Source organism: Sphingomonas naasensis, assembly GCF_004792695.1.
GTDB classification, from domain to species: domain Bacteria; phylum Pseudomonadota; class Alphaproteobacteria; order Sphingomonadales; family Sphingomonadaceae; genus Sphingomonas; species Sphingomonas naasensis.
The window spans coordinates 446,453-673,100 of record NZ_SRXU01000001.1 but is presented as its reverse complement, the minus strand read 5'-3'; the positions used below and the strand labels follow the sequence as shown (position 1 = coordinate 673,100).

General features: G+C 67.7%; 205 protein-coding genes, 6 tRNA genes and 2 pseudogenes (2 of these 213 cut by a window edge). 114 read left to right on the top strand and 99 right to left on the bottom strand.

The window, feature by feature from the left end:
* From E5A74_RS03250 to E5A74_RS03240, 3 genes are all read left to right on the top strand, one after another.
* Positions 1–439, top strand: partial view of a hypothetical protein gene (locus E5A74_RS03250; RefSeq protein ID WP_135982772.1) — the end only. 443 nt of this gene lie to the left of the window's left edge; the window shows 439 of its 882 coding nt (coding positions 444–882); the start codon falls outside the window, past its left edge; it ends in the stop codon at positions 437–439.
* A gap of 92 nt (positions 440–531) precedes the next feature.
* Positions 532–1,674: a vWA domain-containing protein gene (locus E5A74_RS03245; RefSeq protein WP_135982770.1), complete on the top strand. Its 1,143-nt coding sequence runs from the start codon at positions 532–534 to the stop codon at positions 1,672–1,674.
* A gap of 367 nt (positions 1,675–2,041) precedes the next feature.
* On the top strand, positions 2,042–2,512 hold the full coding sequence (locus tag E5A74_RS03240; RefSeq protein WP_135982768.1) for a VOC family protein: 471 nt from the start codon (positions 2,042–2,044) through the stop codon (positions 2,510–2,512).
* Positions 2,513–2,553: 41 nt separating this feature from the next.
* Here the strand turns inward: E5A74_RS03240 and E5A74_RS03235 are convergent, their stop codons facing one another.
* Together E5A74_RS03235 and E5A74_RS03230 are read right to left on the bottom strand one after the other, a co-directional pair.
* Positions 2,554–2,985, bottom strand: a complete 432-nt coding sequence (locus E5A74_RS03235) for a cytidine deaminase (RefSeq protein WP_135982766.1) — start codon at positions 2,983–2,985, stop codon at positions 2,554–2,556.
* A 4-nt stretch (positions 2,986–2,989) separates the two neighbouring features.
* Positions 2,990–3,472 (bottom strand): UPF0262 family protein, encoded by a 483-nt coding sequence (locus tag E5A74_RS03230; protein ID WP_135982764.1) that lies wholly within the window; start codon positions 3,470–3,472, stop codon positions 2,990–2,992.
* A gap of 81 nt (positions 3,473–3,553) precedes the next feature.
* On the opposite strand from E5A74_RS03230, the gene E5A74_RS03225 reads away from it, so the two are divergent.
* A complete protein-coding gene (locus tag E5A74_RS03225) occupies positions 3,554–5,053 on the top strand; it encodes a replicative DNA helicase (RefSeq protein ID WP_135982762.1) in 1,500 nt (499 codons plus the stop codon).
* Between the two features lie 27 nt (positions 5,054–5,080).
* On the opposite strand, the gene E5A74_RS03220 is transcribed toward E5A74_RS03225, so the two are convergent.
* Complete coding sequence (locus E5A74_RS03220; protein ID WP_166745581.1) at positions 5,081–5,626, bottom strand: DUF1579 family protein; 546 nt, start codon at positions 5,624–5,626, stop codon at positions 5,081–5,083.
* Positions 5,627–5,755: 129 nt separating this feature from the next.
* Here E5A74_RS03220 and E5A74_RS03215 point away from each other — a divergent pair, with 129 nt between their 5' ends.
* Positions 5,756–6,577, top strand: coding sequence for a helix-turn-helix domain-containing protein (locus E5A74_RS03215; RefSeq protein WP_135982758.1), 822 nt, complete (start codon positions 5,756–5,758; stop codon positions 6,575–6,577).
* Positions 6,578–6,628: 51 nt separating this feature from the next.
* Positions 6,629–7,906 carry an Hsp70 family protein gene (locus E5A74_RS03210; protein ID WP_240699615.1) on the top strand — a complete coding sequence of 426 codons (1,278 nt, stop codon included), beginning with the start codon at positions 6,629–6,631 and terminating at the stop codon, positions 7,904–7,906.
* 9 nt (positions 7,907–7,915) lie between these two features.
* Here the strand turns inward: E5A74_RS03210 and E5A74_RS03205 are convergent, their stop codons facing one another.
* Positions 7,916–8,497 (bottom strand): hypothetical protein, encoded by a 582-nt coding sequence (locus E5A74_RS03205; RefSeq protein ID WP_135982756.1) that lies wholly within the window; start codon positions 8,495–8,497, stop codon positions 7,916–7,918.
* 326 nt (positions 8,498–8,823) lie between these two features.
* Here E5A74_RS03205 and E5A74_RS03200 point away from each other — a divergent pair, with 326 nt between their 5' ends.
* Entirely contained in the window at positions 8,824–9,681 is an 858-nt protein-coding gene (locus tag E5A74_RS03200) for a DUF1521 domain-containing protein (protein WP_135982754.1), read from the top strand.
* 234 nt (positions 9,682–9,915) lie between these two features.
* On the opposite strand, the gene E5A74_RS03195 is transcribed toward E5A74_RS03200, so the two are convergent.
* The 6 genes from E5A74_RS03195 to E5A74_RS03170 form a co-directional block, all read right to left on the bottom strand.
* Positions 9,916–10,695, bottom strand: coding sequence for a phosphoadenylyl-sulfate reductase (locus E5A74_RS03195; RefSeq protein WP_135982752.1), 780 nt, complete (start codon positions 10,693–10,695; stop codon positions 9,916–9,918).
* Complete coding sequence (locus tag E5A74_RS03190) at positions 10,688–11,113, bottom strand: DUF934 domain-containing protein (RefSeq protein WP_135982750.1); 426 nt, start codon at positions 11,111–11,113, stop codon at positions 10,688–10,690. Before E5A74_RS03190 ends, E5A74_RS03195 begins: the two co-directional genes overlap by 8 nt.
* Positions 11,106–12,740 carry a nitrite/sulfite reductase gene (locus E5A74_RS03185; RefSeq protein ID WP_135982748.1) on the bottom strand — a complete coding sequence of 545 codons (1,635 nt, stop codon included), beginning with the start codon at positions 12,738–12,740 and terminating at the stop codon, positions 11,106–11,108. The genes E5A74_RS03190 and E5A74_RS03185 overlap by 8 nt, the downstream gene beginning before the upstream one ends.
* A gap of 1 nt (position 12,741) precedes the next feature.
* Entirely contained in the window at positions 12,742–13,038 is a 297-nt protein-coding gene (locus E5A74_RS03180; protein ID WP_135982746.1) for a DUF2849 domain-containing protein, read from the bottom strand.
* Positions 13,035–13,820, bottom strand: coding sequence for a uroporphyrinogen-III C-methyltransferase (gene cobA / locus E5A74_RS03175; RefSeq protein WP_135982744.1), 786 nt, complete (start codon positions 13,818–13,820; stop codon positions 13,035–13,037). The genes E5A74_RS03180 and cobA overlap by 4 nt, the downstream gene beginning before the upstream one ends.
* A 217-nt stretch (positions 13,821–14,037) precedes the next feature.
* On the bottom strand, positions 14,038–15,381 hold the full coding sequence (locus tag E5A74_RS03170) for a glycoside hydrolase 5 family protein (protein WP_206365748.1): 1,344 nt from the start codon (positions 15,379–15,381) through the stop codon (positions 14,038–14,040).
* 152 nt (positions 15,382–15,533) lie between these two features.
* Between E5A74_RS03170 and E5A74_RS03165 the strand changes: the two genes are divergently transcribed.
* Positions 15,534–15,815, top strand: a complete 282-nt coding sequence (locus tag E5A74_RS03165; protein WP_135982741.1) for a hypothetical protein — start codon at positions 15,534–15,536, stop codon at positions 15,813–15,815.
* A 73-nt stretch (positions 15,816–15,888) separates the two neighbouring features.
* Here the strand turns inward: E5A74_RS03165 and E5A74_RS03160 are convergent, their stop codons facing one another.
* The 4 genes from E5A74_RS03160 to E5A74_RS03145 all read right to left on the bottom strand — a co-directional run bounded on the left by E5A74_RS03160 (position 15,889) and on the right by E5A74_RS03145 (position 17,607).
* A complete protein-coding gene (locus tag E5A74_RS03160) occupies positions 15,889–16,200 on the bottom strand; it encodes a TFIIB-type zinc ribbon-containing protein (RefSeq protein ID WP_276469511.1) in 312 nt (103 codons plus the stop codon).
* A gap of 4 nt (positions 16,201–16,204) precedes the next feature.
* Entirely contained in the window at positions 16,205–16,840 is a 636-nt protein-coding gene (locus E5A74_RS03155) for a Bax inhibitor-1 family protein (RefSeq protein ID WP_206365771.1), read from the bottom strand.
* A gap of 91 nt (positions 16,841–16,931) precedes the next feature.
* A complete protein-coding gene (locus tag E5A74_RS03150; RefSeq protein WP_240699613.1) occupies positions 16,932–17,147 on the bottom strand; it encodes an HP1242/YdcH family protein in 216 nt (71 codons plus the stop codon).
* Positions 17,148–17,406: 259 nt separating this feature from the next.
* Positions 17,407–17,607, bottom strand: a complete 201-nt coding sequence (locus tag E5A74_RS03145; protein WP_135982735.1) for a hypothetical protein — start codon at positions 17,605–17,607, stop codon at positions 17,407–17,409.
* Between the two features lie 102 nt (positions 17,608–17,709).
* Here E5A74_RS03145 and E5A74_RS03140 point away from each other — a divergent pair, with 102 nt between their 5' ends.
* The 4 genes from E5A74_RS03140 to E5A74_RS03125 are packed head-to-tail and all read left to right on the top strand — an operon-like array spanning position 17,710 to position 19,536.
* On the top strand, positions 17,710–18,048 hold the full coding sequence (locus E5A74_RS03140; RefSeq protein WP_206365747.1) for an ArsR/SmtB family transcription factor: 339 nt from the start codon (positions 17,710–17,712) through the stop codon (positions 18,046–18,048).
* Positions 18,045–18,515 carry an SRPBCC family protein gene (locus tag E5A74_RS03135; RefSeq protein WP_135982731.1) on the top strand — a complete coding sequence of 157 codons (471 nt, stop codon included), beginning with the start codon at positions 18,045–18,047 and terminating at the stop codon, positions 18,513–18,515. The genes E5A74_RS03140 and E5A74_RS03135 overlap by 4 nt, the downstream gene beginning before the upstream one ends.
* Positions 18,516–18,517: 2 nt before the next feature.
* On the top strand, positions 18,518–19,276 hold the full coding sequence (locus tag E5A74_RS03130) for a DUF899 domain-containing protein (RefSeq protein ID WP_135982729.1): 759 nt from the start codon (positions 18,518–18,520) through the stop codon (positions 19,274–19,276).
* On the top strand, positions 19,273–19,536 hold the full coding sequence (locus tag E5A74_RS03125) for a hypothetical protein (RefSeq protein WP_206365746.1): 264 nt from the start codon (positions 19,273–19,275) through the stop codon (positions 19,534–19,536). Before E5A74_RS03130 ends, E5A74_RS03125 begins: the two co-directional genes overlap by 4 nt.
* Here the strand turns inward: E5A74_RS03125 and astD are convergent.
* Together astD and E5A74_RS03115 are read right to left on the bottom strand one after the other, a co-directional pair.
* On the bottom strand, positions 19,467–20,882 hold the full coding sequence (gene astD, locus E5A74_RS03120; RefSeq protein WP_135982727.1) for a succinylglutamate-semialdehyde dehydrogenase: 1,416 nt from the start codon (positions 20,880–20,882) through the stop codon (positions 19,467–19,469). The genes E5A74_RS03125 and astD overlap by 70 nt on opposite strands.
* A 198-nt stretch (positions 20,883–21,080) precedes the next feature.
* The gene (locus tag E5A74_RS03115) at positions 21,081–22,433 is read right to left on the bottom strand and encodes a protein adenylyltransferase SelO family protein (RefSeq protein WP_135982724.1); all 1,353 of its coding nucleotides are present in this window, start codon (positions 22,431–22,433) and stop codon (positions 21,081–21,083) included.
* Between the two features lie 18 nt (positions 22,434–22,451).
* On the opposite strand from E5A74_RS03115, the gene E5A74_RS03110 reads away from it, so the two are divergent.
* On the top strand, positions 22,452–23,318 hold the full coding sequence (locus E5A74_RS03110) for an alpha/beta fold hydrolase (RefSeq protein ID WP_135982722.1): 867 nt from the start codon (positions 22,452–22,454) through the stop codon (positions 23,316–23,318).
* 9 nt (positions 23,319–23,327) lie between these two features.
* Here the strand turns inward: E5A74_RS03110 and E5A74_RS03105 are convergent, their stop codons facing one another.
* The gene (locus E5A74_RS03105) at positions 23,328–23,864 is read right to left on the bottom strand and encodes a hypothetical protein (protein WP_135982720.1); all 537 of its coding nucleotides are present in this window, start codon (positions 23,862–23,864) and stop codon (positions 23,328–23,330) included.
* 124 nt (positions 23,865–23,988) lie between these two features.
* On the opposite strand from E5A74_RS03105, the gene E5A74_RS03100 reads away from it, so the two are divergent.
* From E5A74_RS03100 to E5A74_RS03090, 3 genes are all read left to right on the top strand, one after another.
* Complete coding sequence (locus E5A74_RS03100; protein WP_135982718.1) at positions 23,989–25,122, top strand: glycosyltransferase family 4 protein; 1,134 nt, start codon at positions 23,989–23,991, stop codon at positions 25,120–25,122.
* Between the two features lie 66 nt (positions 25,123–25,188).
* Positions 25,189–26,592, top strand: a complete 1,404-nt coding sequence (locus E5A74_RS03095; protein WP_135982716.1) for an NAD(P)H-dependent flavin oxidoreductase — start codon at positions 25,189–25,191, stop codon at positions 26,590–26,592.
* Between the two features lie 199 nt (positions 26,593–26,791).
* On the top strand, positions 26,792–27,487 hold the full coding sequence (locus E5A74_RS03090; RefSeq protein ID WP_135982714.1) for a glutamine amidotransferase: 696 nt from the start codon (positions 26,792–26,794) through the stop codon (positions 27,485–27,487).
* Positions 27,488–27,503: 16 nt separating this feature from the next.
* On the opposite strand, the gene E5A74_RS03085 is transcribed toward E5A74_RS03090, so the two are convergent.
* A complete protein-coding gene (locus tag E5A74_RS03085; RefSeq protein ID WP_135982712.1) occupies positions 27,504–28,502 on the bottom strand; it encodes a 2-hydroxyacid dehydrogenase in 999 nt (332 codons plus the stop codon).
* 91 nt (positions 28,503–28,593) lie between these two features.
* Here E5A74_RS03085 and E5A74_RS03080 point away from each other — a divergent pair, with 91 nt between their 5' ends.
* Complete coding sequence (locus E5A74_RS03080) at positions 28,594–29,070, top strand: SH3 domain-containing protein (protein ID WP_135982709.1); 477 nt, start codon at positions 28,594–28,596, stop codon at positions 29,068–29,070.
* Here the strand turns inward: E5A74_RS03080 and E5A74_RS03075 are convergent.
* Both E5A74_RS03075 and E5A74_RS03070 read right to left on the bottom strand, forming a co-directional pair.
* Positions 29,067–29,345: a hypothetical protein gene (locus tag E5A74_RS03075; protein WP_135982707.1), complete on the bottom strand. Its 279-nt coding sequence runs from the start codon at positions 29,343–29,345 to the stop codon at positions 29,067–29,069. The genes E5A74_RS03080 and E5A74_RS03075 overlap by 4 nt on opposite strands.
* Positions 29,346–29,349: 4 nt before the next feature.
* Positions 29,350–30,537: an acetyl-CoA C-acyltransferase gene (locus E5A74_RS03070; RefSeq protein WP_135982705.1), complete on the bottom strand. Its 1,188-nt coding sequence runs from the start codon at positions 30,535–30,537 to the stop codon at positions 29,350–29,352.
* 86 nt (positions 30,538–30,623) lie between these two features.
* Between E5A74_RS03070 and E5A74_RS03065 the strand changes: the two genes are divergently transcribed.
* The 6 genes from E5A74_RS03065 (at position 30,624) to E5A74_RS03040 (ending at position 36,458) form a co-directional block, all read left to right on the top strand.
* Positions 30,624–30,884, top strand: a complete 261-nt coding sequence (locus tag E5A74_RS03065) for a hypothetical protein (RefSeq protein WP_135982702.1) — start codon at positions 30,624–30,626, stop codon at positions 30,882–30,884.
* Positions 30,874–31,686, top strand: coding sequence for a prepilin peptidase (locus E5A74_RS03060; protein ID WP_135982700.1), 813 nt, complete (start codon positions 30,874–30,876; stop codon positions 31,684–31,686). Before E5A74_RS03065 ends, E5A74_RS03060 begins: the two co-directional genes overlap by 11 nt.
* Entirely contained in the window at positions 31,686–33,092 is a 1,407-nt protein-coding gene (locus E5A74_RS03055; protein ID WP_135983182.1) for a coniferyl aldehyde dehydrogenase, read from the top strand. The genes E5A74_RS03060 and E5A74_RS03055 overlap by 1 nt, the downstream gene beginning before the upstream one ends.
* 323 nt (positions 33,093–33,415) lie before the next feature.
* Positions 33,416–33,871, top strand: a complete 456-nt coding sequence (locus E5A74_RS03050) for a MarR family winged helix-turn-helix transcriptional regulator (protein ID WP_135982698.1) — start codon at positions 33,416–33,418, stop codon at positions 33,869–33,871.
* 68 nt (positions 33,872–33,939) lie between these two features.
* Positions 33,940–36,000: a malate synthase G gene (locus tag E5A74_RS03045; RefSeq protein ID WP_135982696.1), complete on the top strand. Its 2,061-nt coding sequence runs from the start codon at positions 33,940–33,942 to the stop codon at positions 35,998–36,000.
* Between the two features lie 56 nt (positions 36,001–36,056).
* Positions 36,057–36,458 (top strand): hypothetical protein, encoded by a 402-nt coding sequence (locus E5A74_RS03040; protein ID WP_135982694.1) that lies wholly within the window; start codon positions 36,057–36,059, stop codon positions 36,456–36,458.
* A gap of 3 nt (positions 36,459–36,461) precedes the next feature.
* On the opposite strand, the gene E5A74_RS03035 is transcribed toward E5A74_RS03040, so the two are convergent.
* Positions 36,462–37,649: a BaiN/RdsA family NAD(P)/FAD-dependent oxidoreductase gene (locus tag E5A74_RS03035; protein WP_135982692.1), complete on the bottom strand. Its 1,188-nt coding sequence runs from the start codon at positions 37,647–37,649 to the stop codon at positions 36,462–36,464.
* A gap of 101 nt (positions 37,650–37,750) precedes the next feature.
* Complete coding sequence (locus E5A74_RS03030; RefSeq protein ID WP_135982690.1) at positions 37,751–37,930, bottom strand: hypothetical protein; 180 nt, start codon at positions 37,928–37,930, stop codon at positions 37,751–37,753.
* 71 nt (positions 37,931–38,001) lie between these two features.
* On the opposite strand from E5A74_RS03030, the gene E5A74_RS03025 reads away from it, so the two are divergent.
* On the top strand, positions 38,002–38,424 hold the full coding sequence (locus E5A74_RS03025) for a hypothetical protein (RefSeq protein WP_135982688.1): 423 nt from the start codon (positions 38,002–38,004) through the stop codon (positions 38,422–38,424).
* 83 nt (positions 38,425–38,507) lie between these two features.
* On the opposite strand, the gene E5A74_RS03020 is transcribed toward E5A74_RS03025, so the two are convergent.
* Both E5A74_RS03020 and E5A74_RS03015 read right to left on the bottom strand, forming a co-directional pair.
* Positions 38,508–38,777: an SWIB/MDM2 domain-containing protein gene (locus E5A74_RS03020; protein WP_135982685.1), complete on the bottom strand. Its 270-nt coding sequence runs from the start codon at positions 38,775–38,777 to the stop codon at positions 38,508–38,510.
* A gap of 32 nt (positions 38,778–38,809) precedes the next feature.
* On the bottom strand, positions 38,810–39,016 hold the full coding sequence (locus E5A74_RS03015) for a hypervirulence associated TUDOR domain-containing protein (protein ID WP_240699612.1): 207 nt from the start codon (positions 39,014–39,016) through the stop codon (positions 38,810–38,812).
* 173 nt (positions 39,017–39,189) lie between these two features.
* Between E5A74_RS03015 and E5A74_RS03010 the strand changes: the two genes are divergently transcribed.
* From E5A74_RS03010 to E5A74_RS03000, 3 genes are all read left to right on the top strand, one after another.
* The gene (locus E5A74_RS03010) at positions 39,190–39,423 is read left to right on the top strand and encodes a hypothetical protein (protein WP_135982681.1); all 234 of its coding nucleotides are present in this window, start codon (positions 39,190–39,192) and stop codon (positions 39,421–39,423) included.
* Between the two features lie 205 nt (positions 39,424–39,628).
* The gene (leuA, locus tag E5A74_RS03005; RefSeq protein WP_135982679.1) at positions 39,629–41,287 is read left to right on the top strand and encodes a 2-isopropylmalate synthase; all 1,659 of its coding nucleotides are present in this window, start codon (positions 39,629–39,631) and stop codon (positions 41,285–41,287) included.
* 7 nt (positions 41,288–41,294) lie between these two features.
* Positions 41,295–41,837, top strand: a complete 543-nt coding sequence (locus E5A74_RS03000; protein ID WP_135982677.1) for an AAA family ATPase — start codon at positions 41,295–41,297, stop codon at positions 41,835–41,837.
* Between the two features lie 173 nt (positions 41,838–42,010).
* Here the strand turns inward: E5A74_RS03000 and E5A74_RS02995 are convergent, their stop codons facing one another.
* The 6 genes from E5A74_RS02995 to folE form a co-directional block, all read right to left on the bottom strand.
* Positions 42,011–42,397 carry a PRC-barrel domain-containing protein gene (locus tag E5A74_RS02995; RefSeq protein WP_135982675.1) on the bottom strand — a complete coding sequence of 129 codons (387 nt, stop codon included), beginning with the start codon at positions 42,395–42,397 and terminating at the stop codon, positions 42,011–42,013.
* A gap of 75 nt (positions 42,398–42,472) precedes the next feature.
* A complete protein-coding gene (locus tag E5A74_RS20775) occupies positions 42,473–43,051 on the bottom strand; it encodes a hypothetical protein (protein WP_166745580.1) in 579 nt (192 codons plus the stop codon).
* Between the two features lie 8 nt (positions 43,052–43,059).
* Positions 43,060–44,187 carry a zinc-binding dehydrogenase gene (locus E5A74_RS02985; RefSeq protein WP_135982673.1) on the bottom strand — a complete coding sequence of 376 codons (1,128 nt, stop codon included), beginning with the start codon at positions 44,185–44,187 and terminating at the stop codon, positions 43,060–43,062.
* Between the two features lie 25 nt (positions 44,188–44,212).
* Positions 44,213–44,566 carry a dihydroneopterin aldolase gene (locus E5A74_RS02980; RefSeq protein WP_135982671.1) on the bottom strand — a complete coding sequence of 118 codons (354 nt, stop codon included), beginning with the start codon at positions 44,564–44,566 and terminating at the stop codon, positions 44,213–44,215.
* On the bottom strand, positions 44,559–45,323 hold the full coding sequence (locus E5A74_RS02975; RefSeq protein ID WP_240699611.1) for an SDR family oxidoreductase: 765 nt from the start codon (positions 45,321–45,323) through the stop codon (positions 44,559–44,561). Before E5A74_RS02975 ends, E5A74_RS02980 begins: the two co-directional genes overlap by 8 nt.
* 52 nt (positions 45,324–45,375) lie before the next feature.
* The gene (gene folE / locus E5A74_RS02970) at positions 45,376–45,996 is read right to left on the bottom strand and encodes a GTP cyclohydrolase I FolE (RefSeq protein WP_135982669.1); all 621 of its coding nucleotides are present in this window, start codon (positions 45,994–45,996) and stop codon (positions 45,376–45,378) included.
* Positions 45,997–46,229: 233 nt separating this feature from the next.
* Here folE and E5A74_RS02965 point away from each other — a divergent pair, with 233 nt between their 5' ends.
* The gene (locus E5A74_RS02965; RefSeq protein ID WP_208411680.1) at positions 46,230–48,962 is read left to right on the top strand and encodes a TonB-dependent receptor; all 2,733 of its coding nucleotides are present in this window, start codon (positions 46,230–46,232) and stop codon (positions 48,960–48,962) included.
* A 57-nt stretch (positions 48,963–49,019) separates the two neighbouring features.
* Here E5A74_RS02965 and E5A74_RS02960 read toward each other — a convergent pair whose 3' ends face one another.
* The 5 genes and pseudogenes from E5A74_RS02960 to miaA form a co-directional block, all read right to left on the bottom strand.
* Positions 49,020–49,622 (bottom strand): TMEM175 family protein, encoded by a 603-nt coding sequence (locus E5A74_RS02960; RefSeq protein ID WP_135982665.1) that lies wholly within the window; start codon positions 49,620–49,622, stop codon positions 49,020–49,022.
* Positions 49,623–49,925: 303 nt separating this feature from the next.
* Positions 49,926–50,945, bottom strand: coding sequence for a ketol-acid reductoisomerase (gene ilvC / locus E5A74_RS02955; protein WP_135982663.1), 1,020 nt, complete (start codon positions 50,943–50,945; stop codon positions 49,926–49,928).
* Positions 50,946–51,080: 135 nt separating this feature from the next.
* A complete protein-coding gene (gene ilvN, locus E5A74_RS02950) occupies positions 51,081–51,596 on the bottom strand; it encodes an acetolactate synthase small subunit (RefSeq protein WP_135982661.1) in 516 nt (171 codons plus the stop codon).
* A 4-nt stretch (positions 51,597–51,600) separates the two neighbouring features.
* Positions 51,601–53,355, bottom strand: a pseudogene (locus E5A74_RS02945) (acetolactate synthase 3 large subunit); the annotation flags it as partial.
* 69 nt (positions 53,356–53,424) lie between these two features.
* A complete protein-coding gene (gene miaA, locus E5A74_RS02940; protein ID WP_240699610.1) occupies positions 53,425–54,369 on the bottom strand; it encodes a tRNA (adenosine(37)-N6)-dimethylallyltransferase MiaA in 945 nt (314 codons plus the stop codon).
* On the opposite strand from miaA, the gene serB reads away from it, so the two are divergent.
* Positions 54,350–55,279 carry a phosphoserine phosphatase SerB gene (gene serB, locus E5A74_RS02935; protein WP_135982655.1) on the top strand — a complete coding sequence of 310 codons (930 nt, stop codon included), beginning with the start codon at positions 54,350–54,352 and terminating at the stop codon, positions 55,277–55,279. The genes miaA and serB overlap by 20 nt on opposite strands.
* Before the next feature lie 168 nt (positions 55,280–55,447).
* Here the strand turns inward: serB and E5A74_RS02930 are convergent, their stop codons facing one another.
* Positions 55,448–57,007: a spinster family MFS transporter gene (locus E5A74_RS02930; RefSeq protein WP_135982653.1), complete on the bottom strand. Its 1,560-nt coding sequence runs from the start codon at positions 57,005–57,007 to the stop codon at positions 55,448–55,450.
* A 74-nt stretch (positions 57,008–57,081) separates the two neighbouring features.
* On the opposite strand from E5A74_RS02930, the gene E5A74_RS02925 reads away from it, so the two are divergent.
* Positions 57,082–57,546, top strand: coding sequence for a low molecular weight protein-tyrosine-phosphatase (locus tag E5A74_RS02925; RefSeq protein WP_135982651.1), 465 nt, complete (start codon positions 57,082–57,084; stop codon positions 57,544–57,546).
* 20 nt (positions 57,547–57,566) lie between these two features.
* Here E5A74_RS02925 and E5A74_RS02920 read toward each other — a convergent pair whose 3' ends face one another.
* Positions 57,567–58,172 carry a hypothetical protein gene (locus tag E5A74_RS02920; RefSeq protein WP_135982649.1) on the bottom strand — a complete coding sequence of 202 codons (606 nt, stop codon included), beginning with the start codon at positions 58,170–58,172 and terminating at the stop codon, positions 57,567–57,569.
* Positions 58,173–58,418: 246 nt separating this feature from the next.
* Here E5A74_RS02920 and E5A74_RS02915 point away from each other — a divergent pair, with 246 nt between their 5' ends.
* The 4 genes from E5A74_RS02915 (at position 58,419) to E5A74_RS02900 (ending at position 66,716) form a co-directional block, all read left to right on the top strand.
* Positions 58,419–60,929 (top strand): TonB-dependent receptor domain-containing protein, encoded by a 2,511-nt coding sequence (locus E5A74_RS02915; protein WP_135982647.1) that lies wholly within the window; start codon positions 58,419–58,421, stop codon positions 60,927–60,929.
* Between the two features lie 146 nt (positions 60,930–61,075).
* Positions 61,076–63,565: a TonB-dependent receptor domain-containing protein gene (locus tag E5A74_RS02910; protein ID WP_135982645.1), complete on the top strand. Its 2,490-nt coding sequence runs from the start codon at positions 61,076–61,078 to the stop codon at positions 63,563–63,565.
* Between the two features lie 167 nt (positions 63,566–63,732).
* Positions 63,733–65,577, top strand: coding sequence for a HAMP domain-containing methyl-accepting chemotaxis protein (locus tag E5A74_RS02905; RefSeq protein ID WP_135983180.1), 1,845 nt, complete (start codon positions 63,733–63,735; stop codon positions 65,575–65,577).
* 104 nt (positions 65,578–65,681) lie between these two features.
* Positions 65,682–66,716: a DUF2332 domain-containing protein gene (locus E5A74_RS02900; protein WP_135982643.1), complete on the top strand. Its 1,035-nt coding sequence runs from the start codon at positions 65,682–65,684 to the stop codon at positions 66,714–66,716.
* A gap of 10 nt (positions 66,717–66,726) precedes the next feature.
* Here the strand turns inward: E5A74_RS02900 and E5A74_RS02895 are convergent, their stop codons facing one another.
* The 3 genes from E5A74_RS02895 to E5A74_RS02885 form a co-directional block, all read right to left on the bottom strand.
* Positions 66,727–67,164, bottom strand: coding sequence for a VOC family protein (locus tag E5A74_RS02895; protein ID WP_135982641.1), 438 nt, complete (start codon positions 67,162–67,164; stop codon positions 66,727–66,729).
* A 117-nt stretch (positions 67,165–67,281) separates the two neighbouring features.
* Entirely contained in the window at positions 67,282–68,118 is an 837-nt protein-coding gene (locus tag E5A74_RS02890; protein ID WP_135982639.1) for a MipA/OmpV family protein, read from the bottom strand.
* Positions 68,119–68,174: 56 nt separating this feature from the next.
* Entirely contained in the window at positions 68,175–69,140 is a 966-nt protein-coding gene (locus E5A74_RS02885) for an SPOR domain-containing protein (protein WP_135982637.1), read from the bottom strand.
* Positions 69,141–69,318: 178 nt separating this feature from the next.
* Between E5A74_RS02885 and E5A74_RS02880 the strand changes: the two genes are divergently transcribed.
* From E5A74_RS02880 to E5A74_RS02870, 3 genes are read left to right on the top strand one after another with little or no spacing between them, the layout of a single operon-like run.
* Positions 69,319–70,035 (top strand): ParA family protein, encoded by a 717-nt coding sequence (locus E5A74_RS02880; protein WP_135982635.1) that lies wholly within the window; start codon positions 69,319–69,321, stop codon positions 70,033–70,035.
* 10 nt (positions 70,036–70,045) lie between these two features.
* Entirely contained in the window at positions 70,046–70,678 is a 633-nt protein-coding gene (locus tag E5A74_RS02875; RefSeq protein WP_208411679.1) for a hypothetical protein, read from the top strand.
* An 11-nt stretch (positions 70,679–70,689) separates the two neighbouring features.
* Positions 70,690–72,060 carry an SPOR domain-containing protein gene (locus tag E5A74_RS02870; protein ID WP_135982633.1) on the top strand — a complete coding sequence of 457 codons (1,371 nt, stop codon included), beginning with the start codon at positions 70,690–70,692 and terminating at the stop codon, positions 72,058–72,060.
* A 70-nt stretch (positions 72,061–72,130) separates the two neighbouring features.
* Here E5A74_RS02870 and E5A74_RS02865 read toward each other — a convergent pair whose 3' ends face one another.
* From E5A74_RS02865 to E5A74_RS02840, 6 genes are all read right to left on the bottom strand, one after another.
* Positions 72,131–72,583 carry a hypothetical protein gene (locus E5A74_RS02865; RefSeq protein ID WP_135982631.1) on the bottom strand — a complete coding sequence of 151 codons (453 nt, stop codon included), beginning with the start codon at positions 72,581–72,583 and terminating at the stop codon, positions 72,131–72,133.
* A gap of 54 nt (positions 72,584–72,637) precedes the next feature.
* On the bottom strand, positions 72,638–73,858 hold the full coding sequence (locus E5A74_RS02860; RefSeq protein ID WP_135982629.1) for a dihydroorotase: 1,221 nt from the start codon (positions 73,856–73,858) through the stop codon (positions 72,638–72,640).
* Positions 73,859–73,994: 136 nt separating this feature from the next.
* Positions 73,995–74,984 (bottom strand): aspartate carbamoyltransferase catalytic subunit, encoded by a 990-nt coding sequence (locus tag E5A74_RS02855; protein WP_135982627.1) that lies wholly within the window; start codon positions 74,982–74,984, stop codon positions 73,995–73,997.
* 76 nt (positions 74,985–75,060) lie between these two features.
* The gene (locus E5A74_RS02850) at positions 75,061–75,978 is read right to left on the bottom strand and encodes a hypothetical protein (RefSeq protein ID WP_135982625.1); all 918 of its coding nucleotides are present in this window, start codon (positions 75,976–75,978) and stop codon (positions 75,061–75,063) included.
* Between the two features lie 83 nt (positions 75,979–76,061).
* Entirely contained in the window at positions 76,062–76,523 is a 462-nt protein-coding gene (gene ruvX, locus E5A74_RS02845) for a Holliday junction resolvase RuvX (protein WP_135982623.1), read from the bottom strand.
* Positions 76,520–77,623 carry a DUF3089 domain-containing protein gene (locus E5A74_RS02840; RefSeq protein ID WP_135982621.1) on the bottom strand — a complete coding sequence of 368 codons (1,104 nt, stop codon included), beginning with the start codon at positions 77,621–77,623 and terminating at the stop codon, positions 76,520–76,522. Before E5A74_RS02840 ends, ruvX begins: the two co-directional genes overlap by 4 nt.
* A 225-nt stretch (positions 77,624–77,848) precedes the next feature.
* On the opposite strand from E5A74_RS02840, the gene E5A74_RS02835 reads away from it, so the two are divergent.
* From E5A74_RS02835 to gatB, 5 genes are read left to right on the top strand one after another with little or no spacing between them, the layout of a single operon-like run.
* Positions 77,849–79,624, top strand: a complete 1,776-nt coding sequence (locus E5A74_RS02835; protein WP_240699609.1) for a DUF4153 domain-containing protein — start codon at positions 77,849–77,851, stop codon at positions 79,622–79,624.
* 48 nt (positions 79,625–79,672) lie between these two features.
* Positions 79,673–79,960, top strand: coding sequence for an Asp-tRNA(Asn)/Glu-tRNA(Gln) amidotransferase subunit GatC (gene gatC / locus E5A74_RS02830; RefSeq protein WP_135982617.1), 288 nt, complete (start codon positions 79,673–79,675; stop codon positions 79,958–79,960).
* On the top strand, positions 79,957–81,441 hold the full coding sequence (gene gatA / locus E5A74_RS02825; RefSeq protein WP_135982615.1) for an Asp-tRNA(Asn)/Glu-tRNA(Gln) amidotransferase subunit GatA: 1,485 nt from the start codon (positions 79,957–79,959) through the stop codon (positions 81,439–81,441). The genes gatC and gatA overlap by 4 nt, the downstream gene beginning before the upstream one ends.
* Positions 81,442–81,594 (top strand): hypothetical protein, encoded by a 153-nt coding sequence (locus E5A74_RS20770; RefSeq protein ID WP_166745579.1) that lies wholly within the window; start codon positions 81,442–81,444, stop codon positions 81,592–81,594.
* Positions 81,587–83,092, top strand: coding sequence for an Asp-tRNA(Asn)/Glu-tRNA(Gln) amidotransferase subunit GatB (gatB, locus tag E5A74_RS02820; RefSeq protein ID WP_135982613.1), 1,506 nt, complete (start codon positions 81,587–81,589; stop codon positions 83,090–83,092). Before E5A74_RS20770 ends, gatB begins: the two co-directional genes overlap by 8 nt.
* Positions 83,093–83,260: 168 nt before the next feature.
* On the opposite strand, the gene E5A74_RS02815 is transcribed toward gatB, so the two are convergent.
* A complete protein-coding gene (locus E5A74_RS02815; protein ID WP_135982611.1) occupies positions 83,261–83,989 on the bottom strand; it encodes a hypothetical protein in 729 nt (242 codons plus the stop codon).
* Between the two features lie 273 nt (positions 83,990–84,262).
* Between E5A74_RS02815 and E5A74_RS02810 the strand changes: the two genes are divergently transcribed.
* Positions 84,263–84,871: a peptidylprolyl isomerase gene (locus E5A74_RS02810; protein ID WP_135982609.1), complete on the top strand. Its 609-nt coding sequence runs from the start codon at positions 84,263–84,265 to the stop codon at positions 84,869–84,871.
* Here the strand turns inward: E5A74_RS02810 and E5A74_RS02805 are convergent.
* The 3 genes from E5A74_RS02805 to E5A74_RS02795 are packed head-to-tail and all read right to left on the bottom strand — an operon-like array spanning position 84,868 to position 86,055.
* Positions 84,868–85,587, bottom strand: coding sequence for a Crp/Fnr family transcriptional regulator (locus tag E5A74_RS02805; protein WP_135982607.1), 720 nt, complete (start codon positions 85,585–85,587; stop codon positions 84,868–84,870). The genes E5A74_RS02810 and E5A74_RS02805 overlap by 4 nt on opposite strands.
* 33 nt (positions 85,588–85,620) lie before the next feature.
* Entirely contained in the window at positions 85,621–85,839 is a 219-nt protein-coding gene (locus E5A74_RS02800; RefSeq protein WP_135982605.1) for a hypothetical protein, read from the bottom strand.
* Positions 85,840–85,869: 30 nt separating this feature from the next.
* Positions 85,870–86,055 carry a hypothetical protein gene (locus E5A74_RS02795; RefSeq protein WP_135982603.1) on the bottom strand — a complete coding sequence of 62 codons (186 nt, stop codon included), beginning with the start codon at positions 86,053–86,055 and terminating at the stop codon, positions 85,870–85,872.
* A 108-nt stretch (positions 86,056–86,163) separates the two neighbouring features.
* Here E5A74_RS02795 and E5A74_RS02790 point away from each other — a divergent pair.
* The 3 genes from E5A74_RS02790 (at position 86,164) to E5A74_RS02780 (ending at position 89,167) form a co-directional block, all read left to right on the top strand.
* Positions 86,164–86,248 (top strand) — tRNA-Leu (locus tag E5A74_RS02790).
* Between the two features lie 66 nt (positions 86,249–86,314).
* The gene (gene tig / locus E5A74_RS02785) at positions 86,315–87,997 is read left to right on the top strand and encodes a trigger factor (protein WP_135982601.1); all 1,683 of its coding nucleotides are present in this window, start codon (positions 86,315–86,317) and stop codon (positions 87,995–87,997) included.
* 240 nt (positions 87,998–88,237) lie between these two features.
* A complete protein-coding gene (locus E5A74_RS02780) occupies positions 88,238–89,167 on the top strand; it encodes a glycosyltransferase (protein WP_135982599.1) in 930 nt (309 codons plus the stop codon).
* On the opposite strand, the gene E5A74_RS02775 is transcribed toward E5A74_RS02780, so the two are convergent.
* Positions 89,157–90,476, bottom strand: a complete 1,320-nt coding sequence (locus tag E5A74_RS02775) for a hypothetical protein (RefSeq protein ID WP_135982597.1) — start codon at positions 90,474–90,476, stop codon at positions 89,157–89,159. The two genes, E5A74_RS02780 and E5A74_RS02775, sit on opposite strands and share 11 nt — an antisense overlap.
* 152 nt (positions 90,477–90,628) lie before the next feature.
* Between E5A74_RS02775 and E5A74_RS02770 the strand changes: the two genes are divergently transcribed.
* Positions 90,629–91,111: a hypothetical protein gene (locus E5A74_RS02770; protein ID WP_135982595.1), complete on the top strand. Its 483-nt coding sequence runs from the start codon at positions 90,629–90,631 to the stop codon at positions 91,109–91,111.
* 4 nt (positions 91,112–91,115) lie between these two features.
* On the opposite strand, the gene E5A74_RS02765 is transcribed toward E5A74_RS02770, so the two are convergent.
* On the bottom strand, positions 91,116–92,153 hold the full coding sequence (locus tag E5A74_RS02765) for an SDR family oxidoreductase (RefSeq protein WP_135982592.1): 1,038 nt from the start codon (positions 92,151–92,153) through the stop codon (positions 91,116–91,118).
* 146 nt (positions 92,154–92,299) lie between these two features.
* On the opposite strand from E5A74_RS02765, the gene E5A74_RS02760 reads away from it, so the two are divergent.
* The 3 genes from E5A74_RS02760 to E5A74_RS02750 all read left to right on the top strand — a co-directional run bounded on the left by E5A74_RS02760 (position 92,300) and on the right by E5A74_RS02750 (position 95,084).
* Positions 92,300–92,932 (top strand): ATP-dependent Clp protease proteolytic subunit, encoded by a 633-nt coding sequence (locus E5A74_RS02760; protein WP_240699608.1) that lies wholly within the window; start codon positions 92,300–92,302, stop codon positions 92,930–92,932.
* 146 nt (positions 92,933–93,078) lie between these two features.
* Complete coding sequence (gene clpX, locus E5A74_RS02755; protein WP_135982588.1) at positions 93,079–94,344, top strand: ATP-dependent Clp protease ATP-binding subunit ClpX; 1,266 nt, start codon at positions 93,079–93,081, stop codon at positions 94,342–94,344.
* A gap of 140 nt (positions 94,345–94,484) precedes the next feature.
* Positions 94,485–95,084 carry a hypothetical protein gene (locus tag E5A74_RS02750; RefSeq protein WP_135982585.1) on the top strand — a complete coding sequence of 200 codons (600 nt, stop codon included), beginning with the start codon at positions 94,485–94,487 and terminating at the stop codon, positions 95,082–95,084.
* On the opposite strand, the gene E5A74_RS02745 is transcribed toward E5A74_RS02750, so the two are convergent.
* The 3 genes from E5A74_RS02745 to E5A74_RS02735 are packed head-to-tail and all read right to left on the bottom strand — an operon-like array spanning position 95,081 to position 98,129.
* Positions 95,081–95,680: a methyltransferase family protein gene (locus E5A74_RS02745; protein WP_135982583.1), complete on the bottom strand. Its 600-nt coding sequence runs from the start codon at positions 95,678–95,680 to the stop codon at positions 95,081–95,083. The two genes, E5A74_RS02750 and E5A74_RS02745, sit on opposite strands and share 4 nt — an antisense overlap.
* Complete coding sequence (locus E5A74_RS02740) at positions 95,677–97,404, bottom strand: M1 family metallopeptidase (protein WP_135982581.1); 1,728 nt, start codon at positions 97,402–97,404, stop codon at positions 95,677–95,679. Before E5A74_RS02740 ends, E5A74_RS02745 begins: the two co-directional genes overlap by 4 nt.
* Positions 97,404–98,129: a hypothetical protein gene (locus E5A74_RS02735; protein ID WP_135982579.1), complete on the bottom strand. Its 726-nt coding sequence runs from the start codon at positions 98,127–98,129 to the stop codon at positions 97,404–97,406. The genes E5A74_RS02740 and E5A74_RS02735 overlap by 1 nt, the downstream gene beginning before the upstream one ends.
* Between E5A74_RS02735 and lon the strand changes: the two genes are divergently transcribed.
* The 6 genes from lon to E5A74_RS02705 all read left to right on the top strand — a co-directional run bounded on the left by lon (position 98,128) and on the right by E5A74_RS02705 (position 107,069).
* Positions 98,128–100,524, top strand: coding sequence for an endopeptidase La (lon, locus tag E5A74_RS02730; protein WP_135982577.1), 2,397 nt, complete (start codon positions 98,128–98,130; stop codon positions 100,522–100,524). The two genes, E5A74_RS02735 and lon, sit on opposite strands and share 2 nt — an antisense overlap.
* Positions 100,525–100,664: 140 nt before the next feature.
* The gene (locus tag E5A74_RS02725; RefSeq protein ID WP_029935284.1) at positions 100,665–100,937 is read left to right on the top strand and encodes an HU family DNA-binding protein; all 273 of its coding nucleotides are present in this window, start codon (positions 100,665–100,667) and stop codon (positions 100,935–100,937) included.
* A gap of 88 nt (positions 100,938–101,025) precedes the next feature.
* Positions 101,026–101,100, top strand: a tRNA-Val gene (locus E5A74_RS02720).
* A gap of 58 nt (positions 101,101–101,158) precedes the next feature.
* Positions 101,159–102,409 carry a metal-dependent hydrolase family protein gene (locus E5A74_RS02715; protein WP_135982575.1) on the top strand — a complete coding sequence of 417 codons (1,251 nt, stop codon included), beginning with the start codon at positions 101,159–101,161 and terminating at the stop codon, positions 102,407–102,409.
* A gap of 195 nt (positions 102,410–102,604) precedes the next feature.
* The gene (locus E5A74_RS02710; protein ID WP_135982573.1) at positions 102,605–104,203 is read left to right on the top strand and encodes a hypothetical protein; all 1,599 of its coding nucleotides are present in this window, start codon (positions 102,605–102,607) and stop codon (positions 104,201–104,203) included.
* 85 nt (positions 104,204–104,288) lie between these two features.
* The gene (locus E5A74_RS02705; RefSeq protein ID WP_135982571.1) at positions 104,289–107,069 is read left to right on the top strand and encodes a TonB-dependent receptor domain-containing protein; all 2,781 of its coding nucleotides are present in this window, start codon (positions 104,289–104,291) and stop codon (positions 107,067–107,069) included.
* 59 nt (positions 107,070–107,128) lie between these two features.
* On the opposite strand, the gene E5A74_RS02700 is transcribed toward E5A74_RS02705, so the two are convergent.
* Entirely contained in the window at positions 107,129–107,812 is a 684-nt protein-coding gene (locus E5A74_RS02700) for a prolyl hydroxylase family protein (RefSeq protein WP_135982569.1), read from the bottom strand.
* Between the two features lie 111 nt (positions 107,813–107,923).
* Here E5A74_RS02700 and E5A74_RS02695 point away from each other — a divergent pair, with 111 nt between their 5' ends.
* The 5 genes from E5A74_RS02695 to E5A74_RS02675 all read left to right on the top strand — a co-directional run bounded on the left by E5A74_RS02695 (position 107,924) and on the right by E5A74_RS02675 (position 111,486).
* A complete protein-coding gene (locus tag E5A74_RS02695) occupies positions 107,924–108,655 on the top strand; it encodes an ATPase, T2SS/T4P/T4SS family (protein WP_135982567.1) in 732 nt (243 codons plus the stop codon).
* Between the two features lie 16 nt (positions 108,656–108,671).
* Positions 108,672–108,748: transfer RNA gene (locus E5A74_RS02690), tRNA-His, on the top strand.
* A 57-nt stretch (positions 108,749–108,805) separates the two neighbouring features.
* Positions 108,806–109,858 carry a Leu/Phe/Val dehydrogenase gene (locus tag E5A74_RS02685; protein ID WP_135982565.1) on the top strand — a complete coding sequence of 351 codons (1,053 nt, stop codon included), beginning with the start codon at positions 108,806–108,808 and terminating at the stop codon, positions 109,856–109,858.
* 309 nt (positions 109,859–110,167) lie between these two features.
* The gene (locus tag E5A74_RS21195) at positions 110,168–110,632 is read left to right on the top strand and encodes a carboxymuconolactone decarboxylase family protein (RefSeq protein ID WP_135982563.1); all 465 of its coding nucleotides are present in this window, start codon (positions 110,168–110,170) and stop codon (positions 110,630–110,632) included.
* Entirely contained in the window at positions 110,629–111,486 is an 858-nt protein-coding gene (locus E5A74_RS02675) for a sigma-70 family RNA polymerase sigma factor (RefSeq protein ID WP_240699607.1), read from the top strand. Before E5A74_RS21195 ends, E5A74_RS02675 begins: the two co-directional genes overlap by 4 nt.
* Positions 111,487–111,489: 3 nt before the next feature.
* On the opposite strand, the gene E5A74_RS02670 is transcribed toward E5A74_RS02675, so the two are convergent.
* The 3 genes from E5A74_RS02670 to E5A74_RS02665 form a co-directional block, all read right to left on the bottom strand.
* Positions 111,490–112,155, bottom strand: a complete 666-nt coding sequence (locus E5A74_RS02670; protein ID WP_166745577.1) for a DMP19 family protein — start codon at positions 112,153–112,155, stop codon at positions 111,490–111,492.
* 85 nt (positions 112,156–112,240) lie between these two features.
* On the bottom strand, positions 112,241–112,417 hold the full coding sequence (locus tag E5A74_RS20765) for a hypothetical protein (RefSeq protein ID WP_166745576.1): 177 nt from the start codon (positions 112,415–112,417) through the stop codon (positions 112,241–112,243).
* 77 nt (positions 112,418–112,494) lie between these two features.
* Positions 112,495–113,016 carry a hypothetical protein gene (locus E5A74_RS02665; RefSeq protein WP_135982557.1) on the bottom strand — a complete coding sequence of 174 codons (522 nt, stop codon included), beginning with the start codon at positions 113,014–113,016 and terminating at the stop codon, positions 112,495–112,497.
* A gap of 241 nt (positions 113,017–113,257) precedes the next feature.
* Here E5A74_RS02665 and E5A74_RS02660 point away from each other — a divergent pair, with 241 nt between their 5' ends.
* A complete protein-coding gene (locus tag E5A74_RS02660) occupies positions 113,258–114,907 on the top strand; it encodes an alpha/beta hydrolase (protein WP_135982555.1) in 1,650 nt (549 codons plus the stop codon).
* A gap of 198 nt (positions 114,908–115,105) precedes the next feature.
* Here the strand turns inward: E5A74_RS02660 and E5A74_RS02655 are convergent, their stop codons facing one another.
* The 3 genes from E5A74_RS02655 to argJ form a co-directional block, all read right to left on the bottom strand.
* Positions 115,106–115,516, bottom strand: a complete 411-nt coding sequence (locus E5A74_RS02655) for a GFA family protein (protein WP_135982553.1) — start codon at positions 115,514–115,516, stop codon at positions 115,106–115,108.
* A 53-nt stretch (positions 115,517–115,569) separates the two neighbouring features.
* Complete coding sequence (locus E5A74_RS21415; RefSeq protein ID WP_135982551.1) at positions 115,570–115,803, bottom strand: SEC-C metal-binding domain-containing protein; 234 nt, start codon at positions 115,801–115,803, stop codon at positions 115,570–115,572.
* Positions 115,804–115,899: 96 nt separating this feature from the next.
* Complete coding sequence (gene argJ, locus E5A74_RS02645; protein WP_135982549.1) at positions 115,900–117,126, bottom strand: bifunctional glutamate N-acetyltransferase/amino-acid acetyltransferase ArgJ; 1,227 nt, start codon at positions 117,124–117,126, stop codon at positions 115,900–115,902.
* Positions 117,127–117,180: 54 nt separating this feature from the next.
* Between argJ and E5A74_RS02640 the strand changes: the two genes are divergently transcribed.
* The 3 genes from E5A74_RS02640 (at position 117,181) to secA (ending at position 121,197) form a co-directional block, all read left to right on the top strand.
* Positions 117,181–117,999 carry an energy transducer TonB gene (locus E5A74_RS02640; RefSeq protein ID WP_135982547.1) on the top strand — a complete coding sequence of 273 codons (819 nt, stop codon included), beginning with the start codon at positions 117,181–117,183 and terminating at the stop codon, positions 117,997–117,999.
* A gap of 84 nt (positions 118,000–118,083) precedes the next feature.
* Complete coding sequence (locus tag E5A74_RS02635) at positions 118,084–118,344, top strand: hypothetical protein (protein WP_135982545.1); 261 nt, start codon at positions 118,084–118,086, stop codon at positions 118,342–118,344.
* Between the two features lie 108 nt (positions 118,345–118,452).
* Complete coding sequence (gene secA, locus E5A74_RS02630; protein ID WP_135982543.1) at positions 118,453–121,197, top strand: preprotein translocase subunit SecA; 2,745 nt, start codon at positions 118,453–118,455, stop codon at positions 121,195–121,197.
* Between the two features lie 304 nt (positions 121,198–121,501).
* Here secA and E5A74_RS02625 read toward each other — a convergent pair whose 3' ends face one another.
* The 3 genes from E5A74_RS02625 to E5A74_RS02615 all read right to left on the bottom strand — a co-directional run bounded on the left by E5A74_RS02625 (position 121,502) and on the right by E5A74_RS02615 (position 123,760).
* A complete protein-coding gene (locus E5A74_RS02625; RefSeq protein WP_338111775.1) occupies positions 121,502–122,065 on the bottom strand; it encodes a CC0125/CC1285 family lipoprotein in 564 nt (187 codons plus the stop codon).
* Between the two features lie 160 nt (positions 122,066–122,225).
* Positions 122,226–122,747: a phosphoribosyltransferase gene (locus E5A74_RS02620; protein WP_240699606.1), complete on the bottom strand. Its 522-nt coding sequence runs from the start codon at positions 122,745–122,747 to the stop codon at positions 122,226–122,228.
* On the bottom strand, positions 122,744–123,760 hold the full coding sequence (locus E5A74_RS02615) for an adenosine deaminase (protein WP_135982539.1): 1,017 nt from the start codon (positions 123,758–123,760) through the stop codon (positions 122,744–122,746). The genes E5A74_RS02620 and E5A74_RS02615 overlap by 4 nt, the downstream gene beginning before the upstream one ends.
* A 57-nt stretch (positions 123,761–123,817) precedes the next feature.
* Here E5A74_RS02615 and E5A74_RS02610 point away from each other — a divergent pair, with 57 nt between their 5' ends.
* On the top strand, positions 123,818–124,027 hold the full coding sequence (locus E5A74_RS02610) for a KTSC domain-containing protein (protein ID WP_240699605.1): 210 nt from the start codon (positions 123,818–123,820) through the stop codon (positions 124,025–124,027).
* 448 nt (positions 124,028–124,475) lie between these two features.
* Here E5A74_RS02610 and E5A74_RS02605 read toward each other — a convergent pair whose 3' ends face one another.
* The 5 genes from E5A74_RS02605 to moaA all read right to left on the bottom strand — a co-directional run bounded on the left by E5A74_RS02605 (position 124,476) and on the right by moaA (position 126,936).
* The gene (locus E5A74_RS02605) at positions 124,476–124,892 is read right to left on the bottom strand and encodes a secondary thiamine-phosphate synthase enzyme YjbQ (protein ID WP_135982535.1); all 417 of its coding nucleotides are present in this window, start codon (positions 124,890–124,892) and stop codon (positions 124,476–124,478) included.
* Between the two features lie 9 nt (positions 124,893–124,901).
* Positions 124,902–124,976, bottom strand: a tRNA-Asn gene (locus E5A74_RS02600).
* Positions 124,977–125,026: 50 nt separating this feature from the next.
* Positions 125,027–125,101, bottom strand: a tRNA-Asn gene (locus E5A74_RS02595).
* Between the two features lie 57 nt (positions 125,102–125,158).
* Entirely contained in the window at positions 125,159–125,926 is a 768-nt protein-coding gene (locus E5A74_RS02590) for an NAD kinase (RefSeq protein WP_135982533.1), read from the bottom strand.
* Positions 125,923–126,936: a GTP 3',8-cyclase MoaA gene (gene moaA / locus E5A74_RS02585; RefSeq protein ID WP_135982531.1), complete on the bottom strand. Its 1,014-nt coding sequence runs from the start codon at positions 126,934–126,936 to the stop codon at positions 125,923–125,925. The genes E5A74_RS02590 and moaA overlap by 4 nt, the downstream gene beginning before the upstream one ends.
* 81 nt (positions 126,937–127,017) lie before the next feature.
* Here moaA and E5A74_RS02580 point away from each other — a divergent pair, with 81 nt between their 5' ends.
* Positions 127,018–129,000 (top strand): putative bifunctional diguanylate cyclase/phosphodiesterase, encoded by a 1,983-nt coding sequence (locus E5A74_RS02580; protein ID WP_135982529.1) that lies wholly within the window; start codon positions 127,018–127,020, stop codon positions 128,998–129,000.
* A gap of 12 nt (positions 129,001–129,012) precedes the next feature.
* On the opposite strand, the gene E5A74_RS02575 is transcribed toward E5A74_RS02580, so the two are convergent.
* Positions 129,013–131,577 carry an ATP-binding protein gene (locus E5A74_RS02575; protein ID WP_166745575.1) on the bottom strand — a complete coding sequence of 855 codons (2,565 nt, stop codon included), beginning with the start codon at positions 131,575–131,577 and terminating at the stop codon, positions 129,013–129,015.
* Positions 131,578–131,740: 163 nt separating this feature from the next.
* Between E5A74_RS02575 and E5A74_RS02570 the strand changes: the two genes are divergently transcribed.
* The 3 genes from E5A74_RS02570 (at position 131,741) to E5A74_RS02560 (ending at position 137,775) form a co-directional block, all read left to right on the top strand.
* Positions 131,741–132,109 (top strand): response regulator transcription factor, encoded by a 369-nt coding sequence (locus E5A74_RS02570; protein ID WP_135982525.1) that lies wholly within the window; start codon positions 131,741–131,743, stop codon positions 132,107–132,109.
* A gap of 181 nt (positions 132,110–132,290) precedes the next feature.
* Positions 132,291–135,056, top strand: a complete 2,766-nt coding sequence (locus E5A74_RS02565) for a TonB-dependent receptor (RefSeq protein WP_240699604.1) — start codon at positions 132,291–132,293, stop codon at positions 135,054–135,056.
* Positions 135,057–135,111: 55 nt separating this feature from the next.
* Positions 135,112–137,775 carry a glycosyl hydrolase gene (locus E5A74_RS02560; protein ID WP_135982523.1) on the top strand — a complete coding sequence of 888 codons (2,664 nt, stop codon included), beginning with the start codon at positions 135,112–135,114 and terminating at the stop codon, positions 137,773–137,775.
* Positions 137,776–137,779: 4 nt separating this feature from the next.
* Here the strand turns inward: E5A74_RS02560 and E5A74_RS02555 are convergent, their stop codons facing one another.
* From E5A74_RS02555 to otsB, 3 genes are read right to left on the bottom strand one after another with little or no spacing between them, the layout of a single operon-like run.
* Complete coding sequence (locus E5A74_RS02555) at positions 137,780–139,177, bottom strand: alpha,alpha-trehalose-phosphate synthase (UDP-forming) (RefSeq protein ID WP_240699603.1); 1,398 nt, start codon at positions 139,175–139,177, stop codon at positions 137,780–137,782.
* Positions 139,174–140,955: a glycoside hydrolase family 15 protein gene (locus E5A74_RS02550; protein ID WP_135982518.1), complete on the bottom strand. Its 1,782-nt coding sequence runs from the start codon at positions 140,953–140,955 to the stop codon at positions 139,174–139,176. Before E5A74_RS02550 ends, E5A74_RS02555 begins: the two co-directional genes overlap by 4 nt.
* Positions 140,952–141,716, bottom strand: coding sequence for a trehalose-phosphatase (otsB, locus tag E5A74_RS02545; RefSeq protein WP_166745574.1), 765 nt, complete (start codon positions 141,714–141,716; stop codon positions 140,952–140,954). Before otsB ends, E5A74_RS02550 begins: the two co-directional genes overlap by 4 nt.
* Positions 141,717–141,901: 185 nt before the next feature.
* Here otsB and E5A74_RS02540 point away from each other — a divergent pair, with 185 nt between their 5' ends.
* Complete coding sequence (locus E5A74_RS02540; RefSeq protein ID WP_135982516.1) at positions 141,902–142,240, top strand: hypothetical protein; 339 nt, start codon at positions 141,902–141,904, stop codon at positions 142,238–142,240.
* Positions 142,241–142,271: 31 nt separating this feature from the next.
* Here E5A74_RS02540 and E5A74_RS02535 read toward each other — a convergent pair whose 3' ends face one another.
* Positions 142,272–142,865, bottom strand: coding sequence for a TetR family transcriptional regulator C-terminal domain-containing protein (locus E5A74_RS02535; protein WP_135982514.1), 594 nt, complete (start codon positions 142,863–142,865; stop codon positions 142,272–142,274).
* Positions 142,866–142,912: 47 nt separating this feature from the next.
* Between E5A74_RS02535 and E5A74_RS02530 the strand changes: the two genes are divergently transcribed.
* Both E5A74_RS02530 and E5A74_RS02525 read left to right on the top strand, forming a co-directional pair.
* The gene (locus E5A74_RS02530) at positions 142,913–144,088 is read left to right on the top strand and encodes an aromatic ring-hydroxylating oxygenase subunit alpha (protein WP_135982512.1); all 1,176 of its coding nucleotides are present in this window, start codon (positions 142,913–142,915) and stop codon (positions 144,086–144,088) included.
* Between the two features lie 15 nt (positions 144,089–144,103).
* Positions 144,104–145,711 carry a phytoene desaturase family protein gene (locus E5A74_RS02525; protein ID WP_135982510.1) on the top strand — a complete coding sequence of 536 codons (1,608 nt, stop codon included), beginning with the start codon at positions 144,104–144,106 and terminating at the stop codon, positions 145,709–145,711.
* 120 nt (positions 145,712–145,831) lie between these two features.
* On the opposite strand, the gene E5A74_RS02520 is transcribed toward E5A74_RS02525, so the two are convergent.
* Positions 145,832–147,121, bottom strand: coding sequence for an amino acid permease (locus tag E5A74_RS02520; protein ID WP_240699602.1), 1,290 nt, complete (start codon positions 147,119–147,121; stop codon positions 145,832–145,834).
* A 362-nt stretch (positions 147,122–147,483) separates the two neighbouring features.
* On the opposite strand from E5A74_RS02520, the gene E5A74_RS02515 reads away from it, so the two are divergent.
* The 3 genes from E5A74_RS02515 to E5A74_RS02505 all read left to right on the top strand — a co-directional run bounded on the left by E5A74_RS02515 (position 147,484) and on the right by E5A74_RS02505 (position 152,890).
* Positions 147,484–149,034, top strand: coding sequence for a tetratricopeptide repeat-containing sulfotransferase family protein (locus E5A74_RS02515; RefSeq protein ID WP_135982508.1), 1,551 nt, complete (start codon positions 147,484–147,486; stop codon positions 149,032–149,034).
* 115 nt (positions 149,035–149,149) lie between these two features.
* Positions 149,150–151,657: a TonB-dependent receptor gene (locus E5A74_RS02510; protein ID WP_135982506.1), complete on the top strand. Its 2,508-nt coding sequence runs from the start codon at positions 149,150–149,152 to the stop codon at positions 151,655–151,657.
* A gap of 63 nt (positions 151,658–151,720) precedes the next feature.
* Positions 151,721–152,890, top strand: a complete 1,170-nt coding sequence (locus tag E5A74_RS02505; RefSeq protein ID WP_135982504.1) for a winged helix-turn-helix domain-containing protein — start codon at positions 151,721–151,723, stop codon at positions 152,888–152,890.
* A gap of 4 nt (positions 152,891–152,894) precedes the next feature.
* On the opposite strand, the gene E5A74_RS02500 is transcribed toward E5A74_RS02505, so the two are convergent.
* From E5A74_RS02500 to E5A74_RS02460, 9 genes are all read right to left on the bottom strand, one after another.
* Complete coding sequence (locus E5A74_RS02500) at positions 152,895–154,517, bottom strand: DUF5597 domain-containing protein (RefSeq protein ID WP_240699601.1); 1,623 nt, start codon at positions 154,515–154,517, stop codon at positions 152,895–152,897.
* 26 nt (positions 154,518–154,543) lie between these two features.
* Positions 154,544–156,868 carry a glycoside hydrolase family 31 protein gene (locus tag E5A74_RS02495; RefSeq protein ID WP_135982503.1) on the bottom strand — a complete coding sequence of 775 codons (2,325 nt, stop codon included), beginning with the start codon at positions 156,866–156,868 and terminating at the stop codon, positions 154,544–154,546.
* On the bottom strand, positions 156,865–158,514 hold the full coding sequence (locus E5A74_RS02490; protein WP_135982501.1) for a family 43 glycosylhydrolase: 1,650 nt from the start codon (positions 158,512–158,514) through the stop codon (positions 156,865–156,867). The genes E5A74_RS02495 and E5A74_RS02490 overlap by 4 nt, the downstream gene beginning before the upstream one ends.
* Positions 158,515–158,531: 17 nt before the next feature.
* Positions 158,532–160,136 carry a GH39 family glycosyl hydrolase gene (locus tag E5A74_RS02485; RefSeq protein WP_135982498.1) on the bottom strand — a complete coding sequence of 535 codons (1,605 nt, stop codon included), beginning with the start codon at positions 160,134–160,136 and terminating at the stop codon, positions 158,532–158,534.
* Between the two features lie 8 nt (positions 160,137–160,144).
* Positions 160,145–161,233 (bottom strand): LacI family DNA-binding transcriptional regulator, encoded by a 1,089-nt coding sequence (locus E5A74_RS02480; protein WP_135982496.1) that lies wholly within the window; start codon positions 161,231–161,233, stop codon positions 160,145–160,147.
* A complete protein-coding gene (locus tag E5A74_RS02475) occupies positions 161,230–162,771 on the bottom strand; it encodes a tryptophan halogenase family protein (protein WP_135982494.1) in 1,542 nt (513 codons plus the stop codon). Before E5A74_RS02475 ends, E5A74_RS02480 begins: the two co-directional genes overlap by 4 nt.
* The gene (locus E5A74_RS02470) at positions 162,768–164,327 is read right to left on the bottom strand and encodes a tryptophan halogenase family protein (protein ID WP_135982492.1); all 1,560 of its coding nucleotides are present in this window, start codon (positions 164,325–164,327) and stop codon (positions 162,768–162,770) included. Before E5A74_RS02470 ends, E5A74_RS02475 begins: the two co-directional genes overlap by 4 nt.
* Before the next feature lie 50 nt (positions 164,328–164,377).
* Positions 164,378–167,383 (bottom strand): TonB-dependent receptor, encoded by a 3,006-nt coding sequence (locus E5A74_RS02465; protein ID WP_166745573.1) that lies wholly within the window; start codon positions 167,381–167,383, stop codon positions 164,378–164,380.
* 266 nt (positions 167,384–167,649) lie between these two features.
* A complete protein-coding gene (locus E5A74_RS02460) occupies positions 167,650–167,889 on the bottom strand; it encodes a hypothetical protein (protein ID WP_135982488.1) in 240 nt (79 codons plus the stop codon).
* On the opposite strand from E5A74_RS02460, the gene E5A74_RS02455 reads away from it, so the two are divergent.
* From E5A74_RS02455 to E5A74_RS02440, 4 genes are all read left to right on the top strand, one after another.
* Entirely contained in the window at positions 167,882–169,054 is a 1,173-nt protein-coding gene (locus E5A74_RS02455) for a sensor histidine kinase (protein WP_166745572.1), read from the top strand. The two genes, E5A74_RS02460 and E5A74_RS02455, sit on opposite strands and share 8 nt — an antisense overlap.
* Positions 169,038–169,838: a LytR/AlgR family response regulator transcription factor gene (locus tag E5A74_RS02450; protein WP_206365745.1), complete on the top strand. Its 801-nt coding sequence runs from the start codon at positions 169,038–169,040 to the stop codon at positions 169,836–169,838. The genes E5A74_RS02455 and E5A74_RS02450 overlap by 17 nt, the downstream gene beginning before the upstream one ends.
* A 398-nt stretch (positions 169,839–170,236) precedes the next feature.
* A complete protein-coding gene (locus E5A74_RS02445; RefSeq protein ID WP_135982482.1) occupies positions 170,237–170,701 on the top strand; it encodes a hypothetical protein in 465 nt (154 codons plus the stop codon).
* Positions 170,702–170,785: 84 nt separating this feature from the next.
* On the top strand, positions 170,786–172,699 hold the full coding sequence (locus E5A74_RS02440; RefSeq protein WP_135982480.1) for an alkaline phosphatase family protein: 1,914 nt from the start codon (positions 170,786–170,788) through the stop codon (positions 172,697–172,699).
* 102 nt (positions 172,700–172,801) lie between these two features.
* Here E5A74_RS02440 and E5A74_RS02435 read toward each other — a convergent pair whose 3' ends face one another.
* Both E5A74_RS02435 and E5A74_RS02430 read right to left on the bottom strand, forming a co-directional pair.
* A complete protein-coding gene (locus tag E5A74_RS02435; protein ID WP_135982477.1) occupies positions 172,802–174,943 on the bottom strand; it encodes a CehA/McbA family metallohydrolase domain-containing protein in 2,142 nt (713 codons plus the stop codon).
* Positions 174,944–175,014: 71 nt separating this feature from the next.
* The gene (locus tag E5A74_RS02430; protein ID WP_135982475.1) at positions 175,015–177,804 is read right to left on the bottom strand and encodes a TonB-dependent receptor; all 2,790 of its coding nucleotides are present in this window, start codon (positions 177,802–177,804) and stop codon (positions 175,015–175,017) included.
* Positions 177,805–178,396: 592 nt separating this feature from the next.
* Here E5A74_RS02430 and E5A74_RS02425 point away from each other — a divergent pair.
* Genes E5A74_RS02425 through E5A74_RS02415 form a run of 3 tightly spaced genes read left to right on the top strand, consistent with a single transcriptional unit; the run spans position 178,397 to position 181,535 of the window.
* On the top strand, positions 178,397–179,137 hold the full coding sequence (locus tag E5A74_RS02425) for a 3-keto-disaccharide hydrolase (protein ID WP_135982473.1): 741 nt from the start codon (positions 178,397–178,399) through the stop codon (positions 179,135–179,137).
* On the top strand, positions 179,134–180,840 hold the full coding sequence (locus tag E5A74_RS02420; RefSeq protein WP_135982471.1) for a GMC family oxidoreductase: 1,707 nt from the start codon (positions 179,134–179,136) through the stop codon (positions 180,838–180,840). Before E5A74_RS02425 ends, E5A74_RS02420 begins: the two co-directional genes overlap by 4 nt.
* Entirely contained in the window at positions 180,837–181,535 is a 699-nt protein-coding gene (locus tag E5A74_RS02415; protein ID WP_135982469.1) for a gluconate 2-dehydrogenase subunit 3 family protein, read from the top strand. The genes E5A74_RS02420 and E5A74_RS02415 overlap by 4 nt, the downstream gene beginning before the upstream one ends.
* A 110-nt stretch (positions 181,536–181,645) precedes the next feature.
* Here the strand turns inward: E5A74_RS02415 and E5A74_RS02410 are convergent.
* The 5 genes from E5A74_RS02410 to E5A74_RS02390 all read right to left on the bottom strand — a co-directional run bounded on the left by E5A74_RS02410 (position 181,646) and on the right by E5A74_RS02390 (position 186,107).
* A tRNA-Glu gene (locus E5A74_RS02410) sits at positions 181,646–181,720 on the bottom strand.
* A 71-nt stretch (positions 181,721–181,791) separates the two neighbouring features.
* Positions 181,792–183,558 (bottom strand): single-stranded-DNA-specific exonuclease RecJ, encoded by a 1,767-nt coding sequence (gene recJ / locus E5A74_RS02405; protein ID WP_135982467.1) that lies wholly within the window; start codon positions 183,556–183,558, stop codon positions 181,792–181,794.
* Positions 183,559–183,685: 127 nt separating this feature from the next.
* Positions 183,686–184,420: a 2OG-Fe(II) oxygenase gene (locus E5A74_RS02400; RefSeq protein WP_240699600.1), complete on the bottom strand. Its 735-nt coding sequence runs from the start codon at positions 184,418–184,420 to the stop codon at positions 183,686–183,688.
* A gap of 103 nt (positions 184,421–184,523) precedes the next feature.
* Positions 184,524–185,468, bottom strand: coding sequence for an RcnB family protein (locus tag E5A74_RS02395; RefSeq protein ID WP_206365744.1), 945 nt, complete (start codon positions 185,466–185,468; stop codon positions 184,524–184,526).
* 120 nt (positions 185,469–185,588) lie between these two features.
* A complete protein-coding gene (locus tag E5A74_RS02390; protein ID WP_135982463.1) occupies positions 185,589–186,107 on the bottom strand; it encodes a (2Fe-2S)-binding protein in 519 nt (172 codons plus the stop codon).
* 78 nt (positions 186,108–186,185) lie between these two features.
* Between E5A74_RS02390 and E5A74_RS02385 the strand changes: the two genes are divergently transcribed.
* Positions 186,186–186,986: a DODA-type extradiol aromatic ring-opening family dioxygenase gene (locus tag E5A74_RS02385; RefSeq protein WP_135982461.1), complete on the top strand. Its 801-nt coding sequence runs from the start codon at positions 186,186–186,188 to the stop codon at positions 186,984–186,986.
* Positions 186,987–187,209: 223 nt separating this feature from the next.
* On the opposite strand, the pseudogene E5A74_RS21400 reads toward E5A74_RS02385, so the two are convergent.
* Positions 187,210–187,398: pseudogene (locus E5A74_RS21400) on the bottom strand (endonuclease domain-containing protein); the annotation flags it as partial.
* Between the two features lie 57 nt (positions 187,399–187,455).
* Positions 187,456–188,229: a class II aldolase/adducin family protein gene (locus tag E5A74_RS02375; protein ID WP_135982459.1), complete on the bottom strand. Its 774-nt coding sequence runs from the start codon at positions 188,227–188,229 to the stop codon at positions 187,456–187,458.
* Positions 188,230–188,329: 100 nt separating this feature from the next.
* Between E5A74_RS02375 and E5A74_RS02370 the strand changes: the two genes are divergently transcribed.
* Positions 188,330–188,554: a hypothetical protein gene (locus tag E5A74_RS02370; RefSeq protein WP_135982457.1), complete on the top strand. Its 225-nt coding sequence runs from the start codon at positions 188,330–188,332 to the stop codon at positions 188,552–188,554.
* Positions 188,555–188,562: 8 nt separating this feature from the next.
* Here E5A74_RS02370 and E5A74_RS02365 read toward each other — a convergent pair whose 3' ends face one another.
* The gene (locus E5A74_RS02365; RefSeq protein WP_135982455.1) at positions 188,563–189,969 is read right to left on the bottom strand and encodes a helix-turn-helix domain-containing protein; all 1,407 of its coding nucleotides are present in this window, start codon (positions 189,967–189,969) and stop codon (positions 188,563–188,565) included.
* A gap of 101 nt (positions 189,970–190,070) precedes the next feature.
* Between E5A74_RS02365 and E5A74_RS02360 the strand changes: the two genes are divergently transcribed.
* The 10 genes from E5A74_RS02360 to E5A74_RS02315 all read left to right on the top strand — a co-directional run bounded on the left by E5A74_RS02360 (position 190,071) and on the right by E5A74_RS02315 (position 199,636).
* Complete coding sequence (locus tag E5A74_RS02360; RefSeq protein WP_135982453.1) at positions 190,071–191,597, top strand: acyl-CoA carboxylase subunit beta; 1,527 nt, start codon at positions 190,071–190,073, stop codon at positions 191,595–191,597.
* 9 nt (positions 191,598–191,606) lie between these two features.
* Positions 191,607–192,035 carry a hypothetical protein gene (locus E5A74_RS02355; protein ID WP_135982451.1) on the top strand — a complete coding sequence of 143 codons (429 nt, stop codon included), beginning with the start codon at positions 191,607–191,609 and terminating at the stop codon, positions 192,033–192,035.
* A complete protein-coding gene (gene mce / locus E5A74_RS02350) occupies positions 192,032–192,451 on the top strand; it encodes a methylmalonyl-CoA epimerase (RefSeq protein ID WP_135982449.1) in 420 nt (139 codons plus the stop codon). The genes E5A74_RS02355 and mce overlap by 4 nt, the downstream gene beginning before the upstream one ends.
* Entirely contained in the window at positions 192,441–192,866 is a 426-nt protein-coding gene (locus E5A74_RS02345; RefSeq protein WP_135982447.1) for an NUDIX hydrolase, read from the top strand. Before mce ends, E5A74_RS02345 begins: the two co-directional genes overlap by 11 nt.
* Positions 192,863–193,645 (top strand): enoyl-CoA hydratase-related protein, encoded by a 783-nt coding sequence (locus E5A74_RS02340; RefSeq protein WP_135982445.1) that lies wholly within the window; start codon positions 192,863–192,865, stop codon positions 193,643–193,645. The genes E5A74_RS02345 and E5A74_RS02340 overlap by 4 nt, the downstream gene beginning before the upstream one ends.
* A 160-nt stretch (positions 193,646–193,805) precedes the next feature.
* A complete protein-coding gene (scpA, locus tag E5A74_RS02335) occupies positions 193,806–195,929 on the top strand; it encodes a methylmalonyl-CoA mutase (protein WP_135982442.1) in 2,124 nt (707 codons plus the stop codon).
* Complete coding sequence (locus tag E5A74_RS02330) at positions 195,926–196,285, top strand: hypothetical protein (protein WP_135982440.1); 360 nt, start codon at positions 195,926–195,928, stop codon at positions 196,283–196,285. Before scpA ends, E5A74_RS02330 begins: the two co-directional genes overlap by 4 nt.
* On the top strand, positions 196,282–197,274 hold the full coding sequence (gene bioB / locus E5A74_RS02325; protein ID WP_135982438.1) for a biotin synthase BioB: 993 nt from the start codon (positions 196,282–196,284) through the stop codon (positions 197,272–197,274). The genes E5A74_RS02330 and bioB overlap by 4 nt, the downstream gene beginning before the upstream one ends.
* Positions 197,271–197,519, top strand: a complete 249-nt coding sequence (locus E5A74_RS02320) for a hypothetical protein (RefSeq protein ID WP_135982436.1) — start codon at positions 197,271–197,273, stop codon at positions 197,517–197,519. Before bioB ends, E5A74_RS02320 begins: the two co-directional genes overlap by 4 nt.
* Complete coding sequence (locus E5A74_RS02315) at positions 197,519–199,636, top strand: acetyl-CoA carboxylase biotin carboxylase subunit (protein WP_135982434.1); 2,118 nt, start codon at positions 197,519–197,521, stop codon at positions 199,634–199,636. The genes E5A74_RS02320 and E5A74_RS02315 overlap by 1 nt, the downstream gene beginning before the upstream one ends.
* An 88-nt stretch (positions 199,637–199,724) precedes the next feature.
* Here E5A74_RS02315 and E5A74_RS02310 read toward each other — a convergent pair whose 3' ends face one another.
* Positions 199,725–201,338 carry an alpha-L-fucosidase gene (locus E5A74_RS02310; RefSeq protein WP_135982432.1) on the bottom strand — a complete coding sequence of 538 codons (1,614 nt, stop codon included), beginning with the start codon at positions 201,336–201,338 and terminating at the stop codon, positions 199,725–199,727.
* Between the two features lie 206 nt (positions 201,339–201,544).
* Between E5A74_RS02310 and E5A74_RS02305 the strand changes: the two genes are divergently transcribed.
* Entirely contained in the window at positions 201,545–202,504 is a 960-nt protein-coding gene (locus E5A74_RS02305; RefSeq protein WP_135982430.1) for a helix-turn-helix domain-containing protein, read from the top strand.
* Between the two features lie 796 nt (positions 202,505–203,300).
* Here the strand turns inward: E5A74_RS02305 and E5A74_RS02300 are convergent.
* From E5A74_RS02300 to E5A74_RS02290, 3 genes are all read right to left on the bottom strand, one after another.
* Positions 203,301–204,314 (bottom strand): inorganic phosphate transporter, encoded by a 1,014-nt coding sequence (locus E5A74_RS02300; protein ID WP_135982428.1) that lies wholly within the window; start codon positions 204,312–204,314, stop codon positions 203,301–203,303.
* 10 nt (positions 204,315–204,324) lie between these two features.
* Complete coding sequence (locus E5A74_RS02295; RefSeq protein WP_240699658.1) at positions 204,325–205,449, bottom strand: DUF47 family protein; 1,125 nt, start codon at positions 205,447–205,449, stop codon at positions 204,325–204,327.
* A 121-nt stretch (positions 205,450–205,570) separates the two neighbouring features.
* Positions 205,571–206,302 carry a LuxR C-terminal-related transcriptional regulator gene (locus E5A74_RS02290; protein ID WP_166745571.1) on the bottom strand — a complete coding sequence of 244 codons (732 nt, stop codon included), beginning with the start codon at positions 206,300–206,302 and terminating at the stop codon, positions 205,571–205,573.
* Between the two features lie 490 nt (positions 206,303–206,792).
* Between E5A74_RS02290 and E5A74_RS02285 the strand changes: the two genes are divergently transcribed.
* The 18 genes in view from E5A74_RS02285 to E5A74_RS21095 are tightly spaced (at most 33 nt apart) and all read left to right on the top strand, a layout consistent with a single transcriptional unit that may run on beyond the window.
* A complete protein-coding gene (locus tag E5A74_RS02285) occupies positions 206,793–207,101 on the top strand; it encodes a hypothetical protein (RefSeq protein WP_135982424.1) in 309 nt (102 codons plus the stop codon).
* Entirely contained in the window at positions 207,101–207,685 is a 585-nt protein-coding gene (locus E5A74_RS02280) for a Pvc16 family protein (RefSeq protein WP_135982421.1), read from the top strand. Before E5A74_RS02285 ends, E5A74_RS02280 begins: the two co-directional genes overlap by 1 nt.
* Positions 207,682–208,560 carry a hypothetical protein gene (locus tag E5A74_RS02275; RefSeq protein ID WP_135982419.1) on the top strand — a complete coding sequence of 293 codons (879 nt, stop codon included), beginning with the start codon at positions 207,682–207,684 and terminating at the stop codon, positions 208,558–208,560. The genes E5A74_RS02280 and E5A74_RS02275 overlap by 4 nt, the downstream gene beginning before the upstream one ends.
* A 19-nt stretch (positions 208,561–208,579) precedes the next feature.
* On the top strand, positions 208,580–210,490 hold the full coding sequence (locus E5A74_RS02270; protein WP_135982417.1) for a phage tail sheath family protein: 1,911 nt from the start codon (positions 208,580–208,582) through the stop codon (positions 210,488–210,490).
* Positions 210,491–210,501: 11 nt separating this feature from the next.
* On the top strand, positions 210,502–210,954 hold the full coding sequence (locus E5A74_RS02265) for a phage tail protein (protein ID WP_135982415.1): 453 nt from the start codon (positions 210,502–210,504) through the stop codon (positions 210,952–210,954).
* Between the two features lie 4 nt (positions 210,955–210,958).
* Entirely contained in the window at positions 210,959–213,145 is a 2,187-nt protein-coding gene (locus E5A74_RS02260; protein WP_135982413.1) for a phage tail sheath C-terminal domain-containing protein, read from the top strand.
* A 1-nt stretch (position 213,146) separates the two neighbouring features.
* Positions 213,147–213,620, top strand: coding sequence for a phage tail protein (locus E5A74_RS02255; RefSeq protein ID WP_135982410.1), 474 nt, complete (start codon positions 213,147–213,149; stop codon positions 213,618–213,620).
* Positions 213,617–214,390, top strand: a complete 774-nt coding sequence (locus tag E5A74_RS02250) for a CIS tube protein (RefSeq protein ID WP_135982408.1) — start codon at positions 213,617–213,619, stop codon at positions 214,388–214,390. The genes E5A74_RS02255 and E5A74_RS02250 overlap by 4 nt, the downstream gene beginning before the upstream one ends.
* 10 nt (positions 214,391–214,400) lie before the next feature.
* Positions 214,401–214,565 (top strand): hypothetical protein, encoded by a 165-nt coding sequence (locus E5A74_RS20760; protein ID WP_166745570.1) that lies wholly within the window; start codon positions 214,401–214,403, stop codon positions 214,563–214,565.
* Positions 214,565–215,638, top strand: coding sequence for a phage late control D family protein (locus E5A74_RS02245; RefSeq protein WP_135982406.1), 1,074 nt, complete (start codon positions 214,565–214,567; stop codon positions 215,636–215,638). The genes E5A74_RS20760 and E5A74_RS02245 overlap by 1 nt, the downstream gene beginning before the upstream one ends.
* On the top strand, positions 215,638–216,354 hold the full coding sequence (locus E5A74_RS02240) for a phage baseplate assembly protein V (RefSeq protein WP_135982404.1): 717 nt from the start codon (positions 215,638–215,640) through the stop codon (positions 216,352–216,354). Before E5A74_RS02245 ends, E5A74_RS02240 begins: the two co-directional genes overlap by 1 nt.
* On the top strand, positions 216,351–218,390 hold the full coding sequence (locus tag E5A74_RS02235; RefSeq protein ID WP_135982402.1) for a hypothetical protein: 2,040 nt from the start codon (positions 216,351–216,353) through the stop codon (positions 218,388–218,390). The genes E5A74_RS02240 and E5A74_RS02235 overlap by 4 nt, the downstream gene beginning before the upstream one ends.
* Complete coding sequence (locus tag E5A74_RS02230; protein WP_135982400.1) at positions 218,387–218,773, top strand: GPW/gp25 family protein; 387 nt, start codon at positions 218,387–218,389, stop codon at positions 218,771–218,773. The genes E5A74_RS02235 and E5A74_RS02230 overlap by 4 nt, the downstream gene beginning before the upstream one ends.
* Entirely contained in the window at positions 218,773–221,052 is a 2,280-nt protein-coding gene (locus E5A74_RS02225) for a baseplate J/gp47 family protein (protein ID WP_135982398.1), read from the top strand. The genes E5A74_RS02230 and E5A74_RS02225 overlap by 1 nt, the downstream gene beginning before the upstream one ends.
* Complete coding sequence (locus E5A74_RS02220) at positions 221,052–223,658, top strand: phage tail protein (RefSeq protein WP_135982396.1); 2,607 nt, start codon at positions 221,052–221,054, stop codon at positions 223,656–223,658. Before E5A74_RS02225 ends, E5A74_RS02220 begins: the two co-directional genes overlap by 1 nt.
* A 33-nt stretch (positions 223,659–223,691) precedes the next feature.
* Entirely contained in the window at positions 223,692–225,371 is a 1,680-nt protein-coding gene (locus E5A74_RS21190; RefSeq protein WP_166745569.1) for a hypothetical protein, read from the top strand.
* A gap of 3 nt (positions 225,372–225,374) precedes the next feature.
* Positions 225,375–226,613 carry a hypothetical protein gene (locus E5A74_RS02210; protein WP_135982394.1) on the top strand — a complete coding sequence of 413 codons (1,239 nt, stop codon included), beginning with the start codon at positions 225,375–225,377 and terminating at the stop codon, positions 226,611–226,613.
* 13 nt (positions 226,614–226,626) lie between these two features.
* Positions 226,627–226,648, top strand: the 5' portion of a protein-coding gene (locus tag E5A74_RS21095) for a hypothetical protein (protein WP_206365743.1). The gene runs 740 nt beyond the window's last position; 22 of the gene's 762 nt are visible here — the first part of the coding sequence; it begins with the start codon at positions 226,627–226,629; its stop codon lies off the right edge, out of view.

Genomic DNA, 226,648 nt, shown 5'->3' with positions numbered 1-226,648 from the left:
GGTGCCGGTCGCTGCTTCGAAGAACAGGGACGAAAGCAACGACGCGGGCGGCAACGGGCCCGATCCGAAGCTGAAAAAGGAGCTCGCCGACCGGCTCTGGCAAAAGCGGGAGGTGCTCGACGCGATCCTGCGGCACAAGGACCAGCTTCCCGATGGCCCGCACAAAAAGGTGCTCGAGGCGGATATGGACAAGGAAGCGGATCTGGTTCGGACCGAAATCCGCAAGGCCGAAAAGCGCTACACCGACTATCTCTACGTCCACGAACCAAACGAATATCAGCAATATGTCGATCAGCGGCGCCGGATCCATGACAGCCCGCTCGAGGCGCGGCCCATCGAGATGCGCGACCAGCTGCGGGGCGGCAGGGTGCGCCCCGATCCGCTGCCGCCGCGACCGGAGCGTCCGCAGACCCCGCCGCTCAAGGACTATGATGACTGAACGATCCCGACATCGGGCGGCCGCTGTGACGCAAGCTGTGGTGCCGGCCGCGGCACTTGGCGGTTCGGCGGCCATGATGCTAGGCTCCCCCTATGGATTTCGCCCGTAGCTGCGTTTCCGGCCTGCTGGCCCTCGCCGTCTGCGGATGCGGCGGTTCGGGAAAGGAAACGACGGACGACGCGTCGGCGGCGGCGCGCACCGCAAGCGCCGGCGAGCGCGCGCAGGCGCGCGCCTATGTCGGCCGGTTCGCCACCGGAAATCCGGATGTCTGCTTCAGGGAAGTCGGGCTGACCCAGCCGGCGCTCGAGGCGCGGTCGGGCGAGGGGGGCGGCCCGCGCGTCCCGCCGGTTCGCGTCGTCGTTGCGATCGACGGCTCCGGCTCGATGGCGGGGCGGATCGGCGGACAGACCAAGCTCGATCTGGCGCGCGAGGCCGCCACGCGCTTCGTCGACGGGCTGCCGGCGTCGGTGGAAGCGTCGCTGCTCGTCTTCGGGCAGCAGGGCGACAACAGCGCGGCGGGCAAGGCGCGGTCCTGCGCGGGGATCGACGTTCTGGCCCCGATGTCGAACGATCGCGCGCAGCTCGGTGCCGCGGTCTCGCGGGTCCGGGCGGTGGGCTGGACGCCGCTTGCCGCCGGCCTCGCCAAGGCGGAGGCGCTGCTCGCCCGCTCCGCCACCGAAGGCGCGCAGATCATCTATGTCGTCTCCGACGGCGAGGAGACGTGCGGCGGCGATCCGGTGGCGGCGGCGCGGCGGATCAACAGCGGCGCGACCCGGGCGATCGTCAACATCATCGGCTTCAGCCTGCCCTCGGGCGAAGCGGCGGCGCTGAAGGCGGTCTCCGACGCGGGCGGCGGCAGCTTCGTCAATCTCAACAGCCGCGCCGATTACGACCAGACGCTCGCGCGACTGCGCGAAGCCAATCGCCAGTCCGGCAATGTCCTGCGCCAGAGCAACGCCGTCTCGGGCAACGTCCTGCGCACGTCGAACGCGACCAGCAGCGCCACGCTCTGCATCAGCAACATGATCAGCAGCGAAACCCTGCGGATGAGCAACGACCTGTCCGCCCGGGTCCTGCGGAAGGAGGGGCTGCCCTTCCGCAGCACTGCCGAGGGGCTGCTGAAGGAGCGGCACGATGCAATGCGGGGCCGGCTGGAGCGCTACCGGGCGCGGCTGCAGGGGGATGAGGCCCGGACGCGCGACACGATCGACGCGGCTGCGGATGCGGTGCGCTAGGTCGACGGGGAACAGGAGGGCCTGCGACAGGCAACGGGGAAAGCCGCCCGGCTCGCGGCCGCGAACGGCGAGCCGGGAGGAGGATCGCGAGCCGAACCGGATGTTCGAGCGCGGGTGAAGCCTATATATCGCAACTCGCGCCATGCCGCTTCGAGACGTCCCGCATTGCAAGAGGCGCATGTCGCGCTGCCGCTGAACGTACGTGTGCTTTCAGGGACCGCTGCGGTGACGCTGAACGACTGAAACGAGTGCGCAAAGCCGCCACTGACTTCTCGCTTGGTCGGAACCAAGTCAGATTTCCCGTCGAAAACCTGGTACTGCTTTCCCGAGCGCGCTTTGATGCTAGACTCGGTGAGAGGAGAATCTGATGAACGCGCGCGCCCTGCTCCCCGCTATCCTGCTGCTTGCCCCGGCGCTGCCGGCGGGGGCGCAAGACACGCCTGCGTCCGTCGCGCGGCTCGACCATGTCGCGATTTTCGTAGCGGACCAGCAGAAGAGCATCGAGTTCTATCGCGACCTGTTTGGCCTGAGCGAAATCCCTGCACCATTCCCCGCGGGCGGGCCGCGCTGGATGCGCTTCGCCAATGGAATAGAACTTCACATCCAGCCCGGCCGCACTGAACCGGTCGCGCAACATCGCCGCGTTCACATGGCGGTCGCCGTGGCAAGTCTTGACCTGGTCATGGCCAAGCTCAAGGCGCGCGGCCAAGGCTGGAGCGACGTCGCAGGTACGCCCGGCGCGATCCAGACCCTCCGCACCGATGGCATCCGCCAGATCTTCTTTCAGGATCCCGACGGCTATTGGATCGAAGTAAACGACACGCTCAAGAAGCGGTGACGTTGCCATTCTGCTCGATCCCTTCCGGGATCGAAGGTTGCTCATCGAAGATCGGCCGGCCCAAAGGCGTGCGGTAGCAGCTCCGACAGACGGTATTCCGCGATCTCGTCGCCCGCCGCGCCGCCGCAATAGACGGGCAAGTCCCGCCCCCCGACCTGCGCGGCTTCGTTGATGATCTGGCGGCAGCGGCCGCAAGGGCTCACCGGCGCGGTGTCGGCATGGCCGATGCGGCCGCCGATCACGCCGATCGCGACGACCTCGCGGAAGCGGCCCTGCGCACTGACCGTCGCCAGCGCCACCGTCTCGGCGCAGAGCGACAGGCCGTAGCTGGCATTCTCGAAATTGGCGCCGGTGACGACGCTGCCGTCGGCGAGCAGCACCGCCGCGCCGACCGCGAAGTTGGAGTAGGGCGCATAGGCGTGTTTCGCCGCCTCGCGCGCGGCCGCGATCAGGGCGCGGGATGGGTCGGTCATTTGTCTATCCCTTGATGTGGAGCACGCAGATCAGCGTGAACAGGCGGCGGGCGGTGTCGAAGTCGAGATCGATCTTGCCCTCCAGCCGCTCCATCAGCAGCTCGGCGGACTGGTTGTGGATGCCGCGCCGGGCCATGTCGACGGTCTCGATCTGCGCCGGCGTGGCGTTGCGGATCGCCTGGTAATAGCTGTCGCAGATCGCGAAATAGTCGCGGATCGGGCGGCGGAAGCGGGCGAGGCCGAGGACGAGCGTCTCGAGCGGCGCGCCGTCCTCGCGGTGGATCTCGAGCGCGAGCCGGCCTTCCTCGACGCGGAGATGGAGCCGGTAGGGGCCGGCATAGCCGTCCGGGTGCTGGCGCTGCGGGGCGAAGCGATTCTCCTCGAGCAGGTCGAAGATCGCGATGCGGCGCTCTTGCTCGATATCGGCCGAGCGCCACAAAATCGTGCGTTCGTCGAGCGTCACGTCGATGATGCGCGGATCGGCCATTGACGGCTCCTATCCGGTCATACCCGTTATTCACAAGCGCCGACGGTTGAAGCGGGGGGCCGGGTGCGCGACTAGGGGACGATGGCACAACCGATTCCCTTTCCCGCACCCGATGTCCCCGAAGGCGGCCTCAGCCTGCCCGCCAATGTCGAGGCCGAGGCGGCGCTGCTCGGCGCGATGATGATCGACAACCGCGTCGCCGAGGACGTTCTCCAGAAGCTGCGCCCCGAGCATTTCTTCGAGCCGCTGCACGGGCGGATCTATGACGCGATCTCGGCGATGGTCGGCGACAACCGGCTCGCCACGCCGGTGACGCTGCGCCCGCTGTTCGCCGCCGATCCGGCGATGAAGGAGCTGGGCGGCCCGGCCTATCTGGCGCAGCTGACCGGCAACCCGGCGAGCCTGATCGGCGCGCGCTCGTTCGCCGACCAGATCTACGACCTCGCGATGCTCCGCGCGCTGGTCAGCGTCGGCCGCGACCTTGTCGAAGGCGCGCTCGACACCAGCGAGGACATCAATCCGGCCAAGCAGATCGAGCAGGCCGAGATGAAGCTCTACGAAGTCGCCGAGAAGGGCGAATCGGACGCGGGGCTCAAATCATTCACCCGCGCCGCGACGCTGGCGGTGCGCCAGGCCGAGAAGGCGATGAACTCGGGCGGCGGCATCTCGGGGATCACCACCGGGCTGACCGATCTCAATGCGTCGACCGGCGGGTTCAACCGGTCGGACCTGCTGATCCTCGCCGGCCGCCCGGGCATGGGCAAGACCTCGCTCGCCACCAACATCGCGTTCAACGCCGCCAAGCGCTGGGCCGACGATCTCGAGGCGGGGATTCCCGAGGAGAAGTCGATCGGCGCGCCGGTGGCGTTCTTCAGCCTCGAAATGTCGGCCGACCAGCTGGCGATGCGTATCCTGTCCGAGCAGGCGGAAGTGGTCTCGGAGAAATTGCGCACCGGGCAGATCAGCCATAGCGAGTTCCAGAAATTCGCGCGCGCGGCGGGCGATCTCGAGCGGCTGCCACTCTATATCGACGACACGCCGGGCCTGACCATCGCCGCGCTGCGCACGCGCGCGCGACGGATGAAGCGCCAGCACAAGATCGGGATGGTCGTGGTCGACTATCTCCAGCTGCTGAGCGGCAGCGCCAAGGCATCGGGCGACGGGCGCGTGCAGGAAATCTCGGAGATCAGCCGCGGATTGAAGACGCTGGCCAAGGAGCTCAATTTGCCGGTGCTCGCGCTGTCGCAGCTGAGCCGCGGCGTCGAGAGCCGCGAGGACAAAAGGCCGCAGCTCTCCGACCTTCGCGAATCGGGATCGATCGAGCAGGACGCCGACATCGTGCTGTTCGTCTATCGCGACGAATATTATCACGACTTCAAGGCGCCGACCAAGACGCCCGACGGCACCGAGACGCCCGAGGAACGGATCGCCTATGAGAATTGGCAGGCCAAGCAGCTCGAGGTTTCGGGCAAGGCGACGGTGATCATCGCCAAGCAGCGCCATGGCGCGACGGGTTCGGTGCACATGCGCTTCGACCGGCAATTCACCAAGTTCAGCGACCTCGCGCACGAGGATTATTGAGGCGGGAGTCGGTAGCGTGGAAGGCAGTCAGCGCCGCCGCGTATAGTCGAGCCTGACGGCGAGCGTCTCGGCGCCGCCGCGCGTCTCGTAGAACTCGTAGCGGAAATGCTCCGCGTCGGTGAGCGTGAGCACTTCCCTGACCGGAACCGGATCCTGCCCTTGCGCGGCGGCGATGGCGCCACGCAGCGTGATCGTCTTCGCCGCGTCGTCGAGGCCGCCCCAGGCAATGACGAGGCCGGGAAAGTTGACGTCCATCCACGTGCTGAAGAAACGCTGCGCGGCACTGTCGTAGCCGAGATAGCTCAGCCCCTCGAAATCGGTCCCGTCGGCGATGTGCAGGTTCTGGCGCAGATGCCGGCCGTTGAGCACCATCGCCAGCTCGGCGGTGCCCTCATCGCGCCTCGGCGGCTTGCCCGGTGCGAGCCAGAAGGATTGTTTCACGGCCCATTTTCCCGCGAGCGCGGCGAGCAGCCGATGCTCCCGGTCGGGGGCGACCGCGGCCTTCTCCTGTGCGGACAGCGGTGCTGCGAGCAGCAGCGCGGCGGACAGGGCGAGACAGGCTGAGCTTCGCATGCGGGATCCTCCATCCTGGGTGGGTAGCCAGCCGGGTGGCATCGGCACGCGCGCGGCTCAACTACCTCGAAGGTCGTTGTCCTCACCCCGGTGACGCGCGAAGGTGCCGCGATTTCGGTGGGGGAGCTGATGACGGGCGCGACGATTTCTTCGACCAGAAGCTATCCGCCGATCGGGATGCTGCTGCGCGAATGGCGCGGCGCGCGGCGGATGAGCCAGCTCGAACTTGCCCTCGAGTGCGGGCTGTCGGCGCGGCACCTCGGCTTTGTCGAGCTGGGCAAGGCGCGGCTTTCGCGCGAGGCGGCGGGCCGGGTGGCGGACGCGCTGGCGCTGGCGCTGCGCGAGCGCAACGCGCTGCTGCTCGCCGCCGGCTATTCGCCGCAATATGCCGAGACCGACCTTGCGAGCCCGGCGCTCGAGCAGATGCGGGGGGCGGTGGACCTGATCCTGCGCCATCAGGAGCCCTATCCGGCATTCGTGCTCAACCGGCATTTCGACGTGCTGATGGCCAATGACGCGGCGACGCGCGTCAACCGGCTGGTGATGCAGGGGCGCGAGAGCCGGCACGGCAATCTGCTGCGTCAGATTTTCGATCCCGACGATTTCCGCGCGGTGATCGACAATTGGCAGGACGTCGCGGCGGGGCTCCTGCGCCGGCTGCAGGCCGAGCTGGCGGCCAATCCGGGCGACGCGCGCGGGCGTGCGCTGCTCGACGAGCTGCTCGGCTATCCGGGCGTCCCGCCCGAATGGCGCTTCCGCGCGGTATCCGGCCGGGAGGATCCGGTGCTCGGCCTCGTCTTCCGCAGCCCCACGGGGCCGCTGCGCTTCTTCGAGACGATCACCACCTTCGCCACGCCGCTGGACGTCACGCTCGACGAGTTGCGGATCGACTGCGCTTTTCCCGCCGATCAGCACACCGCAGAAGTGTGCCGGCGGCTTGCAAGCCCATAGCGTCTCCGGCCATAGGCGCGCTCCGTTCCTTCGCCGCGATTGGATGCTTCCGTGACCGCCACTGCCCTCGGGCTCGACTTCGGCACCACCAACAGCGTGGTCGCGCTGGCCAGCGGCGGTGCCGCGCCGGAGATGGTCGCGTTCGCGGGGCCCGAGGCGGTGAGCCCGGTATTCCGCTCGGCGCTGTGCTTCTGGGAGGATGGCGGGGTGCAGGTCGAGGCGGGGCCTTGGGCGATCGCCGAATATCTCGAATATCCGGAGGGGAGCCGCTTCCTCCAGTCGTTCAAGTCGGTCGCGGCGAGCCCGGCGTTCGAGCACGCCTCGGTGTTCGACAAAAGGCTAAAGTTCGACGAGCTGGGCAAGACCTTTCTGCGCAAGCTGGTCGAGCATGCCGGCGGCAGCCTCGACGCGCGGCCCGGCCGGATCGTGGTGGGACGGCCGATCGAATATGCCGGGACGCGACCCGATCCCGCGCTGGCGCGCGAACGCTATGACGCGATGTTCGCCGGGTTCGGCGCCGAGATCCATTATGTCTACGAGCCGATCGGCGCGGCGTTCAGCTATGCGCGGCGGCTGAGCGAACCGGCGACCTTGCTCGTCGCCGATTTCGGCGGCGGCACCAGCGACTTTTCGGTGGTGCGGGTCGATGCGCCGGGCGCGGCGCGGCGCTGCACCGCGCTCGGCCATGCCGGCATCGGCATCGCCGGTGACCGCTTCGACTATCGGATCATCGACCAGCTGGTGCTGCCGCTGCTCGGCAAGGGCGGCCAGTATCGCTCGTTCGACAAGCTGCTCGAGATCCCTGGCGGCTATTTCAGCGATTTCGGCGACTGGTCGCGGCTCGCGCTGATGCGCAACCGGCGGACGCTCGAAGCGCTCCACAAGCTCGAACGCGCGGCGGAGGATCCCGCGGCGATCGGTCGGATGATCGCGATCATCGAGAACGAGCTCGGCTATCGGCTGTACGACGCAGTGGGCAAGCTCAAGCGCGCGCTGTCGGGCGTCGCGCAGGCCGAGTTCCGCTTCGAGGGCGGCGGAGTGAAGATCGCCACCGAAGTGCGGCGCGAGCAGTTCGAGGCGTGGATCGCGCCCGATCTCGCGCGGATCGAGGCGACGGTGGATCAGGCGCTCGCGGCGGCCGGCACGGGCGAGGACGCGATCGACCGGGTGTTCCTGACCGGCGGATCGTCGCTGATCCCCGCGGTGCGCGCGATCTTCGAGCGGCGCTTCGGGAACGAGCGGATCGGCGCGGGCGACGAGCTCACCTCGATCGCGCACGGGCTGGCGATGGTGGCGCAGGAAGACGACATCGCCGCCTGGGCGAGTTGAGCGTCCAGCTCAGCGCGCGCTGGGCAATTTCTTCCGAACGACATCGTCGATCACGCGGCGCAGTCCGTCCTTCAGCACGGCGGAGGCCGCTTCGTCATCGGCTTGCGGATCGAACGCCTTGATCTTCTCGCTGTTGTACCAATGCATGTTCCTGGGCTTCGCGCCCCGCGTGCGATCGGTGATGTTGTAGAACAGCGTCAGCTCCTTGCCGTAGAGTGTCGAATTCTCGAACTGGATCATCTGGAAGGTGAACCCGTAGCGGCAGCCTTCACCCGCGGTGACCGGAGACTTCGTGAATGCGCGTTGCGTCTGCGGATCCGGTTCGAGGATGAAGCGGTCCGCCGCAATGTTGAGGCGCTCGCCAATGCTGCTTTCCCTGAGCGCCTGAAGCTGCAGTTCAGGCGTGAGCAGCGTTTGGGTGACCGTGGAGTCACCTCGCTTGAGCTTCTTCTTCTCCAGCTCGTCGCCGCCAAAAAGGACCATCGATACGTCGTTCTTGATGACGTCCGTCGGCCAGACATGCATTTCGCAGCCCGCCACAGGCACCGCGTCCTGGGCACCGGCATCCCCTGCGAGGGATGCGAGCACCATCGCACCAACGAGAAATGTAACGCGCATCGAGCAAGGCCCCGCTTTTGCCGACAGGTTAGCGCGCCGATGTCGCAATAGCGAGATTGTTCGATTGAATACTGGCCGCGCGCATTCGCGTATCGACCAACACTTGCTCCGATGCTTGCGCCGTTTGGCCCCCGAGGCTGGAAACGGCTGGCCGGGGTTTGCAGCCGCGCAGCTGCGCGACGGGATGAGGCTCGTGAGCGGCTAATCGAAGCGACTAGCGGCTCTAGTCGGAATGCGGAGCGCGCGCCGTTCGTCGCCGGCGTAACATCCACCCCGGTTCACCAGACAGGGGACACGCAATGACGACGATCGGAGCGAACACTGCATTCTCGGGCGCGCTGCAGGGGCTGCTCGCCGGCTCGGCATCGGCCAATTTCGTGCTCGCGGCGGGGATCGCGGGCAAGTTCCTCAACCCGCTCGGCGCGGGGCCGTTCGCGTCGAGCTGCTTCCCCAAGGGCTGGAACGTCGATGCGCGCTGCGGCGGCGAGACGCGGGCGAGCTGGACGGTCAAGACCGGCGGCGAGGGCAAGGCCGCGATCGATCTCGGCGACGGCTACAGCCTGAATCTCAACGAGCACAACAGCGAGATGACGATCACCAACGCCAAGACCGGCGAGACCACGCGGATCTGGGGCGATCCGCATGTCGATGTGAATGGCCAGCACGCCTATGACTTCTGGGGCACGACGACCTTCACGCTCGACAACGGCACCAAGATCACGATCAACACCGAGCAGGGCCAGGGCAATCCCAACGTCTATTTCGCCAGCTCGGTGGCGATCACCAAGGGCAATCAGGCGATCGAGGTCACCGGGCTGAGCCAGCAGACGCTCGGCGATCTCGAAGTGACGATGGGCAATAACGGCCGCGCGCTCGACAGCGCCAATGACGATGGCTTCGTGCTCCACGAGAATGCCAGCGGCGCGGGCTGGCGCTCGGCCTATACCGGCGACCTCGCGACGCAGGCGGACCTCAATTTGACCAGGCCGGGGCAGATTTTCGGACCCGGGTCCGAAGAGGGGCGGACGCTGGCGGGGCTCAGCTTCCTGCTCGGCGCGTTCCTCGGTGGCGCGATGCTGTTCGGCGGGCTCGGGACCGAGGCGCGGAGCAGCGAGAGCGGACGCGGGCAGTGGTTACCGCGGGTGTTCGATTTCTGATCGGGATAGGATCGGTTCGTCAGCAGGAGAGGGCAGCCGGGGTCACCGCAGGGTGGCCCCGGCAACATCCTGTCCGTCACCCCGGCCTTGTGCCGGGGTCCACCATGCGAACTGAGGAAGAGCATACGGGCCCGCGGTAACCGAACCGCGAGCACCTCGAGCTTCTCGTTCGTTGCGGCGTGGATCCCGGCACTTCGGCCGGGATGACGGCAGTAATGGGCCCGAGCTGCGCGCCTAGAAGCTCGGCTGGTTGGGGTCGCCGTCGGCGATCGGGGTGTGGATGCCGCATTCGGTCTTGTCCCAGCCGCGCCAGCGGCCGGCGCGGGGATCCTCGCCGGGCTTGACCATGCTGGTGCACGGCGCGCAGCCGATCGAGGGATAGCCCTGCGCGACCAGCGGATGCATCGGCAGATCGTGCCGCGCGAAATAGGCGTCGAGATCGGCGCGGGTCCAGTCGGCCAGCGGATTGACCTTGAGCCGGCCCTGCGCATCGGCGGTGTCGATCTCGAAGCGCGGCAGCGCGTTGCGGGTCTTCGCCTGGAACGCCTTGCGGCCGGTGATGCTCGCATCGAATCCTTCGAGCCCCCTGGCGAGCGGCGCCACCTTGCGGATGTCGCAGCAGCCATCGGGATCATAGGACCAGCGCAGCTCGCTCGCGTCGCGCGCGGCGAGGACATCGGCATCGGGCCGGAGGTTGCGGAAGTCGGTGAGGCCGAGCCGCGCGACCAGCGTGTCGCGATAGGCAAGCGTCTCGGGGAAATGCTTGCCGGTATCGAGGAACAGCACCGGCACCGACGGATCGACCGAGGCGACGAGATGGAGCAGCGCCGCGGACTCGGCGCCGAACGACGAGACCACCGCGACCTCGCCGACCATGTGCTCGCCGAGGACGGTGCGCAGCATCTCCTCGGTCGAGGTGCCGCGGAACAGATTGTTGAGCCGGATCGCGTCCTGCTGCGTGAAGCGCGGGGCGAGATCCAGCCGGTCGACCTTGCGGGCCGCGGCTTCAGCCATGGCGGAGTTTCCAGACGGGGACCGCGTCGTCGGCGGCGTTTTGATAGACATAGTCGAAGCGAGCGAGCGCGGCTTCGAGCGCCGCCTCGTCGATCGGCGCGGCGGGCGCGAAGCTGTCGAACCCGCAGCGACGCATGAACAGCATCTGGTCGACGAGGACGTCGCCCGAGGCGCGGATCTCGCCCTTGTAGCCGGCCTCGCGCAGGATGCGCGCCGAGCTGTAGCCGCGGCCGTCGCGGAAGCGCGGGAAGTCGATCTCCACCAGCGCGAGGCGATCGAGAAAGGGGATCAGCTGACGCGCGTCCTCGCCGGCCTCGATGCGCACCGAAGTGGCGTTGGACTGGCCGAGGAACGCGTCGATCGAGACCGCGGGCTCGTCATGCGCCTCGTCGTCGCGGAAGCGCAGGAGATTATCCATAGATCGCCTCCTTGAACGGATCCATGCCGACCCGGCGATAGGTGTCGAGGAAGCGCTCGCCGGGCTGGCGTTCGCGTAAGTAGACATTGGTGGCCTTTTCGAGCGCGTCGACCACGCCGTCCTCGTCGAAGCCGGGGCCGGTGATCTTGGCCTGCGAGGTATCCTCCGCACCCGAGCCGCCGAGGAGGAGCTGGTAATTCTCCGTCCCCTTACGGTCGACGCCGAGGATGCCGATATGCCCGGCATGGTGGTGGCCGCAGGCATTGATGCAGCCGCTGATCTTGATCTTGAGCTCGCCCAGCTCGAGCTGGCGATCCATATCGGCGAAGCGCGCCGCGATCTTCTGCGCGAGCGGGATCGAGCGGGCATTGGCGAGGCTGCAATAATCGAGCCCCGGGCAGGCGATGATGTCGGTCACCAGATCGAGATTGACGCTGGCGAGGCCGGCCGCGTCGAGCACCTGCCACAAGGCGTGGAGATCGGCCTTGCGGACATGCGGCAGCACGAGGTTCTGCGCGTGCGTGGCGCGGATCTCGTCGAAGCTGTAGCGCTCGGCGAGATCGGCGACGATGTCCATCTGCTCGGCCGAGATGTCGCCGGGGATGCCGGTGATCGGCTTGAGGCTGATGTTGACGATCGCATAGCCCGGCGCCTTGTGCGCGACGGTCTGGCGATCGACCCAGAGCGCGAACTCGGGATCGCTGCGATCGATCTCCGCGCTCGGGCCGGTCTCGAACGGCGGCGGGGCGAAATAGGCCGCGATGCGGTCATACTCGGCTTGCGGGAAATCGGTCTGGAGCGTGAGGAAGTGCTGGAACCCTTCCTCGACCTGGCGGCGGAATTCCTCCTCGCCGAGCTCGTGGACGAGGATCTTCATCCGCTGCTTGTGGATGTTGTCGCGCCGCGCATGGGTGTTCCACACGCGCAGCACCGCCTGGAGATAGGAGAAGATCTGCGCGAAGGGCAGGAATTCGCGGATCTGATAGGCGATGATCGGGGTGCGGCCCATGCCGCCGCCGGCATAGACTTCGAAGCCCTGCTCGCCGACATCGTTCTTGACGATGCGCAGCGCGAAATCGTGCCAGCGCAGCGCGGCGCGATCCTCCTGCGCGGCGATCACCGCGATCTTGAACTTGCGCGGCAGATAGCTGAACTCGGGATGGAAGGTCGTCGCCTGACGGAGCAATTCGGCCCAGGGGCGCGGATCGCAGATCTCGTCGGCGGCGGCGCCGGCATATTGATCGGCCGAGAGATTGCGGATGCTCTCGCCCGAGGTCTGGATCGCGTGCATCTCGACCGTGGCGAGCTCGGCGAGGATGTCGGGCGCCTCTTCCAGCTTGATCCAGTTGTACTGGAGGTTCTGGCGGGTGGTGAAATGGCCGTAGCCGCGGTCGTACCTGCGCGCGATGTCGGCGAGCTTGCGCATCTGGCGGCCGTCGAGCGTGCCATAGGGGATGGCGACGCGCAGCATATAGGCGTGGAGCTGGAGATAGAGCCCGTTCTTGAGCCGCAGCGGCTTGAACTGGTCGTCGTTCATCGCCCCGGCGATGCGGCGCGCGGTCTGCTCGCGGAACTCCTCGACGCGGGCGTCGACGATGGCCTGGTCATATTGGTCGTAGCGGTACATGTCAGATCACCCAGCTGCCGGCATTGGGATCGGCGGGTTTGAGCGTGAGATCGGGGCGCACGGTGGGGCCGAGCGCGCGGATGCGGTCCTTGATGTGCGCGGGGCGGGGACCCTCGGGGGTCATCGAGCCGTCGATCACCACGCCGCCATTGACGCGGCGCGCGCCGGTCTCCTCGGTGAGGATCGCCTCGCCGCGGTCGCCGACATCGGTGGCGTCCTCGACATGGAGCGACCAGCCCTCGCCGGTCCACCAGATCACCGCGCCGGTGCGCAGATCGTTGCCGGTCAGGATCTTCATGCGAGCGACTCCGCTGCTTTGGCCCAGGCGGCGAGCTTGTCCTCGGCGTCGGACAGGCGGACCACCTCGCCGACGACGATGATCGCGGGGCTCTTGATGTCCTCGCGCTCGACCATGTCGCCGAGATCGGCGAGCAGGGTGCGGATCGCGCGATGGTCGGCAAGCGTGGCGCGCTCGAGTACCGCGACGGGCATGTCGGGGGCGACGCCATCGGCCATCAGCTTGTCGGCGATCGCCGGGCAATTGGCGACGCCCATATAGATGACGAGGGTGCGGCCCTTGCCGGCGAGGCCCGACCAATTCTGGTCGGACAGGCCCTTGCACTGGCCGGCGACGAAGCTGACCGCGCTCGACCAGTCGCGATGGGTGAGCGGCAGCATCGCCTCGGCGGCGGCGCCGAGCGCGGCGGAGACGCCGGGGACCACCTCGACCGGCAGGCCGGCGGCGCGCACGGCTTCGACTTCCTCGCCGCCGCGGCCGAAGATGAAGGGATCGCCGCCCTTGAGGCGGACGACGATCGCGCCGGTCTTCACATGCGCGACGATGAGCGCGTTGATCGCGTCCTGCGGCAGCGTATGGCGCGCGCGGCGCTTGGCGACCGAGATGCGGTGCGCCTGCGGGGCGAGATCGAGCACGCGCGGATCGACGAGGCCGTCATGGACGAGGACGTCGGCTTCGCGCAGCGCCTCGACGGCGCGCACGGTGAGCAGGCCCGGATCGCCGGGGCCGGCACCGACGAGAATCACGCGGCCACGCGCGGAAGGGTCGAGCAGAGATGCCATGCGGCGGGAGATGGGCTTTGGCCGGGATTGGGGCAACGGAGGATGGTTTGGGGGGCGAGTAGGGGAGCTATTAGGCGTGCGTTCCTCCCCGGCACGGGGAGGGGGACCAGCCGCAGGCTGGTGGAGGGGGCTCTCCTCATGGCGAATCCTTCGCGGCGATCCCCCTCCACCACGCCACTGCGTGGCGCGGTCCCCCTCCCCGTGCCGGGGAGGATCTTTATGCCGCTGTTGCTTCCCCCACACTCGCCAGCGCCTTCGCGTGCGCCGCGATCACCGCCCGCGTGGTCGCGTCGGTGTCGAACACGCCGTACCAGCCTTGCGGCTCGTGCGGGGGATCGCCGAGCCACGCCGTGTCGCCGGAGCGGAAGCGATGGTCGCCATGCGCGGCGCGGCCTTCGCCGTTCCACGCCCAGAAGTTCGATCCGACGATCGGGCCGCCGGTGCGGGCGCTGGTCAGGACGGCGTCGTAGATCTGCCGGTAATACAGGTCCTTGAAGTGGGTGCTTGCCTCCCGGTCGTAGCCGCCGCCGTCGCGCGGATAGCCGAATTCCTCGATCACCAGCGGCTTGCCGATCTGGCGGGCGAGCGCCTGATGCTGATCGAGATATTCGGCGACCTTGGCGGTCGCGGCGGCGTGGCTGCCGGCGATGTCCCCCGCGTCGACCCAGTTCCAGTTGAGCGGCCAGATATGCGCGGTGAGATAGTCGATCTCGGGCACGCTGTGCGCGGTGCGATAGATTTCGGCGCTCTCGACGCTGCCCTTGAGGCCCTCGCTGCCGGTCGAGACGAGATGGTTGCCGTCCAGCGACTTGATCAGCTTCGCGCTGTCGCGGAGCCAGGCATAATAGGCCGGAAGCAGCGGGGTCGCGGTGGCGCGATCGCCGCCGGGACGCGGCTCGTTGGCGAGCTGCCACGCCATGATCGTCGGATCGTCGCGATAGGCGGTGCCGGTGATCGCATTGGTGCGCCCGACGATCGCGCGCACCCAATCATGGTTGCACGCGACGGCCCTGGGGTTGGCGTAGAATTGCGCAGTGGCGTTGGGGAAGGCCGGCCAGGGATGCGCGGGGTCGTTGACGTCCATGTACTTGCCGGTGACGTAATAGAGATAGGTCATCATCCCGCCCGACCATTCCCAGAAATTGGTCAGGTACAGCACCGCCTTCATCCCGCGCCTGGCCATCTCGGCGAGGGCGAAATCGAGCCCGCCGAGCAACGCCGGATCGGCCGAGCCCGGATCGGCGCCGTGAAAGGCCGGCTTGACCGCATTCTTGAGCGGCGACTCCTCGGCCGAAGCGGCGATGCGGAGATTGGTGACGCCGGTGGCCGCCAGCGTATCGAGCTCGCGGCGCAGGCGGGCGCGATCGCCATAAGGCGCGTCGGCGCCGAGCCATGCGGCGTACCAGAGATTGGCGCCGGCGAAGCGATAGGGCCGGCCGCCGAGCATCAGCCGCGTGCCCTCGCGCCGGACCAAGCCGGGCGCGGCGCGGGCGGAAAGCGGCAAGGTCAATGTCGCCGCCAGTGCGGCCGAGCCGCCGATGAGCGACCTGCGTGTGACCATGATTTCCCTCCCTCGCTTCAGCCGCGACGATAGCGGGAGGCAGCGCGCAAAGAAAAGCCCGGCGCTGCGCGATACGCGACGGATGGGGGGCCGGGCCGTGGACCGGGGCGGCCGACGTGACCTATCCATGGCGCCACCACAGGAGGCAGATCATGCGGACCATGTCATGCGCCATCGCGCTGCTGGCGATCGCCGCGCCGGGATATGGCCAAGACCTCCCGACCACCCAGGTCGAGGATCATGGCCGCGTCGTCCTGCAGGATTCGACGACGCGCGCGCTGCTCCGGAACAGTCGCGCGCGCCAGGCGCAGCGCCGGCCGACCCCGGCGCAGATATCCGCATGCGCCTCCAAGGCGCAGTTCCGCGCGAAGTTCGGCGCGAACCACCCGAAGGTGCAGCGGCTCTACGAATTGTGCCGCGGCGTCGGGCTCTGACGGCGGCAAAGAAAGGCCCGCCGCCGAGCGATCGGCGACGGGCAGGTTCGGAAACTGTTCGGGGATTGGGGGACTAGTCGAACAGTTCCTCGAGGAACGACTTGCGGCGCTTGTGGCCGTAGTGCTGGCCGTGATGGCCGCCATGCTGCTGGTGGCGATCATCGTAGCGCGGCCGCTGATCGGGCCAGGGCGCGGGCTGCGCCGCCGGTTGCGGCTGGGGCGGCAACGGCGCCGCCACGGCGCCGTTGCGCTCGATGATCTTGTCGAGCTCGCCGCGATCGAGCCAGACGCCGCGGCAGCTCGGGCAATGATCGATCTCGATGCCCGAGCGCTCCATCGGCACCAATTTGGTGCCGTCGACGGGGCAGGTGAAGGTGCCGGTCACGCGGTTACTCCCGCTCGCCCATCAGCCCCAGCAGCAGCTGGAACATGTTGATCAGGTTGAGATAGAGCGACAGCGCGCCCATCACCGCGAGCTTCTCGGCCGCCTGGCTGTTGCCATAGACGACATATTCGCTCTTCAGGCGCTGCGTGTCCCACGCGGTGAGGCCCGCGAACACCACGACGCCGACGACCGAGAGCGCCATCTGGAGCAGGCTCGAGCCGAGGAACAGATTGACGAGGCTCGCGCCGATCACCGCGACCAGCCCGATGACGAGGAAGGTCCCCATGCCGGTGAGATCGCGCTTCGTGGTGTAGCCCCACAGGCTGAGGCCGGCGAACATCGCCGCGGCGGTGAAGAAGGCCATCGCGATGCTCTGGCCGGTGAAGACGAGGAAGATGCTCGCCATCGACACGCCCATCACGCCGGCAAAGGCGAAGAAGGCGGTGCGCGCGCCGGCGGTGGTCATCCGGTCGATGCGGAAGGTGAAGAAGAAGACGAACGCCAGCGGCGCGAGCATCGCGACCCACTTCAGCGGCGTGCCGAAGATCAGCGCGACCAGCGGCGGCGAGCTGGCGACGAGCAAAGCGACCAGCCCGGTGATGGCGAGGCCGATGCCCATGTTGCGATAGATGCCGAGCATGTGCCGGCGCAGGCCCTCATCGTAGCGGACCTGCGCGGCACTGGCGGCGCCGCGGTTGAAGGCGGAAAGATTGTCCACGTGCGTGGTCTCCTTAGGCGTGACGCGCGCGCGCGATCGCGCCGCGCGCGATGCGGCGCATCTCGGCCGCATCGGGGAAGTGGCGGAAGAGCCGGTCCTTGATCGCGAGCCGTTCCTTCTTGAGCCGGGTCAGCCGGGAGGAATCGGGGGCGCGACGCGCGAGCTCGCGGCGGATTTCGCGGTTGAGAAGACGGTGCGCGGCGATCAGCCGCTCGATCAGGATACTCACTTGCCACTCCATCGACAGTTACATCGATCGAGCCGGTTCTTCGGTGAGGGAGGAGGGGGCAGCCACCAAACCTGCACCGAGCTAGCTCGATGCGGTCCGACATCACGGGGCTTCAGGTGAAGCCGCCGCCAGAGGGGCCCGGTCCCGCAGTCTCGAATCTAGGGGCTGGGCCCGGCGGATTCAATGGCCGGCGCGGGCCAGCAATGTTTCGTTACAATTCTTCGCCGGCGCGCGTCATCCCCGCGAAAGCGGGGAGAGCCTAGCCCTTCGGCGTCACCCAGACCGAGACGGGGACGACGACCTTGCCCGGCGCGGGCTTGCCGATGTCGACGCGGTCGGCCTTGACCAGCTCGCCGGTCTCGAGAGTGAACGAGGCCCAGGGCTTGGGCATGCGGCCGAAGCTCATCTTCTGGATCGGCTGGCCGGTGGTCGAATTCATGATGGTGGCGATGACGGGCATGCAGCGCCGATAGCGGGCAGGGTCGGCGCCCGTCCAGCGCCGCAACGCGGCCATGCACAGCTAAATGCATTAGAATTGACTAATGCATTAGCGTAAACTAATATGAGTCGCATGATCCAGACCAGCCCGATCGATTCCGTCATGCGCGCGCTCGCTGACCCGACAAGGCGCGCAGTGTTCGAGCGCATCGCGCGCGCCGACGAGATCAACGTCGCCGAGCTGACCCGGGTCAGCGGGGTCACGCAGGGCGCGGTGTCGCAGCATCTCAAATCGCTCAAGCTGGCGGGGCTGGTCGCCGAGCGGCCGCAGGGCCGCAACGTCTTCTACCGCGCGCGGCCCGAGGGGCTCGCGCCGCTGTTCGACTGGCTGAGCCATTACGACCTGTTCTGGCGCGATCGCTTCGCCGACCTGCGCAGCCTTCTCAAGGAGATCGATCCATGAACGATGCCGAAGTGCAGACCCGCGCCCGCGCGATCGCGGTGGACGAGGTGTTTCCGCATGCGCCCGAGACGATCTGGAAGACGCTGACCACGGGCGCGTTGATGAGCCGCTGGCTCGGCATGGTGCCGAGCGACTTCGCCCCGGTGCCGGGCAGCCGCTTCACCTACCGGACCAGCCCGGCGGGCGAATGGGACGGCACGATCGAGTGCGAGGTGCTCGAGGCGGTGCCCAACCGGCGCTTCGCCTATTCGTGGAAGGGCGGGCATCCGGGCAATGCGGGCTATGGCTCGCTGCTCGACACCATCGTCACCTTCACGCTCGAGGCCGTCGAGGGCGGGACGCGGCTCCAGCTGGTCCATTCGGGCTTCGAGCTGCCGCGCAACGACACCGCCTACACCAATATGAGTGGCGGCTGGCGCAAGGTCGTGCCGCGGATCGGCGCGGTCACCGGCGAAGAGGAGCAGTGAGCATGTCGGAACTGCCGAAGAACCATCCCGCCGTGGTCGCAGCGGAAGAGTGGGAGAGGGCGCGCACGGCGCTGCTGGTCAAGGAGAAGGCGCAGACCCGTGCGCGCGACGCGCTGGCGGCCGAGCGCCGGCGGATGCCGTGGATGGCGGTGGAGAAGGATTATGGGTTCGAGGGGCCGGAAGGTCGGCTCAGCCTGCTCGACCTGTTCGCCGGGCGGCGCCAGATGATCGTCTATCGCGCCTTTTTCGAGCCCGGTGTGTTCGGCTGGCCCGACCACGCTTGCCGCGGCTGCTCGCTCGGCGCCGATCAGGTGAGCCATCTCGCGCATCTCAATGCGCGCGACACGACGCTGGTCTATGCCTCGCGCGCGCCGCAGCCGGACATCGCGCGATTGAAGGCGCGGATGGGCTGGGACATGCCGTGGGTGACGATCACCGACGATTTCGACAAGGATTTCGGCGTCGACGAGTGGCACGGCCACAATGTCTTCATCCACGACGGCGACCGGATCTACCGCACCTATTTCATCAACAATCGCGGCGACGAGGCGATGGGGACGGTGTGGAGCTATCTCGATCTCACCCCGCTCGGCCGGCAGGAAATCTGGGAGGATTCGCCTGACGGCTATCCGCAGACCCAGACCTATAAATGGTGGAACTGGCACGACAATTACGAGGCCGAGGCGGCACCGGATCCCAAATGGGTCGAAGTGTCGGATGCCGGCGAGGCGGCGTTCCGCAACGCCGACACCGCATCGTGAACGCCGCCCGCGCCGCCGATTGGCTGGCGCTGGCGGCCACACCGGGCTTCGCGCTGATGGCGCTGCTGAGCGCGCAGGGCGGCGGCTCGGTGGCGATGCTCTGCGGCGCGGCGTCTCCCTTTGGCGGGATGACCGCGATGTATCTGCTGATGAGCGTCGTCCATGCCGGGCCGTGGCTGCGGCGCGCGGCTCAGGCGTCGCGCAGCCCCAGCCCGATCGCGGCGCGGGCCTGTTCCGATTCCGAAGAGACCACCGGATAGGCGCAATAATCGGCGGCGTAATAGGCGCTCGGGCGGTGATTGCCCGACCAGCCGACGCCGCCGAACGGCGCTGCCGAGGAGGCGCCGTTGGTCGGGCGGTTCCAGTTGACGATGCCGGCGCGGATATTGGCCCAGAACTGGTCGTAGAGCCGCGGATTCTGGCTCACCAGCGAGGCCGACAGGCCGTAGCGCGTGTCGTTCGCCTCGATGATCGCGTCCTCGAAGGTCGCCTTGCGGTAGATCTGGAGGACGGGGCCGAACAGCTCGACATCGGGCTTGTCATTGGCCTGGGTCATGTCGATCAGGCCGGGCGTGAGGAACGGCCGGCTCTCGATCGGGCGCTCCATATGCTTGAGCGGGCGGCCGCCCATCGTCGACAAAGCGAGGAAGCTCTCGGTGAGCATGTCGGCGGCGTCGTTGTCGATCACCGGCCCCATGAACGGCGCGGGGTCGGCGTGCGGCTCGTCGACGATCAGCCGGCCGATCAGCTTGTTGAGCTCGACCATCAGCGGGTCGAACAATTTCTCGTCGACGATCAGCCGGCGCGCCGCGGTGCAGCGCTGGCCGGCGGTGGTGAAAGCCGACTGGATGACGAGCACCGCGGCCGAATAGAGATCGGGGGTGTCCCAGACGACGATCGGATTGTTGCCGCCCATCTCGAGCGCGAGGATCTTTTCGGGCCGGGTGGCGAACTGGCGGTTGAGCGCGATGCCGGTGTTGGCCGAGCCGGTGAACAGCAGCCCGTCGATATCGGGGTGGCCGGCGAGCGCCTTGCCCTGCTCGGGCCCGCCGATCAGCAGGCGGATGCAGCCTTCGGGGATGCCGGCCTGGTGGAAGCAATCGACGAGGAAGGCGCCCGAGGCCGGGGTCTTCTCCGACGGCTTGAACACCACCGCGTTGCCGGCGAGCAAAGCGGGGACGATATGGCCGTTGGGCAGATGCGCAGGGAAATTATACGGGCCGAGCACCGCGAGCACGCCATGCGGCTTGTGGCGCAGCGCGAGCCGGGTGTTCATCGGCGCCTCGATCCGGCGCTGGCCGGTGCGCTCCGAATAGGCAGTGACCGAGATGTCGACCTTGCCGATCACCGTCTCGACTTCGGTGCGCGCCTCCCAGAGCGGCTTGCCGGTCTCGCGCGCGAGCAGGTCGGTGAAGGCATCGGCCTTTTGGCGGACGACATTGGCGAAGCGGCGCAGCGCCTCGACGCGATAGGCGAGCGGGCGCGCGGCCCATTCGGCCCAGCTGCGGCGGGCGTGGGCGACTTCCGCATCGACGTCGCCGATCTTCTGACGCCAGAGCACGGCACCCGTCGCCGGCTCCGTGGAGATGATTTCCGTTCCCGGCATTTGGTTTCTGGCTTGTATCCCCGGAATGTTGCCTAGCTCTTGCCCGAAACAAAGATGGGTTCCAACCCCCTCCCTGCCATCGTCACCCCTGCGAAGGCGGGGGCCCATCTCGTGTAGATGCCGCAGGCCAACGCGCCGCGTATCGGTGGCACATCCGGGAGATAGGCCCCCGCTTTCGCGGGGGCGACGACCAAGGCATCAGGCCAGCGCCTCGCCCATGCGACGGATCGCGGCGACCTTGGCGTCGAGGCGCGACCAATCGTCGTCCGCCGCGATCGCGGCCCAGATCGATTCGACTTCGTCGATCAGCATCGAGCAGGGCGCGGGATCGGACCAATAGACATGGTCGCGCGGCTTGCGCGGAGCGAAATGGGCGAGCTGCGCGCGGAGATCGGCAAAGGGCGCGCCATAGCTTTCGGGCAGCGCGCCGCCGAAAGCGTCGAAGAAGAACCGGTCGATCGGTGCGCCGGTCTCGACGAGCGCGCGCTCGATCGCGCCGACCAGCGCGCGATCGTCACCGGTGCCGCGCGGCACGAGGCCGAGCCGCCACAGCATCGCCTCGACGACCTCGCGCTGGAAGGTTTCGGGGAAGACGTCCATCGCCGCGATCAGCGGTTCCTCGTCGGCGATCAGGCGGAGCGAGCTGGCGAGCTGCATCACGTCCCAATAGATCGCCTCGGGCTGGCGCCCGAAGGCATAGAGGCCTGACTGGTCGAAATAGGCGGCGGTGAAGCCGGGCGCCCAATCCGGGGCGAAGCGCCATGGCCCATAGTCGAAGCTCTCGCCGGTGACGTTGATATTGTCGCTGTTGAGCACGCCATGGACGAAGCCCGCCGCCATGATGCGGCCGGCCATGCGCGCGGTGCGCCGGGCGACATGCGCGAGCAGCCGCTGCGGCGCGTCGTCGCCGGCGGCTTCGCCGAAATAGTGGCGCAGGACATAGGCGGCGAGCCTGGCGAGATTCCCGGTGTCCTGCGCATGAGCGAGGCGCTGGAAGGTGCCGATGCGGATATGGCCGTGGCTGAGCCGGACGAGCACCGCCGAGCGGGTGGGCGAGGGTTCGTCGCCGCGGTGGAGCTCCTCGCCGGTCTCGATGAGCGAGAAGGTTCGCGAGGTCTCGACGCCCAATGCCTCGAGCATCTCGGTGGCGAGGATCTCGCGGACGCCGCCCTTGAGGGTGAGGCGGCCGTCGCCGAAGCGGCTGTACGGCGTCTGGCCCGAGCCCTTGGTGCCGAGGTCCATCAGCCGGCCGGCGGTATCGGTCATCTGGGCGAACAGGAAGCCGCGGCCGTCGCCGATATCGGGATTGTACACGCGGAACTGGTGGCCGTGATAGCGCAGCGCCAGCGGCTGCGGGAGCGTGCCAGGGAGGGGCTCGAATCGCCCGAAATGCGCGATCCACTGCGCGTCGCTCAGCGCGTCGAGGCCGACCTCGGCGGCGGCACGGTCGTTGCGGAAGCGCAGGATCGTCCGGGGGAAGCGCGCGGCGGTGACGGGATCGTAGAAGGCGTCGCCGAGTTCGAGGATCGCCTGTTGCGGAGTGAATGCCATGCGGCGATATGGGGAGCGATGGGCGAGCGGCGCAACTATACCGACGGGTTTTGGTGGTCGAAGGACGGCCTGAGGCTGCATTACCGCGACTATGCCGGGGCGGACGACCGGCCGCCGGTGCTCTGCTTTCCCGGGCTGACCCGCAACGCCCGCGACTATGACGGGCTGGCCAGCCGGCTGGCAGGCGCGCGGCGGGTGCTCTGCATCGAGTTCCGCGGGCGCGGCGAAAGCGCCTATGCCAAGGACCCGATGTCCTATGTGCCCTTGACCTATTTGCAGGACGTCGAGGCGCTGCTCGCCGACCTCGGTATCACCCGGTTCGTCGCGGTGGGGACGTCGCTCGGCGGGATCGTGACGATGCTGCTCGCGGCGACCGACGGCGCGAAGATCGCCGGCGCGGTGCTCAACGATGTCGGCCCCGAGCTCGATCCGGGCGGGCTGGCGCGGATCCGCTCCTATGTCGGCAAGGCAGTGTGGCACCCGACCTGGATGCACGCCGCGCGCGCGCTCGCCGAAAACAACGCCGATGTCTATCCCGGCTACGGGATCGAGGATTGGTTGCGCATGGCCAAGCGGCTCTATCGGGTGAACAGCTCGGGGCGGATCGTGCTCGATTACGACATGAAGATCGCCGAGCCGTTCCGCGTGCCGGGCAACGAGGCGGGGCCGGACATGTGGCCGACGATCGACGCGATGCAGGGCAAGCCGCTGCTGATCGTCCGCGGCGAGCGCTCGGACATCCTCGGCGCCGCGACGGCGGACAAGATGGTCGCGCGGGTAAAGGGCGCCGAACTGGTGACGGTGCCCGGCGTGGGCCATGCGCCGACGCTCGACGAGCCCGAGGTGGTGGAAGCGATCGAGCGGCTGCTGGCGAAGGTCGCCTGACGCCGCGCCTCAGATGCCCATCACGGCTTCCCACCAGGCAAGGCTGTAGTGGGTGCGTCGCTCGAAGCGGAATATGTGGGTGAAGGATCTCCGCGCCTCCGGCCCCTTGCCGATGACCGAAACCTCGATCGGGTCGCGAAGCGTTCGCGGCGACAAATCGACGACGAAATGGCAGACGTCATCGACGTTCGGCGTGACCGCATCGGGCGCGCTCTTCTCGCAGGTGACGATCTGTGGGGCAGCGCCGGTGCCGCCGGCACGGACGCGGAGCTCGAAAGCGGCCACATCCGTCCCGCGCCCGCCGGCGAAGCGGCCGTTGATCCGCGCCCGATCCGAATAGGCCACGTCGTGCAGCCATGAATCGGGAGGGACTTTCTCGATCAGGTCGGTCCAGTGCCTTAGATCCAGCGTCAGCCCGTGCGCCGAAGCGGGCGCCGATACGGGTTCGGTGGTGCGCACCACGCCCTGCGAGAGAAGGAGGCCCGAGACCGCCAGCACCGGCAGGCCGACCAGTCCGAAACAGCCATAAGTGACAAGGGGGTGCATGGGGCGAAGCTACGCGTCCGCCGCCGCAGCGCAAGATATGCTTGCCCGAGACGGGCGGGGCATCCCGGTAAGAGGGAGTTTGAGGTGACGGACGCGCGTCCGGGCGCTAATCACCCGCTCCGATATGCCCATTCACATCCTCCACCTCCATTCGACCTTCAATCATGGCGGCAAGGAAGCGCGCGCCGTGCGGCTGATGAACGCGTTCGGCGACAAGGCGCGGCACACGATCGTCTCGGCGATGCCCGACCAGCTCGGCGCGCGCGACGCGATCGCCAAGGGGATCAAATACGAGATCGCGCAGAACCCGCCGCCGCTCTCGGGCCGGCCCTCGGTCAAGCGCTACGAGGAGATCGCGCGGTTCATGCGGCGCTTCGATCTGGTGCTGACCTATAATTGGGGCGCGATCGACGGGGTGATGGCGGCGCGGGTGTTCGGCAAGGGGCTGCCGCCGATCGTCCATCACGAGGACGGCTTCAACCAGGACGAGGCCGAGCGGTTGAATCCGGTGCGCAACATGTATCGCCGGATCGCGCTTCCCGCCGCCAACGCGCTGGTGGTGCCGAGCCAGGTGCTCGAGCGCGTCGCGATCAAGCATTGGCGCCAGCCGGCGGCGCGCGTCCACCGCATCGCCAATGGCGTGCCCACCGCCTTGTTCGCGCAGAAGCCCGATCCCACGCTGATCCCACAGCTCCAGAACAAGCGCGAGGGCGAAGTGTTCGTCGGCTGCGTCGCGGGGCTGCGGCCGGTCAAGGACCTGCCGATGCTGATCCGGGCTATCGCGGGGGTGAACGTGCGCTTCAAGCTGGTGATCCTCGGCGAGGGGCCCGAGCGGCAGAACATCGTCGACGCCGCCGAGGCGATGGCGATCGAGGATCAGGTGATCCTGCCCGGATTCCTGCCCGAGCCGCACCGCTATATGGGGCTGTTCGACCTCTTCGCACTGTCGTCGAAGAGCGAGCAGGCGCCGATCTCGGTGATCGAGGCGATGGCGGCGGGGCTGCCGGTGGTCTCGACCCGGGTGGGCGACATCCCGTCGATGGTCTCGCCCGAGAACGCGCCTTTCCTCGCCCCGCGGCACCATGAGGTCGACCTGCGCGACCGCATCGACACGCTGGCGCGGCACCCGGATTCGATGCGTCATATCGGCGAACAGAACCGTGCGCGCGCCCGTGCGTTGTTCGACGAGGCGCAGATGATCGCGTCCTATGCGCGGCTCTATGGCGAGGCGATGGGACGCCCTGACGCACTGCAATAACGATTGCGGCTCGCTTGTTGGCGGGTTTTGCGTATAGCGTGCCGCGAAATTTCGGCGGAGGTACATTTGTTCAAGGGTTTGACCCCCATCAACTATAACGGCCGCGAAGTGTGGCCGCTGGTGGAGGGTGGCAAGGGCGTCGCTGCGACCAATCATGCGAGCGCGGGCGCCTGGGCGGCGGCCGGCGGCATCGGCACGGTGAGCGCGGTCAACGCCGACAGCTACGACGCCGAGGGCAAGATCATCCCGCAAATCTATCGCGCGCTGACCCGGCGCGAACGCCATGAAGAGCTGGTCGAATATGCGATCGAGGGCGCCGTCACCCAGGTGAAGAAGGCCTTCGAGATCGCCGGCGGCAAGGGCGCGGTGAACATCAACGTGCTGTGGGAAATGGGCGGCGCGCAGCGCGTGCTCCACGGCGTGCTCGAGCGCACCCGCGGCATGGTGGCGGGCGTCACCTGCGGCGCGGGCATGCCCTACAAGCTCAGCGAGATCGCGGCGTCGTACAACGTCTCCTATCTGCCGATCGTCAGCTCGGGCCGCGCCTTCCGCGCGCTGTGGAAGCGCGCTTATTCGAAGGCGGCGGAGTGGCTCGCGGCGGTAGTCTATGAGGATCCGTGGCTCGCCGGCGGGCACAACGGCCTGTCCAACGCCGAGGACCCGCTGGTGCCGCAGGACCCCTATCCGCGCGTCCGCGACCTGCGCGCGACGATGCGCGAGGGCGGCATCTCCGACGACGTGCCGATCGTGATGGCGGGCGGCGTCTGGTATCTGCGCGACTGGAGCGACTGGATCGACAATCCCGAGCTCGGCAAGATCGCCTTCCAGTTCGGCACCCGGCCGCTGCTCACCCAGGAGAGCCCCATCCCCGAGGAGTGGAAGGCGCGGCTGATGACGCTCGACGAGGGCGACGTGCTGCTCCACCGCTTCTCGCCGACGGGTTTCTATTCCTCGGCGGTGCGCAATCCGTTCCTGCGCAACCTCGAGGCGCGTTCGGACCGGCAGATCGCCTATTCGACCGAGCATGCCGGCGATCACACCTTCCAGCTCGACGTGGGCGTGAAGGGCAAGAATTTCTGGGTGACCCGCAACGACCTGCTGCGCGCGCGCCAATGGTTCGGCGAAGGCTTCACCTCGGCGCTCAAGACCCCGGACAACACGCTGGTCTTCGTCACCGAGGAAGAGAAGGGCGTGATCCGCAAGGACCAGGCCGATTGCATGGGCTGCCTCAGCCAGTGCCAGTTCTCGTCCTGGGCCGACACCGAGACGAATTCGACCGGCCGGCTGGCGGACCCGCGCAGCTTCTGCATCCAGAAGACGCTGCAGGACATCGCGCATGGCGGCCCGGTCGAGCAGAATCTCATGTTCGCGGGGCACAACGCCTATAACTTCAAGCGCGACCCCTTCTATTCGAACGGGTTCGTGCCGACGGTGAAGCAACTCGTCGACCGGATCCTGACCGGCGATTGATCCTTCCTTTTCCTCCCTCGCGCAGCGGGGGAGGGGGACCACGAAGTGGTGGAGGGGGCATCTCCGCGAGGGACGTCGCTCGTGGAGATGCCCCCTCCGTCGCCTTCGGCGCCACCTCCCCCGCTGCGCGAGGGAGGATTTGATCGCTCCCAAGAAAACCTGGTCTTTCGATCGGCGTTCGGACCGCTAGGCTGGCGGCATGAAGACCGGTCTGATCATCCGCCACACGCCCTATGAGGGCATTGCCGGGTTTCGCGAACCGATCGAGGCGGCGGGCTATGTGCTCGACCGCGTCGACGTCACCGATCCCGGCTTCTCCGGCCTCGACTTCAATGCGCCCGATCTGCTGCTGATGATGGGCGGGCCGATGGGCGTCTATGAGCGCGACGCGCATCCATGGATCGCGCACGAGCTCGACCGGCTCGCCCAGCGGATCGCGCGCGGGCTGCCGACTTTGGGGGTGTGCCTCGGCGCGCAGATGGTCGCGGCGGCGATGGGCGCGGAGGTGCGGCCGGGGCCCGTGAAGGAAGTGGGCTTCACCCCGGTGGCGCTCAACCGCGCGGGCGCGGATTCGCCGCTGCGCCATGTCGCCGACGTGCCGGTGCTGCATTGGCATGGCGACACGTTCGACTTGCCCGACGGGGTCGAGCTGCTCGCCTCGACATCGGCCTATCCGCATCAGGCATTCCGCCGCGGCCCCGAATTGCTCGCGCTGCAATTCCATGCCGAGATGGGCGAGGATCCGCGGTTCGAGGCGTGGATCGAGAACGGCCCAGCCTTCATCGCCGAGGCCGGCACCTCGGCCGAGGCGTTGCGCGCGGCGCATCGCGCGCTCGGGCCGGGCGCGGTGACCGCCGGGCAGGCGATGATCCGCGAGTGGCTCGGCGGGCTCTAGCCCGCGCCGAGCGGCGTCAAAGCCAGCCGTCGAGGATCTGATCGGGCGGGCGATGGCCGTCGACCCAGGAGCGGATGTTGGCGATCACCCTCAGCCCCATCGCGTCGCGGCCCTCGAAGGTCGCCGAGCCGAGATGCGGGAGCAGCACGACATTGTCGAACGCCATCAGCCGCGGATCGACCGCGGGCTCGCCGACATAGACGTCGAGGCCGGCGCCGGCGATCCGCTTGCCCCGGAGCGCGGCGACCAGCGCCTCGGGATCGACGATCTCGCCGCGCGCCGTGTTGATCAGCCAGCCATTGGGGCCGAGCAGGTCGAGCCGGCGCGCGTCGATCAGCCCGCCGGTGGCGCCGGTGTGCGGGGTATGGATGGTGAGGATGTCGACCGCTTCGAGCATCGCGTCGAGATCGGCATGGAAGGTCGCGCCGAGCTGCGCCTCGGCGACGTCGGGGATGCGATGGCGGTTGTGATAGTGGATCTGGAGGCCGAAGGCGCGGGCGCGCTGCGCCACGGCCTGGCCGATCCGGCCCATGCCGAGGATGCCGAGCTTCTTGCCGCCGATACGGTGGCCGCGCATGCCGGTGGGGTGCCAGCCGGTCCACTGGCCGGCGCGGACCAGCTTGTCGCCCTCGACCAGCCGGCGCGGCACCGCGAGGATCAGCGCCATCGCCATGTCGGCGGTATCCTCGGTGAGCACGCCGGGGGTGTTGGTGACCACGATGCCGCGCTCGCGCGCCGCCTTGAGGTCGATATGGCCGACGCCGGCGCCGTAATTGGCGATCAGCCGCAGGCGATCGGGCGCGGCGGCGATCAGCGCGGCGTCGATCCGATCGGTGACGGTGGGGACGAAGACATCGGCATCGGCCATCGCGGCGGCGAGCGCGGCGCGGTCGCGCGGCGCATCGTCGGGATTGAGCACGGCGTCGAACAATTCGGCCATGCGCGCCTCGACGGCGTCGGGCAAGGTCCGGGTGACGGCCACACGGGGGCGGGAAGGGCGCGCGCTCTGTGCCATTCAGAGCGGATTGGCGGGCGCGGGCGCCGCAGTCAACGGGTTGAAGCGTGATGGCACCGCGCGGTAAAGCTGAGCGATGATAGGGGAACATATGCGGCTTCGCGGCTGGGCCGTGCTGGCGATCGTTGCGCTCGGGCTCGCCGCGCCAGCGATCGCGCAACGCAAGCCGCCTTATTGGGTGTCGATCGACGTCGACAAGGCGCGGATGCGCACCGGGCCGGGGCGCAACTATCCGGCGAACTGGCTCTACCAGCGGCGCAATCTGCCGCTCAAGGTGCTCGACGTCTATGGCGAGTGGCGCAAGGTTGAGGATCCGGGCGGCACGCAGGGCTGGATGCTGCGCAACTTCCTCGACGAGCGGCGCACGGGAATCGTCGTCGGCACCGTCACCGAGCTGCGCGCGTCGCCGGCGGCGAACGCGCACATCAACTGGCGGGTCGAGCCCGGCGTGGTCGGCCGGCTGAGCAAATGCGCCGATAATTGGTGCCGCTTCGACGTCGACGGGCGCTCGGGCTATGTCGAGCAATCGCATATCTGGGGCGTCGAGCCCGGCGAGACCTTCGACTAGGCGAGCTTGTACGGAGTTGGGTCGCCGCGTTCGTCGATCAGCTGGCGGGCGAGCGCGCGGCATTCCGCATAGGCGCCGTGCAGCGCGGGGTGGCGCGCGAGAATCGCATCGTCGGGATCGGTGGCGATCTCGCCGACAAGCGGTTCGGGGTCCAGCGCGTGCCGTTCGGCGAGCAGACGGAAGGTGCGGGCGCGCAGGCGGAATTCGAAATCGTCGAGGCGCGCCGACTCGACCTCGGCCTTTTTGAGCAGCGCGCCTCTCAGATCGAAGACCATCGCGTCAGTCCAGCAGCTCCACTGCCACTGCGGTCGCCTCGCCGCCGCCGATGCAGAGCGAGGCGAGGCCGCGCTTCTGGCCGTGGGTCTCGAGCGCCGAGAGCAGAGTCGCCAGCACGCGCGCGCCCGAGGCGCCGATCGGGTGGCCGAGCGCGCAGGCGCCGCCATGGACGTTGAGCACGTCGTGGGAGATGCCGAGATCGTGCATCGCGATCATCGCGACGCAGGCGAACGCTTCGTTGACTTCGAACAGGTCGACATCGCCGATCTGCCAGCCGGCCTTGTCGAGCGCCTTCCGCATCGCGAACACCGGCGCGGTGGTGAAGCGGGCGGGGAGATGCGCGTGCGCAGCGTGCGCGACGATCCGCGCGCGCGGCGTGAGCCCGAGCCGGTCGGCGACGCTCGCCCGGGTCATCACCAGGGCCGCGGCGCCGTCCGAGATCGACGAGGCATTGGCGGCGGTGATCGTGCCGTCCTTCGAGAAAGCGGGCTTGAGCGTCGGGATCTTCGAGAGATCGCCCTTTGCCGGCTGCTCGTCAAACGTGACGGTAGTGGTGCCCTTGCGGCCCTTGACCTCGACGGGGGCGATCTCGCGATCGAACGCCCCTGAACGCTGCGCCTTTTGCGCGCGCTCGAGCGAGGCGATGGCGAAGGCGTCCTGCGCTTCGCGGGTGAACTGATATTCCTGCGCGGTCTCCTCGGCGAAGCTGCCCATCAGCCGGCCGGGCTCATAGGCATCCTCGAGCCCGTCGAGATACATGTGATCCTTGAGCACATCGTGCCCGATCCGCGCGCCGGCGCGGTGGCGCAGCGAGAGATAGGGCGCGTTGGTCATGCTCTCCATCCCGCCGGCGACGATGAGGTCGGCCGAGCCAGAAGCGAGCGCCTCGGCGGCCATGATCGCCGCCTGCATGCCCGATCCGCACATCTTGTTGATCGTCGTCGCCTCGATGTGGTGCGGCAGCCCGGCCTTGAGCGCGGCCTGGCGCGCGGGCGCCTGGCCGAGCCCGGCGGGAAGCACGCAGCCCATATAGATCCGCTCGATCGCGTCGCCTTTGAGGCCTGCGCGCTCGACCGCCGCGCCGACCGCGGTGGCACCGAGATCGGTGGCGCTCGCATCGGTCAGGCAGCCCTGGAAGCTGCCCATCGGCGTGCGGGCATAGGAAGCAATGACGATTGCGTCGGCGGACATGTTTTTCCTCTCGATTGTTGGGGGCGATCTAGTGCTCCGCGGCGCGGTTTGCAAAAGCCCGCGCGCTGCCTCAGGGATGGTGCCGCATGACGCTTGTCGACATTCTCAAATGGTCCGCATCGATCAGCGGCATCGTCGCGGCGTTCATGGTGTCGCTCGATCTCGGGCGGCGCGTGACCGGCTGGGGGTTCGCGCTGTTCGTGGCATCGAGCATCTGCTGGATCACCGGCGCGCTGCTCTCCGACGATGCGCCGCTCTGGACGCAGAACCTCGCCTTGTTCGGAATCAACGTGTTCGGGGTGTACCGCTATCTGATCCGCAAGCGAAAGCCGCGCGATGACGATTGAGCCGTGGCTGCTCGCATCGCTGCTCGGCGCGCTCGGGCTGGTCTTCGGGAGCTTCATCGCGACGCTGGCGATCCGCTGGCCGCAGGGGCGATCGGCGCTGCATGGACGGTCGCAATGCGACCGCTGCGGCAAGGGACTGGGCGCGCGCGAGCTCGTGCCGATATTGAGTTTCGTGCTCCAGCGCGGGCGCTGCCGCGGGTGCGGCACGGCGATCCCTCCGAGCCATTTGCTCACCGAGCTTGCCGGGCTGGCGATCGGGGTGGCGGCGGCGCTCGCCACGGCCTCGACGCTCGCGGCGGTCGCAGGAGCGATCTTCGGCTGGCTGCTGCTGATGCTGGCGGCGATGGACCTTGCCGCCTTCTGGCTGCCCAACGCGCTCACCGGCGCGCTGGCGGCGACGGGGCTGGCGGTCGGGCTGCTCGGGATGGCGCCCGGCATGGAGGCGCGGCTGATCGGCGGGATCGGCGGCTATGCGGCGCTGGCGGCTGTCGCAGCGGGGTATCGCGTGATCCGTGGGCGACAGGGTCTGGGCGGCGGCGACCCCAAGCTGTTCGGCGCAATCGGCTGCTGGCTCGGCTGGCAGGCGCTGCCGCTGGTGCAGCTGGCGGCGGCGCTGATCGGAATCGCGGCGGTATTGGGGTTCATGATGGGCGGGCGCAAGGTCACCGCGACCGATCGGCTGCCCTTCGGCGTGATGCTCGCGACGGCGGCCTTCGCGGTGTGGATCGGTCAGGCATTGACGCCGCAGCCGGCGCCGGAGGACATTGTGGTCATCACTCAATTCGCAACGGAGCCCCGATGATGCGCGAACTGCTCGATCGCCAGCGCGCTGCGTTCATGGCGGAGCTGCCGGTGTCGCTGGACGTCCGCAAGGACCGGCTCAAGCGCGCGATCGCGATGACCGCCGGCAATGCTACGCGCTTCTGCGACGCGCTGAGCGAGGATTTCGGGCATCGTAGCCGCGAGCAATCGATGATCACCGATATCGCAGCGTCGGTGGGGCCGCTCCGTCACGCGCTCAAGCATGTCGGGCGTTGGGCGAAGGCCGAGCGCAAGCCGACGATGTTCCCGCTGGGGCTGCTCGGCGGGCGAGCGTGGATCGAATATCAGCCCAAGGGCGTGGTGGGGATCATCGCGCCGTGGAACTTCCCGGTGAACCTCGTGATGAGCCCGCTCGCCGGCGTGCTCGCCGCGGGCAATCGCGCGATGGTTAAGACCAGCGAGTTCACCCCGGCGGTCGCCGCGCTGTTCGAGGAGCTGGCGCCGCGCTATTTCGCGCCCGAGGAGCTGGCGTTCGTCAGCGGCGGGCCCGATGTCGGCAAGGCGTTCGCCGAGCTGCCCTTCGACCATCTGCTGTTCACCGGCGCCACGGGAATCGCGAAGCACATCCTCCATGCCGCCGCGGACAATCTGGTGCCGGTGACGCTCGAGCTCGGCGGCAAGTCGCCGGTGGTGGTGGGGCGTTCGGCGGATGTCGCCAAGGCGACCGAGCGCGTGGCGATGGGCAAGATGCTCAACGCCGGACAGATCTGCCTCGCGCCCGACTATATGCTGGTGCCCGAGGAGAAGGAGGCGGAGGTGGTCGACGGGCTGACCCGCGCGGCGGCGGCGATGTATCCGCGCCTGCTCGACAATCCCGACTATACCGCGGTGATCAACGACCGGCACCATGCCCGGCTGAGCGGCTGGATCGAGGACGCCCGCGCCAAGGGCGCCGAGGTGATCGCGGTCAATCCGGCGGGCGAGGATTTCGCCGGCTCGAACAGCCGGAAGATGCCGCTCCACATCATCCGCGGCGCCACCGACGCGATGACGGTGATGCAGGAGGAGATTTTCGGGCCGGTGCTGCCGGTGCGCAGCTACAAGCATATCGACGACGCGATCGCCGAAGTGAACCGCCGCGACCGGCCGCTCGCGCTCTATTATTTCGGCAGCGACGCCGGCGAGCGGCGACAGGTGCTCGACCGGACGATCTCGGGCGGGGTGACGCTCGACGACGTGATTTTCCATGTCAGCCAGGAAGAGCTGCCGTTCGGCGGGATCGGCCCCTCGGGGACGGGCGCCTATCATGGCGAGGCGGGCTTCCGGACGTTCAGCCATGCGCGCAGCATCTACCGGCAGACGAGGCTCGACGTGGCGAAGCTGGCGGGGATGAAGCCGCCCTATGGCAAGGCGACGCAGGCGACGATCAGACGGCAGATGAAATGACAAATCCTCCCCCGCAAGGGGGAGGTGTCGCCGAAGGCGGCGGAGGGGGAGGTGGGCGATCCACCAGCCAGCGTGCTTCCGCCCCCTCCGTCATGCTTCGCATGCCACCTCCCCCTGGCGGGGGAGGATCGAGGGCAAAAAAAAGGCCGCCCAGGAGGACGGCCGTTTGAAAGTTTTAGGAGAGGATGCCTGAAAGGCCCGATCTTTCTGCACCGCAGCGGGTTATGTTGCAAGTGCGAAGTGATACCGGTATCATTGCAGAAAATGCAATCGTTCAACGTTGTCACTTGCGCGGATGACATGTTGGCAGCACGGTGAGGCCGATGCCCGACAAGCTCAAACTCGACGAATTTCTGCCCTATCGGCTCTCGATCGCTTCGAACACCGTGTCGGATACGGTCGCCTCGGCCTATCGCACCTTGTTCGGGCTGCGGATCCCCGAATGGCGGCTGGTCGCGGTGCTCGCCGAGGGCGGGGCGATGAGCCAGCAGGCGCTGTGCGGGCGCACCCGGATGGACAAGGTGACGGTGAGCCGCGCCGCGATCGCGCTCGCCGAACGCGGGCTGATCCAGCGCGGCGCCAATCCCGAGGATCAGCGCTCGCATCTGCTGACGCTCTCGCCGGAGGGCTGGGCGCTGTACGAGCAGGTTTCGCCCAAGGCGCTCGAATTCGAGCGGCGGATCTTCGCGACGCTTTCGGACGCCGAGCGCGAACAGCTGCGCGCGATGCTCGAACGGATCGAGGCGGCGGCGATCGCGCTCGATCGCGGGGTTGATTAGCGGCCGCGAGGCCGATACTCCGGCGCGGCCCTCCCCAGGCACCGAGTGTTTTGCGAGGAGGAGTTTTCATGTCCGCTTATTGCGATCGCGCCGGATTGCAGGTTGCCGAGGTGCTCGCGCGCTTCGTCGAGACGCGGGTGCTGCCCGAGCTGGCGATCGAGGCGGAGGCGTTCTGGGCGGGTGCCGCCGACATCTTCGCGCGATTCGCCCCCGGGAATCGTGCGCTGCTCGCCAAACGCGACGACCTCCAGGCCGAGATCGACCGCTGGTCGGCCGAAAACCCGGCGCGCGCCGCTGATCCCGCGGCGCAGGAGGCGTTCCTGCGCGAGATCGGCTATCTCGTTCCCGAGCCGGCGGCCTTCACGATCGGCACCACCCATGTCGACGCCGAGATCGCGACGATGGCGGGCCCGCAGCTCGTCGTTCCCGCGCTCAACGCCCGCTTCGTGCTCAACGCCGCCAATGCCCGCTGGGGGAGCCTGTACGACGCGCTCTACGGCACCGATGCGCTGCCCGGCGCGGCGAAGCCGGGCGGCTATGACTCCGGGCGCGGCGCGCAGGTGATCGCGCGGGCGCGGGCCTTTCTCGACGAGGCGGTGCCGCTCGCCGCGGGTCGCTGGGCGGACCTGACGGGCGAGCCGGTGCTGCGCGATCCCGCGCAGCAGGTCGCGCCGTGGCTGTACCGCCACCACGGGCTGCACATCGAAGTGGTGATCGACCGCGCTCATCCGATCGGGCGCGACGATCCGGCGGGGATTGCGGACGTGCTGCTCGAGGCGGCGCTGACGACGATCGTCGATCTCGAGGATTCGATCGCCGCGGTCGATGCCGCGGACAAGGTGGCCGCCTATGCCAATTGGCTCGGGCTGATGCGCGGCGATCTCGAGGAGGCGTTCGACAAGGGCGGGCGGACGATGACGCGGCGGCTCGCGGGCGACCGGCACGGCCTGCCCGGGCGGGCGCTGTTGTTCGTCCGCAATGTCGGGCATCTGATGACCACCCCCGCGGTGCTGCTCGCCGACGGGGGCGAGGCGCCCGAGGGGGTGCTCGACGCGATAATCACCAGCCTGATCGCGCTCTACGACCTGCGCGGGCTCGGACGTTTCCGCAACAGCCGCGCCGGATCGATCTACATCGTCAAGCCCAAGATGCACGGGCCCGAGGAATGCGGCTTCACCGATCGGCTGTTCGACGCGGTCGAGGATCTGCTCGGGCTCGCGCGCCACACGATCAAGGTGGGGGTGATGGACGAGGAGCGGCGGACCTCGGCCAATCTCGCGGCGTGCATCCATGCGGTGAAGGACCGCATCGCCTTCATCAACACCGGCTTCCTCGATCGCACCGGCGACGAGATCCATACCAGCATGCGCGCCGGGCCGATGCTCCCCAAGGGAGAGATCAAGGGCAGCGCGTGGATCAAGGCCTATGAGGACCGCAATGTCCGCATCGGGCTCGCCTGCGGGCTCTCGGGCAAGGCGCAGATCGGCAAGGGGATGTGGGCCGCGCCCGATCGGATGGCCGATATGCTCGCGCAGAAGGGCGCGCATCCGCAAGCCGGCGCGAACACCGCCTGGGTGCCGTCGCCGACCGCGGCGACCCTGCACGCGCTGCATTATCATGCGACCGACGTGTTCGCGCGGCAGCGGGCGATCGCGGCGGAGCCGGTGCCGGGGCTGGCGCCGCTGTTGACGATCCCGATCGCGCAGGGACGCAACTGGTCGGCGGAGGAAGTCGCGCGCGAGCTCGACAATAATGCCCAGGGCATTCTCGGCTATGTCGTGCGCTGGATCGATCAGGGGGTGGGCTGCTCCAAGGTGCCCGATATCGACGATGTCGGGCTGATGGAGGACCGTGCGACGCTGCGCATCTCGTCGCAGCACATCGCCAATTGGCTGCTCCACGGCGTCGCCAGCGAAGCCGATGTCGACGCGGCGCTGCGGCGGATGGCCGCGAAGGTCGATGGCCAGAACGCCGGCGATCCGCGCTACCGGCCGATGGCGGGACGCGAGGCGGGGAGCCTTGCCTTTCAGGCGGCGCGCGCGCTGATCTTCGAAGGCGCCGCCCAGCCCAATGGCTATACCGAGCCGCTGCTCCACCGTTTCCGCGCGCGGGCCAAGGCCGCGCATTAAGCGGCGGTTCACGGCGCGGGGGAAAGATTGGCGCCGGGCAATGCAGGGAGGCTGGGATGCGCATCTTCGCGGCTGGAATTCTGGGGCTCGGCCTCATCGCTGCGGCGCCCGTTTCCGCGCAGATCGCCGGATCGATGCGCGGGCTCTCGGGGAGCCCTTCGATCCGCGGCGACATTCTCCGCGAGGCGCCCGCCGATCCGCGCGTCGCGCAGCGCGTGTCGATCGGCCGCGAGGTGCGCGACATCCGCGACCAGATCCGCGACGGGCGCGACGCCGGCCAGCTCAGCCGGCGCGAGGCGCGCGCGCTGCGCCGCGAGGGGCTGCGGATCGAGGCAGCGAGCGACCGCTATGGCCGCGACGGCTATTCGGACGCCGAGCTCATGATGCTGCGCAGCCGCACCGAGGCGCTGCGCAGCGCGATGACGGCGAAGCGAACCCAGGGACTCGCGGGCAAATAGCGCTCAGAGCATTTGCCCGGCGGCCCAGCCGCTCGCCCACGCCCATTGGAAATTATAGCCGCCGAGCCAGCCGGTGACGTCGACCGCCTCGCCGATCGCATAGAGGCCGGGGACTTTCCGCGCCGCCATCGTCTGCGACGAGAGCTCGGCGGTGCTGATCCCGCCGATCGTGACCTCGGCCTTGGCGAAGCCTTCGGTGCCGTTGGGCAGGAAGGGCCAGCCGGAAAGCCGCTGCTCGGCTTCGTGCAGCTTGCGATCGGGCAGGTTGGCGAGCTCGCCGGGCAGGCCGAACTGCTCGGTGAGCCGCTCGGCGAGGCGATCGGGCAGGGCCTCGCCGAGCAGCTTGCGCAGCGTCGTGCGCGGGCGCGCGCGCTTGGCCCCAGTCAGCCAGTGGGCGTCGTGATCGGGCAGGAAGTCGATCGCGATCGGCTCGCCATGGCGCCAATAGCTCGAAATCTGGAGGATCGCGGGGCCCGAGAGCCCGCGATGGGTGAACAAAGCCGCCTCGCGGAAGCCGGTCTTGCCGGCGCGGGCGATCACGTCGGTCGAGACGCCCGAAAGCTCGCGGAACAGCGCCTGATCGGGGGGCAGGGTGAGCGGGACCAGCGCGGGGCGCGGCTCGACCACCTTGAGCCCGAAGCGGCGCGCGAGATCATAGGCGAAGCCGGTCGCGCCCATTTTCGGGATCGACGGGCCGCCGGTGGCGATGACCAGCGCCGGCGCGCTGCCGTCGTCGACGCGGTAGCGGCCATCGGCATGATCGATCGCGCCGATGCTCCGGCCGGTGCGGATCTCGACCTGGCCGGCGGCGCATTCGTCGAGCAGCATCGCCACGATCTGGCGCGCCGAGCCGTCGCAGAAGAGCTGGCCGAGCGTCTTCTCGTGCCACGCGATGCGATGACGCTCGACCAGCGCGAGGAAATCCTGCGCGGTGTAGCGGCCGAGCGCGGACTTGGCGAAATGCGGGTTGGCCGAGAGGTAGCGATCCGGCGCGGTGTGGATGTTGGTGAAGTTGCAGCGCCCGCCGCCCGAGATGAGGATCTTCTTGCCGACCTCGGACGCATGATCGAGCAGCAGCACCCGGCGGCCGCGCTGCCCGGCGACCGCCGCGCACATCAGGCCGGCGGCGCCGCCGCCGAGGATGATCGCGTCATACTGGTTCCTGGTCACGAACGACCCCTCATGCGTCATGGAAACCGGGCGGGAAGCGCGCGCTCTTGCCCTGCCGTTGCGGCACGGTGGACCCCGGCACAAGGCCGGCGTGACGAGAGGGGTGCAAGGTCGGCAAGATCCTAGTGCAGCTTGGCGATGCTCAGCCCGTCGAGCTTGGCGCGCTCCTTCACCGATTCCTCGCTGCGGGTCAGCGCTTTGGCGATCGCCTTCAAGGCCATGCCCTTCTTGGCGAGCGTGTGCAGCTTCTGGATCTCGTCGGGGCGCCAGGGCTGGCGGTGGCGCTCGAAACGTTCGGACATGCTCGTCTCCTGTTCAGCCTCGCGCAATGCCAGCCGCGCGAGCCTGTGGCCAGTCAAAGGGGGAGGCCACCATGTCGTTGCTGATCGCCGCCGCACTCGTCGCGCAGGCCGCCGACCCGCTCTGCCCGCAGATCGCGCGGCTGATCGCCGCCGCGCGCGAGAAGGCCCCGTTCGCCAGCCTGCGGGCCGAGGGGTTCGAACTGCGGCTGCTCGAGCGCCATCCCTGCTCGGCCGACGGACGCGGCTATCATTGCAAGCGGGTGCTGCTGCCGCCCGAGGTCACCGCAGGCTCGGTCGCCCAGCAGATCGCGGCGTGCCTGCCCGATGCGAAGATTTCTGTGGAAAAGACCGGCGATTGGGCGCGCGAGAAGACCGTGGTGCGCGGTTCCGGCCTTGCGTTCGCGCTCGACGAGTCGGGGGACGACCGCGCGCATGTCGGCCGGATTCTGTTCGTGCTGGTGCGTCCGGGCAGCGCCTCGGCCGACCAGCTCTAGCCCGCAACGGAACGGGGCGGGCCTCTTTCGAGACCCGCCCCGTCTGGTTCGTTCAAGCGCACCGGCCGATGCCGGCGGCAGCCTTACTTGACGTGCTTGGAGACGTGCTTGTTCATCTCGAACATGGTCGCCTTCTTGCCGCCGAAGACCTTCTCCAGCTTGTCGTCCGCCAGAATTTCCCGCTTGTTTTCAGGGTTCTGGAGGTTGTTCTTCTTGATGTGCTCCCAGAGCTTGCTGACGATCTCGCTGCGCGGCAGCGGGCCGTTGCCGACGATCGCGGCCAGCTCCGGCGACGGCGTCACCGGCTTTGCGATGCCACCACGTGCTCCGCCTGCTGCTTTAGTCTCGGCCATTCTCTCTTCTCCTGTTCGCACCCGTTTCCGGGCTATTCCCTCGTCAGCGCCGCCGGCTTGTGCGAAGCCTTCCCGCCGTTGTCGCTCTCGACGATGTACTGTGGTTCGTGCTCCGATGCACGCACCTGATGCCCTTTGATCGTGGTATCGCGCGTCTGTCTAGAGAGCACTTTGCCATGGGCGGTGCCGCCGTGCGATTTCCAGGTGACCCGATCGCCCTTCCTGAGATGCTCCGCCATCGTCATGCTCTCCATAGCTTACATGGATTGAGCGCGAGGGAACCGGGTTCGGTTGCGCTGCCGCAACGCTTCGTCGCATTGCGGGTTCGCCTCGGCGGAAAGCGTGCACATTGGGGCGGATGGCAGCGGGCGCGGGGGCGTGATACAGCCCCTCGACCGGAGGGAGGGACGCGATGCGGTTGGTGATCGTGGCAGGATTGTTGGCGCTGGGCGGATGCGGCGGGGGCGGGACCACCGGCACCAATTATTCCGATCCGCCGCCGATGGCCGAGATCGTCGCCACGCCCAGCCCGAAGCCCAGCGAAACGCCGACCCCCGAGGCCGAGGCCGAGACGACGGCGGACGAAAATGCGGCGGTGGCGGAGAATGCCGTCGATGCCGAAGCGCCGGCCAATACCGCCGAATAGCCGGCGGATCACGCCAGACGGTGGACAAAAGCGCGCGCCTCTTCCATAAGGAAGGGGTGACGACCGCACTGCGCCTTGGCCTGCGACTTATTCGCCCTTAGGGGCCGAACCGCCGCGCGCGCACGTCCCTAAGGGTCAAACCAAGCCTTCCTGCCAGCCCGAGGCCGCGCTATGCGCGCGCCCGTACCCTTAAGAGGCGAAGCCCATGCTCCGCGATCCAAGCGTAAAATACCGTCCCTTCCCGCAGGTCGATCTCCCCGACCGGCAATGGCCCAATCGTACCATCACCAGGCCGCCGCGCTGGCTCTCGACCGACATGCGCGACGGCAACCAGGCGCTGATCGACCCGATGGACGGCGAGAAGAAGCAGCGCTTCTTCGACCTGTTGGTGAAAGTGGGCGTGAAGGAGATCGAGGTCGGCTTCCCGAGCGCCGGCGCCACCGAATTCGACTTCATCTCGGGGCTGGTCCGGCAGGACAAGATCCCCGACGATGTGATCGTCCAGGTGCTCACCCAGTCGCGCCAGGACCTGATCGAGACGAGCTTCCAGAGCCTGAAGGGCGCGAAGAAGGCGATCGTCCACCTCTACAACGCGGTCTCGCCCGCGTGGCGGCGGATCGTATTCGGGATGAGCCGCGACGAGATCAAGGGCATCGCAATCGCCGGTGCAAAGGTGCTGCGCGACGAGGCGGCGAAGCAGCCCGATACAGAATGGCATTTCGAGTACAGCCCCGAGACCTTCTCGACCGCGGAGCTCGATTTTTCGGTCGAGGTCTGCGAGGCGGTGATGGAAATCCTCCGCCCGACGCCCGAGAAGCCGCTGATCCTCAACCTGCCGGCGACGGTCGAGGCGGCGACGCCCAACATCTATGCCGATCAGATCGAATGGTTCGGGCGCAACATTCGCAATCGTGACTCGGTGGTGATCAGTCTCCACACGCACAATGACCGCGGCACCGGCGTGGCGGCCTCGGAGCTGGGCCTGCTCGCGGGCGCGGACCGGATCGAAGGCTGCCTGTTCGGCAATGGCGAGCGCACCGGCAATGTCGATCTCGTGACGCTGGCGCTCAACATGTACACGCAAGGCGTTGATCCGGGGCTCAATTTCTCGGACATCGACGAGGTCATCCAGACGGTCGAGTATTGCAACCAGTTGCCGGTGCACCCGCGGCATCCCTATGCCGGCGAGCTGGTGTTCACGGCCTTTTCGGGCAGCCACCAGGACGCGATCAAAAAGGGCTTCGCGGCGCAGGAAGCGCGCAACGACCAGATCTGGGACGTGCCCTATCTGCCGATCGACCCCAAGGACCTCGGCCGCGATTACGAGGCGGTGATCCGGGTCAATTCGCAATCGGGCAAGGGCGGCGTCGCCTGGGTGCTCGAGCAGGATCGTGGACTCAAGCTGCCGAAGCGGATGCAGGCCGATTTCTCGCGCCACGTCCAGGCGCTGGCTGACGAAACCAGCCGCGAGCTCAATGCAGCGGACATCCGCCAGAAGTTCGAGGCCGTCTATCTGCCGGGCGTGGGCGATCGCATCGCGCTGGTCGATTACGAGGAGACCGGCGCCGCGGGGCAGCGCGTGTTCGTCGGCCGCATCGCCGTCGATGGCGTCGAGCAGTCGATCTCGGGGCGCGGCAATGGCCTGATCTCCGGCGTGATCGATGCGCTCGGCAGCTCGACCGGGCCGCGGCTCGACGTGGTCGACTATAGCGAACACGCGATCGGCCACGGCGCCGACGCGCAGGCCGCCGCCTATGTCGAATGCCGCACCGATGACGGGCGAACGGTGTTCGGGGTCGGGATCGACGCCGATATCGCGACTGCTTCGGTGCGCGCGGTGCTGAGCGCGGCCAACCGGGCCTGATCGCGCGGTGAACCGGTTCGTCGCCGTCTCGGGATGTTCGGGCGGCGGCAAATCGACGCTGATCGACGCGCTGGCCGCGCGCGGCTTCGCTACGGTGCCCGAGCCGGGGCGGCGGATCGTCGGCGAGCTGCGCCTCGAGCGCGGCGAGGCGCTGCCTTGGGTCGATCTCGCGGCATTTGCGCGGCGGGCGATCGCGATGGCGATCGAAGACCGCGCGGCCGCCGAGGCGATGCCGGGCTGGGTGTTCTTCGATCGCGGAGTGGTCGATGCGGCGGTGGCGCTCGCCCATGCGACGGGCGAGGACGTCGTCGCGCCGCTGGCGCGCGCGCATCGCTATCACCGCCGGGTGTTTCTGGCGCCGCCCTGGCCGGAGATCTGGACTGGCGACAGCGCGCGGCTGCACGATCTGGGCGATGCCGAGGCGGAATATGCGCGGCTGGCGGCGGCGTGGCCGGCGCTGGGGTATGAGGTACAGGTATTGCCGAGGACGAGTGTCGCGCATCGGGTGGAATGGATGCTGGCGGCGCTCGGTGCGGCGAGCTCGACCTGAGCCGGCGCTTCGGAATGCTGCACCCCGGCGAAGGCCGGGGCCCAGTTGCAGGCGGTTCGTGGGTCTGACGCACCGCGCCTTGGCAGCGTCGACGAAACTGGGCCCCGGCCTTCGCCGGGGTGCGTGAAGCAAGGCGAAACGGCGCGGCCCCGTCCGCGCCGCCCCGCGCGCGCTTACGGATAGCTCAGGCCGTAATAGCCATAGACGCGCTCGCCATAGGCCTGGTCATAAGCGGGCGGTTCCTCGGCAGAGTAGCGCGGCGCGGCTTCGAGGGTTTCCTTGTCGACATCGACGACATAGCCGCCCTGTTCGGTGTCGTAGGTCAGCTTGTCCCAAGGCAGCGGATAATAGTCGCTGCCGAGCCCGAACACGCCGCCAAACTGGAGCACGGCATACTCCACCTGGCCCGAGAGCTTGTCGACCATGAAATTGTAGATGCTGCCGAGCTTCTCGCCGTCCTCGTCATAGACTGCGGTGCCCTCGACCTTGTTGGAGGCGATCAGGCTTGCGGTCTCGTCGGTCGCGATTTCCGGGTCGTTCGCGATATCCGTATCGGTCATAGCTCGTCTCCTCGACTCAGCCCCCGCCGGCCCTTCGAGACTGCGCCGGGGCAGTGACTCGGCGATGACAGCGAGTCAGCTTCCGACGCGCTCGAATATCATTCCGCCGGGATTCGTCGGGCGTCGTTCGGGGCTGGTATTGGCCCAGACGATCGGGAAGCTGCCGAGGCGCAGCGTGGTCCCTTCTACCCAGACGCGCTCGAAGAGGCGCGTGCCGCGCACGGGGAAAGGGAAGGGCGCGCAGGTGCGGCCGTCGACGGCGCGCGGCTGGCCCTGCTGCCAGCCGCCGCCGAAGCCGCACCCCGATCCGGGCTGGTTGTAGACTGCGATCACGTCGGGCGCGTCGACGGTCATCTCGATCGCGTCGACGACATGATCGAGGTCGATCGCGGCACCGTTCGCCCCGGTTTTGGCGATCCTGGCGCGGAAGGTCGTGCGGATGGTCGGCGTGTCGCAATTGCTGTGGGCATAGACCTGCGAGACCGCTGACAACGTCATCGGCGTTGCGGTCAGCGTGGTGATCAAGCCGTGCCTGCCGTTCCTGCCGATCGGCATGCAGCCGGTCTTCCACGTGCCGACGATCGGCGAAGGCGCGGGATGGGCCGATTGCCCCGCGACGCCGGCGAGGAGCGGCAGCAGCCAGAGCGACAGCATCGGCACCCTTAGCGGCTGGGGTCGATCAGATATTTCTCGCCGGTCGCCTTTTTCGCATAGGCGGCGGCGATCACCGGATCGAGCGCCTCGGCGAGCGAGATCGTCGCGGTATAGTGGCTGGCGAAGGTCGTCTTCAATTCGGCGGCGACGCGGGCGCGCAGCCGCAGCACGCCCTCCATGCCGAGCTTCATCAGGAAGGGCGTGAGCAAGAAGCCGCTGACCCCCCAGGCGAAGCCATAGCCGCGATCGAGCTCGGTCGGGCCGAGATCGAGCGCGCCATAGATATAGACCTGCTTGAAGGTCGACGAGCCGTAGCGGCTATATTCGGTCGCGCTGCGATTGGCCGCGGCTTCCATCGCGTGGAGGATGCTGTTCACCAGCCTGCCGCCGCCGATCGCGTCGAAGGCGAGGGTGGCGCCGGTCTCGGCGATCGCGTCGGTGAGCTTCTCGCGGAAATCGGCGGCGCTGCTGTCGACGATGTGTTTGGCGCCGATCTCGCGGAGGATCGCGGCCTGAGCCTCGTTGCGCACCACGTTCACCAGCGGGACGCCGTCGGCGATGCAGATGCGGTTGAGCATCTGGCCGAGGTTCGACGCGGCGGCGGTATGGACCAGCGCCTTGTGGCCTTCCATCCTGAGCGTCTCGACCATCGCCAGCGCGGTTAGCGGATTGACGAACATCGAGGCGCCGTCGGCGGCGCTGGCGCCCTCGGGGAGCGGGATGCAGTCGCGCGCGGCGATCTTGCGATACTCGGCGTACATCGCGCCGCCGATCATCCCCACCTTCTTGCCGAGCAGCCCCGCGACATTAGCGCCCGCCGCGACCACCGTACCGGCGCCTTCGTTGCCGACCGGCATCGGTTGATCGAGCCGCGCCTTCATCGCCCCGAGCCGTGCCGGGGGGATCGCCGCGGTGAGGCCGGGGCTGTCGGCGCTCCCGCTGGCCGCGAGCGTCGACACGTCGGCAGGGCCGAGCAGCAAGCCGAGATCGGAAGGATTGATCGGCGTCGCCTCGACGCGGACGATCACCTCGTCGGGGCCGGGCGGATCGAGCGTCACCGGCGCGAGGGTCAACGTCAGCCGCGCATCGCTCGACACCGTCGAGCGCAGTTCGAGCCCGGTGAACCGATCGGCCATCACTTCCTCCCTTTGCTGCTTCCCGTCATCGGCGCTCGCGGACGATCTCACAACCGATGCGCGCGTCGGGGTAGATGTCGAGCTTCATCGAGCGGACCCGCACGCGGACCACGCGGGGGTCGGCGAGCGCGAGCGCCGCGACTGCGTCGCACAGCGTCTCCTGCAGCTCGATATGGCGCGCCGCGGCGAGCGCGTGGATCCGCTCGCGGAGGAAATCATAGTCGACCACCGCGTCGATCCGGTCGTCGGGCGCATCGGCATAGGCGCAGGTCATCGCGACATCGAGCATGACCCGCTGCGGCGCGGCGCGCTCGTGCGGGTGGACGCCGAGGCCGATGCGCAGTTCGAGCCCCTCGAGCAGGATCGTGTACTCAGCCATGCGGGCGTTCGCGTCCTTCGAACATCACGTCGCCGTCGCGCGGCAGGAAGCGCTGGCCGCAATCGACGAAGACATTCTGCCCGGTGATGCTGCGCGCGGTGAGCAGATGCTCCACCGTCGCGGCGATGTCGTCGAGCGCGACCGGCTGCTGGAGCAGGTTCGCGCGCGAATGTTCGGCGAATTCCTCCATGGTCTGGTCGAGGCTCGGCAAGGTCAGGCCAGGGGAGACCGCATTGACGCGTACCCTTGGCGCGAGTGCGCGGGCGAGCAATTCGGTCGCGGCGGCGAGCGCGGCCTTGCTCAGCGTGTAGGTGAGGAAATCGGGGTTGAGATTGGCGATCTTCTGATCGAGCAGATTGACCACCGCCCCGGCATCGAGATCGTCCTGCGCGGCGAGGGCCGAGGCGAGCGCGACGGGGGCACCGCAATTGACGCGCATATGGCGATCGAGCAGCGCGAAATCGGCGAGCGGCAGCGCGTCCCACGCGAATATCGAGGCGTTGTTGACGAGGCCGTCGATCGCGCCGCCGAGCCCTTCGCGCGCGGCGTGGATCAGGGCGGGGGCGGTTTCGGCCTCGGCGAGCTCGCCCGAGACGATGCAGGCGGTGCCGCCCGCCGCGGCGATCGCGTCGCGCAGCGCCTCGGCGTCGTCGGGCGCGTGATGGTGGTGGATCGCGACGGCATGGCCGCGCAGCGCCAGCCGGCGCGCGATCCCCGCACCGATTCGCTTCGCCCCGCCGGTGACGAGGATTCTCACCGGATCCTCCCCCGCGGGAGGAGGGGGGAGGAACGAGGACGCACCTGCATCCTCAATAGCCCATCAGCTTGAGCACTTCCTGCCGGCTCCGCTCGTCGTCGCGGAACACCCCCATCATGCGGCTGGTGACCATGCCGACCCCCGGCGTGCGCACGCCGCGCGCGGTCATGCAGGCATGGCTCGCCTCGATCACCACCGCGACGCCGACCGGCTTGAGGCCGTTCCAGATACAGTCGGCAACCTCGGCGGTGAGGCGCTCCTGAACCTGCAGCCGGCGGGCAAAGGCGTGGAGCACGCGCGCCAGCTTGGAGATGCCGACGACGTGATCCTTGGGGAGATAGGCGATCGAGGCCTTGCCGATGATCGGCGCCATGTGGTGCTCGCAATGCGACTGGAAGGGGATGTCCTTGAGCAGCACGATCTCGTCATAGCCGCCGACTTCCTCGAACACGCGGGCGAGATGGTGCGCGGGGTCTTCGCCATAGCCCTGGCAATATTCCTTCCACGCGCGCGCCACGCGCTGCGGGGTGTCGATCAGCCCCTCGCGCGCGGGATCGTCGCCCGACCAGCGGATCAGCGTGCGGATCGCTTCGGCGACGTCCTCGGGCACCGCGATCTTGGCGGGGCCGGCGATCAGATCGCCATCTTCCGCCGGATCGTGAATTTCTGCCATTCGCCCGTCCTTCCTCGACCTGCCTATGTTTACGCTACGGCATGCGCCGCTTTGCGTCGCCGGCACTGTTGCGCATCCGTACCACCCTCGGGAAAACGGCCGGAAACCGCGGAGTTCCGCGCCGCATCCCCGTTGACGGCTTCAAAAATGCAGCGTTAGTTTCGTACGTAATAAAAGCAACGCCGATGCCGGATAGGTAACAGGGCCGGCGACAGGAGAGGGGATCCATCGCAATGAAGAAGCTCGATTTGCTCGCGGCGACCGCGCTCGCATTGCTCGCAGCCACGCCGGCGTTCGCCCAGGAAACGCCTGCGCCCGCCGACGAGAGCGCGACGCAGGACTATGACAGCGCCAACGACATCGTCGTGACCGCGACGCGGCGTAACGAGACCGTGCAGGAAGTGCCGATCGCGATCACCGCGATCGGTGCCGAGCTGCTCCAGAACGCCGCGGTCGACAATGTCCGCGACCTTGAGCAGCTCGCGCCGTCGCTGCAGAGCTCGACCGGCCAGTCCTCGGCGACGGGCACCACCATCTATCTGCGCGGCATCACGACCGGCGGCGACAATCCCGGCTTCGAGCCCGCAGTGGGCGTGTTCATCGACGGCGTGTTCCGCGCCCGCGCCGGCGTCGCCATCTCCGAGCTTCCCGAGCTCGAGCGCGTCGAGGTGCTGCGCGGGCCGCAGGGCACGCTGTTCGGCCGCAACACCTCGGCCGGTGCGCTGAGCATCTTCACCGCGCAGCCGCAGTTCGAGACGCAGGGCTATGTCGAGGGGATGTACGGCAACTACAACGCCTATGGCGTCAAGGGCGCGATCACCGGTCCGGTGAGCAAGTCGCTCGCGCTGCGCCTCGACGCCGGTTATCGCAAGCGCGACGGCTATATCGAGGACGTCAACAGCGATCGCGCGATCAACGACATCGATCGCTGGAACGTCCGCGGCCAGGCGCTGCTCGACACGGGCGACATCACCTTCCGCCTGATCGGCGACTATTACCAGACCGACGAGCAATGCTGCGGCGCGGTGTCCGCGGTCCGCGGCGCGCTTGCCGGCGCGATCGAGGGGATCGCGGCGGCGCAGGGCCTTGACGGGCTATATTTCACGCCCGGCGTGACGCGTGCCTTCCCCGTCGGCAGCACCACGCAGCTCAACTTCAGCGACATGCCGCTCGAGCGGCGCATGGCGATCTCCCCCAACCGCGACTTTGCCGAGCGCATCCGCGACTGGGGCTTTTCGGGCGAGCTCAACTGGGATCTCGGCGACGTCAAGCTGACTTCGATCACCGCCTATCGCAACTGGCGGGTGGTGCGGAACCAGGACATTGATTTCTCGGGAATCGATCGCGCCTATCGCGACGGCTATCGCAACGAGCTCACCGATTTCACGCAGGAGCTGCGCCTGCAGGGCTCGGGCTTCGGCGGCAAGCTCGACTGGCTGATCGGCGGCTTCTACCTCAACGAGAGCAACAAGCTGCGCGACGTCGTGCAGATCGGCAATGACGGCAACCGCTATGTCGACACCGTGTTTGCCGGCCAGCTCCGCGCGGCCTTCGGCACGCCGCTGCAATTCTTCGGCTCGCTCGGCCCGACGGTGCCGACCTTCGGCGCGGCGCTGCTCAATCCCGCGGTTCCGAACAGCTTGCCCGCGCTCACCGCGGTCTATGGCCAGCTCGCGCCGCTGGTCGGCTGCTTCCGCGCGCAGGCGGGCACGGCGCCGCCCGGGCTCTGCGTGATCCCGGGCTTCCCGTCCACGCCGATCCCGGGTCTCGCCGCGCTGGCTGCGAGCCCGCTTCCCGGCGCGGTGCCCGGCCAGGGCAACAGCCCCGACGATTTCCGCGTCAAGACCAATGCCTTCGCGCTGTTCACGCACAACATCATCAACGTCACCGACAAGCTCTCGGTCACGCTGGGTGCGCGCTGGAACCACGAGAAGAAGGACATGACCGCCTCGATCAACAACAATCTGGGCAGCTGCACCTTCTTCAACCAGGTGCGCGCGGGCAACGCCGCGGCGGTGGCCTATGCCAATGTGCTCAAGCAGATCCCGGGGCTGTTCAACAACCTGTTCCTGCTCAGCTGCAACCCGGCGGTGAACACCGAGTTCAACGGCAACTATCAGGACGATTTCACCGACAACGAGATCACCGGCACCGCCAAGCTGGCGTACAAGATCTCGAACCGGCTGCTCGCCTATGCGAGCTTCGATCACGGCTACAAGTCGGGCGGCTACAATCTCGACCAGGCGACCTTCGATTCGGTGCTGCTCGGCGGCAACGGCGCGCAGGGATCGGATCTGCGTTTCGGCGCCGAGACGGTCGATGCCTATGAGATCGGCTTCAAGGCGAGCCCGAGCCGCGAGTTCACGCTCAACGTCGCGGCGTTCTACATGAACTTTTACAATCTCCAGTCGCTGGTGTTCTCGGGCAACAATTTCGTCGTCCAGAATGTGCCCAAGAGCATTAGCAAGGGCATCGAGATCGAATCGACGATCCGCCCGGCGCGCGATCTGACCTTCCAACTCGGCTACAGCTACATCAGCGCCAAATATTCCGACAGCAACGACTTCCTCAACACCCCGCTACAGGGGCAAGAAGGCCGGCAGTTCAACAATCAGCCCGAGCATACCGTGGTGATCGCGGGCACCTGGACCCCGCGGCTTACCAACGCGCTCAACGGCCTGCTGCACGTCGACATGCGGTACAACAGCGAGGTCAACATTCCCTCGAGCAACCCCGATCCGGCGAACGATCGCACCACTTTGTTCAATCCGGGCTATGCGCTGGTCAACGCCAGCCTCGGCGTTCAGTCGAGCAACGGCAAATGGCGTGGCGAGGTCTTCGTCGAGAACGCCACCAACCAATATTACCACATCACCGGCTTCGCGGTGCCCGAGCAGACCGGCAACTATGCCGCCTATCCGGGCACGCCGCGCTTCTACGGCGCACGGGTTCGCGTCGGCTTCTAGGGCCAGGGCGGGAAAGCAGGACGGCCGGGGCGAAAGCTCCGGCCGTTTTTCTTTGGCTCAGCGCTCGAAGAGGTGGTCGAGCGCGCTCGCCGGCAGGCACCAGAAGATCGCGACCAGCGCCGCGCAGGCGAGGCCGAGCGCGGGCGACACGAAGCTGAGCGCGATGCCGGTGACGTAGACCGCGGTCGCCGCGGCGCCCTTGCGCAGCGCGAGGCGGTGATAGGCGCGCGATTCCCCGGTCTGGCTGCCGGTGCGCCGGATCGTCCGCTGGAGCCACATATAGGCGAAGCTCGGCAGCAGCATGATGCCCATATACACCAGCGTCGCGTCGCGGCTGAAGATCTGCTCGCCGAGATAGGCGGTGCCGAACGGGATCAGCGAGAGCGTGAAGATCAGCGTGATGTTCGACCAGAGCAGCCCGTTGGTGACGCGGGTCGCGTGGTGGAACAGCCGGTGATGGTTGACCCAGTAGATCGAGACATAGGCGAAGCTGAGCGCATAGGACACGAAGATCGGCCAGAGATGGAGGAGATGGCCCCAGCCGGGCGCCTCGGGCGCGTGCATCTCGAGCACCATGATCGTCACGACGATCGCAATGACGGCGTCGGAATAGGCCTCGACGCGGGTCACGCCGGCGCGGCCTTCGGTTTCTTCGGTCATGTATTGCCCCTTGCTGTCGTCGGTTCCGTTGAAGGGGAATGCCGAGATCAAGTCAAAAAGCCCAGTGCTCCTGCGAAAGCAGGAGCCCAGAGTTACGGAGCGTTTTGCATGCCGCCCTGGGCTCCTGCTTCCGCAGGAGCACGGAAAGGGACGCACTAGAAAAATCCTCCCTCGCGCAGCGGGGGAGGTGGCGCCGAAGGCGACGGAGGGGGCCTCTCCGCGAGCGGGTCGCTTGCGGAGAGGCCCCCTCCGTCAGGCTGCGCCTGCCACCTCCCCCGGTTCCCCGGGGGAGGATTTTGAGGCTCAGTTCTTGTCCTTGTCGACCAGCTTGTTGGCGCTGATCCACGGCATCATCGCGCGGAGCTCGCTGCCGACTTCCTCGATCTGGTGGCGCTTCGCCGCGATGCGGCTGGCCTTCAGCTCGGGCTGGCCGGCGCGGTTGTCGAGGACGAAGTCCTTGACGAAGCGGCCCGACTGAATGTCGGCGAGGACGCGCTTCATTTCCTTCTTGGTCTCTTCGGTGATGATGCGCGGGCCGGTCTTGATGTCGCCATATTCGGCGGTGTTCGAGATCGAGTAGCGCATGTTGGCGATGCCGCCCTCGTACATCAGGTCGACGATGAGCTTGAGCTCGTGGAGGCACTCGAAATAGGCCATTTCCGGCGCATAGCCGGCCTCGACCAGCGTCTCGAATCCGGCCTGGACCAGCGCGGTGGCGCCGCCGCAGAGCACGGCCTGCTCGCCGAACAGATCGGTCTCGCACTCCTCGCGGAAATTGGTCTCGATGATCCCCGAGCGGCCGCCGCCGACGCCCGACGCGTAGGCGAGCGCGACGTCATGCGCGTTGCCGCTGGCGTCCTGGTGGATCGCGATCAGGCAGGGCACGCCGCCGCCGCGGACATATTCGCTGCGCACGGTGTGGCCCGGGCCCTTGGGCGCGATCATGATCACGTCGATGTCCTTGGGCGGCTCGATCAGGCCGAAATGCACGTTGAGGCCGTGCGCAAAGGCGAGCGCGGCGCCGGGCTTCATATTGCCCTTGAGATCGGCGTCCCAGATGCCGGCCTGATGCTCGTCGGGGGCGAGGATCATCAGGATGTCGGCCCAGCCGGCGGCTTCCTTGTTGCTCAGCACCTTGAAGCCGGCGTCCTCGGCCTTCTTCGCCGAGGCCGAGCCGGGGCGCAGCGCGATCGCGATGTCCTTGACGCCCGAATCGCGCAGGTTCTGCGCATGGGCATGGCCCTGCGAGCCATAGCCGAGGATGGCGATCTTCTTGCCGGTGATCAGGTTCAGATCGGCGTCGCGATCGTAATAGACTTTCATTTCTCTTCCTTTCCGATCGTCATCCCCGCGAAAGCGGGGACCCATCTCCCGTGCGTGCCAAGCCCGACAACAGGGGTGTTGCGCGCGGCCAGTGCAGGAGATGGGCCCCCGCTTTCGCGGGGGTGACGGTTAAAATTACGCGGCTTCCTTGCCCCGTGAAATTGCAACGACGCCGGTGCGGGCGACCTCGACGAGGCCGAGCTCGCGCATCAGCTCGACGAACTTGTCGATCTTTTCCGAGCCGCCGGTGACCTCGAACACGAAGCTCGACGTGGTCGCATCGACGACGCGGGCGCGATAGACCTCGGCGAGGCGGAGCGCCTCGATCCGGTGGTCGCCGGTCCCGGCCACCTTGACGAGCGCGAGCTCGCGCTCGACATGCGGGCCGAAAGCAGTGAGGTCGGTCACCTTGTGGACCGGTACGAGGCGCTCGAGCTGCGCGATGATCTGCTCCATCACCGCGGCCGAGGCCGACGTCACGATGGTGATGCGACTAATTCGATTGTCCTCGGTGATCTCCGAGACGGTGAGGCTTTCGATATTGTAGCCGCGCGCGGTGAACAGCCCGGCGATCCGGGCGAGGATGCCCGGCTCGTTGTCGACGATCACGGCAAGCGTATGCCGCTCTTTTTGCTCTTCCTTGATGTGCATGGGATCAGACCAGTGCCTTGGCTTCGTCGTCCATTTCGCCGGAAACTTCGGCGGCCTGGAGCAGCATTTCGGTATGGGCGGCGCCCGACGGGATCATCGGGAAGCAATTGGCGAGCTTGGCCACCCGGCAATCGACGAGCACCGGCCCGTCATAGGCGAGCATCTCGCCAATGCCGGGATCGAGCTCCTGCCGGCCCTCGATGCGAATGCCCTTCCAGCCATAGGCCTCGGCGAGCTTGACGAAATCGGGAAGCGCGTCCGAATAGCTCTCCGAGTAGCGCGACTGATAGGTCAGCTCCTGCCACTGGCGGACCATGCCCATATATTCGTTGTTCAGGATGAACAGCTTGACCGGCAGGCGATACTGGGTGGCGGTGGCCAGCTCCTGAATGTTCATCTGGATCGAGGCTTCGCCGGCGATGTCGATCACCAGCGCATCCGGATTGCCGAGCTGCGCGCCGATCGCGGCGGGCAGGCCATAGCCCATCGTGCCGAGGCCGCCGCTGGTCAGCCACTTGTTGGGCGCTTCGAAGCCGAAATGCTGCGCGGCCCACATCTGGTGCTGGCCAACCTCGGTGGTGATGATCGGGGCGCGATGCTTCGTCGCCTCGTACAGCGCACGGATCGCGCGCTGCGGCATGATCGCGTCGCCCTTCTCCTCGAAATCGAGGCAGCGGGTCTGGCGCCAGCCGTTGATCCGGTTCCACCATTCGGTGAGATCGGGCTTCGGATGCTGGCGCGCCTTCCAGCAGGCGATCATCTCGCGCAGCGCCACGCCGACATCGGCGATGATCGGCAAGTCGACGCGGACATTCTTGTTCACCGACGAGCGATCGATGTCGATGTGCACCTTGCGGCTGTTCGGCGCGAAGGCGTCGAGCCGGCCGGTGACGCGATCGTCGAAGCGCGAGCCGAAGGCGATGATCAGATCGGCCTTGTTCATCGCCCAATTGGCTTCGTAGGTGCCGTGCATGCCGAGCATGCCCAGCCACTGGTCCGACGAGGCGGGCAGCGCGCCGAGCCCCATCAAGGTCGAGGTGACCGGTGCGCCGGTGAGCGCGGCGAGCTCGCGCAGCGCCTCGGACGCGTCGGGACCCGAATTGATGATCCCGCCGCCGGTGTAGAAGATCGGACGCTCGGCGGCGGCGAGCATGTCGACCGACTCCTGGATCTTCGCCGCGTCGGGCTGGGTCTGCGGGCGATAGGTCTTGTGCTGGATCGGGCCCGGCGCCTCGTAGCGCGCGGTGGCGACCTGGACGTCCTTGGGGATGTCGACCACGACCGGGCCGGGGCGACCCGAAGTGGCGATGTGGAACGCCTCGTGGATGATGCTTCCCAGCGTCTCGGGCGCCTTCACCAGATAATTATGCTTGGTGCAGTGCCGCGTGATGCCGACCGTATCGGCCTCCTGGAACGCATCGGTGCCGATCAGCGCGGTGGGCACCTGGCCGGTGATCACCACCATCGGGATCGAATCCATCAGCGCGTCGGTGATCCCGGTGACCGCGTTGGTCGCGCCCGGGCCCGAGGTGACGAGGACGACGCCGGGCTTGCCGGTCGAGCGGGCATAGCCCTCCGCCGCGTGCGTCGCCGCCTGCTCGTGGCGGACGAGGATGTGGCGAATTCGGTCCTGCTTGAAAATCGCGTCGTAAATCGGAAGCACGGCGCCACCGGGATAACCGAAGATGACCTCCACACCGAGGTCGCTCAACGCCTCGATCAGGATGTCTGCTCCGCTCTTCTCGGTCACGTCTGCCTCCTTATGTTGCGATGCAAGGTAACACCGCCGGAGGGCGCTGCTACCGGTAAGAAAATGGCACGTCAAGCATTATATGTGAAATTTAGTTTCAATCAAATGCATTCTGACGTTCATTTCTGTCGCATCGGTTTTCTGCCAATCCTCGGGCGGTTGCCGTCGGAACCAGGTGTACTGCCGTTTGGCATATTGCCGCGTGGCGAGCGCACCCGCCGCGGCAGCTTGCACGACATCGCTCTCGCCCGCAAACAATGCGCGCAGCTCGGGCACGCCGATCGCGCGGAGCACCGGCGCATCGGTGGGGATATCGGTGCGCGCGAGCAGCGCCTTGGCTTCGTCGCGGCCCGCTTCGAGCATCTCGGCGAAACGCGTGTCGATGCGCGCGCCGAGCCAGTCGCGATCGGGGAGCAGGATCAGCGGCGCGAGGTGGATCTCCCCCGCGATGCCGCCGACGCGCTGCTGCTGCCAATGGGCGAGCGGCCTGCCGGTCGAGCGCACCACTTCGAGCGCGCGCGCGACGCGGGTGGTGTCGCCGGCGTTGAGCCGGGCGGCGGCCTCGGGATCGGCGCCGGCGAGCGCGGCATGGGCGTCGGCGACGGGAAGCGCGCGGACTTCGCTGCGCACCGCTGCGTCGATCTCGGGCACCGGCGCGATGCCTTCGATCAGCGTGCGCAGGTACAGGCCGGTGCCGCCGACGAGGATCGGCAACCGGCCTTCGTGCTGTGCCTCGGCGATCGCTGCGCGCGCCTCGATTGCCCAGCGCGCCGCCGAATAGCTGTCGGCGCCGTCGACATGGCCGAACAGGCGGTGGGGGGCGCGGGTCTCCTCGTCGCGGGTCGGCCGCGCGGTGAGGATGCGGAGATCGGCATAGACCTGCATCGAATCGGCGTTGATCACGGTGCCGCGGTGCTTTTCGGCGAGCGCGAGGGCGAGCGCGGACTTGCCGCTCGCGGTCGGCCCTGCGATGAGCGCCACCACTGGCAGGTCAGGGGATCCCATGTTCATCGCGACGCTCATAGCAGACGGCAAGCTCGACGCCTCGCTCCTATCCGACGTGGCGCATGAGTTCGATACCGAATGCACTGCCGGCGCGTTGGAGAGCGCCGCCTTCATCGATGAAGGTTATGCCGCCGACTTGATTTTCACCCCGACGGAGGGCTTCGGCCCAGCGGATTGCGCTTCGCTCGCCGACGCAATGAAGCAGCGCGCGGGCGCGATTGCCGGCTTCGACATCAAGCTCGACATCGTCGTCCAGCCCGCGGCGAGCCGCGAGAAGAAGCTGCTCGTCGCCGACATGGATTCGACGATGATCACGGTCGAGTGCATCGACGAGCTCGCCGATTATGCCGGGATCAAGGCGCAGATCGCCGAGGTGACCGAGCGGGCGATGCGCGGCGAGCTCGACTTCGCCGAGGCGCTCGACGCGCGGGTGGCCTTGCTCAAGGATCTCGAGGAGGCGGCGATCGATCGCTGCCTCGCCGAGCGTGTGCGGCTGATGCCGGGCGCGAAGGCGCTGGTGCGGACGATGAAGGCGCGCGGCGCGACGACGATCCTCGTGTCGGGCGGGTTCACCCGCTTCGCCGAGCCGGTGGGGGCCGAGATCGGCTTCGACCGGGTGATCGCCAATGTGCTCGAGATCGGCGCGGCGCGGCTGACCGGGCTGGTGACCAAGCCGATCGTCGACAGCAGCACCAAGGAGACGACGCTGCTCGGCGCGCTTGCCGAGCTGGGGCTGACGGCCGAGCAGTCGATGGCGGTCGGCGACGGTGCCAACGACCTCGCGATGATCCGCCAGGCCGGACTCGGCGTCGCCTATCATGCCAAGCCGATCGTCGCCGCCGCGGCGGGCGCGCGGATCGATCATGGCGACCTGACCGCCTTGCTCTACGCGCAGGGCATCGCCCGCGCGGAGTGGGTGGCGGACTAGGATGAATCTCCCCTCCCTGCTTGCAGGGAGGGGCAGGGGGTGGGTGCGCGCGTCCGCGCGCCAAAAGACTCACATACCACGCAGCTGAAATGAACCGGCCGGGGCGTCGAGCCCCGACCGCTTCAACCCACCCCTAACCCCTCCCTGACAGGGAGGGGGATTCAGTATTCAAAGCGGCTCCCCCGCCGCCCGCGCGCGATCCTCGCGGGTGGCTTCCGCCGCCGGCACCAGCCGGAGCGCGGCGATCGCGGCGGCGACCGCGAGCGGCAGCGTCAGCAGCAGCGAGAGGATGCCGGTCGACAGGCTGCCGGTGAGATCGGCGACGCGGCCGGCGAGATAGGGCCCCATCGCCAGCCCGATCAGCGTGGTGCCGATGAAGAAGGCGGCGGTGGCAGTGCCGCGCATGCGGGGCAGGACGAGGTCCTGCGTCGCGGCGGCGGCGGCGCCCAATGCGCAACTCGCCAGCACCTGGGTGATCGGCAGCATCGCGTAGAACAGCGCCTTGTCGGCGGTGGTGAAGGCGATCACCAGCGTGGGGATCGGCGCGAGGCTGCCGAACAGCACGACCATGATCCGCCCCGATGCCCAGCGGCGGCGCAGCCGATCGGCGGCGATCCCGCCCAGCGTCACGCCGATAAAGCCGCCGAGGATCGCGGGGCCGCCGATGAACAGCCCGGCCTCGCGGCTGGTGACGCCGAAGACCTGCTCGGCATAGCTCGGCGCGAGGCCCGCCACGGCATAGGCGAGAAAGGCATTGAGGCCGTAAGCGAGCACCACCGCGAGGAAGGCGGGGGTGCCGAGGATCAACTTGAAGGTGGGCGCGTCACGGTGGCGCAATGCCGCCGACCAGCTGTACACCGCATAGACGCCGATCCCGACCGCGAGCCATTGCGGCAACGGCTCGCCGAAACGGTGCAGCGCGTAGATCGCCGCAGCGACCAGCGCGAGCATGACGAGGTTGCGCAGCAGCGCGCCCGTGCCGTTGCGCGCGGCGCCGATCAACGTCAGCGGCGGGATGATCGCGACGAGGTCCTCGAGGAAGCTCTTGAACGGCGCGGGGTGGGGCGGCGCCCGCAGCCCTTCGGATTGGCCGCGCATCGGCTCGCGCAGCGTGAACACCCACAGGGCGAGCAGCAGCCCGGGCAGGCCGACCGCCATGAACGCCGCCTGCCAGCCGGCGAGGCCGAAGGGCGGGTTGACGGGATAGGCCGCGTTCCACCAGTCGACGATCGCGCCGCCGAGGAACAGCGAGAAGCCGCCGCCGAAATAGATGCCGGCCGAATAGATGGCGAGCGCGGTGGCGCGTTGGCGCTTGGGAAACCAGTCCGAGATCAGCGAATAGGCCGAAGGGCTCGCGGTCGCCTCGCCGACGCCCACGCCGATCCGCGCCGCGGCGAGCTGAAGCCCGGTGCGCGAAAGGCCCGAGAGCGCGGTCATCGTCGACCAGAGCGCGAGCCCGAGCGTCATCAGCCGGACCCGGTGCCAGCTATCGGCGAGCCGGCCGAGCGGGATTCCGAACAGCGCATAGAACACCCCGAACGCGGTGCCGTAGAGAAAGCCGATATCGGCATGGCTCAACCCGAGATCGCGGCGTATGTGCGGCGCGAGGATCGTCAGGATCTGGCGATCGATGAAGTTGAGCGCGTAGACGAGAAACAGGACGACGAGGACATACCAGGCATAGGGTCCGGCCTTGTGATCGGCCGGCGCGGCGTGCGAACTCGCCATCCATTCTCTCCCGCTTTATATCGTTAAGCCAAGGCTAGCAGAGCATACCGCGTTTACGAAAGAGGGGATTTCCGTTGCGTCCGCCATCGCTATTGTTCGTCTGCCTCGGCAATATCTGCCGCTCGCCGCTCGCCGAGGCGGCGTTCCGCGCCGCGGCCGAGCGCGCCGGGCTGGATGCGGTGGCCGAATCGGCGGGAACCGGCGCGTGGCATGTCGGCAATCCGCCCGATCCGCGCAGCGTCGCGGTCGCGCACCGGCACGGCATCGATATTTCGGCGAAGCGCGCGCGGAGCATCCGCGGCGCCGATTTCACCGGCTTCGATCATATCCTCGCGCTCGATCCGCAGAATCTGCGCGATCTCCATGCGATGGCGCCGCAGCGCTCCACCGCGCGGATCGCGCTGCTGATGGATCAGGTTGCCGGCTGCGCGGGGCAGGCGGTGCGCGATCCCTATTATGGCGGGGAGGCCGACTTCGACGCGGTCTGGGAGCAGGTGACGCGCGCCGCGGACGCGCTGGTGACGCAGCTCAGGGCGTAACGCCGCGCGGCCGGCTCGGCTCAGTCCGCCGGCAGGCTTTCGTTGCCGAGCATCACCAGCGGGAAGTTCGCAACCTTGGTCGCGCTCAGCAGGCATCGGAGGGTTTCGTCCGGTGCGGCACGCGACCGGATCTCGCGCTGCAGCCACGTCTGACGGAAGGTGTGGATGTCGCCGTCCGACAGAATCGCGCCGTTCGCGCGCGGGCCGCACAGGCGCTCGATCGCCGCGACGAAAGCGGCGCCGTCGGTCGTGCCTTCGGCATAGGCGGGAACGCGCGCCAGCAGGCCGCGTGCGGACAGCCACGCACGCGCCTCGACGGCGTTGCTTGCAGATTCGCGGGCTAGCCGGAGGGCGCCGAACCGGGGCTGCGCGGCCGGCGGGAGCGCCACTTCGAACGGTGCGGCGGCCGCGTCGAGACAGCGCAGCTGCGCATCGCTCGCCGCCGTGGCGCCGGGTGCGGCCAGAATCTCGTCCTGCAATTCTTCGGCATAGGTGGCGGTGACCGGCCCGACCCCGCATCGCGAGGCGCGCTCGGCAGCGGCCTGCGCGCCGAGCGGCACGACCGGAGCGGCGCCCGGGCTCGACTGCACGAGCGCGGCGAAAAGCAGAAGGCTGGCAGCGACCATGCCGAAGTCTCGCAAATGCGCGGCGCTGCCGCAATCGTGCCGGCGATGCGAGCCTGCGCGTGGCAAGTCGTGGTTAACATCAGCTTCCGCGCCTCCTCCGATAAACTGCGGACCGAAACGCGTTTTCCTGAGGGAAGGGGGGGGCGCTTCACCCTGATATTTCTGGAATTTTACTGAGGTCTGCACCGGATCGCTCGGGGCTCTTCCTATAACGGATCAGCACAATCCTTTCGGGAGCATAGTTAAATGAAACGGGGTACCCTCTTCCTGGCAGCTGCGCCGCTCGCGCTTGCGACGCCGGCCCTTGCCGGGACGACGGCAAATACTTCGGCGGCGCCGAAGGTCGAAGCCGAAGCAAAGGCTGCGGAAGCGGACAAGGCGCAGGACAGCGCCAGGGAGCCCGCCAAGGAAGTGTTCTCGACCGGCGTCGCCAAGGGCCGCGACCGTCTCGACAGCGCCACTTCGACCAGCGCGCTGCGCGCGGCCGAGGTCGACAAGCTCGGCGCGCGTTCGGTCGCCGAGATCCTGCGCAACATCCCGGGCATCCGCTCCGAGGCCGCCAGCGGCGAGGGCAATGCCAACATCACCATCCGCGGTCTCCCGATCGCCTCGACCGGCGCCAAGTTCCTGCAGCTGCAGGAAGACGGCCTGCCGATCCTCGAATTCGGCGACATCAGCCTGAGCACCGCCGACGCGTTCCTGCGCGCCGACCTCAACCTCGCGGCGGTCGAAGCGATCCGCGGCGGCTCGGCCTCGACCTTCGCGTCGAACTCGCCCGGCGGCATCGTCAACTTCATCTCGAAGACCGGCGACACCGAAGGCGGCGCCGTCCAGCTCTCGAGCGGCCTTGACTATGACATGCGCCGCATCGACTTCGATTATGGCGCGAAGATCAGCGACACGCTGCGCTTCCACGTCGGCGGCTTCTATCGCGACGGCCAGGGCCCGCGCGCGACCGGCTTCACCACCGCGCAGGGCGGCCAGATCAAGCTGAACGTCACCAAGGAGTTCGACGGCGGCTATATCCGTTTCTACGGCAAGTATCTCGACGACCGTTCGCCGATCTACGACGTGACTCCGATCGCGGCGAGCGGCACCAACAGCGATCCCGAGTACAACACGATCACCGGCTTCGATGCGCGCCACGACACGCTGTTCACCCGCAATTTCCAGCGCGTGACCGGCCTCGACGGCAACAACAACGTCTCCAACCACGACAACCGCAACCACGTGCTGGTCAAGTCGTTCGGGATCGAAGGCAAGTTCGAGCTCGCCGGCTGGGACGTGATCGAGAAGTTCCGCTACGCCGACATCTCGGGCCATTACATGGGCGTCAACTACGCCCAGTTCGTGCCCGCAGCGGCGCTGGCGCCGGCGTTCGGCGCGCCGGGCGGCACGATCCGCTTCGCCACCGGCGCCAATGCCGGCCAGACGATCACTAACCCCACCACGCTCAACGGCAACGGCCAGGCCGCGATGCTGCTGATCGCCGACGCGAAGCTCAACAGCCTCGACAACGTCACCAACGATGTGCGTGCCAGCAAGGTGTGGGACGTCGCCGGCGGCGATCTGACCACCACGGTCGGCCTGTACAGCTCGCACCAGACGCTCGACAGCGATTGGGCGTGGGGCACGGTGTTCAGCGACGTCAATGGCGGCGGCAACGGCAATCTGCTCGACATCGTCACCGCGACCGGCACCAAGCTGACCCAGGACGGCGTGTTCGCCTATGGCATCGCCGGCGCCGACACGCTGCGCCGCGGCTATCGGATGGGCTACACCACCAACGCGCCGTTCGGCTCGGTCAACTTCCACATCGGCAAGCTCGCGATCGGCGGCAGCGCCCGCTACGATTTCGGCCATGCCAAGGGCACGCTGATCGGTGCCGAGCTCGGTGACGGCCGCGTCGGTCGTGCCGCGAAGGACATGAACGGCGACGGCGTGATCTCGGTCCCCGAGATGAGCGTCGCGATCCTGCCGCTCACCCGTCCGGGCGTCGTCGACTACAAATATGACTATCTGTCGTGGTCGACCGGCGTGAACTTCCGCATCGCCGAGCCGATCGCGGTGTTCGCCCGCTACAGCGTCGGCGGCCGCGCCAATGCCGATCGTCTGCTGTTCAGCCCGATCGTAAACACCAATGGCGGCCTCGTCTATCCCGAGGCGGCGGTCGACAAGGTCAAGCAGGCCGAGGCCGGCGTGAAGTACCGCAAGGGCGGTCTCACGCTCAACCTCACCGGCTTCTGGGCCAAGGCCGAGGACACCAATATCGACTCGACCAACGGCGACATCATCGCGCGTGAATATCGCGCGATGGGCGGCGAGTTCGAGGGCGGCTTCCGTTCGGGCATCTTCAGCCTGACCGCGGGCGCGACCTACACCGATGCCGAGATCGTGACCGATTTCGTCAACCCGGCGATCGTCGGCAACACGCCGCACCATCAGGCGAAGGTGATCTTCCAGGCGACGCCGCAGATCACGACCGATGCGTTCGACATCGGCGCGACCTTCATCGGCACCACCGGAAGCTATGCGACCGACGACAATCTGCTGAAGGTGCCGGGCTTCGTCACCACCAACGCGTTCGTGCAGTTCCGCCCGGTCGACCGGGTGACGCTCGCAGTCAACGCCAGCAACCTGTTCGATGTGCTCGCGATCACCGCGATCGACGATCCGACGCTTCCGGCGGCGGGCGTGGCCAAGGGGCATGTCCTCACCGGCCGCACGATCTCGGCTTCGGTCCGCTTCGACTTCTGATCGACCCACCGCCCGGGCCGCCCTCGCGGCCCGGGCCCTTGCTTACGCTCGTGTTTCTGTCGCGGCCAACGCGGCCGGCAGAGAGAGCGTCTCATCCCACGCGCCAGTCAGAATGACGGCGTTTTTTCAGAAAGTTAGGTAACAAGATGAAGAAGTATCTGCTGTCGGCCGTCGCGCCGTTCGCGCTCGTCGCTCCGGCGCTCGCCAATGAAACCCCGCCGCCGGCGCCTGCCGCGCAGAGCGAGACCGAAGCGCCCGCCAAGAAGGCCAATGAGGAAGTCTTCTCGACCGGCGTGGCCAAGGGCCGCGACCGCCTCGACAGCGCGACCTCGACCAGCGCGCTGCGCGCGGCCGACGTCGACAAGATCGGCGCCCGCTCGATCTCCGAGATCCTGCGCGCGATCCCGGGCATCCGCGCCGAAGCCTCGACCGGCGAAGGCAGCGCCAACATCACCATCCGCGGCCTGCCGATCGCCTCGACCGGCGCCAAGTTCCTGCAGCTGCAGGAAGACGGCCTGCCGATCCTCGAATTCGGCGATATCGCCTTCGCGACCGCCGACACCTTCCTGCGCGCCGACCTGAACCTCGCCGCAGTCGAAGCGATCCGCGGCGGCTCGGCCTCGACCTTCGCGTCGAACTCGCCCGGCGGCATCGTCAACTTCATCTCGAAGACCGGCGACACCGACGGCGGCGCCGTCCAGCTGTCGACCGGCCTCGACTACGGCATGCGCCGCATCGACTTCGACTATGGCGCGCACATCAGCCCGACGCTGCGCTTCCATGTCGGCGGCTTCTACCGCGACGGCGAAGGCCCGCGCGCGACCGGCTTCAACTCGACCCGCGGTGGCCAGATCAAGCTGAACATCACCAAGGAATTCGAGGGCGGCTATATCCGCTTCTACGGCAAGTACATGGACGACATCACGCCGGCCTATGACATCACCGCGCTCGGCGTGAGCGGCACCAACGACAAGCCGGTCTACAAGAACATCGCCAATTACGACGTTCGCCACGACAGCCTGTTCTCGCGCAACTATCAGAGCCAGCTGACGCTCGACGGCAACAACAATCCGGTGCTCGACGACGTCACCGCCGGCCAGCATCCGATCGTCAAGTCGATCGGCGTCGAGAGCAAGTTCGAAGTCGGTGGTTTCGACATCACCGAGCGCTTCCGCTACGCCGACATGTCCAACCATTACATGGGCATCTATTACGCGCAGTTCGTCCCGGCGGCGGCGATGCCGACCGCGTTCGGCGTTCCCGGCGGCTCGCTGCGTTACGCCAGCGGCCCGAATGTCGGCACGGCGATCGCCAATCCGACGACGCTCAACGGCAACGGCCTCGGCGCGCTGATGATGCTCGCCGACACCGATCTGAACAGCCTGCGCAACGTCACCAACGACATCCGCGCCAGCCGCGTGTGGAACGTCGGCGGCAACGACCTGACCACCACGGTCGGCCTGTACAGCTCGCACCAGACGATCGACTCGGACTGGAACTGGGCGAGCGTGCTCAGCGGGATCGCCAGCAACGGCGACGCCCAGCTGCTCGACGTCGTCACCCCGACCGGCGTCAAGGTGACCCAGGACGGCACGCTGCGTTACGGCGCGCCGACCAACCCGGCGCAGTTCAACCGCGGCTACAAGCTCGGCTACACCACCAACGCGCCCTTCGCTTCGGTCAATCTGAAGATCGGCGGCGTGGCGATCGGCGGCTCGATCCGCTACGATTTCGGCAAGGCGAGCGGCACCGTTCTCGGTTACGACCTCGGTGGCGGCCGCGTCGGCGCCGCACCGGTGGACATCAACCGTGACGGCGTGATCGCAGTCCCCGAAATGGCGGTTGCGGTGCTTCCGCTCACCCGTCCGGCTCCGGTCGACTATGACTATGGCTATCTGAGCTACTCGGCCGGCCTGAACTGGCGCATCGCCGAGCCGCTCGCGGTGTTCGCGCGCTACAGCCGCGGCGGCCGTGCGAACGCCGACCGTATCCAGTTCGGTCCGTTCATCAGCACGACCGACGGCCATCTGATCGACAAGGACGCCGATGTCGACGTCGTCCATCAGGCCGAGGCGGGCATCAAGTATCGCAATGGCGGGCTGACGCTCAACGTCACGGGCTTCTGGGCCAAGGCCGAGGACACCAACCTCGACTCGACCACCGGCCTGCCGCTCGTGCGCGACTACAAGGCAGTCGGTGCCGAGTTCGAAGGCGGCTACAAGATGGGCATCTTCAGCCTGACCGCCGGCGCGACCTACACCGACGCGGAGATCACCCGCGACGCGATCGATCCGACGTTCGAGGGCAACACCCCGCAGCACCAGGCCAAGCTGATCTACCAGATCTCGCCGCAGGTCACGACCGACCGCTTCAGCGCGGGCGCGGTGATCGTCGGCACGACCGGCAGCTACGCCACTGCGGCGAACACGCTCAAGGTGCCGGGCTACACGACGACCAACGCGTTCGTGCAGTTCCGTCCGCTCGATCGCGTGACCCTCGCCGTCAACGCAGCGAACCTGTTCGACGTGCTCGCGATCACCGCGATCGACGACGCGGTGATCCCGGCGGTGGGCGTGGCGCGTGCGCACGTGCTCAACGGCCGCACGATCTCGGCATCGGTCCGCTTCGACTTCTGATCGGAAAAGAGCCCGGGCCGCTCCGCGCGGTCCGGGTTCGTCATTCATCAAACCCGTTTGCCATGCCGCGGTTGCCGCGCGCTCGAAGGGAAATGGGGCGCATTCGGGCCGATCTGTGCGGAGCGGTCTATAATGCATTGAGAAAACGAAAGAGCAAAGTGGTGAACATGCTGAAATCGATGAAAATCCCCCGGAAGCTGGGTCTGTCGTTTCTGACGATCTGCGCGACTGCGGCGATCGTGATGCTGGTGTTCTTCACCAACATCTCGTCGATCCGCAGCACGACTGATGCGAACAATCTGAGCCAGTCGATCCACGCCAAGACGCTCGCGCTCGAGACCTCGCTGCTCCGGCAGAACAGCCAGATGCGCGGCTTCCTCGTCACCGGCGACGAGAGCTATCTCAAGTCGTACAACGAGGGCCGCGAGGATTACGACAAGACCTCGGCCGAGCTCGAGGACCTTCTCGTCGATCCCAAGCAGGAATCGGCGTTGCTCAAGTCGCGCGAGGAAACCCTCGCATGGCGCAAGGATTGGGGCGATCGGCTGATCGCCAAGGTCAAGGCCGGCCAGCGCGACGCGGCGGAAGCCGAAGTCCGCGCCGCCGGCAAGGCCGTGCTGACCAGCAACGCGGTGCTGCCGCTGCGCGAGATCAAGGACACCCAGACCAAGCTGATCGAGGAAAATGGCGCGAGCCAGGAAACCGCGATCAAGACCGCGCTGTTCGTCCTCGTCGCCGGCGCGATCGCGCTGATCGGCATCGCCATCACGCTCGCGATGATGCTCACCGGCCTGATCGCCAAGCCCGTCAGCGGCCTCACCAAGACGATGGCCGATCTCGCCGCAGGCAAGAACGACATCGCCGTGCCCGACACCGATCGCGGTGACGAGCTGGGCGACATGGCGCGCGCGGTGCTGGTGTTCCGCGACGCCGCGGTCGCCAAGCAGGCCGCCGAGGCCGCCAATGCGCGCGCCGAAGCCGAGCAGAAGATGGTCGTCGAGACCGTATCGGCGCAGCTCTCCGAGCTCGCCAACGGCAATCTCACCGCCGAGATCAGCCGCGATTTCCCGGGCGACTATGCGACGGTGAAGACCAATTTCAACGCCGCGGTCGGCGAGCTGCGCGGGCTGATCGGCACCGTGATGCAGAGCGCCGCGACGATCCGCGACGGCTCGAACGAGATCGCCCAGGCCTCCGAGGATCTGGCGCGTCGCACCGAAGCCAATGCCGCGAGCCTCGAGGAGACTTCGGCTGCGGTGACCCAGATGGACGGCCGCCTCAAGGCGACCGCCGCCGCCGCCGGCCGCACGGTCGAGCGCGCCGACGGGACGATCGTCACGGTTTCGGCGGGCCGTTCGACCGCCGACGAGGCGATGCAGGCAATGACCCGCGTCGCGGACTCGGCCAAGGGCATCGACAGCGTCATCGAGGGCCTCGACAAGATCGCCTTCCAGACGCGGGTTCTCGCGATGAACGCCGCCGTGGAAGCGGGGCGCGCGGGTGAAGCAGGCCGCGGCTTCGCGGTCGTCGCCGACCTCGTCTCGGCGCTGGCGATGCGCGCCGAGGAAGAAGCCGGCCGCGCCCGCGATCAGCTGACCGCCACCCAGACCGACATCGTCGCGGCGGTGGAGATGGTGCAGAAGGTCGACACCGCGCTCGCCGACATCTCGGGCGACGTGGGCGAGGTCCACAAGCTGCTCGGCGACATGGCCTCGGACAACCAGGCCCAGTCGACCGCGATCAGCGAGATCTCGATCGCGATCGGGACGATGGATCAGTCGACCCAGCAAAATGCCGCGATGGTCGAACAGACCTCGGCAGCGGCGCGCAACCTGAGCGGCGAAGTCGCCGCGCTCAGCGAGCAGGCGTCGCGGTTCAATGTCGGCGCGGCGGGCAGCGTCCGCGCGAGCAAGACGCAGATCCGCTTCGATGGCCCGGTCAAGCCGCTTCCGGCGGCCGCCGTGCCCGCGCTCAAGCGCACCAACGGCCACGACGACTGGGCATCGTTCTAAGCCAGCACCGGGTTGCCGCCCCGGCGGGGGCGGCGGGGCGGCAGCCCGGCGGTTGATGACGGGGGCGCAAGCGCCGGCGCAGATGTGCCGGCGGCGGGAGGAATATGGACAAGTTTTCTGGGAGCCGCGGCGAATTCGTCCGTCAGGCGGATATCGCCCGCGCGCTCGGCTCGCCCTTCGTCGCATCGGTACTCGAGGCCGGCGAACGCCATCTCGCCCGGGCGCCGCGCACCGCCGCGTTGATCCAGTCCTGGCCGGGCGATCCCTCGGCGGCGGCATTGGCGATGCGCTTCAATGCCGCGATCCACGCGCTGGCGCGGCGCGGCCGCCCGCGGCGGCTCGAATCGCTCTATCGGCGCCAGCATGACGATTTCGACGGCGCGCTGTGCGCCGCGCTGGTCAGCGAGGACGATTTCATCGCGCGCTGGATGCGCCAGCCGACCCAGACCAACGAAGTCAATCGCGCCGCGGCGATCCTTGCCGCGCTGATGGTCGCGGGCGAGCGGTTCGGGCTGCCGTTCGAGCTGCTCGAGCTCGGTTCGAGCGCCGGGCTCAATCTCAACCTCGCGCACTACGCCTATGATCTCGGTGGAGTCGCCGCGGGCATGCCGGGTTCGTCGGTGCAGATCGCGCCGACCTGGCACGGCGCACCGCCGCCCGACGCCGCAGTCGAGGTTTGCGGCGCGCGCGGCGTCGACCTCCACCCGCTCGACGTTGCCGACGAGGCGACGCGCGAACGGCTGATGTCGTTCGTCTTCGCCGATCAGCCGGCGCGTGCCGAGCGCCTTGGCAATGCCATCGCGCTGGCCCGGCGGCATCCGCCGCTGATCACCTGCGGCGATGCGGTATCGTGGCTGGCCGATCAGCTCGACGTGCCACAGCCCGAGGGGCGCTGCCGCGCGATCTTCCATTCGATGGTGCTGCAATATCTCGGCCCCGAGGACCGCAAGGCGGCAACCGACCTGATCGCCGCTGCCGGCGCGCGCGCCACTGCCGATCGGCCGCTGGCGTGGATCAGCTTCGAATGGACGCAGGCACGCACCGAGGTGCAGCTCTGGCTCACGACCTGGCCGAGCGGCGAGGCGCGGCACCTCGCGACTTGCCACCCCTATGGCGCGTGGATCGACTGGCGCGGCTGAGCCGAGCGCCTCACATCCGGAACGCGATCTTCACCGCTTCGGTGCTGCGATCCGCATCGCCGTGATGCACCGCCTCGATATTGTTGCCGTCGGGATCGAGCAGGAACGCGGCGTAGTAGCCCGGGTGATAGTTGGCGCGGTCGCCCGGGGCGCCGTTATCCTTGCCGCCCGCGGCGAGCCCGGCCTGGTAAAAGGCATCGACCATCGCATGGTCCTTGGTCTGAAAGGCGAGGTGGTGGCGGCCGGTGAGCGCGCCCTGCGCCCCGGGGCCGTCCTTGGTCGAGATGAACAGCTCGTCGGCCCAGAAATGCGTCTCGGCCTCGCCGCCGATCGGAATGCCGAGCACGTCGAACAGCGCCTGATAGAAGCGGCGGCTGGCGGCGAGGTCGCGGACGACGAGCTGGACATGGTCGATCAGGCGGCCGCGATACAATTCCATGCTTTCCATGGCGGGGACTCCTGGCTGGCAGAGCTTCGAACAAGGATCGTCCCCGGGCGTTCCGCGCGCGATCGCAGTCGGCGACGGCGCGTGCCCCGCGCCCGATCGTCCGAACCTGCGCCGGCCTCAGCGGATCCCGGTGTTGAAGGTGAAGGTGAGCGCCGCGCCTCCCGAAAACTGGTCGCGCGAGCCGATCGAGCGGACGATCGGCGAATCGGCGGCATCAGCGATCAGCCGCTCATATTTGACATAGCCATAGACGCCCCAGCTGCGGTCGAGCTGGAACAGGGTGGTGGCGCTGGCGCCGACCGAGTGGATGCCGCCATCGGGGCGATAGACCGCAAGGCCGGTGCGCGCGCTGGCCGCCGGGTTCACGCCGAAATAGGCTTCCTGATATTTCCGGTCGGCGAGGACGAAGCGGGGCCCGACCGAGAACAGCCATTTATCGCCGTCGCGCGCGACATAATCGAGCATCACGTCGCTCACCAGGCCCTTGTGGCCGGTCACGCCCTTGCGCAGCTCGCCGCGTGCGCGGATCGACGATCCGATCCACAGCTCGCCATAGCCGCCGGCTTCGAAGCTGGTGCCGACTTCGTCGACGGGAAGATCGGCTTCGCTGCGCCGCCGGCTGCCTTCGACCCGGAACGAGGGGCCGAACGCGAAGCCATCCTTCTGGACGATCGCGATCGAGACTCCCTGATCGGCAGCCTCGAAGGTGAACGGCTTGTCGCCCCGGGTGACCGAGACGTCGTAGAGCGGGAGCAGCAGGTTGCGGTCCGAGCCGGGGAAGCGCGGACGGATCTGCGGGCCGAGCGCGACGCGCGCGCGCCGGGTTTCCTTTTCGACCGCCGGGGAGTCGACGAGGGAGGGGGACGTCGCGGTCGGATCGGCCTCTTGCGCGGCGGCACCGGTTGCAACGACGAGGGCGGGAAGGGCAGCTACGGCCAGCAGGGCTTTGATCATGGGCGCGAAACGCGCTGCGCATGACTTTGTTGCGGGCGCGAAGCGATTTCCTGTGCCTAGCGTGCGACGGGCACGCAGGGCTTGACCGCGCCGCACGCCGCGGACGCTGCGGCACGCGAGGCATAGGGCCCGACGAGGAGCTTGGTCAGCGCGCCCGTCTTGACGAAATAGGGCTGGCGGCCGGGGAAGCGTCCGCCGATCTGGCCCCACAGCTTGCGCGCATTGCCGGGATCGCCGAACGCGCCGAGCTGGACGCGCCAGCCGCCATCCTGCGCCGCGGGGGCGGGGCGGGGCGGGGCCGATGCCGCCGTCGCGGGTGCGGCACCCGGAGTCGGCCGCTTCACCGGGGGCGGCGCGGGGCGGCTGACCGAAGGCGCGGGCGGGCGGGTGGTGACCGAAGGCGCGGTGCCGTCCGCCACTTCGACCGGCGGCAGCGGACGCCCGCCCCGGTTGAATTCCTCTTCGTATTTGCGCGCGAGGGCGAGGCCCTTCTGACGGTCGTCGAGCGGCATATACTGGTCCATCTGGCCGCGCGCCTTGATCGCCGCGTCGAGCCCCGAGGACGAAGCGCGGACCATCAGCGCATAGGCGCGGACCCAATCCTTCTGCACCGCGTCGCCGTTGAACAGCATGATGCCCAGAATATATTGCGCGCGGGCATCGCCGCGGGCGACCGCGCGCTGGAGCCACTGCACCGCCTCGGCGCGCTTGCCGTTTTCGAACAGCGCCAGCCCGTAATAGCCTTCGGCCTGCTCATGGCCCTGCAGCGCGGCGCGGCGGTACCAGGCCTCGGCCTGCTTCATGTCGGTGGGGACGCCGCGGCCCAGCTTGTAGGCCTGCCCCATGTTGAACTGCGCATCGGCGCTGCCATGCTCGGCGGCGGGCCGCCATTTCTCGACCGCGGTGCGATAGTCGCCGCGCTCATAGGCGTCGACGCCTGCCCGGACCGGATCCTCCTGCGCGCATGCGGGCGCCACGAGCAGCAACGCGCCCGCGCTCGCCGCCATCCACAGAGACTTCATTCCGAGCACGCTCCACGCCCCTCAACAAACTTAATAAATGCCACTTAACCGACGACAGGCAAAGATATCCTTACTCGCGCGGAAACCAAAACACGTCCCGCGGCGAAACGCGTTAACCGGTTCTTATCGACCCGCATGGCATCAGGCAGTTCGCACTACCGAGTTTTCGAGGGGGTTCATGCGCGTTCTAGCGATGGCATCGCAGAAGGGTGGGTCTGGCAAGACCACGCTGTCCGGTCACCTTGCGGTGCAGGCACAGCTGGCTGGCCACGGGCCTGTCGTTCTCATCGATATCGACCCGCAGGGTTCGCTCTCCGATTGGTGGAACGAGCGCGACACGGAGTATCCGGCGTTCGCGCAGACCACCGTCGCGCGGCTCCAGGCGGATCTCGAGGTCCTGCGCCAGCAGGGCTTCCGTCTCGCGGTGATCGACACGCCACCCGCCATCACCATGGCGATCCAGAGCGTGATCCAGGTCGCCGAGCTGATCGTCATCCCGACGCGTCCGTCGCCGCACGATCTGCGCGCCGTCGGCGCCACGGTCGATCTGTGCGAGCGCGCCGGCAAGCCGCTGATCTTCGTGGTCAACGCCGCGACGCCCAAGGCGCGAATCACGTCGGAAGCCGCGGTCGCGCTGTCGCAGCACGGCACCGTCGCGCCGATCACGCTCCACCATCGCACCGATTTCGCCGCGTCGATGATCGACGGCCGCACCGTGATGGAGACCGATCCCAACGGCAAGTCGTCGGGCGAGGTCGCGGGTCTCTGGGCCTATATCTACGATCGGCTCGAGAAGAATTTCCGCCGCACCGTGTTCGCGGCGCCCACCCAGCCGGTGAGCCAGTTCGGCGCCGCGCGGCCCCAGGGTGGCTTCGGCCGCCGGGTCATGAGCTGAGGAGGTCGCGATGATCGGCACCTCCAAACCGCTCGCCTCCCTCTCCTCCAGCCTCCTCGCCCGCAAGGGTCAGGCGCGTCCGGCGATGCGTCCGCAGGGCTTCCTGCAGATGAACACCGGTGCGCAGGAAGATCTCGGCTGGAACGACATGGGCGAAGATTTCCGCCCGGCGCCGACGCCCTATGTCGCGCCGGTCGAGCAGGTCTATGACGCGCCCAAGCCCGAGGTGCTGCGCCAGATCGAGGCGCTCGACGAGCAGCTCGCGGCGCCCGCGCCCGCGGTCTTCGACACGCCCGAGTTCGCGCCTGAGCCCGAGACCGCGGCCGAGGCCGAGCCCGAGCAGGAAGAAATCCAGGTCGTCGTGGCCCGCCCGATGAAGCGCGAGCCGGTGCTGAAGCATGCGCCCGCGGTTTCGCAGGGCACGCTCGCCAAGGTCGCCCGCGAGGTCTCGTCGAAGAAGGCCAAGGCCGCCTTCACGCTGCGCCTCGACCATGACCGCCATCTGCGGCTGCGCCTCGCCTCGGCGGTGACCGGCCGCTCGGCGCAGCAGCTCGTTACCGAAGCGCTCGATCAGTATCTCGAATCGCTCGAGGGCATCGACGCGCTGGCCAGCCAGATCGATCCCGCGACGCTCCGGGCCTGAAGGATATGACGATGAACAGCCGCAAGATGATCAAGTTCGGTCTCTCCGCGCTCGCGCTCGGCGGCATCGCCGTTACCGGGATCGCGACGCAGGGCTTCACCAGCGCCGCGTTCGCCACGTCGGGCGCCAATGCCAAGAAGGCGGCCGCCGAGGCGAAGGAAGCGCGCAAGGCCGTCGCCAAGCGCAACGCCGTCGCCGCCGTGGAGCATGCCGAAGCGGCAGTGGCCAACGATCCGACCAGCGCCGATTATCGCGCGCTGCTCGGCCAGGCCTATCTGCTCGCCGGCCGTTTCACCTCGGCGTCGCAGGCGCTCGGCGACGCGCTGACGCTTGCGCCGCAGGACGGGCGCATCGCGCTGAACCTGACCCTCGCCAAGATCGCGCAGGGCGATTGGGCGGGTGCGCGCACGACGCTGCAGGCGCATGCCGACACCATTCCCGCGAGCGATCGCGGTCTCGCTTTCGCGCTCGCCGGCGATCCGGTGACGGCGATCGATATTCTGGGCCCCGCCGCGCGCGAGGCCACCGCGACTGCCAAGACGCGCCAGAATCTCGCGCTGAGCATGGCGCTCGCCGGCCGCTGGAAGGAAGCCACCCAGATCGCCGCGATGGACGTGTCGCCCGATCAGCTCCAGAACCGTCTCACCGAATGGGCTTCGTTCGCCCGTCCCACCAACGCCTATGATCAGGTCGCGTCGCTGCTCGGCGTGCACGCGGTCGAGGACGCCGGCCAGCCGGTCGCGCTCGCGCTCGCGCAGCAGCCCAATGTGGCGCTGGCTGCGGCCGCGCCGGTCGCCGATCCGGTCGACGCCTATATGCCCGGCGCGACGCAGGCCACCACGCAGGTAGCCGCGGAGCCGGCGGTCGAGGTGGCCGCTGCACCGCAGGTAGAAACCCCGGCCGAGCCCAAGGCCGAGCCGCAGCAGGTTGCCGGCACCGGTCCGCAGGTCGTGTTCGGCCCGCGCGCCGAGGTCGTTCAGCAGGTGCGCGTCGCGCAGCCCGCGCCGGTCCGCGCAGCGCCTGCCAGGGCTGCGGTCCGCACCGCTGCGGTCGCGGCTCCCGTCGCAGCCAAGGCCAAGCCCGGCAATTATTACGTCCAGCTCGGCGCCTATGAAAATGCCGCGGTCGCGCGTGATGCCTGGGCGCGTCACAGCCGCCGCGTCGCCGCGCTGCGCAACGAGACGCCGCAGGGTGTCCAGTTCTCAACCGGTGCCGGCAATTTTTATCGCCTGTCGGTGGGCGGCTTCGACCGCAGCGGCGCTGCGGCGCTCTGCCAGCAGGTCCGCGCCAGCGGCAGCCCATGCTTCGTGCGGGTGCAGGCCGGCGACAGCGTCGCCGCCTGGGTCAAGGGTGGTGGCCGCGCGCAGGTTGCTGCCCGCTAGCCGCATACAAGTTCGTCACGTGAAAGGCCGGGGCTCGCGCTCCGGCCTTTTTCGTTGGCGAGCGGAGACGTCAGCCGACATCCATCGGATCGCGGGGTCTTGCAAACAGCGGCCTGAGCAACGCGCCGAAATAGCCGCCCACGGCGATCAGGAACAACAGAACGCCCGCCATCAGCGGCGCGTCCATCGTCGCGTCGAAGTCGGGATCGTCGATCACCAATAGCATGAGCTCGCTGCCGGTCCGCGCGAGCGCGATCATGCTCGGAAGCAGCAGCAGATGGAGAGCCCACGACGAACGGATGCTCTTGGCCAACCGCCAGAACGCCACGGCAAGCGCAATCGGGCCGTAAGTGAAGATCGCCCAGCCCGCGAGACCGACCGGCAGCATGCCCTCCGGGACCTGCGCCCGATAGTGGTCATATGCCAGGTCTCCGGGGCCTCGGACACAGAGCAGCGAGACGACAATCACGGACGCCAGCGCCAGCTTTTCGAATCGGTTCATCGGCCAGATCGCTTCCGACAATTTCCCGCCGGAAGATAGCCCGCGCGCGCTTGCCGACAAGCCGTGCCTGCGGGGCTAATCGATCGCGGTCCCGCCCTTGTAGAGGGCGAGCACCTTGCCCTGCACCGGCAGCCGGTCGAACGGCGTGTTGCCGGCACGTGCGACCATCGTCTCGGCGGTGATCTGCCACGGCGCGTCGGGATCGAGCACGACCAGATCGGCGGGCTTGCCGGGGGCGAGCGTGCCGGTGTCGAGGCCGAGGATCTTCGCCGGATTGGCGGCGAGCAGCGCGAACAGGCGCTCGATCGGGATCAGCCCGTCGCGGACCAGCCCCAGCGCGAGCGCGAGCAGGGTCTCGGCGCCCGACATGCCGGGCTCGGCATCGGCGAAGGGCAGGCGCTTGGCCTCGGGGCCGCGCGGATCATGGCCCGATGCGATCACGTCGATCGTGCCGTCCTTGATCGCCGTCAGCGCCGCCTGGCGATCGCTTTCGTCGCGTAAGGGAGGCGAGAGGCGCGCATAGGTGCGGAAGTCGCTGATCGCGATGTCCGAGAGCAGCAGATGCGCCGGGGTGATGCCGCAGGTGACGCGCACGCCGCGGCGCTTGGCGGCACGGATCAGATCGAAGGCGGCGGCGGTGGTGACCTGGCGGAAATGGAGGCGCGCGCCGGTCTCCTCGGCGAGCGTCAGATCGCGCGCGACCGCCAGCGCCTCGGCGATCGCCGGCGCGGCGGCGAGGCCGTGGCGAGTCGCGGTCTCGCCCTCGGTGGCGACCGCGCCGCCGGCGAGTCCGCCGTCTTCGGCATGCGCGACGACGACGAGCCCGCAATCACGGGCATAGGCGAGCACCTTGCGCATCGTCGCCGAGGCGCCGATCCAGCCGCGCCCGGTGGCGACGGCACGCGCGCCGGCCGAGGCGTTGATCGCCATCTCGCCGAGATCCTGTCCTTCGAGGCCGCGGGTGGCGGCGGCGAGGGGGTGGACCCAGAGTGCGGGCTTGCCCGACAGCGCGGCGCGTCGGACGATGCCGGGATCGTCGAGCACCGGCGACTGATCGGGCATCAGCCCGACGCGGGCGATGCCGCCGGCGCGGCAGGCCGCCTTGTCGACTGCGAACACGCCGAGATCGATCAGCGCGGGCGCGAGCGTCTTGGCGGCGAGATCGATCGCCTGCGCGTCCGATGGCGCCTCGAAGCTTCCGGTGGCGGCGATGGTCTCGCCGTCGATCAGCAGGTCGCCGGTGGTGACCCCGCCCGTTGGGCAGACGAGCCGGGCGTTTGTGAAAAGCGTCTTCACTTGCCGTCACCCCCGCGAAAGCGGGGGCCCATCTCGGGGAGAAGCCCGGAGCGATCACCGCGGTGGAACGTGTTGCGCATACAGGAGATGGGTCCCCGCCTTCGCGGGGATGACGGGTTGAAAGATCGCGCGTGCATCATGCCCAGCCCTCCACGCCGCGCTCGGCGCGCGTGAGCACGTCGAGGCACGCCATGCGCACCGCGACGCCCATCTCGACCTGCTCGGTGATCGCGCTGCGCGTCGGATGGTCGGCCACGCTCGACTCGATCTCGACGCCGCGGTTCATCGGGCCGGGATGCATCACCAGCGCATCGGGTTTCGCCCGGGCCAGCCGTTCGGGGGTGAGGCCGTAGCGCATATGGAACTCGCGGGTGGAGGGGATGTAGCCGCCGGCCATGCGCTCGTTCTGGACGCGGAGCATCATCACCACGTCGGCGCCTTCGAGCGCGGCGTCGAAATCGGTATAGGGCTGGACGTACATCCGCTCGATCGCGGCGGGCATCAGCGTCGAGGGCGCGACGACGCGGACCTCGGCGGCGAGCGCGGTCAGCGCGAGCATGTTCGAGCGCGCGACCCGGCTGTGGAGGATATCGCCGCAGATCACCACGCGCTGGCCGGCGATGTTGCCGCGGCGGCGGCGGATGGTCAGCGCGTCGAGCAACGCCTGGGTGGGATGCTCGTGCCAGCCGTCGCCGGCGTTGAGCACCGGGCAATCGACCTTCTCGGCGATCAGCTCGACCGCGCCCGAGCTCATGTGGCGGATGACGATCACGTCGGCGCGCATCGCATTGAGCGTCACCGCGGTGTCGATCAGCGTCTCGCCCTTCTTCACCGAGCTCTGCGCGGCATGCATGTTGACCACATCGGCGCCGAGCCGCTTGCCGGCGATCTCGAACGAGAGGAGCGTGCGCGTCGAGTTCTCGAAGAACGCGTTGATCTGGGTAAGGCCCTCGAGCCGCTTGTCGCTCTTGGCGCGGGTGCGGTTCGCCTCGATCCATTGCTCGGACTCGTCGAGCAGGAAGACGATCTCGTGCGGCTGGAGGCCCGCAATGCCGGTGAGATGCCGGTGCGGAAAGGCGGCGCGGCCGGGAAGCTGGGCCGCGGGGCTGTGATCGGAAGCTTGCATTAAAGCTGCGGCCTAGACCGCGATGCGCGGAGTGGCAAGCGGCGGCGGCGCCCGCTCAATGGGGTTTTTCGCCGCCTTATTCCTTCTTCGCTTCGGGTTTCGCTTCCTCGACCTTCTCGCCCTTCGCCGAGCGGACGAGCTTCCACCACGCCGCGAACAGCGCGGCGAGCGCGATCAGCACGCCGGTGACGAGCTTGATCCAGTCGGGCGCCTCGGTCAGCCCGTCGCGAACCCGATCGTACCACGCGACCTTGACGTTGACCGCGCGCGTCTCGACCGTGCTGCGCAGCACGACGCGCGTGCCGTTGGCCATCACCCCCTCGACCGCGGTCTTCACCGCGAGGACATAGTTGCTGCCGCGCAGGGGGGTGACTTCCCACTCCCAGCTCGTCGTGCTGCCGGGCGACAGAACCTGCGAAGCCTCGCTGCGCGGCTCGATCTTGAAGCCTTGGCCGATCAGTTCGGCGCGCATGTCGCGCCCGACCAGCGGGCTGTACTGCTCGGTCTCGCCGGGGAGCCCCTTGACCACGTCGGCGGGCGCGGCCCCCTTGAAGCCCGGATGCGGGGGCCTCGGCGTCGGCATCGCGGCGGTCGTCGGTGTCTCGACCGGCGCGCTGGCGTTTTCGGCGGCGCTGGCGTTTTCAGGCGTGACCGCAGTATCCGCGAAGTTCCCGGCCGCGCCACCGGCCGCATCCTCCGCGACCGGTGGCGGTTCGAGCGAGATGGCGAGCACGATCATCGTCGATTTGCCGCGCGTCATCGGCGGGACGTTGAACGCCGCGGTGCCGCGTGCCGCCTGCGAGGCGGTGTCGGTGAGGTCGTCGCAGTCCTGGCGCGTGGTGCGGCGATTGATCTCGCGGCAGAAGATCATCTCGCCGGCGACCGCGGCATTGGTCACCGGCATGCTGTCGATGCTGGCATTCTCGGTCGGACCGCCTCCCGTGCAGCCCGCCAGCGACACCAGCAACCCGATCGTCAGAACCCCTCGATACATCGGCCAAAATCCCCGCAGATGCAGCCGGATATCCTACCGGATTTGGCGAGCGGACGAAATGGACCGAATGATCCGTGCCTGGCTCAGACGTTGACCAGCGCGTCGATCGCTGCCTGCAGGATGTGCGCGGCGGCCATATTGTCGATCATCTCGGCGCGGCGGGCGCGGCTGAAGTCCTGTTCTATCAACGTGCGCTCGACCGCAACCGTCGACCAGCGCTCGTCCCACAGCAATATCGGGAAGCCCATATCGTCGCAGTTGCGCGCGAAGGCGCGAGTCGATTGGGTGCGCGGACTGTCGGTGCCGTCGAGGTTGAGCGGCAGGCCGATCACGAGGCCCTTCACCTGCTGCTTCGCGATCAGCTCGGCCAGCGCGGCCTTGTCCCTGGTGAACTTGCTGCGCCGGATCAGCGAGGCGGGGCTGGCGAAGCTCCAGCCCGCGTCGCACAGCGCGGTGCCGATCGTCTTGGTGCCGACATCGAGCCCGATCAGCCGCCCGCCGGCGGGAAGCGCGGCGCGGAAATCGGCGGGGGCGGTGGTGATCACGGCCTGTACGCCGCGAGCCGGCGCTCGGCATCCTTGCGGACATTGGCCCAGAACAGGCTGTAGTCGAACACATGATAGTTGTTGCCGGGCAGGACGTACTGGCCGAACTCGGGGGGCTCGCGGCCGATCGTCAGGAAGCCGCGCCCTTCGCAGCGCGCCGGAACCCGCCCGGTCACCAGCTGCGCCGACTGGAAGCTCATATCGGGGATCAGCGTGCCGAGATTGGCGCTGGCCGGCGCCGAATCATCGGGTTTGCCGGTGATCGGATTGGTGCAGACCATCGGCGTGCCTGCGCGGGGCTTGCCGGTGAAGCCGGTGGTGGCGTCGAACGTGTCGACGATCAGCGCGGGATCGGCGGGCTCGGAGAAGCTCTGCCACGACAGGATGCAGCCGGTCGCGTCGGGGGCGGCGCAGGCGGGCAGGCCCATCGCCGGCAGATCCGCGCTCACCGAGACCGGCCAGCCGACGACATAGGCCGCTACGACGCGCTTCGCGAGCGGCGTTCCGGCGACACGATCGACGAGCAGGCGCGAGAGGTGGAGCGCGCCCTGGCTGTGCCCGGCGAGGATGATCGGGCGGTCGCCGGCCTCGGTCACGAACTGGTCGAAGGCGGCGAGGACGTCGCGATAGGCGAAGTCGAGCGCCTGTTGCGCGCTGGCCTTGCTGGTCAGGAAGGCGCCGAACGTCGCCTGGCGATAGCGCGGCGCCCAGATCGCGCCGGTCGAATTGAACGCGCTCGCCTGACCGCGCAGGAACAAGGCCGCGCGGTTGTTGGCGTCGGCATTGTCGAGCGGGGCGTTCCACGTCTTGGTGTCGAGGAACGAGGTCGGGTGGACGAAGAAGACCGCGGCTTGCGGATCGGCGGCAGGCTTGTAGCCGGCGGGGGTCCACAGCGCCGGATTGCCGGGCTTGTCCGGTCGCGCGATCCACATATCGGCGCGGGCATAGGCGCCGGTTGCGGGGGGCGGCAGCGCGGTGGCCTCGCCCGACGGCACCATGAACTGGCGCATCAGCTGGACGCCGTAGAAGCGGTAGGCAAAAGCGGCGGCGAAGGCGAGCACGATCAGGACGACGACGGCATAGAGGAATTTCCGGACCAAACGCACTCTCCATTGTGCGATGCAGCATAAACCGATGAGGCGGCAATCGCGTTCCCGTGGCGCACGCTTGCGAAGGATGCAACCGCGTTGACGCGGCCGCGGCTTCCATGGATGTTCCGCAAACGAAACGGGGAGTGGCGATGCTCAGGAAAAGCTCAGCATTCGATCATGCCGCGCCGCGCCGGCGCGCCTAGGCCCGCCCTTCTACAAATCGGAGATTCGGCAATGCAGGCGGACGAAGCCAGGGCGGAAGCGCAGCCGGGCGCGGATACGGAATGGACGGCGCGGCCGCTGATCCTCGGCGCGATCGGGCTCGCGGCCGGGCTGTTCGTGCATTTCATCCTCGGCAGCTTTCACACCCGGCTCTCGACGCTGGAAGCCGCATCGCTGACCGCGGTGGTGCTCGCGGCGGGCTTGACCGGTTTCACGCTCGAGCGGCGGCGGTGGCGGGCATCGATCCTGTTCTCGTTGGCGTTGGCGCTGGTCGGCGCGCTCGTCGTGGCGTGGAACGGCACGCCCGAGGACTGGAGCGTCGGCGAGGGCTGGCGGATGGTGAGCCTGTTGCTCGCGCTGGCGATCGCCGCGCCGCTGTTCCAGGCCGCGCGCGACGAGGGCGCGCGGCGCTTCCCCTATCCGGTGGTGCACGATCATGCCTGGACCAACGTCGTGCTGTTCGGCGCCTGCTGCGTCTTCGTCGTCATCGTCTTTGCGCTGGCGTGGCTGCTGGCGATGCTGTTCGACCTGATCAAGATCGCGTTCCTCAAGGATCTGCTGCAGGAAGACTGGTTCTGGCGCGGCCTGATCGGGCTCGCCTTCGGATCGGCGCTCGGGCTGCTGCGCGAGCATGACGCGGTGGTGCGGCTGCTCCAGCGCGTGGTCGCGCTGGTGCTGGCGGTATTGGCGCCGGTGCTCGCGATCGGGCTGGTGCTGTTCGTGCTCGCGCTGCCCTTCACCGGGCTCGACGCGCTGTGGGAGGCGACCAAGTCGACCACGCCGATCCTGCTGTTCTGCGTGGTCGGCGCGCTGGTGCTCGCCAATGCGGTGATCGGTAACGCGCCCGCGCAGGAGCGGGGCTCGCCGCCGCTGCGCGTTGGCGCGATCGGGCTGGCGGCGGTGATGCTGCCGCTGGCGGTACTCGCCGCGATCGCGACCGGGCTGCGCGTCGGCCAATATGGCTTCACGCCCGAGCGGCTCTGGGCGATCGTGTTCGTCGGCATCGCCTGCCTGTGGGGGGCGGGCTATCTGGTGGCGCTGGCGCGGGGCCGGCGCGACTGGATGGCGCGGGTGCGGCCGATGAACCTCATGCTCGCCTTCATCGTCTGCGGAGTCGCGTTGGTGCTGGCGACTCCGCTGGTCGGCTTCAATGCGATCTCGACCCGCGATCAGGTCGCCCGGCTCGAATCGGGCAAGGTGACGCCCGAGCAGTTCGACTGGCGTGCGCTGGCGTTCGATTTCGGTGCCCCCGGCCGCGCCGCGCTCGCCAGGCTGCAGCGATCGGCCAATGCGACGATCAAGGCGCGCGCCAACGACGTGGCGAAGGCAAATGGCCGCTGGGATATCGAGGATAGCAGCCGCGAGACCCGGCAACGCGACGAAGTGGGGAAGAACACCCGGGTGCTGCCGCAAGGCGGCGCGCTTCCGCAGGGGCTCTCCGAAGCGATCGCGCAAGGCTATGATTGCATCGGGGTCCAGAAATGCAGCGTGCTGCTGCTCGGCGAGACCGAGGCACTGCTGTTCAAGGACAATTGCTTCGAGGCGCCGAAGCCGCCGCCGGCACCTGCTGGCAAGCCCGCGCCGCCGCCGCCGATCAGCTATGGCTGCCGGCCGGGCCAGCGCTTTCGGCTGAACGACGGCAAATGGCTGGTGGCGTCGCGCGCGGTCACCGCGCCGGAGTTCGCGGCGATGGCGCGCGGCTATGCCGAGGGCAAGGTCGAGATCCGCACGGTGCCGCGGCGTCAGGCCTATGTCGGCGGGGTGCCGGTCGGCGATCCGTTCGAATAACGCAGCCACCGCTTGAAGGGCAGGGGCGCGGCTGATAGTCGCGCCTCCATGTCCGTAGACACTGCAACCGTGAAGAAGGTGGCCAGCCTCGCCCGGATCGCGATCAGCGATGCCGATGCCGAGCGCCTCGCGCCAGAGCTCAACAACATCCTCGGCTGGATCGAGCAATTGGGCGAGGTCGACACCGCGAATGTCGATCCGATGACCGCGGTCATCCCCAACACGCTGCGCCTGCGCGCCGACGTGATCACCGAAGGGCAGCAGCGCGACGCCGTGCTGCAGAACGCGCCGCAGGGCGAGCACGGCTTCTTCACCGTGCCGAAGGTGGTCGAATGACCGACGTCACCGATCTCGGCATCGCGCAGCTGCGCGACGGCATTCGCGCAGGGACCTTCTCGGCGCGCGAAGTCGCCGATGCGTTCATCGTCAAGGTGAGCAAGGCCAAGGCGCTCAATGCGTTCATCGTCGAGACGCCCGATCATGCCATCGCCGCGGCCAAGGACGCCGATGCCGCGCGCGCTGCGGGCGAGACGCTCAAGCCGCTCGCCGGCGTGCCGATCGGCATGAAGGATCTGTTCGCCACCAAGGGCGTGCAGACCACCGCTGCGAGCCATATGCTCGAAGGCTTCAAGCCGGTCTATGAATCGACTGTGTCGCAGCGCCTGTGGGACGCCGGCGCGGGGATGCTCGGCAAGCTCAATCTCGACCAGTTCGCGATGGGCTCGTCGAACGAGACCAGCTATTTCGGCAACGTGATCTCGCCGTGGCGGCGCGGCGGCGGCGACAATGCCCCGTTGGCGCCGGGCGGTTCGTCGGGCGGCAGCTCGGCGGCGATCGCGGCGCGGCTCGTGCCCGGTGCGACCGGCACCGACACCGGCGGCTCGATCCGCCAGCCCGCGGCGTTCGTCGGTATCAGCGGCATCAAGCCGACCTATGGCCGCTGCTCGCGCTGGGGCGTGGTCGCCTTCGCCTCGTCGCTCGATCAGGCCGGGCCGATGGCGCGCTCGGTGCAGGATTGCGCGATCCTGCTCGAGAACATGGCGGGCTTCGACCCCAAGGATTCGACCTCGCTCGAGCTGGCGGTGCCGAAATGGGAAGCCGGGCTCTCGTCGAGCCTGCGCGGCAAGAAGATCGGCATCCCGAAGGAATATCGCGTCGACGGCATGCCGGCCGAGATCGAGGCGCTCTGGCAGCAGGGCATCGACTGGGTGAAGGACGCCGGGGCCGAGGTCGTCGAGGTGTCGCTGCCGCACACCAAATATGCGCTGCCGGCCTATTACATCATCGCGCCGGCCGAAGCTTCGTCCAATCTCGCGCGCTATGACGGCGTGCGTTACGGGCTGCGTGAGCTGGCCGACGGGCAGAACCTGCAGGAGATGTACGCAAGCACTCGCGCCGCCGGCTTCGGCGACGAGGTCAAGCGTCGTATCCTGATCGGGACCTATGTGCTCTCGGCGGGCTTCTACGATGCCTATTACACCCAGGCGCAGAAGGTCCGCACGCTGATCGCACGCGACTTCGACAATGCGTGGATGGAGTGCGATCTGCTGCTCACCCCGACCGCGCCGAGCGCCGCGTTCGCGCTGGGCGAGAAATCGGCCGATCCGCTGGCGATGTACCTCAACGACGTCTTCACCGTGCCGAGCAGCCTCGCGGGTCTGCCGGCGATGTCGGTGCCGGGCGGGCTCGACAAGGCTGGGCTGCCGCTGGGTCTCCAGATCATCGGCAAGCCGCTCGACGAGCAGGGCGTGCTCAACGCCGGGCTGGCGATCGAGGAGCGCGCCGGGTTCACCGCGCGGCCGGAGAGCTGGTGGTAGGTGGAAGACCTGGCCGTCATCGCAGCGGGAGCATTGATCTTTCCGCTCGTGTTGGCGGTCGCTGATCTGGCCGGCGCCTGCATGGGGCTGGGCTGGGGATATTATTCCAAGCGGCGCAAGGCGAAGCGCGCCAAGGAAATAGGCAATGACTGAAGCAGCATATCGCATCCAGGGCGACACCGGCGAATGGGAGGTCGTGATCGGCCTCGAGGTCCACGCACAGGTGACCTCCAACGCCAAGCTCTTCTCGGGCGCGGCGACCGCGTTCGGCGCCGAGCCCAACAGTCAGGTGTCGCTGATCGACGCGGCGATGCCCGGCATGCTGCCGACGCCGAACCGGGAATGCATCCGTCAGGCGGTGCGCACCGGCATGGCGATCGGCGCGGTGATCAATAAATATTCGCGGTTCGACCGGAAGAATTACTTCTACGCCGATTTGCCGCAGGGCTATCAGATCAGCCAGCTCTTCCACCCGATCGTCGGCGAGGGCCAGATCGAGATCAGCCTCGACGAGAAGGACCCCGAGGCGTTCACCAAGACGATCGGAATCGAGCGCATCCATGTCGAGCAGGACGCCGGCAAGCTGATGCACGACCAGCATCCGACGCGCAGCTACGTCGATCTCAACCGCGCCGGCGTGGCTCTGATGGAGATCGTCTCGAAGCCCGATATGCGCTCGCCGCAGGAAGCCGGCGCCTATCTGAGCAAGCTCCGCGCGATCCTGCGCTATGTCGGCTCGTGCGACGGCAACATGGACCAGGGCTCGATGCGCGCCGACGTCAACGTCTCGGTGCGCAAGCCCGGCGCCGAGTTCGGCACCCGCACCGAGACCAAGAACGTCAATTCGGTCCGCTTCGTCATGCAGACCGTCGAGGTCGAGGCGCGCCGTCAGGTCGAGGTGCTGGAGGCCGGCGGCAAGATCGTCCAGGAAACCCGCCTGTTCGATCCCGATCGCGGCGAGACGCGCTCGATGCGCTCGAAGGAAGACGCGCACGATTATCGCTACTTCCCCGATCCCGACCTGCTGCCGCTCGAACTCGACGATTCGTTCCTCGAGGAATGCCGCGCCAGCCTGCCCGAACTGCCCGACGCCAAGCGCCGCCGCTACGAGCAGGCGCTGGGGCTGACCGCGTACAACGCCGCGGTGCTCACCGCCGATGCCGATACCGCGCGCTGGTTCGAGGCGCTGCTCGCCGAGAGCGCACGCGTGCAGGGCAAGGGCGAGCAGGAAGTCGCGCGGGCCGCGGCCAACTGGCTGCTCTCGGACCTCTATGGCGCGCTCAACAAGCTCGGCAAGGATCTCGGCGAGAGCCCGGTGAGCCCCGTGCAGGGCGCCGAATTGCTGGCGCTGGTCGCCGACGGGACGATCTCCGGCCCGCTCGCCAAGCAGGTGTTCGAGATCATGCTCGAGACCGGCGACAGCGCACCGAAGATCGTCGAGGATCGCGGGCTCAAGCAGACCAGCGACACCGGTGCGATCGAGGCGGTGATCGCCGAGGTGCTGGCGAAGAACCCCGGCCAGCTCGAACAGTATCGCGGCGGCAAGGAGGCTTTGTTCGGCTTCTTCGTCGGCCAGACGATGAAGGCGATGGCGGGCAAGGCCAATCCTGCGGTGGTCAACGAGCTGCTGAAGAAGGCGCTGGCGGGGTAGGATTTTTCGCGCCGATTCCGCGGCCGGATTGTAGGATTTTTCCGGCCTAGAGTCGCAAGAGTCGCGTAAAAGCTTTCCGACAATTGCGCGGGGTTGGAAGAAGATTTCCCACCGGCTGTAGGACATTTCACGCTGTCAAAGAGCCGTTGGAGGCTGGCACGGCGATTCCTACTTTGGAAGCGTGCGGTCGCCTTTGGCGGGCCCCGATGCCGTATAGGCGGTGCCCGCCGAATAGATGCCGTCGAACCCTTCGCGCGCCGTGGAATCGCGCCGAACGCCGCGTGGCGCCACCGGCTCGCGCACCGGCATCGCATAAGGTTTGCACCCCTCGCGTTTGCCCTCCGGCGACTGGCAACCCCAATAAGAGCCGCCTGGGCGAACAAAGGCGAAAGTCAGCACCTTCTCGCCGGGCAGCAATGCCCCCAACGCGTCGAAAGGCGGCCCGTACGAGGTCCAGCGTGTCTTCCCCGCGTGCCCCACGCCGGTCAGCGCGATCGCGAGGCTGTTCGGGCGCCTCTCGACGGCGACGCGCAACAACCGGGCCATGCCCGCCTCGCGTTCGGCCGAAGTGCCGGAAATCGATACCGGATCGAAGGCGAGGAGCGTGACGTCGCGGCCGGCGCGCGCCAGCCGGCGCGCCGAATCGAGCAGGCCGAGAATCGCTTCCGTCGTGCGGCCGCCGGCCTCGGACCAGGCCGGCGCGGCGAGCAAAGCAGCGCGCGCGTCGGTGCCGCCGTCGCTGGCCAGCCATGCGTCGAGCGAGGGCTGGTTCACCTGATCCATTTCGATGCCGAGGATGACGGGCCTGCGCGTGGCGAGGCCGCTGCACAGGGCGTCGGCGACCACTCCGGGCATTTCGACCGTGCCGTGATATTCGCCGAACAGGAGATAGGCCACATCCGCCGTGATCAACGGATCGAGGCCTGGGAGGGGCGTGCAGACGGGGTCGGCGGCCCGAGCCGCGGCGGGCGCGGCGAGCGCGATACAGGTCAGAGCGAGGACGTGACGAAGCAAGGAACCCTCCAGAGCAGGCGAAGACGCCCCCTGGCGGAGGACAATCGCCGACACCGCTGATTGTCGTCCAATCCGCCCCTCCTTGCTGCGAACCTGACGCGAACTGGCGCGTGGACAGGCAATAGGGTTAGGATCGACGCGACCGAGGAGATGCCGATGATCCGCACGATGCTGACGCTGTTGCTGGTACTGTTCGCGTTGCCCGCCATGGCGCAGACCGCGCCCGCGCCGGCGCCCAACCCCCGCGTCGCGATCGACACCAGCGCCGGGCGCTTCGTCGTCGAAGTCTATCTCGACAAGGCGCCGATCAGCGCGAAGAACTTCCTGCGCTATGTCGATGCGAAGCGGCTCGATGGCATCAGCTTCTATCGCACGGTGAAGGTCGCCGACCGGTTCGGCTTCGTCCAGTTCGGCGTGCAGAATGCGCCGGCGAAGATGTTCCCCGCGATCAGGCACGAGCCGACCAGCGTCACCGGCATCAAGCATCTCGACGGCACGCTGTCGCTGCCGCGACTCGCGCCGGGCAGCGCGCGCGGCGAGTTCACGATCATGGTCGGCGACCAGCCTTCGTTCGACGCCGATCCGTCGAAGCCCGGCGACAATCTCGGCTACGCCGCCTTCGCGCGCGTGGTCGAGGGGATGGACGTGGTGGTGAAGATCATGGATGCGCCGACCTCTCCGTCCAAAACGCTGCAGGGCAGCTTCAAGGGCGAAGTTCCCGAAGCCGCGGTGAAGGTGATCAGCGCGCGCCGGCTGCCCGGCTAACGCGGGCGTTTGTCGAGATAGAGATAGGCGGGATCGAACTCGGCGAGCCTGCGCAGGGTGGGAAGGTCGAGGATCGTCACGCGGCCGCTGCGGAACTCGACGAGCCCGCGCTCGCGCAATTCCTTGAGCACGCGGTTCACATGCACCGAGGTGAGGCCGAGGCATTCGGCGAGCACGGTCTGGGTGATCGGCAGCGCATAGCCGCGCTCGGTCGCGAGGCCGGCGATCCCGAGGCGCAGCTGCAGTTCGCAGAACAGATGCGCAGTGCGCTTGAGCGCGCTGCGCCGGCCGAGCGAGACCACCCATTCGCGGTGGATCGCCGCGTCGAGATTGGTCATGAACCACAGCACCCGGGCGAGGTGCGGGTGGTTCTCGGTGATCGCCTGCAGCTTCTCGTGCGGCACCTGCACGATGACGCTGGGCGTAACCGTCATGATGCTGTGATCGAGGAATTTGAGCGTGAAGCTGTGCAGATCGGCGAAATCGCCGGGTACGTGGAGTTCGGTGATCTGGCGCTCGCCGTTGCTCAGATCCTTGTAGCGAGCGATTAGCCCCTCGATCAGCAGCGTCGAGGAATGGAGCAGCTTTCCCGCCGGGATGAACGTGACATCGGCGGGGTGGCGGACGATCTCGCCGACCGCCGCGCGCAACGCCTCCTCTTCGTCCGCGCTGATCTCGTCGCGCGCGCGAAGCTTCATCAGAAGCCTGTCGATCATGATCGGGTGCTCCGTTCGGACCGGCATACCCGATTATTGCTGCGTGCGATCCTGATTCTTCACTTCGCCCGCGGTGCCGCCGACGCCGTCGGGGATACCCGTCGGCTCGAGCGGCGACTCCGTTCCGCCGCCGCCCGCGGCATCGGCCTCGTCCGCGCGCGACTGCACGGCCTGTTCGAGATCGGAACGCGGATCGTCCGCCTCGCCGGTGATCGGTCCGCGCAGTTCGGCGTCGTTGCTCGTCTCGCCCATGACTCTTCTCCTCGTCTGGTGAACGCCAGCTCAGGCGATCGGTTGCCCCGGCGCGACATTGGGGTCGCCGCCGGGCTGCGGCGCGGGGACGTCGACATCGGGGGCGGGCGGGTGATATTCGGGCGGCGGCGTGGCGGGCTGCGCGGGCTGGGGCGCGCCCGGGGTTTCGGCGGGCGCCGGCTCGGGGGTCGCGGGAATCGGCGGTTCGACGGGCATTCGGGGTCTCCTTGTCCCCCGTTGAACGCTGCGCGCACCGCGCGGTTGCTTCGCCGCTTGCTCCGGATGCCATGACTGCTATAGAGCCCGCCGACCGGCGGTGCCCCTGCGGGCGTGGCGGAACTGGTAGACGCGCCAGATTTAGGTTCTGGTATCGAAAGGTGTGGGGGTTCGAGTCCCTTCGCCCGCACCAGCACCGCCGCTCTCTGATCAGCGTCCCGGCGCCGCGATCCCAATTCTAGTGTGGAAGCCTGAAAGAATGCAGACTGTCGAGACGTTGAACGAGGGCCTGAAGCGCGCCTACACGCTGACCATCACCGCCAAGGACATCGACAAGAAGGTCGATGCCGAAGTGAAGCGGGTCGCCCCGCAGGTCCGCATGCCGGGCTTCCGCCCCGGTAAGGTTCCCGCCAATCTTGTGCGCAAGATGCACGGCGAGGCGATCGCGCAGGACGCGCTCAACAACTCGATCCAGGAAGGCATCCAGAAGCTCCTCGTCGATCACAAGCTGCGCCCTGCGATGCAGCCGTCGGTGAGCCTCGAGGGCGAATACGCCCCCGGCAAGGACGCCGAGATCAAGGTCGAGCTCGAAGTGCTCCCCGACGTGCCGACGCCGTCGATCGAGGGCCTCAAGCTCGAGCGCCTGACCGTTCCGGCCGATGACGCCGAGGTGCAGAAGCAGCTCGAGCAGCTCGCCAGCAACCAGAAGAGCTGGGAAGACGCCCCCGCCAAGCACAAGGCGGCGACCGGCGACCAGGTCACGATGGACTTTGTCGGCAAGACCGCTGACGGCGTCGCCTTCGACGGCGGCACCGGCGAGGGCATGGCCGTCGAAATCGGCTCGGGCCGCCTGATCCCGGGCTTCGAGGACCAGATCATCGGCGTGAAGGCCGGCGACGAGAAGCAGATCTCGGTTACCTTCCCCGACGATTACGGCGCCAAGAACCTCGCCGGTCAGCCCGCCACCTTCGATCTCAAGATCACCGCGGTGAAGACCGCCGGCGAGGCGAAGATCGACGACGAGTTCGCCAAGCAGCTCGGCCTGCAGGATCTCGAGCAGCTCCAGGGGCTGCTCAAGGGCCAGATCGAGCAGCAGCTGGGCGGCCTCACCCGCACCTATATGAAGCGCAAGCTGCTCGACCAGCTCGCCGCGGGCCATGATTTCCCGGTGCCGCCGTCGATGGTCGACGCCGAGTTCCAGCAGATCTGGCACCAGCTCGTCCACGAGACTGAGCATGAGGAAGATCCCGCCGCGGCGCTCGCCGAGCTCGAATCCGAGCGCGACGACTATTTCAAGATCGCCGAGCGCCGCGTGCGCCTCGGTCTGCTCCTCTCCGAGATCGGCACCGCCAACGGCGTCGAAGTCTCGCAGCAGGAGATGAGCCGGCTGATCGCGCAGGCCGCGCAGCAATACGGCCCCGAGGATCGCCAGCGCTTCATCCAGTATGTCCAGCAGGAGCCGATGGCGGCTGCCCAGCTGCGTGCGCCGCTGTTCGAGGACAAGGTCGTCGACTTCCTGTTCGACAAGGCCGAGATCAGCGACCGCGAAGTGACTCGCGAGGAGCTGGAAGCCGCGATCGAGAGCGACGAGGGCTTCGACACCGGCACCTACACGCACGATCACGACAACCATAAGCCCAAGGCGAAGAAGGCGGCCGCGAAGAAGCCGGCCGCCGACGAGGCCGAAGCCAAGCCCGCCAAGAAGGCCAAGGCCGAGCCCAAGGCGGAGGAAGCCGTCGAGGCGCCCGCCAAGAAGGCCGCCAAGCCCAGGAAGGTCGAAGCCGCCGACGTCGAGCCTGCGGCCCCCGGCGACGATCTCGTCGAGGCCGAGCCGGTGAAGAAGGCGGCGACCAAGAAGGCGCCGGCCGCCAAGGCCGAGAAGGCGGAAGAGGCTCCGGCCAAGCCGGCCAAGAAGGCGCCGGCGAAGAAGAAGGCCGACTGATCCGGTCAGCACCGTCACCCCGGCCTCGTGCCGGGGTCCACGGTGCATCAAGGGTCGGACAGAAGGCTCGGGCATTTCCGCCAGCCTCCCGGTGGACCCCGGCCCGAGGCCGGGGTGACGGAAGTAAAGTGAGGTCCGTTCTCCATCATGGGGAGCGGGCCTTTGCTTTGTCCGGTGACGGTTTGGCCGTCGGCTTACAAAATTATCGAAACGCTATCGTTTCGGCCCTAAAGCAGCGTAATGACCGAACCGCGCATTGCCGTCCTTCTCCCCTGCTACAACGAAGAAGCCGCGATCGCGCAGACGATCGCGGGTTTTCGCGCGGTGTTTCCCGACGCCGCCATCTATGTCTACGACAACAACAGCCGCGACCGCACGATCGACGTCGCGCGCGAGGCCGGCGCGATCGTCCGCAGCGAGCGGATGCAGGGCAAGGGCAATGTCGTCCGGCGGATGTTCGCCGATATCGATGCCGATATCTATGTGATGGCCGATGGCGACGCGACCTATGACGCCAGCGCCGCGCCCGCGATGGTCGAGCGGCTGACCCGCGACGGGCTCGACATGGTGGTCGGCACCCGCGTCCACGAGGCGGCCGAGGCCTATCGCCGCGGCCATGTTCTCGGCAATCGCGCGATGACCGGGCTGCTCGCGCATCTGTTCGGGCGCAGCTTCACCGATATCTTCTCGGGCTATCGCGCCTTCTCGCGCCGCTTCGTGAAGAGCTTTCCGGTGCTCTCCTCGGGGTTCGAGATCGAGACCGAGATCAGCGTCCACGCGCTCGAGCTCAAGATGCCGGTCGGCGAGGCCGAGACGCGCTATTTCGCGCGGCCCGAGGGCTCGGCGTCGAAGCTCAACACCTATCGTGACGGCTTCCGCATCGCGAAGACGATCGCGGTGCTCTACCGGATCGAGCGGCCGATGCTATTCTTCGGCTTCATCGCCACCGTCTTCGCGCTGATGGCGCTGATCCTCGCCTTCCCGCTGGCGATCACCTATCTCCACACGCACAGCGTGCCGCGCTTCCCGACCGCGATCCTCGCGACGGGGCTGATGATCCTCGCCTTTCTCAACCTGTTCACCGGGCTGATCCTCGACACCGTGGTGCGCGGTCGGCGCGAGATGCGACGGCTGGCCTATCTGGCGCAGCCGGGACCGTTCAGGGACTGACCGGGGCCGGCGCCGGCGCAGCGCCGGCGTGCAGCCGCCGTCGCGCGCGCACCACGGCGTCCGCCGCGAAAAAGGCGAGCAGCGGCCAGACGATGTAGCTGTAGCGCGGCACCGGCTGGACGATCGCATAGGGCAGCGCCGCCAGCGCGACATAGATCCCGACCAGCCAATAGCCGCGGCGTCCGCGCGCGATCCCGAGCCCCAGTCCGGCGAGGCCGAGGAGGCTGACCAGCCCGATGATCAGCGCGCGCAGATGGCGCGCCTCGCCCCAGCCGCTGAAATAGAATTGCCAGGGGCGGGGCACGAAGAATTGGGTGAGGTGCGCCACGCTCAGCCGCGCGAAGGCGATCGGATGCGCCGCGATCCAGGCCCTCGTCTCGGCGCCGAGCGCAGCGGAATAGGCGCTCTCGCCGCCCGCGGCGCGCAGCGCGGCGCGCGCGGCGGGGCTGTGATAGGGATGGATCTGGAGCAGGCGCCCGGCGAAGACGTCGTCGGGATCGGCGGCGTCGAGCGCGGCGGGATGGTTGCCGATCGCCAGCTCGAGCCCGAAATTGCTGCGTAGCGGGATCGGATCGCCCATCACCGCGGCGTTGCGCAGCATCCATGGCGCGATCAGCAGCGCCAGCGCCGCGGCACAGGCGCCGCCGAGCACCGTCGCGCGCTTCCAGCCGAGCCGCACCAGCGCGACCAGCCCCCAACAGGCATAGAGTGCGAGCCCCGCCGCGGGGCTGACGAAGAAGGTGAGGGCGGCGAGCGCCGCGGCGCCGAGCACCAGCGAGGGGGGCGCGGCGCGGGTGGCGTCGACACGCACGATCAGCAGCAGGTTGAGCGCCGCGAGCGCCATCGCGGCGGCGCCTTCCCAATAGCGGAAGTCGATCGTCTCCTGCGGCATGAACACCGGCAGGAGGCAGAGGAGGACGAGCCCGCTGCGGACCGCGGCCGCGTCCATGCCGAGCGCGATCGCCAGCCGGCGGAGCAGCAGATAGGCGGTGAAGGTCTGCAGCAGCGACCAGGCGAGCAGCGCGAAATTGGCGGCGATGCTCCCCGGGCCGAACAGCCACAGCATGGCTCCCGCCATCCCGGGATTGAGCGGCAGCAGGTGCGCGGTGGGGCCATAGCCCTGATAATAGGCGTCGGCGATGCCGCCGGTGCGCGCGAAGGCCAGCGCGACGCGGGTGGCCTCGCCGGCGCCGTAGAAGCCGGTCACGCCGTCGCCGCGCAGCGCGAGCAGCGCGAGGCGCAGCAACAGCCCGGCGCCGAGCACGAGCAGCAGGAAACGGCGTTCGGAGGTCACGCTTGGCATGGGCACGCCCCGGCCATAGCCGCGAGGGCGTGGAAAAGTCGCTAACGGCCGACCCGCGCGGCGCGCGCTTCGTCGACGGATGGGCGGGGTTCGCCTCGCGATGGTTTGCCCTCGCCGGATCGCGCGCATGCTGCGCCCTCTGATTTGAGGAATCGACGATGCGCGCACCAATCGGACCGGCGATGATCGCGATGCTGCTCGTCGGCGTCGTCGCGGCGCCTGCTTATCCCCGGCAGGCGACGGCGCCGGCCGCCGCGCAGGCGCAGGATCTGCCGATCCCCGATCCGCTGCCCGACGGACCGGCGCTGCCGGGCGACGACAAGCTCAGCTGCGCGCAGGTCCTCGCCGAATCGCGGGGAAGGCTCGCGCAGCTCGATGTGATCGAGGCCCAGCGCGACGCGATCGTCTACAAAAAGGGCGCCAAGACCCGGGCGCTGGAGGCCGCGGGAACGGTGGGCGGCATGCTGCCCGGACCGTTCGGATCGGTGGCCTCGATGGCCTCGGCGACCGCGCAGATCAAAACGACGCGCGACGACGCGAAGACCAATTACGGCGCGATCGATCGCAAGGCGGATTGGGTCATGGACCGCATGGATTTGATGAACGCAACCTACCAGCGCGATTGCATGGCCGGCCAGTGAGGCCTCAGGCGCTGGTGACCAGCCCGAGCGCCATCAGGCTCTCGGCGCTGGCGACGATCGCCTCCTCGTTCGATCGCGGCTGCCAGCCGAGCACGCTGCGCGCCTTCGCGTTGCTCGCGCGCGCCTGAATGCCGAGCCGCGGCACGGCCTCGCGGGCAAGCGGGTTGAACAGCGCGAGCAGGCGGATCAGCCAATCGGGCAGCTCGCGCTTCGGCGCCCTCGCGCCGGCCGGGCCGAGCCGCGCGCGCAGCACGCTGGCCATCTGATGAAACGACATCGCATCGCCGGCGACGGCGAGGAAGCGCTCGCCCGCGGCGGCCGGATCGGTCATCGCGCGCAACTGGAGGTCGGCGACGTCGCGCACATCGACCACGCCGAGCCAGAGCCGCGGCGTGCCGGGCATCTTGCCCTCGAGCATCGTCTGGACGAGGAAGATCGAGGTCGAGAGATCGCCGTTGAGCGCGGGCCCGAAGATGCCGACGGGATTGACCACCGCCAGCTCCATGCCCTTGCCCTCGTGTTCGACGAACTCCCACGCCGCGCGCTCGGCGAGCGTCTTGGACTTCATATAGGGCTGCACCGCGGGGCCGTCGGGATCGGTCCAGTCCGCCTCGGTATAGGGCGTGTCGCGCTGTCCCTGGCCATAGCCGATCGCGGCGAACGAGGAAGTGACGACGACTCGCTTCACTCCGGCGTCGCGCGCCGCGCGCAGCACGCGCAGCGTGCCCTCGCGTGCGGGGCGAATCAGCTCGTTCTCGTCGCTGGGCTGGGCGGGCGGGAAGGGCGACGCGACGTGCTGGACATAGTCGCAGCCTTCGACCGCGGCGGCCCAGCCCTCGTCCTTTTCGAGATCGGCGGCGAAGAAGCGCAGCCGCTCGCCGGCATCCGCGCCGGCACGGGCCAGCGTCGCGCGCATCTCGGCTTCGCGCGCGAGGCTGCGCACGGTGGTGCGCACCTGATGCCCCGCCGCCAGCAGCTGGAGGATCACATGGCTTCCGACGAAGCCCGAGCCGCCCGTAACGAGGACCGTATATGTCGCCATCGTAACGATATGGGTGCGGGATCGTGCAGGTTCAATGCGGGGCGTTCACTGCGTTCCCCCCTTGCGCCGCGCTGCCCGAGCGCCGATGTTGGGGCTCTGGGCAACCATCCAAGAGAAAATCCCGCATGCATCCGCTTTCCGGTCAGATGACCATTGATCCCGTCACTGGCGGCCTCGTTCCCATCGTCATCGAACAGTCGAGCCGCGGCGAGCGCAGCTTCGACATCTATTCGCGTCTGCTCCGTGAGCGGATCGTGTTCGTCACCGGCGGCGTCGAGGACCATATGGCCTCGCTGATCACCGCGCAGCTGCTCTTCCTCGAGTCCGAGAACCCGAAGAAGGACATCTGGATGTACATCAATTCGCCGGGCGGCGTGGTCACCGCCGGCATGGCGATCCACGACACCATGCAATATATCCGTCCGCGCGTCGGTACGGTGTGCATCGGTCAGGCGGCGTCGATGGGCAGCTTTCTGCTCGCCTCGGGCGAGCCCGGCCTGCGAGTCGCGCTCACCAATGCCCGCATCATGGTGCACCAGCCCTCGGGCGGCGCGCAGGGCATGGCCTCGGATATCGAGATCCAGGCTAAGGAGATTCTCCGTATTCGCCAGCGGATGAATGACCTGTATGCCAAATATACGGGACAGCCGCTCGAGAAGATCGAGCGGGCGATGGATCGCGATACCTTCCTCGAGGCTCAGGAAGCCAAGGCGTTCGGCATCGTCGACGAAGTTTACGAAAAGCGGCCGCAGCCGACCGACGACGCAGCAGCTGCTTAAGATTATTGGATTATAGCCGTCCGCGGGCGAGTCCCACGGACGGCGTCAAACTGCCCGCACCGGGCGGTTTATGGATTGCCGGACGGGAACCCGCGTGTAGGATGGCGGGTAGTGGCTACGCGTCCGGCGCGTAAAGGATGGATTGAATGACCAAGCTCAGCGGCGGCGACTCCAAGAGCACGCTCTACTGCTCGTTCTGCGGCAAATCGCAGCACGAGGTGCGCAAGCTCATCGCCGGACCGACCGTGTTCATCTGCGACGAGTGCGTCGAGCTCTGCAACGATATCATCCGCGAAGAGACCAAGTCGGCGCTCGTCAGCAAGAAGGACGGTGGCGTCCCGACGCCGCAGGAGATCTGCGACGTCCTCGACGATTATGTGATCGGGCAGAAGCAGGCCAAACGCGTGCTCTCGGTCGCGGTGCACAACCATTACAAGCGGCTCAACCACGGCGCCAAGGGTGCCGATGTCGAGCTCGCCAAGTCGAACATCCTGCTCGTCGGCCCCACCGGCTGCGGCAAGACGCTGCTGGCGCAGACGCTGGCGCGAATCCTCGATGTGCCGTTCACCATGGCCGATGCGACGACGCTCACCGAGGCCGGCTATGTCGGCGAGGACGTCGAGAACATCATTTTGAAGCTGCTCCAGGCCTCCGACTACAACGTCGAGCGGGCGCAGCGCGGGATCGTCTATATCGACGAGATCGACAAGATCAGCCGCAAGGCCGAGAACCCCTCGATCACCCGCGACGTGTCGGGCGAGGGCGTCCAGCAGGCGCTGCTCAAGCTGATGGAAGGCACCACCGCGTCGGTGCCGCCGCAGGGCGGTCGCAAGCATCCGCAGCAGGAATTCCTCCAGGTCGACACGACCAACATCCTGTTCATCTGCGGCGGCGCCTTCTCGGGCCTCGAGAAGATCATCGGCGATCGCCTGCAGGGCAAGTCGATCGGCTTCGGCGCCTATGTCGCGGCGCCCGAAGAGCGGCGCACCGGCGAGGTGCTGCGCCAGACCGAGCCGGAGGATCTGCTCAAGTTCGGCCTGATCCCCGAGTTCGTCGGCCGTCTGCCGGTGATCGCGACGCTGGAAGACCTCGACATCGAGGCGCTGGTCAAAATCCTCACCGAGCCGAAGAACGCGCTGGTCAAACAGTATCAGAAGCTGTTCGACATGGAGGGCGTCAAGCTCAGCTTCAACGACGATGCGCTCACCGCGGTCGCCAAGAAGGCGATCGACCGCAAGACCGGCGCGCGCGGGCTGCGCTCGATCCTCGAGGCGATCCTGCTCGACACGATGTTCGATCTGCCCAGCATGGACGGCGTCGACGAAGTGATGATCGACAAGGACGTGGTCGAGGGCCGCAAGGACCCGGTCCGCATCTATGCCAAGAAGGAAAAGGCGGGCAGCGCCGCCTGATCCTCTCAACTTCTGTTGCCAAAACACTGCACGAGCGGCCGGAAAGATCCCTTTCCGGCCGTTTTCGCATGGCGTGCGATTGACCCGACTCGGCCCTGAGGCGCACTATCGCCCAAGGAGACGAGATGGAGAGGTGACGTATGTCCGATATTGCCATCCTCGATGACGAAGATCCTCGCGAGTATCATTCGCCGTTCGATCTGGCCCTCAACCCTGCCGCGCTCGAGATGTTCAAATGGCTCGTACTTGGCCATGTCTTGTACGTCATCGGTCTGGCGGTGGTGATTTACTTCCACGTCGCCAATGGCGCGGTGTGGATCACGCCGCTGTTCGGCCTGCCGTTCGTCTGGCAGGAACGCGCGCATCGTCCCGCGGTGAAGGCATTGGTGTTCTTCGGCGGGTTCACGCTGATGCACTATGTCGCGTTGAAGACGGTGAGCGGGATCAGCGGCGACGAAGTCGGCTTCCTCCGCGGGTTCGTCGGCGGGATGATCGGCGCCGGCGGCAGCCTCTTGCTCTGCGCGATCTTCGGCCTGCTCCGCAAAGGCTCGAGCCTGACCTTCGAGGCGTTCGGCACGCTGCTGCTCGGCGCGGTCGGCAGCTTCGTCCTCTATCTCTACCTGACCACCGGGGCGACCGGCAATTCGTTCGTCAGCGACGTGGTGCAGCTGCTCAAGATCTACACGCCGTGGCAGATCGCCTTCGCCTATGTTCTCGCGCGGGTGCTGCGCCCGATCTAGAACAGCCCGGGCACGAAACGTGCGACGCGCGCGGCATAGGCCTCGTAGACCGGGCCGAACTGCGCGCGGAGCAGCTTCTCCTCCTCGGCCACCCGCAGCCAGGTGCCGAGCCAGTAGAGCGGCACGCCGGCGATCAGCCCGCGCCAATGGCCGAACGCCAGCGCCATTGCGAGCATGAACGCGAACAGCGCGGTGTAGATCGGGTGGCGGATCAGCGCGAACGGCCCCGCGGTGATCAGCGCATGGTCTTCCCGGATGCGCGCGACGATGCTCCAGTTGCGTCCCATCGCGCGCGCGGCCGATACGAAAAGCGCGATCGTCACGCCCATCAGCACGAGCACCAGCATCGCCTCGACCACCGCCGGCGTCGAGCGCGGGGCGAGCACCGGCAGGATCGGACCGAACCCCACGCACAGGAATCCGACCATCTGGACGAGTACGCCGAGCATCGAGCGCGGCGAGCGTCGCTCGGCGACCGGATCGGCCTTCCGCCCCCGGCTGCCGGTGAGCAGCAGCGAGAGCAGGAAGATAGCGAATCCCGCCGCCATCGCGCCCAGCGCCAGCGCGCTGGTCGGCTGGGGCGCGACGAGGCTCATTGCCCGCGCGCGCCCTGCTGCGCCTGGAGCGCCTCGACGGCTTCCGAGCGCCGGAGGATGCGCGACGCCGGATCGATCACGACATGCGCGCCCTCGGGCACGGCGATGCTGCCGGTGCCGCCGGTCATCGCCACGGTCTCGACCTTGCCGTCGATCTGCACCTCCACGGGGAGCGGGAAGGGCTTGTCGCCGGGGGTTTTCCAGCGCAGCGTCAGCCGCCCGCCCGCGCGTGACTGGAGCAGCTCGGGCAGCGCCGCCTCGCGCAGATAGACGTCGAAGAACCACGTCATGTCCTTGCCGGTCACTTCGTTGACGATCGCGACATATTCGGGGGTGGTGGCGAAGCGCGGCTCGAAATTGCCGGGCTTCGGATCGGGACGGCCATAGACCAGCCGGCGGGTGACTTCCCAAAACGCCCTGTCGCCGATCGTGTTGCGCAGCGTGTGGAGCACCCACGCGCCCTTGACGTAGATGTCGCCCGCGGGGCCGCCCTTCTCCTCCTCATAGACCTCTTCCTCGGTCATGATCCGGCCGGAGACGATCGGCGCCTTGTTCTCGATCTGGTTGCGGAACGCCTCCATCATCACTGCATAGCGCGCCTCGCCCTCGCGCCAGCGGCCATAGAGCGGTTGCATGTACTGGCCATAGCCTTCGTGGAGCCAGTAATCGTCCCAATTGGCCGCCGACATCTGGTTGCCGAACCATTCGTGCGCCAGCTCGTGCTGAAACAGCCAGTCGAAGCCGGTCGCGTCCTTGCGGTAATTGTTGCCGTACGCGTTGATCGTCTGGTGCTCCATGCCGAGATGCGGCGTCTCGACCACGCCGAGCTTCTCGTCCCCCCACGGATAGGGGCCGACATTGGCCTCGAAGAAATCGAGCGTCGGCGCGAATTCGGCGAACAGGCCCAGCGCCCCCGCCTCGCGGCCCGGCAAATGCCAGTAATGCAGCGGAACGGTGTTTCCGAAGCGGCTCTTGTAGCTGCCCTTGATCTCGGCATAGGGCGCGATGTTGAGCACCACCGAATAGGGATTGGGGCTGCGCGCGTGCCAATGCCAGGTCGTGCGGCCGTCGGCGAGCGTGTCGACCTTCTGGAGCACGCCGTTCGACGGTGCCGAGAGCCCCCTGGGCACGGTGATGTGGAGATCGACGCTGGCGGGCTCGCCGGCGGGGAAGTCGAGGCACGGCCAGAACAGGTCGCAGCCATAGCCCTCCGCGGTGGTGGCGATCCACGGCTTGCCCTCGGGAGTCTTCGCCCAGACGATGCCGTCGTCCCAAGGCGCGCGCACCGCGACGTGCGGCGTGCCGCCATAGCTGATCTTCACCACCGCGCGGGTGCCGGCATCGAGCGTCTTCGGCAGGCCGATCACCAGCCGGCCCTGCGGGTTGGACCAGCTCGAACGGGGCAGGGGAGCGCCGTCGACGCTGATCGCGCTCACCGGCAGATTCTTGTCGAGATCGATGAACAGCCGCCGCTGGGGCGATTTGCTGGTCAGCGTCAGCGTCGCCACCCCCGCAAGCTTCTGCGTGTCGGGGAACACCTCGATCGCCAGATCGACATGCTCGAGGCGAAGCGCGGCGCGCTCGGGGTCGATCGGCCCGCCCGAGGCCTGGGTGATCTCGGTGATCGGCGGCTCGCCGGGTTTGACCTGCGCGAGGGCCGGGGAGGCGGTGAGCGCGAGCGCGGAAGCGGCGAGCAGGAAACGGGTCGTGATAAGGGCCTCCATCAGGCGAGTTCGACGGTGAAATCGGTGAGGTCGAGTTCGAAATAGGGCTTATTGTCGTGCAGGATGGTGATGGTCTGCGGCCAGCGCACGCCTTTGTCCCGGAATTCGCCTTCCAGCAGGATCTGTTGGGCAATCGTCGCGTCGCTGTCGGGACTGGTCACGGCATAGTCGGCGGCGACCAGATAGTCGCCCTCCATCCGGAAGCGCACGGGCGGGAGCCCTGCCTTCCGCGCCACGAGGCGATCGCCCTCGACCCGGGTCGGCGCCTGCGCGAGAAGCATATAGCCGTACAAGCCATGTTGCTGGCGCTCATGCGCGACTTGCCGTGCCGGCAGCGGCGTTCGCGTGCCGCCGCGCTCGACGAATCCGCCCTCGGGCTCGATCAGCAGCGTGCGCGCCGTTTCGGGCCGACCGCTGATCCAGCTTCGCGAGCGGGCGCGGAGAAAAGGCTCGACGCGGGTTTCGACTTCGAGCTCGAGCGTCGTCGTCGGCGTGGGGACCCGCGCGTGACCGGCCCAGGAGAGTGCCTTGACGCGAGCCAGCCTGTCGCGCCCGCCGGCGGCCTTGAGCGCGCGCGCGAGCAGATCTTCCTCTGCCGGCCAGGCCGCCTTCGCCGCGACGGGCAGCAGCAGTCCACAGCCAATCAATCCGCGCCGATTGATGCGGCTGGCGCAGCCACCATATATAGTGGAAAGTAAGGGCCGCTCGGGCCCAGGAGTATCCATGAAGCAGTCCTATCCTGTCCTGCCGCTTCGCGACATCGTCGTCTTTCCGCACATGATCGTGCCGCTCTTCGTCGGGCGCGACAAGTCGGTAGCCGCGCTCGAGGCGGCGATGGCCGACGACAAGGAGATATTCCTCGTCGCGCAGCTCGATCCCGCCGAGGACGATCCCGGCCGCGAGGACCTGTACGATACCGGCGTCTCGGCCGAGGTGCTGCAGCTGCTCAAGCTGCCCGACGGCACCGTGCGCGTGCTGGTCGCCGGCAAGGAGCGCGGCACGCTCGCGACGGTCGACGAATCGGGCGCGTATCTGACCGCGACCGTCGCCCCCGTCGAGGAGGAGGAAGTCGAGGGCACCGAGGTCCAGGCGCTGATGCGCTCGGTGGTCGATCAGTTCGAGAATTATGCCAAGCTCAACCGCAAGCTACCCGCCGAGACCGCGGTGCAGCTCGCCGAGCTCGACGATGCCTCGCGCCTCGCCGACGCGGTCGCCGCCAACATCGCGGTCAAGGTCGCCGACAAGCAGTCGCTGCTCGTCGAGAAGGATCCTCAGAAGCGCCTCGAGATGGTGTTCGCCTTCATGGAGGGCGAGCTCGGCGTGCTGCAGGTCGAGAAGAAGATCCGCAGCCGCGTCAAGCGCCAGATGGAGAAGACGCAGCGCGAATATTATCTCAACGAGCAGCTGAAGGCGATCCAGCGCGAGCTCGGCAACGAGAATGAGGAAGGCGATGGCGACGAGATCGCCGAGCTGACCCAGAAGATCGCGACGCTCAAGCTCTCGAAGGAAGCGCGCACCAAGGCGACCTCCGAGCTCAAGAAGCTCAAGACGATGGCGCCGATGTCGGCCGAGGCCACTGTGGTGCGCAATTATCTCGACGTGCTGCTCGGGCTGCCCTGGGGCAAGAAGTCCAAGCTCAAGAAGGACATCGCCGAGGCGCAGGGCGTGCTCGATCAGGACCATTATGCGCTCGAGAAGGTCAAGGACCGGATCGTCGAATATCTCGCGGTCCAGGCGCGCACCAACAAATTGAAGGGGCCGATCCTGTGCCTCGTCGGGCCTCCCGGCGTTGGCAAGACCTCGCTCGGCAAGAGCATCGCCAAGGCGACCGGGCGCGAGTTCATCCGCCAGTCGCTGGGCGGCGTGCGCGACGAGGCCGAGATCCGCGGCCACCGGCGCACCTATATCGGCTCGCTGCCGGGCAAGATCGTCACCAATCTGCGCAAGGCGGGGACGAGCAATCCGCTGTTCCTGCTCGACGAGATCGACAAGCTCGGCCAGGACTTCCGCGGCGATCCCGCGAGCGCGCTGCTCGAGGTTCTGGATCCGGAGCAGAACAACAAGTTCAACGATCACTATCTGGAGATCGACATCGATCTCTCGGACGTGATGTTCGTGTGCACGGCGAACTCGCTCAACCTGCCCCAGCCGCTGCTCGACCGCATGGAGATCATCCGGCTCGAAGGCTATACCGAGGACGAGAAGGTCGAGATCGCCGAGCGCCACCTGATCGACAAGCAGATCGAGGCGCATGGGCTCAAGGAAGGCGAGTTCACCCTCACCGCCGAGGGGCTGCGCGCGCTGATCCAGAAATACACCCGCGAGGCCGGCGTCCGCACGCTCGAGCGCGAGATCGCCAAGCTCGCCCGCAAGGCGCTGCGCAAGATCCTCGAGGGCAAGGAAACCAGCGTCACGATCACGCCGGACAACCTCCACGAATATGCCGGGGTCCAGAAATACCGCCACGGTCTCGGCGAGGAGGAGAACCAGATTGGCGCGGTCACCGGGCTCGCCTGGACGGAGGTCGGCGGCGAGCTGCTCACGATCGAAAGCGTCACCGTGCCGGGCAAGGGCGCGATCAAGACCACCGGCAAGCTGGGCGACGTGATGAAGGAATCGGTCGAGGCCGCGTTCAGCTTCGTCAAGGCGCGCAGCCCCAGCTACGGCATCAAGCCGAGCCTGTTCGCGCGCAAGGACATCCACGTCCACTTGCCCGAGGGCGCGGTTCCCAAGGATGGCCCTTCGGCCGGCATCGGGCTGGTCACCTCGATCGTCTCGACGCTCACCGGAGTCGCGGTGCGCAAGGACATCGCGATGACCGGCGAGGTCACGCTGCGCGGCCGCGTGCTGCCGATCGGCGGGCTGAAGGAGAAGCTGCTCGCGGCGCTGCGCGGCGGCATCAAGACCGTGCTGATCCCGCAGGAGAATGAGAAGGATCTCGCCGAGATCCCGACCAATATCCGCGAGGGGCTCGAGATCATCCCCGTCAGCCATGTCGACGAAGTGCTGCGGCGCGCGCTCACCGAGCCGCTCACCGCGATCGACTGGACCGATGCCGACGAACTCGCCGCGCAGCCGCCGGCGCACGTCCCCGGCATAGGAGATGCCGTTCATCATTGAACGCGCGTCGCTTTTTGGCACGCGCCCGTCGCTGGGGGTTTGACAGCGGCGGCGGTCGCGTGCTGACTGGCTCACTCGGCCCGCCGCCGCGACTCACTTTATCGACGCACTGACGCACTCAAGAGGGGGAATCCACCAGCATGAACAAGCAAGAGCTGATCGGGACGGTCGCCGACACCTCCGGCCTCGGCAAGGGCGACGCCACCAAGGCCGTTGAGGCGGTATTCGACGCGATCTCGGCCGCGCTCAAAAAGGGCGACGAGGTTCGCCTCGTCGGCTTCGGCACCTTCTCGGTGAGCAAGCGCAAGGCCTCGACCGGCCGCAACCCGCGCACCGGCGAGGAAATGACGATCAAGGCGTCGAACCAGCCCAAGTTCAAGGCCGGCAAGGGCCTCAAGGATTCGGTCAACTGATCCACCGGGAAAGCCGGGCTGCAAGGGGCTGGACAGCGCACCCCGCACCGCCTAAAGGCCCGCTTCCCGTTTCGGCCTCCGGGCCAATGGGCGCGTAGCTCAGTGGTAGAGCACTGTGTTCACACCGCAGGGGTCGCAAGTTCAATCCTTGCCGCGCCCACCATGTAGAGAAGCCCGCCGGTCCCGCGATCGGCGGGCTTTTTCGTTTCCGGGAGGTCCCGATGCGTCTGCTGCTCTGGCTGGTCGTGCTGTTGACGACGCCGCTCGCGGCGGCGGCGCAGTCGCTGCTGCTCGTGCCCGATCGGGTGTTCACCGCCACCGACGCCGCGTCGCGCCCCGGCTGGAAGGTGCTCGTCGCGGGCGATCGGATCGTCGCGGTGGGCCCCGATATCGTCGCGCCGGCGGGGGCGCGCACGCTCGTCCTGCCGGGGATGACGCTGCTGCCCGGGCTGATCGACCTCCATGTCCATCTCTTCCTGCACCCCTATGACGAAGCCAGCTGGAACGATCAGCTGATCAAGGAGCCGCTCGCGCTGCGCACCGCGCGCGCGGTCGCGCATGCCCGTGCGACGCTGATGGCGGGGTTCACCACGGTGCGCGATCTCGGCACCGAAGGGGCAGGGGACGCCGATGCCGGGCTCGAGGCCGCGATCGCGCAGCATATCGTCCCCGGCCCGCGGCTGCTGATCGCCAATCGCGCGCTGGTCGCCACTGGCGCCTATGGCCCCAAGGGCTATGCCTTCGACGTTCCACAGGGCGCCGAGGAAGTCAGCGGCGTCGACGATGTCGTCGCCGCGGTGCGCCGTCAGATCGCGCACGGCGCCGACTGGGTGAAATTCTACGCCGATTATCGCTGGGGGCCGGGCGAGCCGAGCCGCGCGACGTTCAGCCTCGAGGAATTGAAGGCAGGGATCGCCGCGGCGCACGATGCCGGGCGCAAGGTCGCGGTCCATGCGAGCACGCCCGAAGGGATGCGCCGCGCCACGCTCGCCGGCGCCGACACGATCGAGCACGGCAATGACGGCACGCCCGAGATCTTCCGGTTGATGCGGGCGCATGGCGTCGCTTTCTGTCCGACGCTCGCCGCCAGCGATGCGATCGCGCGCTATGCCGGCTGGAACGGCGCCGCGCCCGAGCCCGAGGCGATTCGCGCGAAGCGGCGCAGCTATGCCGCGGCGCGCGAATCGGGCGTCGCGCTGTGCGTCGGCGGCGACACCGGCGTGTTCGCGCATGGCGACAATGCCCGCGAGATCGCGCTGATGGCGGTGTGGGGCATGGCGTCCGGCGAGGCGCTGCGCGCGGCGACCGCGGGCAACGCCGCGATCCTCGGCCTCGCCGATCGCATCGGCACGATCGCGCCGGGACGCCTCGCCGATCTCGTCGCAGTGGCGGGCGATCCCGTCGCGGATCCGATGGCGCTCGGCAAGGTCCGGCTCGTAGTGCAAAACGGCGCGATCGTCCGCGCACCCTGACGTCCTGCCGGTTGTTGCGCGGCTGCAACATGTCACCGGACTGTCATTTCAGTGTCTCGCAAGAGTCTCCGGATTCTCGCCGAGACGTCACGCAAGCCTCCTAGCGCAGCGTTCGAGATCGGCAGGGGGAACCGAGTCGATCCCGTCCATTCGCCCATCCCGCGCAACCCGGCATCCCGCCGGAACGGAGACTTTATGGCCAGCTTCAAACGCCTCAGCCTCATCCTTATGACGACGGCCGCCTCTGCGGCGCTCTCCGCCTGCAACGGTGCGGACAATGTCGCCTCGCCGGGAGCGGGCAGCGTCGTGATCGTGACCCCGACCCCCTCGCCGAGCCCGAGCCCCACGCCGACGCCGACCGCGCCGATCACGGCTGCGCAGTTCGCGGCGGTCACCACCCAGGCCGGCCTCAGCATCACCGCCGACGAGCAGCTCGCCGTCGTCAACGCCGGCACCAACAACAATGTCAGCGGCACCAACGTGCTCAACGGCATCTATCCGCTGACCGCCAGCTCGGCGACGACGGCCGCCGATCCCTCGGCGCTCAATGCGTTCTTCACCAGCACCAACTATGTCGGCGCGCTCAACGGCCCGACCGACACCTCGTTCCAGGAATGGACCTGCAACTCGAGCACGGCGCAGTTCGGCGGCGCCAGCCTCGCCTGCACCGCGGTTCCCGCGGTCGGCACCGGCGGTTCGGCCGCTGCCTGCCCCACCGGCACGATCGATGACGGCCTCGTCCAGACCTTCCGCGCCTGCCGCATCCCGGCCGCCGTCACCACCGATCTCACGCTGCCCAAGATCGCCGGCGTCTTCTATCGCCTGCGCGGCCAGACCGAGATCGGCACCGACCTCGGCGCCACCGGCGGCGCCGGCGTGACCCTCACGATCGCCGCGGGCGTCGTGATCGCCGCCGACTCGACCGAGCCGACCAACGATCTGCTGCTCGTCAACCGCGGCAGCAAGATCCAGGCGGTGGGCACGCGCAGCGCGCCGATCATCTTCACGTCGCAGCAGAACCTCGCCAACAACGGCGTCAGCGATTCGACACAGGGTCAGTGGGGCGGCATCATCCTGCTCGGCCGCTCGACCACCGCGGTCTGCGCCGCCGGCACCGGCGGTTCGTCGGGCACGCCCTGCCAGCAGGCGATCGAAGGCGTCACCGGCCGCTTCTACGGCGGCACCAACGAGGCCGACAGCAGCGGCCAGATGTCGTACGTCCAGATCCGCTACAGCGGCATCGCCATCTCGGACGGCAACGAGCTGCAGGGCCTGACCCTCGGCGCGACCGGCTCGGGCACCGTGCTCGATCACATCCAGAGCCACAACTCGGCCGACGACGGCATCGAGATCTTCGGCGGCACCACCAACATCAAGTACATCGCGGTGACCGGCGCCGATGACGACGGCTTCGACGTCGACAATGGCTGGCGCGGCTTCATCCAGTTCATGATCGCGGCCCAGAAGGTCTCGGGCGCCACCGCCGACTCGTTCTCGACCGAGATCGACTCGAACGGTGCCGAAGATCTGATCCCGCGCACCTGGGGTCGTTACGCCAACTTCACCTTCATCGAGACGGCCAATGCGCCGGCGGCGATCCGCCTGCGCGGCGGCGCGGACTTCACCTTCGTCAACGGCATCGTGAAGACCCCGGCCAACGTCGCCTGCGTCAACATGATCGCCGGCGAGACCAGCGCGGCGGACCGCTCGACGATCCGTCCGGCCAACGCTGCGCTGCAGGATCAGGGCCCGCCGGTGTTCAACTCGGTCTACTTCAGCTGCCAGGGCCGCTGAGGCTCGCCGGGACCTCAACCAGGTCGGGGCGGTGGTGATCCGCCGCCCCGGCATTGCTCGTACTAACTGACTGGATGACACGGCCATGCAGCGACGCCTAGCCTATGCCACGCTCCTTCTCCTGACGTCTCAACTCGTCTCTCCGGCCGCGCTCGCGCAGACCGCCGGCGGCACGACCGAGCCGGCGCCCGCCGCGACTCCGCAGTCCGGTGATCCCGCCCAGGACCAGGCCGCCCCGCCGGAGCAGGATGTCGAGGTTTCGGCGCCCGGCGTCGATACCGGCGACATTCAGGACATCGTCGTCACCGGCCGTCACATCCCCAACACGGTCCGCGCCACCCCGCAGATCGTCTCGGTGCTGTCGACTGAGGACATCGCCCGCACCGGCGAAGGCGACATCGCCGGCGCGCTCACCCGCGTCACCGGCCTCAGCGTCGTCGGCGGCGGCTTCGTCTATGTCCGCGGCCTCGGCGATCGCTATTCGCTGGCGATGCTCAACGGCTCGCCCTTGCCCAGCCCCGAGCCGCTGCGCCGCTCGGTGCCGCTCGACATCTTCCCGACCACGATCGTCGGCTCGGCGCTCGTCCAGAAGACCTATTCGGTCAACTATCCCGGCGAATTCGGCGGCGGCGTGGTCAACCTCACCACCAAGGCGATCCCCGACAAGGATTTCGTCACGATCGGCGGCTCGATCTCGGCCGACGATGTCACCACCAGCGAGCTCGGCTACACCTATTACGGCAGCAGCACCGACTGGCTCGGCTTCGACAAGAACACGCGCAATGTTCCGGCTTTCATCCGCAACGCGCCGGACGGCTCGGGCCTGATCCCCGCCTCGCAGGTGCTTCAGCTCTCGAACGCGTCGACGACGCTGATGCAGGCCAACCACCAGCTGCCCGCCAACTGGTCCGCCGAGCTCAGCACCGGCGTCAATTTCGACATCGGCAGCGATCAGCTCGGCCTGATCACCTCGGTCGGCTACAGCAACACGTGGCGCACCCGCTCGATCACCCAGCAGGACAGCGTCACCGAGACCGGCGCGATCCGCAACGATTTCCGCACCTTGCTCACCGACAACCGGATCGTCGGCAACGCGCTGATCGGGCTCGGCTATTCGTTCGGCGACAACAAGATCCGCTGGACCAACGTCTATATCCGCGACGTGCTCAAGCAGGCGCGCGGCTCGGCCGCCGAGGTGTACAACAACGCCAGCGGCCTGCGCTTCCAGCAGAACACCAACTGGTTCGAACGCCAGCTGTTCGAAAGCCAGGCGGTGGGCGAGTTCCGCTTCGGCGACCTGCATCTCGACGTGCGCGGCGCCTATGCCAATTCGAAACGCGACGCGCCGTACGAGCGCCAGTTCGACTATCTCTGCACGACCTCGACCGCGCAGGGCGCCCCGATCGTCAATGACGGCCTCAACGGTGCGGGCGGCTTCCAGTGCGCCGGCGCCTATCAGGTCACCCAGCGCTTCTCGCCCTTCGCCTCGATCATCTTCTCGGATCTCAACGAGGATCTGTGGAGCGGGCAGGCCGATCTCTCGTACAAGCTGCCGAACATCGCGACGCTGTCGGCCGGCTATTATTATTCGGACACGAAGCGCTTCTCGCGGCGCCTGCAGTTCAACTACCAGACCAGCGCCGGCGGCGGCACCTCGATCGGCTATCCGTACAGCCTGTACCGGCCCGACTTCCTGCTGAGCCCCGATGTGGTCAACAACGCCTGCCCGCAACAGGGGCAGGGCGCGTGCACGGTCGAGCTGCAGTTCAACACGCCGCTCGGTGCCTATGCCTATGATGCGGGCCTCCGCATCCATGGCGGCTATGTCCAGGCCGAAGTCGAGCCGGTCACCAGCGTGCGCGCCGTCGGCGGCGTCCGCTATGAAAAGGCCGATCAGTTCGTGACGCCGATCGGCACCACCACGACGGGTCTGAACAACGACTATTGGTTGCCCGCGGCGACGCTCACCTGGAATTTCGCCGAGGACATGCAGCTGCGCGGCAGCTTCGCCAAGACGATCTCGCGGCCGCAGTTCCGCGAGCTCGCCCCGCAGCAGTTCCGCGATCCGGACTCGGATCGCCTGTTCTTCGGCAACCCGCTGCTCCAGGATTCGCAGCTCGACAATTTCGAGGCGCGCTACGAGTGGTTCTTCGCGCGCGACCAGCGCTTCACGCTCGCCGGCTTCTACAAGAAGATCAAGAATCCGATCGAGCAGGTCGGCTTCTACACCGGCGCCGACGATCGCCTGCAGACCGGCTTCACCAATCTGCCCAAGGCGAAGCTCTACGGCGCCGAGGTCGAGGTGCAGAAATACTTCCCGCTCGATTGGGTGGGGGGCGATTTCTTCGCGACGCGCCGTGCGGTGGTGATCGCGAACTACACCTACACGCATTCGTCGATCACCGCCGACGACAGCTGCGTGCCGAACGTGCTCAACCAAACGATCGGCGGCTGCTCGGCGGGCTTCGGTCCGGCGAGCCTGCAGTTCCGCGACGGCGCGCCGCTCACCGGCCAGTCGGATCACCTCGTCAATGTCCAGCTGGGCCTCGAGGACACCGCGCGGCTCTCGCAGCTGACCTTCCTGTTCAACTATGCGAGCGACCGCGTGACCAATCGCGGGCCTTCGAACCTGTCGGGTCAGGGCTTCCAGCCCGACATCATCGAGCATCCGGGCATCCGCTTCGATATCGTCGCGCGGCAGGGCTTCGAGGTCGGCGGCGGCAAGTTCGAGCTCAAGCTCGAGGGGCGCAACCTGCTCGGCACGCGCTTCGAGGAGAGCCAGACCTTCTCGAACGACAGCGTGGTGTACATCAACCGCTACAATGTCGGCCGGGTGTTCACGCTGGGTCTCAGCGCGACCTTCTGATCGGTTAAAAGGGGGATGGGGCTTCGGCGGACGGACGTCCGCCGGGGCCCTTTTCTATGTCACCAGCCCCAGGGCCGCTCGCGGAACCACTGGGTGATCACATATTTGGTTCCCGCGCGCACCTTCATCGCATGGTGGATCGTCGACGGGTTCGGCGTGCCGTTGGCGCGTAGATTGTTCCAGGCGAGGATCTTGCCGGTCTCGGGCTCGACCATCTTGTCGATCGCCTTGAAGCGCGTGACGCCGCCTGCCTCCACATCGTTGAGATAGAGCATCACCGTCCAGGTGCGCTGCCCGGCGACGCTGCAATATTTCGCATAGTCGGCGCCCGAGGGCTCGAAATAATCAGTGTGCGCCTTGAACTCCTGGCCGACCTCGTAGCGCTGCCCCTGCATCGGCTCGGCATGCGCGGGGTCGAGCCCGGTCAGCGCGATGATCCGCCGCTTGAGCGCGATCACCAGCGGGTCGTCGGGATCGAGATCGCAGGTCTCGCTGGTGCGGAAGGCATAGTCGCCGTTCGAATCGGCGATCGTCGAGGGCCGGCGGCGTGCGTCGATCTGCGCGATCAGCTTTTCGCACATTTCCGGCGCGATGAACTTCTTGCCGATGAACATCGCGACCTTGGGGTTGGGCACGCGCTGGATCCCCGGCTGGGCGAGGATGTGCGCGATGATCGGCTCGGAGGGATGGCCGGGGCCGAGATTGGGCAAGTCGGCGAACGGAGCGGCGGAAAGCGTCTGCATCGCGCCGATTCTGCCAAATCCCGCGGCTTTTCGCCAGTATCGCGGCGCTTGCGCTGCTGTCGTAACAAAAGCGCAAGCAAGCCGTCACATTGCGCAGGCAGGCGAAGCGCGATGGCCGTCGACACCCAGCTCGAAGCCCAATCGCCGTCTCCGACGGGGCTCGACGCATTGGCGCTGCTCGACGTGCCCGCCCGGCTCGCCGCCGCGATCGAGCGCGCCGCCGATCGCCCGACGGGGCTGATCGCCATCGCCGGTCCCGGCGCGGCGGAGACCGCGACCGCGCTCCACCATCGCTATGCCATTCCGCTGGCGAGCGGCATCGGCGATCGCATTGCCGCCAGCCACGCCGTCGAAGCCGCCGATCGCGGGCTGGTGCTCGCCTGTTTCGACGACGGCGACGCGGTCGGCACGATCCTCGCGCTGCGCCGGCTGGCACCCGATCGCTTCGCGCTCGCCGCGGCGCTGCGGCTGGTGATCGCCCAGCGAATCGCGCCCGGGCTGTGCCGCGCCTGCCGGCGGCCGATCCAGGCCTTTGGCTCGACCGCGGCGCTGCTCGGGCTCGATCCCGGCGCGATTCTCTGGTCGGCGCCCGGCTGCGACGGCTGCAGCGGCAGCGGGCAGGGCGATGCGGTGCGGATCTTCGAGGGAGTCGAGATCGATCCGGCGATGCGGCGGCTGATCTACGACGGCGCCGATGCGCCGCTGCTCGCGCGCCATGCCTTTCTTTCCGCGCCGAATTTTGCCTCGGCGGCGCGTGCTTTGGCGCGCGACGGCGTCCTCGCGCCCGAACATGCCGTCGCGGCGTCACGCAATGATCTTGCGCTTCGCGAAAGCGCTCGCTAAGCGGCCATCCTCCACGGCGACCGTAGTTCAATTGGTTAGAGCGCCGGCTTGTGATGCCGGAAGTTGCGGGTTCAAGTCCCGTCGGTCGCCCCATTCTCCCACGACCGCTCGCGCCGGACGACGGGCGGCATCGCCGCAGGAATCTGACGCGTGATAACGGACTGGGGCTTTCCCGATTTCGACGACCATGAGGGCGTCCATCTCTTCAGCGACCGCGAATCGGGGCTGAGCGCGATCATCGCGATCCATTCGAGCAAGCTCGGTCCGGCTGCCGGCGGCGTGCGCTTCTGGCACTATGCCGATCACCGCGCCGCGATCACCGACGCGCTGCGCCTCTCGCGCGGGATGAGCTACAAGAACGCGATGGCCAATCTGCCGCTCGGCGGCGGCAAGGGCGTCATCCTCGCCAACCAGCCCGGCGCCACCGTCACCACCGCGCAGCTCGAGGCGTTCGGCCGCGCAGTCGAATCGCTCGGCGGCCGCTACGTCACCGCCGAGGATGTCGGCATGTCCGAGGAGCGGATGAAGGTCGTCGCGACCCAGACGCGCCACGTCTCGGGCCTCCCCGTCGCCGAAGGCGGGGCGGGCGGCGATCCCGGCCCGATCACCGCGCGCGGCGTCTATCTGGGCGTCAAGGCGGCGGCGAAGCGCGGGCTCGGCGTCGATTCGATGGCGGGCGTCCGCGTCGCGGTCCAGGGCGTCGGCTCGGTCGGCGGCGGACTCGCCCGGCTGCTGGCGAAGGACGGCGCGAAGCTGGTCCTCGCCGACGTCAACGCCGAACGCGCGAAGGCGCTCGCGGCGGAGCTCGGCGCCGAAGCGGTCGACGCGGCCGACATCCTGACGCGCGACACCGATCTGTTCAGCCCGAACGCGCTCGGCGCGATCCTCACCGAGGCGTCGATCCCGGCGATCAAGGCCAGGGTCGTCGCCGGTGGCGCGAACAACCAGCTGGCGACCCGCGCCGATGGCGCGCGGCTCCACGACCGCGGCATCCTCTACGCCCCCGATTACGTGATCAACGCCGGCGGGATCATCAATGTCGGGCTCGAATATCTCGGCCAGGGCAACATGGCCGAGGTCCAGGGCCGGGTCGACAAGATCCCCGAGCGGCTGATCGAGGTGTGGGACGAAAGCGACCGCACCGGCGATCCCGAGAGCGAAGTCGCCGATCGCATCGCCCAGCGGCTGATCGGGCGGGGCTGATTCACCCGGGGACCTTCCCCTGAATTCCGACCGTCACCCCGGCCTTGTGCCGGGGGCCACGATGCGGCGCGGGAAGTCGCAGGAGGGGAGAGGACATCGCCTGGCGAGCGGTGGACCCCGGCACGAGGCCGGGGTGACGAAGGTTTTTGAACCTCGGTCGTCGCCTCGGCGAAAGCCGAGGTCTCGCGCCGCTGGCGCGAGGCGTGGGGCAGGCGGTCCCGGTTTCCGCTAGCGCGAAAAAAATTGCCCTCCCATGTCACATCCGCGGGCGCTGTCTCGTCATGTCTCCGTGAACCAAGGAGACCGACCATGACTGCACGCCTCGACCCCTTCGCCGCCGCGCCCGCCGAGATGAAGGCGTGGCTCGATATGTCGCTCAAGATCGCGCCGGCGCTCGAGCACAGCCTGCTCGAGCTGATCAAGATCCGCGCCTCGCAGATCAACGGCTGCGCCAATTGCCTCAACATGCACACCGCCGATGCGCGCAAGGCCGGCGAGACCGAGCAGCGCATCTATTTGCTCGGCGCCTGGCACGAGGCGCCGGTGTTCTCGGCGCGCGAGCGCGCGGCGTTGGCATGGACCGACGCGCTGACTCTGGTATCGAGCGCACGGGCGCCGCAGGCCGTGTACGATGCGCTCGCGGCCGAGTTCACCGCGGAGGAGCAGGTGCAGCTGACGCTGATGATCAACGCGATCAACGGGTGGAACCGCATCGCGGTGGGCTTCGACCTGTTCTACGACGCGCGCCCCGCGCACACGCAGCAGGCCGCGTGAGCGACGACGCCGCCACTTCGTTCGATCCGCTGCGTCCGCGGCTGACCCGCATCGCCTATCGCATGCTGGGTTCGGTCGCGGACGCCGAGGACGTGGTGCAGGACGCGTTCCTGCGCTGGATGGCGGCCGATCGCGCCGCGATCCGCGAGCCCGAGGCGTTCCTGCGCCGGGTGGTGACCCGCCTGTGCCTCGACCAGCTGAAATCGGCGCGGGCGCGGCGCGAGACCTATGTCGGGCCATGGCTGCCCGAGCCGGTGGTCGAGGAAACGGAGGAGGCCGACGATGTCACCCTGCCGCTGATGCTCGCGCTCGAACGGCTGACTCCGCTCGAGCGCGCGGCGTTCCTGCTCCACGACGTGTTCGGGCTACCGTTCGAGGAGATCGCCGAGACGATCGGGCGCGACACGGCGGCGGCGCGCCAGCTCGCCAGCCGGGCGCGGACGCATGTCCGCGGCGCGAGGACGCGCTCGACGGTGCCGAAGGAGAAGGGGCAGGAAATCGCCGCCGCCTTCTTCGCCGCCTCGCGGAGCGGCGACATGGGTGCGCTGCGTTCGCTGCTCGCCGCCGACGTGTCTCTCTATTCGGACGGCGGCGGCAAGGTCCATGCCGGGCTCAAGCCGATCCACGGCGTCGACGACATGCTCAAGCTGCACAGCTCGCTCGCGCGCTTCTTCGCGAAGGAGATGTCGCAGGTCGTGCGCTTCGCGACGATCAACGGTCTGCCCGGCTTCGTCACCATCGAGCCCGGCGGCGTGCTCCAGACCACCGCGCTGGCGATCGGCGCCAACGGCATCGAGGCGATCTACATCATGCGCAACCCCGACAAGCTCGAGCATCTCGGCGCGCTGCACTAGGGGTCAGGGCCCGGGTTTGGCCCTGAGCCGGTCGAGCAACTCGCGCAGAAAGGCCTGCGTGGTACCCGAATTCTCGGCGATGTTGCGGCGCCGGCGCGCGGCCCGGCGCTCTTCCAGCAGCGGGTGCGGCGGGATCGACTGGCGGAGGTGACCCATGGTGAAAGCCGGCAGCGTCCGGTCGACGATCAGCCATTCCTGCTGCACCAGCCACGCATGAATGGCGTCGCGCAAACCGTCACCCTGCCGCTCGAGTGCGTAGAAACGCTCATCGAAGCCGCGGAACAGGTCCGTGGCCGCTGCTTCATCCTCTTCGTACAGTTCGTAGATCCGTTCCTCATTCTCGATCGAGAACCGGATGAAATCCGCGAGGATGCCCTCATAGTCCGGGCGCCCCAGCCGCTGCAGCGCCCGCAGCGCCTGCGACCATTCGGAAACGTCGCCGTCGGTGTTGCCGCCATATTGCGCGTGTCCGCCGTTCAGCACTTCGCCGTGATATTTCCACAGATGGGTGAAATCCTCGGCGCCTTCGGGAAGCTCGTCGGGCTCGTAACCGAACTCGTCGATGGCGGCGCTGACGAAATAGTCCGCCCACAGGCAGATCTCATCGGCTTCGTGCGCGGCGGACGCGCCGGGGGAGAGCCTGATCTCGGTGATGCGGTCGCGCGGCATTCGTCCCCCCTTTTCCCGCACCCTATTGGCAAGCCGGCGCGAACGCCACTTGCCGATGAAACGGGGAGGGCGCCGACCGGTGGCGCTATTGCGGCCCCACCGGGCGGAGCTGCTCGGCGGCGTCGAGCTGGGCGCAGACAAGCCCGGCATGGACGCGCTGCAGCTGCGCGCGGACCTGCTCGATCGTCGCGAGCAGCTCGACGAGATCGAGCGACATCGCGGTGATCGCGGCGGCTTCGCGGGGATCCGGCCTTTCGATCATCGGGACGCTCCTTGCTCGGGACCGGATACAACGCGCGGCGTCCGCCCGGGATGCACGGCACGCCCGGAATAGCCGTCTCAGCTCCGCTTGTCCTTGCGCGCCTGATGCCGTTTGTTCTGTTGCGAGACGCTGCCGATCTGGCTGCCGGGCAGGATCCGCCGGGTCCGCCGGCTCGGCAGCGGACGCAGCCCCTCGTCGGCGGTCTTCTGCTCGGGGCGTTCGGGGAATTGCTGCGCGCGCCGCAACTCGAGCGCGTGGCGCGCCGCTTCGCCGTGCGCGGTCTTCGCCTCGAACACCTCGTGCCGGCGAATCTCGCGGTTGAGGCGCTTGATTGCCGAGGCGAAGGCCTGTTTGCGCTGATAGGGGCGGGCGATCGTTCCCGGGAAGCGCTTGCCGCGCGGCTCGGCCTTGCCTGAGGATTCGCGCTGCTTCTGCCGGGCGAACCCTTTTTCCTTGTCCCGCAGGTCCCGGAGCAGGCCGCGGCGATCCTCGAGCGTGCCGCGGTCGAGTTCGCTGATATAGGGGTGGTGCGTCGAGCGCAGCAGCTCGCGCTCCTCGAAATCGAGCAGGCTCATCTCGGATTTGTACGATACGGCCATCGCGGCACTCCTTCCCGAAAAGCGCGGGAGTAGAATTTCAGTGCGGAAGCGCTGTTTTCTACGGCAGTCACTGTACACGATCCCGTAAATCAAGTCGATCGACTGCAAATTCACTACGTACTGATTAAGTTTATTAAACCGATCGGCCGAAGGTTCACTTATTCATGTTGCGAGACAACTTGAATTTGCTTAAGAGCCTTGCGGGGCGGGAGGTGCATTCGTTTGACGGAGGCGCCGGGGCATGAGGTTCGATACGAAGGGGCTCGAGGCCCGTCTGGTTCGCCTGTCGCTGCCCGGCCTCATCTGGGGCACCTTCTTCTTCGCCGCCTCGCTGACGCCCAGCATGATCCCGCGCCATTTCGTGCTGCAGGGGGCGCTTTCCGGCTTCTCGTTCGCGCTCGGCTATGGGCTCGGGCTGCTGCTCGAGCGTCTCTGGGCCTATGTCCAGCTGCCGCGACCCGGCGCGGCCTTCGTCCGGCGGGCGACGCTGGTCACTGCGGCGGTCTGCTGCGTCGTCGCCGTCATCTTCCTGTGGCTGGCGACGGGCTGGCAGAATTCGGTGCGCGCGGCGCTGCAGCTGCCGCTGGAGGCGAGCGCCAGCCCGCTCTTCGTCGGTATCGTCGCGGCGATCACTTTCTGGCTGCTGCGCGCGCTCGCGCGGCTGATCGGGCTGAGCTTCCGGATCATTTCGCGGCGGCTCAAGCAGCACATGCCCGAGCGGGCGGCCAATTTTCTCGGCGTGCTGCTCGCGGCGCTGCTCTGCCTGTCGGTGCTCGACGGGCTGATCTTCCGGCTCGCCCTGTCGATCGCCGACAGCTCGTATCGCGAGTTCGATGCGCTGATCGAGACCGACGTCGCGCGGCCGATCGATCCGCTGCGCACCGGCAGCGCGGCCTCGCTGCTCGACTGGCAGCACCTCGGACGGGCGGGGCGCGAGTTCATCGACGCGGGGCCGAATCGCGAGAGCATCGCCGCGCTGGCGGGTGGCGAAGCACGCCAGCCGATCCGGGTCTATGCGGGGCTCAATTCGGCGGCGACGCCGCGCGCCCGCGCCGCGCTCGCGCTCGCCGAGCTGAAGCGGGTCGGCGCGTTCGATCGGCCGGTGCTGGTGATCATCATGCCCACCGGCACGGGCTGGGTCGATCCGGCGGGGATCGACACGCTCGAATATATGCACCGGGGCAATGTCGCGAGCGTGGCGGTGCAATATTCCTATCTGTCGAGCTGGCTGTCGCTGCTGATCGAGCCCGAGAACGGCAGCGAGACGGCGCACGCGCTGTTCGACACCGTCTACGGCTATTGGACGACGCTGCCGCACGATTCGCGGCCGAAGCTCTATTTGTCCGGACTGAGCCTCGGCGCGCTCGGTTCGCAGCGCTCGGCAGACATGTTCAAGGTGATCGGCGATCCGTTCAACGGCGCGGTGTGGAGCGGGACGCCGTTTCGCAGCACGATGTGGCGCACGCTCACCGCGGGGCGGCAACCGGGCTCGCCGGCGTGGCTGCCGATGTCGGGCGACGGTTCGACCGTCCGCTTCACCAACCAGCAGAATCATCTCGCCATTCCCGGCGCCAAATGGGGGCCGATGCGGATCGTGATGCTGCAATATGCCAGCGACCCGATCACCTTTTTCGAGCCGAGCATGTTCTGGCGACGGCCCGAATGGCTCGATCCGCGCGGGCCCGACGTCTCGCCCGCGCTGCGCTGGATCCCGATCGTCAGCGCGCTGCAGATGGGAGTCGACATCACGCTGTCGGGCATGGTGCCGCCCGGGCGCGGGCACGTCTTCGCCGCAGCCCATTATATCGATGCGTGGAAGGAAGTGACCCAGCCGCCCGGCTGGAGCGACGCGGACACCGCGCGGCTCAAGGCGGCGATGGCGGGGCGCTGAGGCCAGACACCAAGCCCGTCATCCCGGAAGCCAATTTTCTCCAAATCTCTGATTTGGTCGGAAAATTGAGCTGTCCGGGATCCACCGTGACGCAGTTGCTGTTGGAGCGGTGGCTCCCGGACAGTAGGGCTTTCCGACGGAAAACCTTACCGTCCGGGATGACGGCTTGGCTAATCGAGCCCAGCCCCCGGGCCCCCGTCAGAGCCCGCGCGTATCGGGACGGAAGCGGTCGTGGCGGGGCAGGGCATCGCCGGCTTCGGCCCAGCCGATACGGCTCGCGTAGAAGATGTGGAATCCCGGCACCACCGCGTCGGGCGTATCGAGCGTGGCGATGCTGAAATCGACCGTTTCGGGCTGGTGGTCGACCTGCATCAGGAACGGCGTGCCGCAGCGCGTGCAGAAGCGGCGATGGCCGAAGTCGCTCGACGCGACGCTCCCGACCAGGTGCTCACCCAGTGTGAAGACGAAGTCGCCGATCGGCACGGTGGCGAACGCCATCGCCGGGCTTCCCGAGTTCAGCTGGCAGGTACGGCAATGGCACCAGCCGGCGTCATAGGGCGCCGATCGCAGCCGATAGCGCACCGCGCCGCACATGCAGCCACCTTCCATGCTCGCCTCCTCTCGATCCGCAGCACCGGCCGGGCACGACGGCCCGGCCAGCCTTAGCGTCTAGTCGCGCCAATAGTCATGGCGCCCGGCGCCGTCGAAACCGACCCGAGCGCAGGCAACAATTTTTGAAAGCTCTTTCCGGAGCCGCAGGGGCAGGGATCCTTGCGGCCCAGCTTCTCGATGAGTTCGACGTCGCCGTGCACGAAGCGCAGTCCACGCTTCACATGCGTTTCAGAGGGGTAACCCCTGCGGCGCTTACTGGTGATCTCGAAAGCAGGGGAGATCATCGCGGGTCTGGCGTGCCATATCGGCCTCCTGTCGTTGGCCGCCGGAGGCGGCGGCACGCCGTGCCTGGCTTCGTCCCCCGCGGAACGCAAGCCCGATCAGCTCCGATAATCGGCGTTGATCGAGATATAGCCATGGGTGAGATCGCAGGTCCACACGGTGGCGCGGCCGTCGCCAAGACCGAGATCGACGCCGATCGCGATTTCGCGGCCCTTGAGATGCGCGGCGACCGGCGCCTCGTCATAGCCCGAGACCGCGAGGCCGTTCCGCGCCACCTGCGTCGCGCCGAAGCGGATCGCGAGCCTGTCGCGCTCGGCGGGTTCGCCCGCCTTGCCGACCGCCATCACCACCCGGCCCCAATTGGCGTCCTCGCCGGCGATCGCCGTCTTCACCAGCGGTGAGTTGGCGATCGACATCGCGATGCGGTGCGCGCTGCGGTCGCTCTCGGCGCCCTCGACGGTGATCTCGATCAGCTTCTGCGCGCCTTCGCCGTCGCGGACGACGAGCAACGCCAGCTGATGGCAGAGATCGGCGAGCGCGGCGCGGAAGGCATCGGCGCCGGCATCGTCGTCGCCGGTCAGCGGGGCGTTGCCCGCGGTGCCGGTGGCGAAGGCGAGGATGGTGTCGCTGGTCGAGGTGTCGCCGTCGACGGTGATGCACGAGAAGCTGGTGCGGTTGGCCTCGGCGAGCGCGGCCTGGAGGAATTCGGGTTCGGCGGCGGCGTCGGTGAAGACGAAGCCGAGCATCGTCGCCATGTCGGGCGCGATCATCCCCGAGCCCTTGATGATCCCGACGAGGTTGACCGTGCGCCCGTCGACCACGGCGCGGGTCACCGCTGCCTTGGCGAAGGTGTCGGTGGTCATGATCGTCTCGGCGGCGGCTTCCCAGCTGCACGGCTCGGCGGCGAAGGCCGCGGCGAGGCCGGCCTCGCTCTTGTCGATCGGCAGCGGCACGCCGATCACCCCGGTCGAGGCGAGGAAGACGTCGGAGGGATCGCAGCCGAGATGCCGCGCGGTCTTGGCCGCGAGATTCTCCACTGCGGCGCGGCCGCGATCGCCGGTGAAGGCGTTCGAATTGCCGGCATTCACCACCAGCGCGCGGGCGCGGCCGAGCCCCAGCGCCTTGCGGCACCATTCGACTTCGGGCGAGGGGCAGCGGCTCTGGGTGAGCACGCCGGCCACCGCCGTGCCCGGATCGAGCGTGACGAAGGTGAGGTCGCAGCGATCCCACGTCTTGTAGCGCGCGCGGGCGATGCGCGGCGTCACGCCGGCGATCGCGGGGAGTTCGGGAAAGGGCAGCGCGAGCGGGGAGCGTTCGGTGGACATGGAGCAGCCTGCTGATAGGGTGCGGCTGCTTCGGGCAAGCGGGGGGAAAGATCAATGATTTTGCTGCCCTTCTGGATTGCGATCCAGGATGCAGAGATCGGCGCGGCCGCGCGCCCCGTGAGCGTGCCGACGCAATGGGTAACGAGCGACGACTATCCTCCGATCGCGCTGCGCTACAATCAGGAAGGCACAGTGGCCATTGCGTTGACACTGGATCCGTCGGGCGCGCCGACCGCCTGCGACATCCGGGCGACTTCCGGCTATGTCGAACTCGACAACCAGACCTGTTCCCTGCTGATGCAGCGCGCACGCTTCGCTCCGGCATTGGACCGCGCCGGGGAGCCGACAAAGTCGACCTGGACGAGCCGTATCCGTTGGCAGCTCTCCAAGGTCCCGATGCTTCTCGAGCAGGGCGCGGTGTCGGTCCGCGTGGTGGTGAACGGTGACGGGAAGGTGGAAGCGTGCCACGTGATTGGGAAGGGGAACCTTGCAAAGGGCGACGACCTTCTTTGCGAGGGAAGTCGCGATGCGCAGATAGCACCGGCGTTCGCCTGGGCACTTTCATTGGCAAAGAATGGCACCGCGATAACGCTGATCTCGTCCTATGGCATGGATCTGGACGAGGCGGCGGTAGCGCCCATGGAAGCCGAGGCAACTGACACGCATCGACACGCGCTTGCCGTAGCCCTTTTCGAGGTGGATGCCGGCGGTCGCGTGCTCCGATGCGTCGAGACCGTTCGTGCCGGCAGTATCGGACTGCCGAGGAACATGTGTGCCCGTCTTCCCGAGCAATTTGCGACGACGACTGCGCACAAGGTGCGGGTCTGGGCGAAAACCTTGACGGGGGAACCAAGACCAGAAGACCGACCGTGAGCCCGCCGCCGCTAACCACGCTTTGGATTGGACGAACGGCACGCGGCACACTATGTCGCAGCCTTCTGCCCTGAGAGAGCCGATTTGAACCTGCTGCTTCTCCTCACTGCGCTGCTCGCGAGCCTGACCGGAACCGGTACGGGCGATCGCGGCGTGCGCGGGGTGCAGGATGTCGCGGTGGTCCGCGCCGCCGAGGTGGTGCAGGCCGCGAGCCAGCAGGCGCGTGCGGCGCGGCCGGTGCATCCGGTTGCCGACGGCACGACGGCGATCGGCCAGCATTGGGCGGTTGCGGAGGCCAAAGTGCTTCCCGCCGTGGAGCAGCGCTTCGAGCGCCGGCTCGAATAAGCGCGCGCGGTCCGCTTGAGGGACCGCTCTTCTCCGAACTTCGTTTGATGCGGGTGCGGCCATGCGTGCTGCGTCCGCCCGACCACCATATAGATACGGGAAATCTCCATGCTCGGCGGCCTTGCCAAGACCATTTTCGGCTCCTCGAACGAACGCTACGTCAAGTCGCTCGGGTCGATCGTCCAGAAGATCAACGCGTTCGAGCCGACCATCTCGGCGATGGACGACGCGACCCTCGCCAATCAGACGATCCTCTTCCGCGAACGGCTGGCGAACGGCGAGAAGCTCGACAGCATCCTGCCCGAAGCCTTCGCTACCGTCCGCGAGGCGGCCAAGCGCACGCTCGGCCAGCGCCATTACGATGTCCAGATGATCGGCGGCATCGTGCTCCATCGCGGCGAGATCGCCGAGATGCGCACCGGCGAAGGCAAGACGCTGGTCGCGACGCTCGCGACCTATCTCAACGCGCTGCCGGGCGAGGGCGTCCATGTCGTCACCGTCAACGACTATCTCGCCAAGCGCGACGCCGAATGGATGGCGCAGGTCTATGGCTTCCTCGGCCTCACCACCGGGGTGATCATCCCCAACCTGACCGACGAGCAGCGCCGCGCCGCCTATGCCTCGGACATCACCTACGGCACCAACAACGAGTTCGGCTTCGATTATCTGCGCGACAACATGAAGTACGACCGCGCCTCGATGACGCAGCGGCCGTTCAACTTCGCGATCGTCGACGAAGTGGATTCGATCCTGATCGACGAGGCGCGCACGCCGCTCATCATCTCGGGCCCGACCGACGACCGCTCCGAGCTCTATATGGGCGTCGACGCGGTGGTGAAGCAGCTCGTGCCGATCGATTACGAGAAGGACGAGAAGCAGCGCACCGTCGTGCTCACCGAGGACGGCACCGAGAAGATCGAGCGTATGCTCGAGGCCGCGGGGCTGCTCCAGGGCGCCAATCTCTATGATTTCGAGAACACCCAGGTGGTCCACCATCTGAACCAGGCGCTGCGCGCGAACGTGATGTTCAAGCGCGACATCGACTACATCGTCAAGGACGGCAAGGTCATCATCATCGACGAGTTCACCGGTCGCATGATGGACGGCCGGCGCTGGTCGGACGGCCTGCACCAGGCGGTCGAGGCCAAGGAAGCCGTCCAGATCGAACCCGAGAACCAGACGCTCGCCTCGATCACCTTCCAGAACTATTTCCGCATGTACCCCAAGCTCTCGGGGATGACCGGCACCGCCGCGACCGAGGCGCCCGAATTCTTCGACATCTACAAGATGAACGTCGTCACCATCCCGACCAACCTGCCGATCAGCCGGGTCGACGAGGAGGACGAGTTCTACAAGACCACCGAGGAAAAATTCGGGGCGATCGCCAAGAAGATCAAGGCGCATTCGGCCAAGGGCCAGCCGGTCCTCGTCGGCACCGTCTCGATCGAGAAGAGCGAGCTGCTCAGCGAGTTCCTCAACAAGGAAGGCGTCGAGCATTCGGTGCTCAACGCGCGCCATCACGAGCTCGAGGCGGGCATCGTCGCGCAGGCGGGCCGGCTCGGCGCGGTGACGATCGCCACCAACATGGCCGGCCGCGGCACCGACATCCAGCTCGGCGGCAACCTCGAATTCCGCGTCCATGACGAGCTTGGCGAGATGGAGGAAGGCCCGCAGCGCGACGCCGCGGTCGAGCAGATCAAGGCGGAGATCGCCGCCGAGAAGGACCGCGTGAAGCAGGCCGGCGGGCTGTTCGTGCTCGGCACCGAGCGCCACGAGAGCCGCCGCATCGACAACCAGCTACGCGGCCGCTCGGGCCGTCAGGGCGATCCGGGCCTCAGCCGCTTCTATCTCAGCCTCGATGACGATCTGCTGCGCATCTTCGGCTCGAACACGCTGTTCGCGCGGATGATGCGCTCGAACATCGAGGACGGCGAGGCGATCGGCTCGAAATGGCTGACCAAGGCGATCGAGACCGCGCAGAAGAAGGTCGAGGCGCGCAATTACGACATCCGCAAGCAGGTCGTCGAATATGACGACGTGATGAACGACCAGCGCAAGGTCATCTACGAGCAGCGCGCCGACATCATGGACGCCGACACCGTCGGCGAAGTCGTCGAGGATATGCGCCACGAGACGGTCAACGGCATCGTCGGCGATGCCTGCCCGGTCGGCAGCTATCCCGAGCAGTGGGACGTGGCCGGGCTCAAGGAAAAGCTCGCCACGACGCTCGCGGTCGAGGCGCCGGTCGACCAGTGGATCGCCGAGAGCGAAGGCATCGAGCCCGAGCAGGTCGAGGAGCGCATTCGTGAACTCGCCGATGCGGTGGTCACCACCAAGTCCGACGAGCTCGATCCCGAGACCTGGACCCAGATCGAGAAGTCGATCCTGCTCCAGAATCTCGATCATCACTGGAAGGAGCATCTCGCGATGCTCGATGCGCTGCGCCAGGTCGTGCATCTCCGTGCCTATGCGCAGAAGACCCCGATCAACGAGTATAAGCACGAGGCGTTCGCGATGTTCGAGCGGATGCTGGGCAACATTCGCGAGGATGTGACGCGCACGCTCGCCTTCGCGCAGTTCCGCATGGCGCCGCCGCCGGATCTGCCCGAGCTGCCCGACTTCCTGACCACGCACATCGATCCGCTGACGGGCATGGACAATAGCGGCGACTATGATGCCGGCGCGGCGGGGTTGGTGTTCAACCAGCTGCCGCAGATGGGCATCCCGCAGCCTTCGGGCGAGGATCTCGGCACCGATCCGGCGCAGTGGGAAGGGCTGGTCAGCCGCAACGCGCCGTGCCCCTGCGGTTCGGGCCGCAAGTACAAGCACTGCCACGGCGCGCTGACCGGCTAGCCACAAAAAATCCTCCCTCGCGAAGCGGGGGAGGGGGACCACGAAGTGGTGGAGGGGGCCTCTCCCCAAGCGACATTGCTTGGGGAGAGGCCCCCTCCGTCATGCTGCGCATGCACTTCCCGCGCTGCGCGAGAGAGGATCAAGGCAAAAATTCCTCCCCGAGCTCGCCTCGGGGAGGGGGACCATCGCGAAGCGATGGTGGAGCGGCCGCCATCGCAGACGGCGGTGTTCCACCGCCGCCCCTCCACCACGCCCTGCGGGCGCGGTCCCCCTCCCCGAGCAAGCTCGGGGAGGATTTATGCAATCACCGAACCTCGGGCATCCGGATCGACGGGCCGAGGCGATCGAGCACCTCGCGCGCGTCGAAGGCGCGGACGTTGCTCGTCGGCTTGGGGCCGCGGCCGGTGACGATTTCGGCGGTCGCCTCATATTGGCGGACGGTCCGATAGTCCCAGTCGCGGTCGCGCCAGAAGGGGTCGTCCCAGAACGGATCGTACGAGCGCCAGCCCCAGCGCGGGCCGCGATAGAAGCGCCACGACGGGCTCCAATAGCCCCACGGCCCCGGCCCGTAAAAGGCGCCCGGCGAGCGATAGGTCTCGGTGCGCGTCTCGGTGTCGCGGGTGACGAGGATGAAGTGATCGTCGCCGTGCTGCACGGTGAGTTCGGCCGCCCGATACAGCAGATAGCGCTCGACGGTCTCGCGCGCGGTGAGGCTGTTGCCCGCGAAGCTGACGCGGAAACGGTTGCTCTCGATCTGCTCGTCCCAGAAGCCGAGCCGTGACGAATTGGTGGCGGGCTGATAGGGGGTCGCGGTCATGCAGCCCGCGAGCGTGGTGCTTCCCGCCAGCGCTGCCGCCAGCGCGAGCAAGCGCGACCGCTTTGTTATGCTTTTTAGCATGGTTCCTCCGGTAGTTATGGCGAGGGGCGGAGATGCCGATCGTCAGTCGAACGCGCACGGGGGATGAAGGCTCCCGTGCGAAGACGCGGTGAATCGTGCACCCGTGGCGATTGACGGAGGCTGAACATGGTCAGCCGAGCCGCTCGGGCACTTCCATGGCCTCCTCGGCGAGCTTCTCGCGCGGCGCCATCGCTTCCCACGGGAAGATGAACCAGTCCTTGTCCCGGCTCCGGTCGATGATGCGCGCGCGATAATCGACGCGCTGCGCCGAGAGCGCATTGTCGATCAGCACGGCGAAGCGGATGTTCGTGTCGATCGCTCCCTCGGCGGCGAGCGCGGCGCGGATCTCGCCGATCGTCTTGCCGCTGTCGTTGATGTCCTCGACGAACAGCAGCTGCTCGCCGGCGCGGGTGCGCTCGGCGAGGACGGCGATCAGCGCGGCGCCGAACGGCGCGATCCGGGTCGAATGATCGATCGAGACGAGCGGCAGGTTCATGCGGTGCGACAGATACACGCCCGGCGCGAGCCCGCCGCGGCCGACGCCGACCAGCAGGGCAGGGCGCCAGCCTTCGGCTTCCATCGCCGCGGCGAGCGCATGAATCCCGGCCACCATCTCGTCATGCGTGTAGGACGTAAACACGATCGCGTTCACGCATCGGCCTCCACATAGGCGTCGAGCTTCGCGAGGTGGCCGGCGACTTCGTCGTCGGACAGGAACGAGCCGAGGAAGCTGTTGCGCGCGAGCGTGACGAGGTCGTCGCGGTCGAGTTCGCGGCCCTTGGCGATCGCGCGGTAATTGTCGCCGACATAGCCGCCGAAATAGGCGGGGTCGTCCGAATTGACCGTGGCGCGCAGCCCGAGGCGCAGCATCCGGTCGATCGGGTGGACGTCGATCGAGGCGACGTTGCATAGCTTGACGTTGGAGAGCGGGCAGACGGTGAGCGTCATCCCCGAGCGCGCGAGCCGCGCGACCAGCGCGGGATCCTCGAGGCTCCGATTGCCGTGATCGAGCCGGTCGACCCCGAGCAAGTCGAGCGCCTCATGGACATAGTCGGGCGGCCCCTCCTCGCCGGCATGCGCGACACGCTTGAGCCCCATCGCCGCCGCGGCGGCGAAGACGCGCGCGAATTTCGACGGCGGATGGCCGAGCTCGGACGAATCGAGCCCGACGCCGGCGATCTGGTCGAGCCAGGGCTGGGCCTGTTCGAGCGTGCGAAAGGCGTCGGCTTCGTCGAGATGGCGCAGGAAGCAGAGGATCAGCTTCGCGGTGAGGCCGTGGCGCTTCTCGGCCTCGGCCATCCCGGCGAGCAGCCCGTTGGCGACCACGCCGAAGGGCACGCCGCGATGCGTGTGGGTCTGCGGATCGAAGAAGATCTCGGCATGGACGACGCCGTCGGCGGCGGCGCGATCGAAATAGGCGAGCGCGAGGTCGCGGAAATCCTCCTCGGTGCGCAGCACGTCGGCGCCGGCATAATAGATGTCGAGAAAGTCCTGCAGGTTCGAGAAATCATAGGCGGCGCGGACTTCGTCGACGCTCGCGAAGGGGATGGTGACGCCGTTGCGCCGGGCGAACTCGAACATCTGCTCGGGCTCGAGGCTGCCCTCGATATGGAGATGGAGCTCGGCCTTGGGCAGGCCGGTGATGAAGGCGTCGAGGTCGGTCATCGCCCGAGCATCGCAGGGGCCGGGGAGCGGCGCAAGCCGGAGCGCGGGGCGGGGGCGATGCGTTGGTGCGCCATGCCTTCGAGCGTGATCCGCGGATGGGACTATGACGAAGCCGGCCATGCGCTCGACATCCTGTTCGTCAGCGGCAAGCGCTATCGCTATCACGACGTCCCCGAACGCGTCGCCGCGGGGATGCGCAAGGCGCTCTCCAAGGGCAGCTATTTCAACCGCCGCATCCGCGATCACTTCGCGTTCACCCAGTTGTAGAGAGGGCTTCGGGCGGACCAAAAAAGCCCCTCCCCTTCAGGGGAGGGGTTGGGGTGGGGCATGTCCGCGCGCGAAATCCAGTAAGGAGCGGATTCGGAACGGGCCCCATTCGTCATCCCGGCCTTCCGGGGTCCACCGTGCGGCAGCTGACTTGTTCTCTCTTCCAGCTTTCCGGCCGCGGCTCAGGGGATCCCGGCACCTGGCCGGGATGACGAAGAAAAGAGCTCGGCCACATCCTTGCAATGCAGGATTTCGCCTGCTTGGCTCGCCGCCGGTCCGGCGCCGTCCGGCCGCGCTCTTTGACGCCGTCGATTTTCCTACCGGTCCGCGCAACCACATTTCCTACCCGCGCAACGCGCGAGTCGTTTGATCGCGACTCTTGCGACTCTAGGCCGGTCAAACCCTACAAAATGCCCGCGCCGGCGTCCTACAGCACAAGCCGGGGCGGCTAGTCCCCGATCAGGTGCAGTGCGATCTCGCGGCGATGCGGGCGGCGGCGGTGCTCGAACAGGTAGATGCCCTGCCACGTGCCGAGCGCGAGCTTGCCGGCGATCAGCGGGATCGAGAGCTGGATGCCGGTGAGCGTCGCGCGGAGGTGCGCGGGCATGTCGTCGGGGCCCTCGTCGTCATGCGCATAGGCGTCGCTCTCGGGCGCGAGCCGCGCCAGCCATGCCTCGAGGTCGCTGCGGACCTCGGGGGCGGCATTCTCCTGGATCAGCAGCGAGGCCGAGGTGTGGCGGCAGAAGAGGGTGAGCAGGCCCTGTTCGATGTGCTGCCCGGCGGTCCAGCGACTCACCGCGCGCGTGATCTCGATCAGTCCCTGGCCGTGCGTGTCGAAGCCGAGGATGTGCGTGGCTTGTCGCATCGTCTGAAGTGGCTCCCTGAGTAGGATTCGAACCTACGGCCGCTCGATTAACAGTCGAGAGCTCTACCGCTGAGCTATCAGGGAATAGCGACTTCCCGGGCTCCATGCCTCGCCGCCGGCGCGAGTCCGGCGGCTGGCTCCCTGAGTAGGATTCGAACCTACGGCCGCTCGATTAACAGTCGAGAGCTCTACCGCTGAGCTATCAGGGAACAAGCCGAGGGCGCGTCTATAGCTCGGGATTTTTCAGATGCAAGCGAGTCAGCGGGTCACGCGATGAATTGTTCCATCGTTATGCGATCGTCGAGCGCATGCTCGGGATCGAACAGCAACGTGAGGTCGCGCATATGGTCGATCGCGACATGGACCTCGGCAACCTCGCGGATCTCGCGCTGGTCGGCGACGGCGCTGACCGGGCGCTTGCTCGCCTCGAGCACGCGGATGCCGATGCGGGTCTTTTCGGGCAGAATCGCGCCGCGCCAGCGCCGCGGGCGGAAGGGGCTGATCGGGGTGAGCGCGAGCAAAGCCGAGCCGAGCGGCAGGATCGGGCCGTTGGCGGAGAGGTTGTACGCAGTCGATCCCGCCGGCGTCGCGACGAGCATGCCGTCGGCGACCAGTTCCTCGAGCACGACGCGATCGTTGACCGTGACTTCGAGCTTGGCGGTCTGGCGCGTCTCGCGGAGCAGCGAGACTTCGTTGATCGCGGGAAGCACGCAATGCTCGCCGTCGACGGTGGTCGCGGTCATGCTGAGCGGCGAGACGCGGAACGGCTTGGCGCGGGTGAGGCGCTCCTCGAGGCCGTCGAGCCGCCAGTCGTTCATCAGGAAGCCGATCGTGCCGAGGTTCATCCCGAACACGGGCAGGAGGCGGCGGCGCTCGAGCATCGCGTGGAGCGTCTGGAGCATGAAGCCGTCGCCGCCCAGCGCGACGACCTGATCGGCCTGATTGAGCGGCACCCAGTCATAGGCGCGGCGCAGCTCCTCGGCGGCGATCTGCGCGGGTGGAGTCGGCGATGCGACGAGCGCGCGTGCGGTCATCCGCCGGTGACGCTCATGTGCCGCGCCACCGCCGGCGCGGCGCCGGCTTCGATGCGGAAATCATGCGCCTCGGGCTTGCGGGCCAGCGCCTCGCCGATCCGGGCATCGACCTCGGCGAGTCCGCCGCCGCGGATCGCCGCCCGCAGATCGACCGAATCGTCATGGCCGAGGCACATGTGCAACTTGCCGTCGGTGGAGAGACGGACGCGATTGCAGGTCGCGCAGAAATTGCCGGTCAGCGGCGAGATCAGCCCGAGCCGGGTGTCGCTCCCCGCCAGCCGCCAATAGCGCGCGGGGCCGCCGCTGCGGTGTCCGTCGGGCGCGAGATCGAAGCGGTCGCGCAGATCGGCGAGCACCCGCGGCAGCGGCAGGAAGCGATCGGCGCGGTCCTCGTCGATCTGCCCGAGCGGCATCGTCTCGATGAGCGTGAGGTCGTGCCCCTCGTCGGCGGCCCAGGCGAGCATCGGCGCGATCTCGTCCTCGTTGAGGCCTTTGAGCGCGACCATGTTGATCTTGATCCGGAGACCCGCCGCCTTCGCCGCGGCGATGCCGTCCAGCACCTGCGTCACGTCGCCATGGCGCGTGATGTAGCGGAAGCGCTCGGGATCGCGGCTGTCGAGGCTGACGTTGATCCGCCGCATCCCCGCCGCGAACAATTCCTCGGCATGCCCGGCAAGGCGCGTGCCGTTGGTGGTGAGGGTGAGCTCGTCGAGCCCGGCGCCGACCTGCCGGCCGAGCCGCCAGGCGAGCTCGACCATGTCGCGGCGGACGAGCGGCTCGCCCCCGGTCAGGCGGATCTTGCGCACCCCGCGCGCGATGAAGCGCTCGGCGATCAGCGCGATCTCCTCGAGGCTGAGCAGCTCGGCGCGGGGGAGGAAGGTCATCGCCTCGGCCATGCAATAGCGGCAGCGCAGATCGCAGCGATCGGTGACCGAGATGCGCAAATAGCTGATCGCCCGGCCGTGCCGGTCCACCAGTTTATCGGCGCTGTCGACGGAAACGCTGGCCATGATGCGCGGCGTAAGGCCTTGTGCGCGCCCAAACAACCCTCCGGATGGCGGTGGGCGAAGCTTCCCGCTATCGATAGGGCAATGGAAGACAATTTCACGATCGCCGACGCCAATGCCGCTGCCGACACGCCGGTGTTCGTATTGTCCTTCCGTCAGCGCGACGAAGTCGCCGCCGCGGCGGCGGGCGGGGGATGGCGGGTGGTCGCGGCGCGGCGTCCCGACGGGCTCGAGCAGCGCTTTCTCGCCAGCGGGGCCAGCGTCGCGGTGATCGACGCGCGCGGCGCGATGACCGACGGGCTCGATGCCACCAAGGCGCTGGGCCCCGCGGTCGAGGCGCATGGTGGCGCGATGCTGATCCTCGTCTCGCAGAGCGACACGGTGCACATGCGCCATTTCTACGATGCCGGGGCGACGCATTTTCTCGGCAGCCCGATGTCGTCGGCGGCGATGGCGCACGCGATCCGTTTCGCCCAGCTCCATGTCGATCGGCTAGCCGCGGCGCGCGGGCATGGCGGCGGCGCCGCCGAGCCGCTCGGCTGGCGCATCGATCCTGCCGATCGCACGCTCCAGCTGACCCCGGGGCTCGCCAATCTGCTCGGCCTTAGCGAAGCGCCGGGAATGCGCGCGGTGATGCGGCGGCTCGATCCCGAGGATCGCGGCCTCGTCAAGACCGCGCTGCGGCGGCTCGACAAGCGGCAGGGATCGACCGCGTTCGCGCACGATCTGAGCGGGGTCGGTCGGGTGGTCCAGCATCTCCAGTTCGATACGAACACCGGCGCGCTGCACGGGCTGATCGAGGCGCTGGGGATCGCGCCCGACGCCAGCGTCGCGGTGCGCGACGCGCTCACCGGCGCGCGCGACGCAACCAGCGCGCGGCGCTGGATCGATCGCGGGCTTGCCGAGGGCAAGGCAGTGGGCGCGATCCTGATCGGGCTCAGCCGCTTCGAGACGGTCAACACCGCCTATGGCCGCGCCGCCGGCGACGAGCTGCTGCGCGGCGTCTCGCGGCGGACGGCCGATGTCGCGCGGCAGGTGCTGGGGCGCGAGGCGATCGTGGCGCGGATCGCCGGGTCGGAATTTCTCGTCGCCAGCCACGATGCCGACGGCACGCACCTCGCCGAAGCCGAGGCGCGGCTCGAAGAGGCGCTCAGCCGGCCGTTCGTCGCCGGGGGCGAGATCGCGCATCTCGGCGCTCGCATGGCGAGCATGACCAGTGTGCCGGGCGATTCGGCGACCAGCCTGCTGCGCCGGGCGAGCGAGGCGCTGCTCGGCGACGCGGTGCCCGCCGAACCCAATGCCCCGCCGATCGAGGAACTGACCAACGATCTCCACCGTGCGCTCGAGCGCGGCGAGATCGGCGTGCGTTTCCAGCCGCAGGTCGCGATCGCATCGGGGCAGATCGTCGGCGTGGAGGCGCTGGCGCGCTGGCACCACCCGCAGCTCGGCGAGATCGGCGCGGAGACGCTGTTCCTCGCCGCGCAGCGCGCCGGGCTCGAGACGCAGCTCAGCGATCATGTCCAGCGCCGCGCGCTGACCGGGGCGGCGCAATGGCCGTCGAAGCTCGGCCGGCTGCGGCTGTCGATCAACGTCACCGCGAGCGATGTCGCGCGCGCCGGCTTCGCCGACAGCCTGCTCGGCCGGATCGACGCGAGCGGATTTCCACGCGCGCGGCTGACGATCGAGATCACCGAGAGCGGGATCATGGCCGATCTGACGGAGGCGGCGCGGCTGCTCGCGCAATTGCGCGCGGCGGGCTGCCGGGTGGCGATCGACGATTTCGGTACGGGCTATTCGAGCCTCGCCTATCTGAAGGCGCTGCCGCTCGACTATCTCAAGATCGACAAGCGGCTCAGCCACGACATCACCGGCGCGCACCGCGACCGGGTGGTGGTGCGCGGGGTGATCGACATGGCGCGCTCGCTCGGGCTGGCGGTGGTCGCCGAGGGCGTCGAGACCGAAGCGCAGCTCGATCTGCTCGCCAAGGAAGGCTGCCAATATTTCCAGGGCTATCTCTGCGCCGAGCCGCTCGACGTGCCGGCGCTGGCCAATCTCGTGCAGGGATAAAGGCGCGGACCGTCAGTCGGCGGGCTGGCGGAGCATCTCGACGATCGCGCGCACCGCCGCGGCCCGTGCTTCGGGCGGGCTTCGCGCGAGGCGTTCCTCGAAGGCCGAGGCCTCGTCGCCCAGCGCGGCCTCGCCGAACATCCCCGCCGAGCCGGCGAGCTTGTGGAGCAATTCGCCGAGCTCCACGGCGTCGTCATCGCTGACCGTGTCTGCAGCGGCGAGGCGCTCGGCGCACACCGCCACTTCTTCCTTGCGCGCATCATAGCGCGCGCGGAGCGCAGGCGAGATCAGCGAGGGTTCGGCGGGCCGCGCGGGCGCGGTCGGCGCCGGCGCCTCGGGCTGCGCGGGTTCGATGCGCGTCCAGCGGCGGATCACCGTGGCGAGCTCGGCCAGCTGGATCGGTTTGGCGAGATGCGCCTGCATGCCCGCCGCGAGGCAGGCGGCGATGTCGTCGGCATAGGCATTTGCGGTGAGCGCGAGGATCGGCAGCGTCCGGTTGCTGAGCCCCGCCGCGCGGATCGCCCGCGTCGCCTCGAGCCCGTCCATCACCGGCATCTGCATGTCCATCAGGACGAGATCGAAGGCCTTGTCCGACCGCGACGCGGCGATCGCGGCGTGCAGCGCCTGGCTGCCGTCGGCGACCGTCACCGATTCGTGGCCGAGCCGGGCGAGCATCGCCTCCATCAGCTTCTGGTTCACGTCGTGATCCTCGGCGAGCAGGATCCGCAGCGGCCGTTCGGGCTGGTCGTCGCGCTGCTCCGCCGCAACGGCGTCCATATCCGACGCGTCCGCGAGCACCAGCGGGACGCGCAGCGTGAAGCTGGTGCCCGTGCCTTCCTCGCTCGCCAGATCGAGCGTGCCGCCCATCAACGTGGCGAGCTGGTTGCTGATCGAAAGCCCGAGGCCGGTGCCCCCGAAGCGGCGGGCGGTGGAGCCTTCGGCCTGGACGAACTGCTCGAAGATCGCCGATTGCCGATCCGCGGCGATGCCGATGCCGGTGTCGGCGACCGTGATCTCGATATTGGCGCGGCCATTGTGCCAGCCGCGTTTCGCCTCGAGCGATACGCTGCCGCGTTCGGTGAACTTGACCGCATTGCCGAGCAGGTTGAGCACGATCTGGCGCAGCCGCAGGCCGTCGATCACGACGAAGATCGGCAGCTCGGGCTCGACGTCGAAGCGCAGCCGCAACCCCTTTTGCGCGGCCGCGGGTTCGATCAGCTTGACGCAGTTGCGCAGCGCGTGGCGGAAATCGACGCGCTCGGGGGCGATCTGCATCTGCCCCGCCTCGATCTTCGAGATGTCGAGAATGTCGTTGAGCAGCCGCATCATCGCCTTGCCCGAATCGGCGATCAGCTGGGCGTAGCGCTGCTGCTGCTCGGTGAGGCCGCTGTTGAGCAAGAGATCGGCAAAGCCGAGCACGCCGTTCATCGGGGTGCGGATCTCGTGGCTCATATTGGCGAGGAAGCTCGATTTGGCGCTCGCCGCCGCCTCGGCGCGCGCGCGGGCGCCTTCGAGCTCGAACTCGAGACGCTTGCGCTTGGAGACGTCGCGCAGCGAGGCGATGACCTCGACCGGCGCGCCGGTGGCGTCGTCGCGAACAAGGCCGCAATTGGTCTCGATCCAGCAATCCGCGCCGCTCCGGCCGCGGCGAAGGATGCGATTGGCGACGATTCCCTGATCGATCCGGCCGGCGGTCAGCTCGGCGTAGAATTCGAGCACCTTCTGCCGATCGTCGGGGTGGACCTGCGTCGCGACATGCTTGCCGACCGCGATCTCGGGGGTGACGCCGACCACTTGCTCGGTCGAAGGCGAGGCGTAGGTGATGATCCCGTCGAGATCGATGCGGAACACCGCATCGGTGGCGTTCTCGGCGAGAAGCGCGAGCTGCGCCTCCGCGATCTCGCGCCGGGCAATGTCCTGTTCGAGCTGGCTGTTGGCGTCGCGCAGCGAGAGCATGCGCGCGCGCCGGTCGCGGAGGACGAGCAGCGCGAGCAGCAGGACGAGGAACGCGCTCAGCCCGAACGCGATCTGGACCGGCTGCTCATAGCCATTGGAATGGTCGAGCCGGGCCGCGAGAAGCCGCTGCTCCTCGCTCTCGATCTCTGTCACCGTGCGGAGCAACCGGGCGGTTTCCTCACGCGCGGCCGGGCTGTCGAGCGTGTCGATCGCTTCGGCGGTCCGGCCGGTGCCGCGCAGCCACATCGAGCGCGCCGACGCCGAGAGGCGCTGCTGCAGCATCGCCGAGAGCCGGGCGATGCGAATGCCCTGTTCGGGATTGTCGGTGGTCATCCGGCGCAGCGCGTCGAGTTCGCGCGAGAGAGCGCGGCGCAGGGCGTCCACCGCCGCGCGATCCTCGGCCTTGCCGGTGAGCAGATAATTGCGGCGGAAAAGCTCGCTGCGCAGATTCAGGATGCGAACGCGCGACAGCCGATCGGAGACCTCGAAGGTGTGGCGCACCCAGGTCTCGGCCTTCTGCTTCTCCGCGGCGAGCCACAGCCCGGAACCCGCGCAGACAATCAGCAATAGAAACACCGCCGCGATCATGAGCCGCGAGCGGGGCCGGGAGGCATCCGTCATCATCGAGTTCCCTGAAACTCTTTATTCTCTACTATAGAGCGAATTGGCGCCTTTTCGTTGCGGGATGCAACGCGTGACCGCGGCAAAGGTCCGCGTGCGACCGGGAACGATTCTGGAGCGTTATGATTTCGTGCCATGAGTGCGGCACGATAGAGGGGTCGGGATGGCGCGGATCATCATTGCGGACGATGACGAACTGGTGGGCGAAATGGCGCGCGATGCGCTGATCGCGGCCGGGCATGGCGCGGGGCTGGTGAGCAACGGCGCCGACGCGCTCCGCGTGATCAAGGCGCGGCGGCCCGATCTGGTGATCCTCGACTGCAACATGCCCGAGCTTTCCGGCGTGCTGCTCGTCCAGGAGCTGCGCAAATCGCCGGAGTTCGCGACGCTGCCGGTGATGATGCTCACCGGACGGCGCAGCGATCGCGACGAGGAGCTGGCGCGCTTCGCCGGCGCCAACGACTATATGAAGAAGCCGTTCGATCCCGACGAGCTGGTCTTCCGCGTCGAGGAACTGCTCGCGCGCAACTGAGCGCGGCACGCCAGGCATCGCAAGGACTTGCGACGCGCGCGGTGGCGGGCGGCCGCCGACATGCGTCCGGCTGCAAGTGCCAAATATTGCCATCATATCCCACATAGTATAGCAAGTGGCTTGCCGGCGCGTGTTGCCGGCGGGCGACCTGCAAGGGCAGGCGCGGCACCGGGAGGATCCGATGAAGGCGCATCTTTCGACTCGCACCACCACGGGAATGGCCGCGCTGGCCTGTGCGCTGGCTTTTGGCGGTCCCGCTTATGCGCAGACCCAGCCAGAGCCCGCCGCGGATGCGGCCGCGCCCGGGCAGGACGAAGCCACCGAAGTCGTGGTGACCGGCATTCGCCAGAGCCTTGCCGACGCGCAGAGCGTCAAGCGCAACTCGGCGCAGGTGGTCGATGCGATCTCGGCCGAGGATCTCGGCAAATTCCCCGACAAGAATATCGGCGAGGCGCTCCAGCGCGTCACCGGCGTGCAGATCACCCGCGCGGCGGGCGAGGGGCAGAACGTCTCGATCCGCGGCGCCGATCCGTCGCTCAACCGCGTCGAGATCAACGGCCAGACCGCGCTGTCGACGGTGGTCGGCAGCTCACGCGCAGTCGAGTTCCGCGATATGCCGGTCGAGTTCGTCTCGCGCGTCGAGGTGGTCAAGTCGGCCACCCCCGACATGGTCGAGGGCGGCCTCGGCGGCACGGTGCGCATCGTCACGCGGCGGCCGTTCGACAGCAAGAAGCCGTTCATCGCCGGATCGGTGCAGGGCATTTACGGCACGCTTGCCGGCAAGCTCGATCCCAAGCTCGCGATCATCGGCAGCACACTCTTCAACAACGACACGATGGGCATCCTCGTCTCGGCGACCTACGAGAATCGCAGCCTGTGGTACGATCAGCTGCGCACCACCGGCTGGCGCCAGATCGATCGCGATCCCGCGACCGCCGGGATCCAGCTGCTCGACCTCAACGGCGACGGCAGCGGCGATTTCTACCCCGACATCCCGCGCCCGGTGATCAACCGCGAATCCACCAAGCGCGGCGCGATCAACGGCGTGTTCGAATGGCGCCCCAACAGCGATTTCCGGGCCTTCATCGAAGGCACCTACACAAAGTCGCGGCTGACGCTGGACAGTCAGTTCCTCCAGCTCAACACCGTGCAGAACGTGGCGAATGGCGGCGTCGATCCGGCGCGCACCACGATCGGATCGGACGATACCGCGAGCAGCGTGACCTTCATCGGCTCGCTCGCCGCACCGGGCGGCCTTGGTGTCAGCTATCGCAACATTTTGGGCACGCAGGACCGCAACACCTTCAACGGTCAGACCGGGTTCGACTGGACGGTTGGCCGGCTGACGCTGCAGGCGCGCGGCGGCTATGCCAAATCGCGGGCGTACAACAACGAGATCAACGCCACCGCAGGGGCGCTCGGCCTCTCCTCGCTGACGATCGACTATGACAATGATCAGCAGGCACCCAACATCACGCTGCCGATCGACCAGACCACCTCGCAGGGCGTAAACCAGCTGATCGTGCTGCGCCGGCCGCGCTACAATGATCAGGAGGAGTGGGACGGCCGGCTCGACGCCGAGTTCAAGCCCGACGGCGGCTTCTTCACGTCGCTCAAGGCCGGCATCCAGAAGCGCGTGCTCACCGCCGACAGCCGCTATTACGACAAGTCGATCACGCTCAACGGCTATAACGGCACGACGGTGACCAACACCTATGCCACGGGCGTGAGCTCGAACGTCACCGTCTCGACCGTTCCAGCCGCGCAGCTGACCCAGCAGATTCGCGATCTGCTCACCGCCAACGCGACGCTGGGCGACCATGACTTCTTCGGCAATGCCGATCGCGGCTTCGACGGCGGTATCCGGCGTTGGCTCAACCTCGGCATGGACGTGGCGGACGCGGTCGGCATCCCCGATCCGTTCGTCAATCCGGTGCCGCTCGATACGTGGGAAGTGAAGGACAATAATCTCGCCGGCTACGGCCAGGCGGCGTTCGCCTTTGGCGGCGGCGTGCGGATCACCGGCGTGGCGGGTCTGCGCGTGGTCGACACGCGCACCACCTCGGACGGCTTCCAGGTGCGCGCCGGCACGGTGACCCCGGTGTCGTTCGAAGGGCATTATACCGAGTTCCTGCCCTCGCTGAACCTCAAGGCCGAGCTGATCCCCAACAAGCTCCAGCTGCGCGCGACCGCGACCGAGGTGCTCGCGCGGCCCTCGCCGGCGCAGCTCGCGCCGCGCTTCGCGCTCGATGCGGTGGGTCTCACCGGCTCGCGTGGCAATCCGGGCCTCGAGCCCTATCGCGCGCGGCAATATGATCTCGGGATCGAATATTACCCGAACCGCACCGGCTATATCTCGGCGGCCTATTTCCGGAAGGAGATCGGATCGTTCATCCAGAATGGCAGCGAAGCCTATGTCGAGCCGACCACCGGCGTGACCTATACGGTGACGGTGCCGGTCAACGGCAGCAGCAAGGTGACGATCAACGGGGCCGAGATCGGCGGCCAGTACGTCCTCGATTTCCTGCCCGGTGCGCTCGGCAATCTCGGCGTGATCGCCAACTACACCTATTCGAAGGATTCGGGCTATGCCGACCGCGACGTATTCACCGGCTCGGCGCTGTCGTTCCCGGGGCTGTCGCGGCACAGCTACAATCTGTCGGGCTTTTACGAGGACAGCGTGTTCAACGCGCGCGTCTCGTACAATTGGCGGTCCAAATATCTGATCACCTCGCGTGGGCGTGGCAACAATCCCGAGTTCGGCGAGGCGTTCGGGCAGGTCGACGCCTCCGCCGGGGTGAACCTCAACCAGAACGTCTCGCTGTTCTTCGAGGGCGTGAACCTGACCAACGCGGTGCGCGCCGAGAACGCCAACAGCATCTATCGGCGGACGATCATCGAGACCTATGGTCGTCGCTTCTACGGCGGCGTGCGCGCGCGCTTCTGATCGAACCGGCCGGCGGAGGTACCGCCGGCCGCGACAAACATAGGGGAGGGGCCGCATGAAACGGCTGGTCGCGCTGTCGTTGCTGCTGTTGCCGTCTCCGCTCGCGGCGCAGACCGCGGGCCCCGAGGCGCTGTGGAACAGCTTCCTCGCGCCGCCCGACGATGCACGGCCGATGGTGCGCTGGTGGTGGTTCGGCCCCGCCGTCACCACGCACGAGATCGACCGCGAGATCCGCGCGATGAAGGCGGGCGGGTTCGGCGGGTTCGAAGTGCAGCCCGTCTACCCGCTGTCGCCGGACAGCGCGACGCTCCGCAACCTGCCCTATCTGTCCGACGATTTCATCGCTGCGCTGCGCCATGCCGCGCAGACCGGGCGCGCCGAGGGCATGCGCGTCGACGTCACCGGCGGCAGCGGCTGGCCGTTCGGCGGCCCGCATATCCCGGTCGATCAGGCCGCGGCCAATGTGCGGTTGGTGCGCGTATCGCTGGCAGCGGGCGTGGGTGAATTGACGCGCCCGGCGCTCGGCCCCGGCGAGAGCCTGCTCTCCGCGATGATCGGCCCCGAAGGCGTCAGCGCCAAAGCGGATCGCCCGCTCGCCCCGCTCGATGTGCGCGAGGATCGCGTCGCAGTGGCGCCGGCGGACCAGCCGCGCGAGGCGCTGTTCTTCATCGCCGGGCGGACCGGCCAGCAGGTCAAGCGCGCCGCGATCGGCGCCGAAGGCTATGTGCTCGATCATATCGATCCCGCCGCGGTGGCGAACCATCTCCGCACGGTCGGCGATCGCCTTCTCGAAGCCTTTGCCGGCGGGCCGCCGCCCGACGCGGTCTTTTCGGACAGCCTCGAGGCCTATGGCTCGAGCTGGACCGGCGACCTGCCGGCCGAGTTTCGGCGACGGCGCGGCTATGACCTGATCGCGCATCTGCCGGCGCTGTTCCTCGACACGCCCGAGAGCGCGGCGGTCCGCTATGATTGGGCGGAGACGCTCTCCGAACTGGTCGACGCGCGCTATCTCGCGCCGATCGATGCCTGGGCGCGCTCGAAGGGCACGCGCTTCCGCGCGCAGGTCTATGGCTTCCCCCCGCCGACGCTGTCGAGCAACGCGCTGGTCGCGCTGCCCGAGGGGGAGGGCGCCGACTGGCGCAGCTTCACTTCGACGCGGTGGGCAACCTCGGGCGCGCATCTCTACGACAAGCCGGTGGTATCTTCCGAAGTGTGGACCTGGCTCCGCTCGCCTTCGTGGGCAGCGACGCCGCTCGACATGAAGGTCGAGGCCGATCGCCATTTCCTGCAGGGCGTGACGCAGCTGGTCGGCCATGGCTGGCCCTACAGTCCGCCCGAAGCCGGCGAGCCCGGCTGGGCATTCTACGCCGCGGCGGCGCTCAACGAGCATAATCCGTGGTTCGGCGTGATGCCCGATGTGACGCGCTATCTCCAGCGCGCCTCGTTCCTGCTCCGGCAGGGCGAGGCGGCCAACAGCGTCGCCATCTACCTGCCGATCGAGGATGCGTTCGCGGCGATGCGGCCCGAAGCCGCATCGGTCAACGAGGCGATGCATCGCCGCGTGCGCGATGCGCTGATCGCGCAGGTGCTCGACAATGGCTATGGCTTCGACTTTGTCGACGCCGGCGCGCTGGCGTCGCGGGGCATCCGGCACAAGGCGCTGGTGCTGCCTTCGATGGAGCGGATCGATCCCGCCGCCTATGCCGCGATCGCGCGCTGGGTGAAGGCAGGCGGGCGCGTGATCGCGATCGAGGGGCTGCCGTCGAACGCCGGCGGGTTGCGCGATGACGCGGGCCGCGCGCGGGTGCAGGCGGTGTCGCGGCGCCTGGCGCGGAGCAAGGGCGTCGTCATCGTGAAGGAGGGCGCGCTCGGGCCGGCGCTGCGGGCGGCGATTTCTCCCGAGGTCCGCACCGCGGCACCGGCGCCGGCGCTCGGCTTCCTCCATCGCCGGCTGGCCGATGGCGACGTCTATTTCGTCGTGAACACCGGCAATGTGCCGCTGCGGACAAGCGCGCGCTTCGCCGGCGATCGCGGCAATGGCAGCTGGTGGGATGCGCTGCACGGGACGCGCCGCGCGGCGGGGAGGGGCGACATCGCCGTCGATCTCGCACCCTATGAATCGCGCTTCCTCCTGTTCGGCGGGCCTGCCCGGCAACCGGCGGCACCGTCGATCGCACCGCTGAGCGCGGCGGCACGGGACTGGACCCTGTCGATCGCAGGGCGTCCCGAACAGCCGCTTCCGAAGTTCGGCTCATGGACCGCCGATCCGGCGCTGCGGCATTTTTCGGGGACCGCGGTGTATCGGGCGAGGCTCGATCTCGATCCGGGGGACGCGGGCAAATGCCTCGCGCTCGACTTCGGCGCGCCGGCCCCGGCCGGCGCCGTTTCGAACCAGGCGCGGCCCTTCGCCGCGATCGAGGCGCCGATCCGCGACGCGGCGATCGTCTCGGTCAACGGCAAGCCGATCGGCAGCGTCTGGGCGCCGCCCTATCGCATCGACCTGTCGGGGCTGCGCGTCGGGCGGAATGCGATCGAGGTGGCGGTGTCGAACACCGCGCTCAATCGCCTCGCCGGGCGGGCGCGCACCGATTATCGGCTGCTGAGCGCGCGGTTCGGCGAACGCTTCACCGCGCAGGATCAGGACAAGATCGTCGCGCAGCCTTCGGGATTGCTGCGCGCGCCGACGCTCGTCGAGACCGGCGCCGGCGATTGTCGTTGAGCGCCTAGTCGACCTCGGCCAGCGACGGCGCGGCGATGAGCTCGTCGGTGAAGCGCTTGCGCCACCACATCACGTCCTCGCGCTCGACGCCGTCCATCAGCGCTCGCCACCGCGCGATCCGTTCGTCGCGCGGCATGCGCAGCGCCGTGAGGATCGCGTCGGAGATCTCCTCGGCGCTGTAGGGATTGACCAGCACCGCTTCCTGCATCTGCGCCGCCGCGCCGGCGAAGCGCGAGAGGATGAGCACCCCAGGATCGCCAGGATCCTGCGCGGCGACATATTCCTTGGCGACGAGGTTCATCCCGTCGCGCAGCGGCGTGACCAGCCCGATCCGCGAGGCGCGGTACACGCCGGCCAGCACGTCGCGCGGATAGCCCTGGTTGACGTAGCGGATCGGCACCCAGTCGAGATCGGCATGCTCGCCGTTGATCCGCCCCGACAGGCCTTCGAGCGTGTTGCGGATGCGCTGGTAGCTCCCCACCGATGCGCGCGAGGGCGGGGCGATCTGGAGCAGGAACAGCTCCTTGCGCTCCTCCGGATGCTCGAGGAGGAAGCGCTCGAAGCCGAGCAGACGCTCTTCGAGCCCCTTGGAATAATCGAGCCGGTCGACGCCGACGATCATCGCGCGGCCGACTGCGCTGCGCTCCATCTGGCGGCAGGTGTGCTGCGCGGTATCGCTCGCGGCGAGCGCGCGGAACTCGGCGGTGTCGATGCCGATCGGGCAGACGATCACGCGCACCGTGCGGCCGCCGAAGCGGATGACGTCGCCATCCTCCTCAATGTCGGCGCCCATCTCCAGCCGCGCGAAATCGCAGAAGGATTCGAGCCATTCCGCGGTGTGGAAGCCGAGCACGTCATAGGCGAACAGCGTCTCGACCAGCTCGTTCGCCTCGGGCAGCGTGGCGAGCAGGCGGCGCGGCGGCCACGGCGTGTGGAGGAAGAAGCCGATCCGGTTCGCGCAGCCACGCCGGCGCAATTCCTGGCCGAGCGGGATCATGTGATAGTCCTGGATCCAGACGGTGTCGTCCTGCTCGATCAGCGGCCGCACGGTGTCGGCGAAGCGCTCGTTGACGCGTTGATAGCCGCCGGCGAAGCCGCGCTCATATTCGGCGAGGTCCATCCGATAGTGGAAAAGCGGCCACAACGTCCGGTTCGCATAGCCGTTATAATATTCGTCGATATCCTGCTCTTCGAGATCGACCGTCGCAGTGGTGTAGCCGTCGCCGCGCTGGAGGTTGACCTGCCCGGTGAAGACGTCGGTCTGCCCGCCCGACCAGCCGAACCAGATCCCGCCCATCTCGCGCAGGGCGGATTGCAGCGCGACGGCGAGCCCGCCCTGCGCGCCCGAATGCGAGCCCTCGGCCGGGGCGACGCGGTTCGAGATGACGATGAGGCGGCTCAACGCACCGAACTCCATGGCTTGCTGAGCAGCACCGCGCAGTTGATCATCCCGACCAGCGAATAGGTTTGCGGGTAATTGCCCCAGAGCTCGCCGGTCACAGGGTCGATATCCTCCGATAACAGCCCCGCGGCAGTCCGGCGGGTGAGCATCTCCTCGAACAGCGCCCGCGCATCGGCGCCGCGCCCGGTGAAGTGCAGCGCCTCGATCAGCCAGAAGGTGCAGACGTTGAACGCGGTCTCGGGCAGGCCGAAATCGTCTTCGGTGGCATAGCGCAGCATGTGCGAGCCGCGCCGCAACCCCGCCTCGACCGCGGTCAGCGTGTCCTTGAAGCGCGAATCCTCGGGCGAGAGGAAACGCAGGTCGAGCAGCTGGATCAGGCTGGCGTCGAGGTCGTCGCCGGCGAAGGTGGCGGACATGCGCCGGGTATCGGTGCGCCATGCCGAGCCTTCGATCCGCGCGCGGATCTGGTCGGCGCGGTCCTGCCAGAAGTCGCGGCGATCCTCGAGGCCGAGCGCCTGCGCGGCGTTGGCGAGCCGGTCGCACGCCGCCCAGCACATCGCGGCGGAATAGGTGTGGACGCTCTGCCGGGTGCGCAGTTCCCACAGCCCGGCATCGGGCTGGTCGTGATAGGTCCAGGCGCGCTCGCCGACCTTTTCCAGCGCCTCGAAATCCTCGACCCCGGCCATGCGGAACAGCCTTTGGTCGAAGAACGCCTGGGCGTTGGAGAGCACGATCTGGCCATAGGCGTCGTGCTGGATCTGCTCATAGGCCTGGTTGCCGACGCGGACCGGGCCCATGCCGCGATAGCCGGCCAGATCGGAGGCGAAGCGCTCCTCGAGCGTCGCCTCGCCGAGCACGCCGTAGAGCGGCTGGATATGCCCGCCGCGCGCGCCATCGACGATATTGCGGAGATAGCCGAGATAGGCCTCGAGCACGTCGAGCGCGCCGAGCCGGTTGAGCGCCTGGACGGTGTAATAGGCGTCGCGGATCCAGCAGTAGCGATAGTCCCAGTTGCGCTGCGATCCGGCATGTTCGGGGATCGAGGTGGTGAGCGCGGCGACGATCGCGCCGGTCTCCTCGTGCTGGCAGAGCTTGAGGCTGATCGCCGAGCGGATCACGACCTCCTGCCATTCGAGCGGGATCGCGAGCCCGCGCACCCATTCGCGCCACTCCTCCTCGGTATCGTGGAGCATCGCGTCGAGCGTCGCGGCGATGTCGCCGGTGAAGCTCTCGTCGGGGCCGAGGAAGAAATGGAGCGGGCGTTCGAGCCGGAAGGCGCGCTCCTCGTGCACCATGCCGACCGGGGCGGTCGTGGTGAGCCGCATCGTCAGCGCGTCCATCTGGTAGCGCAGATGGTTCGATCCGCCGATGCGACGCGTGCAGGCGCCGCCCCAGCCGCAGGTCGGCCGCAGCCGCACCCGGATGCGCGGGCTACCGGCGACGGGGCGGACGATCCGCGCGAACGCGACGGGGCGGTAGCTCCGGCCGAGACGGCGGAAATAGGGGCAGAAGTCGATGACTTCGATCGCGTTCCCGGCGGAATCGACATGGCGGGTGACTAGCACCGGGGTGTTTCGGCGATATGCCTGCTCGGTCGAGACCACATCGTCGAGCTCGATGCTCCAATAGCCCGCCTCGGGAGCCTCGCCGCCGACCAGCGCCGAGAAGAGCGGATCGCCGTCGACGCGCGGCACGCAGCCCCAGACGAAGCGGCCGGCGCGATCGACGAGCGCGCTGACCTGGCAATTGCCGATCGGCCAGAGATCTAGATCGATCATGCCGCGCTGCCTGCGGCGAGCCAGTCGCGCACCGCGGCAACATCGTCGAGCCGATAGCGCGCCGCGCTCGGCCGCGGCGAGCCAATCAGGATGCCGGCACCGCCCAGTTCGCCAGCCGCGATGAAGCCGGGCTCGTCGGTGAGGTCGTCGCCCATGAACAGGGGACGCGTGGACACCATGCGGGGTTCCGCCATCAACGCACGGATCGCCGCGCCCTTGTCTCCACCCGCGGCACGGACCTCGACCATCATCTTGCCCGGCTGGAAGTGGAGACCATGTTCCGCCGCCAGCTCGCGGGCGAGCGTCTCACAGGAACCGGCCTCTTCGGGCGCCTGGCGGTAATGGAGCGCGACGCCGAGCGGCTTTTCCTCGATGCGCAGGCCGGGATGTCGCTCGGCGTGCCTGCGGATCCGTTCGAAGGCTGCGCCGAGCGCGGCCGGGCGATCGGCACTGGCGCGGCGCCCGTCGGCGTGGCGAAACTCCATGCCGTGGCTGCCGACGATGTCGAGCGCCGGCAAGTCGAGCAGCTGCGCGAGCTGCTCGGCCGGCCTGCCGCTGATCAGCACCACGCGACCGTTCAGTCGGGCGTGCAGCGATGCGAGCAGGTCGCGCAGCCGCGCGTCGACCATCACCGCCTCGGGCGTCTCGGCGATCGCGACGAGGGTCCCGTCGAAATCGAGGAACAGGCTCGCATTGCCGTCCAGCAGGCTGGCGGGGGGTGGGGGCAAAGCGGCGGTCGGGGAGGGGGCGTACGCAGTCACTGCCCAATTATCGTATCGGAGCCGTTATTGTTCCCCCGAAACCGACGAACCGAGCCCGAAGCTCCGCAACGACCCGTGACCGGCCGCGCCGCCCAGCGCCGGATCGCGGCAAGCGGGAGCATCGCGCTCGCTGTCGCGTTGATGTGCTGCGATGGGGTGTTCGCAGCCGGTTGAGGAGAAGCGCGATGAAGGTCCTGATATCGCCGGCGATTCTCGCCGCGATCGGCGGCACTGCCGTCGCCGGGCAGTCGCCGCAGCAGACTCCGCTCGCAAGCTCGACGCCGCAGACGACCTCGCCTGCGACGACCACACCCGACGCCAACACGCCGCCGGCCGATCCGAGGACCGGCACCACCGGCTCGGGGACGACGCGCCTCGCGTCCGATCCTGCTCCCGAGGGCGCAAGCCCCGCGCGCCCTGCGGCAAGCACGGCAACCGCGACGCCCTCTGCAAGCACGCCGCGCGACTATCCGCGCTGCTCGCGGACGCTGAAGGATCAGTGCCGCCAGCCGGGCAGCCGCTAGGGCGGCCGATCGCACCTCGGATCGAGCGCGGCTAGCCCAGCAACGCCTCGATCTGCGCCTCGGCGATCGCCCGGGCCTCGGTCGCGTCGAGCACCGCGGGCGAAAGGCACAGCTCGAGCCATAGGCCGTCGACCAGCGCGGTGATCGCGATCGCGGCGCGGCGCCGCGCCGCCGGCGCGAGCCCGCAGGCTCCCAGCAGCGCCTCCAGCGCGTCGCGATAGCGCGCATATTGCGTGTCGTGGAGCGCGGCGATCTCCACGCGCGCGATCACCAGCCCCCAGAACGCCGTCCAGGTCGCGAGCAGCGCGCGGTCGGCGATCGGCGACAGGAAGCTCGCCGCGACATAGGCCATGAGCCGTGCGCGCGGGTCATTCCCGGCACCGGCTACCGCGGCATCGAGCGCCGCGGAGACTTGCTCGCCGATCTGGGCATAGGTTGCTGCGATCAGCGCATCGACCCCGCCGAAATGGTGCGTGACCAGCCCCGGCGACACGCCCGCCTCGAGCGCGATCGCGCGCACCGATGCGCCGCCGGCGCCGTCGCGTGCCAGCACGCTCGCAGTGGCCTCGATCAGCGACTGGCGCCGCGCATCGGGCTCGGCGCGGGTGAAGCCGGACTTGCTCATTGCCCCAGCTTATTATACGATCGTACAACAAGCAATCGGAGCCGGCCATGGCGACCCTCGCCTCCCTTCCAGAAGTCGATCCCGATGCCGACTGGTCGCTGCCGGGCTGGATCTACACCGACCCCGAGTTCCTGAGCGTCGAGACCGACCGCATCCTGCGCCCGTCGTGGCAGATCGTCTGCCACGAGAGCGATATCGCCGAGCCCGGCGCGTGGCGGACGCTTTCCTATCTCGGCGAGAATGTCGTCGCTTTGCGCGGCCGCGACGGGGTGATCCGAGCCTTTCATAACGTGTGCCGGCACCGCGCGATGCGGATCGTCGAGGGCGATGCGGGCTGCGCGAAGAAGCTCGTCTGCCCCTATCATGCCTGGGTCTACGAGCTCGACGGCACCCTTTCTGGCGTGCCGATGCGGCGCGACTATCCGGCGCTCGACATGGCGGCGAGCGGGCTCGTCCCGGTCGACCTGTCGATCTGGCGCGGCTTCGTCTTCGTCCGGCTGGAAGATGACGGCGGGCCGTCGGTCGCCGAGATGATGGCGCCCTACGAGGCCGAGATCGCCCCTTATCGTCTCGAGGAGATGCGCCGGATCGGCGACGTCCGCACCCGCGACCGCGCGGTCAACTGGAAGAATGTCGGAGACAATTATTCGGACAATCTCCACATCCCGGTCGCGCATGACGGGCTGACCCGGCTGTTCGGAAAATCCTATGCGATCGAGGCGTCAGGCTGGGTCGACAAGATGTCGGGCTATCTCGTCGACCGCCCTTCAGCCAATCCGTGGGAGGCCTTCTACCAGCGCCATCTGCCGCGGGTCGATCACCTGCCCGAAGCCAACCAGCGGCTGTGGCTCTATTACAAGCTCTGGCCCAACATGGCGTTCGACATTTACGCCGACCAGATCGACTTTATGCAGTGGCTGCCGACTTCGCCGACGACCTGCGTGCTGCGCGAGATGACCTTCGCGTTGCCCGACGACCGCCGCGAGATGAAGCTGGTCCGCTACGCCAACTGGCGGATCAACCGCGTGGTCAATGCCGAGGACACCTGGCTGATCGAGCGCGTCCAGCAGGGGATGGCGTCGTCGAGCTACACTGCCGGGCCGATCGGCGCGAGCGAAGTGTGCCTGCGCAGCTTCGCCGCCAAGGTGCGCGCGATCATTCCCGAGGCAAGGCAGCACCGCGCGCCGGCACCGGGCTGGTCGCGGCGCCCGCACACCATCTGATTTTCCGGGGGACGCATGCAGAAATACGACGCGATCGTCATCGGCGGCGGGCATAACGGCCTCGTCTGCGCCTTCTATCTCGCGCGCGCCGGGCTGAAGGTCCGGGTGCTCGAACGGCGCGACGTCGTCGGCGGCGCGGCAGTGACCGAGGAATTCCATCCCGGCTTCCGCAACTCGACGGCGAGCTACACCGTCAGCCTGCTCCGCCCCAAGGTGATCCAGGACATGAAGCTGCACGAGCGCGGCTGGCGGATCATCGAGCGGACGATCAGCAACTTCTTCCCCCACGAGAACGGCTATCTCAAGCTCGGCGGCGGCACCGCACGCACGCAGGCCGAATTCGCGCGGTTCAGCCCGAAGGACGCCGAGACCTTCCCCAAATATGAGGAAGCGCTGGAGCGCGTCGCCGAAGTGCTGCGCGACATGGCGCTCAAGACTCCGCCCAATGCCGGCGGCGGCGTTCGCGCACTGCTTGCCGCGGCATTGCAGGGAAAGCGGCTCGCCGGGATGGACATCGAGGCGCAGCGCGACGTGATGGACCTGTTCGTCAAGTCGGCGCGCGATTTCCTCAATAGCTGGTACGAGAATCCGTACATCCAGGCGGCGTTCGGCTTCGACGCAGTGGTCGGCAATTATGCCAGCCCGGACACGCCCGGCAGCGCCTATGTGCTGCTCCACCACGTCTTCGGCGAGATCAACGGCAAGAAGGGCATGTGGGGCCACAGCGTCGGCGGGATGGGCGCGATCACGCAATATATGGCCGAGGCTTGCATCGAGGCAGGCGTCGAGATCAGCCTCGAAGCGCCGGTCGCCAAGGTGCTGGTCGACGGCAAGAAGGTCGCCGGCGTTCGGCTTGAGTCGGGCGAGGAAATCGCCGCGCCGATCGTCGCGGCCAATGTCGGCCCGGCCCTGCTTTATCGCCAGCTCGTCGATCGCACCGACATGACGCCCGAATTCGCCCGGCGCATGGACAATTTCAAAGCGGGATCGGGCACCTTCCGGATGAATGTCGCGCTCTCCGAGCTCCCCGATTTCACCGTGCTTCCCGGCAAGGAGAAGGCCGAGCACCACACCGCCGGGATCATCATCTCGCCGACGCTCGACTATATGGACGACGCCTTCACCAGCGCGAAGGCGAAGGGCTGGTCCGACGAACCGATCGTCGAGATGAAATTGCCGACGTCGGTCGATGACAGCCTCGCCCCGCCGGGGATGCACATCGCCAGCCTGTTCTGCCAGCAATTCGCGCCCGTGCTGCCCGACGGCCGCAGCTGGGACGACGAGCGCGAGGCGGCGGCCGACCACATCATCGATACGGTCACCAAGCATGCCCCCAATTTCAAGGCGTCGATCGTCGGCCGCCAGATCCACAGCCCGCTCGATCTCGAGCGCAAATTCGGGCTGATCGGCGGCGACATCATGCACGGCCATATGTCGCTCGATCAGCTCTGGGCGGCGCGGCCGGTACTCGGCCATGGCGACTATCGCGCGCCGATTTCGGGGCTCTACATGTGCGGCGCGGGGACGCATCCGGGCGGCGGCGTCACCGGCGCGCCGGGGCACAACGCCGCGCACGAGATCCTGCGCGATCGCTCGCTGGTCAGGCGACTGCTGCCGGTGTGAACTATCCTCCCCCGCCAGGGGGAGGTGTCAGCGCAGCTGACGGAGGGGGAGGACTCGCTGAGCGCAGTGATTCCTCCCCCTCCGTCGCCTTCGGCGCCACCTCCCCCTGGCGGGGGAGGATCAGGGGTTTCGCCGCACCCAGAGGAACATCGGCAAACCCAGCGCGAGCAGCCCGAGACCCCACAGATTGGCGTGCAGGCCGAGCCCGTAGACCATCCACAGCACGAAGCCCGCCGAGACGATCGCGGCGAGCTGTACGGCGCGGTCGCCGGCGAGCAGCTTCAGCGCCGCCAGCGCGCTGACGAAATAGGCGAGCATCCCCGCGGCGAGGCTGATCGTCGCGATCTCGGCGAACAGCGCGCCGGTCGAGCCCGTATAGTTGAGCGCCATCACGATCGTCACCAGCACGCCCGAGACGAGGTGCGCGCGCGCCGGGGTGCCGCGGCGGCTCTCCTTGCCGAACCACGCGGGGAAAACGCCGCCGCGCGCCATCGCCCACGGCATCTCGCCCTGCAGCAGCACGAAGCCGTTGAGCGTGCCGAGCGCGCTGATCGCCGCGAACAGGGCGACGATCGCCTGCGCGCCGCTTCCCCAGGAGCGGCCGAGAAAATCGGCGAGCGGGGCGGGCGAGGCGGCGGTCACGCTCGCCGGCAGCATCAGCGCGACCGAGCCGGCGACGAGGACGTAGACCGCGCCGGTCAGCGCAGTGCCGAGCAGGGTGACGAGCGGCACCGTCCGTGCCGCGTTCCGGACCTTGTCGGCGGGGACGGTGGCGGATTCGACGCCGAGAAACCCCCAGAATGTCAGCGCGACCGCACCGGCGACGGCATTGGCGCTGATCGGCACCGCCGGATTGGCTGCGATCGCCGTCGCGCCATCGCGTGCCAGCAGCCATAGCGCGAGCAGGATCACCGCGACGAGCGGTGCCAGCTTGAGCACCGCCGTGATCAGCTGGATCCGCCCCGCCAGCGCGACGCCGCGAATGTTCACCGCGACGGCCGCCCAGATCAGCAGCAGCGCGGTGGCGAAGGCCGGGGTGCCGCCGGCGAGCATGGGGAAGGGCACGCTCAGCGCGCTCACCACGGCGATCGCCAGCGCGCCATTGCCTGCCCAGACGAGGATCCAGTAGCTCCACGCCACTGCGAACCCGATTGTCGGGCCGAACGCGGCGTCGGCGAACGCATAGGGGCCGCCGGCGCAGGGCAGCTTCGCCGCGAGCCGCGCGAAGACAAAGGCCAGCGCCATCGCGCCGACGATCGTCACGCCCCAGCCGATCATCGCATTGGCGCCGAGCGGCGCGAGCGTGGCGGGGAGCAGATAGATCCCCGATCCGATCATGTTGCCCACCACCAGCGCCAGCGCCGGCCAGAAGCCGAGCGCGCGTCGCGACGGTGGGGCGGGCTCCCTCACGCGTCCCCGTTTACGGTCACGATGCGTGGAGGCGAACCGATCATGTCGCCGACGACCAGCGCAACCGGCTCAGCGAAAGGTCTCAGCAGTTGCCGCCGCCTTCCGGACAGCGGTCCGTAATATCGGACCCGGAAAATCCGAAAAAGAGCAAGAACAGCGACGTCAGTTCGTCCACGACCGATCCTCTGCCCGTTGAGCGAGATCGTCAGCATACACGCTGTTCGACGCAATGCTACGGTCAACCAAGGTCGTCGGGGGAAGCGGCAGGCGCGCGTGTCCAGCATGAAATCGAGCGCTTGATCGCCGCGCGGACGCGTGGTCATCTCGGCCCGATGCCCGCGACGCGCTTCCCCCCGGATCTGATGGCAGCCGCGCTCGCGCTGCACGACAACCGCCTTCCCGACGCCGAGCGCGGCCTCAAGGACTATCTCAAGCGCGATCCGTTCGATGCCCGCGCGATCCGCATGCTCGCCGAGCTCGCCGGGCGGATCGGGCGGCTGAAGGATGCCGAGGCGCTGCTCCGCCGCGCGGTCGAGATCGCACCCGCCTTCACCGCCGCGCGCGCCAATCTCGCGCTGGTGCTCTACCGCCAGAACCGCGCGAGCGAGGCGCTCGAGGAACTGGACCTGCTCGTCGAAGCCGAGCCCGATCATCCCGGCCACGCCAATCTCAAGGCCGCGACGCTCGGCCGGCTCGGCGCCTTCGAGGAGGCGATCCTGCTCTACGAGCGCGTCCTCGCCGAGGCGCCCGCGCAGCCCAAGCTGTGGATGAGCTATGGCCATATGCTCAAGACCGTCGGACGCCAGGCGGACGGCATCGCCGCCTATCGCAAGGCACTGGCGCTTTCGCCGACCCTGGGCGAGGCGTGGTGGAGCCTCGCCAACCTCAAGACCGTGCGCTTCGACGATGCCGACATCGCCGCGATGGAGGCTGCGCAGACCGAGCCCGGCATCGGCGACGAGGATCGCTTCCACCTCGACTTCGCGCTCGGCAAGGCGTTCGAGGACCGGCGCGAGGCCGACCGGGCCTTTGCGCATTATGCCGCGGGCAATGCGCTGCGGCGGACCCGGCTCGTCTACGACGCCGACGAAACCGGGCGCTTCGTCGACGATTGCATCGCGCTCGCCACCCCCGAATTCTTCGCCGAGCGCACCGGCCGGGGCAGCGATGCGCGCGACCCGATCTTCATCCTCGGCATGCCGCGCGCGGGATCGACGCTCGTCGAGCAGATTCTCGCCAGCCACAGCCTGATCGAAGGCACCACCGAGCTGCCCGATCTGCCCGCGCTCGCGCGAAAAATTCCGAACTATCCGCATGGACTGACCACCCTGATGGCTGAACGCACGCGCGAGCTCGGTGAGGAGTATCTCCGTCGCACCGCGGTCCAGCGCCGAACCGACCGGCCCTTGTTCATCGACAAGCTCCCCAACAACTGGGCGCATGTCGTGCTGATCCGGCTGATCCTGCCCAACGCCACGATCATCGACGCGCGCCGCGAACCGCGGGCATGCTGCTTCTCCAACTTCAAGCAGCATTTCGCGCGCGGCCAGGCATTCAGCTACGCGCTCGACGACATGGGGCGCTATTATCGCGACTATGTGCGGCTGATGGCGCATCTCGACCGCGTCCAGCCGGGGCAGGTCCACCGGGTGATCCACGAAGCGCTGGTGGCGGATACCGAGGCCGAAGTGCGTCGGTTGCTGGACGCCTGCGGCGTAGCGTTCGAGCCCGCCTGCCTCGCCTTTCACGAAACCGAGCGCGCGGTCCGCACCGCCAGCTCCGAGCAGGTGCGCCAGCCGATCTTCACTGGCGGCGACCGCGCGTGGCGGCCGTTCGCGCCGCATCTCGACCCGCTGAGCGCCGCGCTGGGCGATGTCGTCGATGCCTATCCGCAAGCGCCGGCATCTTTGTAACGTTGCAGAAACATCACGGTCGCCGAAGAACGCACATCGGTATCCGGCGCGACGATTGACGGCTGCTGCGTCGCAGCACAGTCTCTACTTACATTGATGTTACGTGGGGGCTGCGATGATCCTATCCGTGCGCCGTGCCGTGATTTCCGGGCTGCTCGCTTCGACCGCCCTGACGCTTCCCGCCGCCGCGCAGACCCAGGATTCGCAAACTACTACTCCCACCGATCTTCCTCCCGACCGCGACGAGATCGTCGTCACTGCGCAGAAGCGCGACGAGAACATCCAGTCGGTCCCGATCAGCATCCAGGCGATCGGCACGCGCAAGCTCGATCAGCTCAACATCTCGAACTTCAACGAATATACCCAGCTGCTGCCCTCGGTCGCGTTCCAGACCATCCAGCCGGGCTCCACCACCGTCTATATGCGCGGCGTCGCATCGGGCGGTGACGGCAACCATTCGGGCTCGCTGCCTTCGGTCGGTTCCTATCTCGACGAGCAGCCGGTGACGACGATCGGCGGCACGCTCGACGTTCATATCTACGATATCGCCCGGATCGAGAGCCTCGCGGGTCCGCAGGGCACGCTGTATGGCGCGTCGAGCCAGGCGGGCACGATCCGCATCATCACCAACAAACCCGACGCCTCGGCGTTCGACGGCCGCGTCGATGCCGAGGTCAACACGGTCGCGCATGGCGGGCAGGGCGGCAAGCTCGAAGGCATGATCAACGCGCCGCTGTCGAACTGGGCGGCGCTGCGTGTCGTCGGCTTCTACCAGCGCGACGCCGGCTTCATCGACAACGTGCCCGGCACGCGCAGCTTCCTGCCGACGCCGGGCGGGATCACCGTCGACAACGACGAATTCGTCGAGGAGAATTACAACGACACCGAGACCTGGGGCGGCCGCGCCGCGCTCAAGGTCGATCTCGACGAGACCTGGACCGTCACGCCGAGCGTGCTGTATCAGGAGATGCGCAGCCACGGCACCTATGGCTTCGATCCGCAGGTCGGCGATCTCGAGCTCCAGCATTTCTACCCCGAATATCGCCGCGATCGCTTCATCCAGGGCGCGCTGACGATCGAGGGAAAGATCGGCAACTGGGACGTCACCTATGCCGGTGCCTATCTCGACCGGAGAACCGCCTCGTCGAGCGACTATACCGATTATTCCGAGGCTTATGACAATCTCTACGCCTCGGTCGGCGGGCTCGCCGGCTATTTCTATTATCAGGACAATGCCGGCAACACGATCGATCCACGCCAGGTCGTGGTCGCGTCGGACCATTTCAAGAAGACCAGCCAGGAGCTGCGCGTCGCTTCGCCGTCCGAAGAGCGTTTCCGGGTCGTCGCGGGCATGTTCTACCAGCGTCAGTCGAACCTGATCCATCAGGACTATCAGATCCCCAATCTCGGCGACGCGGTTTCGGTCAACGGCTCGCCGGGCACCTTGTGGCTCACCCAGCAGCACCGCGTCGACAAGGACTATGCGATGTTCGGCGAGGCGAGCTTCGACCTGACGCCGAAGATCAGCTTCACCGCGGGCGCGCGCGCCTATATCTTCGACAATTCGCTGATCGGCTTCTTCGGCTTCGGCAGGAATCCGGGCGTCGATCCCGCCGACGGACGCCCCTACACCGCGTCGCCGTTCAACGCCGCGGGAAGCTCGCGCACCGGCGTCGCCAGCTGTTTCCTCGCCGATGGGCGGACCTTGCGCGACGCCTATCTGGACGGGAGCGCGACCAACACGCTGCTCCCGGCGACGGTCTCGGGCGGGCCCTGCACCAATCTCGCGACCTATGTGGCGGGCGAGCTCCGGCCCAAGGAGACGAGCGGGCAGGGCGTAACCTATCGCTTCAACCTGACGTGGAAGCCGAGCGACGACCTGCTCTTCTACGCCGTCGCCTCGAGCGGCTTCCGGCCGGGCGGGATCAATCGCCGCGGCGACGTCGCGCCTTATGCCACCGACGTCCTCTACAATTACGAGCTCGGCTGGAAGACCACGCTGGCCGACGGCAGGTTGCGCTTCAACGGCGCGATCTACCAGCAGAGCTGGAAGGACTTCCAATTCTCGTTCCTCGGCGAGAACAGCTTCACGATCATCCAGAACGGGCCCGATGCGCGCATTCGCGGCGTCGAGATGGACGCCAACCTCGCGCTCGGCGGACTCTCGCTGACGGCGGCGGGATCGTACACCGACGCCAAGACGCGCGAGGATCTGTGCGAGACGCAGATCTGCATCGGCGATGGCAGCGACGTGCTGGCGCCCGAAGGTACGCGTCTGCCGATCACGCCGCGCTTCAAGATCAGCGGCACCGCGCGCTATGCCGTGCCGATCGGATCGGGCCGCGGCTATGTGCAGGGGCTGATCGCGCATCAGAGCTCCGCCTCGTCGGACATCCGGATCGCCAAGGCGGCGGCGCTCGGCAGGCTCGAGGCCTATACGACCGGTAACCTCGCCTTCGGATTCGAGCTGTCGCGCTATAATTTCGAGCTGTTCGCGCAAAACATCTGGGACGAGCGCGGGCAGATATCGCGCTTCCAGCAATGCGGCGCGTGCGATCAACGGCATTATATCGTCCCGATCATGCCGCGGACGATCGGCATCAGGGCGGGAACGCGGTTCTAGCCGTCGCCGACCGGCCCGTGCCGGGGCTTGACCTTCGCTAGCGCTGTTGCCCAGAGGCAGCGCGTGACGACGAAACTCTCACTCCGCGAGGCGCGCCGGGTCGCGCTCGCCGCGCAGGGCTTCGGCGTCCGCCATCCCGAACGGCCGGGCGCGGCGCGCCTGCTGGCGACGCTCGACCGGCTCGGGCTGTTCCAGATCGACAGTGTCAACGTGCTCACCCGGGCGCATTATCTCCCCGCCTTCTCGCGGCTGGGAGGCTATGACCGCACCCTGCTCGAGCGGCACGCCTGGGGCCCGAAGCGGCAGCGGCGGCTGTTCGAATATTGGGCGCACGAGGCCTCGCTGTTGCCGCTCGACCTGCATCCCTTGCTGCGCTGGCGGATGGCGCGCGCCGAGCGTGGCGAGATCGGCTACCGGGCGCTCCGCCGCTTCGCCACCGAGCAGCGGCCCGAAGCGCAGGCGGTGCTCGATCGGATAATCGCCGAAGGCCCGATGGCCGCCGCCGATTTCGAGCAGGGATCGAGCAAGAGCGGCTGGTGGGAATGGAGCCACACCAAGCACGCGCTCGAATGGCTGTTCTGGTCGGGCCAGATCACGACGGCCACCCGCCGCGGCAGCTTCGCGCGGCTCTACGACTTGCCCGAACGCGTGCTGCCGAAGGCGGTGCTGGAGTTGCCGACGCCCGACGCGATCAGCGCGCAACGCGCGCTGATCGCGCGCAGCGCGCGGGCGCTCGGCATCGCGACCGCGGCGGAGCTGCGCGACTATTTCCGGCTCAAGCCGGACGAGGCCGATCATGCGATCGCTGCGCTGATCGAGGCGGGGATCCTCGTGCCTGTGGCGGTCGAGGGCTGGAGCCAGAAGGCGTGGCTGCACCGCGATGCGCGGATTCCGCGCCGGATCCGCGGCGCCGCGCTGCTCGCGCCGTTCGATCCGCTCGTCTGGGAACGCGGCCGCGCCGAAAGGCTGTTCGGCTTCCGCTACCGGATCGAGATCTATGTGCCGCAGGATAAGCGCGCGCATGGCTATTATGTGCTGCCGTTCCTGATGGACGAGGCGCTGGTCGCGCGCGTCGATCTCAAGGCCGACCGTCAGGCCGGCGTCCTGCGCGCGAACCGCGTCACGCTCGAGCCCGGGGCGCCTGCCGAAACGCAGGAGCGCCTCGTGATCGAGCTCGACCGGATGGCGGCGTGGCTCGGGCTGGACTCGGTCCGGATCGGCAACGCCGGCTAGCGGCCTATCGATACAGCCCCATCGTCACCTTGAGCATCACCGGCTCGCCGGTGAAGTTGAGGCCATAATCGATCTGGTCGCCATTCCAGCGGCGGCGCATCGTCCATTTGCCGGCGACGAAGCTGCCCTCCTCGGCGCTGATCAGCTGCGCCTGCTCGCCGGGGGCGGCGTTGACCGGAGACAGCCGCACCCGGACATGGCTGCCACTGATCAGGAAGGTGTCGGGACCGAGCTGCGCCACGACCATCCCGCCGACCGGCGCCTCCGCGAGCGGCGGCCGGTCCATCTTGATCCAGCTCGTCCAGCCCGGCTCGCCCATCTGCCACTGGCCATATTCCGCGGCGATCCGCCAGCGGCCGAGGACGGTGGACTGCGCCTTGGCGCCCTTCGCCGTGCCCCAGACCGGGTTCTCGAAGGCGATGCGCGCCCAATCGCCGGCCATCGGCGCGAGCATCGCATAGGGACCGGCAAAGGCTTCCATCGTCGCCGGATCGAGCGCCTTGGCGCCGAGCGGGTAATTGAAGAAGCCGGTGGCATCCATGCCGAAGGGCGCGAAGCCGATCGCGCCGCGCCCGAGCGCCGGCCAGAGGAAGCGCGCATAATCGAGCGCATTGCCGATCTCGGGCACCATCAAGGCATTGTCGCGCTGCGCATATTTGTCGAGCAAGCTCTCCACCGCGAGCGCGTCGCGTTTGTAGATGTCGGGCGCAACCAGATCGATGTGCGGCGCCGCCGTTTTCCACACCGGGATGACGTTCCAGTTCGGACCGCCCGACGGCCCGACATTGCCGCCCTCGTCGGTGAACGCATCGCCCAGCGCGGCGTTGACGTACATCGGCAGCGGCTTCACTGCCTTACCGGCAGCCGCGATCTCGTCGATATAGCGCGCGAGATGCCAGGTCTGGAAATATTGCTCGGCGCGCTTGCCGAAGACCGCGGTCCAGCTTCCCGGCTTGACCTTGAGCGCGCGAACCAGCTCGGCGGGCACCGCGCCCCGGAACAGCCGCTCCGCTTCGGGCGCATGGTCGCGGGCGAGCTCGTAGCTGCCCGCCTCATTCTCGGGCTGCACCATGATCACGGTATGATCGCGGTCGATCCTGGCGAGGTGCTTCATCATCGCGACGAAAGCGCGCTTGTCGGCCTCGAGCGTGTTCCGGCCGTGCGGGCTGAGCGCGTAGTGCGTCGCGCCGTCGGGCTTCCGCATCCGCGGGAAGCGGCCGGTGTCGCGCTTCACCCATTCGGGGGCATAGCTGTTGCCGGTGTTCTTCCATGTCGCGAACCACAGCAGCACGAGGCGGAGCTTGTGCGCGCGCGCCTGCTCGATCAGCGTGTCGAGAAAGGCGAAGTCGAACTGCCCCTCGACCGGCTCGACCTGCTCCCACGCGATCGGGATCTCGAGCGTGTTGGCGTGCATCGCCTCGACCACCGGCCAGACCTTGGGCAGCATCGCGGGGTAGTTGCTCGAATTATTGGCCTGCGCGCCGAGCATCAGGAAGGGCGCACCGTCGACGAACAGCGCGTGCCGTCCGTCGCGCGTCACGATGCGCGGCGCCTCTTGCGCCGGAAGCGCTCCCGCCAACAGCGTGGCCGCGCTCGCGCCCACCAGCCACGCCATCCTTTGCCGCATCTGCGCCCCTCCCTGTTTCACCCGCTTCATTCCGTCGGGCTCCGCACTATCTGGACGAGCTTCGCCGCATCCTGCCCGGACGGCAACCGGGTCGTGCTCGACAGCGTCCCGCTACGCTCGTTCCAGACCAGTTCGGCCTCGATGCCCTTGCCCGCGCGATAGGCATTGGTGGTGCCGTCGTCGTCATAGAGCGTGAAGCGGGCGTCGCGACCCGGATAGACGCGGATCGCCGCAAGCGCCTGCTTCTCCGCGGTGCTCGAAACCGCCGCGCCGATCGGCACGATCGAGCCCGCACGGACGAACAGCGGGATCCGCTCGATCGGCGCCGCCGCGTCGATCGTCTGGCCGCCGCTGTACCGCCGGTTGGTCCAGTAATCGTACCAGTCGCTTCCCTTGGGCAGATAGACCCGGCGGCTGGTGCGGCCCTGCCCGGTGACCGGCGCCACGAGAAACGCCGGCCCGAACATATATTGATCGCCGATCGTCGCCGCTTCGGGATCGTCGGGGAAGTCCATGAACAGCGCGCGCATGAACGGCGCCCCGGTCTCCGAGGTCTGCCGTCCGAGCGAATAGAGATAGGGGACGAGCGCGTAGCGCAGCCGCAGATAGTCGGCGAGGATCGGTTCGGCCGCCTTGCCATATTCCCAGATCGCCGTCGCCGGGCGCTGGCCGTGGATGCGCAGCGTCGGGGTGAAGGTGTTGTACTGGAACCAACGGACGAAGAGCTCGGGATAGTCGGCATAATCCGCGCCCATCGCGGTCGCGCCGGCGGGATCGACAAGCAGCGGACGCTCGGCCCTCGGGCCGCTCGGCCACATCCAGCCGCCGGTGTCGCTGCTCCAATATGCCATGCCGCTCGCGGTGAAGTTGAGCCCGGTCGGGACCTGTCGGCGCAGCGCCTCCCAGGTCGAATGGACGTCCGACGACCAGAACAGCGCGCCGTTGCGCTGCACCCCGAGATAAGCGGCGCGCGACAGGATCAGGTTGCGCTTGTCGGGCCGATCGCGCGCCGAGCCTTCGGCGACGCCGCTGGTGTGCACCAGCGGATAGAGATTGTAATAGCGGTCGCCCGAGCCGAGCGAATAGAAATGCCCCGCGGGCACGAGATCGGGCTCGGTCTCATCGAGCCAGAACCAGTCGAAACCCTCGCTGGCGATATTGTCGCGGATCTTGGTCCAGAACCACGCCCGGGCTTCGGCATTGGTGCTGTCGAGCAGCGCGCCGGCGCGATCGGCGCGGACCGGAAGGCCGTCGGCGGTCTGACCGTCGGCATCCTTGAGCAGCCATCCCCTGGCCGAGAGCATGTCGTAATAGCGCGATTCACGCTCGAAGCGCGGCCACACGCTGATGATCGAGCGCATGCCCCAATCGTGCAGCTGGCGGTTCATGCCGGCGGGGTCGGGAAAGGCGTTCCGATCGATGTCGAGCTGCCCCATCCGGGTCCAGTGGAACCAGTCGAGCACCATGATGTCGAGCGGATATTTGCGGCTGCGATAGCCATCGGCGATGCGCATCAGCTCGTCGCGGCTCTCGTAGCGCGCCTTGCTCTGGATCAGCCCGAACGCCGCCTTGGGGGGGAGGGGCGTCTCGCCGGTCAGCCTGGCATAGCCGGCATAGAGCGCGTCGGCACTGTCGCCGGTGATCACGAAGAAGGACACGCGCTCGCCGACCTGCGACTGGAAGCGTGTGGCGCTGTGCAGGCCGGGCGAGACGAGGGTCGCCGCCGGATTGTCCCAGACGATCCCATAGCCCTTGTTGGTGACGAGGAAGGGCACGCACACCGTCTCGCCGGCGGGGGCATCGTAATTGTGGCGGCAGTCGATCGTGCGCCCGCGCAGATCGAGAACGCCTTCCTGATTCTGGCCGAGGCCGTAATAATGGGTGTCCGCAGTGTCGGCGAAGCTCGCGCCGACGCGGAAGGTCTTCTCGCCGTTGACGGTCTGCGGCGCCAGCTCCCAGCCGCTCATCCGCGTGATCTCGCGCCCGTCGGCGCCGGCGATCGCGATCGAGACGGGCGGCAGCGAGGGGACGAAATAGCGCTCCATCTGGGTCGGCGGCTTTGGCCAGGCCTTGGCATCGACCGTCACGCGCAGCGCCGACGATGCGAACACGTCGCCGCTCGCATCGCTGCGATGGGTCCAGCCTGCCGGGTCGGCCTTGCCGATGATGCCGTAGCCGGGGCCCGCGTCGAGTTCCTTGCGATCCAGCGCGATCGTCACATGGACGATGTTGGGGCCATAGGCCTCGATCGACACGAGGCTGCCGTTGCGGTCCACCGTGGCGAGCGCCTGCGCCGCGGCGGGGCTGGCGGCCAGGGTGGCACTTGCGAGCAAAAGGCTTCGAAGGATCATGGCTCTCCCCTTGATGATTGCAGCGCCGCGGGATTGCGCCCCGTCATAGCGCTGCCGCGCGCGCGATAGGTCAGGTTATGGAAGGTGACGCCGCCCTTGCCAGCGGCGTAGATGCCGGGGCGCAGGCTCAGAAACCCGTCCGCGACATTGTGGTTGTAGCCGGCGACCTCGAACGAGCGTTCCTTGGTCCAGCGCGCGCCGTCGGCACTGTGAAAGAAGGTGACGACATTCTCGTCGTTGACCGCGCGCAGATGCAGCCGCCGGGTCGCGGCCGGGCCGCCGGGCGGCCAGCGCTCCTCCTGACCGATGCGCCATGCGTGCAGCTTCCCTTCGGAAAGGCCGAGCCCGCAGAACAGTTTCTCGTCGTAGAACAGCACGAGTCCGCCCTGTGCCCCGGGCTCGATCTCGAGCTCGACCGAGACTTCGTACGCGCGGTCCCCCGCCACGAACAACAGCGGTGAAGCGTCCGCCGGACCGGTCCCCTGGCCCGCGAGGCGGAGAACGCCGCCACCGAGCTTTACCCGTCGCAGATAGTCCGCTCGCGGCGCATGGAATGCCAGCCTCGTGCGCAACGCATCCTCGGTGAAACCCGACAGCGCGGCGCCATGCGGGCCCGACGCGGCGGGCACGGGCTTGGCGAGTGGTTGCGACAGATCACCGCCCAGCGCGCGCGGCCAGCCATCGGCGGTCCAGGCGATCGGCTCGAGCAGCATCTGCCGGCCGAGCGTGCGGAAACCGTTCTCATAGCCGTGATAAACCAGCCACCAATCGCCGGCCGGGCCCTCGACTGCGGTCGCGTGCCCGCGCGACCACCAGGGCTCGTCGCGATGGGCGGTCCGGACGATCGGATTGTCCGGGCAATTCTGCCACGGACCATGGATCGAGCGTGACCGCGCGACCACCACCATATGGCTCGTCGGCGGCCCCGCCGTCCCGCCTTGCCCCGAGAACATGTAGAACCAGCCGTCCCTGCGGAGCAGCTTGGGGCCTTCGAGCGCGAAACCCTCGATGATCCAGTCTTCGGGGATCGGCCAGCCGTCATAGACATGCTCGACCTTGCCGGCGGCGGAGAGGCCGTCGTCGCTGATCCGGACGCGGTGGCCGCCGTTGAAGAAGAGGTAGCGCTTGCCGTCCTCGCCCACCGCGTGGCCGGGATCGATATAGCCATCGATGCGCATGTCGATCGGATCGCTCCACGGCCCGCGCATGTCGGCCGCATGTATCACCCACGTCTTGAGTGGCCGCGCGTCGTCGCGCGGATCGAGCGCGGGGATGTAGATGAAATAGCGCCAATCGTGCCTGGCGATGTCGAGCGCCCACACCGAGCCAATATTCCTGCGCAGCGCGGTGGTGACCGGAGTCCAGTGGACCAGATCACGCGAATGCCAGATCGGCACGCCGGGATAATATTGGAAGGACGAGAAGGTGGCGTAATAGTCGTCGCCGTCCTTCAGCACATTGGGATCGGGCCGATCGCCGGCGAGCACCGGGTTGCGGTAACGGCCGTCGCCGAGGTCCGGGACGCGCTGGCCCTCGACGCCCATTTTCTGCGCCGGCATCGTGGCCGGGCGTGCCTCGCCCGGCAGGCCGAGCATCCCGGCGGTTCCGACCGCAAGGCCGAGCGTTTCGCGGCGAGTGGCTTTCATGATCACTCCCGGTGACGCTATTTGCGCCCGGATCGGGCAAGCGGCTCGATCAGCGCGAGAACGACGTCGTTGGTCCGCATCGGCACGCGCAGCATATAGCTGCCCGCCTTGCCGACACGCACCGTCGCCCGCGTCTCGGGCAGGTCACGGGTCAGCCCGCGCAGCTCGGCGAGTTGCGCGGCCGATAGCGAGGCGGGCGAACCCATCTCCAGATAGCGGCTATGCGCGTCATTGGCCTTGAAGCCGGTGCGGCGCACGGTGACGCGATAGCTTCCCGGCGCGAGCCCGGCGAAACGCAGCTTGGCGGGCCTGGTCTTCTGCGCCGGCAGAAGCCGGGTGAAGAAGGGGCGATTGCTCAGCGCCTGCTTCGGCTGTTGCCAATCCCAGAGCAGCACCGCGGTGCGGCCTTCGGCGCTGCCGATCCAGCTCTGCGGGTCGGCGGTCGGGACCTCGCGGCCACGGAGCAGGTTGAGATATTTGTAGGCGAAGAAAGCGGGTTTGCGGATGCCTTCGCGGTTGATCAGGCCGAACCCGCCATGAAAGGGCGTCGGCGGCGGCCCTGCTTCCTCGAACAGGTCGCTGAAGGTCCAGTAGCTCATCCCCTGCGCCAGATCGCGCGTCGCCTTGAGCTTGGTCAGGATATAGGCGGCGCTGATATAGGAATCGTGCACCGGATCGCGCGGGTTGTAGCTCGCGCTCCACTCGGTGAAGAACAGCGGCAGGCGCGGGAATTTGGACGCCGCGATTTGCTGGCGCACGCGGCGAACGTCGCCGACGACCGCGTCGGGGTTGGTGGACAGGCGATTATCGTCCTGGCCCTTCTCGTCGAGGAAACCGCCATCGACGCCATAGGTGTGCGTCGCGACGAAATCGACCGACAGGCCGCGGGTCGCCGCGAAGTCGAGGAATTCGGGCACCCACGCGGCGCCAGCGGTTGCCGGGCCGCCAACCCGCAATTGCGGATCGATCGCCTTGATCGCCCGCGCGCTGGCTTCGTAGAGATCGAAATAGGCCCGTTGGTCGGCACGCTCCCAAAAGCCGTCGAGATTGGGCTCGTTCCAAACCTCGAAATACCAGCTGCGGACCTCGGCCTCGCCGTATCGGCTGCGCAGATGCCGCACGAATGCATCGACGAGCGCGCGCCACGCCTTGGGCTCGGGATGCGAGGTGTTGCCCTTCCAGAAGAAGATCGTCTGCGGCGAGCTGGCCATCGCCTCCGGGGTGAAGCCGAGCTCGACGAACGGCTTGATCCCCATGCCGAGCAGCGCGTCGTAGAGCTGGTCGATCTTCGTCCAGTCGTAGATCGTCTTGCCATTCTCGACGCGGACGGTGCGGAAGACGTCGTGGAAGATCGCGTGGAAGCGGACATAGCGGAAGCCGAGCTCGTCCACCGCGATCTTGAGCTGGGCGAGGCTTTCGGGGCGGATCAGCGTGCCGGGATAGTCGGATCCGACCGACAAGTTGAACGGCCGGTCGAGCGGGCCCGCCGCCTTGCGGAGATCGATATCGATGCGGCGCTCCGCTGTGGGAGGCCCTTTCGGCGCGGCAAAGGCCGCCGGCGCCGGCAGGCACGCGAGGGCGATGGCCGCCAGGGCGCGCAAGGCCCGGACCGAAATCGACATGCTGGCGCTCACCTGGTCTGCCTTTCCGATGACGAGGCGGGAACAGCATCGATCCCCGGCGGCGGGGCGTCCGAACCGCGATAGGCGATGCTGTGTTCGAGCAGGACCTTGCGGATGACCGGTTCTTCGCCCTGGGCGACCGCGTCGAGCTCCCCGGCGAGTTGGGCCACCGCCCAGGCCGCCATCGCGCCGAGCGGCTGCGAGACCGTGGTGATCTGCGGCGACATCATCCGAGCGATCTCGCTGTCGTCGAACCCGCAAACCGAGAGGACGCGCGGCACGGCGATGCCGCGACCGCGAGCGACGCTGATCACCGCGGCGGCCATATCGTCGTTGGAAGCGAAGATCGCGGTCAGCGGCGGCTCCATCGACAGCGCCTGCTCGGCGATGCCGATCGCGGTGCCGAAGCTGTAATCGCCCTGCCAGCACAGCCTGTCATCGGGAGACATGTCGAAGATGCGCAAGGCTTCCTCGAAACCGGCGCGGCGCCGTGTCGAGGAGCGGTGCCGCGCATGCCCCGCGATCAGACCGATACGGCGATGGCCGAGCTCGAGGAGATAGCGGGTCAGCTCATGCGCCGCCCGCCGATCGTCGATTCCGATCGCGGAGAAGCCCGGATCGACATCGCTGCAGCCTGCCGCGACGAAACGGATGCCGGCACGGGCGAGGACGATCCGCAGCCGCACATCGTCGCACAGCGGCGGCGAGAGGACCACGCCCTGCACGCCCTGATTGCCGAGCGCCTCGACGGTGGCGCCGAGATCGGCGTCGCCGCGGACGCGCATGAAGGTGAGCCGGATCTCCGGGCGCGCCGGCTCCTCCAGCACGGCGCTCACCATGTCGCCGAGGATCGTCGCATTGGGCGTGTCGAACAGAAAGGCGATACGGTGGGCGTGGCGGGTCAGCGCGAGCGCCTTCGCGGCCGAATTGGGAACATAGTTGAGGTCGCGGATCGCGCGCTCGACCGTCGCCCGCGTCGCATCGGCGACAAAGGCCTCACGGTTGAGCACGCGCGACACGGTCATCATCGAGACGCCGGCCCGGCGGGCCACGTCCTTGATCGTGGCGCGCCGCGCGACTGCCGCGTGCGCGCTCATGCGGCGCTCCGCTGGGCCGCCGCGCAATGCCGGGCGATATAGTCCTCGTGCCGCGGCATCGCTTCGGCCGCCTGCGCGATGATCGTGCGCATATGCGTCAGAAAGCGCGTGGTCTCGTCGACCGGGAGCATGGCGGTCAGCGGGTCGGCGTCGTGGGGAATAATCCCCTGACCGAACAGCACCGCGGTCCAGCTCTCCTCGGTGAAGAGCGAATTGGAGCCGCGGAAGACGCGCCCCTTGCCGCGCCACAGCTCGAGCCGCGCGGCGAGGCTGTCGGGGATGTCCATCGTCCGGCAATAGTTCCAGAAGTCGGAATCGCTGCGCGTGCTGGCATGATAGTGCAGCACGATGAAGTCGCGGACATTCTCATATTCGTCGATCAGCCAGCGATTATAGGCGTCGATCTCGACGGGCGCGAAACTGCGGTCGGGGAACAGCGCCATCAGCCGGAAGATGCCCGACTGGATCAGATGGATGCTGGTCGATTCGAGCGGCTCGATGAACCCGGCCGACAGGCCGATCGCGACGCAGTTCTTTTCCCACAGCTTCTCGCGGCGGCCGGCGGTGAAGCGCAGCACGCGCGGATCGGCCAGCGGCGCGCCGTCGAGCCCCTCGGTGAGCGCGCGCGCCGCCGCATCGTCGTCGATATGCGCGCTCGAATAGACATGGCCGTTGCCGGTGCGGTGTTGGAGCGGGATGCGCCAGCGCCATCCGGCCTTTTCGGCGATCGAGCGCGTATAGGGGGCCGGCGGCCCGACCGTCGCGCTCGGCACGGCGACGGCGCTGTCGCACGGCAGCCAGTGCTGCCAGCTGCGATAGGGGACACCCAGCGCCTCGCCGATCAGCAGCGCGCGAAAGCCGCTGCAGTCGACGAAGAAATCGCCTTCGATCCGCCGGCCGTCGGCGAGCAGCACGCCGCTGAGATGGCCGTTGTCGGGCGATTTCTCGACATGGGCGATCTTGCCCTCGACGCGCGCCACGCCCTGCGCCTCGGCACGATCGCGGAGGAACCGCGCATAGAGCCCGGCGTCGAAATGATAGGCGTAGGCGAGGCCGCTTAGCACCGCTTCGGGATTGGCGATCGGCTTCGAGAAGCGGCCGCGCGCCGCGGCCGCGATCGAGATGGCATAGTGGTCGAAGGGGCCCGGATCGGCCGCGGCGACGCCCAGAAGACGCTGTCGAAGCCAGATCTGGTGGAAGGGGATGCCGAAGGTCAGCTGGCCGTATTTGCCGAAGGGATGGACATAGCGGTTGCCGACATGCCCCCAATCCTCGAACGCGATGCCCAGCTTGAACGTGCCTTGGGTGGCCGCGACGAACGCGTTCTCGTCGATGCCCAGCGCGGCGTTGAAATCGAGCAGCGGAGGGACCGTCGCCTCGCCGACGCCGACGGTGCCGATCTCGTCCGATTCGACCAGCGTGATCGTCGTACCCGCGGCGACCAGCCGCGCGAGCGCCGCCGCGGTCATCCATCCTGCCGATCCGCCGCCGACGATGACGATGCGCGCGAGCGGTGCCCTGGGCACGGTGCCGGTCATGCGGCGTGCGCCCCCGCGCCGAATGCGGCGCCTTGCGCGAAGCGGATCAGCGCGCGGTTGGACGGCAATTGCTGGACGGCAAATTCGCCGTGGCGCCGGACTTCGGCGAACGCGGCGCGCGCCTCGTCCGCGAACCGGTAGACGCCCGCCTTCGCCGACAGATCGGTTTTCCACCCCATGCCGTAGAGGACATATTGCCAGCTGGCTTCGGGGAAAATGTCGACATTGGTATCGATGTCGAGCTCGTTGGGCGGCCGATGGCGCCAGCGGTCGAGCAGCTCGTGCAGGCTGTCGGGCACCGAGCGCGGATCGACATTGTCGTTCCAGAAGTCACTGTCGCGCCGTTCGCTCAGGCAATAGTGCAGCTTGAGGAAGTCGAGCGTGCGCGCATAGCGGCGGCGCATGTTCGCGTTGAACTGGCGCGCCGCGGTCTCGAAGTCGCCGGCCCAGGGAAAGAGGTTGGCGATCAGCGCGGCGGCGACCTCGGAGAAGACGATGCCGGTCGCCTCGAGTGGCTCGAAGAAGCAGCCGGAGAGACCGACCGCGACGCAGTTCTTGTACCAGCTGATCTCGCGATAGCCGGCGTCGAAGCGGAAGCTGCGGGTCTCGAGGCGCGCGCCGGCCTGGCCGACATAGGCGCGCAGCGCGCGCTCGGCGGCATCGGCGTCGCAATGCGCCGAGGAATAGACATGGCCGATCCCGCGCCGGGCGGCGAGGCCGATGTCCCAGATCCAGCCCGACGTCTGGCCGGTGGCGAGCGTGGAAGAGGCGATCGGTTCGTCGGGCGCCTGATCGGGCAGCTGGAGCGCGACCGCGGAATCGCAGAACAGCGTGTCCCGGCACGACTTCCACGGCTGCCCCAGTGCCTTGCCGATCAGCTCGGCGCGAAAGCCGCTGCAGTCGATGTAGAGATCGGCGGTCAGCTGTCCGTGCGCGCGCAGCGACAGGCCGGCAATGCCGCCGTCCTCGCCGAGCTGGACCGCGTCGACCGTGTCGACGAGATGGGTCACGCCATTGGCGATGCCCTGCTCGCGCAACAACTCGGCGAAGGCGCCGGCATCGAAATGGAATGCGTAGTTGAGCGGCCCGACATAGTCGGGATGGCCAGGAAGCTTGGGCGCGCGGCAGGCATCGGCGGCGCGCCGCTGCGGCGTGCTCGCCGCATCCCACGGGCGGTCGCCCGCGACGCCCAGCAGCCAATAGGGAAGCAGCTCGGGCCCGTCGCGATCGGCCTCCTGAAACGCGTGAAGGAAATCGTCGCGTCCGGGCGTTCCCGGCGCGCGCCGCCAGTTGATGAAGCTGGCGCCCTGCTTGAACGAGGCGCCGCACCGGCGAACGAGATCGGCCTCGCGCACGCCGATCCGCGCGAGTGTCTTGCGGATCGTCGGAAACGTGCCTTCGCCGACCCCGAGGATGCCGATGTCCGACGATTCGACCAGCGTGATCGCGGCGCCGCCCGGCCGATCCGCGGCAAGCAGCTTCGCGAGGTAGCCGGCCGTCAGCCAGCCGGCGGTCCCCCCGCCCACGATCACGACATTTCGCACGCTGTTGGTCATGGGCACTCGGGCAGGGGAGGCGGCGGACCCGGCGGCCCGCCACCCTTGGATCAAAAGGCGAGGTTGATACCCATCCGCACGCGACGATCGCTCTGGAACCAGCTGCGCACGTACAGGGCGTCGTTGGGATAGCCGCCCATCAAGGTCTTCTGCGTCGCATTGGTCAGGTTGGTGCCCTGGATCATGAACGAGAAGTTCTTGGTCACGTCGAAGGTCACCCCCGCATCGAGCGTGCCATAGGCGCTGCCATAGACCGGTAGCGCGATCTGGGTGCTCGATCCCGCGGCGCCGGCGCCGTTGTAGAACAGATAGGTGGGGTTGGTGCCGTTCGAGTTGGTCGACTGCAGATAACGCGAGCGCCAGCTATAGGCGATGCGTGCCGAGATCGGCTTGTGCTCGTAGAGCAAGGTCACGTTGAAATTGTGCCGCGACAGGCCCTGGAGCGGCGCGTCGTTCTTCACCGCGCCGTTGATGTCGCGATAGAGATCGCCGGGATTCTTGCTGTCGATCCACGTGTAGTTGGCCTCGAGTCCCAGCCCGCGGAATGCGCCGGGAAGATTGTCGAGGAAGATGCGGCCGCCGACCTCGAGGCCCTTCACGGTCGCCGCCTCGGGCGCGTTGCGCACCGCGGTGGAGGTCGCGATGGTGTCCTCGCTGGTGCCGTCGGCGAAGGTCACGGTCACCGGCTGATCGGTGACCGCATAGATCGGCAGATTCTTGATGTGCTTGTAGAAGCCCGCCACGTGCAGCGTGGTGCCGGCGCGCGGATACCATTCGAACGACATGTCGAAATTGTTCGACGTCGCCGGGATCAGCCGCGGGTTGCCCGCGGTGGTGGTGAAGTTGGTGAAGATCGGCGGCAGGCTCGGTGCCGGCGCCGGCGGGTTGTTGGGATTGGTGATCGTCGAGACGCCGAGCTCGCCCGCGGCGCGCAGGGCCTGGAACGAGGCATTGTCGAGCGTGATGTTGTATGCCGCGCGGATCTTCACGTCGTCAGCCGGCGCGAAGGTCAGATTGACCGCGGGCAGCACGCGGGTGAATTCGGCGCTCTCCGAGCGCACCGCGGAGCGCGCGGCGAGGACGGTCACCTGGCCATTGCGGATGAAGGTGTTGGCGAATTGCTGGAAATAGCCGTCGCTCTGGTTCTGGATGTTGACGACGCGCACGCCGACGTTCCCGGATAGCTCGCTGCCGCCGACCTGCGTGCCGAAGCGCGTCATCAGATACCCCGCCAGCGTGTCGGTCACGAAGTCGGTCTGGTCCTGCGGCAGCAGGAAGCCCGACTGACGATAGGCGGGGTTGCCATAGCCGGTCGCTTGCAGCGGCCCCCGCGACGAACAGTCGAAATAGGTCGGATTGCCCCAGTCGAACGGACCGCAGAACCCTACCGGCGCAGGGCGGTGGACGAGGTCCACATCGAGCTGGCCGGTGAGCGCGAGGCTCGGATACAGCGAGTTGCCGTTTCCTGGCAACGTTGTCGCTCCACGGAAGAAGTTCTTGTAGGTGTGGACCTCGACGTCGCCGGCCGCAGCGTTCGCGAAGGTGAGCTGCGGCGCATAGCATCCGCCGCAGCTGGCCGGATCGCCGTTCCAGCCCCGACCCAGCGCGTTCCAGGCATAGCTGTTGTTGAGATCGCGTTCGGTCCGCCGCGACCAACGGCCGCCGGCGCTCAGCGACTTGAAGAAGCCGTCGCCGAACTTGAACTCGGCATCGAGATTGACTGCATCCATCTCGCCGCGGTTGAGCTCGTTGTGCGGCATCGCCGCCGCCCATTGATAGCGCGCCGGATCGAAGAAGTTGCTCTGGGCGAAGCTGGCGGGCGTGGTCAGCTGGGGCAGATCGCCGGTCAGGTCGAGGCCGAAGCTGGTTGGAAAGGCGAAGTCGCGGAACAGCGACAGGCTGTCGACCTGCGAGGTCGAGTTGATGTGCTGATAGCTGCCGCGTAGCGAGAGCGGGCTGCCCGACGGCGCCCAGGCGAACGCCGCCGAAATGTCCTGCGTCTTCGACTTCGACTTGCTCACCCCGGTGGTGCCGCCGCTGGTGATCGGGTTGCCGCTCGGCAGGAAGGTGCCCGGATCGCGCTGGAAGATCGCACCGGATGAAATCAGCGCGTTGTTCGAATCGAACTCGCTGGTCGCAGGATCGACCGAGAGCGTCTGCGAGGTGACGAACGACGCCCATTCGTCGCCGACATTGCGATAGCGCGACTGGAAGAAGATGCCGGTGAAGGTCAGGTCGTCGTTCGGCGCCCATTGCGCCGCGGCATAGAGGCCGTCGCGCTTGCGCTGGAACAGCTGCTCGCCATAGTCGTAGCCGCCGGGGATGAAATAATCGGCCGCGTTGATCCGCGTCTTGAAATAGGGCTCCATCCGGAAGAATTGCGAGTTCGAGGTGAACTGGCTGTACGCGCCGTCGACAAGGACGCCGATGTCGCCGATCCCGGTCGACCATTTGCCGGCGATCAGGCCCGAGGCGGAATAGTCGACCTCCCGCGCGAGATCGCCAAAGCCGATGTCGGCCGAGCCCGCGACATGGATGCCATAGCCATAATCGAAGGGGAGCTTGGTGCGCAGATCGACGCTGCCGCCGGTGCCGCCTTCGATCTGGTCCGCCGAGGAGGATTTATAGACGTCGACGGCCTGCATCAGCTCGGGCGTCACATCGCCCCAGAGCAGCGATCGGCCGGCATTGGCGCTGAAGATCTCGCGCCCGTTGAGGCGTGACGCCACGCCCGAGAGACCGCGGACCTGGATGCCCGAGCCTTCGACCGAGAAGTGATCGGGATCGTTGAGCGCCGAGAAGCGGACGATCGTCACGCCCGCGACGCGCTGCAGCACCTCGGTGATCGAATTGTCGGGCAGCTTGCCCGCCTCGTCCGCCACGACCGAGTCGATGATCGTCTCGGCGTTGCGCTTGCGATTGTCGGCGGACTGAAGCGCGGCGCGGCGCCCGGTCACCACGATCGCGTCGTTCTGGTCGTCGCTCGCGGGAGCGGCCTGTGGCGCCGCTGGGTCAGCCCCCTGGGCCAGCGCCGGCAATGCCAGGCTCGCGCCCATCAATGCGAGAAGCGATGCGCCGCCCTTTGCTGCAGCCCGCCACCGGTGTCGTGAATTCTGAGCCATTTCCACCCCTCTCCATCGTGTCCGCTCTCTTTCGGCGGTTGCTGCTTCCCGGTTGCCGGCGCCCGAAGGCAGGCGGACCGATCGGCGCACACGATGCGGAAAAGGCCATAAACTCGCTGCCGAGTCTATGCGGCCACAGCTCGAATCCAGCGTTCAAGGTACTGATTTAAGGGGTAAATATTGGCGAGCTGTCCGCTTCGTCAATCCTCGGACCATTTCGCAAAACCATGGTCCGCTTCGTAACATTTTGATGAATTGCGCCCGTCGCGACTTGTCCGATCCCGGGTGGCGACGGAGATTTGGCTGATCGGATCCGCCATGTTGCTGCGCACCGCGCGCGCAGCCAGGAGGATCGCGAAGGGGAGGGGCGTTGATGATCGAGCAAGCGCCGCAACACGGCTCTTCAACCGGCACCCGGATTGATCGATAGTGATGCGCATGAATGGCACCTCGACCAAGCTCGTCCCCGCCGCCGGTCTCGGGGCATGGACGGGCCTGCTCCCCGAAAGTGCGGAGAATCACGGCTGGCGGATGCGGTTGATGCCCGCGTTGCTGATCTTCGCGCTGTGGACGGTCGTCGGCCTGTTTCAGGCCGTTCCGGACATGCTCGATGGTTTCCGCTGGACCGAAACGATCGGCAAATTCATCGACGCCTGGGCATGGGCGCTGCTCACGCCGGCGATATTGCTGATAGATCGCAAACTGACGTCGCGCCTGCAGAACGTCGTTCGCATCGCGGTTGCCCATCTGGGATTGAGCATCCCGTTCAGCCTCGCGCACACCTATCTTACCGGGCTCATCCTGTATCCGATGCCGGATATCTGGTGGAGCCCGCTCAGGAGCACCGAGTTCGCGATCTATTTTTATCTCGGCGGATGGGGCACCTATGCAGCGATCGTCGGCGTGCTCCAGACTTTCAAATATTATAATCGGTTCATGGGCAGCCAGGTCGAGCTGGCGCGGGTCGAGAAGAACCTCGTCGAATCGCATTTGAACGCGCTGCGGCTGCAGCTCGAGCCGCACTTCCTGTTCAACACGCTCAACGCCATCTCGTCCGAGCTCGCGGCCAACCCCGTACTCGCCCGCGAGATGATCGAGGATCTGGCCGCGCTGCTGCGCCAATCGCTCGATTGCCAGGGCAGCCGGGAGATCACGCTGGCGCAGGAGCTCGCGCTGCTCGATCACTATCTGGCCATCCAGAAGCTGCGCTTCGGCGAGCGGATCGACATCTGCGTCGAGGTGGATCCGGCGACGCACTCGGCGATGGTGCCCTCGATGTTCCTGCAGCCGCTGGTCGAGAATGCGATCCGGCACGGGCTCGAGGGGCGGATGTCGGGCGGAAAGGTTGTCGTCTCGGCGGCGCAGGTCGGCGCGGCGCTGCACATCGCGGTGATCGACGACGGCGTCGGACTCCCACGGCAATGGACGATCGAGACCTGCGCGGGTCTCGGGATCGGCGTGACCCGCGAGCGCCTCCAGACGCTGTATCCGGAACCGGGCGACCATGATTTCCGTGTCGCGCGGCGCGAGGGCGGGGGCACCGAAGTGGCGATCCGAATACCGCTGCACAGAATGGGAGCCGAGGCTCGTGGCGTCGAATCCTAGGCCGCTTTGCGCGCTGGTGGTCGATGACGAGGCGCCGGCCCGCCGGCGCATAGCCGATCTGCTGCGCGACGATCGCGATATCGCCACGGTCCTCACCGCCGAGCATGGCGTCGCGGCGATCGAGACGATCCGGCAGGCGCGGCCCGACATCGTGTTCCTCGATGTCCAGATGCCCGGCCTCGACGGCTTCGGCGTCGTCGAGGCGATCGGCCCCGAGCATATGCCGCTCACCGTGTTCGTCACCGCCTATGACCATTTCGCGATCCGGGCGTTCGAGGCCGAGGCGGTCGATTATCTGCTCAAGCCGTTCAGCGATCGCCGCTATGAGCGGACGATCGAGCGGATCAAGGAGCGTCTGCACGATCGCCGCGCGCCCGATCCGGCCGATGCCAACGGCTTCGGTCCGGAGCTGCTCAGGCTGGTTGCGAAGCGGGCCAGCCCGGGGGAGATCTGGGACTGGATCGCCGTCAAGTCGCGCGACACGACACGGCTGCTACTCACCGAGGAGATCGACTGGATCGAAGCGGCGGGGGTCTATGTGACCGTGCATTCGAAAGGCGAGGCGTTTCTCTACCGCGCGGGCCTCGCGACCGTGGCCAGCCGGCTCGATCCGTTCCGCTTCGTCCGCATCCACCGCTCGCACCTCGTCAACGTCAGATCGATCGCGTTCCTCGAGCGTCGCTCGCACGGCGAGTTCGAAGTGATGCTCAAGAGCGGCGCCCGGCTGATGATGAGCCGGACCTATCGCGGCGAGGTCGAGGCGATACTCGGCCAGCCGCTCTAGCCGGTTCCCGCGCGCAGCGTTCCGACTCGTCTCGCATGCTCTCGCGACGCGCCGGCAGCGTGATGCGCCTGCGACGCCGGCATTCGGCGCAGCCCGGGCCGCACAGGACCCACGCTCCGCTATGATCGCACCCCAATTCTATCCATTTCGGAGAAGGACTTAGTTGTCGTAAAAGGAATGTTTAGGATATATTACAGTGTCTTCTAGTATTTATTTGACTATTGTCTAGCACGTCGAAATGAACACGTGTATGATGGCTTTGGTCTGGTGATTCTCTTAATAATACTTAAGAAGTGCCGGGCTTTATTTGTCAACGGAGCAACCGTTGGGTCGCCATTGAACGTGGTTCGCTGCCCGAGACGGCACGCGCTTGTTCAAGCGTAACACAGGAGGGCGATATGAGCAGTGGCGGTACAGCTAATTTCCAGGGTGATTGCGGCGAGTGCACCAACGGCTATTATTCAGCCACCTCGCAAGGTGGAATGCAGCCGGGCCAATCCGCGACGGTCAACGGCAATTCTCCGCAGAATTGCGTGATCGCCAATGATGGAGGCACCGTCTTCGCGATCGAGCTTCAGCAAATCGCCGGCATCTATGACTATCAGGTCCGGGTCGACGCGCAGGGGCCCAGCGGGGCCTTTAGCGGATCGATGTATCTGGCATTCCAGGACCTCACCGGCGATGTCTATTATCTCAGCGTCTATTCGTCGACGCGCGAATGGCACGAAGTGTCGTACAACAGCAGCTCTGCGGCGATCGCCAAGATATTCTGGAGCGACTATTCGTTCACCGTCGATGGCGGCGATGCGAGCCGCCCCAAGCCTCAATATCAGGTGGTGACGCCGGCCGAACCGGTCAGCTGATCGCGGGGGCGCAGGGCGGGGCGGCGATTGCGCACCCGTCCTGCGCTTTCGCCGGTCACGACCGGTCTTCCATAGTCCTTCCCGATGCCAGCCAGGAGCGTCGATGCGATGCCCACCAACGTCTATGTCGCCAATTCGCTGAGCGAGAACCTCTCCGCCGCCACGCAGATCGCGCCCGCGCTGAGCAGCGATTACTGGTCGGACCCTCAGGGCAGCGCCGATGTTCCCGATGGCGGTGGGCAGACCGAGCTCTATTGGATCGATCGCAACGAGGGGATCAGCGACGGCGACACCTGGGTGGTGACCTCGATCGCCATGGTCGGTGGCACCGCGGTCGCTCTGGAGGTTCAGCTGACCGGCACCTTCGCGAGCAGCGACATCGCGATCCAGATCGCGGCCGGAGGCGCGAATACCGGTTGGCAGACCGGCAATACCCGGCTCGCCTTCACTGCGGCCGACGGCAATGGCTATGTCGTCGTCGGCAGCTATGTATCCGATGGCGTCTATGACGACGTCGTCTTCGCCGTCAGCGCGCAGCAGCAAGGGATGATCCTTCCGCAGATCGAGCATGTCGTCGTCCTGATGATGGAGAACCGCTCGCTCGATAACCTGCTCGGCTGGATCTATCCGTCGGGCACCGCGCCGGCGCAGGTGCTGCCGGCGGGATCGCCCGCGGCCTATGACGGGCTCGACCTGTCGCTGTCGAACAGCGACCCGAGCGTCAATGGCGGCCAGCCCGTCCATGTCACCAACGGCACGACCGATTGGAACGAGGGCGCCCGGACGATCACCCAATGGTTCGTGCCCAGCCCCGATCCGGGCGAGGAGTTCGACCATGTGACCGTCCAGATATCGAACGATATGGGCGGCTTCCTCACCGACTATGTCACCCAGCAGGCCGGCACGCCCGCCGAGCAGATCATGCAGTGCTACAGCGTCGCGCAACTGCCGATCATCAGCACGCTGGCGACCGCGTTCGCGGTGTCCGATGCGTGGTTCTGCTCGGTGCCGAGCCAGACCTGGCCGAACCGCGGCTTCGTCCAGACCGGGTCGTCCGACGGCCATATCAACAACGACTATTATCTGCCGTGGGACATCAACACGATCTTCGACGTGTTCGGCGCGAACGGCCTGTCGTGGATGGTCTATAACGACGGCGTGCTGCCCTCGCTGACCAAGGTGATGTTCGCCACCAAATACGGTACGAACACGACCAATTTCAGCGGCATCGCGCAATTCCAGGCGGCGTGCGCGCAGGCGGACGGCGCGCCCGCCGCGCAGAAGCTGCCGGCGTTCAGCTTCGTCGAGCCCAATTTCGGCACGCGCGGCCTCGACGAGAGCTATCACCCGCCGCACGACGTGCGCCCCGGCGAGCAGTTTCTCGCGACGATCTACAGCGCGATCGAGCAGAGTCCGTATCGCGACAAGATCCTGTTCATCCTGCTGTTCGACGAACATGGCGGGACCTATGACCATGTCGAACCGCCGGGCGGTGCGCAGCCGCCGTCGCCGGGCGCGGTATCCAGCGACGAGAATTTCCATTTCGACCGGTTCGGCGTGCGCATCCCGGCGATCCTGATCTCGTCCTGGGTGACGCCGGGTACGGTGTTCCGCACCAACACCGGCGTGCCGCTCGACCATACCAGCGTGCTCGCCACGCTGCGCGACTGGCAGGGGCTTTCGGCGTCGTTCGCCACGACATTGCCGAGCCCGCGCATCGCCGCCGCGCCCAATCTCGCTTATGTGCTCAACGAGACCAGTCCGCAGCCATGGCCGTCGCTGCCCACACCGCCTGCGGCGCTCGCGGTGATCCCCGAACCCGATGACAGCGAGCCGCTCAACAGCGTCCAGCAGAGCGTGCTGATCGGTGCCTCCGGACTGGCAGCCGGCCGCCCCCTCACTGCGCCCGAGGTGATCAGCGCCAAGGCGAGGCTGCAGACCCATGGCGACGGCCGCGCTTTCCTGATGGCGCTCCAGCCGCACCTGCCGATGCGCTGATCGCCATGTCCGGTTCTCGAAACCGCCGCGCGGCGCTCCGGACGAAAGGGCCCGCGCAACTGGCGGCGCGCGACGCCGCCAGTTGCGCGGGCAGGGGGAGGACTAGTTCGCTTTGGGGAAAACCGGCGGCGTGTAGGCGCCGTTGGTCGCGACGTCCCACACCTCGATGCGCGCCCATTTGCGGCCGCGCAGGTCGACGCGTTTCTCGATCGTCCGGCTGCCGAACGGCGCCGCACCGCTGAGGTCGATGCGGTCGCGATAGACCTTGGCGCCGTCGCCGCTGACGATTTCGGCATAGGCGAGCGGGAAGGTCCATTCGATCGTCGCGCGGACGGTGGCGTTGCGGCCGAACCCCGTCTCCTCGCCGCTCTTCGCGCCGTCGATGGTGAAGTCCGGGATCAGCACCTCCCCCGTGGTGGTGAAGAACCTGCCGCCGCGCAACGCGTCGAGCACCGTTGCCCAGCCATCGGCGTAGCGCGGCAACGGTCCGTCGAGGCGGAGATAGTTGATGTTCATATGGGCATAGAGCTCGCTCTCGCGATCGATCTGGAAGACATCGACTTCGCCCGGCGCGAACTTGCGCTCGGCGGGCGTGGCCGCCCAGTTGTTCATGTCGTCGAGCGTGTCGAGCACGCGCGTGCCGAGGCGGGCCAGCGAATAGTCCACCGGCATGTTCTTCCACGCGCCGCCGAGGAAGCGGTCGCTCTTGAAGAAGGGCGTATCCTTGTGCTTGTCGGGGAAGCCGAGCGAGCCCTTGACCCGCGGATGCGCGGTCCACATCAGCCCGTGCTCGGCCTGCATCAGCTTGAGGACGTCGTCCTGCGAGCCGACATGATAGACTTTGCCGAGCCTGGGATCCTCCTCGACGAAAGGCTGTCCCTCCTTGCGGTCCAGCGTCCAGTAGACCGGCTTGGGGAAGAAGCTGATCCAATGCCCGCCGAGATGGACGTTGGGTTCCTCGCCCGGAAGCAGCAGCAATTTGTCGTCCGACAGCCGCGCGGTCTCGGCGTGCATCATCTTGAGCAGGGTCAGCCGGTCGCCGGCGCGATCGAGCGCTTCCCGGGGGAGGTGCAACTCGGCGAGGTGGACGATCTCGACGTTCATGTCCTTGAAGCGTTTCACGAAATCGGGGGATTCGAGCCCGTCGGGCACCTGCGTCGACTGCTGGAAGCGCGCGGTGTTCAGAAAGGCTTCGGTGTGCTCGATATGGTAGTGGCTGGTGAAGCTATGGTGCCCGGCCAGCCGCTTGAAGCTGTCGTTGCGGGTATAGGCCAGGGCGGCCCGGGTGACGCTCGCGGCGTCGCCGGTGTCGGGCAGCAGGAACACGCCCATGTCCTGCACCGAGCCCGGCGGGGCGTTGACCCACGGCACCCAGCGCCGGTCGCCCTCGAGCGTCTGCCGCACGCCGAAGCCGGTACGGCCGGTCAGGTTGCGATAGTCGCTGCCGTACCACGCCGAATTGTCGTTGTTGGCATAATCGAGCGGGTAGTAGAATTGGTGCGGCGGCGGCAGGATGCCGAGCGCGCCGCCGGTGGTGCCCTCCGCCGCGATCATGCGGGCGCGCACCTTGGGCGAGACCGCCGGTTTGCACGACGCCTCTCCCGCTTTACGGACGAGCGCATCGGTGAGGTCGGTGAAGGCGATCGCGCGCCACGGCAGCGTGTCTGCCGACGCGGCGGTGAGGCCCGCATCGAAGGTATAGGCAGTGGCGGGACGATGCGTGGACATCACCATCGCGGCGCGGACCAGCCGCGAACCGGGGTAGAGGGTGAACTGATAGCTGCCGGAGAATGGCCCGGCCGCGGCGCCGCCGACGATCACCCTCGTATATCCCCCCTCTGCGCGAACCGTGATGTCGTCGCGCGAGAGGGTCAGCGGGAAGCTCTCGAACGGGCGCTGGCGCGGATTATCGAAGAAGATCGTCCAGCCCTGTTTGAGATCGCGCGTGCCGACGGTGACCACCCCGGCGGGATCGACGCCGCCGAGCACGGGCTTGCCGGCGATCGCGATCGTGCGGATCAGCGGCATGCGCTTGTCGAGCGAGAGGACGAGCTGCGCGCGCTCGCCCGCCGCCGAGGGCCAATCGATCGTCACCGCATCCTGCGCGCGGGTGACGCGGACGTCGCCGGGCAGCGCGCGCGCCGGCTGATGGAGGACGGTCGCCGGCGTCTGGGCATGAGCAGCGTCGAGCGCGACGAAGCAGCCCGCGGTCAGCACCGTCGCGAGCCGAAGCGCTGCAATCATCCATTTCCTTGTCAAACCGTCCTCCTGTCTCCGCCGATCCCGGTCGGCTGTCTTGCTTGCATTCGCCCGGTTCAGAAGTTGAAGCGGATTCCGAGCGAGTAGGTCGTGTCGTCGTTGCGCACTTCGCGGACGAAATCCGCGCGCGATTCGAAGTTGCGGGTCTTCTGGCCGGTGACGTTGGTGCCGGCGAGGCTGATCGTGATGTCGGGGGTGATCTCGTAGTTGAGGCCGAAATCGAGCCGCCCCGCGGCGCGGATGCCGTTGAGCCCGACGGGGATCGAGACCGGCCGCAGCGACAGGCCGTTAGTGATGTCGGCGTCGAAATATTGCGAGCGATAGGTGTAGATCGCGCGCGCCGAGATGCCGTATTTCTCGTAGATCAGCCCGGCGTTGAAATTATACTTCGAGACGCCGAGCAGCGGCAGGCCCTCGAGCCGGTCGCCGGGAGTGGTCACCTCGCTGTCGATGACGGTGAAATTGCCGATCACGCCCAGGCCATCGAGCCCCTCGGGCAGGAAATCGAGGAACAGCTGGCCACCCAGCTCGAGGCCCTTGATCCTCGCCGAGCCGAGATTGCGCGGCGTCGAGATCACATATTGCAGCCCGTCGATCGTGCGGACTTCGGTGCCGGAGATGATCCGGTCCTTGATGTCGCGATAGAAGGCGACCGCCGACACATAGTTGCTGCGTCCGAAATAATATTCGAGCGAAGCATCGAAGCTGTCGGCCTTTTGCGGCTTGAGGTCGGGATTGCCGCCCGAGCCCGAGTTCTGGATCGTGCTGACATAGGAGACGACATAGCTGAGGCCCGGGTTGAGCTGGCCGAAGCTCGGGCGCGACAGCGTCTTCGAATAGTTGAAGCGCGATTGCAGCCCCCCGCCGAACTTGATGCGCGCGCTGGCGTTGGGCAGCAGATCGGTGTCGCTGGTCGAGCGCCGGACCAGTACCACGCTCGAGGTGCTGGTCGCCGGATCGGTCACCCGGCCCGAGCCGGCGATGTCGCGGCTGGTGCGGGTCAGGCGGGCGCCGACCATGCCGTCGACGGTGACCGTGTCGCTCAGCGAGAATTTGTATCCGGCCTGCAGGAAGCCGGCGATGGTTCTCTCCTGCGCATCATAGTCGCGCGTCGGATCGAACGCGGGCGTGTTCGGCGAGATGCGATACAGCGTGCGAAGCTGGCGCTTGATGTCTTCCTCGAGAAGGTAGTTGGGATCGATCTGCAGGAACGACGCACCGTCGTTCATCTGCGGCACGCCCGGCGCCTGGACGAGAATGTCCGAAGGCAGCCCGGCGGCGCTGAGCGGGGTCACGAACGATCCGCCGGGGGCGGGCGGGCCGCCGAGATACTGCTCGAACCCCGCCTTGCGCCGCGCGACGCGCACGCCGCCCTGCAGATAGTCCAGCAAGCCGCCGTCGAAATCATATTTCATGTCGCTCATGACCGACCAGAGCGTGCCGCGGCTGCGGTTGATGTCCTCGGTCATGCCGTTGGCGAAGGCGAGGCCGGCAGGGTCGTTCATCGGGTTTCCCGGCATCGTCGCCTGCACCGCATGGTCGACGTCGCGGACCTGGACGAGCTCGGCGATGCGCTTGCCGATGTCGACGCGGAAGCTGTTGTTGCGGTTGGTCGAGGATTCGTACGAGACGTCGGTGTTCCAGGTGAGCGCGCCGAATTCCTTGTTGAAGCCGGTCGCCAGCACATAGATGTCGGTCCGCGCCCGGTTGGCGACCGTCGCGGTGTAATATTCGATGTTGCGCGCGGTATAGCCGGTGGCGTTGCACAATTGGCGGATTGTGCCGGTTCCGGTGGGATTGGTCGCGCTGCGCACGTTCCCCGAATAATAGCCGTCGGGGCCCACCGCGAAATCCTCGCACGTGTCGCCCGCGGTCGCCTCGAACGCGGTGCCGGTGAAGCCGCGGAAGGTCGGACGCGCCTGGAAGACATTGCCGCGATAACCGGCGAACAAACCCTCGACATAGAATTTGGTGGTGCTGTCGGGCGCCCATTCGAGCGAGAAATTGGCCTGCGGGCGCTCGTAATGGCCGAACTCGATCGCCGCGGCGAAACCAGTCGGCGCCTGCAGGTTGGGCGACGAGCCGGCAGGCGCGGCGCTGGTCGCGCGGGTCCAGTCGTTCCACGCGACCGGGCGGGCATATTTGTTGCGCTGATACGAGATGCCGACCATCGCCGCGATCTCGCCGATCCCGGTCGACCAGCGGTCCGCGACGAGCAGGCTCGCCGCCGGGTTGAGCGTGTTGTCGGAGCCGGCCTCCTGCAGATAGGTGGCGCGCGCGCTGCCTGCGATCGTCAGTTCCTTGAAGTCGAGCGCGCGGCGCAGCCGCATGTCGACCCCGCCGGCGACGCCGCCCTCGATCCGTTCGGCGGAGCTCGACTTGAACACGTCGACCCCGGCGAGTGCCTCGGCGGGAAGGTCCTGGAACGAGAAGCCGCGGCCAACGCCGGTGAAGATCTCGCGGCCGTTGAGCGTGGTGACGATGTCGTCGAGCCCGCGGATGCGCGCGCCGACGATCTCGTTGTTGCCGCCGACGACGACCTGGACGCCGGGCACGCGCTGCAGCGCCGAGGCAGTGGTCAGATCGGGGAGCTTGCCGATGTCCTCGGCGACGATCGAATCGACGACCGCGGGCGATTCGCGCTTGATCTCGGCGGCGCGGGCGAGGCTCTGGCGGATGCCGGTGACGACGATCTCGCCCGTGGCATCCTGTCCCGTCTCCGTGGCATCCACGGCTTCGGCGTTCTGCGTGGACGCCGGATCCGCGGGCGCCGTCTGGCCTTTCGCAACCGGCGCGCAGCTGACGAGCGCGATCAACGCCGCAGAGGCGTGAAGTGTAGCCCTCAATGAACCTCTCCTTGCAAGACATCATACAAGTTTGGCGGATTGGTCTGTTCTGTCCGCCGGGTGTGATACGTCGCCTGATGATCGTCAGGTCTATGTTGTCCGAAGGTTTTGGCGGTGCCCCGTCGGGTTTCGCCTCCGCACTCCCGGAACGCGTCATGCCGGCGGGATTGTATCAGCTGAAAGTCGTATGACAACTTAAATAAATTCGGTTTATAATAGGAAGATGGCCCGCATAGCCTTGGCGGCGCGCGTCGCGGAGCCGGGATCGGCGACGAAATCGCCCTTCGCGACGCAGTTCGCGGCGGAGAATCGGAAGGTCGTGCGGGCCGGACGGGCGTGTCGCTGGCTGAGGAGCGCACGCGTCGGGCGCCCGACCGAGCAACCTGCGCGCGATATCGCCGAAGGGAGGGGCCGCTGCGGCGAGCAATGAAAAGCAACTTCGTTTATTATTGCGGAGCTGCGATCTTCGTGAGAGTCAAAGGTCCATAGACGCCGCCGTTCTGCTTCGTTTGCGCCTTTCGGTGCTCGTGCTGGGCTGGCATCGTGAATTCGATCGCCCGCCTGAAGGTGATCGCGCGAGGGAGGAGAGCTGATGGGTAAATTGCCGATGGTGAGCCTTTGCCTGCTGGCGCTGGTGACGACTCCGGCGCTCGCTGGCCAGAAGACGGCCGCGCCCAACACGCTCACCGCCGCCGAGCGTGCCGAAGGGTGGCAGCTGCTGTTCAACGGCCGCGACCTCGACGGCTGGCGCTCCTTCGGCGGAGGCGCGGCGTCGGCCAACTGGACCGCGCGCGACGGGGCGCTCGTCCTGATATCGAAATCCGGCGAGATGAGCGGAGGCGATCTCGTCACCGCCGACAGCTACGGCGCTTTCGAACTGACGCTCGACTGGAAGGTCGAGCGTGGCGGCAACAGCGGCGTCTTCTATCTTGCCCGCAACGCGCCCGGCACCAGGAACATCTACGAGACCGGCATCGAGATGCAGGTGCTCGACAATGATGGCCACCCGGACGGCAAGATCCCCTCGCATCGCGCCGGCTCGCTTTACGATATCACCGTGCCGCCGCTCAGCGCGGCGCATCCCGCCGGCAGCTGGAACCATGCGCGGCTGCGCGTCGAGCCGGGCCGCATCCGTCAATGGCTGAACGGCACGCCGACCGCGGACGTCTCCTTTGGCGACGACGCCTGGCGGAAGCGGGTGGCGGCGTCGAAATTCGCGGCGATGCCGCTGTTCGGAACCTTCCCGAGCGGCGTGATCGGCCTGCAGGATCATGGCGAGCCGGTAGCTTTCCGCAACATCAAGATCCGCAAGCTCGGCGCGAGCGCGCAATGACCGGCGCCGGGTTCGATCCGGCGACGACGGCGGCGGACGTCATCATCGTCGGCTCGGGCGCCGCCGGGAGCATGGCGGCGTGGAGCCTGACCAAGGCGGGCCTGCGTTGCCTGATGCTCGAGGCCGGGCGCGACTATGATCCGCAGGCCGAAGTCAACATGATGGCGCCCGAGAGCGACGCGCCGTTGCGCGGTGCATCCACCCCCGACAAGCCGTTCGGCTATTTCGACGCGACCGTTGGTGGCGGCTGGGAAGTCGAGGGCGAGCCCTACACGATGCGCGAAGGCACCGATTTTCGCTGGTATCGCTCGCGGATGCTGGGTGGGCGGACCAACCATTGGGGCCGCCATGCGCCGCGCTGGGGCCCGTATGATTTCAAGCCCTTTTCGCGCGACGGGCTCGGGGTGGACTGGCCGATCGGCTATGACGATGTCGCGCCCTTCTACGACCGCGTCGAGCGGATGATCGGAGTCAATGGCGGGCGGATCGAGCTGGAGAACCATCCCGACTCGCCGCCGGGCTGCCTGATGCCGCCGCCGAAACCGCGCATTCCGGAAATGCTCCTCAAGGCGACCTGCGAGAGCATGGGGATTCCGGTGCGGACGGCGCATACCGCCGTGATCACGCGCGACATGCCCGACAAGGTCGCGCCGCGCAGCGCCTGCTTCAACGCCACGCCATGCGGCCGCGGATGCACGATCGGCGCGATGTTTCAGACCACCACGTCGTTCCTGCCGATGGCGAAGGCGACCGGCAGGCTGACGATCGTCACCGACGCGATGGTCTCGAAGGTGCTGATGGCAAGCGCGGGGCGCGCCGAGGGGGTCGAATATGTCGATCGCAAGACCGGCGCTCGCCACAAGGTCAAGGCGCGGGCGGTGATCGTCGCGGGGGGAACCTGCGAGACGACGCGGCTGCTGCTCAATTCGGGCGACAAGCCTGGCGGTCTCGCCAACTCGTCGGGCCAGCTCGGACGCAACCTCACCGATTCGACCGGCGCATCGTTCCGCGCTTTTGTTCCCGCGCTCGCCGGGCGTCCGCGCTACAATGAGGACGGCATTGGCGGGCAGCATGTCTACATCCCGTTCTGGCTCTACCAGGAGCAGAAGCGCGGCGAACTAGACTTTGCGCGCGGCTATCATTTCGAGATCGGCGGCCGGTTCGGCATTCCGCCTGCCGCGGCGCTGCCGCGGGTGTGGGGAGCGGACCTGAAGAAGGCCGTGCGCACCGCCTCGGGCGCGACGATCGGGATGACGCTGCGCGGCGAGATGATCCCCAACAAGGACACCTGGTGCGAGATCGATCCGGGCGTGAAGGACCGATTCGGCATCCCGGTGCTGCGCTTCGCCTTCCGGTGGTCGCAGCACGAGCTGAACCAGGTCGCGCACGGGCAGCGCACCGCGCATGCCGTGTTCAAGCGGATGAACGCGACGATCCTCGATCCCGAACTGCCGCCAGAGAAGCTGATCACCGCAGGTGGCGAGATCATCCACGAGCTGGGCACCGCGCGAATGGGCGCCGATGCGCGTTCCTCGGTGGTCGACAGCTATGGCCAGACGTGGGACGTCGGCAATCTGGTGCTGATGGACGGCGCGATCTTCGCCTCGGGGGCGCACAAGAACCCCACGCTCACCATTCTCGCGCTGGCGTTGCGCGCATCCGAGCGGCTGGCCGCGCGGTTCAAATCGGGAGCCCTCGCATGACGCAGTCGCGCCGCGAAACGCTGCAATGGATGATGGCGGCGGCGGCGTTGCCGCTCGCGCGCTGGAGCCCGCCCGCAAATGCAGCCGCGCAGCGCACCCCGCCCCCCTTCGACGTGATCGCGGACTGGCCGGCGACGCTGCCCGCGCTGCCGCCGACCAAAGGCTATGGTCGCGATCCCGACCTCATGGCGCCCAGGGTGCCGTGGCCGCTGACTCTGAGCAAGGCGCAGCGTGCGACGGTCGATCTGCTCGGCGATCTGGTCCTTCCCGCCGATGCGCAATCCCCCGGCGCGGGCACGCTCGGTGTCGGGGCGTTCGTCGACGAATGGATCAGCGCGCCCTATCCGATCCAGCGCAAGGACCGCGAGCAGGTGCTCGGCGGGCTGATCTGGCTCGACGCGCAGAGCCGGGTGCTGCACGGGGCCACGTTCGATTCGATCACGCCGGGCCAGCGCGCGGTGCTGCTCGACGCACTCACCGTCGCGACGCCCGCCGCCGGAATGGCGAAGCCGGTGGCGTTCATGGACACGCTGCGCCATCTCTTCGTGCTGGGCTTCTACAGCCTGCCCGAAGGCAAGGCGGACATGGGCTATATCGGAGACGAGCCGACGCCGGGCGATTATCCCGGCCCGAGCCCGGAAGCGCTGACCCATCTCACCGCGGTCCTCGCCGGACTGGGTTTGGCGGCGTCGTAATTCCACCCCGGGCCGTTGCCGGCGGCATCGGCGCGCTCGACGCATAAGGAGCTATTTCGGGGAGGGCGCGGCTCGCAACCGCGATATTCCACCGAACCTTTTGAAAAGGTTGGTGACCCCTACGGGAATCGAACCCGTGTTTCAGCCGTGAAAGGGCCGCGTCCTAACCGCTAGACGAAGGGGCCATGCCGGAGCGTGGAACGGCCGGTTAGGGAAGGATGCGCCGCGGGTCAAGCGCTCGATAGCCACAATCGCCTCAATCGGCCCAGGCGGCGTCCTCGATGTGCAGTTCGGCGGCGGGGCGGGCGCCCCAATCATCGATCTTCGCGCGACCGGCGAGCCACAATTTGCGATGCCGCGGTGCCGACAGCAAAGCGGCGCCCAGTTCGGTCTCGGCCTGGCGGAACGCGACGGCCTTGAGGCTGCGACCGTCCTCGCCCGCGACGATCAGCCGGACATGCCCGCCGCTGCCGACCACATCGGCCTTGAGCACCGTGATCGGCCCCGCCACGACGCGCGGCGCGGGCCATCCCATGCCATAGGGGCCGCCGGCCTCCATCGCGTTGACCAGCGCGGGATTTACGCCCCCGGGCGCGAGCACCGCGTCGAGCAGCAGCGCGCGCTCGCCCATCGCCGCGGTCACCCGCTCGGTGAGCCGTTCGTCGAGGAAATCAGCGAAAGCGTCGAGCGCATCCTCGGCGATGGTCACGCCGCACGCCATCGCATGGCCGCCCCCGGCGGCGAGCAGCCCGGCATCTTTCGCGGCGAGCACCGCAGCGCCGAGGTCGACGCCGGGGATCGAGCGCCCCGAACCCTTTCCGACGCCATGCTCGTCGAGCGCGATCACAATCGCCGGGCGGCCGAGCTTTTCCTTCAGCCGGCCGGCGACGATGCCGATCACACCGGGATGCCAGCCGCGCGCGGCGACGATCACGACGGCGCGCCCGGCCTTGGCGAGGCACAATTGCTCGGCGGCAAGCTGCACCTCGGCCTCGATCGCGCGGCGCTCCTCGTTGAACAGGTTGAGCTCCTCGGCGATCGCGCGCGCCTCGTCGGGATCGCGGGTGGTGAGCAGCCGCACGCCGAGATCCGAGCGTCCGACCCGGCCGCCGGCGTTGATCCGCGGGCCCAGCGCGAAGCCGAGATCGGTGCAGGTCGGCGCGCGAGTCAGCCGCGCGGCCTCGATCAGCGCGTTGAGCCCGATGTTGCGGCGCTGCGCCATCACCTTGAGGCCCTGCGCGACGAAGGCCCGGTTGAGTCCCCTGAGCGCCGCGACATCGGCCACGGTGCCCAGCGCGACGAGGTCGAGCAAATCGAGCAGTCGCGGCTCGGGGCGCGCCGCGAACCAGTTGCGGCTGCGCAGCACGCGCACCGTCGCCGCGCCGAGCAGGAAGGCGACGCCCACCGCGGCGAGATGGCCGTGCGCCGCGCCCTCGGTCTCGTCGAGCCGGTTGGGATTGACCACCGCATAGGCGGCGGGAAGCTCGGCGGCGCATTTATGGTGATCGCACACGATCACCTCGGCGCCGGCTTGCTGCGCCATCGCCAGCGCCTCGAACGCCATCGCACCGCAATCGACGGTGACGATCAGGCGCGCGCCCTCGCCATGCAGCCGCACCAGCGCCTCGCCCGAGGGGCCATAGCCCTCCATCAGCCGATCGGGGATATAGGGACGCGCCTCGAGCCCGAGATCGCGCAGCAACAGGATCAGCAGCGCTGCCGAGGTGGCCCCGTCGACATCATAATCGCCGAAAATCGCCACCTGCTCGCGCCGCTCGACGGCATCGGCGAGCCGTTCGGCGGCGCGGTCCATGTCGCGGAAGATCGAGGGGTCGGGCATGAAGGTGCGGATGCTCGGCGCACGATGATCGTCGATCGCCTCGCGCGGGCAGCCGCGGGTGAGCAGCAGCTGGGTGACGAGGTCATCGGGGGCGAAGCCTGGATCGCGCGCATCCGCCGCCAGCCCGCGCCAGCGCCATGGCTGGCCGAGGATTGAACGATGGATGTTGAGAACCGCAGACATGCGCGCGTTGTGGGCCGGGCGGACGGGGTTGTCGAGGGGCCGGGCGGCGGGCTGTGGCGATGCTGCAGGAGGCGCTGGCAGCAAACGCGCGGAGGCGGGAGCGGCGCTTGTTACGTCACCGATCCGATCAGGAAGACGCCGTCTCGATTCCGCCGGGTACATAGGTGGGGACGTGGTCGCGGATCCACGCGCCTTCGCGGAACCATTTGGTGACGATGTACTTGGTTCCCTCGATCACCCGCATGCCCTCGTGGAGTGTATCGTAATTGGGGGTGCCGTCTGGCATCATGTTGTTCCAGATGACGAGCAGCCCGCGCTTCGGCTTGAAGCGGATGCCGGCGCGGGGAAACCACGTCGCGCCGCCTTCGGGCACGTCGTTGAGATAGGCCATCGCGGTCCAGGTGCGCTGGCCGCCGGTCTCCTTCATCTTGGGCCAATAGTCGCTCGACTCGTGGAAATAGTCGCAATGCGCGCGGAACTGCTGGTTCACCGCGTAGCGCTGGCCCTGCAGCGTCTCGGCATTCTCGTCGGGGATGCCGAGCAGATGGGCGATGCGCTGGTCGATCGTCAGGATTTCGGGCGACCAGCGATACAGGTCCGAGCTGTGGCTGGTGCGGTAATCGGGATCCTCGCTCACCGCGAGCAGAGTCGAGGGTCGCGAATTGGAGTCGATCAGCGCGATCAGCGCGTCGCACTCGGCATCGCTGAGGAAGCCGGGATAGGTGTACATCTGCGCCGTTTCGACCTTGGCGCGGCGCACATTGGGGTTCGTGTCCAGCTGCGCGGCGACGTCGCGGCCGATACGGGCACGGATCGGGGAGGGGCCGCCCGAGATCCTGCCATCGTTCCTGTTCTTGCTCACGCGTGCGAAATTGCGTGCGGCGGCGCGATTTGCAAGCATTTGAACGACAAGGGGCCCGGCGTCGCCGCCGGGCCCCAGGATCTTCGGCAAGGCTGCGGGCCGCTTACCAGAAGATGTCGTAGATCACGTCGACCACTTCGCCGCTATAGACGTCGACGAGCAGCGCGTCGTTGTAATAGCGCACCCAGCGATACGGGCCGTCGACCTCGGGCAGGCGATAGTAGAACGGGTCGTTGATCCAGTAGCTCGACGAGTAGAGCATCGAATCGAGGAAGAACCCGATCGAGAACCGCCGATAGCCATAGCCCCAGCTGCTCGGCGCATAGTAGCGCGGCAGGCGGTAGATGTTGCGGTTGCTGCTGCGATAGCCGCGCCAATCGTAGCGGCGGTCGTTGCGCCAGTTGTTGTTCCAGCGTCCGCGATCGCGGCCATTGTTCCAGCCGCGGTTGCGGTTGTCGTTCCAGCCGCGGTTACGGTTGTCGTTCCAGCCATTGTTGCGGTTGCGATCGTTCCAGTCGCGATTGCCGCGATTATACTGGCTCCGGTCGCCGCCGTTCCAGCGGCTGCGATCGGTGTTGCGGAACTGCTGCTGGCGTCGCTGTTCGAGCTGCTGCTGCTGACCCGCATCGGGCCGGCGATCGCCGCCGTTCCACTGGCTGCGGCTACCGGTCCAACGGCTGCGGTCGCCATTGTTGTTCCACTGGCTGCGATCGCCGCGGTTGCCGCCCCAGCGCTGCTGCTGTTGCTGCTGGAACGACTGTTGCGGCACGGCCTGTGGAGTCTGCTGCGGCTGCGTCTGCGGCTGCGGGCGGCTCCAGTTGCCGCGCTGGCGCTCGCCGCCGCCGTTCCACTGACGCTGCGGCTGGGCCTGTGGCGTCTGTTGGGTCTGCTGCTGCTGGCGCCATTCGCCACGATTCTGGCGGACTTCGCTACCCGAACTATTCGCGCCGCGATCGCGGCCGCCCCAACGTCCCCGGTCCTGCGCGAGCGCCGCCGGCGGGACCAGAGCCGTTGCGGCGATGATCACCGCGAGCAAGGTCTTCTTCATCTCAACTGTCTCCGTCGAGACCGGCGTGAGGCCGGGCTTCATCGTAGGACTGGAACTAGACTTCGCCGGATGAGCGATTGCTGAATTGCGGCGAAAGGTGACTGAAAGAATTGGGAAAGGCTATTCGGGCGCTTCGGGCTCGGGCGCCGGAGTCTCGGGCTGCGGATCGGCGGAGAGCGGGGGCTCGCCGCGCGCCGATCGCGCGGCGTCGGTGATCGCGCCGATCAGCCGCGGATAGATGCCGCAGCGGCAGATATTGGGGATCGCGCCCTTGATGTCCTCCTCGCTCGGATTGCGATTGCTGCGCAGCAAGACCGAGGCGGCCATCACGATGCCGGGAATGCAATAGCCGCACTGGACGATGTTGCTCGCCAGCAATGCCTGTTGCACCGGATGGCTGCGATCCTTCGAGAGCCCTTCGATCGTGGTGACGAAGGTCCCCTCGAGCGCGCCGATCGTCTCCTGGCAGGCGAGCCGCAGCCCGCCATCGACGTCGACGGCGCAGGCGCCGCAATCGCCGGTGCCGCAGCCATATTTGGTTCCGGTGAGGTTCGACGCGTCGCGCAGCGCCCAGAGCAAAGGGGTGCGCGGGTCCATCCTGTACTCGACCGGCTGGTTGTTGACGGTGAAGCGAGTCATGCCGCGGGTGTAGCGGGAAACGGCGCGTTTCCGAAACCGGCATTGCGAGAGCGCGTGCGGCACGCGACATCCCGATCTATGACACTTCCCACGCTCTTCATCCCGCACGGCGGCGGGCCGTGCTTCTTCATGGACCCGAACGGCGGACCGCCCGATCCGATGTGGCGGCCGATGCAGGCCTATCTGGCGGGGCTGATCGACAGCCTGCCCGAGCGGCCGAAAGCCATCCTGCTCGTCTCGGGGCATTGGGAGGAGGACCACGTCACCGTCCACACCGGCAACGGTCAGCTCTTGCTGTTCGACTATCATGGCTTTCCCGAGCACACCTATCGCCTGCGCTGGGACGCGCCGGGTTCGCCCGAGGTGGCGGCGCGGGCGAAAACGCTGCTCGAAGGGGTGGGATTCCCGGTCGGCGAGGAACACGCGCGCGGCTGGGATCATGGCGTGTTCATTCCGATGATGGTCGCGGTGCCGGGCGCGGATATCCCGCTGGTTCAGCTCTCGCTGCGGAAGGATCTCGATCCGGCGGCGCATATCGCGATCGGCAAGGCGCTGGCGCCCTTGCGCGACGAAGGCGTGCTGATCGTCGGCAGCGGCATGAGCTTTCACAATCTCCGCGCCCGCGGCCCGCAGGTGACGCCCGTGGCGGACGAATGGGACGCGGTGCTGGTCGACGCGGTCACCGATCCCGATCCGGCGCGCCGGGCGGAGCGAGTCGCCGCGTGGGACAAGCTACCGCACGCGCATTTCGCCCATCCGCGCGAGGAGCATCTGCTGCCGCTGATGGTCGCGCTCGGTGCGGGCGGGGAAGGGCCGGCGGTGGCCGAGTATCGCGACCATGTGATGGGCTGGGCGGTGAGCGGGTTCCGGTTCGGCTAAGGTTCGCGATCAATCCTCCCCCGGAGGGGGAGGGGGACCGCCGAAGGCGGTGGAGGGGTAGTCTCCGCGAGCGGCGTGTTCGATCTGGCGCATGACGGCTTCGAGATCGCCAAGCACGGCGGGGGCCGGAATGCGCAGAATCTGCACGCCCTGCGAACGCAGCCAAGGCGTCGCGTTCCGCATCATGTTCGGGCGCGTTGCCTCGATTGTGCGCCTCGCCATCCACCTCGATGGCAAGGCGACGCTCTGCGCTGAAGAAGTCGAGTACATAGCGTCCGGCCGGGTGCTGCCTTCTGAACTTGAGGCCGGCGGGTCGCTTGCGAAGCCGGGCCCACAACAGAACCTCCGGCAGGCTCAATTCCTCGCGAAGCTTCCTTGCACGCTTCTGGGTCGATTTCGGGCCGTGCAGCATGCGGCGACTACCCTCCACCAGCTTCGCTGGTCCCCCTCTCCCTCCGGGGGAGGAGTGTTACTCGCGCCAGCTCCGGTCGGTTCGGTCGACCAGCCGGACCATCGCAGCGAAGTCCGCCGCGCCGGGGCCGCCCGGGACCTGCGCCATGTGCAGGTCGCGCTGGTGGACCGATACCACCTCGTCCGAGACCGTCAGCGGCTCGCCCATCCCCAAGGTCGCGACCTGGATCTCGCAGGCGCGCTGGAGCGACCAGTGCTTGATGAACGCCTCGGGCAGGGTGCGCCCCATCACGAGGATGCCGTGGTTGCGCAGCAGCATCACCCGCTTGTCGCCGAGATTGGCGAGCAGGCGCTCGCCTTCCTCGTCGCGCACCGTCACGCCTTCGAAGTCGTGATAGGCGATCTGGCCGGCGAAGTTGCACGCGTAGAAATTGACGGGGCGAAGGCCGCCCTCGACGCTGCTCACCGCCATCCCCGCGGTGGTGTGCGTGTGCATGATGCAATGCGCATCGGGCAGATGTCGGTGGAACAGCGCGTGCTGGACGAAGCCGGCGCGATTGACCGGATAGGGCGACTCGTCGAGCTTGTTGCCGTCGATGTCGATCTTGACGAGGTTCGATGCCTTCACTTCGCTGAAGTGCAGTCCGAACGGATTGATCAGGAACGCGCCTTCCTGATCGGGCAGCTTCACGGTGATGTGGTTGTAGATCATCTCGGACCAGCCGAGCATGTCGAACACCCGGTAGCAGGCGGCGAGCTGCTGGCGCGCCTGCCATTCGGCGTCGCTGACGCCGAGCGGGTTGCCTGCATCCTGCTGGAGCGCAGTGGCCATCGATCCTCTCCTCATACTTTGGTTTCAATATGCCACGGACTCGCGGCGCCGGGCAACCGCCGCGCCGCTCGGCGGTTGTGATCGCAAGAGGAGAAATGCCATGGCCACCGATGATCGCCGCATGCACGAGGGGCGCTCGCGCAATCTCGACGACCGTGAACCGCATGGCCAGCGCGACGAGGAGAGCGTCATCGGCGCAGACGCGCGTCGGATCGAAGGCGACGTGACCAGCACCAGCGATCGTGCGCAGGAAAGCGCGCTGGGCGGCGACGTGGCCACGCGCTCCGGAACGGCCGAAACGCCCGAGGACGAGCGGCTCGGGTAAAAGCCGCGCTAGCTGAACGCGTAGGGCACGACGCTCCTGCGATCGACGTCGATCGCGATCGCCGATCCGGCGGGCGGGAAGGCGCGCTGGTCGCAATCGGTGCGCGGACAGATGCGGCAGCTCGCGCCGATCGGTGTCGCCGCGCCGCCCGGGCGCAGATCGTCGGCATAGACGAAGTCCGCGGCGTGCGCCTCCTCGCAGCCCAGCGCGACCGCATAGCGCCGCGGTGGGCGGGCATAGCTGCCCGACGGCTTGACCAGCCCCTTGGCCATCGAGACGTAGCGTGTGCCGTCGGGCATCTCGGCAAGCTGGACCAAGATGCGATCCGGGATCGCCACCGCTTCGTGGACGATCCACAGCGGGCAGGCGCCGCCCAGCGCCGCGAACTGGAGCCGGGTTGCCGAGTGGCGCTTGGTGATGTTGCCCGCCATGTCGACACGACAGAAGAAGAAGGGCAGCCCTGCCGCGCCGGGGCGCTGGAGCGTCGAGAGGCGGTGGCACGCCTGCTCGAAGCTCACCCCGAAGCGCTGGCGCAGCCGATCGATATCGTGGCGCACCTCACGCGCCCGGGCGCGGAACTGGCCATAGGGCATCAGCAGCGCGCCCGCGGCATAGTTGGCGAGCCCGACACTGAGCAATTCGCGCGAGGCATGGCTGGCAAGGCCGGCCTCGGCGACGACATGGCGCATCTCGTTGGCGAATTCATAGCGGACCAGCCGGTGCGCGAGGAGGAATGCGCGGCTTTCGGGCGGCAGGCCGGCATTGAGCGCGAGCGTGCGGCTGGCTTCGTCGAAGCGGCTGAGCTCGCCGCCGTCATTGTCGACATCGGTCACGCGGACGCCGTGCCAGCGGTGCAGGCGCTCCTCGATCGCCCGCGCGACGGGACCCTCATCGAGCGCTTCGGCGAGCGCTTCGGCCGAGCGGTCGATCGCATCGATGTAGTTGCCCTCGGCCTGGAACCAGTCGCGCACCTCTTCCCAGGGAAGCGGCGCGGCCTCGCTCGATCCGGTGTCGAACCGGTCGTCGAGCACACGCAGCTGCTCCTGGCTGCGGCGCCACGCCTCGTGCACCGCGACCAGCCGGCGGGCGAGCAGAGGTTGCTGCTCGAGCCCGCGGCGGACATCGGGCTCGCCCAGAGCGTGCGCGGGAATGCTGGTGTCGGTCGCCGCGTCGATCGTGCGCAACAAGGTCGAGGTCTCGGCTTCGGCGCCGATATCGGCCGCTTCCATCGGGAATTCGCGGGCGAGCGCGAGCAGCACCACGTCGGTGATCGGCCGGCCGTTATTCTCGATCTGCGAGAGATAGGGGACCGAGATGCCGAGCCGCGCGGCCATCGCCGCCTGGCTGAGGCCGATGCGGCGGCGCAGATCGCGCAGGCGGAAGCCCTCGAACAGGCGGCGGCGGGGGGCGGTCATGCCGCAGCATATTCTGCAAACCCCCGCGCCGCAACTTTGCAACATTGCATTTGCGTCGCCGCGCATGCCCTGTGCAGAAGGCGCCACCGCTGGAGACCCCAATGTCGTCGACGATCGAGGAACTGGAGCGCCGCCGCGCCGCGGCTCGCCTTGGCGGCGGGCAGAAGCGGATCGACGCGCAGCATGCCAAGGGCAAGCTGACCGCGCGCGAGCGGGTCGAGGTGTTGCTCGACCAGGAGTCGTTCGAGGAGCTCGACATGTATGTCGAGCATAATTGCGTCGATTTCGGCATGGAGCAGCAGATCGTCCCCGGCGACGGCGTCGTCACCGGATCGGGCACGATCAACGGCCGGCTCGTCTTCGTGTTCAGCCAGGACTTCACCGTGTTCGGCGGCTCGCTCTCCGAGCGCCACGCGCAGAAGATCTGCAAGATCATGGACATGGCGATGAAGGTCGGCGCGCCCGTGATCGGCCTCAACGACAGCGGCGGCGCGCGCATCCAGGAAGGCGTCGCGAGCCTCGGCGGCTATGCCGAAGTGTTTCAGCGCAATGTGCTGGCGAGCGGCGTCGTGCCCCAGCTCAGCCTGATCATGGGCCCCTGCGCAGGCGGGGCCGTCTATTCTCCCGCGATGACCGACTTCATCTTCATGGTGAAGGATTCATCGTACATGTTCGTCACCGGCCCGGATGTAGTGAAGACCGTTACCAACGAGATCGTCACGCAGGAGGAACTGGGTGGAGCGGTGACGCATACCACGAAGTCGGGGGTCGCCGATGTGGCCTTCGATAACGATATCGAGGCGCTGCTCGCGGCCCGCGACTTCGTGGACTTCCTGCCCGCGTCCAATCGGGAAAGCGTTCCCGAGCGGCCGTGCGACGATCCATGGGACCGCGTCGAGCCCAGCCTCGACACGCTGATCCCGCCCAGCGCCAACCAGCCCTATGACATGCACGAGCTGATCCGGAAGACGCTTGACGAGGGCGAGTTCTTCGAGCTCCAGCCCAGCCATGCCGGCAACATCCTGATCGGCTTCGGCCGCATCGAGGGGCGCACCGTGGGCGTGGTCGCCAACCAGCCGATGGTGCTGGCGGGGGTGCTCGACATCAACTCGTCGAAGAAAGCCGCGCGCTTCGTCCGCTTCTGCGACGCGTTCGAGATCCCGATCGTGACCTTTGTCGACGTGCCGGGTTTCCTGCCCGGCGTCGGGCAGGAGCATTCGGGGATCATCAAGCACGGCGCCAAATTGCTCTATGCCTATGCCGAGGCGACCGTGCCCAAGATCACCGTGATCACCCGGAAAGCCTATGGCGGCGCCTATGACGTGATGGCCTCCAAGCATCTCCGCGGCGACCTGAACTACGCCTGGCCCACCGCCGAGATCGCCGTGATGGGGGCCAAGGGCGCGGTCGAGATCATCTTCCGCGGCAAGACCCCCGAGGAGATCGCCGAGCGCACCGCCGAATATGAGGCGCGCTTCGCCAATCCGTTCGTCGCCGCGAGTAAGGGCTTCATCGACGAGGTGATCATGCCGCATTCGACGCGACGGCGGGTGGCGCTGGGGCTCCGGAAACTGCGCAACAAGCAGCTCGAGAACCCGTGGAAGAAGCATGACAATATTCCGTTGTGAGATGGCAATATGTCTCCTGATCTTATTTCCGCGCTGATCGGTTTTGGAGGCGCTATTCTTGGTGGCGTTGTCCAATCGGCTTTTGGCTGGCGGCAAGCTCACACTCAGTTCTTGCGTGACTCAAGGGCGCGAGATTACGCCCTGTTTGCAGAGTCATTGGCCGCGATGTCTCAGGCTTCGACGGGAACGCCTGAACGAGCGAATGCGATCAAATTAAGCATCGAGGCTAAGGCAAAGATTATTCTTAATGGTTCACCCGCGGTCGTTCGAGCTTTGGCGGAACATTCGCGCCACGCTGTGCTTGGTTCAGAGGAGTCGTATAAGGATTTCTGTGTCTTGGTAGCCGCAATGCGTGAAGATCTGGGTGGGCTTAAGGGTAGTGAACTTGAACCGATGACGCGAGCCATTTTGTTTGAAACGAAAGCCATCGGTCGATGAAACTCGGCCGTCTCAACCATGTCGGCGTCGCGACGCCTTCGATCGAAGCATCGATCGCCTTCTACCGCGACACGATGGGCGCGGAGGTGATACGCGCGCCGTTCGACTTGCCGGCGCAGGGGGTGAAGGTGTGCTTCATCGACACCCCCAACACCCAGATCGAGCTGATCGAACCGCTCGGCGAAAGCTCGCCAATCCATGGCTTCCTCGCCAAGAACCCGGCGGGCGGGCAGCATCATCTCTGCTACGAGGTGCCCGACATTCACGAAGCGAAAGCGTGGTTCGAGGCGAAAGGGGCGAGGGTGCTCGGCGAACCGCGGATCGGCGCGCACGGGACAATGATCTTCTTCGTCCATCCGCGCGACATGGGCGGCGTGCTCACCGAGATCATGGAGACGCCGAAGGATGGGCATTGAGGCCGAACCGATCCGGATCGCCGCCGCGCTGATCCTCGACGCCGCGGGGCGCACGCTGATGGTGCGCAAGCGCGGCACCGAGGCGCTGATCCAGCCCGGCGGCAAGATCGAGCCCGGCGAGGCGCCCGAGGCGGCGCTCGCGCGCGAGCTGCGCGAGGAACTGGGCTGCGTGGTCGTGGAGGCGGTGTTCGTTGGAGCGTTCGCCGCCCCGGCGGTGCACGAACCCGGCCGCCGCGTCGAAGCCATGCTGTTCCGCGTCGAAATCGATGGCGTGCCCGCAGCCGGTGAGGAGATCGACGCGTTGTTCTGGCTGAGCGCCGCCGAGGCCGAGGCGCGGCAGCTCGCGCCGCTATCGCGCACACATGTGCTGCCGCTGGTCAAGGCAGCCGCCGAAAGGATCAAGGACGCCGCATGAGCTTCGAGCATATCCTTACCGAGCGCCGCGGCGACGTGCTGGCGATCACGCTTAACCGGCCCGAGCGGCTCAATGCCGCGCCGCCGGCGATGTTCGACGAGATCGGAGCGGCGGTCGGCGCTCTCGACGGCGCGCGCGCGGTGCTGCTGCTCGGGGCGGGCAGGGCGTTCTGCTCGGGCGCCGATGTCGGCAGCGGTGCGCTTTCGGCAGGCGATCCCGGCGCCGCGACGCATGCCGCGCTGACCGAGCATTACAATCCCGCGCTGCTCGCCATCGCCGGGCTTTCGGTACCGGTGATCAGCGGCGTGCGCGGGCCTGCCGCGGGAATCGGCTGCAGCCTCGCGCTCGCCGCCGATTTCTGCATCGCCGCGAGCAATGCCTATTTCCTCCAGGCCTTCGTCAATATCGGCCTCGTCCCCGATGGTGGCGCGAGCTGGATGCTGCCGCGGATCGTCGGCCGCGCCCGCGCGCTCGAGATGATGATGCTCGGCGAGAAGATCCATGCCGACAAGGCGCGTGACTGGGGCATGGTGTATGAAGTCGTCCACGAGGATGTGGTCGACAGCGAGGCGTGGCGGCTGGCCGAGCGGCTCGCTTCGGGGCCGACGGTGGCGCTGGGGATGATCCGCCGCCAGCTGCACGCGGCGCTCGACGGCGGCTATGCCGACGCGATGGCGCGCGAGGCGGACAACCAGCGCGCGGCGCGCGGGACGGCGGACTCGATGGAGGGCGGCATGGCCTTCCTCAGCAAGCGCAAGCCGGAGTTCAAGGGCAAGTGATGGGTAGCGTACATATCTCCTTCTCCCCTTGTGGGAGAAGGAAGGGGCCCGCGAGCGAAGCGAGTGGGAAGGATGAGGGGGAGGTGGTCAAAACTCCCCCTCACCCTTCTTCCGCCGACTTCGTCGGCTCCCTCCCCTTCCCACAAGGGGAGAGGAAGATATGAGCGATCTCGACGCTTGGGCGGCTCTCGCCGCGAAGGAAGTGAAGGACGCCGATCTCACCTGGCACACGCCCGAGGGGATCGCGGTCAAACCGCTCTACACCGCGGCCGACGCGCCCGATCCCGGGCTGCCGGGCTTCGCGCCGTTCACCCGCGGGGTGAAGGCGACGATGTATGCCGGGCGCCCGTGGACGATCCGGCAATATGCCGGCTTCTCGACCGCCGAGGAATCGAACGCCTTTTATCGCCGTAACCTCGCCGCCGGGCAGAAAGGCCTGTCGATCGCCTTCGATCTTGCCACGCATCGCGGCTATGACAGCGATCATCCGCGCGTCACCGGCGATGTCGGCAAGGCGGGCGTGGCGATCGACACGCTCGCCGACATGCAGATCCTGTTCGACGGCATCCCGCTCGACCAGATGTCGGTCAGCATGACGATGAACGGCGCGGTGCTGCCGTGCCTCGCTTTCTACATCGTCGCTGCCGAGGAACAGGGCGTCCGGCAGGACCAGCTCACCGGGACCATCCAGAACGACATCCTCAAGGAGTTCATGGTCCGCAACACGTACATCTATCCGCCCGAGCCCTCGATGCGGATCGTCGCGGACATCATCGCCTACACCGCCGAGCATATGCCGCGGTTCAATTCGATCTCGATCTCGGGCTATCACATGCACGAGGCAGGGGCGACGGCGGTGCAGGAGCTGGCGTTCACGCTCGCCGACGGCATGGCCTATGTCCGCTCGGCGCAGGCGCGCGGGCTGAGCATCGACGAGTTCGCCGGGCGGCTGTCGTTCTTCTTCGGCATCGGCATGAACTTCTTCATGGAAGTCGCCAAGCTGCGAGCGGCGCGGATGCTGTGGAGCCGCATCATCGCCGGTTTCGGCGGATCGCCCCGCTCGCAGATGCTGCGCACCCATTGCCAGACCTCGGGCGTGTCGCTCACCGAGCAGGACCCGTACAACAACGTCATCCGCACCACGATCGAGGCGATGGCCGCCACCTTCGGCGGCACCCAGTCGCTCCACACCAACAGCCTCGACGAGGCAGTGGCGCTGCCCACCGATTTCTCCGCCCGGATCGCGCGCAACACCCAGCTCATCCTGCAGGAAGAGACGGGGATGACGCATGTCGTCGATCCGCTCGGTGGCAGTTTCTATGTCGAGGCGCTGACCAACGAACTGGCCGAAAAGGCCTGGGCGCTGATCGAGGAAGTCGAGGCGCTGGGCGGGATGACTCATGCGGTCGAGAGCGGCATGCCCAAGGAGCATATCGAGCGCGCCGCCGCCGCGCGCCAGGCCCGCGTCGACCGCGCCGAGGACGTCATCGTCGGGGTGAACAAATATCCGAACCCCAACGATGCGCCGATCGATATCCTCGAGATCGACAATACCCGCGTCCGGGCGGACCAGATCAAGCGCCTCGCGAAAACCCGTGCCGAACGCGATCCGGCAAAGGCCGAGGAAGCGCTCGGCAATCTCCGTCGTGGCGCGCAGGGCAGCGAGAATCTGCTCGCGCTCTGCGTCGAGGCGGCGCGGGCGCGCTGCACGCTCGGCGAGATGTCGGCGGCGATGGAAGTGGCGTTCGGGCGGCACGCGGTGGGGGTGACTCCGATCAAGGGGGTCTATGGCCCGGCGCATGCCGAGGACAAGGGCTGGCTGCGCGCCGAGGAAGGGGTCGCCGCGTTCGAGCGCCGTCACGGCCGCAAGCCGCGCGTGCTCGTCGCCAAGATGGGGCAGGACGGGCATGATCGCGGCGCCAATGTCGTCGCCAGCGCCTTTGCCGATCTCGGCTTCGAGGTGGTGTCGGGCCCGTTGTTCCAGACGCCGGCGGAGACCTGCGCGCTGGCGATCGAGAAGCAAGTCGATGTGGTCGGTGCTTCGAGCCTCGCCGCGGGGCACAAGACGCTGATCCCCGAGCTGGTCGATGCGCTCAAGGAAGCGGGGCGGGCCGATATCAAGGTCGTCGCGGGCGGGGTGATCCCGCCGCAGGATTATGAATTCCTCCGCGCGCATGGCGTGCAGGCGATCTTCGGCCCCGGCACCAACCTTGTCAGCGCGGCTTCGGAAGTGCTCAAGCTGCTCGGGCATAATCTGCCCCCGATCGACGAGGCTGCCGAATGACCGAAGACGAGCCAGCGCCCGAACGGGAGGATGTGGTGCCGTTCGGCCGCGCCTATGATTATTTCAAGCACCTGACCGGGATCTCGCTGGTGTCGATCGGCGGCGTGTTCGCCTTCATGGATGGCACGGGCGCTAAATTCGATCCGCGCCGCGTGGTCATCGTACTCATCGCGATCGGCGTGGCGGGGGTGATCAGCCTGCTGATGGCGGGCCACCTCGTTTCGCTCGAAGTGAAGCCCATGCTTCATGACAAGGTGACGCGGCAGGTGCGCTACGGCCTGATCGCGGCGACCTTCTTCCTCGCGATCGGGCTCGGCTCGTTCATTCAAACCTTTGCATCGGCGATACTCAAATGACCCGTACCGACTGGACCCGCGACGAGATCGCCGCATTGTTCGATCTTCCCTTCACCGAGCTCGTGTTCCGTGCCGCTGAGGTTCACCGAGCCAATCACGCGGCCAATGAAGTCCAGCTTTCGACGCTGCTTTCGATCAAGACCGGCGGCTGCCCCGAGGATTGCGGCTATTGCAACCAGTCGGTGCATGCCGAGACCGGGCTCAAGGCGACCAAATTGATGGACGTCCGCGCGGTGCTGCAGGCGGCGGCGCAGGCGAAGGACAATGGCTCGTCGCGCTTCTGCATGGGCGCGGCGTGGCGCAACCCCAAGGACCGCGACATGCCCGCCATCGTCGAGATGGTGCAGGGCGTGCGCCAGATGGGGATGGAGACCTGTATGACGCTGGGAATGCTCAGCGAGAAGCAGGCGGGCATGCTCGCCGATGCCGGGCTCGATTACTACAACCACAATATCGATACCTCGCCCGAGCGCTATGGCGAGGTGATCACCACGCGCAGCTTCGAGGAGCGGCTCGATACGCTCGAGCATGTCCGCGAGGCGGGGATCAACGTGTGCTGCGGCGGGATCGTCGGGATGGGCGAGACCCGCGCCGACCGGGTCGGCTTCATCCACGCGCTGGCGACGCTGCCACGGCATCCCGAGAGCGTACCGGTGAATGCTTTGGTGCCGGTGAAGGGTACGGTGCTCGGCGACATGCTGGCGGATACGCCGCTCGCCAAGATCGACGATATCGAATTCGTCCGCACGATCGCGGTGGCGCGGATCACGATGCCGGAGTCGATGGTGCGGCTGTCGGCTGGGCGCGAGAGCATGAGCGATTCGACCCAGGCGCTATGCTTCCTGGCCGGCGCCAATTCGATCTTCACCGGCGACAAGCTGCTCACCGCGGGTAACGCCGGCGACGACAAGGACGCGGCGCTGTTCGCAAGGCTGGGCGTCAAGCCGATGCAGGCGGAGATAAAGGTGGAGCTGGAGGCGGCCGAGTGAAGAGCGGCCTGATCAAGCGGGTCTTCTCACTGACCGCGCTCGCGGCACTCTGCATCGCTTTCGAGCGGACTGTCCGGTATTGGCGCGATTTGGCAGCCTCTAATTGCGGCCTCGCGGAGGCAGGCGGAAACTGCCGCAGTCTGCAAGAGTATCGTGAAAACGGACTGATGATCTTCTTTGCCGCAGCGGTACTCATTTTGGCTGTGCTTATCCTCCTTCCAAATTCAAAATCGGCGGGAAAATAATGTTCAAGAAGATCCTGGTCGCCAATCGGGGCGAGATCGCCTGCCGGGTGATGCGCACCGCCAAGAAGATGGGGATCGCCACCGTCGCGGTCTATTCGGACGCGGATGCGCGCGCGCCGCATGTGCTGATCGCCGACGAGGCCGTGCGGCTCGGGCCGGCACCGGCGGCGGAGAGCTATCTCAAGGCCGAGCTGATCCTGCTCGCGGCGAAGGAGACCGGGGCGGACTGCATCCATCCGGGCTACGGCTTCCTGTCCGAGCGCGAAAGCTTCGCGCGCGCCTGTGCCGAGGCGGGGATCGCGTTCGTCGGCCCGCCGCCGAACGCGATCGCGGCGATGGGCGACAAGATCGAGTCCAAGAAACTCGCCAAGGCGGCGGGCGTCAACGTCGTTCCCGGCTTTGTCGGCGAGATCGACGATACCGAGCATGCCGTGCGGATCGCCACCGAGATCGGCTATCCGGTGATGATGAAGGCCTCGGCCGGCGGCGGCGGCAAGGGGATGCGGCTGGCCTATAGCGAGCAGGACGTCCGTGAGGGCTTCGAGGCGACCAAGCGCGAGGGGCTGGCGAGCTTCGGCGACGACCGCGTGTTCATCGAGAAGTTCATCGAGAGCCCGCGGCACATCGAGATTCAGGTGCTCGGCGACCAGCACGGCAACATCCTCTATCTCAACGAGCGCGAATGCTCGATCCAGCGGCGCCACCAGAAGGTGGTCGAAGAGGCGCCGTCGCCGTTCGTCACGCCGACGATGCGCAAGGCGATGGGCGAGCAGGCGGTCGCGCTGGCGCGGGCGGTCGGCTATTATTCGGCGGGCACGGTCGAGCTGATCGTCAGCGGCGCCGACACCACCGGCGAAGGCTTCTACTTCCTCGAGATGAACACCCGGCTGCAGGTGGAGCATCCGGTGACCGAGGAGATCACGGGGCTCGATCTGGTCGAGCAGATGATCCGGGTGGCGGCGGGCGAGAAGCTGGGCTTCACGCAGGCGGACGTGAAGATCAACGGCTGGTCGATCGAGAACCGGGTCTATGCCGAGGATCCCTATCGCGGCTTCCTGCCCTCCACCGGGCGGCTGGTGCGCTATCGCCCGCCGCGTGCGCAGGCAGATGGTGGCCCACAGACTTTCCTGCGAGTCTATAGCGAAGGCTATCCCGACGAACTGCGCGCGCATGCCGACGTGCTGACCCCCGAGGCGCTATCCGAAGGCGTACGTGTCGATGACGGCGTGAGCGAAGGCAGCGAGATATCGATGTTCTACGACCCGATGATCGCCAAGCTGGTCACCTGGGCCGAGACGCGCGAGAAGGCGATCGACAAGCAGATCGCGGCACTCGACCGGTTCCGGATCGAAGGCATCGGCCACAATATCGATTTCCTCTCGGCGATCATGCAGCATCCGCGTTTCCGCGAAGGGGGGCTGACCACCGGCTTCATCGCAGAGGAGTATCCCGAGGGCTTCCATGGGGCGCCGGCGTCGCCCGAGCTACTGCGCAAGCTTGCCGGGGTGGCGGGCGTTATCGCGGACATCCGGCGCCAGAAGACCCATGCGATCTCCGGCCAGCTTGCCGGCGCCCCCGTGGCCCATGGTAACTGGACGGTGTTGATCGACGGGGAGCGTTTCGAGATCGTGGTCTCGGGTCACTGGAGCCATGATAGCGGCAGCTATCACGTCCTGTATAATGCGGAAAACGCGCCGGAGAGCGCTGAAATCATCGTCAGCTGGGAACCGGGCTCGCCCCTGTTCGAGGCGATGATCGACGGCGAACCCCTCACCGTGGGCGTATCTCGCACCGGCGTGAACTGGCGCCTGACCACGCACGGCGCCACGCACGTCGCCAAGGCCTATGACACGCGGACCGGCGAGCTGGCGAAGCACATGATCGAGAAGATCCCGCCCGACATGAGCCGCTTCCTGCTCGCGCCGATGCCGGGGCTGCTCACCCGGCTCCATGTCGCGCCCGGCGACAAGGTCGAGGCGGGGCAGCCGCTCGCGGTAGTCGAGGCGATGAAGATGGAGAACATCCTGCGCGCCGAGCGGGCAGGGGTGGTCAAGGCCGCCAATTTCGCGCCCGGCGAGAGCCTCGCCGTCGACGCGGCAATCCTCGAGTTCGAATAGGCCATTGTGCTCCGGCGAAGGCCGGAGCGCTGGAGAACGGGCGGTTCGCTGGCGGCCAGCGCTCCGGCCTTCGCCGGAGCACGGGTAGTTATACCAGTCCGCGGCCTTCGATTCGTATCACCGGGACGAAATCGTCGGGGCCACCCCGCGGCAGTGTGACCGTCAGGCCTGCCTCCCCGCGTTCGAACGCCACGTGTCCGCCGCCCACCAGCGTCACGCGCTCTATCGTCGCATCGGGCAGCGCCGCCTTGCCCAGCGAGACGATCGTCACGGGGTGCTCCGGCCATTCCAGCAGCGCGGCGTAGAGCGCGCCCTTGCGCGTGGTGAAACGGACATCGTCGGCGGTGAACTCGGTCTTGCCCTCGTTGAAGCCTCCGCCGACGACCTTGGTCGGGCCTTCGCCATAGGTCCGCCACGGCCGCGAGCCGAAGATCGCCGCGTCGCCGTTACGCCGCATCCAGCGCGTGATGCCGGCGAGAATCTTCTCCTCCTCGCTATCGATCGTGCCGTCGCCGCGCACCGGTATCGAGAGCAGCAGATTGCCGTTCTTCGAGACGATATCGCACAGGCGCTGGATGACCCTGGCCGCCGGCACATAGGATTTCTGCTCGTAGCGCGCGCGATTATAGTGCCAGTCCCCGATGCAGGTGCAGGTCTGCCATGGCTCCTCGCGCAACCGGTCGCTGACCCCGCGCTCGACATCCTCGACGAGCGCGGTGCGCTGATAGGGCGTGAGCAGCTTGGCGGTGGCGACGACCTCGATCCGGCCGTCACGGGCGATGCTCTGGCGATAATAATGCGCCAGCGCCGCGATGCCGACGCTGCCGAAGGGCAATCCCGAATCGTCGAAATAGACCATGTCGGGGCGGTATTTCTCGACGAGGTCCTGCTGGCGGAGCAGCCATTTGGCGACGTGATGCGGGTTCTCGGGCGGGGCGAACTCCATCCAGCGGCCGCTATGGACGTCGTGCCAGTCGCGCATCGCCTGTGCGCTCGCGATCCCGTCGGGGGGCACCATCGCGGGACCGGTATAGAGTTCCTGCGGATCGAGCCCGTCCCACCAGGTGCCGGCACCGTCGGCTTTGGTCAGCCTGAACGCATCGTAGCGCTCGCCGGCGCGCGGGCCCTCGGCGTCATAGCCATAGGCGGTCTGCCACCAGTGCCAGGCGTGCGCGCTGTGATTGGAGACGGCGAAGCGCAGCCCGTGCGCGCGTGCGACCTTCTCCCATGTCCCGATGATGTCGCGCTTCGGGCCGACGCGCACCGTGTTCCAGGCGTGATGCCTGCTGTCGAACGTGTCGAGATTGTCGTGATGATTGGCGAGTGCCATGAAATAGCGTGCGCCCGCGGCCTTGTAGAGCCCGATCAGATGTTCGGGGTCCCAATTCTCGGCCTTCCACGCATTCTCGATCTCGAGGAACCCCCGGTCCGCCGGGTGGCCATAGTGCTTGAGATGATGCTCGTAGAAAGGATTGCCCTGGATATACATCTGGCGGCCGTACCAGTCGCCGAACTCGGGCACGCATTGCGCGCTCCAGTGCGCCCAGATGCCGAACTTGGCGTCGCGGAACCAGTCGGGCACGCGGAAGGCGCCTGCGAGGCTGGACCAATCGGGGGCAAGTTCCGCGGCGGCGGGCGAAGCCAGTGCGGCAGCGGTTCCGCCCGCGAAGCTACCGAGCGCCTGCCGTCGCGTAACCCGCATATCCCCGCCTTTTCGCTTATGAAAATTTTTTCAGGAATGCTAGCCAAACCCGCCGCGGCTGACAAGCTGCCGCGACTGTCCCAAAATTTCGTGCGATGCCGGCGAGACGCTGTTTCTTACCGCATATTTTGATGTAAAACGCTCATTAAGTATCCGGAATAGCATGCGTTCCTCGCAGGCGTTCCTGCAGGAGTCGGAGCGTATCTATGGGGGTCAGACGGGGCATCGAGCCCGTCCGTTATTCCACGGCAAGCATTCCTCCCGCCGAACGTCATGAAACATGGTCGAGCCGCGGCTTTCCGAGCATCGCCGGCCTGTTCGACTCGACGCCGATCGGACCTTTCTCCACTTCGGCGGAGAATATCGCGCTTGACGGGATCATCGTTTCCTATTCGCACGGGACGGCGCGGCAGCTCCAGCGGACGGCGGAGCGGATCGCTTCGGACGGCATCGACATCCTCGGCGTGGGGGTGATGCTCGAAGGCGAGATGCGTGGCACCGCGCGCAGCCGCGAATTCGCGCTGCGCGACGGCGAGATCCTGTTGTTCGATCTCACCCAGCCGGTGACGATGACGATGTCGATCGCCCGTTCGATCCAGTTGGCGATTCCGCGCGCGCTCGCCGAATCGCAGCTCGGCGCGGTCGCCGCGCTGCACGGTGTCGTGATCGGACGCGACGAGGCTTCGCTGCTCCACGCGCATCTGGTGAAGCTCAGCGAGAGCCTGCAGCTGATCGCTGCCGAGGATGCGCCGCGGCTCGCCCGGACGTTGCTCGATCTGCTGGTGGTCGCGGTCCATGCGGCGACCGGCGCCGAGGACGGGACGCCCCCGCCGCCCCGCGGCGCCGCGGCGCGCGCCCGCGAGGAAGTTCGCGCGAATCTCGAATCGCCCTCGCTCAGCGTCGCCAATCTCTGCCGCCGGCTGAAAGTGTCGCGAAGCACGCTCCACCGGCTGTTCGAGAAGGAAGGCGGCGTCCAGACCTATATCCGCAACACGCGGCTCGATGCCGCGCGGCAGGCGCTGCTCGATCCGGGCAACGAAGAGCGCATCGGCGGGATCGCCGATCGGCTCGGCTTCAGCGACGCGGCGCATTTCAGCCGGCTGTTCCGGGCGCGCTTCGGGCAGACGCCGAGCCAGTGCCGCGCGCAGCGCGGGCCGGGCGGCTAGGCCGGGACTCATGGAAAGCAGCTGTCAGCAAATGCCCCGCTGGCCGAAAATTTCGACGGACGACCGCAATACTGAAAGCTGAACCGATCCTGGATCGTCGTCGCTGTTGCGATGGCGGACGGAAGCGCGCTCATCCGTCTCCCGGTCAAGCGAGATAAAACATGAGCAGGACAAAGCATTGCCATAGTACGAGAATCGAAAAGCATATCGAAGCCGCACGAAAATACCTGAAGGATGGAGCCAGCCATAGCGCGGCCAGAATCGTTAGAGAACCAAGCGTGGTAACTGCCGACAATATAGGAACGAGTGCGATCGCCAATCCGAATAGCAATAGTGGCGCGTTGCGAATATTTAAAAAACGTGTATTGGTGGCGACGGATTTTACATTATCCAGATTCATGAAGTTATGAGGAGGTGGTGAGCCGAACGTCCAAGGGTCTATCCAAATCGTTAAAAGGTACAACGAAGTCGCCAAACAGGCGAGGCCCGTTATGAAGACCGCCAGACTTCGTGGCTCTCGCATCGTCTTCCCTTGCTTTCAGCGCGCCATCCCAAATGGATAGTGGCAGCATTTCACGACGGGTACAATTCGCGGGACGGACGACGAGCGCCCGCTTTCGACAAGCCTCCGGTCGGTTCCGTACGGTCGAAAGCCGAGTGCAGACGGCCATATGGGCATACAGCTGCCCGACTGGCAGCAAGCGTCCATTTGCTCATGAAAAGCCTACGGCAGCTAACCACCCGATGTCGGCTGCTCAGCCATTGCTCGCATAAAGGCCGTTTATCGGCTCACGACCTAGAACAGCAAAGTCACGGCATAGAAGCCGGCGCCGACCAGCGCCGAGGCGGGGATGGTGATCACCCATGCCGTCACCACGCTGCGCGCCACGCCCCAGCGGACCGCAGAGGCGCGCCGTGCCGTTCCGGCGCCGATGATCGAACCGGTGATCGTGTGCGTGGTGGAGACCGGGATGCCGAGCGCCGAAGCCGCAAAGAGCACGATCGAGCCCGCCAGCGAGGCGCTGAATCCCTGGTGCTGCGATAGCTTGGTGATCCGCGACCCCATCGTTTCGATGATCTTCCAGCCGCCGGTCATCGTGCCGAGCGCGATCGCGATGTAGCAGCTGATCGCCACCCAGTGCGGCACGTGGAACTCGCCGGTCAGGTTGCCGGTCGAGTAGAGCAGCACGGTGATGATGCCCATCGTCTTCTGCGCGTCGTTGAGGCCGTGGCTCAGCGAATAGGCGGCGGAGGAGATGAGATGCAGGCTGCGGAAGCTCCGCTCGGCGGTGCGCGCGGTGGCGCGGCGCAGCAGCCACGAGCTGACCAGCATCACCAGCATCGCGAGGAACATGCCCAGCGTCGGCGAGAGCACGATCGCGAGCAGCGTCTTGTTGAGCCCGCCCCAATGGATGCCGGTGAGCCCGGCATGCGCGACGCCCGCGCCGATCAGCCCGCCGACCAGCGCATGGCTGCTCGACGAGGGGATGCCCTTCATCCAGGTCAGGACGTTCCAGAACATCGCGCCGCCCAGCGCGCCGAAGATGACGGCAGGCGTGACGACATCCTTGTCGACCAGCCCCTTGCCGATGGTCTCCGCGACGGCATGGAGCGAGGGGATGGCGATGGTGAGGAAATAGGCGGCAAAGTTGAACACCGCCGCGAACACCACGGCCTGGACCGGTGAGAGCAGGCGCGTCGCGACCACCGTAGCGATAGAATTGGCCGCGTCGTGCAGGCCGTTGAGAAAATCGAACGCCAGCGCGACGGCGATCAGGCCGACCAGCAGGGGAAAGGCGAGTTCGTGCATGGTCCGGCGATCAGGCGTGATCGATCACGATGCCGTCGATCTCGTTCGCGACGTCCTCGAACGCGTCCACGATCCGCTCGAGATGCTTGTAGACCTCGCGATCGACGACGAACCGGAGCGTATCGCTTGCGCCGAATTCCTTGAAGCTGCGCTTGAGCCCGGCGGCATGGATCTCGTCGGCATGCCCTTCCATGCGGACGAGCCGCTCGGTGAGTTCGTGCAGACGCGCGGCGTTCTGCGCGACGCTGCGCAGCAGCGGCATCGCCTCGGCGGTGACGCGCGCGGCATCGACGATGATCGCCGCCATGTCCTTCATCTCGGGCGCGAAGCTCTCGACCTCGTAGAGCGCGATTGCGTTCGCGGTCGCCTGCATCTCGTCGATCGAATCGTCGAGCGCGCCGATCAGGCTGGTGATCGCGCCGCGATCGAACGGCGTGAGGAACGTCTTGCGCACCGTCTGGAGCACTTCGCGCGTGATCGTGTCGGCATCGTGCTCGCGCTCGATGACCTCGCGGACATGCTCCTTGCTCGCCGGGCCGCCCTCGAGCAGCCGCGCCAGCGCGTCCGCGCCTGCCGTCACGGTCGTGGCGTGCGCCTCGAACAATTCGAAGAAATTGCCCGTGCGGGGCAACAGGCGCTGAAACCAGGCGAACATCGGACCTAACCTCGATTTTTCAGCGACGGCATTGAGCATGCCGATGCGCTGGGTTGCAGCCTTGAACTCGGACGCGCCGAACGAGCGGATCAGATCGCGCAGGTCGGGTTCCTCGACGGCGTCCGCCGCCTCGGCCAGCGTGAACCAGCGGCGCTCGCGCTCCGGCTGTTCCTTCCAGCTGGAAAGCTCGCGGGTGACCGCGAGCGGGAAGACGTCGACGTCCATCATCAGCGACGCGCCGCTGCCGCGCAGCTTGCGATAGCGGTACGAGCCGAGCGGGGTCGGGCAGACTGGCCCGAGCACGCCGGCTTCCTCCTCGGCTTCCTGCGCCGCGGCGACATGGGGGGCGCTGCCCGACATCGGATTGCCCTTGGGCACCACCCACCGGCCCGAGCCGCGCGAGGTGATCAGCAGGATCCGCACCGCCGCATCCGCCGCCGCGCCGTCGGTGCGATAGGGAAGGGCAGCGATCTGGCGAATGACGGGTTCCTGCGCGGTGGGTTCAAAGCGAAGCGGTCGCCATGGCGGGGACTGACCGCCAATTCAAGCGCATTGGCAGGTTCGCCGGTGTCGAAGCGGGTAAAGTAGCGGTGGGGAGCGCCTAGCAGGCGGCGAACGCGCTATCGGCGGCGAGCTGGCGCGGGGGCTGCCACTCCTCTTCGGCGGCGTGCACGGCGATCTGGGGGCTCCGCGCGCGGATATAGGCACCGATCGCGCCGCGGCGCCGGATCTGGAGCTTCTCGAGAATATTGTGGATGTGATTCTTCACCGTGGCGGGGCCGATGCGCAGCTCGAGCGCGATCTCCTTGTTGGACAGGCCTTCCGACGCGAGCGCGGCGATCTCGCGTTCGCGGCGCGTGAGCGCCGGCGGGGCCTGCACCGGCGTTCCCGAAAGCGCGGCGACCCGACGGCACAGCATCGCCACCAGCTGGGGCGGGCAACCGACCTCGCCGGCCATCGCCTGCTCGATCGCCTGTTCGAGCTCGGCGAGCGTGCCGTCGCGGCCGACGAAGCCGATCAGCCCCGCCTCGGCGCAGGCCACGCTCGTCGCGGCGCTGCCGATGCCGAAGCCGACCACCGGCAGTTCGGGGCGCAACGCGCGCAATCGGCGGGCGACGATCAACGCTTCGGGGATCGACGCATCGAGCAGGATCGCATCGACGGCGAGCGATTCGAGTCTTCCGATCGCTTCGGTGCCGCTCAGCGCGGCGACGATCGCCATGCGCCCGAGCTGCGCGAGCCCGCGCGCGACACCTTCGCGGTAGAGCAGGACATCGCTCACCACGAGAACGCGAATCGAGTCGGCGGCACAGCGGGCCTTGGCTTGGCTCATGACCATCGTTCAAAAACTCCGAACGCGCGAGAACCGATGCTGCGAGCAAGGCACGAGAATCATTAGACTATACCCCCGCCCGCAAGTAACGAACCGGTAAAAGTTAAATTATCTTGGGCCCGAGGCCGCCTTTTCGCCAATTGCATCGCGTGCATTGCGCGGCGGTGGCAGGAACCTATCACGGCTTTGGCTTTTACGTAAAGGGCGCACGCGATCCGCTGGCCGGCCTGATCGTCTCCGGATCGAGTGGTGGGGGCGACCCTGGACCAAAGGATCTAGACCCTTTGGTCCAGCTCGCTTGAAATTGCAGGATTGTCCGTTCTCAACTTCGGCCTGCTACTACACCAACGTTTCTGGAAACGGTCCGGATCCTCATCCGGGCCATTTTGCCGCCCGTCCGGGTGATGGGCGCAAACCGCTCTCCGCGGCACCTTCGCAATGTTCCGCTTCGGAGGAGGGGAAGATTGCGATTCGCATTCAGCTCGGCCCGATGCCCACGATGCTCAGCGAGATCGTGGTGCAGATGCTAGGCGATCGCGACGCGATGATCGCCGGACCAAGCGCGCCCGGTATCGACCCGCTCACCGCGGCGCGCGAATCGGATGCCCAGCTGCTCGTGGTCCAGTCCGCCCCCGATCACGACACGATCGGCCAGATCTTCGCCTTGCCCGACCTCGCGATCCTGATGATTTCCGAGGACGGCCGCCAGGGCCGGCTGGTGAGCTTCGCGCAGCAGCCGGTGACGCTCGACAGCGTTTCGATGGCGGCGCTCGCGCACCATGTCGCGGGGCATGCCTGATGGCCAATTATCGCGCCATCGCCGCCGCCAGCGCGACGCTGCTCGGGCTGCTGCGCGATCGCTTCCCCGCCGGGGATTTCGGCGGGCCGCTTAGTGTCGAGCTCTATCAGGCCAAGGACTTCGTCAGCCCGATGAAGGAGGGGTTGGCGATCTGCCTGTGGCGCGTCGCGCCCAACATCTCGCGCCGCGCGCTCGGCCCCCGCACCGATATCCACGGCCGGCGCTTCAAGCCGTCGCTCCCGATCGATCTGTTCTATCTGCTCGTGCCCTTCGCCGACGATGCCGAGCGCCAGCAACGCCTGCTCGGCTGGATGCTGCGCGCGATGCACGAGCTGGGGCCGCTGGTCGCCAGCCAGCTCAACCATTTCCTCGCCGAGAGCGACATCTTCGCCGAGGCGGAATCGCTCGACATGGTCAACGATCCGCTGTCGATCGCCGACCAGCTGACCCTGTGGGACCGCATCAAGCACATGCCGCCCTCGGCGACCTATGCGATGCGCATGCTGCTGCTCGACAGCGACGAGCGGCTCGACGAATACCCGATCGTCACCGAGCGCGAGCTCGACATGGGCGTGCTCCAGTGACCGCGGTGCGCATCCTCGAGCGGCTCGTCCGCCCGGCGCCGATCGGCATTCGCTTCCGCGATCTCGCCACCGGCGGGTTCGTCGGCGACGGGCTGCGCGTGACGGTCAGCTCGGTACGCAATCCGGCGCGGCGCGCGACGCTCGAGGTCAACGGCAGCGCCGTATGGTATGCCCATCGCTTTCCGGGCTTCACCGACGAGGCGTTGAGCGCCGCCGATTGGGAAACGCTGCAGCAGCCCTGCCTGATCGAGGTCGATGACCCGTCGGGACGCTTCCTGCCGCTTCGGGTGGTGCTCGATCTGCCGCATCGTGGACTGATCGACTGGCCCGGCTGGGGTGATCTGCCGCAGGACCTGCTGGCGCCTCTCGCCGACGACCAGAGCCCGCCCGCGATCTTGCCGGATGCCCTGCCGCTGTTCTCCGCCGCCGGCCGCACCGCCCCGATCCCGCTCGCCGAAGTGCGCTGCCAGCTGCTGCGCGACGATGGCGGGCCCGCGGCATGGGCTCTGCTCACGGCGTCGCACGCCGGCACGGTCCGCGCGATCGGGCAGGCCGATGCCGAGGGCAGGGCGGTGCTGTTCTTCGCCTATCCCGAGCGGCCGCGCCCGTCGCTCGCCACCTCGCCGCCGGCGATCACCGATTTCCGCTGGTCGATCGAGCTGGCCGCGTGGTGGAACGGGCTCGATCCCGCCCGGCCGCCGGCACTCGCCGAGCTGATGGCGCAGCTCGATCACCCGCGCACCTTGTTCGCGTCAACCGTTTCGCCGCCCGAGCCGCTGCCCTCGCAGCTGCTCAGCTTCGGACGCAGCCTCGTGCTGCGCACCGACTCCACTCCCGATGGCCCGTCCTCCTCTCTCCTCATGGCGGCGTCATGAAACACCAAGGAGAACCCTGATGCCCGAATATCTCGCGCCTGGCGTGTTCGTGGAGGAAGTCTCCTTCCGCGCGAAATCGATCGAAGGCGTTTCCACCACCACCACCGGCTTTGTCGGCGCGACGCGCTATGGCCCGCTCGACATCGAGCCCGAGATCGTCACCAGCCTCGTCGAGTTCGAGCGTGCTTATGGTGGTAAGTCGAAGCTCAATTTCTCGGACGGCGGCGAGACCGACAATTACATGTGGAACGCGGTCCGCGCCTTTTTCGAGGAAGGTGGAAAGCGCTGCTACATCGCCCGCGCCTTCACGCCGTCCTCGGACACGGCCTGGGACGGCTATGCCGCCGCCGACACCGCCGAGGTCAGCGACCCATCGCCGCCGGACCAGCTCGACTTCGCCGTCCGCGCGCGCTTCCCCGGCCAGGCCGGCAATGGCCGCGTCACCTTCACCCTCGCGCTCGGCCAGAACCGGCTCGCGCGCAATCCGGACGACACCGTATCGCTCAAGGGTACCGCGAACCGCGATGTCGTCTGGGTCGGCGGGACGGTCAACGGCTTCCGGCTGCTGCTCTGGGACGAGCTCAATCGCGTGTGGAAGCTCGGCGACGGCGACGATGACCTCGATACCGCTGCGGAGCTCGCGCCGCTGTTCCCGGCGCCGAGCGATCCGGCCGATGACAATCTCGACGTGCGCGTGGTGACGGTGTCGGTGACGGTCGAGCCGCTCACCAACGACCTGCCTACTTTCGTCGCCGCCGAGCTTCCCCTCGATCCGCTCCACGAGCGCGGCGGCGCCCCGGACTCGCTTTTCGCCTATTTCGCCGAGACCCCGGCGAGCCTGTCGCGGGCACGGACGATCCCGATCGTGATCGGCGCTTACGCCAATAACGGCCTCGACGTGCTCGACGACCTGCGCGACCTGCACGATCTCGACGTGCTGACCTCGCCCCCCGCGCAGCTCGATACGCTGCTGCTCGATCCCGAGAGCAGCAACGCATCGCGCAGCGTCGTCGTCCGGCTGACCGGCGGCAATGACGGCGCGATCCCGCTCCCCGTCGCCTATGCCGGCGAGACCAACGCCACCACCAATCGCTCGAGCGGGCTGGTCGCGTTCGAGGCGCTCGAGGACATCTCGATCGTCGCCGCGCCGGGCGGGATGGTGACCGAGACCCCGCGCTCGCGGGCGATCGTCGCCAATCTGATCGGCCATGCCGAGCGGATGAAATACCGCATCGCGGTGGTCGACAGCGCCAAGGGCCAGACGATCTCCGAGGTGCGGGCGCTCCGCGCGCTCTACGACAGCAGCCACGCCGCATTCTACTATCCCTGGGTGCGGATCCTCGATCCGCTCACCGGCCAGGAGAATCACTATCCGCCGTCGGGCTTCGTCGCCGGCATCTATGCCCGCAACGACATCAATCGCGCGGTCTACAAGGCGCCGGCGAACGAAGTCGTCAGCCTCGCCATCGGTTTCGAGGCGATGCTCAACAAGGCGCATCAGGAAGTGCTCAACCCCGAGGGGGTGAATTGCTTCCGCTTCTTCGAGGGGCGCGGGATGCGGCTCTGGGGCGCGCGGACCATGTCGAGCGATCCCGAGTGGAAATACGTCAATCTCAGGCGCTATTTCGCCTATCTCGAACGCTCGGTCGACAAGGGCACGCAATGGGCGGTGTTCGAGCCCAATGGCGAGCGGCTCTGGGCCAACGTCCGATCGACGATCCAGGAGTTCCTGCTCAACGAATGGCAGAACGGCGCGCTGCTCGGCGACAAGCCCGAGAAAGCCTTCTTCGTGAAGTGCGACCGCTCGACCATGTCGCAAAACGACCTCGATAACGGCCGGCTGGTCTGCCTGGTCGGGGTCGCGCCGCTTCGTCCCGCCGAATTCGTCATCTTCCGCATCGGCCAGTGGACGGCCGACCGCAAGATCTGAGGAGACTCATCATGGCCGTCCTGCGTGATCGCCCGTACGTCCAGTTCAACTTCCTCGTCGATATCGGCGACGGCAATACCGAGGGGCCGGCCGCCGGTTTCCAGGAGCTGTCCGGCATCGGCATGGAAGTGACCGTCTCGGAATACCGGACGGGCAATTCCAAGGAAAACTCGGTGATGAAGATCACCGGCATGAACAAGTCGACCGACGTCACGATGAAGCGTGGCGTGATCGGGTCGCTCAATCTCTACCAATGGCTCGACGACATCCGGAACGGCAACCAGAACGCCCTCCGCACCGTCAAGGTAACGCTCCAGAACGAGGACCACACCGCCGCGGTGGTGACGTGGAAGCTGCTGCGCGCCCGCATCATCAAATCGACCATGGGGCCCTTCAACGCGAAGGGCACCGACGTCGCGATGGAGGAGATGGTGCTCGCCTACGAACGGCTCGAGATGGAGTAACGCCTTGTACCCGCGTCGCCTCCTTCCCGGCATCGCCGTAGCCGTTCCGCCGCCCGCGTTTCCCGACGCGCTGCCGCGGATGGACGTGGCGCTGTTCGTCGGCTTCGCCGAACGCGGCCCCACGCATCGCCCGGTCGCGGTCGACAGCGTCGAGGCCTATGCGGCGGTGTTCGGGGGCGATGTGGTGCTCGCGCACGGCGCGAAGCCGGTCACCGCAGCGCTGGCGCCCTCGGTACGCGGCTTCTTCTCGAACGGCGGCACGCGTGCCTGGGTGATCCGGGTCGCGCGGACCGAGGCGCTCGAGCGGCGCTGGCGCGGCGCGGGCTATGCGCCCGGCGACGTCGCGGTGGCGCGGACCTTCACGCTCGGCGCCATTCCGGGCGCCCGCGTCAGGGCGAGCAGCGTCGGTAGCTGGGCCGACGATGTCCGTGTCTCGGCCCGGGTCGAGCGCGGCGCCGGGGGGCTGCGGCTGATGCTCCGCGCCGAGCGCGGCGGGGTGGGGGTGGTCAGCGGGCCCTTCGGCATCGCCCCCGACGATCCCGATAGCTGGTGGAACGTCCCCGACGACGACGGCTTTTATGCCGATCCGCAATCGGTCGCGGGGCCGCGCGGATGGCTCGCGCCGCTGGGACCGCCCACGGCGTGGAACCTCGCCGGCCTGACCGACTTCTGGTCCGAGCCGGTCGGTGCCGACGAGGAGACGCGCACTCCGCTCGAACGCGACGGCTTGTCGCGCTTCGACGCCGAGCTGTTCCTAGATCCGGCGCTGGCGACATCGACGATCGCGTCGCTGGGCGACACGGCGGCGCGGATGCGCGACATCGACGGCGTCCCGCTGCTCGGGCTCCACGGCGCCTTCGCGGTGCCCGGCGGCGCCGATTTCGCCGAGCCGAGCATGATCGTGGTGCCCGATGCGGTCCAGCCGGGCTGGGCGCCGCGCGTTCCCGAAAAGCTGACCCCACCGGTCAATCTGCAGGGCGAGATCCCGCCACGCTGGCGCGATCATCTCGGCTCGTGCGCGGTGCCCGATCCGGTGCCCAGTATGGGCCGGCCGGATCCGACGCGCTTCCTCGACTGCGGCACGCGGCTGCTCGCCACGCCGGTGTTTGCCGAAATCGCCAGCCCGCAGCCGGCCGGGACGGTCCAGCTCGGCTGGTCGGAGTCCGAGCCCGGCGCGACCTATGTCCTCGAGGAATCGGGCCGCGCCGATTTCGCCGGCGCCGAGGAGATCTGGCGCGGCGAGACGCGCACCCACGCCGTCCAGATCGCGCGCGAAGGCTCCTATTATTATCGCGTCCACGCCGAGCGCGACGGCAATATCAGCATGGCCTCGGTCACCGGCTTCCTCGTCCAGGACAGTGCCTGGGAAGCAGTCTCCGAAGCGCATTACGATCCCGAGCCGCTGCTCGAGGTCCGGCTGGCGCTGCTCCGCACCTGCGCGGCGATCGGCGATCAGTTCGCCTTGCTCTCGCTGCCGCGCCACTATGGCACGGAAGACGCGGCGACGCATGTCGACACGCTCGCCGCGCGGCTGCCGCAGAACGAGATACGCGCCCTGAGTCATGGCGCGCTCTACCATCCGTGGATCGCCGCGCCGATCGGCAGCACGATCGACCCGGACTGGCTCGTCGTGCCGCCCGAGGGCACGGTGGCGGGCAGCTTCGCGCGTCGGGCGCGGCAGCGCGGCGCGTGGCTGGCGCCCGCCAACATTCCGCTCGAGGACATGGTCGCGCTGTCGCCGGTGGTGCGCGATCGCGATCGCGAGGATTTCGCGCGCGCCCGCGTCAATCTGATGCGCAATGCCCCGATCGGCTTCGTCGCGACCGACGCGATGACGCTGTCGCGCGAATATGATTGGGGCGAGATCAATGTCCGCCGGCTGATGAGCCTGTTGCGCCGCGTCTGCGTGCGCCGCGGCGCACCTTTCGTGTTCGAGCCCAATGGCGACACCACCCGCCGCGCGATCGAGCGCAGCTTCGGACACATGCTCGACGACATGGTCAGCCGCGGCGCCTTTGCCGGCGAGGGCAAGGGCGACAGCTACCGGCTCAGCGTCGATGCCAGCGAGAGCGACCGCATGAACGGGCGGCTGGTGATCGAGATCGCGGTCGCCCCCGCGCAGCCGCTGCGTTTCCTGACGCTCGTCCTCGCCCAGGCCGGCGAGCGCTTCACCGTTGCGGAGGAGCGCTGACATGCCCGACGAAAAGCCGCGGCCCTGGCCCTTCATGGCCTTCAATTTCGCGGTCGAGATCATGCGGGCCGGCGAGGGCAAGCCGCTCGTCGAGGCCGCCTTCTCGGACTGCGACGGGCTCGAGATGACGATGGACGTCAAGACCATCAAGGAAGGCGGCGCCAACAACCGCGCGATCCGCGTCAATGGCGCAGTGGCCTATTCGAACCTCACGCTCAAGCGCGGCATGACCGAGAATTTCGACCTTTGGAAATGGTTCGAGGATTCGGTCGCCGATCCGCGGCTGCGGGCCGATGCCGAGGTGGTGATCCTCGGCCCTGACGCGAGCGAGCGCGCACGCTTCCAGCTCTCGCGCTGCGTGCCGATCAAGATGAAGGCGCCGACGCTCAGTTCGACGGGCTCCGCCGTGGCGATCGAGGAACTCCAGATCGCCTATGAGACGCTCAAATTCGTGCCCGGAAAGGCCGCGGCATGACCGAGCTCGCCAAAGCCCAGCTGATCCAGCTCGACGACGACTTCAAGAAGGAGAAGCCGGGCGGCGAGAAGGTCAGCGTCCAGTTCAATCCCGAGACGCTGAAGGTCACCTTCGCCAACCAGCTGGTCCAGCCGCAGGGCGGCGATCAGGCGGCGGGCAATACCGGGCGGCAATTCGTCGGCGCGGGCACGACCAAACTCGCGCTGACCCTCTGGTTCGACGTCACCGCGATGACCGAGGATGCGGTCGACGACGTCCGGCGCCTCACCCAGAAGGTGATCTTCTTCATGACGCCGACTCCGGACAAGGCCGACGCGAAGAAGATGGTGCCGCCGGCGACGCGGTTCGTCTGGGGATCGTTCCTGTTCGACGGGATCGTCGAAGGGCTCGAGGAGAGCCTCGAATTCTTCGGGACTGACGGCAAGCCGCTGCGCGCGCAGGTGTCGCTGACGATCGGCCAGCAGAAGATCCTGACCTCGGAGTTCAAGGGCGACGGCAAGGTGCCGTCGTCGCCCGGCCAGAAGCCGATGTCGCAGGCCAAGCAGGGCGACACCGCGCAGAGCATGGCGGCCAAGAACGGCCAGTCCGACTGGAAGGGCATGGCCGCCGCGAACGGCATCGAGGACCCGCTGCGGCTGTCGCCGGGGCAGCTGATCGACGTGCGCGCCGGCGCGGGCGCGGGGATCGGCTTCTCGGCCGGGGCCAACATCCAGCCACCGTCGATCACGCCGCCGAAATTCTCGGCGAGCGCGTCGGTCAAGATCAATTGAGGAGCGGGCAATGGCCGTCGTCATCAACGAGTTCGAAGCGGTCTCCGCGCCGGGCCAGGAGAAGCAGGACGACAAGGGCGAGGCCGGCGGCGCGCCGCAGAAGATCGAGCCCGCCCAGCTCAGGCCGCCGCTGGACCGCATCGTCCGCCGCCACGCGCGGCTGAGGGCGCACTGATGCCGGTCGCCGCCTCCAACGTGACGCCGCTGCCGATGCGGCCGGCGCGCCCGACCTTCGAGTTCGATGGCGTGCGCGTCGACAAGCTCGAATCGGCGCTGATCACGATGGAGCTCGCCGACAGCGTCGAGGGGATGGCGCGCGCGGAACTGGTGTTCGGCAACTGGGGCGGCGGTGACACGCCGGGCTTCCAGCATTTCGACCGCAAGACGATCGAGTTCGGCAAGCCGGTCAAGGTCAAGCTCGGCGACGATCTGCTGTTCGAAGGCAAGATCAGCGCGATCACCGCCGATTTCGCCGACGGCGCGCCGCCGACGATCGGGGTGCTGATCGAGGATCGGCTGCAGGATCTGCGAATGACGCGGCGGACGCGCAGCTTCGAGCGCCAGTCGATCGTCGATGTCGCCCGCAAGATCGCATCCGACCATGGCCTGACGCCGAAGATCGACCTTCAGGGGGCGAGCCAGCTCTGCATCGCGCAGGTCAACCAGAGCGATCTCGCGCTGCTCCACGATCTCGCCCGGCGCGAGGACGCGCTGCTGTGGGTGCAGGGGAGCGAGCTCCACCTCGCCAGGCTGCGCCCGGCCGACAAGGTCGAGCTGCGCTGGGCCGGGTCGCTGCGCGAATTCCATGTCGAGGCCGATCTGGCCGGCCAGCGCACCGCGATCGTCGCGAGCGGCTGGAACGTCGCCGACAAGAAGGTCGCCAGCCACAAGGCAACCGACGGTGCCGTGTCGGGCGAGACCGGGTCGAACGACGGCGGCGCCACGATCCTCAAGTCCGCCTTTGGCGAGCGCGTCGACACGATCGCGCATGCGCTGCCGCGCGACGACGCCGAGGCGCGGGCGGTGGCGGAGGCGAGCTTCCGTCACATGGCGCGGCGCTTCGTCACCGGGGACGGGGTCGCCGAGAGCAAGGCGGCGATCCGGGTGGGCGCGACACTCGCCCTCACCGGCCTCGGCAAGCTGTTCGACGGCGATTATCGCGCCACCGCGGTCACCCACCGCTTCGATCAGGCAATGGGCATGCGCAGCGAATTCCGCTGCGAGCGTGCCGGATTGGGGACACCGTGATGCTGCTCGATCTCGATCGCGGCGAAGCGCAATTCCACGAACGCCAGAGCGACGGCTGGGGCGGGCGCTGGTACGGCGTCGTCCCCGCCACCGTCACTGACATCGACGACCCCGACGGTCAGGGTCGGGTCAAGATCAAGCTCGACTGGGCCCCGGACGCGGGTGGCGGCGACGGCTATGCGGCGTGGGCGCGGATGGCGACGCTGTTCGCCGGAGACAATCGCGGCAGCTGGTTCATCCCCGATGTCGGCGACGAAGTGCTCGTCGCGTTCGAGCATGGCGATCCGCGGCGCCCCTATGTTCTCGGCGGCCTGTGGAACGGCAGGGACAAGCCACCGCAATCGATGGCGAGCGGCAACAACCTCAAGGTCATCCGCAGCCGCAACGGCGTGAAGATCACGCTCGACGATCAGAGCGGGCAGGAGACGCTCAAGCTCGAGACCCCGGGCGGACAGAAGCTGACGATGAAGGACGGCCCTGGCGCCGTCACCATCGAGGATTCGAACGGCAATTCGGTCAAGCTCGAGACTTCGGGCATCACCGTCACCGCCGCGGCGAAAGTCACCGTCAACGCCGCGCAGGTCGCGGTCTCGGCCGGCATGGTCAAGGTCGATGCCGGCATGTCGACCTTCTCGGGCATCGTGAAGTGCGACACGCTGATCTCGAACACCGTGATCTCGAGCACCTACACCCCCGGCGCGGGAAATATCTGGTGAGCGCGGTCGCGCATCAGGTCACGTGGCAGGCGCCGCGGCCGCTCTGGCGGGGGACCACGCCATTCGCGGCGCGCCCGCAATTGCTGCGCTTCGCCAGCGACGACTTCATGGAGCAACTTCTCGCGACGCTGGCGGAGGAGCCGGCGCGCATCTCCGATCGGATCGCGAGGTACGAGACGTGGCGCGACCCGCCGCTTGCGGTCGACCTCAAGGACCCGATCGTGCGCGTGCCGCTGCCCGCGCCGATAAAGGAGGCCAAGCGCAGGCGTTTCTGGCGGTCGGCGCCCTCGGCACCGCCGCCTGCGGCGCCGGCGAACAAGCCGCTCAAGCTCTACCAGCCGGCGCACCAGCGCTATTATCTCGTCGCCGGCACGCTCGCCTGCCAGATCCCCGGCCTGCCCGAACGCGCAGTCGAGGGCGGGCACGAGACGGTCGGCTTCGTCCTGCGGCGGCTGCTCTCCGATACGGGAAGCACCGCGGCGGACCCCGCCGATCTGGTCGAATATGCCTATGTCCGCGAGGGTGACGAGGCGCGCTGGCAGCGCGTCGCCGCGGGCACCGATCTGGCGCCGGGCGAGGAGCAATTGCCGCTCTTCCCGCTCCAGCATCGCGACGAGGCGGGCAAGCCGCGGACGATCTGGGCCGGCATGGTGCCGGTCGCGCGCCGCGAGGAATATCTCGGCAAGACCGTGGCGACGACCGCGGTGTCGCTCGCGGCGGGGCAGATGGCCTCGCTCAAGCCGGGCGCCCCCCCAGCCAAGCCCAACACCACCGTCGCGCGCACCGCGCAGCTCCGGATCGAAGTGGTCGAGCCGTGGAAGGCGTTGGTCCGCGCCGCGCTCAAGGCCGCGCAAGAGTTCGTCACCAAAACGCCGGACTCGGAAGAGGACGACACCGACCGCGCCAATCGCGTCCGCGACTATAATTACCAGTATCAGCACCAGTCATGGCTGCTGCTGCTCGATCTGCGCAAGTGGCTCGACGATCGGGTTCCCCGACTGAGCGCGGCGCTGTCCGCGACGACGCTGCCACCCAATCTGAGCACCGCCGAGCAGGCGGCGTGGCGGGCGCTCAACACGCTCACCTCGGGCGGACCGCCGCCGCCGGCGGGGAAGACCAAGGCGCCGTCGATGCGCGATGCGCTGCTCCACATCCGCGAGTTCGAGGAACAGCTCGACGCCGCGTCGACGCATTATAACGAAACCACCCTGGCCGACGCCAGCTGGCCCAGCTTCCATTTCCAGCTGGTCGGAATGCAGGCGCCGCCCAACAAGGCGTCGGCGGCGACGACCGACGGGCCGTACAAGACCGTGCTCGCAGGCGGCGATCCGTTCAGTTCCACGCTCGACCCGCCCGCCAACGACGGCAGCGTGATCACCGAGCCCAGCGATAGCCCCGACGCCACGGTCGCAGTCGAGAAGCTCGACCGGTTCACTGCGCTGCTCGCCCGTGCGCTGCCAGCCAATGACGAATCCGACGCGCAGCCGATACCGCATGCGATGAAGCTGCGCGACGTGCTGATCAAGACCGCCGGCGATCAGGGCCTGTTCGTCATCCGCATGGTCCACATGAACGCCGATTGCGGGCCGCTGCATCCGCCGACGCTGTCGTCGCCGACCGAGCGTTTCCGGCTCGCCAGCTTCTTCGATCCCGAAGCGCCGGTGCGGCCGATCACGATCACCCTGCCGTCGGACACCAGCCCGTCAGGGCTGCGCAAGCACGGCCGCGGCGCGGCGTTCGTGATGTCGGACATGCTGTGCGGGCAGGTCCAGCGCGCCAAGGGGCTCGGGTTCATCGATCTGGTGCTCCAGGTCCTGCCCTGGCCCTTCCACAAGGACATCAAGGTCGGCGACGGCGGCGGCTGCAAGAACAACGATCTCGAGATCGGGATGATCTGCTCGCTGTCGATCCCGATCATCACGCTCTGCGCGCTGATCCTGCTGATCATCATCGTGTTCCTGCTCGATTTCATCTTCCGCTGGGTGCCGTGGTTCATCGCCTGCTTCCCGATCCCCAAATTCAAGGCGCAGTCATGAGCCCGTTCGGAAAGAGCCTCGGATTCCCGCCGCGCGTCGGGCCCGACGGGCGGATGCGCTGGTCCGAGGGCGAGACCAATGTCCGCGAGTCGATCGCGATCATCCTCAAGACCGAGGCCGGCGAGCGCATCCAGCTCGCCGATTTCGGGGCGGGCCTGGGGCGCTACCTCTTCGAGCCGAACAACCCTGCCACGCATGTCCGCATCGCCGCCTCGATCGAGGATGCGCTGCGCCAATGGGAGCCGCGCATCGCGCTCGACGGCGTCGATGTGACGCCGGATCCCACCGACGCCACCGCCGCGCTCGCCACCATCGCCTATCGCCTCGTCGCGACCGGCGCGGCCGAGCGCACGAGCGTCTCGATTCCGCTGGGGAGAAGCTGATGCCGCTGCCTGCGCCCCGTATCGACGATCGCGATTATCGCGCGCTGGTCGAGGAGACGCTGGCCCGCGTCCCCGTCCACACGCCCGAATGGACCAATTTCAATCCGTCCGATCCCGGCGTCACGATCGTCCAGCTATTCGCCTTCCTGACCGAGAATCTGATCTATCGGGCAAACCAGATCCCCGAGCGCAACCGCGCCAAGTTCCTCAAGCTGCTCGGCATCCCGCTGCGCACGGCGAGCGAGGCGCGCGGGCTGGTCTCGTTCCGCAACGAGAAGGGTGACCTCGCCACCCAGACCTTCCAGCGCGATTTCGAGCTGCTCGCCGGCCCGATGCCGTTCCGCACGGTGACCGGGCTCGACGTGCTGCCGGTCGAGGCGAAGCTGTTCGTCAAGCGGCCGGTGACCAATCCGACGCCGGAGCTGCGCCAATATTATGAGCTGCTCTACGCCTCGTACGGCGCGACGCTGCCGCCCAATCTGACGCTCTACCAGAGCGCGCCGTTCGACCCCGCCCAAGGTCCGCTCGACCTCGCCGAGACGATCGACCGGACCTTGTGGATCGCGCTGGTCGCCCGGAAGGAGCATCTGGGCGCGGCCGAGGATCCCACCAGGCTGGTCCGCGAGGCGATTGCCGGGCGCAGCCTTTCGCTCGGTCTCGCGCCCGCCGAGGATGTCGAGCAGCAGGTTCTGCCCGTCGGCGGCGCGACCACCGCGCCCGCCGATCTGCTGCGCTACGACATCGCCCGTCCCGCGGCGAATGGCGAGCTGCTGTTCGTCAACGGCCGGCCGGCTCCCGACTGGCGCGCGCTCAATGCCCGCGCCGATTTCGATCCGTCGCGCGAGGTGGGTGTGGTCGAGATCGGCCTGCCCGAGGCCGATGCGCTCAAGCTGTGGAACAATCTCGATCCGTTCGAGGCCGGGGTGGGCGAGCTGCCCCCCGCGATCGACGACAGCGCCATCGCCGAGACGCTGGTCACCTGGATCCGGGTGCGCGCCTCGTCTGCCGCCGAGGTGCGGCTGCGCTGGGCGGGGATCAATGCGGTCGGAGTCCGCCAGTTCGAGACGATCCGCGCCGAACGCCTTCCCGATGGCGATGGCAGCCCCGATCAGCAGCGCCAACTCGCGCGGGCGCCGGTGCTCGAGAACAGCGTCGCGATCGTCAGCATCTCGCCCGAGGGCCAGGAAACCGAATGGAGCGCGATCGACGATTTGCTCGCCGCAGCACCCGAGGTGCCCGTGCCGGGCGCCAGCCAGCAACTCGCACCGGCGACTGCGTTCCGCATCGATGCCGAGGCGGGGATCGTCAGCTTCGGCGACGGACTGGCGGGGCGGCGGCCGGGGGCGGGCGACCGGCTCTACGCCCGCTATGACTATAGCGAGGGGCAGGAAGGCAATGTCGGCCCGAACGCGCTCAAGGTCGGGCCGCTCGCGCCGCAGGGCTTCACCGGCACCAATCCGATCGCGACCTGGGGCGGGACCGACGCCGAGACGGTGCGCTCGGGCGAGAAGCAGGTCCAGCGGATGCTCCAGCATCGCGACCGGCTGGTTACCGAGGCCGATTTCCGCAGCATCACGTGGCGCACGCCCGGCGTCTCGATCGGCCGCGTCGACGTGCTGGCGGCATGGCATCCCGATCTCGCACCCGGTGCGATCGGCACGGTGCCCGGCGTCGTGACGCTGCTCGTCGCGCCGCGCTACGACCCGGACTATCCCGCGGCGCCGCGTCCCGACGCGCCGTTCCTCGATGCGCTTTGCGCCTATCTCGATCCGCGGCGGCTGGTGACCACCGAGCTCGTGCTGCGCGGGCCGCTCTACAAGCGGATCTGGGTTTCCGTCGGGATCGAGGTGGGCGGTGGCTACACGATCGCCGAAGTCGCCGATGCCGTGAAGACGCGGCTGCGCGCCTATCTGAGTCCGCTGCCGCCCGAGGACGGCGACTTCTCGACCACCGAGGGCTTGCTTTACGGGCCCGAGACCGACCCCGCCCTGCGCGGCTGGCCGCTCGGACGGCCGGTGCATGCCCGCGCGCTGATGGCCGAGGCGGCGCGCGTGCCGGGCGTGGTCGAGGTCGCCGATGTCCAGCTGGCGCTCGACAGCGGCGGCAAGCTCGACGCCGTGTCGATCAGCGGCATCGAGCTGCCCGAGCTCGCCGGCATATCGGTGGTCGGCGGCGATCCGATCGACATCAGCCTGCTGCGCGGCGACATCGGCTCGTCGCCCGCGCCCGGCACCGGCACCCAGCTGCTGCCGGTGCCCGTCGTCGCGGAGACGTGCTGATGAACGCCGACGGCCAGCGCTTCCACCTGCTGCTCGGCGAGGCCGACTGGGCCCGAGGGCGCGTCGACGACACGACCACGCTCGAGATGGTGTGGGACATGCCCGTCGGCGACCAGCCGGAGACGGCGCCAGGCTGGGACGAGGAGCGCGCCGAGCTGACGCTGGCGCCGCTGCGCGATCCGCTTGCATTTACGCCGGGGGAAGTGCCGCTCGGGCCCGAAGTGCGTCGGGCTGCGGCGGCCGACCGGTTCGGCAACGTCTACTGGATCGGCGACGAAGCCGGGCAGCTGTTCGTGCGCTCGCGTGGCGATGGCTCGGTGACGCGCTTCTGGCCCGATCCGCGCGCGGCGCGGCCGGCGAAGCGGCTGTTCGTGCCGCATGACGATCGCGCGCCGCGTGTCATGTCCTATCGCGCGCTGGCGGTGACCGGTGATGGCTGGCTGATCGCGGCGAGCGATGTCGGACTCGACAGCTTCGATCTCGTCGCGGGCGGCCCGCCGCTGCATTTCGACTGGCCGGCCGAAGGTGCGCCGACCGTCACCGATCTCGAGCCGCGCTGTGACAGCGGGCTATGGCTGCTCGACGGCCCGGCGAAGCGGCTGTTCGCGCTCGACTCGCGCGCCACGCTCGTCGGTGGTGGTCTGGGCGAGAAAGTGGCCGAGCTGTTCCAGCCGGTGAGCGGCGAGCCGCGGAGCCGGGCATCGGCGGTGGCGGCGGAAGGGCATGACCTGACGGCGCTCGATCCCGCGATCGATCCGATCGCGATCGCGGCGCTGCCCGGGGGCGCGGTCGCGATCCTCTCGCGCGCGCCGGCTGCGCTTTACCTCTGGCGCGAGGACGGGACCGTCCCCGCGCCGCTGCCGCTCGATTTCGTCCCGCACGACATGGTTGCCGGCAACGTCCTGCTGCGCGGCAGCGAGAGCGTGCTGCGGGTGCTCGTCTCGGACGCCACCGGCAACCAGCTGCGCGCCTTTCGCGTCGAGGAAGCGGGGCTGCGCGAGACCCGCGAGAGCTTCCCGCTGCGGCGCCATGGCGGCCGCGCGCTGGTGTCGATCGAGGGCAATGCGAGCTATGACAGCGGTCCGCTGCCCAACTGGCCACGCGTCGTCGAGAAGCCGCGCCAGCAATTTCGCGGCACGGCCAGCTTCCGCACACCGGTTTTCGATAGCCGCACGCCGAGCGCGATATGGGACCGGCTTCGGCTCGACGGCTGCGTTCCGCCGGGAACGCGGATCCTCGTCGAGGCGCGCGCGGGCGACGCGGTCGACGCGCTCGGCGACTGGACGGCCCAGCCGTCGCCGATCCTGATGCGCTCGGGCAGCGAACTCGCCGGCCATTCGGCGGCGGCCTTGGTCGCCACCGATCGGCTTGCCCAGCATGGCAGCTTCGAATTGCTGTTCCAGCGCGTCGAGGGACGCTTTCTCGAGGCGCGGCTGACGCTCGCCAGCGACGGCGATTCGAGCCCGCGGCTGCGCGCGCTGCGGGCTTCGTGGCCGCGCATCTCCTGGGCCGAGCGCTATCTTCCCGCGCTCTATCGCGAGGATCCCGAACCCGCCGACTTCCTCGAGCGCTTCCTCGCCAACATGCAGGGGACGGTCAGCGTGATCGAGGGGCGGATGATCACCGCGCAGACGCTGTTCGACACGCGTACCGCGCCGCTCGAGACGCTCGGCTGGCTTGCCTCGTGGTTCGACGTCGCGCTCGATCCGTCGTGGAGCGAGGAGCGGCGACGGCGCTTCATCGCGCACGCGATCCGCTTCTTCGGCTGGCGCGGGACGATGCGCGGGCTCGAGAGCGCGCTGGCGCTCGCCTTCGACCAGCCGCTCGACGGGACCTTGTTCAGCGACGCGGATTGCCGCTGCGAGGGCGCCATCCGCATTGTCGAGAGCTATCGCACGCGGACTTTGGGGCGGATCGGTGCGGGGGACAGCAGCAGCGTGGTCGATCCGCCGACGCATGACGCGGGGCTCACCGAGCGTGCCAACTGGATCGCGTTCCAGCAGGCGCGCGGCGTCGCCTCGCCGATGGCGACGTTGCCGCGGCTGTCGGTGCCGGGCGCGCAGGCCGCCAATTGGGGGGCGTTTCTCGAGCTCGCGTCGCACAACCGCGTGCTGTGGCAGCGTTTCCTCGAAGGGCGCTATCGCCGGATCCGGCTGCTCAATCAGGCGCATGGCAGCGGCTGGCAGCGCTTCGGCGAGATCGCGCTGGCCGATACCAGCCTCGCGACGCTCACGGCGCGCGCCGACTGGGAACAATTCGAGAAGGAACTGCTGCCGATCGACCGGACCGCGCATCGTTTCTCGGTGCTCCTGCCGGTGACCGCGACCGACGCGACCGACGCCGAGACGCTCAAGCGGCGCGAGGCGCTGGCGCGGCGGATCATCGATCTCGAAAAGCCGGCGCACACGATCTTCGACATCCGCTTCTACTTCGCGATGAACCGCATCGGCGAGGCGCGGCTCGGCTACGACACCGCGATCGGCGCGGGCAGCCGCGCGTCCGAGCTGCTGCCGCCGGCGATCCTCGGCAAGGCCTATATCGGCGAGAGCTTCATCGGCCCCGACGGGCTTCCCCTCACTCCTGACCGCGCGCGGCTAGCATGCTGAGCCGCGCTCCCCAAACCACGCCGGAGGCAACTCATGGGCTGCTGTAACGCCACCACTGCGACCGTGCCCGCGATCGGCGCGCCCGATCCCGGTCAGCATGTCAACTTCGTCAAGGGCATGGTCCTCGGCGTCGCCGACTATGTCCAGGAACATGCCTATCTGATCGGGCGCAGCGAATGGATGGTGCGCGATCTGATCGGCTACGGCACCGCGAGCGGGCTCGCCGTGCGGGTCGAGGACGACGGCACCAACGGGCCGCGCGTCCATATCACCGCGGGGTCGGCGGCGGCGCCTTCGGGCCGGCTGATCTGCGTCGGGCGCGACCAGTGCGGCTCGCTGAACGGCTGGTTGTCCGATCCCGACAATGCCAAGCGCGTCGGCGAACGCGTGTCCGGCTCGCCCCCCGCCGAGGCGATCACGCTATACCTGACGCTATGCTATCGCGACTGCGCGATCGCGCCGGTGCCAGTGCCGGGCGAGCCATGCCGTTCCGAAGCGGCGCTGATGCAGCCCTCGCGCATCGCCGACGATTATTGCCTCGATTTCCGGCTCGATCCGCCCGAGCAATGGGAGGCCGATGCGATCGCCGTCTTCTCGGCGTGGCTCGATGACATTGCCGACGAAGGCCCCGGCTCGCCGCCGCTCGGGCCCGACGAATGGGCCAATGCCGTCCGCACCGCGCTCGACTTCATCACCGGCGACGTCGAGGACGGTTCGCCACCGCTCGAATCGCCGCCCTTGCCGCCGCTGCCGGTCGGCGTCGCGATCGACGATTACGATGCGTTCCTGAAGCTCGCCTATCGGCTGTGGATCACCGAATATCGTCCGCGCGTGATGGCGCGGCGCTGCAGCGACCCGGCGGGCACCGAGCAGGATTGCGTGCTGCTCGCCGCTTTTGAGGTGCCGCTGGCGCATGTCGGTGGCGATCCCGCCTCGGGCTGGAGTGTGAACGGCGACGCGCTGGACGTGATCGTCGAGGAAGGACGTCGGCCGCTGATCGCGCCGCTGCATCTCGTCCAGACCGCGCTCGGCATCCTGACCGACGAGGGCGAAAAATGGCTGAGCCCCCCGCCGGGACCCCCCGGACCCGCCGGTCCGCAGGGCGAAACCGGGGGCGTGGGTCCCATGGGCCCGCAGGGGCCGATCGGACCGCAAGGCCCCGCCGGGCCGCAGGGGCCCGAGGGGCCTCCCGGACCGCCCGGAGGTGGCGGCAGCCCGCCCGAGCCGGGACCCGAAGGTCCTCCGGGACCTCCGGGCGAGCCGGGTGCGCCCGGCGAACAAGGCCCGCCGGGACCGCAGGGGGAGACTGGACCACAGGGTCCCGAGGGACAGCAAGGTCCGGAGGGACCGCAAGGCCCCGAAGGGCCTCCTGGCAGCGCATCGGACCCGTTCACGCTGCGCACCTTCGTATCGCACGGCTCGCCGGAGATCGACATCGACATCAACCGGATCGGTCACGAGCGCTTCGATGTTTTCGCGACCTTCGCGCCGGCGCATGTGATCCTTCCGCCGGCGAAGGAAGTCGGGCTGGGCCGGATCTACTTCTTCCGCGCGGTACTGGGGCCGATGGACTTCAAGACCGTCGACAACGACACGGTCGAGTTCCTGTCGTCGTTCGAAATACCTCCCGGCGAAGGGCGGACGCTGGTTTCCGACGGCGAACGGATGTGGATCCAGATCGCGGACTTCACGTCGACCCAGAAGGAGCGCTGAGCCATGGCGACCGACTTCGTCGCGCTGCAGGAGCCGTTCGGAGAGGATGCGATCCGCACGGTCAACTTCTTCAACGGCCGCCTGCTGACCGGCAACGACATGGGGCGCGAGCAAGCCGCGCGCCGCGAGGCCGACGCCCGGATCGGGCTGGCGCTCGGCGACGGCATCGCGAACGGGCTGCAGGTCGTCTTCAAGGGCAATATCGCGCCGGGCGGACGACCGGCGGCCGAGGTTCAGCCCGGGGCTGCGGTCAACCAGGAAGGCGTGGTGCTGTGCCTCAAGCACAAGGTGCAGCTCGCGCTCGATCGCGCCGCGACGCCCGGCGCCGACAATGTCGCGTGCCTGTTCGGCGACTGCGCGCCGCTTGCCGACGGCGACTATGTCGCGGGCGCCGGCCTCTACCTGCTGACCATCGCGCCCGCCTTCACCAGCGAGGGCAGGGCGGCGGTCAGCGGCATGGGCGATACCAGCCCGCGCTGCGCGCTCGACGCCACGGTCGAGGCCGTGCAGTTCCGGCTGCTCGAGATCCGCCCCGAGCTTCACGATGCCGATCCGGGTCAGCCCGATTTCCGCAATCGCATCGCCTATGAGGCGTTCGGTGCCGGGGTGCTGGCCGATTGGCCCGCCGACCTGCTCGGCAGCGGACCGCGGCTCGACGACTTGCTCGAGACGATGCGCGGCCACGGGCTGGACGACGCCGAGGTGCCGCTGGCGCTGATCGCGTTCAACAGCGCCGGCCATATCTTCACCGACAGCTGGAGCGTCCGCCGGCCGATCGGGCTGCGCGATCCCGAAGGTGTGGTCAGCACGCTCTCCGAGCCGCGTCGGCTCGGGGTGGGGAGGGCGATGTTCCGCCAGTTCCAGGACGAGATCAGCTCGATCATGAAGGTGTCGGACATCAACCTGCTCGTCGCGAAGGACCGGTTCCGCTACCTGCCGCCGGTGGGGCTGATCCCGACGCTGCCCGACAATCGCCTCGCCGATTTCTTCAAGGGCATGACCGTCCGCGGCCCGCTCCACATCGATGCCAGCGCAGTCGAGCCGCTGCTGCGCGAGAGCTTCGCGGCGCCGGTGATCGACACCGACAGCGATCACGCGATCTGGCTCTATCGCATCGCCCAGACGCGCAAGGCGGGCGAGGCGGAGATCCTTGTCTTCGCCAGCGGGCATCTTCCTTACAGAGGGGATGCGAGATTCAATCTAAACTACTGGAACTATGCGAATTATCCCCTGATTCCGTGACGGAGCGACGATCATGGCGAACTCATTGTTCAATC

Excerpts from the sequence above, each read along its gene's own strand:
- E5A74_RS03245 (WP_135982770.1), top strand. The coding sequence starts at position 532 with ATGGATTTCGCCCGTAGCTGCGTTTCCGGCCTGCTGGCCCTCGCCGTC.
- E5A74_RS03240 (WP_135982768.1), top strand. The coding sequence starts at position 2,042 with ATGAACGCGCGCGCCCTGCTCCCCGCTATCCTGCTGCTTGCCCCGGCG.
- E5A74_RS03235 (WP_135982766.1), bottom strand. The coding sequence starts at position 2,985 with ATGACCGACCCATCCCGCGCCCTGATCGCGGCCGCGCGCGAGGCGGCG.
- E5A74_RS03230 (WP_135982764.1), bottom strand. The coding sequence starts at position 3,472 with ATGGCCGATCCGCGCATCATCGACGTGACGCTCGACGAACGCACGATT.
- E5A74_RS03225 (WP_135982762.1), top strand. The coding sequence starts at position 3,554 with ATGGCACAACCGATTCCCTTTCCCGCACCCGATGTCCCCGAAGGCGGC.
- E5A74_RS03220 (WP_166745581.1), bottom strand. The coding sequence starts at position 5,626 with ATGCGAAGCTCAGCCTGTCTCGCCCTGTCCGCCGCGCTGCTGCTCGCA.
- E5A74_RS03215 (WP_135982758.1), top strand. The coding sequence starts at position 5,756 with ATGACGGGCGCGACGATTTCTTCGACCAGAAGCTATCCGCCGATCGGG.
- E5A74_RS03205 (WP_135982756.1), bottom strand. The coding sequence starts at position 8,497 with ATGGTGCTCGCATCCCTCGCAGGGGATGCCGGTGCCCAGGACGCGGTG.
- E5A74_RS03200 (WP_135982754.1), top strand. The coding sequence starts at position 8,824 with ATGACGACGATCGGAGCGAACACTGCATTCTCGGGCGCGCTGCAGGGG.
- E5A74_RS03195 (WP_135982752.1), bottom strand. The coding sequence starts at position 10,695 with ATGGCTGAAGCCGCGGCCCGCAAGGTCGACCGGCTGGATCTCGCCCCG.
- E5A74_RS03190 (WP_135982750.1), bottom strand. The coding sequence starts at position 11,113 with ATGGATAATCTCCTGCGCTTCCGCGACGACGAGGCGCATGACGAGCCC.
- E5A74_RS03185 (WP_135982748.1), bottom strand. The coding sequence starts at position 12,740 with ATGTACCGCTACGACCAATATGACCAGGCCATCGTCGACGCCCGCGTC.
- E5A74_RS03180 (WP_135982746.1), bottom strand. The coding sequence starts at position 13,038 with ATGAAGATCCTGACCGGCAACGATCTGCGCACCGGCGCGGTGATCTGG.
- cobA (WP_135982744.1), bottom strand. The coding sequence starts at position 13,820 with ATGGCATCTCTGCTCGACCCTTCCGCGCGTGGCCGCGTGATTCTCGTC.
- E5A74_RS03170 (WP_206365748.1), bottom strand. The coding sequence starts at position 15,381 with ATGGTCACACGCAGGTCGCTCATCGGCGGCTCGGCCGCACTGGCGGCG.
- E5A74_RS03165 (WP_135982741.1), top strand. The coding sequence starts at position 15,534 with ATGCGGACCATGTCATGCGCCATCGCGCTGCTGGCGATCGCCGCGCCG.
- E5A74_RS03155 (WP_206365771.1), bottom strand. The coding sequence starts at position 16,840 with ATGCTCGGCATCTATCGCAACATGGGCATCGGCCTCGCCATCACCGGG.
- E5A74_RS03145 (WP_135982735.1), bottom strand. The coding sequence starts at position 17,607 with ATGCCCGTCATCGCCACCATCATGAATTCGACCACCGGCCAGCCGATC.
- E5A74_RS03140 (WP_206365747.1), top strand. The coding sequence starts at position 17,710 with ATGAGTCGCATGATCCAGACCAGCCCGATCGATTCCGTCATGCGCGCG.
- E5A74_RS03135 (WP_135982731.1), top strand. The coding sequence starts at position 18,045 with ATGAACGATGCCGAAGTGCAGACCCGCGCCCGCGCGATCGCGGTGGAC.
- E5A74_RS03130 (WP_135982729.1), top strand. The coding sequence starts at position 18,518 with ATGTCGGAACTGCCGAAGAACCATCCCGCCGTGGTCGCAGCGGAAGAG.
- astD (WP_135982727.1), bottom strand. The coding sequence starts at position 20,882 with ATGCCGGGAACGGAAATCATCTCCACGGAGCCGGCGACGGGTGCCGTG.
- E5A74_RS03115 (WP_135982724.1), bottom strand. The coding sequence starts at position 22,433 with ATGGCATTCACTCCGCAACAGGCGATCCTCGAACTCGGCGACGCCTTC.
- E5A74_RS03110 (WP_135982722.1), top strand. The coding sequence starts at position 22,452 with ATGGGCGAGCGGCGCAACTATACCGACGGGTTTTGGTGGTCGAAGGAC.
- E5A74_RS03105 (WP_135982720.1), bottom strand. The coding sequence starts at position 23,864 with ATGCACCCCCTTGTCACTTATGGCTGTTTCGGACTGGTCGGCCTGCCG.
- E5A74_RS03100 (WP_135982718.1), top strand. The coding sequence starts at position 23,989 with ATGCCCATTCACATCCTCCACCTCCATTCGACCTTCAATCATGGCGGC.
- E5A74_RS03090 (WP_135982714.1), top strand. The coding sequence starts at position 26,792 with ATGAAGACCGGTCTGATCATCCGCCACACGCCCTATGAGGGCATTGCC.
- E5A74_RS03085 (WP_135982712.1), bottom strand. The coding sequence starts at position 28,502 with ATGGCACAGAGCGCGCGCCCTTCCCGCCCCCGTGTGGCCGTCACCCGG.
- E5A74_RS03080 (WP_135982709.1), top strand. The coding sequence starts at position 28,594 with ATGCGGCTTCGCGGCTGGGCCGTGCTGGCGATCGTTGCGCTCGGGCTC.
- E5A74_RS03075 (WP_135982707.1), bottom strand. The coding sequence starts at position 29,345 with ATGGTCTTCGATCTGAGAGGCGCGCTGCTCAAAAAGGCCGAGGTCGAG.
- E5A74_RS03070 (WP_135982705.1), bottom strand. The coding sequence starts at position 30,537 with ATGTCCGCCGACGCAATCGTCATTGCTTCCTATGCCCGCACGCCGATG.
- E5A74_RS03065 (WP_135982702.1), top strand. The coding sequence starts at position 30,624 with ATGACGCTTGTCGACATTCTCAAATGGTCCGCATCGATCAGCGGCATC.
- E5A74_RS03060 (WP_135982700.1), top strand. The coding sequence starts at position 30,874 with ATGACGATTGAGCCGTGGCTGCTCGCATCGCTGCTCGGCGCGCTCGGG.
- E5A74_RS03055 (WP_135983182.1), top strand. The coding sequence starts at position 31,686 with ATGCGCGAACTGCTCGATCGCCAGCGCGCTGCGTTCATGGCGGAGCTG.
- E5A74_RS03050 (WP_135982698.1), top strand. The coding sequence starts at position 33,416 with ATGCCCGACAAGCTCAAACTCGACGAATTTCTGCCCTATCGGCTCTCG.
- E5A74_RS03045 (WP_135982696.1), top strand. The coding sequence starts at position 33,940 with ATGTCCGCTTATTGCGATCGCGCCGGATTGCAGGTTGCCGAGGTGCTC.
- E5A74_RS03040 (WP_135982694.1), top strand. The coding sequence starts at position 36,057 with ATGCGCATCTTCGCGGCTGGAATTCTGGGGCTCGGCCTCATCGCTGCG.
- E5A74_RS03035 (WP_135982692.1), bottom strand. The coding sequence starts at position 37,649 with ATGACGCATGAGGGGTCGTTCGTGACCAGGAACCAGTATGACGCGATC.
- E5A74_RS03030 (WP_135982690.1), bottom strand. The coding sequence starts at position 37,930 with ATGTCCGAACGTTTCGAGCGCCACCGCCAGCCCTGGCGCCCCGACGAG.
- E5A74_RS03025 (WP_135982688.1), top strand. The coding sequence starts at position 38,002 with ATGTCGTTGCTGATCGCCGCCGCACTCGTCGCGCAGGCCGCCGACCCG.
- E5A74_RS03020 (WP_135982685.1), bottom strand. The coding sequence starts at position 38,777 with ATGGCCGAGACTAAAGCAGCAGGCGGAGCACGTGGTGGCATCGCAAAG.
- E5A74_RS03015 (WP_240699612.1), bottom strand. The coding sequence starts at position 39,016 with ATGGCGGAGCATCTCAGGAAGGGCGATCGGGTCACCTGGAAATCGCAC.
- E5A74_RS03010 (WP_135982681.1), top strand. The coding sequence starts at position 39,190 with ATGCGGTTGGTGATCGTGGCAGGATTGTTGGCGCTGGGCGGATGCGGC.
- leuA (WP_135982679.1), top strand. The coding sequence starts at position 39,629 with ATGCTCCGCGATCCAAGCGTAAAATACCGTCCCTTCCCGCAGGTCGAT.
- E5A74_RS02995 (WP_135982675.1), bottom strand. The coding sequence starts at position 42,397 with ATGACCGATACGGATATCGCGAACGACCCGGAAATCGCGACCGACGAG.
- E5A74_RS20775 (WP_166745580.1), bottom strand. The coding sequence starts at position 43,051 with ATGCTGTCGCTCTGGCTGCTGCCGCTCCTCGCCGGCGTCGCGGGGCAA.
- E5A74_RS02985 (WP_135982673.1), bottom strand. The coding sequence starts at position 44,187 with ATGGCCGATCGGTTCACCGGGCTCGAACTGCGCTCGACGGTGTCGAGC.
- E5A74_RS02980 (WP_135982671.1), bottom strand. The coding sequence starts at position 44,566 with ATGGCTGAGTACACGATCCTGCTCGAGGGGCTCGAACTGCGCATCGGC.
- folE (WP_135982669.1), bottom strand. The coding sequence starts at position 45,996 with ATGGCAGAAATTCACGATCCGGCGGAAGATGGCGATCTGATCGCCGGC.
- E5A74_RS02965 (WP_208411680.1), top strand. The coding sequence starts at position 46,230 with ATGAAGAAGCTCGATTTGCTCGCGGCGACCGCGCTCGCATTGCTCGCA.
- E5A74_RS02960 (WP_135982665.1), bottom strand. The coding sequence starts at position 49,622 with ATGACCGAAGAAACCGAAGGCCGCGCCGGCGTGACCCGCGTCGAGGCC.
- ilvC (WP_135982663.1), bottom strand. The coding sequence starts at position 50,945 with ATGAAAGTCTATTACGATCGCGACGCCGATCTGAACCTGATCACCGGC.
- ilvN (WP_135982661.1), bottom strand. The coding sequence starts at position 51,596 with ATGCACATCAAGGAAGAGCAAAAAGAGCGGCATACGCTTGCCGTGATC.
- serB (WP_135982655.1), top strand. The coding sequence starts at position 54,350 with ATGTTCATCGCGACGCTCATAGCAGACGGCAAGCTCGACGCCTCGCTC.
- miaA (WP_240699610.1), bottom strand. The coding sequence starts at position 54,369 with ATGAGCGTCGCGATGAACATGGGATCCCCTGACCTGCCAGTGGTGGCG.
- E5A74_RS02930 (WP_135982653.1), bottom strand. The coding sequence starts at position 57,007 with ATGGCGAGTTCGCACGCCGCGCCGGCCGATCACAAGGCCGGACCCTAT.
- E5A74_RS02920 (WP_135982649.1), bottom strand. The coding sequence starts at position 58,172 with ATGGTCGCTGCCAGCCTTCTGCTTTTCGCCGCGCTCGTGCAGTCGAGC.
- E5A74_RS02915 (WP_135982647.1), top strand. The coding sequence starts at position 58,419 with ATGAAACGGGGTACCCTCTTCCTGGCAGCTGCGCCGCTCGCGCTTGCG.
- E5A74_RS02910 (WP_135982645.1), top strand. The coding sequence starts at position 61,076 with ATGAAGAAGTATCTGCTGTCGGCCGTCGCGCCGTTCGCGCTCGTCGCT.
- E5A74_RS02905 (WP_135983180.1), top strand. The coding sequence starts at position 63,733 with ATGCTGAAATCGATGAAAATCCCCCGGAAGCTGGGTCTGTCGTTTCTG.
- E5A74_RS02900 (WP_135982643.1), top strand. The coding sequence starts at position 65,682 with ATGGACAAGTTTTCTGGGAGCCGCGGCGAATTCGTCCGTCAGGCGGAT.
- E5A74_RS02895 (WP_135982641.1), bottom strand. The coding sequence starts at position 67,164 with ATGGAAAGCATGGAATTGTATCGCGGCCGCCTGATCGACCATGTCCAG.
- E5A74_RS02890 (WP_135982639.1), bottom strand. The coding sequence starts at position 68,118 with ATGATCAAAGCCCTGCTGGCCGTAGCTGCCCTTCCCGCCCTCGTCGTT.
- E5A74_RS02885 (WP_135982637.1), bottom strand. The coding sequence starts at position 69,140 with ATGAAGTCTCTGTGGATGGCGGCGAGCGCGGGCGCGTTGCTGCTCGTG.
- E5A74_RS02880 (WP_135982635.1), top strand. The coding sequence starts at position 69,319 with ATGCGCGTTCTAGCGATGGCATCGCAGAAGGGTGGGTCTGGCAAGACC.
- E5A74_RS02875 (WP_208411679.1), top strand. The coding sequence starts at position 70,046 with ATGATCGGCACCTCCAAACCGCTCGCCTCCCTCTCCTCCAGCCTCCTC.
- E5A74_RS02870 (WP_135982633.1), top strand. The coding sequence starts at position 70,690 with ATGAACAGCCGCAAGATGATCAAGTTCGGTCTCTCCGCGCTCGCGCTC.
- E5A74_RS02855 (WP_135982627.1), bottom strand. The coding sequence starts at position 74,984 with ATGCAAGCTTCCGATCACAGCCCCGCGGCCCAGCTTCCCGGCCGCGCC.
- E5A74_RS02850 (WP_135982625.1), bottom strand. The coding sequence starts at position 75,978 with ATGTATCGAGGGGTTCTGACGATCGGGTTGCTGGTGTCGCTGGCGGGC.
- E5A74_RS02835 (WP_240699609.1), top strand. The coding sequence starts at position 77,849 with ATGCAGGCGGACGAAGCCAGGGCGGAAGCGCAGCCGGGCGCGGATACG.
- gatC (WP_135982617.1), top strand. The coding sequence starts at position 79,673 with ATGTCCGTAGACACTGCAACCGTGAAGAAGGTGGCCAGCCTCGCCCGG.
- gatA (WP_135982615.1), top strand. The coding sequence starts at position 79,957 with ATGACCGACGTCACCGATCTCGGCATCGCGCAGCTGCGCGACGGCATT.
- gatB (WP_135982613.1), top strand. The coding sequence starts at position 81,587 with ATGACTGAAGCAGCATATCGCATCCAGGGCGACACCGGCGAATGGGAG.
- E5A74_RS02810 (WP_135982609.1), top strand. The coding sequence starts at position 84,263 with ATGATCCGCACGATGCTGACGCTGTTGCTGGTACTGTTCGCGTTGCCC.
- E5A74_RS02805 (WP_135982607.1), bottom strand. The coding sequence starts at position 85,587 with ATGATCGACAGGCTTCTGATGAAGCTTCGCGCGCGCGACGAGATCAGC.
- E5A74_RS02800 (WP_135982605.1), bottom strand. The coding sequence starts at position 85,839 with ATGGGCGAGACGAGCAACGACGCCGAACTGCGCGGACCGATCACCGGC.
- E5A74_RS02795 (WP_135982603.1), bottom strand. The coding sequence starts at position 86,055 with ATGCCCGTCGAACCGCCGATTCCCGCGACCCCCGAGCCGGCGCCCGCC.
- tig (WP_135982601.1), top strand. The coding sequence starts at position 86,315 with ATGCAGACTGTCGAGACGTTGAACGAGGGCCTGAAGCGCGCCTACACG.
- E5A74_RS02780 (WP_135982599.1), top strand. The coding sequence starts at position 88,238 with ATGACCGAACCGCGCATTGCCGTCCTTCTCCCCTGCTACAACGAAGAA.
- E5A74_RS02770 (WP_135982595.1), top strand. The coding sequence starts at position 90,629 with ATGCGCGCACCAATCGGACCGGCGATGATCGCGATGCTGCTCGTCGGC.
- E5A74_RS02765 (WP_135982592.1), bottom strand. The coding sequence starts at position 92,153 with ATGGCGACATATACGGTCCTCGTTACGGGCGGCTCGGGCTTCGTCGGA.
- E5A74_RS02760 (WP_240699608.1), top strand. The coding sequence starts at position 92,300 with ATGACCATTGATCCCGTCACTGGCGGCCTCGTTCCCATCGTCATCGAA.
- clpX (WP_135982588.1), top strand. The coding sequence starts at position 93,079 with ATGACCAAGCTCAGCGGCGGCGACTCCAAGAGCACGCTCTACTGCTCG.
- E5A74_RS02750 (WP_135982585.1), top strand. The coding sequence starts at position 94,485 with ATGTCCGATATTGCCATCCTCGATGACGAAGATCCTCGCGAGTATCAT.
- E5A74_RS02745 (WP_135982583.1), bottom strand. The coding sequence starts at position 95,680 with ATGAGCCTCGTCGCGCCCCAGCCGACCAGCGCGCTGGCGCTGGGCGCG.
- E5A74_RS02740 (WP_135982581.1), bottom strand. The coding sequence starts at position 97,404 with ATGGAGGCCCTTATCACGACCCGTTTCCTGCTCGCCGCTTCCGCGCTC.
- lon (WP_135982577.1), top strand. The coding sequence starts at position 98,128 with ATGAAGCAGTCCTATCCTGTCCTGCCGCTTCGCGACATCGTCGTCTTT.
- E5A74_RS02735 (WP_135982579.1), bottom strand. The coding sequence starts at position 98,129 with ATGGATACTCCTGGGCCCGAGCGGCCCTTACTTTCCACTATATATGGT.
- E5A74_RS02725 (WP_029935284.1), top strand. The coding sequence starts at position 100,665 with ATGAACAAGCAAGAGCTGATCGGGACGGTCGCCGACACCTCCGGCCTC.
- E5A74_RS02715 (WP_135982575.1), top strand. The coding sequence starts at position 101,159 with ATGCGTCTGCTGCTCTGGCTGGTCGTGCTGTTGACGACGCCGCTCGCG.
- E5A74_RS02710 (WP_135982573.1), top strand. The coding sequence starts at position 102,605 with ATGGCCAGCTTCAAACGCCTCAGCCTCATCCTTATGACGACGGCCGCC.
- E5A74_RS02705 (WP_135982571.1), top strand. The coding sequence starts at position 104,289 with ATGCAGCGACGCCTAGCCTATGCCACGCTCCTTCTCCTGACGTCTCAA.
- E5A74_RS02700 (WP_135982569.1), bottom strand. The coding sequence starts at position 107,812 with ATGCAGACGCTTTCCGCCGCTCCGTTCGCCGACTTGCCCAATCTCGGC.
- E5A74_RS02695 (WP_135982567.1), top strand. The coding sequence starts at position 107,924 with ATGGCCGTCGACACCCAGCTCGAAGCCCAATCGCCGTCTCCGACGGGG.
- E5A74_RS21195 (WP_135982563.1), top strand. The coding sequence starts at position 110,168 with ATGACTGCACGCCTCGACCCCTTCGCCGCCGCGCCCGCCGAGATGAAG.
- E5A74_RS02670 (WP_166745577.1), bottom strand. The coding sequence starts at position 112,155 with ATGCCGCGCGACCGCATCACCGAGATCAGGCTCTCCCCCGGCGCGTCC.
- E5A74_RS20765 (WP_166745576.1), bottom strand. The coding sequence starts at position 112,417 with ATGATCGAAAGGCCGGATCCCCGCGAAGCCGCCGCGATCACCGCGATG.
- E5A74_RS02665 (WP_135982557.1), bottom strand. The coding sequence starts at position 113,016 with ATGGCCGTATCGTACAAATCCGAGATGAGCCTGCTCGATTTCGAGGAG.
- E5A74_RS02660 (WP_135982555.1), top strand. The coding sequence starts at position 113,258 with ATGAGGTTCGATACGAAGGGGCTCGAGGCCCGTCTGGTTCGCCTGTCG.
- E5A74_RS02655 (WP_135982553.1), bottom strand. The coding sequence starts at position 115,516 with ATGGAAGGTGGCTGCATGTGCGGCGCGGTGCGCTATCGGCTGCGATCG.
- E5A74_RS21415 (WP_135982551.1), bottom strand. The coding sequence starts at position 115,803 with ATGATCTCCCCTGCTTTCGAGATCACCAGTAAGCGCCGCAGGGGTTAC.
- argJ (WP_135982549.1), bottom strand. The coding sequence starts at position 117,126 with ATGTCCACCGAACGCTCCCCGCTCGCGCTGCCCTTTCCCGAACTCCCC.
- E5A74_RS02640 (WP_135982547.1), top strand. The coding sequence starts at position 117,181 with ATGATTTTGCTGCCCTTCTGGATTGCGATCCAGGATGCAGAGATCGGC.
- secA (WP_135982543.1), top strand. The coding sequence starts at position 118,453 with ATGCTCGGCGGCCTTGCCAAGACCATTTTCGGCTCCTCGAACGAACGC.
- E5A74_RS02615 (WP_135982539.1), bottom strand. The coding sequence starts at position 123,760 with ATGACCGACCTCGACGCCTTCATCACCGGCCTGCCCAAGGCCGAGCTC.
- E5A74_RS02610 (WP_240699605.1), top strand. The coding sequence starts at position 123,818 with ATGCGTTGGTGCGCCATGCCTTCGAGCGTGATCCGCGGATGGGACTAT.
- E5A74_RS02605 (WP_135982535.1), bottom strand. The coding sequence starts at position 124,892 with ATGCGACAAGCCACGCACATCCTCGGCTTCGACACGCACGGCCAGGGA.
- E5A74_RS02590 (WP_135982533.1), bottom strand. The coding sequence starts at position 125,926 with ATGACCGCACGCGCGCTCGTCGCATCGCCGACTCCACCCGCGCAGATC.
- moaA (WP_135982531.1), bottom strand. The coding sequence starts at position 126,936 with ATGGCCAGCGTTTCCGTCGACAGCGCCGATAAACTGGTGGACCGGCAC.
- E5A74_RS02580 (WP_135982529.1), top strand. The coding sequence starts at position 127,018 with ATGGAAGACAATTTCACGATCGCCGACGCCAATGCCGCTGCCGACACG.
- E5A74_RS02575 (WP_166745575.1), bottom strand. The coding sequence starts at position 131,577 with ATGACGGATGCCTCCCGGCCCCGCTCGCGGCTCATGATCGCGGCGGTG.
- E5A74_RS02570 (WP_135982525.1), top strand. The coding sequence starts at position 131,741 with ATGGCGCGGATCATCATTGCGGACGATGACGAACTGGTGGGCGAAATG.
- E5A74_RS02565 (WP_240699604.1), top strand. The coding sequence starts at position 132,291 with ATGAAGGCGCATCTTTCGACTCGCACCACCACGGGAATGGCCGCGCTG.
- E5A74_RS02560 (WP_135982523.1), top strand. The coding sequence starts at position 135,112 with ATGAAACGGCTGGTCGCGCTGTCGTTGCTGCTGTTGCCGTCTCCGCTC.
- E5A74_RS02550 (WP_135982518.1), bottom strand. The coding sequence starts at position 140,955 with ATGATCGATCTAGATCTCTGGCCGATCGGCAATTGCCAGGTCAGCGCG.
- E5A74_RS02540 (WP_135982516.1), top strand. The coding sequence starts at position 141,902 with ATGAAGGTCCTGATATCGCCGGCGATTCTCGCCGCGATCGGCGGCACT.
- E5A74_RS02535 (WP_135982514.1), bottom strand. The coding sequence starts at position 142,865 with ATGAGCAAGTCCGGCTTCACCCGCGCCGAGCCCGATGCGCGGCGCCAG.
- E5A74_RS02530 (WP_135982512.1), top strand. The coding sequence starts at position 142,913 with ATGGCGACCCTCGCCTCCCTTCCAGAAGTCGATCCCGATGCCGACTGG.
- E5A74_RS02525 (WP_135982510.1), top strand. The coding sequence starts at position 144,104 with ATGCAGAAATACGACGCGATCGTCATCGGCGGCGGGCATAACGGCCTC.
- E5A74_RS02515 (WP_135982508.1), top strand. The coding sequence starts at position 147,484 with ATGGCAGCCGCGCTCGCGCTGCACGACAACCGCCTTCCCGACGCCGAG.
- E5A74_RS02510 (WP_135982506.1), top strand. The coding sequence starts at position 149,150 with ATGATCCTATCCGTGCGCCGTGCCGTGATTTCCGGGCTGCTCGCTTCG.
- E5A74_RS02500 (WP_240699601.1), bottom strand. The coding sequence starts at position 154,517 with ATGCGGCAAAGGATGGCGTGGCTGGTGGGCGCGAGCGCGGCCACGCTG.
- E5A74_RS02495 (WP_135982503.1), bottom strand. The coding sequence starts at position 156,868 with ATGATCCTTCGAAGCCTTTTGCTCGCAAGTGCCACCCTGGCCGCCAGC.
- E5A74_RS02490 (WP_135982501.1), bottom strand. The coding sequence starts at position 158,514 with ATGAAAGCCACTCGCCGCGAAACGCTCGGCCTTGCGGTCGGAACCGCC.
- E5A74_RS02485 (WP_135982498.1), bottom strand. The coding sequence starts at position 160,136 with ATGTCGATTTCGGTCCGGGCCTTGCGCGCCCTGGCGGCCATCGCCCTC.
- E5A74_RS02480 (WP_135982496.1), bottom strand. The coding sequence starts at position 161,233 with ATGAGCGCGCACGCGGCAGTCGCGCGGCGCGCCACGATCAAGGACGTG.
- E5A74_RS02475 (WP_135982494.1), bottom strand. The coding sequence starts at position 162,771 with ATGACCGGCACCGTGCCCAGGGCACCGCTCGCGCGCATCGTCATCGTC.
- E5A74_RS02470 (WP_135982492.1), bottom strand. The coding sequence starts at position 164,327 with ATGACCAACAGCGTGCGAAATGTCGTGATCGTGGGCGGGGGGACCGCC.
- E5A74_RS02465 (WP_166745573.1), bottom strand. The coding sequence starts at position 167,383 with ATGGGCGCGAGCCTGGCATTGCCGGCGCTGGCCCAGGGGGCTGACCCA.
- E5A74_RS02455 (WP_166745572.1), top strand. The coding sequence starts at position 167,882 with ATGCGCATGAATGGCACCTCGACCAAGCTCGTCCCCGCCGCCGGTCTC.
- E5A74_RS02460 (WP_135982488.1), bottom strand. The coding sequence starts at position 167,889 with ATGCGCATCACTATCGATCAATCCGGGTGCCGGTTGAAGAGCCGTGTT.
- E5A74_RS02445 (WP_135982482.1), top strand. The coding sequence starts at position 170,237 with ATGAGCAGTGGCGGTACAGCTAATTTCCAGGGTGATTGCGGCGAGTGC.
- E5A74_RS02440 (WP_135982480.1), top strand. The coding sequence starts at position 170,786 with ATGCCAGCCAGGAGCGTCGATGCGATGCCCACCAACGTCTATGTCGCC.
- E5A74_RS02435 (WP_135982477.1), bottom strand. The coding sequence starts at position 174,943 with ATGATTGCAGCGCTTCGGCTCGCGACGGTGCTGACCGCGGGCTGCTTC.
- E5A74_RS02425 (WP_135982473.1), top strand. The coding sequence starts at position 178,397 with ATGGGTAAATTGCCGATGGTGAGCCTTTGCCTGCTGGCGCTGGTGACG.
- E5A74_RS02420 (WP_135982471.1), top strand. The coding sequence starts at position 179,134 with ATGACCGGCGCCGGGTTCGATCCGGCGACGACGGCGGCGGACGTCATC.
- E5A74_RS02415 (WP_135982469.1), top strand. The coding sequence starts at position 180,837 with ATGACGCAGTCGCGCCGCGAAACGCTGCAATGGATGATGGCGGCGGCG.
- recJ (WP_135982467.1), bottom strand. The coding sequence starts at position 183,558 with ATGTCTGCGGTTCTCAACATCCATCGTTCAATCCTCGGCCAGCCATGG.
- E5A74_RS02395 (WP_206365744.1), bottom strand. The coding sequence starts at position 185,468 with ATGAAGAAGACCTTGCTCGCGGTGATCATCGCCGCAACGGCTCTGGTC.
- E5A74_RS02390 (WP_135982463.1), bottom strand. The coding sequence starts at position 186,107 with ATGACTCGCTTCACCGTCAACAACCAGCCGGTCGAGTACAGGATGGAC.
- E5A74_RS02385 (WP_135982461.1), top strand. The coding sequence starts at position 186,186 with ATGACACTTCCCACGCTCTTCATCCCGCACGGCGGCGGGCCGTGCTTC.
- E5A74_RS02375 (WP_135982459.1), bottom strand. The coding sequence starts at position 188,229 with ATGGCCACTGCGCTCCAGCAGGATGCAGGCAACCCGCTCGGCGTCAGC.
- E5A74_RS02370 (WP_135982457.1), top strand. The coding sequence starts at position 188,330 with ATGGCCACCGATGATCGCCGCATGCACGAGGGGCGCTCGCGCAATCTC.
- E5A74_RS02365 (WP_135982455.1), bottom strand. The coding sequence starts at position 189,969 with ATGACCGCCCCCCGCCGCCGCCTGTTCGAGGGCTTCCGCCTGCGCGAT.
- E5A74_RS02360 (WP_135982453.1), top strand. The coding sequence starts at position 190,071 with ATGTCGTCGACGATCGAGGAACTGGAGCGCCGCCGCGCCGCGGCTCGC.
- E5A74_RS02355 (WP_135982451.1), top strand. The coding sequence starts at position 191,607 with ATGTCTCCTGATCTTATTTCCGCGCTGATCGGTTTTGGAGGCGCTATT.
- mce (WP_135982449.1), top strand. The coding sequence starts at position 192,032 with ATGAAACTCGGCCGTCTCAACCATGTCGGCGTCGCGACGCCTTCGATC.
- E5A74_RS02345 (WP_135982447.1), top strand. The coding sequence starts at position 192,441 with ATGGGCATTGAGGCCGAACCGATCCGGATCGCCGCCGCGCTGATCCTC.
- E5A74_RS02340 (WP_135982445.1), top strand. The coding sequence starts at position 192,863 with ATGAGCTTCGAGCATATCCTTACCGAGCGCCGCGGCGACGTGCTGGCG.
- scpA (WP_135982442.1), top strand. The coding sequence starts at position 193,806 with ATGAGCGATCTCGACGCTTGGGCGGCTCTCGCCGCGAAGGAAGTGAAG.
- E5A74_RS02330 (WP_135982440.1), top strand. The coding sequence starts at position 195,926 with ATGACCGAAGACGAGCCAGCGCCCGAACGGGAGGATGTGGTGCCGTTC.
- bioB (WP_135982438.1), top strand. The coding sequence starts at position 196,282 with ATGACCCGTACCGACTGGACCCGCGACGAGATCGCCGCATTGTTCGAT.
- E5A74_RS02315 (WP_135982434.1), top strand. The coding sequence starts at position 197,519 with ATGTTCAAGAAGATCCTGGTCGCCAATCGGGGCGAGATCGCCTGCCGG.
- E5A74_RS02310 (WP_135982432.1), bottom strand. The coding sequence starts at position 201,338 with ATGCGGGTTACGCGACGGCAGGCGCTCGGTAGCTTCGCGGGCGGAACC.
- E5A74_RS02305 (WP_135982430.1), top strand. The coding sequence starts at position 201,545 with ATGGGGGTCAGACGGGGCATCGAGCCCGTCCGTTATTCCACGGCAAGC.
- E5A74_RS02300 (WP_135982428.1), bottom strand. The coding sequence starts at position 204,314 with ATGCACGAACTCGCCTTTCCCCTGCTGGTCGGCCTGATCGCCGTCGCG.
- E5A74_RS02290 (WP_166745571.1), bottom strand. The coding sequence starts at position 206,302 with ATGAGCCAAGCCAAGGCCCGCTGTGCCGCCGACTCGATTCGCGTTCTC.
- E5A74_RS02285 (WP_135982424.1), top strand. The coding sequence starts at position 206,793 with ATGCCCACGATGCTCAGCGAGATCGTGGTGCAGATGCTAGGCGATCGC.
- E5A74_RS02280 (WP_135982421.1), top strand. The coding sequence starts at position 207,101 with ATGGCCAATTATCGCGCCATCGCCGCCGCCAGCGCGACGCTGCTCGGG.
- E5A74_RS02270 (WP_135982417.1), top strand. The coding sequence starts at position 208,580 with ATGCCCGAATATCTCGCGCCTGGCGTGTTCGTGGAGGAAGTCTCCTTC.
- E5A74_RS02265 (WP_135982415.1), top strand. The coding sequence starts at position 210,502 with ATGGCCGTCCTGCGTGATCGCCCGTACGTCCAGTTCAACTTCCTCGTC.
- E5A74_RS02255 (WP_135982410.1), top strand. The coding sequence starts at position 213,147 with ATGCCCGACGAAAAGCCGCGGCCCTGGCCCTTCATGGCCTTCAATTTC.
- E5A74_RS02250 (WP_135982408.1), top strand. The coding sequence starts at position 213,617 with ATGACCGAGCTCGCCAAAGCCCAGCTGATCCAGCTCGACGACGACTTC.
- E5A74_RS20760 (WP_166745570.1), top strand. The coding sequence starts at position 214,401 with ATGGCCGTCGTCATCAACGAGTTCGAAGCGGTCTCCGCGCCGGGCCAG.
- E5A74_RS02245 (WP_135982406.1), top strand. The coding sequence starts at position 214,565 with ATGCCGGTCGCCGCCTCCAACGTGACGCCGCTGCCGATGCGGCCGGCG.
- E5A74_RS02240 (WP_135982404.1), top strand. The coding sequence starts at position 215,638 with ATGCTGCTCGATCTCGATCGCGGCGAAGCGCAATTCCACGAACGCCAG.
- E5A74_RS02230 (WP_135982400.1), top strand. The coding sequence starts at position 218,387 with ATGAGCCCGTTCGGAAAGAGCCTCGGATTCCCGCCGCGCGTCGGGCCC.
- E5A74_RS02225 (WP_135982398.1), top strand. The coding sequence starts at position 218,773 with ATGCCGCTGCCTGCGCCCCGTATCGACGATCGCGATTATCGCGCGCTG.
- E5A74_RS02220 (WP_135982396.1), top strand. The coding sequence starts at position 221,052 with ATGAACGCCGACGGCCAGCGCTTCCACCTGCTGCTCGGCGAGGCCGAC.
- E5A74_RS21190 (WP_166745569.1), top strand. The coding sequence starts at position 223,692 with ATGGGCTGCTGTAACGCCACCACTGCGACCGTGCCCGCGATCGGCGCG.
- E5A74_RS02210 (WP_135982394.1), top strand. The coding sequence starts at position 225,375 with ATGGCGACCGACTTCGTCGCGCTGCAGGAGCCGTTCGGAGAGGATGCG.